Here is a 219,403-nt window from a genome sequence, read left to right on the forward strand (position 1 = left end):
GATGGCTGCCCTTCCGCTGGCCGTGCCGGTCATCGCTGTCCATGGATCGGAGGACACCACCGTTCCCTTGGGTCAGTCCGAGTCCTATGTGAACGCCGGAACCACCGCGCACATGGAAACCCGGCTGATCAGGGTTCCGGGGGACCATTACGCCCTGATCGATCCCAAAACGCCTGGTTACCGGGCGTGCCGCGAGCTTGTTCGGTCCCTTTTGGGTTAGATTCGGCGCTTCTGGGTTAGATTCGGTCCGGCAGGGTTGGAACTGCTCAAAAAATACGTTCCCAATATCTAGACATTGGACGTCCCATCTCCTGTACCCTTGAGAAGTAGGACAAGTCGCGACCCCTAAGCGCGGCAAGGAGGAGACCCCCGTGGCCATCGCATCGCAAGAAGTATCGCCCGCCCGTTTCAGTGCGCAGCTCCGTTCGCATGCCCTGCAGACGGGGATCATGGACCTCATTCTGGACCGCGGCTTGGACGTCGGTGACGCGCTGCCCACCGAAAGTGAGCTCTCCGCCGAGCTCGGCGTGGGCCGCAACACCGTCCGCGAGTCCCTGAAAGTACTCCAGGCACTGGGCGTCATCGAGATCCGGCATGGCTTTGGCATGTTCGTTGCACCCAACAACTTCAGCGCCCTGGTGTCCGGCCTGACGTTCCGCGGCCGGCTGTCCCTCCGGCACAAGGGCGAGGAAGCCATGGAGCTCATCGATGTGCGCCAGGCCCTCGAGTCCGGGCTGATCGGACTGGCCATTGACCTGCTGACCGACGAGCACGTGGCTGACCTGCGGGCCACCATGGAAGCCATGGAGGACGCGGCCAAGAAGGGGGAGCCGCTGCATGAGCACGACGCCGAATTCCACCGCCGCCTGTACGCCCCCCTGAACAACGAGCTGCTCATCAACCTCATGGATGTGTTCTGGCAGGTTTACCGCAAGATCCACCTGGCCATCGGTACCGGCCCGGTCAACCTCGAGCAGCAGACGCAGGACCACTGGGACATCTTTGAGGCCGTGGCCAACAAGGACAAGGCCCTTGCGTCGGAACGCCTGCAGCGCCACTTTGACGGCATCCGCCTGAAACTCAAGGAAGTCGCGGCCGCCTAGCCTGTTTTCCCTCCGCCGCCCGCGCCCCGGGCGGACTTAACCCTGCCCTTTTCGTAGAGAGTGCCCTTGTTGTGGAAATTTTCGTTGTGCCTACCGCCTCAGCCACCGGTTCCGTCGCCGCCGGGATCCTGGCTGCCGTCATCCGCAGCAAGCCCGACGCCGTCCTGGGCGTGGCCACGGGCGGATCGCCGCTGCCCATCTACGCGGCGCTCGCCAACCACCAGCTCGACATGTCCTCCGTCCGGGCCTTCGCCCTCGACGAGTACGTGGGCCTGCCCGCCAGGCACCCCGAAAGCTACGCCGAAGTTGTCCGGCGCGAAGTGACTGAACGGCTGCACCTGGATCCCGTCAACGTAGCGGTGCCGGATGGAAGCGCCGCAGACCCCGAGGCTGCCGCCGCTGATTACGACGCGGCCATTGCCGGCGTTGGCGGCATCGACGTGCAGATCCTCGGCATCGGCCACAACGGTCACCTGGCCTTCAACGAGCCCGGCTCTGCGCTGGACTCCCGGACCCGCGTGGAAGTCCTCACGGAACGCACCCGCGAGGCGAACGCCCGCTACTTCAGCACCCCGGAGGACGTGCCGTTCCGCTGCATCACGCAGGGTCTGGGCACAATCCTCGAAGCCCGCCACCTCCTGCTGGTGGTCAACGGCGCGGACAAGGCCGGCATCTTGGCCGCCGCCCTCAACGGGCCCGTCACTGCCGACTGCCCGGGGTCCATCCTGCAGCTGCACCCGCACGTGACGGTGGTGGCTGACGAAGCCGCAGCGTCGCAGCTGGTGCAGGGGAGCGGGCAGGTCGCCGTGCGCGTGTCCGGGGCGGCCGCCAGCGTCTAAGCGCTGGCTGTCTGCCATTCTTACTGCGGATCTTATGTCTCAGGAGTGTGCCGTATACGGCCCGCTTCACCGGGCATTTTTTGCGGCTGGGTCCTACAGGAATCGACCGACCCCGGAACGCGGCGATCGTGATCTGAAAATTTTGGGTGGCGCTTGCGCCGGTGAAGGACCGCCTTACGGGCAGAGCTGCCTGCTGGTGCTTCAGCGTGGCAGCCACGTCATCGAAAGGGATCACTGTGGTGCTGCTCGCGGCGGCGGAGCTAGTGTGCGGACAGGCAGGTTTCCTCGCGTGGGTCGCACAATCCGGTGTCGTTCAAGGGATCATCATCGGCGCCACGCTATGGTGCGGGATCTGGTGATCTACGAGTCCCGGCTGGAGTTGGCGCGTTTGCTGTTCGCGGACTTCAAGATGTGTCTGTGCGCCATATTGTGGCGCAACGGTTTCTGTAGAAGGTTGAGGTCGCCGGGGCGGTGCGCAAGCGCATTCCGGACTATCTGCTGGCCACCGACGTGGGGCCGCTGGTGGTGGATGTACTTCCCCGACCGCGCCGAGGAATCGCGCTCAGCGCGTCTCGTACCTGGTCAGGACCACCCCGCCGGGAAACGTCCGCGTCTCCACCAGGTTCAGGTTCACCCAGCTATCCAGCGCGGTGAAGAACCGCGTGCCGCCGCCCACCAAGACCGGATGGGTCACGATCGTGTACTCGTCGATCAGCCCGGCCCGCATGGCTGCCCCGGCGAGCGTTGCACCACCAACCCTCATCGGCTCGCCGTCCTCAGCCTTGAGTCGGGTGATCTCCGCGACCGCGTCGCCGGTGACCAGGCGGGTGTTCCAGTCGACCTTGTCGATCGTCGAGGAGAACACCACCTTCGGCGTGTCCCGCCAGTTCCGCGCGAACTCGATCTGCGCCGGGGTGGCATTGGGCTGCTGGTCGCCGGTCGGCCAGTGGGAACTCATGGCCTCCCACAGCTTGCGCCCATACAGCAACAGGCCGATCGCCCGCTCCTGATCGAGCCACCACTGAAACAGCTCGTCGCTCGGCTCGCTCCACCCGAAGTCGTCGCCGGGCGCGGCGACGTAGCCATCCAGTGTCAGGTTCATGCCGTAGATCAGTTTCCGCATCGCGCCATGCCTTCGGTCAGTCGGTCTCCATAGCATAGACCGGCGCGGCGCGGGAAACTCATCGGTGCGGCCGAGGCTACGAGTACGCCGAAGATAACGATGATGACGTTCATTGGCAGTGCTTCATGTAGTAGTTGAGGGCGTCATGGAACTCTTCGTCCCGCACATGATCAGCAGCATCCTGTCCCTCATGGCGCCATCGTGTCTGCCAATGATCTGGATGCCATAGCCTTCGGTCCTCGTTTCAACTGAGCTGTCCGGTGAGGGTTCCTTCAACGGGACGGCAAACCGCCATTCAAACTGTGATTTAACCCGCCATTCCCGGTCAACAGTCACAACCGTGGCCGAAGCCAAATACTTGGCCGAGGAATGGAAAGCTATCTACAATCTTGAACGGCCTGCGGATCGCTGGGCGGCATGACGCCGATCCGCTCCTGGGATAGACGTGGACGTAGGAAAACCAGTCAGCCATCGCATAGCCGCTGGACTGCTAACGGGGGCCGAACCACCGCCTCTACTTCGCATCGGCACGCCTATCAAACTGATCAAGAAGTCTCTCAAGTTGGTCCCGGCGACCAGGAGTACAACAAGACGGGGCAGCCCCTTCCAAGCACAGTACAGTGCCCCTTAATTCGGCCTGTTTCCAAAAATATGACGAGCGCACCCCTCCCGACAGAAGGTCTACCTCGACCCCGCCCGCCCGTGGATGTGCGTCACCCTCCGGACAGCGTGATGCGGGAGCGAGTCGATCTTGGGCGCCAGTCGCGATGCTCCACCCGCCCGGTCCGATGTGGGGCCGCCGGGGCATCGGTCGCGTCGGGCTCTCAGTGGCAGTTGAAGAATTCGTTGACCGTGCCGTTCGGTCGGACGTTGAAGTGTTCGTTGACATGGTTCTTGAATGTCGACCCGTCAGATCCTGTCCCGCGCACGTTGAAGGTGAATGTGCCTTCGACGACCTTGCCGTTGTCGTTGAAGCCGCCCCAGACCGTGAACTTGCCTGTGTAGCTCGGAAGGCCCGCCGTGAGGGGCACGGCGACGAAGGTCCCTGTCTGGGTGAACGTGGCGTGAACCCGGCCGTCAGCGAAGGTCGTTTCGTGGAGCACGAAGTTGCTGGTGGTAGTGATCGTGTAAAGCGGCCCGCCCCCTTCGCAGCTGGGCACCAAGTCAACGAAGGTCTCGACGAGACCCTTCTCGTTGGTGGTCTCCGTTATGGGTCCGGCGGCGAAGGCCGGTGCTCCGACCCACATCAGGGCTGCGGCCAGAAGTACGACAAGCATGCGGCGAGCCATGGTAATCCTCCTAGTTTGTGATCCGATCCTGCCCTGGGGCGCTATTCGACAATGCGCCCCAGCTGGACTACTGCTCAGGCTTTCACTTATACTCCGGCCCAACACGTCGCGACAAGACTCATCTAAAGTGCTCGCGAGATGGGGTGCGTGCCGCATCTGATAAATGCTCGCGAAATGCCGGCCACCGTCCGGGCGCTGCGGTGGGCTCGGCGGATGGGACATTGTCGATGGGCTGGGGAGCACCCCTTCGGACCCAGATGCGGCGGGCCTTTCAGGTTCAAGCCAGTGCAAGTGGCTTTTAGCTGAAGCCTGGAGCTCAGGGGGTGCTTGGCTTTGGGGCAAATCTAGCGGCGCCCTTGTCGCACACGCCAGCCTCCCGTAAAGGGTTCCCCATTACGTTCGCGAACGCTCGGTGATGGCGGTGAGGTATCGGAGCTGAGGTGCGGGTGGCGAAGTTCGTCCATGAAATCCTGCCAGAGAACGGGTCCGCCTTGTTCGAGCAACTCGGCGCGAACGCGGAGCTCGCGGCTGGTGGGCCCGCGGCGAAGTCCCAGCTGCCAAGCTGCGCGAACACGGGTACGAGAGTTGGATCGCGGGTCCGGTCATGCTGTCCCGTGTCCGCTGGCGGGGCCGCGTGTCTTCCCAGGTGAGCAACCCCAAACGACGAGTTTCTTGAGTCGGTCCGCAAGGACATTCGAGGCGATGCACTCGAGTGAGCCTGCGTGCAGTTCCCGGAACGAGTGCTTGCCTCCGAAGACGATGTCGCGGAGCACGATCAGGGTCCAGCGATCGCCGAAGGCCTCTACCGCCGCGTTGATCGGGCACCCCGACCGAGGCCGGGCTGCTTCGCCCAAAGTGCTTGCAATCTACTACCGCCAGCTAATACCGTCTCGACAAGGGGTTGCAAACCACACGCGGAAGGCATTCCATGCTGAGGGAGGTCGTTGAGGGCGTTCTGGTTCATGAGAGCGAGTTCATCCAGAGCAATTCCGTTGTCGTGCAGGGCGGGGACGGTGTGTTGCTCATCGACCCCGGCATAACGGGCGACGAAATGGTGGTCCTCGCGAATGACCTCCGCGAGTTGGGCCAGCCCGTCGTGGCAGGCTTTTCGACGCATCCCGATTGGGACCACGTGCTGTGGCACGCGAACTTCGGCGACGCGCCCCGTTACGGTACAGCCCGCTGTGCGGCTTCTATCCGAGCCCTGTTGTCGAACGCGGATTGGAAGACCCGCATAGCCGAGGTCCTACCACCGGAGTTCGCCGAGGAGGTCCCGATGGATCTGTTCGGTCTCATCACGGGCCTGCCCGCCGGCGCTGCGCAGATTCCTTGGATTGGCCCCACAGTCCGGATCATCGAGCATCAGGCCCATGCAACAGGCCATGCGGCGCTGTTGATCGAGGAGCGCGGCGTCCTCGTCGCCGGCGACATGCTTTCAGACATCCTCATGCCGTTCCTCGACCTGGAGGCTGCGGATCCACTCGGGGACTACCTCGCCGCGCTGCGGCTGTTTGACAGCGTGGCCGACGACGTTCATGCCGTCATCCCCGGTCACGGCTCAGTCGGCGGAGCTGAGCAGCTACGAGCACGTATCAAACAGGATCGCGCGTACGTGCAGGCCCTGCGAGACGGCGGTGTTCCCGACGACCCGCGGGTCGGTCCATCGGCCACGTTGGAATGGCTGCCCGACGTGCATAGATGGCAGCTCCAGCGGCTCGCCCAAAGAGAACAGAACGAGACGCCCGAATAGCCGTCGCATCCCGGGCGCTGCGGGGTGTCCCGACGACGGCCCGCCACCTGACCTGGCCTGACCGAATGTCGAAGAATCCGTTTAGGGCGCAACGAAGAGTCGGCTGGCTCGCTGCGCATCAATGGCGCACCCGTCAGCCATCTCGAAAAAGTAATTACACTGCCACTGCTGGGATTTTTTCGACTGCGGATTCGTCGTAGCTGACCACGGCGGATAGACGCGGAACCCTCGCTTGCCTCCGGCGCCACCCACGGACACGACGCCATGCTCGACGAGCGCCGCCTTCGGAAACGCGAATGCTCCGACTCTGGAATCCTCCCGCACGCAGATCACCAGCACGTCGTTGTACTCCTCCGCAGGCAGAGGTTCGGTCGACCCATCGAGAGAGCGCCGCCACACTGTCACGAACAAGCCCACCTTCGTCGGGGTCAGCTTTCCGACCCTGAAGCGAACCGGAGACCGACGGATCTCTGAGATCGCGGCACCGTACTCAGCGTTGTCGGCCTCGACTTTGGCGGGGGAACAGACGAGGCCGAGGTCGCCGAGAACCCTCATCACCATGGCGACATCCGGATGGACCTGAACACCAGACATAGCACTCCCATCGAAACGAATCCCCGACAGGAGCGACGGGGCTGTGCGCGAAGAACTCAGCCCTCACTACCCCGACGATATCCTCACGTGCACGTCTTCTGGAAAGGGGGTCCTGGACAACAAATCCTCTGGTTCACGGACGACCCCTACTAAGGGGTCGATTTGAAGGCTCAAGGCGGGACACGTTCTACGGAACGCCATGATGGTCTTTGCGGCACGTTGAACGTTGCTGAGCTGAAACGTGCGGCCCCGCCCAAGGACACCGCCAACGGCAGTGACAGAAGCCAGGCGCGCTGCCCCTTCCTTGCTAGGCCTCAATGCAGGTTGAAGTAAGTTCAGGGCACAAAAGGCCTGGTCAGGCCTCGGCCTGCGGCAGCACCAGCAGGTAGCCCGCCGGCAGATCGCTGCTCCAGCGTCGCGGCTCTCGGACTACGAACTGCGTCGCCAGCTGCTCGGGGCTGAGCAGGCTGTTGGGCGCAGGCGATGGACCCCACTGCCCGCTGCCGTGCGGGTAGAGCGGATCCAGGACGCGGACGCCGGTGACCGAGAACTCCGGGAACTGGCCGGGATCGCCGAGAGACTCAAACCCGCTCATCACCCACGCGTGGCGACCGCTCCACATGACCAGCCCGACCGGCCGGCCCGTTTCGGTGATGGCACGCGCCGCCGTTTGCAGTGCGTCCTCGTAGTCGGCGATGCTGACAACGGCGTATGGCCCCATCCCCACGTCGGTCAGCACCTCTGCCCAACCGAGCGGATTTGCACCGTTGAACGAGTTGGACGAACGTGCCCGGGCCCTCTCCCACAGGTCGCCCTGCTGAGCGCGATCGGCCCACGTGCCGCCCCCCGTGTCATCGATGAGGTTGTGCGCGATCTGGATGCTCGCCGCAACACACCAGTCAAAGGTGTACTGCGGCACGAAGTCCCCCTCCTGGTAGAGGGTGAGGGCAAACGCCTGGGGCACCGCCGTTGGCGTGGGAACCGGCGTCGGGGTGGGGGCCGGATTCCGGTGAGGGGCGGGGGCGACGTCGCCAGCGGCTGGCCGGGCCGAGGACGTCGCTATCGGTCGATCAGTGGTGGTCTCGTCAAAGCCGATCGCGGGCGCACACGCCGTGAGGAGCATCGTCAGGGCGACGAGCCTGGCCAGAAGACGGGCAGGGGCACCGGTCATAATCGAAAGTCTAGCGCGATGTGGCAACGGCAATTTTCCTCCTGGCTTGGGGTGGCCAGGTCCTGACCGGGACTATAAGCGCCGTTCGCAGGGCCACTGTTGCCCGCCGTCGTTCATCTGGGACGCCTCCTGAAGGAGGAACGCCCGACGGCGGTGGCCGGGCGGTGTGCCTTGCGCCAGGCCCGGCGGTCCAGCGCCACAGGGGCCAGAACCGCGACAACGACGACGCTCCACTTGTCCGCCCCCTGCAGCGTGCGCGCCAGTGCGGGACGCATCCCGGCAGCCCATCACTCGGTTGGTTTTTCATACATTTTTTGCCGGGATCAATTGGCGCGCATGTCATTGGCCCGCCGCCTGCAACTTGGCAAGATCATACGCAGTCGTGGATGTGTCCCCATTCACACCACGTCCACTCCCCGCCGTTCCGCGTCCTTGTCGACGCCGATACGTCCTGTCCTTGCCGGTGCCGGTCCGAACATAGGAATCCCATTGCTGCAATCAAGTGTTGTTCACACGCCCGACGCCCCGGGGCTGCCCGTGCTGTCCCAGGCCGTCGCTACTGACCAGTTCGTCCTGACATCAGGGCAGGTTGGTCTTGACCCCGTCGAAGGCACGGTGCCGGAGTCATTCACCAAGGAAGTGCGGCAGGCCTGCCGCAACCTCCAGGCAGTCCTCCGGGCAGGAAATTGCTCCCTGGCGGACGTGGTCCGGACATTTTGTGTTCTGACCGGCGCCAGCCAGCTTGCCGAATTCAACGCCGAATACAGCCTCTGGTTTCCGGGAGATAAACCTGCCCGCACCACGATCGTGGCTGGCCTCGTCGGACCCTTCAGGTTCGAAATCGAGGCCACGGCCCTGAAAAGCGACGGATGAACACCCCACTTCCTGCAGTGGTTGTGGTGGGCGCCGGCGTCATTGGCCTCACCACCGCACTAGTGGCAGCCCGGGCGGGCCACAACGTCACGGTCGTGGCTGCGGACCGCCCCGAACAGACGGTTTCCTCGGTAGCGGCCGCGATCTGGGCCCCCTACCATGCAGAACCAGCGTCCTGGATCGAACCCTGGGCGGCCACCACATTCGATGTCCTCGCCGAAATCGCTGCCACGACGCCGGACGCAGGCGTGCAAATGCGTGCAGGCGTCGTTGTTCACCGTGCGGGAACCGCGCCACTCACGTGGCCGACGACTGTTGCCGGCAACCGACCTGCCCTCACGGACCAGTTGCCGGATGGGGCAACGGGCGGGACGGTCTGCACCGTGCCGATCGCCACGATGTCCATGTACCTGCCGCAGAGCATCCGGGGCAAAGGCGAGATCAAGGCGGCGGGCAACATCCCCTACCCGCCCTACACGATGTATGACACGGACAGCAAGCCGACCGGCTTTGACTATGACCTGTCCCAGGCCCTGGGGCAGAAACTCGGCATCCCCGTGTCCTTCAACCAGCAGGCGTTTTCCACCATCATCCCGTCCCTGCTGTCGAAGAAGTTCGACGTCATCCTCAGTGCCATGAATGACACACCGGAACGGCAGAAGACCCTCAACTTCGTTGACTACACGCACGGCGGCTTCATCATCCTGGTCAAGAGCGGCAACCCGGACGGTGTTAAGGCCCGCCTGGACGTGTGCGGCAAGACCGTCTCGGTGCAAAAGGCAACGGTCCAGGGAGAACTCCTGCGGGGACTCGAAACCCAGTGCAAGGAAAAGGGCCAAGACGGAGTCCAGGTCCTGGAATTGCCCACGGATCTGGATGCCCAGACGGCCCTCCGCGCGGGCAAGAGCCAGGCCTACGTGGTGGATGCGCCCGTGGCCGAGTACGTGGTCAAAACCGCCGGCGACGGCAAGGCGTTCGAGCTGGTCCGCGACGCCGAGTTCCCGGCCGGCTACTTGCCGGTGTTCAGCGGCATGGGCAACCTCAACACGGATCCGGAATTCACCGAGGCATTGCGGGCAGCTTTTCAGGCCCTGATTAACGACGGAACGTACAAAAAGATTCTGGACCGGTACTCGTTGACGTCTTACGCGGTGGACTCGGCCGCCGTCAACCAGGGAAAGTAGAGCCGCCATGACCTCCCCGATTTCTACCGGGACCGCACCCAGAGTCGCCGTGGCGGCAGACGTGACGGCGATCCCCTTGCGCCGGCCGTGGCGGTGGATCAGCGCAGTGGTACTGCTCTGCGTCGTCGGCCTGTTTATGCAGTCCCTGCTGACCAACAAGAACATCGAGTACCCGGCCATCGGGCGCTATCTGTTCGACACCCACATCTGGCCGGTGTATGGCTGACACTCGTGCTGACCGTACTTTCCATGGTGGTTTCGACGCTGCTTGCGATCCTCATCGCGGCGATGCGGCTCTCAACCAACCCGGTGCTGTCGACCCTGTCGTGGCTCTACGTCTGGTTGTTCCGCGGCACGCCGCTCCTGGTGCAGATTGTCCTGTGGGGCTATCTGGGCCAGACTCCGACGGCGGGGCGGTCCAGGGTGCGCCCCTCGCGCAGGACTAGGCCGCGGCGGAAGTTGCGGTCCACCACTACGACGTCGGCCCGCAGCCCCGCGCGGAGGCTTCCGATTTCCTGCGCCTGGCCGATGATGGCCGCCGGAACCGCGGTGGCTGACAAAACAGCGGCGGCCGGCTCAACACCGGCGTCAATGGTCCGCCGAACAACGTCCAGCATTGTGGCCGTCCCGCCGGCCAGCGTGCCGTTGCTGAGCCGGGCCACCGCTCCGCTGACGGAGACGGCTGCGGGGCCAAGCTCGTAGTCGCCGTCGGGCAGTCCGGTGGCGGCCATGGAGTCCGTCACCAGGACCACGTTTTCGGCCCCCACCAGCTCGAAGACCATCCGGACCGTTTCGGGGTCCAGGTGCGCGCCGTCGGCGATGAGTTCGACGGTAATCGTGCCGGCCTCGGCCAGCCGGAGGCACGCGGCGACCGGTCCGGGGCTGCGGTGGTGCAGCGGCGGCATGCCGTTGAAGAGGTGTGTGACCGTGGGGCGCGATACGGTCCCCAGGCCGGATGCCGCCAGCAGCTCCGCCGCCCCGGTGAGGGAGGCCGCCGTCGTCCGGGCGTCCGCGTCAGTGTGGCCCAGCGACGGCGTGACGCCATGCTCGGCGAGCATCCGCACCACGGCGTCGGCGCCGGGCAGCTCCGGCGCGTAGGTCATGGTCCGCAGGTGGCCGCCGGCCGCAGCCAGCAGCTCGGCCAGCAGGGGGAGGTCCGGCCCGCGCAGGTACCGTGGATCCTGGGCGCCGCAGCGCGCGTGGGACAGGAACGGTCCCTCGGAGTGGATGCCCGCGATGAGCCCTTCATCGGCGAGCAGCCGCAGGGTTTCCAGGCCGCGCAGCAGGTCCTCACGGGACGCGGTCACCGTGCTTGCCAGCAGCGTGGTGGTGCCGCTGCGGTGCAGGAAGTCGACGGCGGTCCTGGCAGCCTCGCTGTCGCCGCTGGGGAAGTCGCCGCCGACAGCGCCGTGGCAGTGCAGGTCAACGAGGCCGGGCAGAATCATGCTGCCCGGCGGCAGTTCGAGTTCTTCAAGGCCGGGCAGCGACGCCTCATCAAGACCGGCGCGGGGCCCCACATACGCGATACGGCCGTCTGCGACGGCCACCACTGCGTCGTCATGGATCGAGCCGTCGGTGAGGACCGTGCCGGCCAGCAGGTAGTTCCCGGGCTCAGCGCCGGTGGGCTGTGTTTGTTCCGGCTGTGCTCGTTCCGGCGGCGGAGTCACTTCAGGGCCTCGGCGAACCAGCCGGTGATGGTGGCCGGGTGCGTGATCGCGGTACCAACGACGACGGCGAACGCGCCGGCGTCGAGGCACTGCCGGGCCTGGGCGGGGGAGTGGAGGCGGCCTTCGGCGATGAGCGGCACACCGAAGCCGGCGGCGGCGATCTGCTCCAGCAGTTCCAGGTCGGGGCCGTGCGTCTTGGGGCGCTCGCCGGAGTAGCCGGACAGCGTGGTGCCGATCAGGTCGGCTCCCGCATCGGCGGCGGCGGCAGCGTCGTCGAACGAGCCGCAGTCCGCCATGACCAGCGCGTGGGAATCCTGGTGGATGCCCGCCACTGTCTGGGCCAGGGTCAGGCCGTCAGGACGTTCCCGGCGCGTGCCGTCGATCGCCACCACGTGGGCGCCCGCGTTGGCCACCGCTAAAGCGTGGCGGAGTGTGGGAGTGATGAAGACGCCGTCGTGCCCGTCCTTCCAGAGCCCGATCACCGGAACCTCCACGGCTGCCCGCGTGAACTGCACATCGGCCAGGCCCTGGACCCGGACAGCAGCGGCGCCGCCGATCACCGCCGAAGCGGCAATCTGCGCCGTGGTGCGCGGGTCCCGCAGGGGCTCGCCCGGATACGCCTGGCAGGAGACGATGAGTTGGCCGCGCAGGGCTTCGAGGGCTTCGGGGGTCAGGATCACTGTCGGTTTCCTCTGGAAAATTGGCGGAGCGGGCTGAAGATCAGGGTGGGCGTGGTGTTTGGGACGACGGTGTCAGGACGAAGTGGTGAGCACCAGGCGCGCGGCGCCCACCATTGCTGCTGCGTTGCCGAGTTTAGCGGGCAGGACGGGGAGGCCGAGCAGTGCCGGCAGGAGTTCGGCGCGCAGGGCGCGTTCCATGGGACGCCACCAGGGCGCGCCGGCGTCGGAGAGCCCGCCGGAAACCACCACCACTTCGGGGTCCAGGATGTTGGCGAGTCCGCCCACGGCCTGGCCGGCCGCGGCGGCGGCCATGCCCACAGCCTTGATGGCTACGGCATCGCTGGCGCTGGCAAGGGCAAAGACGCCGCGGGCGTCCACCACCGGCTGGTTTCCGCCCAGACGCACGTACGCCTCGCGGATGGCGGGCCCGGAGGCGATGGCCTCAACGTGCCCGGCGCCGCCGCAAACGCAGGGCACAGCCTTGCCCTCGTGGAATGCGTATGGGGAGGCGAAGTGGCCCACGTGTCCGCCCGCGTAGCGGTGTCCCAGGACCGGGTGCCCGGCCAGGACAAAACTGCCGCCGACGCCGGTGCCGAAGGCCACCAGGAGCGAGCTTGAGGTTCCTGCGGCGGAACCCGTCCACGACTCACCCAGGGCGTGTGCGTGGACATCGTTCACTGCCTGGACGGCCTCCGGCGCCAGGCCGAGCCGGGCGGCCAACCCTGCGGTCAGCCCGGTCCCGGCCCACCCGAGGATGGCATCGGTAGCAGACACCACAACACCGTGAGCGGCGTCAATGACCCCGGCCGAGCCAACCCCGACCCCCACCACGTCCAGGCCCGCTGCTTGAGCCCGCGACATGAGGGAAGAAACCAGCGCCGCAGTAGCGTCCAGGATCGCGTCGCCGCCATCGCGGTTCAGCGTAGGAATGGTCTCCGAAAACAAGACCTCCCCGTCCCCGGAAACAACCCCGGCAGCAGTCTTAGTACCCCCAAGGTCAACACCGATCGCGTACTGCATTACTTTCCTTCTCATCGTTGTGGCTGGGTCGCGCCGGCGGCTCCATTTTGCCGGCCCTTAGACACCTCCCGTCGCCGACTTCCCGTCGCTGAGCGACGTCCAGACGACTCTGGTCGGCGATGCGGGCCTACGCAAAACGAATCCCCCGGCGCTCCGGCGAGATGGTCACCCAAGGTGCGGTGGCTGCTTTCCGGGTAGGCGCGCATCGCCGACCAGAGCATCGTGACGGTCGCTCAGCGACCGAGCGGTGCGACGGGAGGTGTCTAAGCGCCGGCGGAACGCAGCTACCGTGCCGCCCCGGCTCAGACGCGCCCCGGCCGCGACTAACTAGATCAGGCCGTTGCGTTCCAGGATGACGCGGATTGCCTTGGTCTCGTCCTCGTCCAGGGAGAGCATGGGGGCGCTCATGACGTTCGTCTTGATGATGCCCATGAGCTGCAGGGCGGTCTTGAAGGCGCCCAGGCCCGCGGCGTTACCGGACATGCGGCCGGCCTTGGGGGTGTAGACGATCTCGAAGACGTCGGCCAGGCGGTCCTGCTCGGCTGCAGCCTTGGCCCAGTCGCCGGCAACAGCGGCGTCGTAGAGGCGGCGGTAGCCGGCCGGGTCAACGTTGCCGAGGCCCGGAACGACACCCTGGGCGCCGCCCAGGAGGGCGCCGTCCACAACCACTTCGTGGCCGGTGAAGATGTCGAAGTTGGGGATGTCCTTGGCTGCGATGAGCAGCTGGCGGAAGGAGACGTCGTCCCCGGAGGAGTCCTTCACACCGGCAATGACGCCGTCGCGGCCCAGTTCGACCAGAAGGTCGGTGGGCAGCTTGAAGTGGGTGCGCACCGGCACGTCGTAGGCGAAGACGGGAACGTCCACGGCGGCGGCGATGGAGCGGAAGTGCGTGTTGTTCTCCTGGGCGTTGGAGATGGCGTAGTACAGGCTGGTGGCCACGATCGAGTCGGCGCCCAGCGCGATGACGCGTTTGGCTTCTTCAATGACGCGGTTGGTGGTCTGCTCTACGGCGCCGACGATCACCGGCACCTGGCCGGCGTTCACGCCTGCCACGGTCTGTACAACGAGGTCGCGCTCGGTGTTGGTCATGTGGGTGACCTCGCCGGAGGAACCCAGCACAAACAGGCCGCTGACGCCGCCGTCGAGCAGGTGCTTGGTGACGTTTTCCAGCGACGGGACGTCGATGGCGCCTTCGGCGGTGCGGGGGGTTACGACGGGCGGAATGACGCCCTGGAAACGGGAAGCGACGGTGGTCACAGTGTTCTCCAAATATTGATGGTTAGACGAAAATTTCTGGTGGGAAAGCTAGATGTGGAGCAGGCTCGGGGCGGCGCCCAGGAGCTTCTTGGTGTAGTCGTTGGTGGGGCTGTCGAAGACCTGGGTGGCGGTGCCCTGCTCGACGATCTTGCCGAAGTACATAACGCAGATGCGGTCCGAGACATAGCGGACGGTCTGGATGTCATGCGAGATGAAAACCATGCCGAGGTTCAGCTGGGTCTTCAGGTCCGAGAGCAGGTTCAGCACCTGGGCGCGGACGGAGACGTCAAGGGCCGACGTCGGCTCGTCTGCCACAATGATGTCCGGATCCAGGGCCAGGGCGCGGGCGATTGCCACACGCTGGCGCTGTCCGCCGGAAACCTGCGACGGCGTGACCTCGGCCGCGGACTGCGGCAGGCCCACCAGGGCCAGCAGCTCCTTGACCTTCGCCGCCCGCGTTGCCGCGGTGCCGATGCCGTGGATCTGGAGGGGGTCCGTGAGGATGTCCTGGACGGTCATGCGCGGGTTCAGCGCCGTGGCCGGGTCCTGGAAGACCACGGACACAGACCGGCCGAATTCCTTGCGCATGCGGGCGTTCCGCTTGATGGCGGGCGTGCCGTGGAACAGCACCTCGCCCGACGTCGGCGTCTGCAGTCCCACGAGCACTGACGCGAGCGTGGACTTGCCGCAGCCGGACTCACCCACGATGCCCACGGTTTCACCGCGGCTGATGGTGAAGTCGACGCCGTCGACCGCTTTGACGATGTTCGGGCGGAAGAGCCCGCCGCCACGTGCGTGGTGGTAGATCTTGACGTCCTTGAGCTCGATGACCGGCTTGCCGGTTGAAACGCTCATTTTGCATCCTCCTTCAGGTGGCTCGCCCAGTAGTGGTCAGTGTCGTCGCCCGCGGCGGATCCGCCGTTGGCGGCTCCCACTGATGTCAGGACCAGCTGCTGGTTGGGGTCGGCGTCGGACCGCAGTGAACGCGGGGCGAAGCGGTCGCCCGGGGCGAAGTCGCGCGGGGACGGGACGGTGCCGGGGATCTGGTGCAGGCGCACGGCGTCGGCTTCGATGGAGAGGACGGCGCCGAGCAAGCCGCGGGTGTACTCGTGCTTGGGGTTCTGCAGCAGCTCCGAAGCCTGTGCGGATTCCACCACTTGGCCGGCGTACATCACCGTGATGCGGTGAGCCAGGGAGGCCACCAGGGCGAGGTCGTGGCTGACGAAGACCATGGCGAAGCCGAGCTGTTCGCGCAGTTCGTTGAGCAGGTCCACTACCTGCTTCTGGACGGTGACGTCCAGGGCGGTGGTGGGCTCATCGGCAACCACGATCTTGGGCGAACGGGACAGGGCCATGGCGATCAGGACGCGCTGGCGCTGGCCGCCGGAGAGCTCGTGCGGGTAGCTGGCGAGCGTCCGGACGGGATCGAGCTTGACCAGTTCCAGCAGCTCGGTGGGGGTCTTGCGGCCGCCGCGCTTGGTCAGCTGCTCCATCTGGTCCTTGATCTTCATGGACGGGTTCAGGGAGCTCAGGGCATCCTGGTAGACCATGGCGATCTGCTCGCCGCGAAGTCCTTCGTAGGCCTTGATGCTGCTGTGGCTGGTGGCCGGATCCAGCAGTTCCTTGCCGTCGAACTTGATGGAACCGGTGACCTGCGCGGTCTTGGGCAGCAGACCCATGACCGCGAGGGACGTGATGGACTTGCCGCAGCCGGATTCGCCCACCAGGCCCATGGTTTCGCCTTCGCGGACCGTGAAGGAGACGTTGTCCACAATCGCGGTGTCGCCGAAGCGGCCCGGGAAGCGGATGGACAGGTTCTTGACCTCCAGGACGTTGCGGGCGCCGGCCGGTACCTGGGGGAGGCGGTCGGTGCGCGTGGCCTCGATGGCGGAGAGCAGTTCCAGTTCCTTGTCCAGCAGCAGGTGCGGGTTCGCCGCGGCCAGCTTCGGGTCGGAGAGGATGGCTGCCTCGTTGTAGTGCTCCTCGGTGAGGACATCACCGTAGGCGGCGCGGACGCCGTCGAGCTCGTGCTCTTCCACTACTGACGGTTGGGCCACTGACGTGGCGATCTGAGTGTCGACGCCGGCACCCACTGCTGCGCCGGCCACCACAGCTGCCGAACCGTCGTCGTCCTTTACTACAGGTGCCTTGCGCAGTTTCGGGTTCACCATGGCGTCGGTGAGGCCCTCGGCGAGGATGTTCAGCGAGAGAACGGTGAGCAGGATGGTCACACCGGCGAAGGTGGTGGCCCACCAGCCGCCGGACAGGACCAGGTTGCGGCCGTAGGAGATCACGTTGCCCCACGACGGGGCGGGATCCTGGACGCCGGCGCCGAGGAAGGACAGCGAGGCTTCGAGGATGATGGCGTCGGCAACCATGACCGTGGCGAACACCAGCACGGGGGCGGCGGTGTTGCGGACGATGTGCTTGAGGAGGATGTAGAAGCGGCCTGCGCCGATCACACGCTCGGCGCGGACGTAGTCTTCGCCGTACTGGGAGAGCACGTTGGCACGGACTACGCGGGCCAGCTGCGGGGTGTAGATGATGGCGATCGCGATGATGATGGTGGGAACCGAGTTGCCGAACGCGGCCAGCAGCACTGCGGCCAGGGCGATGCCCGGGAACGCCATCAGGATGTCCATCAGGCGCATGATCAGTTCGTTGACGGCCTTGCTGGACGTCGCGGCGAAGGAGCCCAGCAGGGCGCCCACCAGGATGGCCAGGATGACGGCGCCGAGGCCGATCATGAGCGAGGACTGGGCGCCGAACAGCAGGCGGGAGAAGATGTCGCGGCCCAGCCGGTCGGTGCCGAAGAAGTGCTCGGCGCCCGGCGGGGTGGTGGGGATGAAGGTCTCCAGCGGATCGTGCGGCGCGATGACCGGCGCGAACACGGCGGAGAGGACGATCATGATGAGGAAGAGGAGGGCGATGCGGGAGCCCCAGGGCAGGGCCTTGAAACGGAGGCCCGGGGCACTCAGCCGTTCAGCAAGCTTGCTACGCATGAGCTATACCGTCCTGATTCGGGGGTTGATAAGCAGGTACAGGAGGTCCACCACGATGTTCACCAGAACGAAAGTAACGGAGATGGTGAGCACCACGCCCTGGACCAGGTTGACGTCCAGGTTGGTGATGCCGTTGAGGATCAGCTGGCCCATGCCGGGCAGGGCGAAGATCATTTCAATCACGACGGCGCCGCCGAGCAGGTAGCCCACGCGCAGTCCCAGCACGGTCACCGGAGTCACCAGGGCGTTGCGGAGGACGTTTTTGGAGACCACCTCGCGATAGGGGACTCCGTTGCCGATGGCGGTGCGGACGTAGTCGCGGTCCAGCTCCTCCACCATCGAGGTGCGGACCACGCGGATCAGCGAGGCGGAGACCGGGATGCCGAGGGCCAGGGCCGGGAGGGCCATCGAGTTCAGCCAGCCGCCGAAGCCGGATTCCGGCGTCGCGATTCCCCCGGAGGGGAATAGGGGGCTGGCGCCGAGGGCGAACCACTGGATCAGGAGGATGCCCAGCCAGAACGACGGCGTGGCGATCGCGGCGATCGAGAAAACGCGGACCAGCTGGTCCTGCCATTTGTCCCGGTAGAGGGCGCCGAGGATGCCGAAGGTCAGGGACAGGACGATTGCGATCAGGACGCCCAGGAAGGTCAGCTGCAGCGTCAGCGGGAACGCGGAGCCGATCATGGAGGCCACCGACTTGGCCGGCGGGGTGGTGACGCCGAGGTCCAGCTGCAGCAGCTTGCCGAGGAAGCTGAAGTACTGGATGACCAGCGGATCGTTCAGGCCGTTTTCCTGGCGGTACTGCTGCTTCGCTTCTTCGCTGGCGCCGTCGCCGAGGGCGGAGCTTGCCTGGTCGCCGGGAGCGGCCTGCAGGACAAGGAAGACGAGCAGGGTGATGCCCAGGATCATCAATGGCAGTGCTGCGAGTCTGCGGCCAAGCAGACGCAATATCGTGACCAATTTGTTCTCCGGTTTGTTTGGGTGCTGCAGTTCAAATGGTGCGAGGCCGGCTCTGCGTGCTCCCGGGGCAATTAGGGGCGCAGAGCAGGCCTCGCAACGCAAGCTCTTGTTAGGAGGTGCGTCCGACGTCGATGAACGACATGCCGGTGGTGGGCAGCGGCTTGAAGCCGTTGAGCTTCTTGTCGTCCCAGGCGCTGGGCAGCTGGCGGTGGAAGATCGGGTACAGCGGAAGTTCCTCGGAGACGAGGTCCACGATTTCGCCGGTGATCTTCTTGGCCTCTGCTGCGGCAGCCTGCGACCCCTTGTTCATGAGTTCCTGCAGTTTGGCGCGTTCCGGGGTGGTCCAGTAGGCGCGCTTTTCCATCCAGGTGGCGCCCGAGTAGAACCAGCTCAGGAGCAGGTCCGCGTCGTTGCCGAAGACGGAGGGGTCGCCCGGGGCAGCGACCACTGAGTAGTTGCCGGCGCCGACACGGTCGGTGTACAGGGCGCCTGACTGGATGCTCTTGACGGAGACCTTCACACCGGGGATCTTGTTCCAGGATTCGAGGATCAGCGGGGCAACGTCCTTGACCCAAGCGGTGTCCGTGGTGAGCAGTTCGAATTCGAGGCTGGTGACGCCGGCCTGCTTCAGGAGGTCAGCGGCCTTCGCGACGTCGTAGCCGTAGACGTTCTTGGCTTTGACGTAGTCCGGGTGGCCTTCCTGGAAGTAGGAGCTGGCGGCCTTGGCGTTGCCGAACAGGGCCTTCTTGATGATGGCGTCTTTGTCCAGGCCGTAGTGGAGGGCCTGGCGGACCAGCTTGTTGTTGAACGGGGCCTTGTTGCAGTTGAACATGAGGAACATCAGGCCGAAGGACTGGACTGATTCAACCTTCACCTTGGACGTGAGGCCGTCGATGTCGAGGTAGGGGACGTCCTCGATGGCCTGGACACGGCCGGACTGGACGGCGGTGACGCGGGCGGCCGCGTCGGAGAGCAGGAGCCAGGTCATGCCCTTGGCCAGCGCAGGCTTGGGGCCGTTGTAGTCCGCGAACGCTTCGAAGACGATCTTGTCGTCCTTGGCGGCTGAGATGAGCTTGTAGGGGCCGGTGCCGACGGGCTTGGCGTCGAAGGCCTTGAGGTCCGTGGCCAAGGCCTTGGGGACAACCTTGACCACGGAGATGCGGGGGCCGAAGCCGGGGAAGGCGTACTTGAGGGTGAACTCGACCGTCTTGGCGTCAACGGGCTTGACGTCCTTGATGAACGGGATGAACTGCGAGAACAGGGACTTGTTCGCCGGATCCATCACGCGGGTGAAGGAGAAGGCCACGTCTTCGGTGGTGACCGGAGTGCCGTCGTGGAACTTGGCGCCGTCGCGGATGGTCACCTGGTAGGTGGTGTCGTTGACCTTCTTGGGGTCCGATGCTGCCAGCGCGTTGTAGGGCACGCGGGTGGCCGGGTGCAGCTCGATGAGGCCTTCGAAGATGTGCAGGTTGGCGGCCATTGGCGTGGCGCCTGAGGAGCTCAGCGGGTCGAAGCCGGTGGAGAGGGCGTAGGAGATGCCCGCTTCGATGATGAGGTCCTTGTTGACTGCCGCAGCGCTTGCCGAGCTGCCGGTGGTGGTCGCTGCCGGGCTGCCGCACGCGGCGACAGAGGCGGTGAATGCTGCAGCGGCGCCCATGGCGCCGGTCAGCTTGAGGAAGTTCCGGCGGCTGGCGTCATTGACCAGCGGCAGATTCTTGGTGATGTTGTTCATGAGGGCCTCGCCATTCCAGAAGGTTTATCGGATGTAGGACGTCCGAGCTCGTCTGTCGACTGTAAGCGTCATCACAGGTTCACGTCAAGCGCCAGTTCCCCGCGACGCTCTCTCACTTCCTGCGGGTTTTTCCCGGACCCTCTCTCAGATCCTGCGGGTTTTCGGCGAACGCTCTCTCACTCGGGCGCGCTGACGTCGCCGGAAACGGTGTCAAACGTGAAAGCGCGACGGCGGCGCTCGGCAGTGCCGCCGCGCTCGCCGACCACTTCAAAGACCACGTCCGCGTGGCCCTGTGCCACGTCCGCCTCTGTGACGGTGTACCCGGGCGTGAAATAGAGCGACTCTTCCCCGGGGCCAAGATCCGCCGCGGGGAAGGCGTCCGAGCCGGGACCGGACAGCCGGACGGCGGTCACCGGCGAGAGTCCGTCGTTGCGTGCCCTGCCTGTGAAGGCCAGGATGTCCCCGGCCTTGTAGCCGGGAATGATGGGGCCGTAGTTCAGGTCCTGTGCCTCCCGCGTGCCGATGACCTGCGCAGCTTCGGCCGAGTAGCCCTGGCCGATTTCCTTCCAGGTGTGCACGCCCCAGCCCTCGCCGCCGGACTGCATGACGTGGAACTCGCCGGCGTTCTGCCAGGCCTTCGGGCGGCCGGGCGTGATGGAGCGCAGTTCCATGTCGAAGACCAGGCCGGCACCACGATCGGGCCCGGATCCAGCGTCAGCGGCGGAGGCGGCAGGCGCCTCGCCCGCAGCGGCCAGCTGACCAAGCAGCTGTTCCGCTGGGACCGAAACAAACACAATCTCCCGGTAGCCCTGGCGTTCGTAGAGGACGCCGATGTTGCCGTCGGGGAGCCGGGCGGCCGTCGAATAGGCGGAGCTGCCCGTGCACAGGACCAGCTTGGCAGGCCAGCTGAGGCCGTTGTCGGTGGACAGGCTGATCACCGTGTTCCGCCGCAGCGCGGTGTCCTGGTTGTTGGTGGCCAGAAGCCATGGGCCGGTGGCGTCCTCGTCGAGGGAAGCCAGGGACGGCAGGCCGTCGAAGCGGACCAGCGAGCCGTTGTCACCCGGGTCCGGGAGGTCCTCGACCGGACGCAGCGCGCTCCAGGTGGCCCCGCCGTCGTCGGATATTGCGGCAAGGCGGCGCGGGGTGCCGCGGCTGTGCAGCAGGAGCCGGCCGTCCTGGAGGGCGGCAACCTTGTTTTCGTTGGGGGCGTAGCCGTGCGTCCGGGCGCCGATGAGCTCCCCGAGTGTCCAGGTGTCGCCGTGGTCGTCGCTGTACGCAGAAGCGGCCATGATCAAGCCGCCGGCCAGGACCACAAACTGCTGGACCAGGCGGCCGCGGTAAGGGCCGGTGTGGATCTGGATGCCCTGCCCCGCCGCGGCGAAGATTCCGGTGATGTCCGGCTCGCCCGTGCTGGGCCCACGCGTGTGAACCGGCGGCCGGAGCTTGAGCTGGGCGGTGATCCTGCGGTGCTGCCAGGTCAGGCCGTCGTCGTCCGAGTAGCTGAGGTCGCAGTGCTGGACGTCGTCATCGGGCTCCAGCCCGGCTGCCGCTTCGAAGAATCCGGCGTGCGTTCCGGTGGCGTGGAACATGAAGATCCGGCCGGTTTCGACGTCCACCAGGAGGCTCGGATCGCCGTAGCCGTTGAGGCCGCCGCCCGTCCTCACTACCTGCTGCTCGCCCCAGGTCCGCCCGTTGTCCGTGCTGCGCCGGAGCAGGAGGTCGATCGGGTTGGGCAGATCATCGAGGTTGGGGCGGCCGTCGTAGGCAGCCAGCAGGGTGCCCTGCCGCGAGACCGCGAGGGCGGGGATCCTGTATTGCCGGTAGCCGCCGGTGCCGCGGACTGCCAGGACGTGTTCGACGTCGGGCGTGGCAGCCGTCATTGGCCGACGGACGTGGGATGTCATATGTCCATGGTAGGCGACGCGTAACACGTCTGTGTAGGCCGGCACATCTCTGGCAGAGTATGACCATGCTCACAGTTATAGGCGAGGGCCTCGTTGACGTTGTCCAGCGCGCCTCCGGAATCGAAGCCCACGTGGGCGGCAGTCCCCTTAATGTCGCGGTGGGCCTGGCCCGCCTTGACCATGCCGTGCAGTTCGTCGGCCGCTACGGCCGCGACGCCTACGGGGATTCGGTGGCGGCGCACCTGCGCTCCAGTTCCGTCATGCTGCCGCTGGGCCCCGACGAGCTGCCCACCAGCGTGGCCACCGCCGTAATTGACGACGACGGCGCCGCCACCTACACGTTCGACCTCGCCTGGGAGCTTCCCGGCCTGGCGGACCGCCTCGCCTTTATGCTGCAGGGAACCACGCTCCTGCACACCGGCTCCATCGCCACGATGCTGGCGCCGGGCGCCGCAGCGGTGCTCGCCGCCGTCGAGCACGCCCACCCCGCCGCGACGATTAGTTTCGATCCCAACTGCCGGCCCAGCATCATCACCGACGTGGATTATGCGCGGACGCAGGCGGAGAAATTTGTCACCCTCGCGGACGTGGTCAAGGCTTCGGACGAGGACCTGGAGTGGCTGTATCCGGGCGTGGACGTGCTGGAATCAGCACGCCGCTGGCTGTCATTGGGCGGTTCCGAGGGGCCGGCCCTGGTGGTGGTCACGCGCGGCGCGGCCGGTCCGTGGGGGATTACGGCCGCCGGTGAAGCCGCGATTGACGCGCCTCGCGTGGAAGTGGCCGACACCGTGGGTGCCGGTGATTCGTTTATGGCTGCGCTGCTTTCGGGGATCGTGGACCGCGGCCTGGACGGTGCGCAGAACCGGAAGGTCCTGCGCGAGCTTCCGGCCGAGGGCCTGGCCGAACTCCTGGCCCACGCTGCCCGCGCGGCGGCCGTCACTGTTTCCCGCCCAGGCGCCAACCCGCCCACGCGCGCCGAACTGAACGCGGTTCCGGCGGAGTGAGGAAGAAATGCGGAAAAAACTGCCGCGCGCAAAGGATCTCGCAACTTAGGCTGACTCCGCCACCATCGACCGCCGGCTTGGCCACGCGGAGGCAACTGCACGCAATCCGACGAGAAGTCTGCCCTCACCGCAACCGGAGCGCTGGGGGATCCTTGTGCGTGGCGCAATTCCGAAGGCGACGTGCCGCAGGTCAGCCGGCATACGCCAGGATCGAGAGGCTCCTGACGCCGTATTTCGTGGTCGCCGCACGGGCGCTGTCGGAGAGGAACTCATACGGATTCGTCCGGAGCGTTTCCAGCGCGAACCCGCTGCCGGCGATCAATTCCTGGTAGGTGCCTTCCTGCGTGGCGCCACCGATGCAGGCGGCCCAGAGATCAATGTTGCAGACAATCTGTTGGGTCAGCGGCCTTTCGGTGACGATATCGGCAACCGCCAGGCGTCCTCCTGGGCGCAGCACGCGTGCCGCTTCGCGGAAGACAGCGGCTTTGTCCGCTGACAGGTTGATGACGCCGTTGGAGATGATGCAGTCGAAGCTGGCGTCGTCGAAGGGGAGTTCTTCGATGTACCCGTGCGCGAAGGCGACCTGGGGAAAGCCGCCCTCTTTCCGCAGGCCGTCTGCCTTCTCCAGCTGCTCCTCGGTCATGTCAAGGCCCACCACCTGGCCGCCGGATCCCACCGTGACGGCGGCGGCGAAGACGTCCATCCCCGAACCTGAGCCCAGGTCCAGGATTTTTTCTCCGGGCTTGAGGTCCGCCAGGTCGAAAAAATATCCCACCCCGGCGAAGGACTCGACGGCGGCGGCAGGGATCGCGTCCAGCAGCCAGGCCGGGTAGCCCAGCTGCTCCGCAAGACCGCGTCCCATCTTGAAGTGGTACTTGCCGGCGGGGTTTTGGGCCACCGCCCGATAGACCTGCTTGACCTTGTCCTCAAGCTCGCTTCGGTCAACTGCAACTGTTCCCATGTCCATGGCTCTACCCGTGCTTCATACGATTTTGAGGGTGGTTTCAACCGGAACCGGGTTGGCCAGGCAGTCGCGGACCGGTGACGTGTCCTGGACATACCGGCACAGGGACTGAAGCTGCTCCGGGGTGGCATTCGGGCTGGAGACCCGCGCCTGCGCACGGATGGCGGTGAATCCGGGCCGAGGTCCTTCGAGGCCGAGGAAGGGCCGAACATCCAGATCGCCTTCGACGTGGAACTCCAGTGAACTGATCTCTATACTCTGGGCGGCCGCATTGGCCGCGTATCCGACGGCGTAGCAGAAGCCCAGGGCCTGCAGCAGCAGTTCGACGGCGTTGGGTCCAGCGTTGTTTCCGAGGAGCACGGGAGGTTCGTCACCCTCGATCGTGAAGTCTCCGGTCCGCGTGGTGTCGGGTTCCCCCGCATGGGTGAATCCCAGGATCTTTCCCGAGTTGTGGGTGCCGTCGCGCCAGGTGCTGGTGGCTCTGAACGTAAAGCTGCCCTGGGTGGGATCTGCCTGGATCGCATCGATGGTCCCCAGTAGCTGGTCGACGTCAATGCCATTGCGGATGGTCGCTGTCGATCCCATCGCACTTCGCCTCCTTTCCGGGTTGTCCCGGGGTCCGTGGGGCGGCCCCGGTGGTATTCAAGTGAATACTTGAATATCACACCCGGTGGGTATATCTTGTCAAGTACCTACTTGAATATGATTTGCGGAGGATCGGGCATGAGTGACAGGCCGGCAAAGGACAAGCTCTTTGATGCATTTGCTTCCGTGGCCAAGGTCCTTGGCAGTGGTCGGCGCGCCGAGATAGTGGATGTCCTGGCCCAGGGTGAGCGCCCGGTGGACGAAATTGCCGAGGAAATCGGGCAGAGTATTGCGAATACTTCGCAGCATCTTCAGCAGCTCCTGCGGGTAGGCCTGGTGCGCACCCGTCGCGAAGGAACGCGGATCCATTACCGCCTCAGCGGCACCGCGGTCACGCGACTCTGGGCGGCCGTGCGGGAGGTTGCATCCGAGCATGTCGCAGAACTCGACGAACTCGCCGAGGCCTACCTGGGGGACAGGGCGGCCTTGGACTCCCTGACCCGGACTGAGCTGACCAACCGAATGGCCGCCGGAGATGTCGTAGTTCTCGATGTGCGGCCTGAGCACGAATTCCGCTCTGGCCACATCCCGGGCGCGGTTTCGGTTCCTGTCCGAGAGCTGGCGGGGCGGATGAGGGACCTGCCGCACGGCCGCATCATCGTGGCGTACTGCCGCGGACAGTACTGCGTGTTCGCCGACGAGGCGGTTCGGACGCTGCGGGAACAGGGTATGCCTGCCGTCAGGCTCGAGGAGGGCTATCCCGAGTGGGCTGAGGCCGGGCTGCCAGTCGAGGCTGGCGCGCCGCGCAAATCCGGCGCACCGGGATAGCCGCGGCGTCCGAAATCGGCGGGGCACTCAGTTATGGGGTGTTGTACGTTGTGACCAGACCACGACGGGAATCAGAAGGAGGGACAGGACGCCTCCGGCCAGGGACAGAACGGCGTAGCTGGTGCCGGCGACGACGACTCCGGACAGGGCGCCGCCTGTTGCGCCGGCAAGGGCGATGAGGACATCAATGGAGCCTTGTATCTTGGCCCTGGTTTCGAGCGGGGTGGCGTCGACGATGAGGGCCGTGCCGCTGATCAGGCCGAAGTTCCAGCCCAGTCCGAGCAGCGCGAGTGCGATCATCAGTTGCCCCATGGATTGCGCAGGGGCCGTGGCCGCAACGATCCCGGCTGCCAGGAGCGTCACGCCCGCGGCGACAGCCATGGGGACCCGGCCGAGCCGGTCGACGAGGACGCCGGTGATCAGCGAGGGCAGGTACATGAAGCCGATATGGATGCCGATCACAACTCCGACTTCGGTCAGGCCGTGACCGTGCGACTGCATGTGGACCGGGGTCATGGTCATGATGGCGACCATCGCAATCTGGGTGAGGACCATGACGGTGGTGCCGACGGCGACACCGCGGTTGTTCCCCGGCGGTTCCGGGGTGGACTGCGAATCGGTGGCCGGGGCAGTCTCCGCCCGGTCCTGGGCACTGATCGCGGTAGCCAGTAGGAGCGGGTCGGGCCGCAGCCAGAAATACAACACCAGGCCCGCGAAGGCGTAGGCGACTGAGGCGAGCAGGAACGGTCCGGTCAGGGCCGGGATGCCCAAGGCTGTGGCGAATGCGCCCATCGGGGTGACCAGGTTCGGTCCGGCAACGGCGCCGAGTGTTGTGGACACCATGGCCAGGCTGACTGCGGTGGCGCGCCGCCGGGGTGGTGCGAGGTCGGTTCCGGCGTACCGTGCCTGCAGGTTGGTGGCCGTTCCGGCACCGTAGACGAGAAGGGCAATGAATAACAGGACAACGCTGTCCGTTACCGCTGCCAGGACGACGCCGGCTGCTCCGATGCCGCCGGCGATGAATCCCGAGGCCAGGCCGGCACGGCGGCCCCGGCGCTGGGAAATCCGTCCGACCAGGAAGGCCGCCCCGGCTGAGCCGAGCGTGAATAGTGCCGCCGGGATGCCTGCCAGCCCTGCGGTGCCGAGCATCTGCTGGGCCAGAAGGGCGCCGACGGTGACGCCGGCGGCGAGACCGGCCCCTCCGAAAATTTGGGAAATGATGACGACGGCGAGGGTGCGCCGATAGAGCGCATGGCGGCGCTCCGGGGAAAAGGAGTAGGACTGGACCAGTTTTTCTGGGATCTGCTGCACAGCCGGGCCTATGCGGTGGCGGTCAGGTCGACGTCGCCGCTGGCGCGCCATTCAAGGACGCCTTCATCCATGGCGTAGGCGTCGATGCCCTGCCCGCGCATCAGACGTGCCGCATCACGGGCGAGCAGGCAGAATTCGCCCCGGCAATAGACGATGACCCTCCGATCCCGCGGAACTTCCCCGATCCGGGAGGCCAGCCCGTCCAGGGGAATCGATGCCGCTCCCGGGTAGTGGCCTGCCTGGTATTCGTGCGCGGGGCGGACATCAAGCATGTACGCCTCGCGGATTTCCTCGATGGTGCGGATCAGCGGCACGGAGTCATCGCGGCCGCTGCCGGAGTCCTTCTCACCGTCGATGGCGGAGAGTCCGGGGAGGACCCGGGCCGCCATGTTCTTCATCGCCACGAACAATCCAGCGACCTCCGGGCCTGCCAGCCTGTAATGGATCCTGGTGCCATCCCTGCGGGTCCGCACCAGGCCGGCACCCTTCAGCACTTGCAGGTGGGCAGAAACGGTCGTCACCCCCATGCCGGACAAGCGGGACAAGCTGTCAACGGACTGCTCAGCCTGCGCCAACAGTTCGAGGAGTTCGAGCCGGTTTCCGCTGCTGATGGCCTTTCCAATGCGCGCCACGTGCGCGTAGGCGTCCCGGTTCACTTTCGACCTCCAGTATTCCAATGAATATTGGAATACTATCAGGGTGCTTGGGCACGAACGGTCCGCTCGGACACTCCGGCCTGATCCGCCAAGAGTGCCCTCCAGTCGGCAGTATGTTGCCGTTCTAGGGTAGGAGAACCTCTCGAAGGCTTGGATGAAGGAACGGGAGGAAGCTGCCAGTTAGGGATCCATCCCTTGTTCGCTGCGACGCGCGGTCAAGGCGCGTGATCTTCAGGGTGTTAGGCCCTGTAGATGCTCCTGGCGGCCCACCGCGTAGGCCTCGCGGAGCCAGCCGGCAAGTTCGCCGTCGATATCGGATGCCTCGGTCACCCGCACCGTGTACAGATGTGTGTACGGAGACAGCGTTTCAATCCGTCGGAATCTGGGCGACTCAACCCGGCGCGTAAGCCAGAACTCCACATCGAGCCACTTGTTCGCGGGTTTGACCCCGGCGAACCGGACCCGAACCATAAAGGCGACACGGTCCCGGTACGGAACAAGCGTTACCGGGCCGATCGCCTCAACCGTCCGGCGAACTACCTCGAACAGCCGGTGGATGCTGGCTGGCCTGCCGCGGAACGGCTCGTCGAGGGTGTGCTGTGAGCAGGAATGGTTCATGTTCCGCGTGACAAACTGCCGTCCGCAAGAGGGGCAGGTCCACAAGGCGCGGCCACTGCGCCGACCCGGTGGCGGGACGTCAGCGCCCAGCACCTGGGCCACGAGCTGTTCAACCCGGCGCGCCCGCGTCGACGGGGTCCGCGCGTCGTCGAGGAAACGCATCAGCTCCCGCCGCTGCGAAACGGGCAGCTGCCCCCAGTTGCCAGCCGCTCCCACGGCCGCATCCAGGGCGGCAGCCAAATCTCCGGGCGGGATGACCTCGTCGGATCCGAGCGCGTGAACGTCCACGGTGACCGTTTCCCCGACGCGCACGCCCGTTGCCGTCCGCAGGCCGCCCGAAAGATACAGGACGTGCCGGCCGGACCTGCCCGGCATCACCGTGGCGTTGAACTCGGTGCCCCTGAGCGTGCCGGATACCCTGAGCCGGCCATGCTCCGCGAGAGGCAGCAGTTCAGCCGCAGCTGCCGCCGGGACGTCCACAAAGGGATTGGCTCCGCGCAGCTGAACAGTGGCGGTGAAGCGAACCATACGGTCATTATCGACCCGGCCGGTCGGCTCGAAAAGGAACCCCGCGTGTACGCGGGTTGACCGCTGCCCCGGCCGAGTAACTAGGTTCTGGCCTCATCCATTGCTCCGTAACCGCCGTTTTGAGGGGTCAAAAGGGCGGTTACGGAGCAACCGATGGAGTCCTGGCTATTCCTTGCCGAGTCCGGCGGCAGACGTCTTCTGCCCCGTGACCTGGTTGAGGGCCGTCAGGTCAAAGATGCCGTTAATGTCCGCCTGCTTGGTGGTGCCGGCTTCCACGCCGTCCTTGAGTAGCTTGGGGTAGGTTCCGGCGAGCGGATCCACAGTGAAGACGATGTTCTTCAGGGACCGCTCGATCACGTTGGCCTTGAGTTCGGCGCCGGCCGCTTCCTTCAGGGCGGCGTTGATGACGGTGGCCTTCTCGCCTGCAGCCGCGCTGTTCAGCCACTCGACGGACTTAACGTGACCGCGCAGCAGCGCCTTCACGGTGTCCGGGTGCTCGGCGGCGAACTTCTTGTTCACAATCAGGATGGTGGTGGGGAACTCGCCGGCCTTGCCGGAGAGTGAGCCGTCCCAGAGGTCCTTTTCGTCCACCAGGACCTTGGCCCCGGCGGTCAGCACCAGGCGGGAGGCCCAGGGTTCAGGCAGCCACGCGCCGTCGAGCTTGCCGTCCTGGAACAGTTTCAGCGTCTGGGCGTTTTCGGTGGGGTTGATGGCCACGTCGCCGCTGCCGTCCACGTTGGTTTTGTAGCCCTTGGTGGCGAGCCAGGCGCGGAGTGCCACGTCCTGCGTGCCGCCGAGCTGCGGCGAGGCGAGGGTCTTGCCCTTGAGGTCCGCGGCGGAGTTGATTTCCGGCTTGACCACCAGCTGCGCACCGCCTGCGGCCGCTCCGGCGATGATGCTGACGGACTCCCCGCCGCTCTTGACATATGAGTTGATGGCCGGGTTCGGGCCGATGTAGGTGGCGTCGATGGCGCCTGCGTTCAGGGCTTCGATCGCGGCGGGCCCGGCGTTGAAGACCTGCGTGCTGAGCTTGGTATCGCCCAGCTCTTTGGCGATGTAGCCCTGGCTGACACCCACCAGAGCGGGTGCGTGCGTCACGTTGCCGAAATATCCGAGCTTGAGCTCTGCCGCCGGGTTGCCGGCCGGTGCGGCGGAGGACGCCGCGGACGTGCCGGAGTTGTTGCCGGAGACGGCCGATGCCACGGCCACGCCGCCGCCGACCAGGGCCAGAATGCCGGCCACGATGCCGATCTTCAGGCCGAGCGGTCGCTTCGGACCGGAAGACTGGCCAGCCACGATGCGGGTGGCGGCCGGTTGGTTCTGCGGAGTGTTATCCGGGGGAGTTGTCACGGTATTTCCTTTGCTTGCGGAGATGTTGAAGATGAGATTACGGACGGCCCCCAGGCCCTACAACGGCACCGGACACGGACGTTCACGGAACGACGCACAGGCTCAACAGGACGTAGCGCGGCGTCAAGAAACGTCGCCGGGCGACTCCAAGGGGCCAGCCCCAGGGAGGAGGCTTCACGGCCCGGGAAGCCTTCTGCCCCACGTAGACTGGCAGGATGCGGCTGGTAGCAAGTGATATTGACGGAACGATTCTTGGGCACGACGGAAAGATCAGCGACCGCACCGTCCGGGCCTTCCACGCCTGCCGGGACGCTGGCATCGAGCTCGTTTTTGTCACAGGCCGCCCGCCGCGCTGGCTCCACCCGCTGGAGGAACAGCTTGGCCACACCGGCACGGTCATCTGCTCCAACGGCGCCGTAGTGTGGGACCTTGAAACGGACCGGTTGGTTTCCGCCCGGACACTGGGCATGGACGCGGTGCTGGAACTGCGGCGGATCATCAAGGAACTGCGCCCGGCCGCTCTCTTCGCCGCGGAAACGCTGACCGGATTCCATCTCGAGCCCGGTTTCATAGAGAACGGTTCCAGCGAGCTGCTGGCCGAATTTACCCCCGCCCCGCTGGCCGAAACGCTCGCACCGGACGACGCCGTCGTGAAGTTCCTGGCGATTGTCAGGGATGGCACCGCGGACGACTTCCTGGCAGCCGTGCGGCCCGCCGTCGCCCATCTGGCGTCGGCCACGCACTCCGCGCCCACCGTGGCGATGCTGGAACTGTCCCTCCCCGGCGTCAATAAGGCCGTTACCCTGGCCGAATACGCCAACTCCCTGTCCATTGACGCGGCCGACGTCGTGGCGTTCGGAGACATGCCCAACGACGTCGAAATGCTGCGTTGGGCAGGCCACGGGTACGCCATGGCCAGCGGCCATCCGGACGCGATCAGCGCCGCCGGGCAGCAGGCACCCCACTTTGACGACGACGGCGTGGCCCAGGTTCTCGAGGCCAGGCTCGCGGCGCTGGGCGTAGAGCTGTCCTGATCCCGGCTCCGTACGGTCCGTAGCCGGAATTCACAGCTTCCGCTCACCTTGCGTTCACGTTTGCCGCCTACCGTGGGCTACGGATACACATCCGCGGCTAAAGGGGAAGTCATGGCAAGGAACGGCAACCAACGCGCGGCCGAAGCGCCGCTGCGCCCGGCAGAGCCGGCTGCGCACTGGAAGGCACTGAAAGAGGGCGACCGCGTGCGCGTCCGCCGCGCCCCGGGATACGAAACGAGCGGGTTCGTGGACGCCATCACGTGGGACCACACCGCTGTGTGGGTGGATCTCGACGACGGCCATGGCCGCACGCTGCTGCACTGCAGTGACGGCGTGGAGATTGTGCCGCAGGACGCATAGCCCAGGGCCTCCGGTACGCTCTCAAGCGTGACTGAGCCGTTTTTTGATGCTTCCGGCGGTGCTGCCCGTCCCTCGCATCCCATCGCCATGGCCCACCGCGGATTCTCGCGGGAGGGGCTTGAGAACTCGATGGCCGCCTTCCGGGCCGCGGCCGAGCTTGGCTATGAGTACCTTGAGACGGATGTGCACACCACCTCCGACGGCGTGCTGCTGCTCTTCCACGACGACACCCTGGACAGGGTCACTAACGGCCGTGGCCGGATTTCCGAGCTGACCGCCGCCGAGGTTTCCACCGCGCGGATCGGCGGGCGCGAGCCCGTGCCGCTCTTCGATGACCTGCTGATGGCCTTCCCGGCCGCCCGGCTGAACCTGGACGTCAAAGACTGGAACTCCGTGCAAAGCCTGGCCGCCGGCATCGAACGGCACGCCGCACATGACCGGGTCCTGGTGGCAAGTTTTTCGGACCGCCGACGCCGGGCGGTGCTGAAGCTGCTGAGTCGTCCGGTGGCGTCGTCGGCCGGGATGGTGACGAACGCGCTGTTTGTCCTGTTGGGCCCGGTACTTCCGGCCGCGTGGCTGCGATTTGTGCTGCGGGGTCCCTTGCGGGATGTCCAGGCGCTGCAGGTGCCGGTCCGCTATGGTGCGATCCGAGTGGTGACGCCTGCCTACGTGCGGCGGGCGCACGCCCTGGGCCTGGTGGTCCATGTGTGGACCATCAACCAGCCCGCCGAGATGCACCGGTTGCTTGACCTGGGCGTGGACGGGATCCTGACTGACCGCGCGGATCTGCTGAAGCAGATCCTGCAGGAGCGAGGCGAGTGGCCCGGCAGCTGACCCGGGTTGGAGCGTGCCGTTGTCGAGTGTGCAATTTCGAACGTGCCGTTTTCGAACGTCCCGGCAGCCGCCGAGCCCCCGCGCGGTCTCCGTCAGTCAGCGCCGCCGGGACCGTGGCTGTGATCGGCTGCGGCGGCGAGGCGGCGGAGCCCGTCGGGGTCTAGCGGCGTATTCCATGCCGCCCAATCCTTCGGCTGCACCGAGGGCCGGCCCAGCAGGTAGCCCTGGCCGGCGCTGAAGCCCAACTCGGTGAGGACCATCAGTTCCTCGGTGGTTTCAACACCTTCGGCCACCAGAATACTGCCGATCTGCTCCGCGAAGTCCACCAGGCAAGCGGCCAGGGCGTGCTGGGACGGATCCGTGTCCACGCCGCTGATTACGTTCCTGCCCAGCTTGATGAAGTCGGGCCGCAGATGGAGCATCCGGCTGAGGGCGCCCGCGCCGGGGTGTGAATCATCGATTGCAATACGCAGCCCGCGTTCGCGGAGCGGCGTAATTGCGGAAACGAAATGCGAGTATTCCTCGTCCGGAATTCCGTCCGTCAATTCGAGCACAATGCGGTCTGTTGGCAGCTCGATGTGGTCGAACAATTCGGGCAGCCGGGGATCCAGGCATGACGTGGGGGAGATGTTCAGGGCGACATAGACGTGCGCGGGGAGTTTTGCGGCTGCGGCGGCTGCGGACGCGAGTGCCGAGAATTCCAGGTTGGCGCCCAATCCAACGGCGGCCGCCTCGGCGAACCAGAGTTCCGCGCTGGCGCCGTCGTCGCTGACAAAGCGCGACAACGCCTCTACGCCCACAACGGCCTTGGACTCGAGGCCGTAGATGGGCTGGAACGCGGTCATCAGCATCTGGTTTTCCAGCAGCGCGCTGATCCGCGACAGGCTGCGCAGGGAATCCAGCTGCTCGGCCACCTGTGGCGGCATGGCGCTGGGAGGCTGCGGGAAGCGCGCGGTGTCGGGCGTATCCGCGTCTGTGGTGTCCTGTTGCCGGCGTTCCAGAAGATATTCCAGCAGGGCCCGTTCCGGCATGCCGGGGTTTTCCCCCAAGCGGTTGCTAAGGCGCTGTCGTATTGCCGCGCCGGCAGGATCGGAATCCGCCAAAACCGCCGCAATAACTCCCCAAGCTTGTACCCGAACCGTCATTAGCAACGCCCCCAGTTGACGAAGTAATGGCTCCTTGGCCCCTTTATTTTCAAATTTCCAGTTGCCTTCGGAATGCGCTACTTCTGATTAATGCCGATCTTCCTGGCCTCGAAGAATCGGATACCGCAACTTGATGGTATATCGGGATGATCCAAAAGCGCAGCCCTTAATCGATCAACCTCTATTACTTTCGGAAGAAGTTTCGGCCAGCAGCGCAGGAATCCGTTCGGGCGGGACGGGTTTGCTGAAGAAATAGCCCTGTGCGCTGAGGCACCCGAGGTTCCGGAGGTGCTCGGCCTGTTCCGCCGTTTCCACGCCTTCCCACACGGCTTCGAGCCCGCAGGCGCGCACCAACTGCAGGACTGCAGCCACCAGTGCCGGCTGGCTGGGGTCTGTGCCCAGGCCCTCGATCAGGGACCGGTCCACTTTGACCCGGTCCACGGGGAGCCGGCGCAGGTAGCTGATGGAGGAGTATCCGGTACCGAAGTCGTCGATCTCGATCCCGACCCCCAGCCCGCGCAGCCCGCCCAGGGAATACCGGTCCAGGTCGTTGCCCCTGACGATGGCCGCTTCGGTCAGCTCCAGGACAACCTGCTCGGGACGGACGCCTGTCTCCTTGAGTACGGCGCGGACGTCCTCGATGAACTGCAGGCTCTGCAGATCCGTCGCGGAGATGTTGATCCGGACGGAAAACCGGCTGTCCACCAGGTCGGCATCAATCCAGGTGCGTAGCTGGCCTACGGCTGTGTTGAGCACCCACAGGCCCAGTTCGGAGATCAGGCCGGCATCTTCTGCCAGCGGGATGAACTCGTCCGGCATGATGCGCCCGCGGGTGGGGTGGTCCCAGCGGATCAGGGCTTCCACCCCTTCAATGCGCCCGGTGCCCAGTTCAACCACGGGCTGGTAGTGCAGCACCAGGCCGTTGCCCTTGATGGCGGCCCGGAGATCCTCCAGGAGTTGGCTGCGGAGCCTCCGGATGAGCAGGAGCCCGGGTTCGAAGACGTGGAGCCGGTTCTGGCCCTCGGCTTTGGAGGCGTACATGGCCACATCGGCCTCCATCAGCAGGTCCTCGGCCCTCCGTCCGGCCGCCCCGACGCTGAGTCCTACGCTCGCCCCGCAGCGGACGGTTCGGTCAGGCAGGTCAATGGGTTCCTTGATGGCGGCCAGGATGCGCTGGCCTACGACGGCGGCCTGGTCGGCGCCCGTGGCCGGCATAACGATGGCGAACTCGTCCCCGCCCAGCCGGGCAACCACGTCGCTGGTACGGACGGCGCTGCGGATGCGTTGCGCCACGGTGATCAGGACCTGATCGCCGGCAGTGTGGCCGAGGGTGTCGTTGATGGATTTGAAGGCGTCAAGGTCAAGGAGGAGGATGACGGGCTGGCTGAGGGGATCGCCGTCGTGGTCCTGGGCGGACTTCAGCGCTGACAGAAGCGCTGAGCGGTTCGCGAGGCCGGTGAGGGGATCCTGCATGGCCATCATCTGCATTTCGCGGTGGGCTTCGTGCAGCAGCTGTGTGCGGACCTCAACACGCTGCTCAAGCTCTTCGTAGATGATCTGCAAGTCTTCGGCCAGGAGGTTGGTGCCCATGATGATGGCGTCGAGCTCGTCCCGGGCCGGCGATACTTCTATCCGCGACTGGAGGTCTCCGGAGGCGAGCCTGACGATCCCATCGAGCAGCTGGGAGAGCCTGGGGTCATCGTCAGCGAACATCTGGTGCCTCCTTTCCGGGTTCAGGTTCCGTAGGACGCGTGGTCTCCAAGGCGGAGGTTCACGGTGACAGTGGTGCCAACGCCCAGCTCCGAGGTTACGTCAATGCGGCCGCCGTGGCGTTGGACGATGTCCTGTGTGATGGCGAGCCCAAGTCCGGTGCCCGGAACCGCCCCGGACATCGCGTTCGAGGCGCGGTAGAAGCGGGTGAAGATGTGGGCTATCTCGTCGTTGGAGATCCCTATCCCGCTGTCCGAGACGCTGACCGTCGCCCAGCGGGTGCCGTCTGTATCTGCCCGCGTCAGGCTGACGACATCGATCTGTCCGCCGCCGGGGGTGAACTTGATGGCATTTGAGACCAGATTCGTGAAAACCTGCTGCAGCTGAACCTCATCGGCAAGGATTTCCAGATCCTCCGAGGCGTGGGCCATGACAATGGCGACGTTCTGCACTTTCGCGAGCGGCCTGAGCGCGGCGGTGACGATCTCCAGAGTCCGAGCCAGCCGGACAGGAGTCAGGTGCAGCGGGCTTTGTTCATGCCCGTTGCGGGAAACGCTCAGCATGTCTTCGATCAGCAACCGCAGCCGTTCCGTGTTCCTGACCACGATGTCCAGCATCTGGTGGACCTCGCTGGACACGGGATCGGACGTATTCTCCTGGATCATGTCCAGGTACGCCATGATCGATGTCAGCGGCGTGCGGAGCTCATGGTTGACGGTGGCCAGGAAGTCGGTTTTGGCTTTGTCCAGCTGCTGGAGCTGCTTGACCACCTGCTGCTGGCTGGTGATCAGGTGGCTTTGGATCAGGCCGTGGGCGGTATTGCCGGCCACGTGCTGGATCAGTGCCAGCTCGGCCCGAGACCATTCCCTGGGCGAGTTAAGCAGGGCGATCCAAATAATTCCCAGGGACGAGCTGCCGTCCCCCATCGGGACGGCCACGGATGCGGCGGCGCGCAGTTTCGCGAGTTCGGCCGGCAGTTGGACGTCGCCGGTGCCCAGCGGTGCGAACGCTCCGTCCGCCGTCAGGGCCTCAGCCCGCGACCACAGTACGTCAGCCGTCCTGCGGACCGGGCCTTCGTCCGTGAACAATCCTTCGGGCAGCGGAGCCAGGCCGGGCCGCTGCCACTGGGCGGTGATGGGTGGCACCCTGTCGTCGTCGAATGTGGTCAGCCAGACGCGGTCCGCGCCGAACGTCTCGCCGAACCCCCTGACCACAAAGTCGGCGATCTGTTGCGGATGGTTGGTTCCGCGGACCGCCGCGGATACCTGCCGCAGCCTTTCGCGCAGCGTCTCCGCTTCCTGCCGCGATTCATTCCGGCGGGAGACCAGGTTGATCAGGGCCGTGGCGCGGTGGACGAGTTCCTTGGCAGCAGGCGGCTTGGCGATGGAGTCCCGTACGCCGGCATGCTCCACTGACTTGACCTCTGCCGGACTGTCGAGATCCACGAGGACCAGAACAGGGGCGGTCGCGTCGACGTCGGAGAGTGAACTGTCCAGGATCAGGACGGAGGGCTCGCGCTGGTCCAGAAGCGCCGACAGGCTGGCGGCGTCGTCGGCAGTTTTGACCGTGAAGCCCGCAGCTTCCAGTGCCGCCGTGGTGAATTCCCGGCGCCCGGCGTCGGGGTCCGCAACGACAGCCAGGTATGGCACGGTTGCGAAATGTGGTGTGACCGCTGGCAAACCTGCCCCCTTCGCTCCTGAGTGAGCACCTGCTTGCTCCTGACTGAGTACATTGTAGGGTGACGAAGCACACCTGTTCCTATAAGAATGCGCGGAGGGTAATCGTGACGAGTCAGCCTGCAGAAGCGGCCAAGGCGGACCTGACCCTGGATGAGCGGGGTGTTATCCAGCTGAAGTGGCCGCGGGGTGTGTCAATTACGGAATCCGACGCTGAGGCGGCCATGCAGAAGGTCAATGACCTGTGCGGCACCCGCCGACACCCCATGCTGGTGGATATGGCCGCCACGGCCAAGGTCAGCCGGGGAGCCCGCACGGTTTTTGGCCGCCCCTGCCAGGCCTCGCGCATTGCGCTGCTGGGGGCGTCGCCCGTTGACAGAGTACTTGCCAACTTCATCCTGGGCATCAACAAAGTGCCCTGCCCCACCCGGTTCTTTACGTCCCGAGACGACGCCATGGCCTGGCTGCTGAAGGAGCCAGCGGCCACCGCCTGAACGGACCCGCCCGGCCAAACCGCTGCGAAGTGTTCGGCGTCCTATATTTGTACGATGCCATCCCCAGCGAAACCGGTGCTCGCCGCCTTGCGGAAGTACCTCATCCTGCCCAAACTGATCAGGCTGTCCTGGTCGGCTCCCAAAAACAGGACCGTGGCCTGGGACAGGTACTGGGCCGGAATCGCCCGGACAGGCGCCCGCAGCGACGTGCTGTGGGACTCCGGCACGGACCAGGAGCTGCTGGGCTACCGGGACATCCTGCAGCGGCACTTCGATCCCAGCCTTCCCGTGGTGGATGTGGGGTGCGGGCACGGCGCCTTCAGTCGCGCGCTGACTGCTTTTTCACCGCAGGTGCTGGGCATTGACGTGTCTGCGCACGCGGTGGCCCGTGCCCGGGACGAATCGGCGGGCGTTGAGGGTGTCAGCTACCTGGCCCGTGACATGACCGAGGTGGGGGCGGCTTCCGGGCTTGTGGGATCCACGGATGCCAACGTCTTTGTCCGTGGCGTGCTGCACGTCCTGACCGAGGCCGATCAGGCCGCGCTGATGGAAAATCTGAGGCAGCTCGTGGGCGCCCGCGGCACAGTCTTTTTGGCGGAGACGAACTTCCAGGGCAACCCAGTGGAGTACGTCGCGCATCTGGGTGCGTCGCTGCGGAGCATCCCGGCCCCGCTGGAGCTCGCGATCCGGACACTGCCCATGCCGGGCCACTTCGGACCGCAGGAGCTCGCCCGCGTGATGCCCAGGGACCGGTGGACGCTGGTGGAGGACGGGGCCGCGACCATCGAGACCAACCCGCTGATGGACGCCGGGGGGAACAGCCGCATACCGGGCTACTTTGCGGTGCTCAAGGCCAAGGATCCCGACGCCGGCCGGTAGGGGGCGTCCCGTGCTGTCCGCATGCCGGATTGGGCAAGCGCTTTCCCGAAGTTGGCTGGCATGATGGACGGCATGCGCATTCTCATCGCTCCGGACAAGTTCAAGGGCTCGCTCACCGCCGCGGAGGCCGCCGCCGCCATCGCCGAAGGTGCGCTGCGCGTCTACCCGGACGCCGTCGCCAACCAGTTTCCAATCGCCGACGGCGGTGAAGGAACCCTGGAGGCTGCCGTTTCGGCCGGCTACGAGGAGCGGCTCAACGCCGTCGTGGGTCCCATCCTCGCCCCCGTGGGCGCCGCCTGGGCCATCCGGAAGAACGCCGACGGCGGTGCTACCGCCGTCATCGAGACGGCGCAGGCCTCCGGCCTGGCCGACATGGAGCCCACCCCCGCCAACGCCCTGCGGGCCCACAGCTACGGCTGCGGACAGCTGATCGCCGCGGCCCTCGACGCCGGAGCCACCGAGATTGTGCTGGGCCTGGGCGGATCTGCCATGACCGACGGCGGCAGCGGCGCCCTGCGTGCGCTGGGACTCAAGCCGCTGGACGCCGCCGGCAACGTTGTTCCGCTGGGCGGCGGATCACTCGCCGACGTTGCAGCCCTCGACACCACCGGACTGGATCCGCGGCTGTCCGCCGCCTCGTTCAGGATCGCCGTGGACGTCCAGAACCCCCTCTATGGCGCCACAGGCGCGGCCCACGTCTTCGGGGCCCAGAAGGGCGCCGACGACGAGGCAATGGAACAGCTCGACGCCGGTCTCCGCAACTGGGCGTCTGTACTCCGGGAGGCCACCGGCCGGGACGTCAACATCCCGGGAGCCGGGGCGGCGGGCGGCTTCCCGGCGTCGTTCCTTGCCTTCACCAACGCCCGGCTGGAAGGCGGGTTCGCGCTCGTCGCCGGGCTCACCGGCCTCGCGGGCCAACTGGACAACGCCGACCTGGTGATCACCGGCGAGGGTTCCATGGACTCGCAGTCGCTGACCGGCAAGGCCCCCATCGCGCTCGCCGACGCAGCCCGGGAACGCGGGATCCCGGTGATCGTGGTGGCGGGGCGGATCATGGTGACGCCCGAGGACCTTGCGGCGCACGGCGTGGTAGCCGCCGCGCAGCTGCTGGATGTCGCGGCCAGCCCGGAAGACGCCGTCGCCAACGCGGCAAAATACTTGGCCTGGGCTACCAGCCAGGTTCTGGAAGGCGCCTGAAGCCAGCCCCCGGCGGTAAGCGCCCCCAGTGGCGCCGGCCTTACTGCTTGGGCTGCGGCTGCCTAGGCACGCGCCGCTCAGGCCCCGGTCTCGTAATGCGGCTCGGCGACCGGCTTGGACTCCGGTGAGCCCTTTTCGCGGAGGTAGACGGAGGCGCCCACCAGGACCGCCACGGCGAGGAATTCGCTTTGCCAGTTCTGGAAGGATTCGAACCAGAACCGGCTGGTGGCCAAGTACTGGAACAGGGTTACGGTGGGCTGGCCGTGGGTTTGCTGCTCCTCGTTGTAGGCCGACGTTCCGCCGGCGGCGTGCAGGCTGAACGAGGCAACAAACAGCAGCAGCAGGAGTATGGAGAGGGAGTGTTCATACAGCCTCAGCACCAGGCCGCCGCGTTTCACCGGCCACGGCGTGGCCTGGCTGATGGTGGCATCGCGCGGATCCTGGTCCTGCGGCGCAGCCTTGCCCACGGGCTTGGATTCGGAGGAACCCTTCTGGAAAAGGAACACGGTCAGGATCACGTACATGGCCATCTGCAGGAACTCGGATTCCCAGTTTTCAAACGTTGCCTCCACAAAATTGCCCGAAGACAGGTACTCCAGAACCGTGACTCCTGGCTGCCCGTGGGCCGCCTGCTCCTCGCTGTAAGCGGCAGCTCCGGAGAGGATCATGCCAACAAAAAACGCCAGGAAAAGTCCGGCGTTGGCGAGCAAAAGCCCGTGTTCCTTGGCCCACGTGCGCATATGCACTCCTTCGAATGGATCCCCCGCAGCTTGCTGGCTTGTTGGCCTGGCTATTGTTCGGCTGCGCGTTTATTGAGCCGCAGCGGGACGTAGACCAGCAGCACCAGGAGGACCGCGAGCAGGATTCCGCCGGCGGTCAGGCCGGCGGCGCGGCCGGCCGTCACGTCAAAGACCAAGGCGGCCGTCCCGACACTGAGCATCCCCACACCTGCCAAGGCGATCTTGGTAATGGTGTCCGCGCTGGAGACCAAGGTTTCCTTGAGCCGTTGGCGGAAGAGCCGGCGGTGGACGCTGACGGGAAGCAGGATAAAGGCGGTGGTCAGCGTCGCGATTACCACATTGGCAAGATAGAGGGCCACCTGGAAATCGTCCAGGTCCTCGAAGCGCTGCTGGAACGGCAGTGTCAGGAGAAAGCCGGCCAAGATCTGGACCCCGGTCTGCAGCACCCGGAGTTCCTGGAGCAACTCGGCCCAGTTCCGGTCAAGCTGCTCCTCGCGGGTTTCATTCCGTCCGGTACTGCCGGTGAAGTCCTCCACATCCGACATGTTTCTCCTTGCTCCAGGGCTGGGCGTGTGCTCCAAAACTAGGCTGAAGTTGCGCCAAGGGCAACGTTTGATAAGTTTACTGATTATTTGCCGAATCAAATGATGAGGGCCCGTCCAATTCACATCCACAACAGGAGGAACCATGAGTCAGGACAACCAGCGCACGGAACCGGACGAGGAAGTGGGCGGCTACGGCACGCCGACGCCGGAACAGGAGCTGGGCGGCGCGGAGACCAATGATCCCGGGTTCGAGCCGGGCGAACCGCCCGTCCCGCGCAACGCCGTCGTGCCCTCCGCCGAGGCGGAGATCAACGACGCCAACGCCGATTCGCAGGGCTCTGAACCCTTCTCGTCGGAATCGGGACAGGACGCCGCTGGCCTGCCGGACGGCAGCGGAACCGACCGGCCCAAGGACAAATCACCGAACGACGACGGCGGGGAAAGTTTCGACGCCGGGTAGGCGCTGTTCTGTGTCTGGACTGCGGTTTTTATGTGGCTGGACCACGCCCTGGGGGCCCTCACCGGACGTATCCTAGAAGCAGGTTTTGCAGTGGGCCACGCGTTTCGAACCTAGGCGTGGAACATGGCCGCGGAGACACCGGGGGAGCCGGGCTGGGAATCGCTTCCCGACCCCCAGGATGTGCTGTTCGACAGCACGGATGTTGAAGACTTCCTTGCTGCGGTTACCCGCGAGTTCATGGGTGAGATCGACGGCGATTCCCGCGGGATTAGCTGGGCTGTCACCTTCTTCCGCCCCGGATCGGCCCGAACCGCCGCCGCCGGCACCCCCGCGGCCCGCGCCGCAGACGAAGAACAGTGCTCGTTTGCAGACGGACCCGTGCTTGAGGCCGTGCGCACAGGGGATTTTGTGCACCTGGCCGACGTCGCCCGCGACCGGCGATGGCCGGGCTATGCCAGTGCTGCCGCGGACCACGGCGTCAGGTCGCTGCTGTCAATGCCGATTGCGGCCGCCGCCGCTTGGAGCGCCGCACTGAGCCTCTACGCGTCCACTCCCCACGCCTTCACCAGCGAGGACATCATCAGGACGCGCCGGTATGCGCGGCAAGTGGCCCGGTCGCTGTGGATGGTGGTGCGGGTGGCGGAGCGGGCCGAAGCCGGCGCGCAATTGGCGGTAGCCCAAAGCTCCATGGTGCTTATGGACCTGGCAGTGAGCACCCTCAAATCCGATTATGGACTCGGCCATGAGGCGGCCCTGCAGTACCTCCGGACCGTCGCGCGGCACACCCGCCAGGGGCTTCGTGAGACCGCCTTGAATATTGTGGCTGCCTCGCGCCCGGACCCGGCCGGACGTGGCCAGGAAAACGCCCCATTCCGGGGACTCGCTGGAATTGAAACCTCCTCCCTCAGCGAGGGACCCTACAAAACAGGGAGCACGGCATGAACGTCTGGAAACAGGACATTGCAGCCAAAAACACCGCTGTGGAACCGGCGCCCCACCCGTGGCACCGCCTCGTGGCACTGGGCGATTCCTTTACCGAGGGGATCGGGGATCCCGAGCCGCGCAGCGAGGGTGGTTTGCGCGGCTGGGCGGACCGTGTGGCCGAGGAGCTCAGTGCGAACCAGCCTGATTTCGCCTACGCCAACCTTGCCGTTCGGGGCCTGCTGGTACAGCAGATCCTCGACCACCAGCTTGCCGCGGCGGTCGCCCTGAAACCTGACCTGGTCACGCTCTCCGCCGGCGGTAACGACATTGTTTTCCGGCGCAGCGATCCTGACCGGCTCGCAGAAAAAATCGACGACGGTGTGGCACAACTGGCAAGGTCCGGCGCCACCGTGGTCCTCTTTGCCGGGCCGGACTGGGGTGCGACGCCGGTCTTCAGCCAGATCCGCGGCAAAGTGGCCATCTTCAATGAGAACCTCCACGCGGTGGCGGCCCGCCATGACGCGGTCATGGTCGACCTGTGGTTCCTGCGCGAACTGTCGAACCCGGGCATGTGGGATCCGGACCGGCTGCACTTCTCACCACTGGGGCACCACACCATCGCAGGGGCCGTGCTGAAGGCCCTGGGCGTCCCGCACACGCTGGAGCCCCTGGCGCCCAAGCCGCCGCTGCCCCGCAGCTGGAAGGAAGCCAGGACCGAGGACCTCATCTGGGCACGGGAATACCTGGTTCCGTGGGTGATCCGGCAACTGAAGCACCCCGCAGCAGGGGAGCTGACCGCCAAGCGTCCCGAGCCGCGGCCGGTCTTCGGCAACGGAACCCCGCCCGGGCCATTCATCGGCGGCGGTCACGCGGCCTGACGCAACAACCTGACGCACCTGCGTGCGGGTCAGCGCTTCTTCGGCGCGCGTTTCGCTGCTGCGTTGACGGCTGCCTTGACGGCGGGAGGCAGGCCCGCCTGCTCCGTTTCCGGTTCAGCCACCGAGCCGCGGGCCTTCGCAATGGCTTTCATACCGTGGTAAATCACCAGGGCGGCGGCTGAGCCGAGGGCGATGCCGGTGAACGTCAGTTCCCCGATGGTCCAGGTGTAGTCCGCGATGCCGATGATCAGCGCGACGGCGGCGGTGGTCAGGTTCACGGGGTTGGAGAAGTTCACCTTGTTCTGCACCCAGATCTTGACGCCAAGGATGCCGATCATGCCGTAAAGCATGGTTGCCGCTCCACCCAGCACGCCCGGCGGGACCGTGGCAATGAGTTCGCCGAATTTCGGCGAGAAGCTCAGCACAATGGCGAAGACGCCGGCAACCCAGTACGCCGCCGTCGAATAGACCTTGGTGGCGGCCATAACGCCGATGTTTTCCGCGTAGGTGGTGGTGCCTGATCCGCCGCCCAGGCCGGCCAGGACCGTGGCGGCGCCGTCTGCCATCAGCGCGCGGCCGGAGACGCCGTCGAGGTTCTGGCCGGTCATGGCCGCCACGGACTTCACGTGCCCGATGTTCTCTGCCACGAGGACCAGCACCACGGGGACAAAAAGGCCAAGCACGCCCACATGGAATTCGGGCGTCTGGAACTGCGGCAGGCCGATCCAGGCGGCGGCTTCCATTTTTTCGTAGCTCACTTCGCCGCGCAGCATGGCCACCAGGTAGCCCACCACCACGCCCACGAGGATGCTGAGCCGGCCGACGATTCCGCGGAAAAGAACGCTGACCAGGATGATGGTGGCCAGCGTAATGACGGCGGTGACGGGGGCGGCGTCGAAGTTCATTTTCGCCGCGGGGGCCAGGTTCAGGCCGATCAGTGCCACGATGGCGCCGGTGACGATGGGCGGCATCAGCCGGTTGATCCAGCCCGCGCCGAACTTTTGCACGATCGCGCCGATCAGGGCGAGTGCGACGCCGGCGAGCACCACTCCGCCCAGCGCGCCGGGCACGCCGAACTGCTGTTGGGACGCCATGATGGGCGCGATGAACGCGAAGCTGGAGCCGAGGTAACTGGGAACGCGGCCCTTGGTGATCACCAGGAACAGCAGCGTGCCGATGCCGGAGAAGAAGAGGGTGGTAGCCGGCGGCATGCCGGTGATGATGGGCACCAGGAAGGTGGCTCCGAACATGGCCACGACGTGCTGCATGCCCACCCCGATGGTCAGGGGCCAGGCCAGCCGCTCATCCGGAGCAACCACGTGGCCGGGCTTAATCGATTTGCCGGTGCCGTGGAGCTTCCATTTCATTCCGAGCATGCTCATGGTCGGGGCCTTTCAAGGGGGTTGCCGCTGGGGCTGGGATCTTCCGGTGCAACAATACCGCGCGGCTCCGCTGTGGTGAACGTCACCTGCCGCATTGGGAAGAGGTCCGGCCTGCTTGAAGTTACAACTATGGAAAGCAGACCGCCGGCCCATCATTTGCGATGAGCGGCCCAGCGAAAGGTACGCCATGACTATTGCCCACGAAGAAGCGGTTATCGATTCGGCCGCCGTCGACGCCATTTTTGCCGAGGCCCGCACGGCCAACTCCTTCACCGGTGAGGTGACCGAGGACCAGGCCCGCGCCATCTATGAGCTCACCAAGTTCGGCCCCACAGCTTTCAACTCCCAGCCCCTCCGCGTGACCTACGTCCGCTCGGACGAGGCCCGCGCCACGCTGGTGGACGCCCTGATGCCCGGCAACAAGGCCAAGACCGCCTCCGCGCCGCTGGTTGCCATCCTCAGCTACGACACCGCCTGGGCCGAGCAGTGGGACAACTTCCTCCCCGAATACAACGCTCCGAAGGCCATGTACGACGCCGCCCCGGACCTGGCTGCGTCCACCGGCAACAACAACGCGCATCTGCAGGCCGGCTACTTCATCCTGGCCGTCCGGTCCCTCGGCCTCGCCGCGGGCCCGATGACCGGGGCCGACTTCGGCGCCATCGACGCCGCGTTCTTCCCGGCCGGCGACCAGAAGAGCTTCCTGGTAGTCAACATCGGCCAGGCCGGCGCAGACGCCTGGGGCGCAGCGAAGCCCAAGTTCAGCTACGAGGATGTTGTCCGCACCGTCTAACGCTCTCTCACATAATGCGGCTTTAACACCGACGCTCTCTCACTTTCTTGAGGAAAGTGAGAGAGCGTCGGTCACTTTCTTGAGGAAAGTGAGAGAGCGTCGGTCACTTAAGCGCATCTAGTGAGAGAGCGTTCGTGTTACCTGGCAGGCTAGGCGATGACGCCGTCCACCAGCGCCTTGGCTTCCGCCTGGACCTGCTTGAGGTGCTCCTCGCCCTTGAAGGACTCGGCGTAGATCTTGTAGACGTCCTCGGTTCCGGACGGGCGCGCGGCGAACCAGGCGTTCTCCGTGACCACCTTGAGCCCGCCGATGGACGCGCCGTTGCCGGGCGCCTCGGTCAGCTTGGCGGTGATGGTTTCGCCGGCGAGTTCCGTTGCAGTGACGTCCGACGGCGAGAGCTTGCCGAGTGCCGCCTTCTGCTCCCGCGTTGCTGCTGCATCAATGCGCGCGTAGACGGGGGCGCCGAACTGGTCGGTCAGGCCCTTGTACAGCTGGGACGGTGACTTGCCCGTAACGGCGGTGATCTCGGAGGCCAGCAGCGCCAGCAGGATGCCGTCCTTGTCAGTGGTCCAGACGCTGCCGTCCAGCTTGTTAAAGGAAGCGCCGGCAGATTCCTCGCCGCCGAACGCGCCTTCGCCGGACAGCAGCCCCGGCACAAACCACTTGAAGCCCACGGGGACCTCAACCAGTTTGCGGCCCAGGCTTTCCGCCACCCGGTCGATGATCGAGGACGAAACCAGGGTCTTGCCCACCACCGAGTTGGGGTTCCAGCCGCTGCGGTTGCGGTAGAGGTAATCGATGGCGACGGCGAGGTAGTGGTTCGGGTTCATCAGGCCACCGTCGGGGGTCACGATCCCGTGGCGGTCGGCGTCGGCGTCGTTGCCGGTGGCGACGTCGAACGCGGCTGAACTGCCGCCGTCGGACATCCTGTTGATCAGGGAAGCCATGGCGAACGGCGAGGAGCAGTCCATCCGGATCTTCTCGTCCCAGTCCAGGGTCATGAACGCCCACTGGGGATCCACGGTGGGGTTCACCACGGTCAGGTCCAGGTGGTGGCGCTCGCCGATCTCGCCCCAGTAATCCACTGCAGCCCCGCCCATGGGGTCGGCGCCGATGCGGACACCGGCCTCGCGGATGGCGTCCAGGTTCAACACGGACGGGAGGTCGTCAACGTAGCTGCTGAGGAAGTCGAACTTGCCGGTGCTATCCGCGGCGAGGGCGTCGGAGACGGGGACGCGCTTCACGCCCCGCAGGTCGTTTTCGAGGAGTTCGTTGGCGCGGTTGGCGATCCAGCCCGTGGCGTCGGAATCGGCCGGGCCGCCGTGCGGAGGGTTGTACTTGAAGCCGCCGTCTCCGGGCGGGTTGTGGCTGGGCGTGACCACAATGCCGTCCGCTTCCGGAGTGCCGGGCTGGCGGTTGTTGTTGTATTTGAGGATGGCGTGGCTCAGTGCCGGTGTGGGGGTGTAGCCGTGCCGCGCGTCGATCAGCACGTGTACGCCGTTGGCTGCGAGAACCTCCAGGGCGGAGTTCTGCGCCGGCTCGCTGAGGGCGTGGGTGTCCTTCGCCAGGAAAAGCGGGCCGGTGATGCCCTGCCCGGCGCGGTATTCCACGATTGCCTGCGTGATCGCGACGATATGTTTTTCGTTGAACGACGCCTTGAGGCTCGAGCCGCGGTGCCCGGAAGTGCCGAACGCCACGCGCTGGCCGGGATCACCCAGATCCGGCGTGATGTCGTAATACGCGTCGAGGAGCGCAGTGATGTCAACAAGGTCCTGGGGTTGGGCAACTGTGCCCGCGCGGCTAGCCATGGCACCAGCATGCCAGACGCGGGCGGGAGTCAAAACGCCGGGTCCAAAATCCGGCCCCTATGACGCGGAAAAGTCCCCGCTGGACGCTTGGCAGCAAGTAGTTAAAGCAAGTACTGGCCCCAAAAGTACCTATATACCGGCTCCCCGCGGCGCTGCTACGTTCGGAAAACTGAGGAAAGAATGCCCGACGGCGGGGAGAGCCGCCGTCGGGCTCTGCAGTAAGTGTCTGGCACTGCAGTAAGTCACACACTGCAGTGAGTTGGCATGCGGGAGCCAGGGGGTAGGTCATGGGGACAGGAGACGGCGCGGCCGAGCAGTCGAGGCTGGCTGCAGAACGAGTGCAGCGGCTGAAACGCCAGCTCGATCAGGCCGAGCGTGCCGCGAAGTCGTGGGATGCCGGTGCGGTTGGCGAGCGGCTCGTGGCGGACAGCCTGAGCGGGCTCATTCCGCACGGCTGGTACCTGCTGAACGATGTGCACTGGCCCGGCCGGCCCAAAGCGAACCTTGACCATGTGCTGGTGGGTCCCGGCGGGGTGGTGGTGGTCGATGCCAAGAACTGGACAGGCGAGGTCCGTGTGTCCGCGGGCGTCCTGTGGCAGGGCCGTTTTGCGAGGACGCAGTCCGTGGACGGGGCGTTGGCGCAGTGCGCCGCCGTCGCGTCCGTGCTGGCGCCGCCCCACCGGCGGTTCGTTCGCCCGTTGATCTGCCTCGCCGGGCAGCCGGGCCTCTTCGGCATCACCAATTCCGACGTCGCCGTTGTAGGTGCCGACCGTGTGGTTGGTGCCGTCCTTGCGCTGCCCCCGGTGCTCGACCAGCAGACGGTGGTGGGCCTGTATGCGCAGCTCGGCGAGCAGCTCACGCAGGAATCTGCGGCGGAAAGTCCTGCGGTGAACTCGCTGACCGTAAAACCGCTGACCGTGAAGTCAACGCCCCTGGAGCCGCCGGCGGCTGGGCAGGCAGGGGGCCGGAGCAGGCCCCGGCAGCCCGCCTATGGCACCCGCCGTGGGGCGGGCAGCGGCGGCTCGGGACGCGCCAGGAAGTCGAAGGCGCAGCACCACGCAGCCAGCGGAATGACCCGGTTGATGTTGCTGGCTGCCTTTGTGGTTTTTGCTGTCTACGTGCTGCCGTATTGGGGGCGGTAGGACTGGATGGGGGCGGCTGTAGGCCGGTAAAGCAGGCGGCGGTAGGCTGGGAAGCGAAGACTTCGAATGGGGAAAACCATGACTGACCAGCCAACTCCGCGCCCTGATTCGCAAGGGTCCGGTGCGGGACCCGGCGATTCGCCGGCAGGCTACGAGCCGCCCCAGTTTGTGCCGCCGCAGGGCCCAAGCATTCCGGCGCCGCCGCCGTATGACCAGAACCCGTACGGCCAGAATCAGTTTGGCCAGGACCAGTACAGCCAGAACCAGTACGGCCAGCCAGTCCAGTACAACCAACCCGGCGCCTACAGCCAGCCTGGCAATCCGTACGGCGCGACGTATGGCCAGCCTGCAAGCCCTTACGGCCAGGGTGCCAGCCCTTATGGCCAGCCGGCGTACGGGCAGCCCGCCTACTACGGCATGACCGCCCAGCAGCCAAAGGGCCTGAGCATCGCCAGCATGGTCCTCGGGATTTCCTCGGTCATCCTTGGCTGGTTCATGATTCCGCAGATCGCCGCAATCATCACCGGCCATCTGGCCCTCCGCCGTGAACCCTCCGGCAAGGGCATGTCCATCACCGGGCTGGTCCTGGGCTACCTTTGCCTGCTGGGTTACGGGGCGTTCTGGCTGCTCCTCATCATCGGACTGACGTACAGCTCCACCTACGGCTACTGAGCCCCCGGTCGCAGCTGACCCTGGCTAAGAGACGCCGGGCAGCGGAAAGGCCCCCGTCAGGGGGCCTTTCTTCAGGTGGGCCTGACTCGCAAAAATCAGACTCTCTCGCGCCTGCGCTCAGCGGCCGGATCCTGGGCTTCGTGGGTCCCCCGGCGACGCGGGAAGGCCCAGAAGGTGAAGTCTTGGGCCGTGTAATGCGGCTCCGGACGGTCCGGCGGTGTTTCCTGGCGCGCTTCGGGTTTCCGGTCGGATTCCTTCTTGGCACGCCACCCGAAATCCTCCATCGATGAATAGCACATCACAGACCTCCTCATAATGACTGCCCTTTAATCGTCCTCCGGATCGGCCCCCGAGTCGACGCCCTGGAGCAGTTCAAGCGGCCATCAGAAGCCGAGTTGCGCAGCCACCTGGAGCAGGAGCAGTTCCGATCCCGCCGGGCCTACAAGCTGGATTCCCATCGGGAGGCCATGCGCCGGTTGCCCGCCAGTCCAGTAGACGGGAATCGTGATGGCCGGCAAGCCGCAGACGTTCACCATGGAGGACCACGGCGCGAATTCGCACTGCCTGCGGTAGTCGCCGTCGGCGTCCCCGGGCCATTCCGCGGCCGGCCACGGTTCGTCGCCGTGCGCGGCGCCGGTAAACCAGCCCACTGGGCGGGGCGTCTGCGCCAGGGCCGGCGTCAACATCAGGTCCCAGCTGCCGTACTGCGTGATGGTGTCGCGTTCGAATTGCCGGAGGAACGCCAGGGATTCGTTGAGCTTTGCTACGCTGCGCTGCTGGGCCCGGCGCCTGAAGGTGCGGGTCAGCGGGGCCAAAAGCGCTTCGCGGTGCGGACTGATCCGGGCGGTTCCGACGGCGGCGGTCCACGCTGTGGTGAACGCGTCCGGGTAGCGGTTGTCGTAGCGGATGGCGGCTTCGCTGACGGCGTGCCCGGCGTGCTCCAACATTTCGGTGCCCGCCTGCAACGCAGCCATGGCTTCGGGTTCCGGCGTGAACGGAAAGGTCCTGGACCAGGGGCTGTCCAGGGTCAGGCCGATGCGCATCGGGCGCGGTTCGTGTGCCACAGCGTCGAGATAACTGCTGTCACGGGACGGTGCCAGTGCATCCATCAGCAGTGCCGCGTCGGCTGCGCTGCGGGCAAGGGGCCCCGCTACGACCAGGCGGGCGGGGTCGCCTGAACTTTCGCCGGACGGCACCACGCCGCGGCCGGGTTTGAGTCCCACGAGGCCGCAGGCGGCGGCCGGGATGCGGACGGAACCGCCGCCGTCGGTCCCTGGCGCGAACGGAAGCAGGCCAGCGGCCACCGCGGCAGCGCTGCCCCCGGAGGAGCCGCCCGAACTCCGGCTCGGGGCATGGGGATTGCGCGACGGCGGTGCGATGCGGTTTTCGCTGTACGCCGTCAGTCCAAACTCCGGAACCTGCGTCTTGCCCAGTGAGACCACGCCAGCGGCCTTGAGGACTGCGGCGAGGGCGCCATCGGCGGGCGCCGGTTTGTGGTCAAGTGCAGCGCTTCCGTGGGTGGTCACCACGCCGGCGACGTCGGTCAGGTCCTTGAATGCCACCGGCATGCCGTGCAGAAGCGGCAGGCCGTTCGCGCTGCCTCCGGAGTCCCGCACGGAGTCGTTTCCGGAGTCTTTTCGGAGCTGGACGTACCGGGCATCGGCCGCGGCTGCATCGGCCATCGCCTGATCTGCCGTCACCGTGACAAAGGCGCCCAGCAACGGGTTCTGCGCCGCGATCCGGGCCAGGAAATGGGCTGTGGCCTCCCGCGCTGAGAGCTCTCCGGTGAGGAGCGCATCCCGCAGCTGGACGGCGGTCAGTTCGTGGATGTCAGCGGTGGAACGGGTTGTCTGCGCAGCGGGCAAAGTTCCTCCTCAGGATCATTTTAGAAGCGTAACCTGCACCAGCTTTCGGCAGGCAGGGTGAGGCAGCTGGCGCTAGGCTGGAAGAAGACCCGTGATTCTCCGAAAGAGGACTCCCATGAGCGATTTTGATACCGTGCCCGTCAACGACGTCCCAGCCGACGCCGTGATTCTGGATGTCCGCGAAGACTACGAATGGGTAGCAGGACACGCTGAGGACGCTGTGCACATTCCCCTCGACCAGCTTCCGGCGCGGCTTGACGAACTGGACCCGGACCAGGACGTCTATGTCATCTGCCGCACTGGCGGACGGTCCTTCCGCGCCGCGCAATGGCTCACCGGACAGGGCTATACAGCCATCAATGTGGCCGGCGGAATGGACCAGTGGCTCGAGTCCGGCAAGCCACTCGTGTCCGACAACGGCCTCAAGCCGCTCATCCTGTAGTTCAGTCCGAACTTGCGTCCCGTCACCACAGAGGAATCCATGCCCGCGACACCTGTTACGTACACCTTCCTCGGGCCTGAGGGCACGTTCACCGAGGCGGCACTCATGCAGGTTCCGGATGCCGCAGGGGCCACCCGCATCCCGGCCTCCAACGTCAACGCTGCGCTGGACATGGTCCGCGATGGCTCTGCGGACGCAGCGATGGTCCCCATTGAGAACTCGGTGGAAGGTGGGGTCACGGCCACGCTGGACGCCATTGCCGGCGGGCAGGAACTCCGAATTATCCGCGAAGTCCTGGTCCCCATAAGCTTTGTCCTGGTGGCCCGACCCGGTGTGCGCATTGACGATATCCGCCGCATTTCCACTCACGGCCATGCCTGGGCACAGTGCCGTCTCTGGGTGGATGCGAATATTCCGGGTGCAGAATATGTTGCCGGCTCCTCCACGGCGGCGGCAGCCATGGGCCTCCTGGACGGCGACGCCCACTACGACGCCGCGATCTGTGCGCCCATTGTGGCCAAGGAGCAGCCAGGGCTGACAGTCCTGGCGGAGAACATCGGCGACAACCCGGGTGCAGTGACGCGGTTCATCCTGGTGAGCAGGCCGGGCGCACTGCCCGAACGGACCGGCGCGGATAAAACCACGGTGGTAGTCCCGCTTCCGGAAGACCGCCCGGGTGCGCTGATGGAAATCCTGGACCAGTTCGCCACGAGGGGCGTGAACCTCAGCCGGATCGAATCCCGGCCTACGGGTCAGTACCTGGGGCACTATTTCTTCAGCATCGACGCTGACGGGCACATCGCGGACGCCCGTGTGGCTGATGCGCTGGCTGGGCTTCACCGCATCAGCCCGGCTACCCGCTTCCTGGGCTCGTATGGACGGGCTGACGCCCAAAGCTCCAGCGTCGCGCAACACACCTCTGACGAGGCATTCCGGGCGGCTCATGAATGGGTGGAGCAGATTCTGCAGGGGGAATGAACGCAGCTTGACGCCGCCCGAGGCTTCGCCCACAGCGTAGGCCAAGGTACTTCCGCGGGATAGTTACTGTGCGTATGCTTGCTTGATCCACTTGGGGATGGCCCTAATGAAGGGAACAGGTCATGAGTACCAGCAGCACAGACAACGACGGCCAGGGCATGATCGTTAATCCGAAGCCCACAGCCGACAACCAGGACTGGGACGGGGATGACGCTGACCGCGCCGACCGCCTGCGCTTCGAAGAGGAGCAGGCCATGATCCGTGAGCAGTCCGAGGCACGTGCCGCGAAAGCTGCTGCAGAGGCTGGAGCTGCCAAGAAGGCAACCGCCTGAGGCGGGACCGGCTCAGGCCGGTTGGCCCTTGACCCTTATCAGGAGCGAGCGCGGTTCCACGCGGACCGTGAGTTTGGTGGCCAGCCCGGACGTGTCGCCGTCGATTTGTGTGGGCATAGGCTCCGGGCACTTGATGACGATTCGGCCGGCACGGTACATCGTCATGATGGGCAGGTTGCCCTTGTGTTTGAAGAGGATTTTCGCGTACATGGCCAGCCAGCCGATGGCGCTGCGGGGGCTCATGACCACCACGTCCAGCATGCCGTCATCGATCATGGCTTCCGGGATGAAATCGATCCCGCCCGGGACCAGCCCGCAGTTGGCAAAGAGGACGCTGCGGATGTTCCGGACCTGCTCGGGCTTGTCATCCAGCGCGACTGATACCTTCCGCCGCCGCCCCGGCAGGTGACGCATTCCGGCCTCGGTATAAGCGAGCCAGCCCACGGCTTTCTTGAGGCCAGCATTGGTATCCGCGAGAATCTCGGCGTCCATGCCGATCCCGGCAATGACCAGGAACGTGTGTTCGGAGGAGTGTCCCGTGCGGGAATTTTCGATCCCCATCCGCGCTGTGTCGATGTAGCGCTGCTGCCCGAACAGTGCGGTGTGGATGCTTGCGTGGAGGTCGTTGACGTCCAGGTGCACGTTGCGTGCCAGCAGGTTTCCGGTGCCCAGCGGGATGATTCCCATAGCCACATCCGTGTGTGCGAGCAACTCGGCCACCGCCCGGACGGTGCCGTCGCCGCCGCCCACCAGAACGACGTCGGCCTTGTAGTCCAGCGCCGCCCGCGCCTGCGAGTATCCAGGGTCCTCGGCGGTCGTTTCGAGGAAAAGCGGCTCGTCCCAGCCAGCCGTCACGCAGGTGCGCTGGATGGCTTCCTTCGCGTACAGGGCATGTGCCTTCACGGGATTAAGGATGACCGCGACACGTTGCTGGGTAAGGCCGGTTTCGTGTGCCTCTTCGTGGACCGCGCTGCGGACGTGCAGGGCTTTGAGCCTGCGGACGCCCCACCAGCTGGAGACGGCGAAAGCCAGCGCCGCCGCGCTCAGGACGTAAAGAAGCCAGTCGTTCATGGTGCTTCAACAGTAGCCCGGCCGCGGCGCCGCGATTCCCCCCGCCCGGCCGGGCAGTATTGGTCCCGCCGGATTCGATACTCTTGTCTGGTGATCGACGTAAAAGACCTCAGCGAAAACCCGGACAAGTTCCGTGCCAGCCAGCGCGCCCGCGGCGCAGACGAATCAGTGGTGGACGCGATCATGGCCGCAGACTCCGCCAGGCGTGCCGCCCTGATCCGGTTTGAAAACCTCCGCGCCGAGCAGAACGTCTTCGGCAAGAAGGTGGCGCAGGCCAAGGGCGATGAGAAGAAAGCCCTGCTCGCCGAGGTCAAGGAACTGGCCAACACTGTGAAGGCCGCATCGGCCGAAGCAGACGCTGCCCAGGCCAAGCAGGACGAACTGCTGCGCAGTATCCCGAACCTTATTGAGGCTGGCGTCCCCGAGGGCGGCGAGGACGACTACGTGGTGGTCAAAACCGTTGGAACGCCCCGCGAGTTCCCCGATTTCGAGCCGAAGGACCACCTGGAAATCGGTGAGCTGATCGGCGCCATCGACATGGAGCGCGGCGCGAAAGTTTCGGGCTCACGCTTCTACTTCCTGCGCGGCGTGGGTGCACGCCTGGAGATGGCCCTGCTGCAGATGGCCATGGACCAGGCCATCGAGGCCGGCTTCGTTCCCATGATCACCCCAACCTTGGTGCGCCCCGAAACCATGCAGGGCACAGGCTTTGATGTAAAGCACGACGCCGAGATCTACCGTCTCGCCGAGGACGACCTTTACCTGGTGGGCACCTCCGAGGTTGCCTTGGCCGGCTACCACGCGGACGAGATCCTGGACCTGACGGCCGGCCCCATCCGGTTCGCAGGGCAGAGCTCGTGCTACCGCCGTGAGGCCGGCTCGCACGGCAAGGACACGCGCGGCATCATCCGTGTCCACCAGTTCAACAAGGTGGAGATGTTCGTTTACACCACGGTGGAGAAGGCCGCAGCCGAACACGAACGGCTCTTGGCCTGGGAAGAGGAGATGCTGGCCAAGTGCGAGCTCCCGTACCGCGTCATTGACACCGCCGCCGGCGACCTCGGCATGTCCGCGGCCCGCAAGTTCGACTGCGAAGCCTGGGTTCCGACGCAGGGCGCCTACCGTGAGCTGACCTCCACCTCGAACTGCACTACGTTCCAGGCGCGCCGCCTGAACATCCGCGAGCGTGTGGTCAACGACGAAGGCGTTGCCAAGGGCACCCGTGCCGTAGCCACCCTCAACGGCACGCTGGCCACCACCCGCTGGATCGTGGCCATCCTGGAGCACCACCAGAACGCCGACGGCTCGGTCAACGTCCCGGCCGCACTGCAGAAGTACCTCGGCGGCATGGAAGTCTTTCCCGTCCTCTAGCTTTCGGCGAGCTCTGGACACAGGAATTCCTGGGCTTGTTCGCGGATCTGAACCTTGAAGGTCCGGTCCGCGCCTGGATATGGGTTTGTTCGCTGGAGCTGGGCCGATGTGGATAACCCTGGCCGGCTGGGGCGCAAACTCCTGGCCGCGGGCCTGCGTCCACGGCACCGGACCTACTTCGCGCATCTGTGCGTTCCAGGCTCGGATTTGCGTACAAGCCTGGGAATCCCGTGTCATGCGGCGGGGATTGACCAGCCGCCGGGGAATCTACGGCTGGCCGGGAGGCGGACAGCGTCCCGAAGGTTAACACTCACACCGGGGATAACCCTGTGAGTATTAACCGGGTGTTCATGCGGGCTGTGGCCTGCGTCCTAGCCGGTTTCAGGGGGTCTCTGGTCTACTGGATGTATGACTACATTGACTGAAACCACAGTCGCTGGCATCGATGACCAGCGGATCGCAAGCGAAAACAGCACCACCAAGTTCATGGTTGCCCTGGACGTGGACGGAACCCTGGTGGACCACGACGGCCACATGTCCGTGCCTGTCCGTGAGGCCGCCCAGGCCGTTGTCGCCGCAGGGCACGATGTCCTCATCGCCACCGGCCGCTCCCTGAACGCCACGCTGCCCATCATCGAGCAGATCGGCATCGACCGCGGCTACGCCGTCTGCTGCAACGGCGGCGTGACCCTCCGGCTGGATCCGGACCTGACTGACGGCTACGAAATCATCCACAAGGCCACCTTCGATCCGGCCCCGGCGCTCCGGGCATTGCGGCAGAAGCTGCCCACTGCGAAGTATGCGCTGGAGGACGAGGACGGCAATTTCCTGTCCACGGAACGATTCCAGGACGCGAGCTTCGGCGTCGAGGCCATCGGCGTCGACTTCCAGACTCTGCTCGAAGCCACCGCCGTCCGCCTTGTGGTGTTCAGCACCGAAAACACCCCGGAAGAATTCACCGCAACCATCCAGGAGATCGGACTGGCCGGCGTCACTTATTCGGTCGGCTGGACGGCGTGGCTGGACATCGCCGCCGCCGGTGTGACGAAGGCCAGCGCGCTGGAACGGCTCCGCGGCCAGTTGGGGGCTGAACCCCACCGGACCGTGGCCATTGGCGACGGCCGGAACGACATCGAAATGCTGGGCTGGGCCGGGCGCGGGGTCGCCATGGGCCAGGCCCCGGAGGAAGTTATCGCCGCCGCGGATGAGGTCACGCATTCAGTGTTCGACGACGGCGCCGCGCACGTGCTGCGCAGCCTCCTGTCGTAGGGCTGCCTCCGCCGCCGGAGCCTCGTTTGGAGTTTTTGTCCAAATAATGCTGCCTAAACGCCCCAAAAGCCCCATTATCTGGACAAAGACTCGTGGGCGCTTGCCAAACGCTAGGCCCCCTCGAACCAGCCCCGGGAAGGGCTGCTCACGGCCGGTACGGATCGGTGCAGCTCAGGCTGGGCCGCCCAGCGCACGCCGTTTGCGAGAACCCGCTGGATCTGCGGGTGGTGGTAAACCGGGTATTCCTGGTCGCCGGGGCTGAAGTAGAAGATCCGGCCCTTGCCGCGGGTGAACGTGACACCGGACCGGAACACCTCGCCGCCGGCGAAGGAGCTGATGAAGATCAGGTCGTCGGGGTCCGGGATGTCGAACAGCTCGCCGTACATCTCCTGCTCGGGGATGACGATGGGGCTGTCCACGCCCTCGGCGATGGGATGCGACGGCTTGACGGTCCACACGAGCTCGCGTTCGCCGTCGTTCCGCCACGCCAGCGAGCAGCTGGTGCCCAGCAGCCGGGTGAACACTTTGGCGAAGTGCCCCGAGTGGAGCACGATGAGCCCCATGCCGCCCAGGACGTGCCGGTGGACGCGTTCGACGACGGCCTCGCTCACCTCGGCGTGGGCCATGTGACCCCACCACAGCAGCACGTCGGTCTCGGCGAGGACCTCCTCGTCGAGGCCGTGCTCGTCGTCGGTGGCCAGGACCGCCGTCGTGATCTCGGCGTCCGGGTAGTAGGAACGCAGGCCGGCCGCAATGGTGCCGTGGATGCCGTCAGGGTAGATCTCCCCGATGTGGGACGGCTCGTTGAGGGCCTCGTGGACGCCCTCGTTCCAGACCCGGATTCTCAGCTTGTCGTTCATTAGAGACGAACCTCCCTTTGCTCCTGCGCCGACTGGTAGCAGGCGTCGATGATTTGGGCCCGGTAGAGCGCCTGTGATCCGTCGTGTCGGCCCCACCCGTCCGCACCGCCGCGCACCGCCGCCACGAAGTCGTCCACCACGGCCTGATGCGCCCGGCCAGGGAGCGCAGCCGGCACGTAGTCGGCGTTTTCGCCGTCCTTTTCCGTGAAGACCCTCAGCTTACCCACAGGTGCCAGCGGGGTGCCCTGCACCTTGAGCTCGGCTCCGCCGTCTGTCCCGTAGACCATAAAGTCCAGGATGTCGTCCGTCTCCCGGTAGCTGGCCCAGCCGGCCTCTATCAGCAGCGTCCCGCCGCCTTCCAGCCGCAGGAACGCGGATGCGAAGTCCTCCACCCCGAACGCGTTGCTGGCGGCCATGGCGGTGTAGCGGTCGTTGCCGCCCCGGCCGCGCGGGCCCAGCTCCGAATGCGTGGTGGCGGACACTGCCACGACCTTCGGTTCGCCGAGCAGGTGCAGCGCATAGTCGAGGGCATGGACGCCGATGTCGGCCAGCGGCCCGCCGCCTGCGAGTTCGGGATTGGTGAACCAGCTTCCCAGCATCGGGATGCCGGAGCGGCGCAGCCAGGATGCCTTGGCGTAGTACGGGCGCCCCACGCCGCCGTCGTCGATCACTTCCTTGAGCGCCTGGATGTCACCACGGCGGCGGTGGTTGAAGGCGACGTCCAGGACGCGCCCGGCCTTGCGGGCGGCGTCCACCATGGCCCGGCCTTCGATGGCGTTGCGTGCGATCGGTTTTTCGCTCAGCACGTGCAGGCCCCGCTCCAGGGCGGCGATGGCGATGGGTGCGTGCAGGAAGGTGGGCACTGCCACGCTGATCGCGTCCAGGCCACCGTGTTCCAGCATCTCTTCCCAGCCGGCGAAGGCGTTCGGAATGGAGTATTCGGCCTGCAGGGACTCGCGGAGCTCCTGTTCCATCCCCGCCAGCGACACGATGCGGACGCCTGCCAGGGAATCGTAGGCCTTGAGGTGCTGCTGTCCCGCCCAGCCAATGCCGACGACGCCCACCCTCAGTTCTTCGACTCGTGGTTGTTCCGGTGCAGAAGCCTGCTGGCCGGGAGACTGCTCGTTGCTCACGGATATTTCCTTTTCTTGTCTTGTTTGGGAACTTGATTGGTGAGGTTTTAGCCCTTGACGGCGCCGGCGGTCATGCCGGAAACGATCCGCTTCTGGCACACCAGCACCAGGATGACGAGCGGGACCGTGATGATCACGGACGCGGCACTGATGGTGCCCAGGGGCTGGTCAAACTCGCTGGTTCCGCTGAAGAACGCGATCGCTACCGGGACCGGACGGGCCTCGGGTGAGGTGGTCAGCGTGACGGCGAGCAGGAATTCGTTCCACACGGAGATGAACACCAGGATCGCCGTGGTGGCAAGGCCCGGGACCGCCAGGGGCAGGATGACCTTGCGGAACGCGGTGAACGGCGTGGCCCCGTCCATGTACGCCGATTCCTCCAGCTCACGCGGGATCTCCTTGAAGAAGGACGTCAGCGTGTAGATCGCCAGCGGCAACGCGAACGTCAGCTTCGGGATGATGAGGCCCAGGAGCGTGTCGTACAGGCCGATTTCGCGCCAGATCGAGAACATCGGGGCCGCGATGGCGATGGCCGGGAAGGTGGTGACCGAGAGGATGAGGGTCAGGATCATGGCTTTGCGGCGCATCTTCAGCCTGGCCAGGGCGTAGGCGGCGAAGGAAGCGAACACCAGCGCCACCGTGGTGGTGACGACGGCGATGATCACTGAGTTGCGCAGGGCCAGGAGGAACTCGGGGTTCTGGAACACCGCCAGGTAGTTCTCGAACGTGGGTTGGCTAGGGAAGAGTTCGCCCTTGGACAGGCTCACCCCCTGCTTGAGGGAGGTGTTGACCAGCCAGTAGAACGGTATGAGCGAGAAACCCATCACGGCGAAGACGAAGACCCACACGACCGGGTGCAGCTTCGCCTCACCCCGGAGCCTGCGCTTCGGTGCCCTGCGCTTGGGTGACCTGCCGGGGGCGGCGGGTGCCGCCGTCGTGCGCTGTGCAGTCAGGGTGCTCATTGTTCCTCCTTGGCAACTTCGCGGATGTTGCCCCCGGCGAAGCGGATGTAGACCACCGAAACGGCCATGACGGTGAGGAAGGTCAGGATGGACAGCGCCGATCCTTCGCCCACCAGGCGGTTCTCGCGCAGTTGGGTGTAGGCGAGCATCGACATGGACTCGGTGCCATTGGCACCGCGGGTAAGCACAAACGGCAGGTCGAAGACGCGCAGGGCATCCATGGTGCGGAAGATCGCCGCGAGCACAATCGCCGGACGCAGCAGCGGCAGGGTGATGTGGGCGAAGGCCTGCCACTTGCTGGCGCCGTCGAGTTCTGCCGCCTCGTAGGTCTCGGCCGAGATGACCTGCAGGCCGGCCAGGATGATGAGGGCCGCGAACGGCGTCGTCTTCCAGACATCGGCAAGCACGATCACGGCCATCGCGTAGCCGTGCTCGCCGAGCCAGACGACGTCGCCGCCGGGCAGGCCCAGCGTGGTGAGGACGTTGGTGACAAGGCCCAGGTTGGGCGCGAACATCGTTTCCCAGGTGATGGCGCTAACCACGGTCACTACCGCGTAGGGCAGCAGAACCACGGTGCGCAGGAGCGCGCGGCCCTTGAAGGCGAGGTTGAGCAGCAGTGCCATGGCAGTGCCGAGCACCAGCTCGAGGGAAACGGAAAGTCCTGCGAAGAGGAAGGTCTGGCCGAAAGCGGCCCACCAGTGCGGCCCGCTGAGCGCCGTGATGTAGTTTTCCAGGCCGACGAAACGGGATAGCCCGGCGGTGCGGACGCTGTACTGGTGCAGGGACAGCCAGAGCGCGTAGCCGATGGGGACCGCCGCCACCAGGGCCATGAGGACCAGGGACGGCGCGGTCATCCTGATGGCGGCCCGCCGTTCCGCCGCGTCGCGGCCGTTCACGCCGCGGCTGTTCACCCCGCGGCCTGGGGAAAGGGATTTGATGGCCATGATCAGAAGCTCGCCTTTGCGGTCCTGATCTCTTCGGCCATGCTCTTCACCGCGTCCTCGGTGGAGGCAGCGCCGGAGAGGACGGCATAGACGTTTTTGTAGATCGCCTGCGAGATCTGCGGGTACACCGGGGAGATCGGCCGCGGTTTGGCGCCCTTGACGGAGGCGAGCAGTTCGGTGGCGAACGGCATCTTCGCCAGGACTGCGGCCTCGGAGTAGGCGGCCTCATTGACCGGGGCCTGCGAGAAGTCCATGGCAACGTGCTTCTGCCAGTCCGGGGCGGTGGCGAAATCGATGAAGGCCACAGCCCCGGCCTGGTTAGTAGAGTGGGCCGAGATGGCCAGGTTCCAGCCGCCCAGGACACCGGAGGCCTTGCCGCCTTCCCAGGCCGGAAGCGGAGCGACGCCGAAGGTGCCGGCCATTGGGGTGGCGTTGAGCAGGCGGTATACGTGCGGCCAGTTGCGCTGGTACCCGTAGTTGCCGGACTCGTAGGCCAGCCGGGCCGGGTCCTCGTTGTAGGTCAGCACCGCACGTTCCGCCGAGCCGTCCTCAAGGCCCTGGCTCATGAAGTCGAGCACCTCACGGGTCTCCGGCGAGTCGATGGCGACCTCGCCCTGGCCGTCCAGCACCTCTCCGCCGGCGCTGTAGAGCATCTCCAGGAAGTTGACGGTGAGGCCCTCGTACTGCTTGCCCTGGTAGACGAAACTGTTGCCCGGGGCCTTCGCTGCCTCGGCGTAGAGCTGCTGCCAGGTCTCCGGCTTGGCCACCTTGTCCTTCTGGTAGTACACAAGTCCTGCGTTGGTGAAGAACGGGGAAGCCCAGTACTTGTCCTCGTATTTTGCGGTCTCCACCGTGGAGGGGATGAGCCGGTCCATGTTGGCCTCGACGAGCTTGGTCTGGTCCAGGAGCCAGCCCTGGGAAGCGAACTCGGAGGTCCAGATGACGTCGGTGAGGAAGATGTCGCATTCGGTGGACTTGCCTTCGAGCCGCTGCACGGCCTGCGTGCGGGCCTCGTCGGTGGTCGCTCCGATCTCGGTGTACTTTGCCGTGACCTTGCCGCTCGCCGTTGTGAACGCCTCCGCCGTGCCCTTGTAGATGCCGGAGGCGTCCTTGCCGCCGCAGATGTTGATGCTGCCGCTGGCACCAGCGGCCAACGCCGGATCGGCAGCCGCCGCGTTTTCCGCACCAGGGGTGGCTGCCCCGCCGCCGCAACCGCTCAGCAGGAGGCCCGCAGCCATGGCCGCAGCGGCGACGGCGATGACGGCGCGCGGACGCCGCCGGGAACTGCCGTGCAGGGCGGTGGTGCGCGCCACAGCCTGAGATGGTGCGGTGTCCTCCTGGAGCGGAGAAGAAGGTCGAATCAAGTCCACGAGTGGCTCCTTTGCCTGGCCGGCTTCTTTTCGAGTTCTACTTTTGGAATCGATTCCAAATTGGAGCAAAAGCGCTCCGCCGGGATGTTTGGAATCGATTCCAAAGTAGCGTGACAGGCGCCACGTGAGGCTGTCAACCCTCGTCTCAGTTCTTGGTCGAGTCCCGAATTACGAGCTCATGCGGGAGGAAGGTCCGGCCGCGGCGGTGTACCCCCGGCACTGTCATCCGCGCCAGGAGCTCTTCGAAGGCCAGCCGGCCCATGTCATACGCCGGCTGCCGGATCGTGGTCAGCTCCGGGACGCACATTTCCGCCTGCACCGAGTCATCAAAACCTGCCACGGCGATGTCGTCCGGCACGCGGAGCCCGGCGTCGGTGATTTCACGGACGCATCCGGCGGCGACCGTATCACTGCCGCAGAACACAGCGTCGGGAAGGGGGTCTGCCTTCAGCAGTTCCCTGGTGAGGCGGCGCCCGGTGTGGAAGTCGAACTCACCTTCCGCGAACAGCGTCTGTTCCCGCGAGATACCCGCTTCGGCGGCCGCCTGGCGAAAGCCTTCCTCACGCAGCCGGCCAGAGCGGGCTGCCCTGTTGCCGATCATCGCCAAGCGGCGGCCACCCGTCTCAATGAGGTGCCGCGTGATGTCGAAGGCGGCCTGCCGGTCGTCGATGGATACGCCGAAAGCCGCCTCGGAGTCGGCGATCTCGCAGACCTGGACAACGCTCAGCTGCTCGGCCATTTCGTCGACATCCTCGTCCGGCATGGTTGGCGAAAACATAATCAGTCCGTCCACGGACCCGTTGCGCAGCATGTCCACCAGCTGCTGTTCCCGCTCCGGGTCCCCGGCCGTCGGGGCGATGAGGCTGACATAGCCAGACGAGGCCGCGGCGTCGCCGACGCCGCGGAAGGCTTCGCTGATGATGGGCGAGTTCAGGTTTTTGGCGAGGGCCAGAATGCGCAGGGTCCGGTCCCGGCGCAGGTCGCGGGCAGAGGCAAGGGGCCGGTAATTGAGCTGGCGGATGGCCGCGGTGACCTTTTCCTTGCTCGACTCGCTGACGGCCGGACTTTTGTTCAAGACGCGGGACACGGTCCCTACGGACACTCCTGCTGTCTTAGCGACGTCCTGGACTGTCGCTCGCGCCATTCGGTTGTCCTTCCGCGACCAGTGCCGCTGGTCCTCGCCGCCATGCTTCTGCCGTGCCGTGATGCGGCCGGTTTTTCCTCAGCATAGCCGCCCGCCGGCCGTACACTGCCCGTGTGCTCTACGAGGAGTGTCCTGCCCCAGCCCGGCTGCAGCCGTACGTCAGCCGCTTCTGGTTTGTGCGCGGAGCTCCGAGGGCGAAATACGAAAAGATCCTGCCGGGCCCATCCGCGCACCTGATTCTCAACCTGTCCTCGCCATACCGCCTGATCGACCCGTTTGCCGGGGTGCCTGAACGGGGTGCCTGAACGGGGCGCCACGATACCGGGCGCCACGGTACCGGGCGCCACCGAGTGGCGCGCCACGGAGGTCGCCGTCGGCTTCTATCCCGGCGTCCAGCGCAGCTATCTCATCAGCGAAAATCCGCCGCAGCTGTTCAATATCGGGGCTGTGCTGGAGCCTTACGGCATCGCCGCGCTGACTGACGCGCGGCCGTCGCAACTGCAGGGCACCGTGCAGGACACGGACAGCTTCCTGCCCGGATTTTCGGCCCTGCGTGCAGGACTGGCAGACGCCGATCCGGCGGCCGCTTTCAAGGCGCTGGATGGCTTCCTCACGTCCCGGCTCCATGGCGGCGTAGTCCAACGTACGCGCGTGGGCGATCGCACGCGGGCGGCGGTGGCGCTGCTGGCCGAGGAAGACATCCCGGTGGCCGAGCTGGCCCACCGGCTGGGCATCAGCCCGTCCACCCTGCAGCGGGTCATGATCCGCGACTGCGGGATCACGCCCAAAAGCTACGCCGACGTGTGCCGTTTCTACCGTTTCGTCAATGCCGCAGTCCAGCTGCCCGCCGGCAGCGCAAGCGGCGGGGAGCTCCTGGCCCTGGCCGACTACTACGACCAGCCCCACCTGATCCGCACCTTCCGGCGCTTAAGCGGATTCACGCCGTCGGAATACCTCCGCCTCATCCGCCAGCACGGCCCCGAGTACGCCGCCTTCGTTCCCTTGGAAACCCCGACGGCGGTCCGCTGAGCGGGTGCCCATCCTGCCCGCCGCGCGGTGCGGCTTTTCTACAAGACGCTAGGGGTGGGCTGGCGTAGGCTCCACCCCAATAGGCGCCGCCGAACGGCGTTTGCCGGAAGGGGACTGCGGTGGAACTGGACATCAACTGGCTGGCCGTGCTGCTGGCCGCGCTGGCGAGCTTCATCGTGGGAGGGCTCTGGTATTCGGGGCCCTTGCCGGGCTGGCCACCGGTGCGGCGTGGGTGGCGGCCGCGTTGGGCGTCAACTACCTCTTCGAACGGCGCAGCCTGACGCTGTTCGCCATCAACGCCAGCTACAACATCGTGACGTTCACGGCCATGGGGGCGATCATCGGCGCCTTGCAGTAGCGGCGGCCTGCATCAGGCGCGCTTCAGCAGCAGGTCCCCTTTAGCAGCAGGCGCCGTAAACTCACTGCGTTCAGCGCACCTCGAGGATGAGCGCCAGCAGCCGTGCGGCGGCGGGACGGGCAGCGTGTTCCTCGTTCCACTGTGCCCTGGCCACAGCCTTGCTGACGGCCTGCGTGGTGATGCCGAGTTCCTGGGCCACCGCTTTCTGCTGTCCGCGGACGCCGGGGGTCATGAGGTCCAGGACGCGCCATTCTGCCCCGGATCTGTCCCGCACAATATGGCCCAAAAGCCGCAGCACGGACTCAGCTTCGTAGGCGATGTCCGCCAGCGGTCCTTCCACGGCAATCGGGATGCGTTCCTTGCTGTTCCGGAGCCGGTCCACCGCGCGCCGGGCATAGATCAGGCCGTGGCCGGAGGCATCCTTGATCTGGTTGGGAAGCGGCTCGTTGACCGGCCCGACGCCGAGACCCACGTACCAGGAGCCGCAGCGCAGGGCGATCAGGGCAGCCTCCACGGCCTGGTGAGGGCAGTCCACAATGCCCTGGACTTCATCCTCCACAGAACGGTCGAAATCCAGGCGCGCGGGTATGTGCCGCAGGTCCTTCAGCAGCTGAGGGACGCGGTCGCCGTCGCGCCGGCTGTCGGTCTGGTTGATGGTCAACGTGAACATGTGAAACACAGACTACCGGTTAGTAGTTGGCCCAAGGCAAGTCGGCGAGGAGTCCCTCAGGGGCAGGGTTGTGCAGCGTACCGATAGGTGTTGCGATGGAGGCTCAGCTGCCGACGGCGGCGCGCAGCTACGTGAGGATGGTCATGGCCGGCAGCATGGGGCAGGACAATTTGGGGCAAGAAGCACTGGGCCTTGTGGACCGTTGGTGGCGGGCCGCGAACTACCTTTCCGTGGGGCAGATCTACCTGCGCTCAAATCCGCTGCTGCGGGAGCCCCTGGCTGCGGACCACACCAAATCCAGGCTCCTGGGCCACTGGGGCACCACTCCCGGGCTGAACTTTGTCTATGCACACCTGAACCGCGTGATCCGCCGGGACTCGCAGGAAATGCTCTTCGTGGCCGGCCCGGGCCACGGCGGTCCTGCTGTTGTGGCGAACGCCTGGCTAGAGGGGACGTACTCGGAAATCTACGGCCAGGTGGGCCCCGACGAGGCAGGAATGGCCGAACTCTTCCGCCAGTTTTCCTACCCCGGCGGCATTCCCAGCCACGCGGCGCCGGAGACCCCGGGTTCCATCAGCGAAGGCGGCGAACTCGGGTACGCGCTGGCCCACGCCTACGGATCCGTGTTCGACAATCCCCAGCTGATCACCGCCGTCGTGATCGGCGACGGCGAGGCCGAAACGGGGCCGCTCGCGGCGAGCTGGCACTCGCACAACTTCCTGGATCCGGCCGCAGATGGTGCCGTCCTGCCCATCCTGCACCTGAACGGCTACAAGATCGCCAACCCCACCATCCTGGCGCGCATGCCGCAGGAACAACTTGAGCAGTTACTGCGCGGTTACGGTCACGAACCGTATTTCGTGACCGTCCAGGACCCGGACAACACGGAGCAGGCGCACCGGGACTTCGCGGCTGCCGTCGATAGCTGCCTGGCCGGGATCCGCGCCATCCAGGACTCCCGCCGGGCCGGGGCGGACAGGACGGGCGGGGAAGCGGACGACGGCGGCACTGCAGCCGGTGCCCCAGGAAACGGCGCTGCGCCGCACTGGCCGATGATTGTGCTGCGCTCGCCCAAGGGCTGGACGGGACCGCGGATAGTGGACGGGCTCCAGGTGGAGGGCACCTGGCGGAGCCACCAGGTCCCGCTGGCGGAAGTCCGCACCAACAGCGCACACCTGAAACAGCTGGAGGAGTGGCTGAAGTCCTACCGTCCGGAGGAGCTGTTCGACGCCGATGGCCGGCTCCTGCCCGACGTGGCCACGAATGCGCCCACCGGGAACCTCCGGATGAGCGCCACCGCGCACGCCAATGGCGGACTCCTTCGCACACCGCTGAAGCTGCCCGCCTACGCCGCCCACGCCGTCGACGTTTCGGAGCCGGGAACCGAACGGATCAGCCCCATGATCACCCTGGGCTCGTGGATGCGGGACGTCATTTCGCTGAACATGGAGAACTTCCGGCTTTTCGGTCCGGATGAGACGGCATCCAACCGGCTTCAGGCCGTCTACGAAGTCACCGACAAGGTCTGGCAGTACCGGATTGACGACGTCGACGAGCACCTGGCGCGTTCGGGCCGGGTTCTGGAAGTGCTCAGCGAACACCTGTGCCAGGGCTGGCTGGAAGGGTACCTCCTGTCCGGCCGGCACGGGGTGTTCAGCTGTTACGAGGCCTTCGTCCACATCGTGGATTCCATGTTCAACCAGCACGCCAAGTGGCTCAAGGTCCACCGCAAGCTCCCGTGGCGCCAGCCCGTGGCGTCGCTGAACTACCTGCTCTCGTCCCATGTGTGGCAGCAGGATCACAACGGGTTTTCACACCAGGATCCCGGCTTCATCGATCACGCGGTGAACAAAAAAGCCGAGGTCATCCGGGTGTACCTGCCGCCGGACGTGAACACGCTGCTCTCGGTCATGGAGCACTGCCTGGTATCCACCGATTACGTGAACATTGTGGTCAGCGGCAAGCAGCCTTCGCCCACCTGGCTGGGCCCGGCCGACGCGGCGAACCACTGCCGGCGGGGGCTGGGCATCTGGGAATTCGCCGGGTCGGAGGTGCCGGGGGAGGACCCCGACGTTGTCCTGGCGTGTGCCGGGGATGTGCCCACGGTGGAAACGGTGGCCGCGGCCGAGCTGCTGCAGCGGGGTGTCCCGGGGCTGAAGGTGCGGGTGGTCAACGTGGTTGACCTGATGCGGCTCCAGGACGTGAGTGAGCACCCGCACGGCCTTCCGGCGTCGGACTTTGACGGCATCTTTACCCAGGACAAACCCATCATCTTCGCGTACCACGGCTATCCGTCGCTGATCCACCGGCTGGCCTACCGCCGCACCAACCAGGAAGGCCTGCACGTGCGCGGCTACAAGGAGGAGGGAACCACCACCACGCCGTTCGACATGGCCATGCTCAACGGGATCGACCGCTTCCAGCTGGCCATCGACGCCATTGACCGCGTACCTGGTCTGGCCGAAAAGCACTCGCTGCTGCGGCAGGACCTTCAGGACCGGCGGATCCAGGCCCGCGAACACACCCGCACGCACGGCGAGGACCCGGAGGAGATCCGGAACTGGGTGCTCAAAGCCTCATAGGGCTTACATCGAGCGGTACTTTATCGCTCCTGGAATCCCGCCCGTCTCACCTAACGCGTCGCCGCGGGCAAAGCCGGCCCACAGCCGGCGCATCTCACGCCCCACGGCGTCGATCTCAGCCCAGGTTGCGCCCTTGAGGAGCCCGGCGGCGGCCCAGGTCTGCTGGTTTCCGAAGAGCAGCGGCAAATCAACAGTGTGCGCGGCGCGGTAATAGTTTCCCGGCGCACCCCAGGACAGGACGTAGCTGTAGGCCTTGCCTCCCGCGCGGGCGTGGCGGCGGGCAAACTTGCGGGCGGATCGGCCGTAGACAGCCTCCGTCACCGCCCAATTAATGGCCCGCACGGCAACGTCACCCAGCACCGGGACCTTGCCCAGCCTGCTGACCACTGGACTCCGGGGCAGGAACAGCCGGGCCTCGTCGGAGGTGTGCCCGATCAGCACTTCGATGCCCGGGGCCGTGGCGTTCCAGGCGGCCTCAACGCGTGATTCCGGCGGCAGCGGGGCGTGCCCGTACTGGGTGCCGAACGGCATGGCTGCCATCAGGCCGTATTTCCGGGCCACCTGCGACACATGGTCTTCGATGTCCACAACGTCCAGCATCGGGGTGTCTTCCGTGACGGCTTCGGCCGCAATGCCCATGGCACGGCTCATCTTGTGCCGGCCGCGGGTGATCCCCAGCGGTGCACTCTGGATGATGGCCCGCTGGAACAGTGACGGCGCTTCGGGAGTCGCCATGAGGTGGGCTACGGAGTCGCCGCCTGCCGACTGCCCGAACGCGGTGACGCGCCCCGCGTCGCCGCCGAAAGCCGCGATGTTGCGCTGCACCCACCGGAACGCTTCCAGCTGGTCCAGCAGGCCGAGGTTCGCGGGCCGGCCGGTGCCGGTAGCCAAATACCCGAACAGGCCGAGCCTGTATGTCACGGACACCACAATGACCCGGTTCTCGGACACCAGGGACTTGGCGTCAAAAATCGCCAGGTCGCCGGAGCCGGACGTGTAGGAGCCGCCGTGCAGCCACACCATGACCGGGACCTGCTCGCCGTCCGTAAGCCCGGCCGGGACGGTGATCGAGAGGCGCTGGCAGTCTTCACTTCCTGGGAGTTCGCCGTAGCGCGTACCCAGGACGTCGTCAAGGAATGGTACAGGGCCCTGCGGGCACGCCGGTGCGAGAGTAGTGGCGGCAAAGCCGGCAGTCCAGTCGGGCGCGGTCACCGGAGGCTGAAAACGGCCCGCGGTGGCGTAGGGGATGCCGGTGGCGCGAACCACCGCACCGTCCCGCCACCCGGTGATCGGACCGCACGGCGGTTCAAAATACGGGGGACTAAACGAAGGCTCGGAACTCACCCTCCACCTTAAACCACAACGCGGGGTCACTTCCTGCCCAATTCCGGTGGTGGAATGGGCGGGAAGTGACCCCGCGTTGTTGAGACCGTGCGGACTAGTGCGCTGCCGGCACGTAGCGCTTGATGGAGGCTTCCAGCTCGGCCTCGGCGGCGGCGCGGTCGCCCCAGCCCTCAGCCTTGACCCACTTGCCCGGCTCCAGGTCCTTGTAGCGGGTGAAGAAGTGCTCGATTTCCTTGATCAGGAATTCGCTGACGTCGCTGATTTCCTGGATGTGGTCAAAACGGGCGTCAACCGGGACGCACAGGACCTTGGCGTCTCCGCCGCCGTCGTCGGTCATGTTGAAAACGCCGATGGGGCGGGACTCAACGATGACGCCGGGGTGCAGATCGAAGTCCTGCAGGAGCACCAGTGCGTCCAGCGGGTCGCCGTCCTCGCCCAGGGTGTTCTCGAAGAAACCGTAGTGCGTGGGGTACTGCATGGAGGTGAAGAGGACGCGGTCCAGGCGGACGCGGCCGGTCTCGTGGTCAACTTCGTACTTGACGCGAGATCCCTTGGGGATCTCGATGGTCACGTCATGCTTCATGGAATGCTCCTCGGCAATTGCAGGGGGTGCGCGGCACAGCAGACGCCCGGCAAAAGGAGCGTCGGTGCCGCCGACTACTATTGAGGATATAGCGAGAGGCCCGGGTTTCAGGAACTGGCGGGGACATTTCAGGACTTGAGGACCAATAGCAGCATGAAGGAAACATCGCGTCCCGCAGGGTTAAGGGCGGTATTCCGGCACACCCTCCGGCGCGGGCTGCGAGCCTGGCCCACCGCGCTGCTTCTGGCCGTGATCGTTATGCTGGCCCTCCCCGCCGCATGGCTGGTTGCCCCTGCTTTCGTCAGCCCGCCTCCTGCGGCGACACCCGAAGTGCCCGCCTGGCAGCAGGCCCCCACCGCGCTTTCCGCAAGAATGGGCCTTTCTCCGCTCACGGAGTCGGCGCCCGTGCCGCTGCCCTCCGCGGTCGCCGCTCAATTGGACGAATTGTTAAAGCCCGACGGCGACGGCAGCTTCACGGGGCTGGTCCAGGATGCGCTCACGGGCCAGGTCCTGTTTGACCGCGGCGGTTCGGAGAGCCGGATACCCGCCTCCAATATGAAGCTGCTCACTGCCGTGGCCGCCCTCCGGGCGATCGGGCCGGATCACCGTTTCAGCACCAAGGTCCTGGCCGGGCCCGCTGCCAATCAGGTGGTGCTCACCGCCGGCGGCGACGTCCTCCTGGGCGCCGGGGAATCCGCTCCCAACCAGGTGATGGGCCACGCCGGACTCGCCACCCTCGCCACCGCTACCGTGAACGCGCTCCAAACCGCAGGAACAACCGGCGAGCTGACGGTCCTGGTGGACGACACCCTGTTCACCGGCCCAGCACTGAACCCCGCCTGGGCAGACGGGGACGTTGCCGCGGGCGAGGTTGCCCCGCTGTATCCGCTTGCGCTGAACTCGGCGCGCCTTGACCCGGCCGTGACCACCGGCCCCCGCCCGCAAGACTCAGCAATCACCGCCGCCGAGGCGTTTGCCGCGCAGCTCAAGACGGCGGGTGCCGCTGCGGGACTCACGGTAGCGGCCGGCGTCGGACGTTACACCGCACCCTCGGGCGATGCGCCCCCAGCAGAAGAGCCGGCGGTCCTTGCCGAGGTCCAGTCCGCCACGATCGGCCAGCAGGTGGACCTCATGCTGCAGACCTCGGACAACTACCTTGCGGAGGTGCTGGGTCGGATGGCCTCGGCGGCTGCGGGTGAGCCCGCCAGCAACGACGGCGCCACCGGAGCAGTCCGCGCACAGCTCGCGGATTTGGGCATCCCTACGGACACCATGCGGCTCTCGGACGTGTCCGGGCTGGCGCTGGCCAACCAGGTCTCTGCCCGCCAGTTCGCGGAAGTGGTGCGTGCCATCACCAGCGGGACCGACACCCGTTTGCGGGCCGCGCTGGATGGATTTCCGGTCGCGGGGCTGACCGGAACACTGGACACCCGCTACGTCGATGGCTCCACGGCTCGCGGCGCCGGCCTGGTGCGGGCCAAGACCGGGACCCTGAATTCAGTCATCGCTCTCAGCGGCTACGTGGTGGACGCCGATGGCCGGCTACTGGTCTTCTCCTTCATCGGCAACGACCTGAAGCCTGGGGCCGCCGGGAACAGGGAAGCCCTGGACCGGGCCGCCACGGCGCTCGCCGCCTGCGGCTGCCGCTAACCTGTTCCTACCGTAACCGGGTACCTACCGAAACCGCTGCCCTGCCGCCCAATAGCGGCACCCGGGCAAAAGCGTTCGTGCGCGTCCTGACCGCTGTTATGCGGGCAAGCTCTTTTAGGAGCACATACTTGCGGCGCGGCGGGCGGAAAAACAGGTACCGGCTACTCGTGACACTTGACGGAGGCCAGCCCTAGGCTCAACCACACGCGGACTCCGTGTGTTCGGCTACGCAAAGAACATCCGCCGTCGAAACGTCATGAAGGGGGAGGCTGGTGTCCATTTCCGATCAAATTCCGTGATGCCGCCCCGACCCACTCCCGCCAGGACGCGGAATGGCATGACCTTGTGCTCGAGACCGCGCGTTCGGCGGCTCGTCGCGCCCCATAGAGGGCGTCTTCGGATCGCCCCGGACCCGGCGCGGTTTCGACAGCGCTGCCCCTCGATGAGCTCCGAAACGGGGCGCCCGTGGCAGTTGCTGAAAGCAATACATTCCGACAGCGAAGGCCACAATCATGTTCCAGCCAAGCAGGCGACTATTAGCCCTCAGTTCCGCTTTCACGCTGCTCCTGACGATGTCGACTGTGGCGTCGTGCGCGGCGCCGGATGCCGGGCAGGCGCAGCCCAACTCCACCGGTACTTCGGAGCCGGCATCGCCGTCAGGGTCAGCGACAGCGACGTCGCAGGCGCCAGAGCTGTGCGGGCCAGGGTCTGCGCTCAACTTCGACAAGACCGCCTTCCAAGGCTCTCCGACGATCGACAACAAGTGGTTTCCGCTAAAGCCAGGCACAACGTACACCACCACCGGCACGGTCGCCGCTGAAGATGACACCACCGAGCGGACGGTTACACACACCGTAACCGGCCTGACCAAGGTCATTGACGGTGTGAAAACCCTGGTGATGTGGGACCGCGATTACCAGGACGGGGCTCTGGTTGAATCGGAGCTGGCCTTCTTTGCCCAGGATAACGCTGGAGCGGTTTGGCTCTTTGGTGAGTATCCCGAGGAGTTCGAAAACGACAAATTTGTTGGGGCGCCCAATACTTTCATCCACGGGATTTCGGGGAGCCAAGCCGGAATTGCAATGCAAGCGCAGCCACGGACCGGCACGCCGGAGTATGTGCAGGCTCACGCGGCTTCAGTGGGTTTCCTCGATTGCGCGCGTGCCTATGAGGACAACGTAGCGCTGTGCGTCCCCACCGACTGCTACGAAGGCGTGCTGGTGATTGATGAGCACAATCCGCTGGAACCGGATGTAGGCCACCAGCGTAAGTTCTATTCAGCCGGCACTGGGCTGGTAAGGGTGACAGCCGAGGGTGGCGTGAAACAGGAAACCCTGGACCTTGAAAAAATCGAACAGCTCTCCGACGCCCAACTGGCCGACGTCAATGAACAAGCACTTGAGCTCGACGAGCACGGATATGAGGTCAGTAAGGACGTGTACGCCAAGACGGCTCCTGCCGAAGTTGCCACCAAGACTCCGTGACGCGAGTGAAGGACGGCGCAACCGGCCGATTTCTGAAACGAACCACAGGCGCAGGACACCGGATGCCCCGAGCCGTTCGCCGGTCAGCGAACTTAAGGACCATCCGCCGTTCGCTGTGATGTGATGGGGACTATGGAGTCCACTGCGCGTGATTCGTCAGCCCCGGCATCATCCAGCCCGGCCCAGGCCCTGATCAACTGGGACCTGGCCGCGTCCACGGCGGCCCGGTTGGCCTCGGCGGGGCCAACCCTCAACTCGGCGGAAATCGGCGAAGCCGTGGACAGCCTGCGCCGCCTCGCGGACGCCTCCGTCCCGCACGTCCACGAAATCACGGGCCTCGAAGCCGCACGGGACCTCCGCGACTCCTCTGTCCTGGTGGTGGACCGGGCCAGCTGGGCCAAGGCAAACACACAGAGCTTCGCCGTGATGCTCAAACCCGCAATGGATAAAATGCTCGAAAGCCGCCGCGGCAACGTCAGCCCGGCGGCGGCCAGCGTCAGCGGCGCCATCACGGGCAGCCAGCTCGGCGCTGTCCTGGCGTTCCTGTCCAGCAAGGTTCTGGGCCAGTACGATCCCTTCGCCGCGTTGGCCGAAGGTTCCAAAGCGCCCGCCGCCGGCCGCCTGCTCCTAGTGGCGCCCAACATCGTGGCTGTGGAGCGCGAGCTCAACGTCGCACCGGACGATTTCAGGCTCTGGGTCTGCCTGCACGAACAGACTCACCGGGTGCAGTTCGCGGCTGCGCCCTGGCTCCGCCACCACATGCTTTCCGAGATCGACAACCTCAGCGGGCACCTGCTGGGCAACGTTGATTCGCTGATGGAGCGTGCCTCCGCCGCCGCGCGTTCCCTCAAGGACCGGACCGCCACCGGCAATACTCCCGGCCGCGGCGCCATCCTGGACCTGCTGCAGAACCCCGAGGAAAAGGCGTCACTGTCCCACCTGACGGCCGTGATGAGCCTGCTGGAGGGCCACGCCAACGTTGTGATGGACGCCGTCGACGCCAGCATCGTCCCTTCCGTCAGGACCATCCGGCAGCGCTTCACCGACCGCGGCAAGGACCGCGGCGTGATGGAGAAATTCATCCGCAGCCTCCTGGGCCTGGACGCCAAGATGCGCCAGTATTCCGACGGTGCCAAGTTTGTCCGCGCTGTAGTGGACGTGGCCGGGATGGAGGGCTTTAACCGGGTGTGGGAATCCGCGGACAACCTCCCGACTGAGCCCGAAATCCACGACGCCAAGCTGTGGGTTGACCGGATGGGCCTGTAGGTGCCGCACGCCCCAAACGTGCCGGACGCCCCAAAAGTGCCGGAAGCCCGCTCGGCTTCAAGCGGACGACGACGGCCTGGCCGGCTCGCGCCCGTCGTCGGCAAGGCGCGCAAAATGGTCCAGAACGCCCTGGCGGACGCCGGCTATCCGCCGAAGGTGCTGGTGGCCTGCAGCGGTGGCCCGGATTCGCTGGCCCTCGCGGCGGTGGCAGCCTATTTTGCCCGCCGCGGCCACGTTGACGGGCACCCCTTGACGGTCGGCGCCGTCGTGGTTGACCACCAGCTGCAGGAGGGCTCGGCCCAGGTGGCCGCGGCCACGGTCCAGACACTGAAGGAACTGGGTCTTTCCCCGGTGGACCTCCGGACCGTCACCGTCGCCAGCACCGGGATGGGCCCGGAGGCCGCCGCCCGGGATGCCCGCCATGCAGCGTTGGAGGCTGCGGCCCAGGAGCACGGAGCAGCGGCCATCCTGCTCGGCCACACCCTGGACGACCAGGCCGAACAGGTCCTGCTGGGTCTTGCCCGCGGCTCCGGCACGCGCTCGCTGGCCGGCATGCGGCCTGCCCGCGGCCTGTTGCTGCGGCCGTTCCTGGGCCTGCGCCGCGCGGATACCCTGGAGATCTGCGACGTCGAGGAGCTTGAGCCCTGGCACGATCCCAGCAATGCGGACCCGTCGTTTGCCCGCTCCCGGACCCGGGTGGAAGTACTGCCGATGCTCGAGGAAAAACTCGGGCCAGGCGTGGCGGAATCTCTGGCCCGGACGGCGTCCATCCTGCAGTTGGACGCCGACTATCTGGAGGACGTGGCAGATCGCACATTTGCGGCCTTGGCCGAGCGTTCCGGACCGGAAGTCAGCCTCTCCGAGGAGGCTTTGGGGGAACTTTCCCCGGCCATCAGGTTCCGGGTCATCGCCAAGGCAGCGGCCGACGTCGGGGGTCAACAGCCCAGCTACCAGCGCCTTCTGGCAGCGGAAGCGCTGCTGCGCCGGCAGGGTTCTGCCGGTCCCGTGGAGCTGCCTGGCGGGGTGAGCGTGTACCGGCTATCCCTCGCCGAGCTGGCCCAGCGGGACGCGGCGGAAACGCGGCCAGGGACCCCGGACTGGCCCGACGGCGGCGCCCCCGTTCCCCGTGAAGCGGCCCGCTGTGGGAAGCTAGTATTCCGGCCTCAAAAACCGCCCCAAGAATAGTCGCACCCCGCATCTACACAGGAGCCATTGGTGGATTCAAACGACGTCCAGGCAGATCTCAAGCACGTTCTCTACACCAAGGAACAGATCCAACAGCGGATCGCTGAGCTCGCTGCGCAGATCGACAAGGACTACGAAGGCCGCGAAATCCTTCTGGTCGGTGTACTCAAGGGCGCTGTGATGGTTATGGCCGACCTCGCCCGCGCGCTCCACAGCCACGTTTCGATGGACTGGATGGCAGTGTCCTCCTACGGCTCCGGCACCCAGTCCTCGGGTGTTGTCCGGATCCTTAAGGACCTGGACACGGACCTGATGGGCAAGGACGTCCTGATCGTCGAAGACATCATTGACTCCGGCCTGACCCTGTCCTGGCTCAAGACCAACCTGGAATCCCGCGGCACCGCTTCCGTGGAGATCTGCACCGCCTTCCGCAAGCCCACGGCCGCCAAGGTTGAGATCGACGTCAAGTACGTCGGCTACGACATCCCCAACGAGTTCGTGGTGGGCTACGGCCTGGACTACGCCGAGAAGTACCGCAACCTGGACTTCGTGGGCACGCTCGCCCCGCACGTTTACGAGTAAAGACTCACACACGGCAATGCCGGCGGCGGCCTCTTCGGAGGCCGCCGCCGGCATTTAAGCTGCCGAACCCACAGGGCCGGACCTTAGGGTGTCGCCCGGAATGAGTGCGGCCTGTCGCTGGTGCCCGTGAACGATGCGCAAGCGGTGCCAAAATTTGCCAAAGCCGCCCAAATATGCCAAAACGATTTATCAGCAGCCGCGCATTACTGTAGGCCCGCCCGGTCACCGCCGTCAACAGGCAAAAACGTCACACAATGTGACCCTTGACACTTGCCTCAAGAGAGGCCTACATTGATGCCAAGTCGTTTTGGCAAAACGATTTTTCACCCCACAGACCGTCTCGCCATTCCGATCGAGAGAAAGTGAGTCGACAGCGATGTCCACTCGAAAGACAATCAACAGGTTCGCCACCATCGGCGGCCTCTGCACCGCCGTCGCACTTGCGGCCACCGGGTGCGGCGCTGGGGGCCCGACCAACTCGGGTAGCGCCGCCAGCACCGTCAACGTCCTGGTGGAGGCCGGCGGCCACGCCGAGCTGACAGGCGTGGCCGAGCAGTGCAAGAAAGACGCGGGAATCGACGTCAACTTCGTCGAACTGCCCTATGACGGCATGTTCAACCGGCTCTCCAGCGAGTTCTCCTCCGGCAACGTCTCCTTCGACGTCGCTGCACTGGACTCCGTGTGGCTGCCCAGCTTCAAGGACGCCGTCCAGCCCATCGACGAACTCTTCACCGACGAGGCCAAGAAGGACATCTTCCCGGCCCTCGTCAAGGAAGCCAACGTGGACGGCCACTTCATCGGCATGCCCGCCTGGACCAACGCCGAAATCATCCTCTTCCGCACGGATCTCTTTGAAGACGCCGCGAACAAGAACGGCTTCAAGGCAAAGTACGGCTACGACCTCGCGGCTCCCACCACCTGGCAGCAGTACAAGGACATCTCCGAGTTCTTCACCAAGGACGGCATGTACGGAACCGACGTCAAGGGCGGCGTCGAGACCGAATGGCTGGCACACGTCCTCCAGGCCGGTTCCCCGATGGTCCTGGATGAAAACAACAACGTGGTCATCGACAACGCGGCCCACAAGGAAGCACTGGACTTCTACACCAGCCTGACCAGCTATGCGCCTCCGGGTGCCGCGCAGGTGGACTGGGCCGCGGCCCAGAACCTGTTCAACCAGGGCAAGACCGCCATGACCCGCTTCTGGGCGCACGCCTACCGCCAGATCCCCAAGGATGCACCGGTTGCCGGCAAGGTGGGCGCGGCTCCGATGATCGGCGGCAGCGCCGGCGTGGCAGGCGTCCCGGGTCCCTGGTACCTCACGGTCCCCAAGGCCACCAAGAACGCGGACAACGCCAAGAAGTTCGTCAAGTGCGCCTACGACTACAACAGCCTGGGCATCGAGTCCAGCCTGGGCCTCGCCTCGCGCATCTCGGCCTTCGAGAAGTACCAGGACAAGTCCGGGTACGAGAGCTTCGGCCCGTTGATCACAACACTCAACGGCAAGGCCACGGACACCCGGCCGGCAACTGAAAAGTGGCAGCAGATCGTGGACACCGTACTGGTGCCGCTCCTGCAGAAAGCCGTGGCCGGCGGGGACTCCACGGCCCTCCTGGCTGACGCCAAGAAGCAGATCCAGGACCTCCTCAAGTAAGACTCCGCGGCCGGCACCTGCCCAACCGGTGCCGGCCGCGGCCCCAACAAACAGAAGAGAAAACCGTGCGCATCTCCGATCGCCGCTTCGCAGTGTTGCTGATGGCCCCGGCGGCTTTGTTCCTCGCCATCTTCGTTGCCTACCCGCTGTTCCGCCTGGTGGCCGACAGCTTCTTCAAAATCTCCCCCATCGCCGGCGGCCCCCGCGACTTCGTGGGCCTGGACAACTACTTCCGGGCCTTCGCTTCCGAGGCGTTTATGGGCGCCGGCTGGCGGACCCTCGCCTACACCCTGGTGGTGGTCACCCTCGAATTTGCCCTCGGGCTGGGCATGGCACTGCTCTTCACGATGCTGGGCCGCAACTCCCAGATCTGGCGGACCGTGTTCCTGTACCCGCTCATGATTGCGCCGATCGTGGCAGGCCTGCTGTGGAAGTTCCTCATGATCGACAACTTCGGCCTGATCGGGACCCTCATGCACCAGGCCGGGCTGCTGGCCAACCCCAACCAGATCGGCTGGTTGTCCGACCCCAACATCGTGCTGTTCTCGGTGGCCATCCCGGACATCTGGCTCACCACGTCGTTTATGTGCCTGGTGCTGTTTGCCGGGCTGCAGAACATCCCCGGTGACCTGATCGAAGCGGCCCGCCTGGACGGAGCACGTGCGCCGGCCATGCTGTTCCGCATCATCCTTCCACTCCTGCGGCCTGTCATCGCCGTCGCGCTGGTGGTCCGCGGCATCGACGCGGCACGGGCCTTCGACACCATCCTTATCCAGACCAACGGCGGCCCCCAGTCCGCCTCCGAAACCATGAGCCTGCTGATTTACCGCACCATGATCCGCTTCGGCGATCCCGGGCTGGCGAGCGCCATGGGCACCATGTACCTGCTGGCCATGCTCGCCGTCGCCTTCTTCGCCGTTTCCACCATCTGGCGGCCAGGAAAGGACAACTGATGAGCCTCGCAGACCCCCGCCTTCAAGGTCCAGCCGCAACGGAGACCACCATGCCAACCTCAACAGTGACTTCCCCACCCAGCACCACGGCGTCGAACGGCAACGGCGCGCGCCGCCGTCGCTACCACGCTGAGGGACTTGAGGCAGGCAAGCGCAGCACCAGGACGCTGCTCTGGATCCTCCTCGCGGCGGCCATGATCTTCTACGGCTTCCCGTTCCTCTACCTGCTCTTCACGTCCTTCAAGACGCCGATCGACACCATCGCAGTCCCGCCCACCATCCTGCCCAGGGAATGGACGCTGGAGAACTACACCAACGCCCTGGGACGCAGCGGGGTGCTGGCCTCGTTCATCAACAGCGCGCAGACGGCCATTATCAGCACCGTCCTGTCTCTCGTGCTGGCCGTTCCCGCCGCGTACGGCATCACCCGCTACAAGACACCCAGCGGCCGCGTGTTCATCATGGCCGCCCTGGTCACCCGTATGGTCCCGCCGGTGGCCATCGGCATCCCGCTCGCATCGATGATGTCCTCCGTGGGACTCGCTGACACCCCCATCGCCCTGTCCATCGCCCACACCACCATCTCGCTGCCGCTGTCCATCTGGCTGATGTCCAGCTTCTTCGAAGCCGTGCCGCAGGACCTGGAGGAAGCGGCCACCGTGGACGGCTGCAGCAGGCTCGGCGCCCTGTGGCGTGTGGTCATCCCGGTGGTGTCCGGCGGCATCGCGGTCACGGCGATCTTCGCCTTCCTCGCCTCCTGGAACGAGTTCCTGTTCGCCCTCCTGATGACCGCCGTCCGGTCCCAGACCACCCCTGTGGTCATCGCAAACTTCCAGACCCAGTTCGGCCTCGACTGGGGATCCATGACGGCGCTCGCTGCCGTCTACTCCATCCCCGTCATCCTTCTTACGCTTCTCTTGCAGCGCAAGATCGTCGCAGGCATGACGCTCGGCGCCGTCAAGGGCTGAGAAACCACAACACAAAGGGAAGAACCTGTGTCAAGCAACAACTGCTACGACGTGACTACGTGGCCCGTCGGCAATCCGTCCGAGGACGTCGGTGAAGTAATCAACAGCATCATCGCTGACATCAAGGACCGGCAGACCGTTACCGATGCGAACAATGGCGGAAAGCCAGGCGCGGTGATCTACATTCCGCCCGGGGACTACCACCTTCGTACGCAGGTGGTGATCGACGTCAGCTTCCTCAGGATCCATGGCTCGGGACACGGCTTTACGTCGTCGAGCATCCGGTTCAACGTTCCCGAAGACGAATGGCCCGACTTGCATGAGCTGTGGCCCGGAGGAAGTCGCATTATCGTCGACATTCCCCTCGGGGGCGACGGGGAGGAATCCAAGGGAGCCGCCTTTTACGTTGAGCGAAGCGGGAGCCCGCGGATCAGCTCGGTCGAGTTCTCCAACTTCTGCATCGACGGGTTGCACTTCAACTCGGACGGCTCGGGGATGCCTCCGGAGAACACCTACGTCAACGGCAAGACCGGTATCTATGTCGCGAACGCCAATGACTCATTCCGCGTAACCGGCATGGGGTTCGTCTACCTTGAGAACGCTCTCACTATCTACAACGCGGACGCGCTTTCCATTCACGACAACTTCATCGCTGAATGCGGAAGCTGCATCGAGCTGCGCGGGTGGGGACAGGCATCAAAGATCACCGACAACCTGGTGGGAGCGGGCTTCAAAGGCCACTCGATCTACGCCCAGAACCATGGTGGGCTCCTGATCACCGCGAACAACATCTTCCCCCGTGGTGCGAGCAGCGTCCATCTCGACGGCGTCACGCGTTCAAGCGTCACCAACAACCGTTTGCATTCGTTCTACCCCGGGATGGTGGTTCTCGCAGCGAACAGTTCGGAGAACCTCGTGGCCACGAATCACTTCCTGCGTGACCATGAGCCCTGGACGCCCTTCCTGGGAGTCGACAACGGCCTGGACGACCTCTACGGACTTCTCTGTGTCAGCGGTAGCAACAACTCTGTCGTCGGCAACCACTTCTCCGAGATCATCGACTCACAGAGCATCCGGCCGACAGGTGCGACGCCTGTCATCATCCGGCTGATGGCGGGGGTTGGCAACTTCGTCTCCAACAACCACGTGGTGGCGCTGGACGTTCACTCCAAGTCAAGTGACTCCTGCTTCTCGGCTCAGGTGGACGCTCTGCTGACGACCGAGGCATCGGACGGCCTCGCCGTTACGGCCGTGATGGTCGATTCCGAATCAGCTCGGAATACGATCCTTGATTCCGGAAGTGATGCCCAAGTCATCGCAGATAGGGCTTTCAACGCCTTGAGGGCCACACCCACGGTCGGTTTCCAGGCGGCACCTGCACTTGTGGCCCAGTAACCCGTTCAGGCTACGGCCACGTCAGGGAAACGATTACTCGTCTGTAGCCTTACTGGAACAGCACCAACACCATGAGGACGTGGGAGACCAATGACCAATAGATCAGTCGGTATCAAGGACGTAGCAGTCGCCGCCGGGGTGTCTGTGACCACGGTCTCCCACGTCCTGAATGACGTGAAGTACGCACGGATCAGTCCGGAAACCAGGGACAAGGTGAAGTCCGCCGCCGAACAGCTCGGCTACGGGCCCAACCGGCTCGCCCAGGCGCTCCGCACCCAGCGGACCGGAATGCTGGGCCTGGTCAGTGAGGACATCGCCACCACACCCCATGCAGGACGCATCATTCTGGGCGCGGACGAGGCAGCCCGTGCCCGCGGCTACAACCTGATGATCATCAACACCTCCGGAACCGCGAGCCCCGAATCCAGGGATGCCGACGTCGAGGCCCTCCTCGAGCGCCGCGTCGACGGCATCCTCTACGCCACCATGTACCACCGCCACGTGCAGGTGCCGGTAAACCTTGGCAGCGTGCCGTCCGTTCTGGTGGACTCCGTCAGCACCGGCGGCAGCATCACCGCCGTTGTGCCGGACGAGGAGGGCGGTGCCCGTGCCGCCGTCGGAATCCTCCTGGCGGCCGGCCATACCCGCATCGGCTTCCTTAACAACACCGACAACGTCCCCGCAACCCGGGACCGCCTTCGCGGCTTCCGGGCCACACTGACGGAGGCAGGGCTCGACGGCGACGCGGCACCTGTCGAGTCGGAGATCTCCGAAGTGCAGGGAGGCTATGAGGCCGCCCGCCGGATGCTGGGGCGTGAAGACAGGCCCACCGGGCTGTTTTGCTACAACGACCGGATGGCCATGGGCGCCTACCGGGCCGCGGCGGAGCTGGGGCTGTCCATCCCCGGCGACCTGTCCGTGGTGGGCTTCGATGACCAGGAACTCATCGCTGCAAACCTGTACCCGGGCCTGACCACGGTGGCCCTGCCGCACTACGAAATGGGTGCCTGGGCCGCCGAGAACCTGATCGACGCCATCGAGGGTAAGACGGACCTGGCCCTCATGGCGCTCCACCCGACCATCCTGGACTGCCCGCCGGTGCTGCGCGATTCGGTGGCGCCGCCCGCGCGGTGACCGCTGCTGCGTTACCGCCAGTTACAAGGGCCAAGGCCAGAACCTACCCACACCAGACCAAGGACCCACCACCCATGTCCAGTTACCTTGATGACGCACGCCCCGAGACGGACCAGGCCGGGACGCCGCACCTGCGTCCGGCCCTGCATTACACGGCGCGGGACACCTGGCTCAATGACCCCAATGGCCTGGTGTTTTACCGGGGCACGTATCACCTCTACTACCAGAACAACCCGCACGGGAACGTGTGGGGCAATATGTCCTGGGGCCACGCCACATCCACCGACCTGGTGCAGTGGACCGAGCAGCCCGTGGCCATAGCCTGCGACGACGCCGAGGACATCTACTCCGGCAGCATCGTGGTTGACCACGCCAACTGTTCGGGCTTCGGCAGCGCCGAAAACCCGCCCCTCGTGGCCATCTACACCAGCGCCTTCAAGTCCGGCGCCGACTACGAAGGCACCCAGGCCCAGTCGCTGGCCTACAGCAACGACGCCGGCATGACCTGGACCAAGTTTGCGGGCAACCCCGTTCTGACGCGCGGCTCGGCTAACTTCCGCGACCCCAAGGTCTTCAGTTACCCCGGCCCTGACGGCCTGTGCTGGGTGATGGCCGCGGTCGAAGCGGGGGAGCAAAAGGTCGTCTTCTACCGCTCCGCCAACCTGCGCGACTGGGAGCTGGCCAGCGAGTTCGGACCAGCCAACGCAGCCGGGGGAGAGTGGGAATGCCCGGACCTCTTCCCGCTTCCCGTGGACGGCGATCCGGACAGGACCAAGTGGGTGCTGGTGGTCAACATCAACCCCGGTGCAGTGGCCGGAGGCTCCGGCGGGCAATACTTCGTAGGCGACTTCGACGGCTTCACGTTCACGCCGGATCCGTCGTCCCTGCTTGACTCCCCGGTCTACGCAACCAGCGGTGCGGGCGCCGAGGCTGGACGGCTCCGCGAATGCCGCTGGCTGGACTGGGGCCGCGACTACTACGCCGCCGTCTCCTTCAGTAATATTCCCGACGGACGGCGCCTCATGATCGGCTGGCTCAGCAACTGGGACTACGCCAACAGCCTGCCCACGTTCCCGTGGCGGTCCGGGATGTCGCTGGTCCGTGAGGTCTCGCTGGAAACGGTGGACGGGCGTCCGGCCCTGGTCCAGGCCCCCGTTCTTCCGCCCCTTGAGAGTGTCCAGCGCCTGGACGGCCGCGAGCTCCACGGTGTGCAGCCGCTGCCGGAAATCCTGCCAGGCGAGGCGCAGGTAATCGACGCGGAGATTCTTCCAGGCGCCGCGGACCGCTGCGGTTTCCGGCTCTGGGAGGATTCCGACGGCGGCGCCGCCGTCCTCGCCTACGAACCCGCCGCCGGGGTGCTGACCCTGGACCGCACCGATGCGGGGGAAACGGCATTCCACCAGGCCTTCGCGTCCGTGGAGTCCGCCCCTGTCGCGCTGGAGGACGGCGTGCTCACGCTGCGCATCGTCGTCGACCATTGCTCAGTTGAGGTCTTCGCCCAGGGCGGGAAAGTGGTCCTGACCGACCTGATCTTCCCGCGCGTTGGAAACAAGGGTTCGTCCGTGTTCGCCGAGGGCGGCGCGGCAATCTTCCGGAAACTGGCTGTCGCCGCAGTCGGCTGACCTGGGGAGTTCCGCTTTGCCTCCCACATCCTGCTACGCCCTGAGGGAACTTTTGCGCGGCACCGTGCGTGAATTACTCCGAACGGTGTATAGCTAGTAGCTGATGCAGCACCACACGCGCGTAGACTCACTCGCCGTGCAGCACTACCAGGAGGGACGGGGCCAGCCCCCGAACAGATGAAAGCTAAGAGTTTCTTCAAGGGCCCGGGCATCTGGATCGTTGTTGTGATCGCCATGCTTCTCGTGGCTTTTGCAACACTGGCTCCCGGTGGTGCGGCACGGATCGATACGGACAAGGGCCTTGAGCTCCTCGCCGACAGCGGCAAGGTTGAGCAGGCAAAGATCTTCGACGGCGAAAACCGCGTTGACCTGACCCTCAAGGACAACCTGGATGTCAACGGGCAGGACAAGGGCAAGAGCGTCCAGTTCTTCTTCGTCGACGCCCGCGCCATCGACGTGGTCAAAGCAGTCACCGCTGCCAAGCCCGCGAACGGCTACACGGACCAGCCGATCGAAAGCAACTGGTTCTCCGGCCTGCTCTCGCTGCTCATCCCTGTCATTCTGCTTGGTGCGCTGTTCTGGTTCCTGATGACCCGGATGCAGGGCGGCGGCTCGAAGATCATGCAGTTCGGCAAGTCCAAGGCCAAGATGGTCAACAAGGACATGCCGCAGGTGACCTTCGTTGACGTTGCCGGCGCGGACGAGGCTGTGGAGGAGCTCCAGGAAATTAAGGAGTTCCTGCAGGAACCGGCCAAGTTCCAGGCTGTGGGCGCCAAGATCCCCAAGGGCGTGCTGCTGTACGGCGCTCCGGGAACGGGCAAGACCCTGCTGGCCCGTGCCGTCGCCGGTGAGGCCGGCGTGCCGTTCTTCTCCATCTCCGGCTCGGACTTCGTCGAAATGTTTGTCGGCGTGGGCGCGTCCCGTGTCCGCGACCTCTTTGAGCAGGCCAAGGCCAACTCTCCGGCCATTATCTTTGTGGACGAGATCGACGCCGTCGGCCGTCACCGCGGTGCCGGCATCGGCGGCGGCAACGACGAACGCGAGCAGACCCTCAACCAGTTGCTGGTTGAAATGGACGGCTTTGACGTCAAGACCAACGTCATCCTGATTGCGGCCACCAACCGCCCCGACGTCCTGGACCCGGCCCTGCTGCGTCCCGGTCGTTTTGACCGCCAGATCTCAGTGGACGCCCCGGACCTGATCGGCCGCGACCAGATCCTGCAGGTGCACGCCAAGGGCAAACCGATGGCCCCGGGCGTTGACCTCAAGGCTGTGGCGAAGAAGACCCCGGGCTACACCGGTGCGGATCTCGCGAATGTCCTGAACGAGGCAGCCCTGCTGACCGCGCGCTCCAATGCCAACCTCATCGATGACCGCGCCCTGGACGAGGCGATCGACCGCGTTATGGCCGGCCCGCAGAAGCGCAGCCGCGTGATGAAGGAACACGAGCGCAAGATCACCGCATACCACGAGGGCGGACACGCACTGGTGGCGGCCGCGCTGCGGAACTCCGCGCCGGTCACCAAGATCACCATCCTGCCCCGCGGCCGGGCCCTGGGCTACACCATGGTGGTCCCTGAGAATGACAAGTACTCCATCACCCGCAACGAACTGCTGGACCAGATGGCCTACGCGATGGGCGGGCGCGTGGCGGAGGAGATCGTGTTCCACGATCCCTCCACGGGAGCCTCCAATGACATCGAAAAGGCCACCTCCACGGCCCGCAAGATGGTCACCGAGTTCGGCATGAGCGAGCGTGTCGGCGCAGTGCGCCTGGGCCAGGGCGGCGGCGAACCCTTCCTGGGCCGCGACGCCGGGCACGAGCGCAACTACTCGGACCAGATCGCCTACGTGGTGGATGAGGAAGTGCGCCGCCTGATCGACCAGGCGCATGACGAGGCTTACGCCATCCTCACCGAAAACCGGGATGTCCTGGACCAGTTGGCCCTGGAGCTCCTGGAACGGGAGACCCTCAACCAGGCCGAGATCGCCCACATCTTCACGGACATCCGCAAGCGTGACTTCCGCGACGTGTGGCTGTCCAAGGAGACCCGTCCGGTCCAGCAGGCCGGCCCCGTGGAATCCCGCCTGGAGAAGTCTGAGCGCGAAGCCCAGGAGGAAGCCAAGGAGGCCCGTCTCGAGGAACCGCTGGACGCGCTGCCGCCGCACCCGCAGGGTGTCCCGGATGACGCCGCGTTCCAGGGCGGCATCCCCGACTCGGGGCCTGACGCCACGCACGGCTAAGCTTTCTCCTGTGACTCACTTCGACGACGACGACGCTCCCGCCTCCGCCGGACACCCGGCGGAGGACGGCTCCCACCACAAAAAGCACGAGAAAGTGGACCGGCCCCGGATCGAGGCGGCAGTCCGTGAAATCCTTCTGGCCATCGGCGAGGACCCGGACCGCAGCGGCCTTGTAGACACCCCCCGACGGGTGGCCAAGGCCTACGCCGAGGTGTTCTCGGGACTGCACCACGATCCCGCGGACGTCCTTTCCACCACCTTCGACCTGGACCACGAAGAACTGGTCCTGGTCAAGGACATCCCGTTCTACTCAACGTGCGAGCACCACCTCGTGCCGTTCCACGGGGTTGCCCACGTCGGCTACATTCCCTCCCATGACGGCAAAGTGACCGGACTCAGCAAGCTGGCACGCCTCGTGGACATCTACGCCCGGCGCCCCCAGGTGCAGGAGAGGCTCACCACCCAGATCGTCGAAGCAATGGTCAGCCACCTCAAGCCGCGTGGCGCGATTGTCGTTGTCGAATGCGAACATATGTGCATGTCCATGCGCGGTGTCCGCAAGCCCGGAGCAAAGACCGTCACCAGCGCGGTCCGCGGGCAGCTTCATGACCCGGCCACCCGTGCCGAAGCCATGAGCCTCATCCTCGGAAGGTAAGTATCAGACCATGGACTCACTCGCTGCAGCCCCGGGAACCGGGCCCGCTACATCTCCGCTGCCCATCCTGCGCAAACCGCTCCCGGCCGCGAAATTCGCGGACCTGCCCACAGGCCGCACCCTGGTCATGGGCATCCTGAATGTCACCCCGGACTCCTTCAGCGACGGCGGAAAGCACGCGACGGCGGACACTGCCATCGCGGCGGGCCTGCGGATGTTCTACGCCGGCGCGGACATCATCGACGTCGGCGGCGAATCGACGCGCCCCGGCGCTGAGGACGTGACCCCGGAGGAAGAACAGCGCCGGGTGATCCCCGTCATCGAGGCCCTGGTCAAGGCGGGCGCCCTGGTCAGCATCGACACCACCCACGCCGCCACGGCCGCCGCTGCCCTGAAGGCCGGCGCCGCCATCATCAACGATGTTTCCGGGTTGACCATCGAACCTGAGATGGCCGAGCTCGTGGCCGCGTCCAAGGTCCCCTATGTGCTCACGCACCGTCGCGGCGACGCCCGCACCATGGACTCCCTGGCCCAATACCAGGACGTGGCCGGCGAAGTGGTGGCTGAACTGGCCGGCGTCCGCGACAAGCTCTACGCAGCCGGGGTGAGCCAAGAGCAGATCATCATTGACCCGGGCTTGGGGTTCGCCAAGAACGACGCCCAGAACTGGGAGCTCCTGCAGCACCTGGACCAGCTGGGCAGCCTGGGGCACAAGGTCCTGGTGGCAGCTTCCCGCAAGCGTTTCCTGGGCACACTCCTCACGGTCGCCGGCAAGTCCGCCGCCCCGGAGGAACGCGGCGCCGCCACGGCCGCAATCACCGCGATCAGCGCATTCCGGGGGGCCTGGGCCGTCCGTGTGCACGACGTCGCTCCAAGCCTTGACGCCGTCAAGGTGGCCGCGCGGATGGCCGCCGCCCCTACCACCACCTAGGCCGGGCACCCATGGACAGGATCACGCTGAGCGGTGTCACCGCCGTCGGCCATCACGGAGTCTTCGATTTCGAGCGCCGTGCGGGCCAGCCGTTTGTGGTGGACGCCGTGTTGCACCTCGACTTCGCCAAAGCCGCAGTATCTGACGACGTGCGGGACACTGCCCACTACGGCGAAGTGGCTGAGCGGATCAAGGACTGGATCACGGGGGAGCCGCTGAACCTGATCGAGGCCCTGGCCGTCCGGATCGCCGATGGCCTGCTTGCCGAATTCACCATCCAGGCCGTGGACATCACCGTCCACAAACCCAAGGCACCCATCGAGGTGCCCTTCGGGGATGTGGCTGTCAGCGTGCACCGGGAGCGGCCATGACCGGCGGGTACACCAAAGCCGTCCTGGCCCTCGGCAGCAACTTGGGTGAGCGGAACGACACCCTGTCCGAGGCCGTTGCCGACCTGGTGGACCCGCCGGAGGTCCGGCTGCAGGCCGTTTCCCCGGTGGTGCAGACCAAAGCCGTGGGCGGCCCGGCCGGCCAGCCCGACTTCCTGAACATGATCATCACCGTGGAAACCACGCTGTCCCCGGCGGAACTGCTGAAGCACTGCCAGGCCGTGGAAAACAAGCACCTCCGCGTGCGTGAAGTGCGCTGGGGGGCGCGGACGCTCGACGTCGACATCATCACCTACGGCGACCTCACCAGTGACGACCCGGTGCTGACCCTGCCGCACCCGCGCGCGGCCGGACGCGCCTTTGTGCTGTATCCGTGGTCGCTGATCGAGCCGGCTGCCACCCTGGGCGGGGAACGCATCAGCGAGCTGGCTGCCCGTGCCCCCGACTTTGACGACCTTGCCCCGTTCGACGGTTTCGGCGATTACGACGGCGTCCCCACAGCCGGGGCGGTCGAGTAACCGGTGAAGCCCATCAACCCTGTCCGCCTGCTGCTGATCGGCCTCGTCCTGACCGTGGCCGGCTGGTCCGCCACCGTGGTGACCACACGCTACAGCATGGCCACGCCGGTTCTTCCGGCTACCGCGCTGGCCACCATGGGCGTGATTGTTGCCATCACCCTGGTGCTTGGCATCCGTGTGCTCCGGTGGCGCAACAGCACCAAACGCAAAAAGGCATTGGACCCGATCCTGGCCGCCAGGACCCTGGTGCTGGCCCAGGCGTGCGCTTACGTGGGCACCGTCCTGCTGGGCTGGCATGTTGGAATCTTCCTGGACCAGCTGCGGATCTGGAACCTGCGCAGCGACCAGGGCATCACCTGGGTGGCAGTCGCGATCGCTGCCGGCGGTCTGGTGATGATCGTCGTCGGCCTGCTGGTGGAGCGGTTCTGCAAGATCCCGCCCGAAGACACGGATGCAACGCCCGGTGAGGGGAAACCCGGCCGCGGAGTACGAGGCGAAGCCGCAGGGGAAGGCGAATATGCGTACAGAGGCGATTGATCCGCCGGGCATTAACTGGCAGCGGGTATCCCCGAAATACGTCACGGTGCGGCTGGTGCAGTGGGCCATCGGGAACCTGGTCACGGTGATTGTCCTGACCCTGCCCCTCATCTCTGTCCTGCTCGGCTGGTGGCGGTGGCCGCCGCTGTGGCTGGCCATCACCGTCCCGGCGGTGACTCTGGTTCTGGCCATCTGGCGCCTGCTGCTGATTCCGCGCCAGGTGCGCGCCATCGGTTACGCCGAACGCGACGATGACCTGCTGATCCGCGGCGGCATTTTCTTCCAACGGACCATGACGGTTCCCTATGGCCGCATGCAATACGTGGACATCGGCGTGGGCCCGGTGGAACGCGGGCTGGGACTCTGCACGCTCAAACTCCACACCGCCTCACCCGGAACCAACGCCACCATCCCCGGCCTGCCCGCGGCGGAAGGGGCACGCCTGCGCGAGCAGCTCGCCGCCCGCGGTGAAGCGAGGCTGGCAGGGCTGTGACGGCAAACGTTCCGGAGGCCGGCGCACCGACCGCGGTTCCGGTGGCGCCCGACGGCGAGTGGCTGCGTGTGCACCCGGCGTCCCCATTTGTGCGCGGCTGGGTGGCCCTGGCGGCCATTGGTTTCTTCTTCGGGCGGGACTTTTTCGAACGGCTGCTACAGGGCCGTCCTCTGTTCGAGGAGGACTTCGCCGGCCGGGCACCCTGGCTGGTGGCCGGCGGCGGCATCGTCCTGGTGGTGACCGTGCTGGGCTTCATCCTGACGTGGTACTTCACCAAGTACCAGGTCGCCGAAGGGTACGTCCGGGTCAACTCCGGCTTCCTCTTCCGCCAGCAGCGCCAGGCCCGGCTGGACCGCGTCCAGGCCATCGACATCGTGCAGCCCCTCCTGGCCAGGATCTTCGGCCTCGCCGAACTCAAGTTTGAGGTGGCCGACGCCGGTGAATCGGCCGTCAAACTGGCGTACCTGCGGATGGACGACGCCCGCCAGCTCCGGGCCACCATCCTGGCACGGGCCGCAGGCGTGGTCCCGGACCCGGCCCGCCCGCAGGAGGCCGCGCCCGAGGCGCCCGAATATCCGGTGCTGTCCGTGCCGCCGTCGCGCCTTATCGGTTCCCTGTTGCTCAGTGAGCAGAGCTTCTTTGTGGTGGTGGGCGGCATCGCCTCCGTGATCCTGTCCGTCGTGACGGACAACCGCGGCTTCTTCTTCTACCTGATCCCGGCGGTGCTGGGCCTTGCCGCCAGCTACTGGGGGTCCTTTAACAAGGGCTACAACTTCACCGCGGCCATATCGCCGGACGGGATCCGGCTCCGCTACGGGCTCTTGGACACGCAGGCGCAGACGCTGCCCCCGGGCAGGGTCCAGGCGCTGAAAGTGGCACAGTCCCCACTATGGCGGATCTTCGGCTGGTACCGGATCCAGGTCAACGTGGCCGGGTACGGCGCAGTGGGGAGCAACGGCGAGACGGCGTCCCGGACCACGCTGCTGCCCGTAGGCAAGCTGCCCGACGTGATGTCCATGCTCGCACTCGTGCTGCCGGATCCCGGAACGCCGGAGCCCGGACGCATTTTCGCGGCCGGGATCTCGGGATTGGATTCCGACGGCGGTTTTGTCACCACGCCGCACCGCGGCAGGTTCCTCGCGCCGCTGGGCTGGCGCCGAAACGGCTTCGCCACCACTGACACCGCACTGCTGCTCCGCTCGGGCCGGTGGTGGCGGGAACTGGTGGTGGTCCCGCACCAGCGCACCCAGTCAATGGCACTGCACCAGGGTCCACTCGCACGGCGGTTCGGCGTGGCGGACCTTGTCCTGCACACCACGGCGGGGCCGGTCTCGCCGCGGCTCACCCAGGCCGGACTTGACGAGGCCCGGGCCCTTTTTGATGCCCAGTCCGCCCGCGCCCGGCTCGCCCGCAAGCGGCAGACCAGTGAACACTGGCTGGCAACGGTGGTGCCCGCTCCGGTCGTTGAGCCAGCTCCGGTGGTTGAGCCTGTCGAAACTCCGGTGGTTGAGTCCGTCGAAACCAGCGCGCCGCAACAAACTCCCCAACAGGAAGGCCCGCAACGTGGCTAAGCCCGGGCGCCTTGGCGTCGGAATCATCGGTGCCGGGAAAGTTGGCGCCGTCCTTGGTGCGGCGTTGCGCTCAGCCGAACACGCCGTCGTCGGGGTTTCCGCGGTGTCCGAGGCCAGCCGTGAACGGGCGGAGACGCTGCTGCCCGGCGTGCCCATCCTGGAGATCCAAGAGATTGTGGAACGGTCCGAACTGGTGCTCCTGGCAGTGCCCGACGACGCCTTGGCCGGGCTGGTGGACGGACTCGCCAAACTCGGCGCGTGGCAGCCTGGACAGATTGTGGCCCATACCTCAGGCCGGTTCGGCGTGGGGGTGCTTCGCCCGGTGCGCGCCGCCGGAGCCATCCCCCTTGCACTGCACCCCGCCATGACGTTCACGGGCATGAGCCTGGACCTGACACGACTGCTGGACTGCACCTTCGGCGTGACCGCTGATGCAGCGATGCTGCCCATTGCCCAGGCGCTGGTAGTGGAGATGGGTGCCGAACCGGTGGCCATCGCCGAGGGGGACCGGACGCTTTATCACACGGCCCTCGCCCATGGCTCGAACCATATGGTCACCCTGGTGGCGCAGGCTTCGCAGCTGCTCCGCGACGTTGGCGTCGACGCACCGGAGCGGATGCTGGGGCCTTTGCTGAGGGCCACGCTGGAGAACGCGCTCGCCTCAGGCGAATCGGCGCTGACCGGTCCGGTGGCCCGCGGCGATGTGGGGACAGTGGCGGCCCACGCCGTGGCGTTAAGGGAGTACGACGCCGGTGCGCACGGCGATGTGCTGGAGGCTTACCTCGCCATGGCCCGCGCCACGGCACGGCGGGCCAGCAGCCGGGGGCTGCTCAAAGAGGATCAAGTGGGGGCCCTCCGCGCGGCCCTGGAAGAGGGAAGCTGACATGGCCACGCAACTGGTGACAACCGCCGCAGAGCTCAGGGAGGCGAGTGCCCGGCTGCTCGCGCAGAAGGCGGGCAGGTCCCAGGGCCTGGTGCCCACCATGGGCGCGCTGCACGAAGGCCACGCCCGGCTGGCGCGCACCGCCGTCGAACAGAATGACGTAGTGGTGGCGTCCATCTTTGTGAACCCGCTCCAGTTCGGCGATGCGGTGGATCTGGACCGGTACCCGCGCACGCTCGACGCCGATCTTGCCCTGCTTGAGGAGCAGGGCGTGGACCTCGTGTTTGCGCCTTCGGTGGAAGAGGTCTATCCCGGCGGCGAGCCGCTGGTCCGCGTGACCGCCGGCTCCCTGGGGGAAAAGTGGGAAGGCGCCTCACGGCCGGGCCATTTCGACGGCGCCCTCACGGTGGTTGCCAAGCTGCTGCACTACGGGATCCCGCGCTCGGGGCTGCCTGCGACCGGGGCCTTCGTCTCCGGGGGCGGCGGGGGACTGCCGGCGTACCGGGCGTATTTCGGGCAAAAGGACGCCCAGCAGCTGGCCCTGGTTCGCCGGATGGTGGCGGACCTGAACTTCCCGGTCGAAATTGTTGCCGTGCCCACCGTCCGGTCCGAGGACGGGCTGGCCCTGTCCAGCCGCAACCGGTTCCTTTCCGCAGAGGAGCGTGAGGCCGCCCTGGTCCTGTCACAGGCGCTGCGGCTCCTGGCGGAGCGGGCAACTGCCCACCAGCCGCTTGATCTGGAATCGGCCCGGGCCATGGTTGAATCGCAGTCGTTGGTGGGACTGGACTACTTCGACGTCGTGGATCCGCTCACCCTTGAGCCGCTGGCCGAGAACTGCCGGAAAGTCCCGTTCCGCGGCGAAGGCCTGGCTCTCATCGCCGCCAAGGTGGGGCCGGTCCGGCTGATCGACAACGTGCCGCTGAGCAGCTGATAGGTAGCGTCCGGCTCCGCACGCAAGCCCTCGGATCCCCCCGGGGGAATTACGATGAGCGCGTAGCGTTCTTCATGGAATCATTTGACTGTGCCCGGATGGTTGGTTGGCGGGCCAGGAACGCACCCAACGGTGTCACCAAAGGTGCCCGTTCGGGGACAGCGCCCGCCTCCCGCACCTAACTCATCAGGGGAACCATTGCGCGGGGACCCGGCCATGGAGGTCCTAGTCAGGCCCCCGCAGATCAGCATGGGCAGGGCGTCGACACTGTCGGCGGCGGGGCATGGGTGCGTCCATGCGGCGTGGCGCGGCGGGAACCCGGAACGGGGAGGTATTGACCGAGGGGCGGCGGCGGAGGATTCTCATTGAAGTCCTCTCCGGCAGCCCTGACGTCCAAGGCCGGGCGCCGGGCGGCCTTCAGTGACCGACACGAGGAGACTCCAATGCCTACCGATACATTCGATGAGCTGCTGGCCCGCCAGGTCGGCAACGAGTTCGCCGCTTCCCAGCAATACATCGCCATTGCCGTGTGGTTTGACAGGGAGGACCTGCCGCAGCTGGCCAAGCACTTCTACCGCCAGTCATTGGAGGAACGAAACCACGCCATGATGATGGTCCGGTACATCCTGGACCGCGGCCTCAGGGTCACGATCCCCGGCGTGGAACCGGTTCGCAATGACTTCACCAAGGTGGAGGACCCGCTGGCCCTGGCCCTGGCCCAGGAACAGCAAGTCACCGAGAACATCAAGGAACTGTTCGCCGCCGCAAGGGCGGAAAATGACGCTTTGGGAGAACAGTTCATGCTCTGGTTCCTCAAAGAACAGGTCGAAGAGGTGGCATCGATGACCACTCTGGTGAACATCGCCCGGCGTGCGGACAACCTCTTTGACGTCGAAAACTTCCTCGCCCGTGAACGGGTCGGCGACCACGGACATCGCGGGGGCCACCACGGCGGTCATCACGGACATGGCGGACACCACAGTGGAGGGGCTCACGATTCCGGCAACCCGGACGCTGCCGGGGGTTCCCTTTGATACCCATCCCCGACGACATCAGGGCGTTCCATCAAGCGGGGGCCAGGATTCCTGGAATGCCGGACTCGTCTCCTAACGGCGCTGGGCGGACTCAGGCCGACGTGCCGTTCGATGATCTCTAGGCCGGCCGAGGCCCGTGCCAGTGACGGGGCTGCGGCCCCCGGTGGCCCTGCGGAGCGCGACGGGGACAGCGTTGAGGACGGGGCACCTGTCTAACTGACCGTTGAAACAGCGCTAAGTGAATGCCAGGAGCGGTTGTGGTACACGAGCGGACGGGCCTGCTCGGCATCCCGGTCCGCAGCGGTTGAGATGTTGACCTGCAGCACATGCACGGCGACCACGGTGGAGTCACCAGCGTTCATCCCGCTGACTATTGTCCCCCGCAGCCAGGCATTGGCCCTGGGCAGAACGGGCTCTCCGGTGACCAGACGGGACCATGTGCAGGGGTCCTCGAAACGGTCAATACCGCCGGTGGCAAAGGTTTTCGCCAAGTCGATCTGGTCTGTGCCCAGCAGGTGGACCACAACGGTCCCGGCCTCGCGGATTGCGTCCGCTGAGGATGAGTGCGCGGAGAGGGAGAAGACCAGCAGCGGCGGGTTGACCGAGACGGAGAAGACCGAGCTTGCCGTCAACCCTACCGGGCCGCTGGCGCCTTGGGCGGTGATGATGGTGACGCCGGCCGGATGGTGCGGAAAGCCGCTTTGAAGTCGTCGACGCTGGGCATTTGGGCAGAGCGGCTCTTGGTCGCGTGTGGCAGGTGGCGGGCTGCGAGGACGTACTGGGTTGCCATACAAGATCCTTGGGGTTTGTGGGGGACGGGAGCAGTGTGCCGATACTGCTGGACCGCAGTGAAGGCCCACCCCCGGCACAACACTGCTCGAAACTTGGGTGTTTTCTCGGCGCCGCTTTCCAACTATGATCACAGGATAACGGTTGATTAGGTAAGGCTTACCTTGTTTCCGTTGCTGACTGTATCAAGATTTTTGAAATGCATGACAACCGCGTGACGTCATAGAGGACCTGTGACGACGCCCTGCGCCGGTCTTCTCGCTTGTGGGCAGGACTTCGTGAACGTCTTCGTCGACGGCCAGGCGGCGTGTGCCACCAGGGCATGGAAGGATCGATGTCTGACACGGAAATCAGCCCGCGAGCTGCGACAGGCCCCCTCCCCACGCCCCTTGTGGATGTCGAGGAGGCCCTCAGGGACGTAGTTGACCCCGAACTGGGCGTCAATGTCGTCGATCTTGGGCTCGTCTACGGTCTTGAGTTTGGGCGGGACAACGCGCTGTTGATCAACATGACGCTGACCTCAGCCGCCTGCCCTTTGACCGAGGTGCTCGAGGAGCAGGTCGGCAAGGCACTGATCGGCGTTGTTGACGAGTGGCGCCTGAGCTGGGTCTGGATGCCGCCGTGGGGTCCGGATCGGATCACTGATGACGGCCGGGACCAGATGCGCGGCTTCAAAACCTAGCCCCCAGAAGAAGATTTGCCCTCCTGAATTGTGCAGGAACCGCCCCGCGGTACCGGCCGGGGCATGACGCTCACGGCGATGGCCAGGCTTGCGGAAGCACCCCGGAAGCAGGGTTTCCAGCCATCCGACGGACACCCCGAAAACCGATCCCGGGCTCCGCGCGGTTGTGACACGCGAAGGTCACCATTTGTTCTGGACTGTTACGTTTTGTCGACCAAGAGATCAAACGATCCGCTTTATCAATGACCTTTCCCATGGCCGGGGCAGGGTATTGAGTCGGTTTTTCAGGTTCCCGTTTCCCGAACATCTCTTAGGGCCGCTTAGGGGGACCTTTGAGGCCTTCCTCTGCGCGCGCCACGTGGCCCATCGGTGAGACGTCCCGCCCGTGCGGGACAGGGCCCTGAATGTGCTCGATCCAATCCCGGGGAAGCCAGCCTTCGGATTGAATTGGGGATGATCCGGTTTCTTCATGAGCTAGGTTGTGAATACGCATGTTGTCGCCTTTCGATGTATGACCGTTGACCGGAGAGGTGACACCAATGGCAGGTCTGGGCAGGCGCAGCAAGACGTTGCGAGGGCAAGCTCAGACGAACCCGGGTCCCCCTGTGTCCCAGGCGGAAGCTGCTACTTCGGCTGCTCCGCCAGGGCGCGCTGGTCGCGGATGGACCGGGCAGCCAGATCCTGGGCGTCGCCGAGGATGAACGACGTGGCCCCGGCTGCGCTCCAGCGTGCGTGGGCCTCGGGGTTGGTGGTCATGGGGGCGAACGGGACGGCGTGCCGCCGGCACGCCTCGTGGATCGTCTCGACGGCCGCGCGCACGAGCGGGTGCCGTGTCTCCCACGGAACCCCGTAGGACTGGGACAGGTCCCCGGGGCCCGGCAGGACGACGTCGACCCCACCGCCGGTGAGGATCTCGTCGATCGCCTCGACGCCTTCGCGATCCTCGATGAGCACGGCCACGACCACCTCGGCGTTGGCCCGGCGGAGGACTTCGCGGGGATCGCCCACCCCGTAGTCTGCTGCCCGCCCGCCGCCGAGCGAGCGCATGCCGTCCGGGAAGTACCGCGCCGCACGGATCGCCGCATCGACGTCGGCCCGGCACCGGACGTGAGGCACGACGACGCCCGCCGCGCCGGCGTCGAGCGCACGGAGGATGGCCCCGTGATCGCCCTCGGGCACGCGCACGAGCGCATCGAGGCCAGCCGCCTCGGCCGCCCGCAGGAGCGCGGCAAGCTCGGAGTCCCCCACCAGCGCATGCTCCGTATCAAGGATGACGAAATCGAAACCAGCGTGGCCGATCATTTCGACGGCGGACGGCGCCGTAAGCGAACAGTAGAGCCCCACGGCGCCGGGACCGGCGAACAATCGGGCGAGCGTGCGGGGGCGGGGCATGGCGCCTCCTGGGCGGCTGGGTCAGGGCATGTGACTTAATTTGTAATACAGCATACTTCTGTGAGCAAATTGATGAGGCGTGAGGATGGACACACTCCCAAAGGTTTGACAAGAGCACCCGGAGGCAACTTAGCTTAGCCTTGCCTAACCAATTCCTCCTCGCCCCAAATGGAGCCCCTGTGTGCCTCTACCTGACAGCCCTCAACCCCACCGACGCGCTCACGCATGGCTTCCTGCCCGCGGCGTCCCGACTCGGCCACGACGTGGTGGTCCTCACCGACGACCCTGACGCGCACCGTGCTGCCTATGCGGATGCACCCTTCCCGGCTCCCGCCGTCGAACATGCGGACGTAAGGGACCCTGGCGCCGTCGCGGCGACGGTCCTTGGACTGCAGGAGCGCTTTGGCCGGCCCGCCGGCCTCCTGAGCAACAGCGACCACCTCCAGGCGACCACGTCCCTCGCCGCCGAACTGCTGGGCCTTCCGGCAAAGGACTGGCGTGCCGCGCTTCGTTGCAAGAACAAATTCCTCACGCGCCAGACCCTCGCGGAGGCAGGCCTGGACACGGTCGCTTCTGCCCAGCTGTTCCCGGGTGAGGACATTGAAAAGGCGGCCGCACACGTGCCGTTCCCCGCCGTCGTCAAGCCGCGTGAGGGTGTTGCAAGCGAAGACGTTGTCCTGGTCGAGGATTTCGCCGCCCTCGCGGCCACCGTTGCGGGTATCCGAGCGCGCCGCCCGGACACCACCCTCGTGGTCGAGGAGTACCTCGCGGGCGAACTCCATACCTTCGAGACGCTCGGGGACGGTCAATCCGTGCACGTCCTCGGTTCGTGGCACACCTCGCTCGGCCCGCCGCCGTTCTTCACCGAGTCGCGGCGCGACTGGGAGCCGGAGCTTCCGGAACCGGTGGTGCAAAATCTCCTCGACCAGCTCTCGGCGCTCGGGGTTGGTTTTGGCGCCTGCCACACCGAATTCGTCCTGCAGGGCAACCGGGCGCGCATCATCGAGGTCAACTACCGCCTCATCGGTGACACCATGGACCTCATCTACTCGGAGGTGCTCGGCGTGGACCTCTTCGAGCAGGTCATCCGGATCCACACGGGCGAAGCGCTCCCGGAGGGCCTGCCCGAGCCGGCAGCCCTGGACCGTCGCGCACACCTCCGGTACGTGACCGCAGACCGGCCCGGCATTCTCCTCGACGCACCTGGCGAAAGGAGCGAGGAACTGCCGCACGGCGTACGGCTCCGGCACCGACGCCTGCGCGGACTCGGCGTTACGGCCCCACTCCACGGCACCAATCGCGACTATCTCGCAGTGGTCCACGCGATCGGCCCCCGATCCGCGCCGGTGCACGAGGCTGTCGAACGTTTCATCGCGGACAACACCTGGGAAGTCCGGGCATGAGCGCAACTGCCCTGTCCCACGTTGATGCAGCGCCCGCACCCACGGAAGAAGCCGCACGCATGGGAGAAGCCGCAGCCCTGATCTGCCGCGTGGTTGATGCTCTCCTGCGCGAAGACCACCTCGGAATCCAGTCCGCGGGCCGGCTCGTTCACGAACCGAAAAACGACCGCCGCGGGTGGCCGTGGTGGACCGCGCCGCTGCCGGGCGAGCGTGTGCTGCACCTTCCCGTCCGGCCCGACGGCTTCCTTGCCGAGCATCGCCTCGCGGAGCCGTTCGTGCTCGTCGAGGACGCCACCGGCTCGGTGGCCGCCGCCGAAACCATCGACGCCATCCTCGCAGTGCTCGCCCCGCTCAATGACGCCGAGGCCGAGGCCGGATGGGCAGACTTCACCGAGGAATGCCTCCAGAGCGCTGACATCGTCTCGCTCCACGAGGCAGAGTTTGCCCGCCTCACCGCCCAGGCGAAGGACAGTGGCATTGACGACGGCGGACGGCGCGGCTTCCCCGGACTCCTCCGCCACGAGGCCGCAGCCGCAATCCGGGACCACCCCGTGCACCCGACCGGCCGCTGCCGCTGGGGTCTCAGCGAGGACGAGGTCCGCGCCTACGCGCCCGAGTTCCAGCCGGAGTTCCGCCTCGCCTGGACACTCGTCCCCCGAAGCGAGCTGAATTTCTCGACCGCTCTTGGAGCAGGCCTCCCCGCATGGTGGCCTTCGCCGGCCGAACTAGGGGTGCCCGAACAGGAAGGGCGGGACCTCGTGGCGCTTCCCGTGCATCCGCTGACCGTCGCACGGGGTGAGGTGACCGTCGTCGACCATCCCGGCCCGCTTGTGGTTCCGACGCTCTCGACCCGCACTGTGGCCCTCGTCAACGAGCCGGCGACGCACCTCAAGCTGCCCCTGCCGACGGCGTCGCTCGGACGCCGCAACCGGCGGACCATCAAGCCCGGGACCCTCGCGGGCGGGGAGATCATGCAGGGCGTCCTCGCGGAGGTCCTCGAGCGCGAGCCCCAGCTCGCGCAGCGCATCCTCCTCGCGGACGAATCGCGCTGGGCCGACAGCGGCAGCGACCTGCATGCGGTGCTCATCCGGAACTACCCGCTCTCCGTGGCCCGCGACGTCCTGGCCCCCGTCGCCGCGCTCCTGGCGCCGGCCCCCGGCGACCCGGGCAGGCGCGTCCTGGACCAGCTTGCCGCCGAGGCCGGCCAGAGTGCCGAGGAATGGCTCGACGCCTACACAACCCTCCTGTTCGACTGGCACGTGGCCCTGTGGCTCCGCTACGGGATCGCCCTCGAGGCCCACCAGCAAAACATCACGGTCGCGCAGGGCCCGGACGGCCTGCGCCTCGTCTACAAAGACAACGACACTGCCCGCATCGACTGCGGGCCGGCCTCCGCCGCGCTCGGCCGCCCTATTCGGGCTGAGGACTTCAGCGACGCCCGCATTGCCGTGCAGGACGGCGCCGAGCTCGCGGACATGTTCACCACGATCACGCTGCACCTGTGCACCGCAGCCATCATCGTCGAGGCCGCCGGCGGCGACGAGGCCGCGCGGGCCGCGATGTTCAAGCGCGCCCGGGCCCGGCTCGAGGAGGCCTGCGAACGCTGGACCGACCCCTCCCAGGCCTCGTCCCTGGCCGCCGCGGACCTCCTCCGCGCGCGGATCCTCAATGCCGAGCGACTGCCCATCAAGGGCATGCTGACGGCGGGGACACTCCTGCCCAAGGAACGCCTCGGGTGTGCAGACATCAACAAGTTCTATCTCCGCACCGGACCGAACTATCTGGCAGCTCCGGACTACACGGCCGCTCCGGGCCGTGAGGCGGCAAGCACGTGAACACCATCCACCGCCGCCACGTGCTCGGGATCGCCGCCGCCCACTGCGCCTCGGCTTTCGCAGCCCTTGGCCTGCCGCCGTACCTCGGTGTGCTGCTCCCGCAGCTCGGCGACGCTTCGGCCAGCTGGGCCGGCGTCCTCTACGTGGTCCCGACACTCTTCGCGGCGCTGTCGGCAAGCATGTGGGGGAAGCTCGCGGACCGCTTCGGACCCAAGCGGCTCCTCGTTCGGGCCCAGCTTGGCCTCGCCGCTGCGTTCGGCCTCGCCGCGGTGGCGCAGGACCTGCCGACGCTCGTCGTCGCCCTTGTGGCCCAAGGTGTTCTCGGTGGGACGTACTCGGCAAGCACCGCCTACCTCGCTTCAGGCCTTACTGGCGAGCCGCTCACCCGTGCGCTGGCCCTCATGCAAGGTTCAGCGCGAACGGCGCTCGTCGCGGCCCCGGTTCTTGCGGGCCTGCTCGCAGGCGTCCTGGACGTGCGGCAGATGTACGGCCTCGCAGCCCTCCTGCCGCTCGGCGCGGCGCTGGGGATGCTGCGCATGCCGGCCCCTGTACGCTCCGACGCCGTCCGGCCCCACAGCGCCGGACGGGCGACGACGGACGGCGACGGCGCTCCCCGGCGCACCATCACGCTTGCCGGTCTGTGCATGGCCGAAGCAGGGTTCGTCCTGGTGACGGTATCGACCTACCCCTACTTCGTGCCCTTAATGCACCTCGTGGCCCCGTGGCTTCCGGCGTGGGCGCCTGGGGTCCTGTTCGCGGCCCCGCACGTCCTGTACCTCGCCTTCGCGGCCCTGGCCCTCCGCGTCATGCAGAGGCGGGCACGAACCGGCCTCACGATCGCCTACTCGGCAGCGGCGGCATCTGCCGTCATACACATAGTTCCGGTCTTCGTCCCCGGCCCGGGAACCCTCGCGTGGCTCGTTGCCGGAAGGCTGCTCCTGGGCGTCGCGCTTACCGTGGGCCTTCCCGCCCTGTCCCTGCTCGCCGCGGAGGCTGCGCCCCACCATCCTCCCGGCCGGCTGTTCGGGCGTGTCGAGACAAGTTCCAAGTCCGGAGCCGTCCTGGCCGGCGGTGCGGCCTCGGCGCTGGCCACACTTGCACCAGCCGCCCTCGGGCCCGCAGCCCCGCTCGCCGTACCCCTGGCCGCCGGCGTCGTCCTCGCTTGCGCCGCGCGCCGCCTGACCACACCCCGCACCATCCTTTCCCACAAAGTCCCCGTCCCCGTTCCCGATCGGAGCTTCACGTGAGCCCTGCAGTCCTCAGCCCATCCCTTCTCCACTCGGACGCCGACCTGGCCTCAGCGCATGGCCTCCTCGGCTGCCTGGTCCGCGAAGTTGCAGGCCCGGACAGTCAGACCGTCCTTAGCGATGGCTACCTCCTGGTTCACCTCGCCCACATCAGCGTCCAACTCCGGGCCCGCGTGGCCCGCGTCTCCGCCGTGGCCATGCACCGCTTCGAAGGCCCGGTGGAGCTCCTCGCCAACGGAAAATGGGCCCCCATCGACCTTGAAGAGCTCGCCTCGCTCACCACCGACGAGCTCACGGCGCGGACCGGGACCCCCAACCCGGAGTTCAAGGACCAGGTATGCGCGAGCCGGGACTCGCTTGCCGACATCCTGGCATGGCGGCCGCTGGAGCCCACCCGCGGCGTAGCCTCGGGCGCCGCCGAATTCCTCGACTCCGAGCAGGCCCTGATCGGGGGCCACCCGCGGCACCCGTCCCCGAAGTGGCGTTCCGGCGACCCCGACCAGTGGCGGAATTTCTCTCCCGAAACCCGCACCGCGTTCCGGCTGCGGTGGCTCGCAGTCCCGGATGCCTTCGTGGTGGAGCACGCGGAAGGAGGCAGCTTTGACGAGCACTCGATGAGCGGACGGTTGCTTGACGGCAGCGCAGTGCCCGCGGGCCACCGCGCGGTCCCCGTCCACCCCTGGCAGTTCCAGATGCTCTCAGAGGATCCGGAACTGGGCCCCGTGATCGCGCGGGCCCTCGCCGAGGGCGCCCTCGTGGACCTCGGAGAGGTCGGCCTGCCGTTCCACCCGACGGCCAGCGTGCGTACGCTCTACCAGCCGGAAACGGATGTCTTCCTCAAGACCAGCCTCAACGTGCGCATCACGAACTGCCTGCGCAAGAATGCGGCCTACGAGCTCGCCGGCGCCGTCGCCCTCACCGGGCTCCTCGCGGACACCCTGGCCGCAGTGCAGACCGCCAGCCCCGGCTTCGGACTCCTCCTCGAGCCCGCCGCGCGCAGCGTGCAGCTCCCCGAACACCTCGGCACCAACGACCAGCGGCTTGCCGTGCTGGAGGGTTTCGGGAGCATCGTCAGAAGCGGTCTTCGGAGCGCGGCGGGAGGAAGCTCCAGGGTGCACCTTATGGGCAGCCTCGCCGTCGCCTCCCCCGACCCCGCAGGGACGCCGACGCGCCTCGCCGACCTCGCCCCTGCGAATGGCGCCGGCGCGAGCCGCGCCGGCTGGGCCCGCGATTGGTGGGAGCGGTATGTCGGCCTGCTCGTGCCGCCCGTGCTGCGCCTGTGGGCCGAACACGGGATCGTACTCGAGCCGCACCTCCAGAACGTGCTCGCGGTGCTCGATCCGGACGGTCTGCCCCGCAAGGTCCTTGCTCGGGACCTGGAGGGCACCAAGCTCATCGCATCCCGGCACGCCGAGACGCTGGCCGCGCTGCCTCCCGAAGTGGAGCGCGGTGCCGCCTACGACGAGGAGCGCGGCTGGAACCGGATCGCCTACTGCCTATTCGTGAACAACCTGGCGGAAGTCGCGGGCGCCCTCGCCGACCTTGTGCCGGAGGACCCCGGATTCGAGGATATGCTCTGGGCTCTGCTGGGGGATGTTGTCGAGCACGTGAGCGAGGAGTTAGGCCGGCCGGCGAGGCTGCGCGCGCTCCTGGCGGGGGTCCCGCTCCCGGCAAAGACGAACATGCTGATCCGCTGGCAGCGCGCCGCCGACCGGCACGCCGGCTACGTCCCGTTCCCCAACCCATTCGGCACCGCCCTTCCGGAGGAAACACTGTGAGCCATACTGCCCTTTATCGAACGGCTGCGGTCCCGGTCACCAACCCGGTGCTCGATGCTGTGCACAGTGCGGCCGCCGAGGGAAGCTTGCCCGCGTACGTGTACGACGTCGGCCACCTCTCCGGGCACCTCAGCCGGATCCGGGCGGGACTCGCGCCGGCCGGACCGAACCTGGGCCTCCTGCACGCGGTCAAGGCCAACCCCGATGCCGGCCTCCTCGCGGTCATCGCGCGGCACGTGGACGGCCTTGAGGTTGCGAGCGGCGGCGAACTCGCCCACGTGCGCAAGCTCCTGCCCGACGTGAAACTAGCGTTCGGCGGGCCGGGCAAGACGGATGCCGAGCTCGCCGCGGCGCTCGGGGCCGGCGTCGACCGCTTCCATGTCGAGAGCCGGCGCGAGCTTCACCGGCTCGAACGGCTCGCCCGGGAGCGCGGAGTGGTCGCCTCGGTGCTCCTGCGCTGCAACCTCCCGCTCGACGGCACCGGCGGAGCCGCCGGGGCGGCCCTCATGATGGGCGGCACCCCCAGCCCGTTCGGCATGGACCCCGAGGCAGCCGACGCCGCCGCGGCAGACCTCTCGCGGCTCGACGCGGTCCGTTTCGTCGGGATCCATGCCCATCTCGCCAGCGGCCTCGGACCCGCGCAGTGCGCGGAGATGGCAGACGGCATCCTGCGCTGGGCGCGCGACTTCGCCGACCGCCACTGCCTGCCGCTTGAAGAGGTCAACGTGGGCGGCGGCATGGCAGTCGACTACGCATGCCCGCGGGAGACCTTCGACTGGGCCGACTACGGCCGGCGGATGGCTGCCGTCGTCGCACGCCACACCCCTGTACAGGTGCGCATCGAGCCGGGCCGGGCCGTGAGCGCCTACTCCGGGTGGTATGCGACGAGGGTCCTTGACCTCAAGCGCAGCCACGGAAGCTGGTTCGCGGTCTGCGCGGGTGGCACCCACCACCTGCGGACGCCGGCTGCCAAAGGCCACAGCCAGCCTCTCGCCGTCATGCCCCTCGGCGCTGCGCGCGAGGAGCCCGAGGCTGTGGGCGTGCCCGTAACGTTCGTGGGGCAGCTGTGCACGCCCAAAGATGTCCTGGCGCGCGAAGTCCCGGTCGAATCGCTCGCGGTCGGGGACCTCGTGGTTTTCGCCATGGCGGGCGCATACGCGTACAACATCAGCCACCGGGACTTCCTGATGCACCCGGAGCCTCGCGTCATCCACGTGGACGCCTGACGCTCAACGCTGCGGCGTGCCCTTCTTCCAGTAGCCCATGAACGCGACCTGCTCGCGGTGGATCCCGCACTCGTGGACCAGGTACCGCCGCAGGCCGGTCACCAGAGTCGACTCTCCGGCAATCCAGGCGTAGAAGGGCGCGCCGCTCCATTCCGGCCCGTCGTCACGTCCGGTGAACAGGCGCCGGTACTGGGGCGTGTCCCAGACGAGCACGCGCTCCGGGCCGACGTCCAGCGGCTCGGCGGCGGCCACCCCGCACTCGACGACGGCGGGTCCCGGGGCACACAAGGGGGCCGGGACGGCCTGGCGCACGGCTTCGGCGAGCAGCGCGCCGTGCGTGTTCCCGCGCCTCTCGAGCCAGGTCACCTTGGCTGCCGCCCCCGTGCGGAGGTCCTCGATCATGGCGGCGTCGGGGACCTCGATGATCGCCTCGGCCAAGAGCCCGGCGGGCAGGTCGCGGAGGATTCCCGCAATCGCGGGCAGGGCAGTCTCGTCTCCGGCCAGGAGCACGTTCCGTGCCCGCCCTGGCGCGAACTCGATCCCGGCGCACTGGCCAGCCGAAACGCTTGGACCGATGACGAGGGCGGGGTCCCCGATCCGGATGCTCCGCGCCCAGCGGGCGGCAGGCCCCTGCGGGCCTCCTGGATGCAGGATGAAGTCGACATCGATCTCCGGGTACGCCTCGTCGAGGCGGGCCTCGCGCACGGTGTAGCTGCGCAGTTCGCCGCGTTCTGCTTTGGGCAGGCGCAGCCACGCCCGCCGCCACGAGCGGCCGGGATCCTCGGAGTCGCGGCATTCAAATGCTGTGGCCCGCGGAAGGGACCGTCCCGGCGAAGGGATCACGATCTTGATCCGCAAGTCCCATGTGGCGCCGTTGTCGGTGGCGAAGCCGGCCAGGCTCGTACCTCCAAACGTGACGCGGCGCAGGCGGGGACCCAGATCGCGGATCGCGGTCACCGAGAGCGGGAACGGCTTGACTGACTGCGGGGCCAGGCGGCTCGCCCCTGCGATGACCGAGCCGGTCATGCCCTGGCCCCGCCCATACCGGACCCCAACACAACGGCGCCCGGCTCCGCAGCGCTCTTGACGCGGCCCGCACCGAGCGGCACTACGTGCGGACGGCCCTCCGAAGGTTCACGGATGACATCGGCCCGAAGGCCGAAGACATCCCAGAGGAGCTCCGGTGTGACGACATCCGACGGCGGCCCCTCAGCAACGATCCGGCCATCCCGCATCGCGATGACCACGTCCGAGTACCGCGCTGCAAGGGAAATGTCGTGGAGCACCATGACGACCGTGCGCCCCGTGTCCTGATTCAGCCCCCGCACGAGCTCAAGGACGTCCACCTGGTGGGCGAGGTCGAGGTAGGTGGTTGGCTCATCGAGGAGCATGAGCTCTGTCTCCTGGGCGAGAATCATCGAGATCCATGCGCGCTGGCGCTGCCCGCCTGAGAGGTCCTCCAGCGGGGTCGCCGCGAGGTCGGCGATGTCAGTCGCCGCCAGCGCGTCCACAATGGCGCCTTCATCACTGCGGGAGAACTGCTGGTACCAGCGCTGCCTTGGATGGCGCCCCCGTGCAACGAGTTCGCCCACGGTGAGTCCGCTCGGCGCGCGGGGTGTCTGGGGGAGGATACTCATCCGCTGCGCTATGGCCCGCGACGACATCGCCGCGACATCGCCACCGTCGAGCGCCACGCTCCCCGCCTGGGGGCGCAGGAGCCGTCCGAGCCCGCGCAGGAGCGTCGATTTTCCGCAGCCGTTGGGCCCGATGATTGATGTCACGGTGCCGCGGGCGAACGCGACGTCGAGGCCTGGTATGACGGTCCGCCCGTCGAATCCCAGGGTGAGGCCGTGTGCGGCGAGGTGTGCGGCGTCGTCGTCCGCTGCCGTGGTTCCGGGCGCGGTGTTCATGGGGTTCTCCTCTGGCTGCGGAACACAAGGGCAATAAGGACAGGGGCGCCGAGCACGGTCGTGAAGACTCCGACGGGAAGGGCGTGCGGCAGAAGGAACCCCGCCACGAGGTCGCTCAGCACCACGAAGGCGGCGCCGAGCAGGGCGGTGAGCCCGGGCGAGGGCACGACCGTCCGCCCCGCGAAGCGGGCCGCGAGCGGGCACAGGAGCGCGACGAAGGCAACGGGCCCGGCGAGTACGGTTCCGACGGCCGCAAGGAGAACGGCGAGCACCAGGAGCAGCGGCCGGCTTCGCCCCAGCGGGAGGCCGAGGCTGCGGGCGGTGTCGTCGTCGAACGCGCTGATGAGGAGCCACCGGCCGCATGCCCCGGCCACGGCGAGGAGCGGCACCGATGCGAGGAGTGCAGGTACTACGGCTCCCCAGTCCTTGCCGTTGAGCGAGCCCATCATCCAGGTGAGCGCCTGGGAGGCATTTGTCACGTCCCCCAGGGTGAGGAGCCATGTGGTGATACTGGACGCGAGGCCGGCGGCGCCAAGGCCGACGAGCACGAGGCGCATGCTGTCGAAGCCCTGCTGGGCGCGCCGGTAGGTGAGCAGGAACACCGCGGTTCCGGTGCCGAGGGCCCCCACCGCAGCCGCGACGGGCATGCCGATTGCGGCGGCCAAGCCGCTGGCACCGCCGTGCCCTGCCCCGGCCAGCACGAGGACCGCGACCGCTCCGGTGGACGCGCCGGCGGTCACCCCAAGGACCTCGGGTGTCGCGAGCGGGTTGCGCGCGACAGTTTGGGTGAGGCCGCCTGCGACGGCGAGGCATGCCCCGGCAACGGCGCCCGCTATGGTTCGCGGGAGCCGGAATTCAAGCACGGTCAGCCTGACCGACCGCGGCAGCGCGGGATCATCCAGGAAGGCTGCAATCACCTGCGAGAGCTCCACCGGCCGTCCCGCCAACATGAGATGACCCGCAACGGCTGCGAGCAGGAGCACCAGCGCCGCGAGGCTGAGCCATGCGATGCGCGGCAGGAGCACGAGGGACGCCGTCCGCACGCGGATCACGCGGGACCCCGGAGCGAGGAGTCCGGGCGCCCCGCTCAAAGGGTCACCAGCCGACGGCGGCGGGCCAGATAGATGAAGAACGGCGCGCCGACGACGGCGAGGACGACGCCGACCGGCAATTCGCCCGGGCGTGCGATGACGCGCCCGGCGGTGTCGGTGAGGAGAAGGAGCGAGGCCCCGAACAGCGCGCTCCCGGGGATCTGCCAGCGGTAGTCTGCTCCGACGAGGCCGCGGACCGCGTGCGGGACGAGGAGGCCCGCGAACGCGAGCGGGCCCGCGAGAGTTACGGAAGCCGCCGCGAGAACGGCGAGCGCCGCGAGACCGAGGATGCGTGCCCGGGCCACCGAGACACCCAGCGAGCGGGCGGTGTCGTCGCCGAGAGCGAGGGCGTTCAGCGGGCCGATGTTGGCCACTGCGAGTACGAGGCCAACGATGATGAGCGGCACGAGCTGCGGCAGCAGGGCACCGCGGGCCGCCACCGATCCCAATTGCCAGAAACGGAGAGTGTCAAGCGCCGCGTCACTGCTGAGGACGATGAGCGAGACAACGCCTCCGGCAAGCGCCGAGACCGCGGCCCCCGCGAGGACGAGGGTGAGCGGAGTTGCACCATGGCGGGTTGCCGAGCCGACGGTGACAACCAGTGCGCACGCAATGACGGCGCCGGCGAAGGCCAGCCCGGCCTGGGCGTAGGTGCCCGTTCCGGAGCCGTCGGGGAGCAGCGATCCGGCGACGATGGCGAGGGCGGCTCCCGGATAGATGCCGAGCAGGCCGGGGTCCGCGATGGGGTTGCGCGTCTGGCCCTGTGCCAGGCAACCAGCCACCCCCACGCAGGCGCCGACGGCGAGTGCATTGAGCGTGCGCGGCCACCGGAGCTCACGGATAGCAATGTCGGCGACCGAACCGTCGGGGACAAAGACGGCATGAACCAGCTCCTCGAAACTTGTGGGGCGGCCCCCGAATGCAAGGCTCAATGCCAGGGAGCCCACGACCACAAGAACGCCCAGGACAAACCCGGCCACAGGCGCCTTGCCGGCCCCTGGGGCCCGCAAGGCAGAGACGTTTACAGACACAAGATCCTCAAACTACGTAATTACGGCAGACAAATTATGCGTATTTCAAACACGCCCGGTACAGTCTACGGCAGTGAGGCAAGGCTTGCCTTACACGGCCAGGACTGGCCCCCCACACGCACCTGTTACCGGCTTGAAGGACATCCATGAAACGTCTCCGATTCACCCGCTCAGCGGTTGCCGCCGCGGCCACCGCCAGCCTCCTTGCGCTCACCGCATGTGGGGGCCAGACTGCCGCTGCACCAGCTGCGCCGTCTGCGACGAGCACAGTTGACGCGCAGTTCCCCAAGAGCATCGAGCACGCGCTCGGAACGGCCGAACTGACGTCCGTGCCGAAGCGCATCGTAACGCTCGACCCGAGCTACACCGATGCCGCCCTCGCGCTCGGCGCCGACGTCGCCGGTTACGTGATCTACCGCAAGGGCGACGCAGCCTTCCCGTCCTACCTCGGAGACGTGAGCGCCCAGACCAAGGGCGCCGCGAATCTTGGCTCCCTCGCCGAACCGAGCCTTGACAAGATCCTCGAGGCGCAGCCGGACCTCATCATCTCGGCGAAAGTACGCCACGAGGCGCTCTACCCTCAGCTTGCGAAGATCGCCCCCACCATCATGTCCGTCTCTACCGGCCCGACGTGGAAGCAGAACATCGTGATGCTGGGCGATGCCCTCGGCAAGAAGGACAAGGCCGAGCAGATCATCCAGGAGTACAAGGACCGCGCCAAGAAGGTCGGTGAGGCGATCCTCGCCAAGAACCCAGGGCTTACGTACTCCTACGTCCGCTTCGCGGGCGAGGACACGGCGCGCCTTTACTCGAGCACGTCCTTCTTCGGCGAGATCATGACCGACGCCGGCATCCCGCGCCCCGCCGGGCAGCCGGACTCCACGGAGAAGATCTTCGTGCCGCTCTCGCAGGAGCAGCTCCCGGCCGCTGAGGCGGGCCTCATCATCACGTCCGCGTTCGGCCAGAACTCCGGCGAGGGAGAGAAGTCCCGCGCCCAGATGGAAAAGTTCATGGCCAACCCGCTGTGGGGCACGCTCAAGGGCGAGGTCCTGAACGCGGATGACATGGTCTTCGCCAGCTCCGTCAGCCTGCAGGGAGCTAACGCGGTCCTCACCAAGCTCGCCGAGAAGTACGGCGTGGACCCGCAACTGCCCAAAGCCTGACGGCGCACTACGCCAGAGTGAGCGGTCGCCGTCGAGGGCGACCGCTCACCCCACGACGAAGTGGCCCCACTCCCAGGATTCGCTCGGGGCCCGGCGCTTGCCCGCCGTTTGCTGGCCAGTCATCGCTCGTTGTGCTGGGTCCTACGGCGAGCCCTCCTGCTGCCGCCGCCGAGCGCCAGGGCCCTCGCGTGGTCACCTTCCCTGTCTGGGCGGCGGCGTCGTGCCGCCGCGGCATTCACGGCGGTGTAGACCCCTGTGTCCGTCGCAGACCAAGAAGAAGGTGTCCTTCACGCCGCGGTTCTTGATGTCGGTTAGCACGCCCATCCAGAACTTTGCGCCCTCCCCGCCGGTGCCTGACCAGAGCCCGAGGATATCTTTCTCCCCGTCCAGGGTGACGCCGATGGTCGCGTAGACGGGCCGGTTGGCGACCTGCCCGTCACGGATCTTGACCACGATAGCGTCGATGAAGATCGCGGCGTAGACCTGGCGGTTTCTACCTCGACCGCACCGTCGCCACCCTGACCAGCAACGGGCGGTGACATCGACCCGGACCTCCTGCAGTTCCCCTCACCGCTGGGCTGGGAACACATCAATCTGACCGGTGACTACACCTGGCCACGCGCCAACCGCCTCAAACCCGGGAAATACAGGCCACTACGACGCTCGGCAAGACCTTAGCGTCGGATATTTCACCTTTTCACAAGCCACCCCTGTCTGAGCACCAGGGCCTGCCGCAGGGCCTTCCGCGCATGGTCACGGTGCCAAAGCGTCAGGGCACACAGCTCGTCCAGGATGGTCTTCCTGGCCACACGGTCCGACCGGGCATATCGGAGGGCAGTGGTCTTCGTGACGGCCTTGCGTTCGCCCACCATCAGCCTTATGCAGGAACGCGCCATCCGGGAAGCGGCACTGGTCAACGAGCAGCTGCAGCTGGCCTTGAACACCCGGGTGCTGATTGAGCAGGCCAAGGGCGTCATTGCCCATACCGCCGGGGTGGACATGGACGCGGCATTCAACCTGCTGTGGAACCATGCCCGCGCCAACAGCCAGAGCCTGCACATGACCGCCGGGCGCATTGTAGGCCGCAGCCTCACGTTATAAGGCCGGCCGTTGTAAGCCTCACGTTGAATGGCGGGCGGGCATTGCGTGCGCAGGAACGTGTTGCTCTACTGCGTTGATTCACCCGGCGGGTCGCGGTTGATCATCAGCTGCTGCAGGAGTGCACGTTCGGGCTTGCCGGGGTTCTGGGCCACGCAGCGGCGCAACCGGGCCCGGGCAAGTTCCTCACCCGGAGCCGTTCCGCGGAGCACTTCATCAATGATTTCCTGTGCCTGCCACCGCAGGGATTCCCGGGCGAAACGCCGGACCTCGGCGGACGCAGCGGTACTTTCTATCCACGGGTCAGTGTCGTCGCACGGGATAAAATCGTACGTTCGCTCTGCTGACATCGGGGCCTCCTTGCACCAAGCTGACGGGGGCCTTTACGGGGTCCCGTCGGCGTCATAGCACTGCGTCTGGGAAAGACTTTACAGCGAGTAAGACCGGTCTGTCTGCACCTTGGAGTAAACTATTCCTACGATGATTTCCGATGCAGACCACACTGCAGAACCCGCGCTGTCTCCTGCGGATTTACCAGCCGAGGCGGCAGTTCTGCCTGCCGATTCCCGGAGTCGGATCCTGGCTGTGGCTTATGAACTCTTTTCCCGCCGCGGCGTGCGGGACGTGGGTGTTAACGAACTGATCGAACGTTCCGGTGTGGCCAAGGCAACTTTTTACCGGCACTTCCCGTCCAAGGATGCACTGGTCTTGGCGTTCCTGGAGCAGCGGGACCAGGTATGGACAGTTGATGCCATCGTTGGCCAGGCCAAACTGCGCGGCACTACCCCTACTGAACAGCTCCTTGCCATCTTCGACGTCTTCGGCGACTGGTTCCTGCGCGACGACTTCGAGGCCTGCTCCTTCATCAACATCCTGCTGGAAATGGGCCCGGCCCATCCGCTGGGCCAGGCCAGCATTGACTACCTGGCCAGGATCAGGGGCCATGTGCAGGCCCTCGCGGAGCAGGCCGGACTGGATCGCCCGGAGGATTTCGCCCGGTCGTGGCACATCCTGATGAAAGGGTCCATCGTCTCAGCCACCGAAGGGGACACCCAAGCGGCCAAGCGGGCCCAACAGATGGCCAGCTGGCTGATTGAGCACCACCGCAGCTGACCACCCGGCGCGAACGGTCACTTAAGCCCGCTGCCCGCGAACGTTCCCTCGATGCCGAGCGCAGGATGGCAAGGAGTCAGCACGAGCTCGGTTAACCCGCGGGAAAGAGCGTCCCGACGACTGCCCGCGTCAGATCGTGGATCATTTCGGTGCGTTCGGCCTCGTCGGTGCTATCGGCGCCTTCGGTGAAGATCACCAGCGCATACGTTGTCCCGCCATGTTCCAAAAGGGCTGCGTCATGGAGCGCTCCTCCAAGCTGGCCGTATTTGTGATAGACGGTAATGCCGGGCCCCGAGGCAGCGGGGATAAGTTCCTCGTTGTTGGTTTCCTGCATGTACCCCAGCAACTGCGCGGTGTCATTGGGGTTAAGCAGCTGTCCGGCGTAAAGCTTCGTCAGGACGTGGGCCACTTCCCCCGGAGTCAGCCGGTTGTCTAAGGGATCGTAGGCGATGCCAATCGAGGCTGCGTACTGGATCAGCCGCCGGTAGCCGATCCTGCCCATCAACAGGAGCCAGGAATCATTGTTGCTGCTGTTGATCATGGACTTGAGCTGGAAAGCGGCAGTGTAGTTCCCCAGCGTCTCATCGTGTCGCGCTTCACCGGCCTCCACAAGCCTGAGATAGGCCGCTGCGGTGATGAGCTTGGCTGTGCTGGCCGCAGTATAGGCCGCCGTGTCGCCAAAAGTGCGGACCGGTCCGCCCGCTGTATCCGCGACGGCCACGCCAACGCGGAAGCCGGAGACCCTGCTGATAATCCTCGCGACGCTGCCAACCTCGGCGCCTGCACCAACCGCGGCCATGGCGCCAACCTCGGCGCCTGCACCAACCGCGGCCATGGCGCCAACCGGCCCGGTCCCGGCGAAGGGGGCATTCACGGTTCCGGTGACGCCCTCAGAGCGGACCACGGCCGAAGTGACGGCAGCCAGCAAAACCATCAAAGCGGCAGCCACCGAAAGAACCAGGGACAACGGGCTTCGGCCAGCGCCGTGGTAGTGGCGGCCTGCCGGATATGCGGGGGAGTACGCGTCCAACCGGGGCTCCTGCCTGACCGCTTGCGCGGTCGAACATCACTAGAGGCCCCAGCCCCGACTCATAACTAAGTGCGCTGATTAAACCACACCGGCCAGCCAAAGCGACTCAGAAAAAGCCCGTGACAAAGAAAAAACCCGTGAGCCGGAATTACTCCAGCCGGTAGAGTGTTGGAATCTGCGGCGACGACGCTCGCGCAGCACTTCATACTTACTCCCTGGGGGAACACCCATGTCTACAGAAGTCTCTTCGAACGCCTCCGGGCGGCCCGGGCCGGTTGCGGCGCCGAAGCCCTCCGTGCCGGAGAAGATGTCCCGCGAATCGGTGACCATCATCGCCACCTTGCTCGTGGCGACCTTTGTGGTGATCCTGAACGAGACCATCATGAACGTTGCCCTGCAGCGGCTGATGGTTGACCTCGGCGTGGACGCGCCCACCGTCCAGTGGCTCTCCACCGGCTTTATGCTCACCATGGCCGTGGTCATCCCCACTACCGGGTTCATCCTCCAAAGCCTGTCCACGCGGGCCGTCTTTATGCTGGCCATGGGACTGTTCGCCGGCGGCACCGCCCTGGCCGCCGTGGCTCCCGGGTTTGAGATCCTGCTCCTGGCCCGCATCGTCCAGGCCGGCGGCACAGCCATCATGCTTCCGCTGCTGATGACCACCATCCTCACCCTCGTCCCGCTGGCCAAGCGCGGCGCTGTGATGGGCAACGTCAGTATCGCCATCTCCGTGGCACCGGCCATGGGGCCGACTGTCTCCGGGCTGATCCTGGAGCACTTCACCTGGCGCTTTATGTTCGTCTTTGTCTTGCCGGTCGCCCTGGCCGCGCTGGCCATCGGCGCCAAGTACCTGACGAACGTGGGCGAAACCGAGAAGACCAAGCTCGACTTCCTCTCCGTACTGCTTACAGTTCCTGCCTTCGGCGGGCTGGTGTACGGCCTCAGCCAGATCGGCGGCGGCCACGGCGGCCAAAGCGGTCCGAGCACCGTGGCCATTGCCGCGTTGGTGATCGGCGTCGCCAGCCTTGCGGTCTTTGTGCTCCGCCAGCTCCGGCTGCAGAAGGCCGAAGCCCCGCTGCTGGACCTTCGTGCCTTCAACTTCAGGATGTTCACGGTCTCGGTGCTGCTGATGGTGGTGGCTATGATGGCGCTCTTCGGCGGCGTGATCCTGCTGCCGCTCTACCTGCAGGAAATCCGTGGCCTGGGTTCGCTGGAGACGGGCCTCGCGCTGCTTCCCGGTGGCCTGGCGATGGGGCTGCTGGGCCCGTTCATCGGCCGGCTGTTCGACAAAGTGGGGCCGCTGCCGCTCACCGTTACCGGTTCCGTGCTGATGGTGCTGGCCCTGTGGCAGTTTTCAATGCTCGACGCCGGCACTCCGGTCTGGTGGATCATCGCCCTCCACGTGGGGCTCAGTTTCGGCCTGGCGCTGCTGTTCACTCCGGCATTTACCACCGGCCTGAACCCGCTGCCGCCGCATCTCTACTCGCACGGCTCGGCGATCATGAGCACCGCCCAGCAGGTAGCCGGTGCCGCCGGCACTGCGTTGCTGGTGTCCATCTTCGCCGTGGTCTCGACCGCGTCAGGGCTCGTTGCCGGCATGAGCGCCGCGTTCCTGACGGCAACCGTCATAGCCCTCGCCGCCGTCGTGCTTTCCGCGATGATGCGCAAAACAGAAGGCGCCGCGCCGGGCCACGGCGCCCACTAGCGGACACCTCCAATCCAACGCGGGGTCACGTTGCGCCCTTCCGGACCGTCGGATGGGGCGATAAATGACCCCGCGTTGCAGTGATGGAGGCTAGCCGGAGAAGAAGTCGCTCAGCTCGGTGATGAGCTTGTCCGGGGCGCGGAGGACGCCGTCGTGGCCGGCCCCCTGCAGGATGGTGTAGCTGGAGCCGGTCAGGATGTCGTGGATCTGGCCGCAGGCAACACCGAAGTACGCGGGACTCTTCTCGCCCACAATAATCAGCGTTTCCAGGGGCAGTTCCAGGAACGGCTCGGCCGGCATGTCCGCTGCGATGATGGCCTTGATTTCCCGGACGCCGGTGCGCATCAGTTCACGCATCTGCTTGCCCACGTGGGTGCCGGCGGTGAGCTTGTTGGCGATGGTGAGCATGGACAGCGGCATCCGTGAGAAGGCGCCGGCCTCCAAGCCCTTGGCGAGCACAGCCAGGGCGCGGTCGTCGTCCCCGGCAGCCGTGGCGCGTTCGTATTCAGTGGTCCAGTCGGCCTTCACGCTGTGGTTCACGGACACAGCGGGGTCATACACGGCCAGCCGCTCCACCGGAAGGGTCCGGGCCGCGTGCAGGGCCACCGCGCCGCCGAAGCTGTGGCCAAAGACGTCCGTGCTGGACGTGTGTTTCATAACGGCGGCCAGGTCCCGGATGTCCGCGTCCAGCGTGTAATCCTCGGCCTGCGGCGAGGACGAACCGCGGCCGCGGCGGTTGAACGTGTGCACGGGGCGGCCCAACGCGGCGCTGAGTTTCTGGGCGAACTTTGTGTAGTCGGCCGCGGTCACCATGGAGGCCGGGACCACAACCACGCCGGAACCGGCGGACGCCAGTTCAGCACCCGTGGAGAAGAGCTCCAGCGTGCCGCCGTCGGGGGTCTTGATGTTCTCGCTCGTCATGATCCGAGCCTAGCCGAGCAACCTGCGGAAAGCCTTAGCCCTTGAAGTATTCGGCGATGTCCGTGACAAGTTCCTTTACTGCGGCCGGAATGGAGCCGTGGAAGCCCTTGGGTGAGAGCTCGAACGTGCTCCCCGGGACAGCCGCATGAAGGCGCTGGGCCGTGACCTTGTAGTAGCTCGGGCTCTTGCCGCCCACCATAAAATGCGTGTTGGCGGGCAGGACCGCGAAGTTCCTGACGTGCTCGGCTTCGTCGTACGCGGCCCGCAGTTCACCTACGCCGGTGGGCATCAGTTCCTTGAACATCCTGTTCACTTTGGTGCGCGACACCACAGCCATCAGCCCTGCAAGCACCGGCTCGGGGACCTTTGAGAGCGCAGTACCCGGCTGCATGCCCTTTTTCATTCGGGCCATGGCATGCCCCACTTGGCCCGCGTTCACCGCTTCTTCGAAATCGTCCAGCCACGACATGTCGATGCTGCCGTCGATGTTGACCGCCGCGTCGTAGACCGCCAGTTTGTCCGGTTCGTAGGACGTGCCCGCGAACTCCTGGACGGCGTTCAGCGCCACGGACCCGCCCAGGCTATGGCCCAGGATGTTGCGGGCGCCTGTGGCATCCATGACCGTGCGGACATCGGCGATTTCCGTGGCCATAGAGTAGTTGGCAGGCTGCTCGGTGGAGTTGCCCCTGCCGCGCCGGTCATAGACATCAACTGCCCAGCCGTCGCCCAGCCCGTCGGCCAATGCCATCGAGAACGGCCGGTAGATCAGTGCGGTAAGGAAGGCCCCGCCGATGACCACAACCCGGCGCTCTCCCGGCGCATCTTCGGTTCCGTAGCTGTACAAAGCCAGCCTGCCGCCGTCGTGCGTGGGGACTTCCTGTTCTTTCACGCTCCCCATCCTAGGCGCGCTCCCTTCAGGCATAGCGCCCTACCGGCGCCTCCCCAGCCTCCGGGCCTGGCCGTCGGTGCCGTTGATAAACCGGGCAATTCGCACGGCCAGCCCCTTGCCGGGACGGATGGGTCCCTCGTGCAGCTGGCCGGGGACCACCTGGAAGTTGATGGATGGCACGGCGGCCGCCAGTTGGCGGCCCGTCTCGGCAAAGTAGGCCGGACTCCAGCCTCCGCTGAGCATCAGGACGGGGGTGGTGAGGGCGGTGAAATTCTCCAGTTCGGCGTCGGCGTCCAGTACGGCCCGCATTTCGGTGACGGCCGTGGGCAGCAGCTGGCGCATCTCCGCGCCCAGGTTGGTCCTGGCGGAGAGAATGCTCAGCATCCGCAGCGCGCCGAGCGGGAGGTAGGACAGCGGACCGGCCGTGGCCAGGCCCTGGACCAGGTGTGCCCAGGCGCGGTTAAGCTGCCCCGCGGTGACGGCGTCCTCAAGCTCCGGCCGCCAGCGGTGGCCCAGGTTTCCGGACAGCGACACCGCGGCGTCATAGGTCACCAGCCGGCCCACGGGCAGGGTCAGGGCCGCCTGCAGCGCCACGAAACCGCCGTAACTGTGGGCCACCAGGTCGGTGGAGCCGGTCTCGCGCATGACCGCCGCAAGGTCGCTGACCTCCGTCTGCACCGAATAGTTTGCCGGCTGCGGGGCCGACCCCGCCCTGCCGCGGCGGTTGTAGCAGTGCACCGGCCGGCCCAGCAGGACGCTGAGCTTCCGGGCAAAAGGCCGGTAGAGGGCGTCGGTGACCAAAGTGCCGTGGATGAGTACGACGCCGGGAGGTCCCGCCGTCGTCGGGTCCAGTCCCGCGGGGGTGGGGAACGAGTGCACGTCGAGGCGCCCGCCGTCCTCCGCTTCAACTTTCCACGTCTCCACAGCCCGAGTCTATGCCTGGGCGTCCGCCGGGAGCCGGTGACGCGAACTCCCGGTAAACTTAGGGATTGTGACTTCCCAAAACACCCCCACCCCAAAAAATGCCCCAGAGCCGCTCGACGCCAGCGAGCAGATGCGCATCCGCATGGACAAGCGCGCGAAGCTGATCGAGCGCGGCACCGAGGCGTATCCGGTGGGTGTGGACCGCACGCATTCCCTCACGGAGATCCGCGAAAAGTACGCGCACCTTGAGGCTGACGACACCACCGGCGATATTGTGGGCGTCACCGGCCGGGTGGTTTTTGTGCGCAACACCGGCAAGCTCTGCTTCGCCACGCTGCAGGAAGGCGGCGTTGACGGCAAGGGCACCCGGCTCCAGGCGATGCTCAGCCTTGCCAACGTGGGCGAGGAAGCGCTCGCGGACTGGAAGGCGCTGGCCGACCTCGGCGACCACGTGTTCATCAAGGGCGAAGTGATTTCCTCCCGCCGCGGCGAGCTGTCCGTGATGGCCGAGTCCTGGTCCATGGCCTCCAAAGCACTGCGCCCGTTGCCGGTGCTGCACGCGGAACTGAATGAGGAAACCCGCGTCCGCCAGCGTTACGTGGACCTCATGGTGCGCGACGAAGCCCGGGAAATGGTCTACACCCGCGCCGCGATCACCCGTTCCATCCGCGAGAGCCTGCACCGCCACAGCTACGTCGAGGTGGAAACTCCCATCCTGCAGCTGGTCCACGGCGGTGCCCTGGCCCGCCCGTTCGAGACGCACATGAACGCGTTCGACCAGAAGATGACCCTTCGTATTGCCACCGAGCTTTACCTCAAGCGCGCCGTGGTGGGCGGGATCGATCGCGTCTACGACATGGGCCGCGTCTTCCGCAACGAAGGCGTGGACTCCACCCACAGCCCCGAATTCACTACCCTTGAGTGCTACGAAGCCTGGGCTGACCAGTTCGTCATGGCCGAGCGCATCAAGGAGATCATCCTGGACGCCGCTGACGCCGTGGGTGTGGGCCGCACCCTCCAGACCGATGCCGGGGAGATCAACCTCGACGGCGACTGGGCCTGGGTTTCGGTTTACCCCGGACTGTCCGACGCCGTTGGCCAGGAAGTCACGCCCGACACCTCGCTTGAGGTGCTGCGCGAAATCGCGGCAAAGCACGAGGTCAAGGTGGACCCGAAGTGGGACGCCGAGAAACTGGCCGTGGAACTGTTCGGTGAAATTGTGGAGCCTACGCTCCTGAACCCCACGTTTGTGTATGACTACCCGCCGTCTGCCCAGCCGCTGGCCCGCCCGCACCGGAATGACGGCCGGCTGATCGAGGCCTGGGACCTCATCATCGGGGGCATGGAACGTGGCACGGCCTTCTCCGAGCTGATCGACCCCGTCATCCAGCGCGAGCGGCTGACCGAACAGTCGCGGCACGCTGCCGCGGGCGATGTTGAGGCCATGCAGCTGGACGAGGACTTCCTGCGGGCGCTCGAATACGGCGCACCGCCCATGGGCGGCATCGGCTTGGGAATTGACCGGCTGGTGATGTTATTCACCGGCGCCGGCATCCGCGAAACCATCCTTTTCCCGCTTCTGAAGCCTGAAGGCCACTGACCATGGAATATGTAGCCGTACTCCTGCCGTCTTTGGTGGTTGGCCTGCTTTTCTGGTTCGCCATGAAATCCATCTTCAATGCCGATAAGTCGGAGCGTAAGGCCGAAGCGCGGGCACAAGCCGAGGCGGAATCGCGCTCCGAGGCGCCATTGAACGAACAGAACCCGGAAACCGATAAATAAATCGAAAGAACTTTCTGCGGGGTTCCTGTGGATATCCACAGGAACGATTCGACGCTTTGACGCGTTGCCATAAAGAGGTTCATACTTTTAACAGGAACATCCTCATTTTCTGACAACCGAACCTTTCCAAAAGGAAGAATATTTAATGGCACAGAAAGTAAACATCATCCTCGTCGATGATCTGGATGGGGGATCTGCGGACGAGAACGTCCGTTTTGGCCTCGATGGGGTCAGCTACGAAATCGACCTGTCCTCGGCCAATGCGGCCGAGCTCCGTTCTGCCTTGGGGCGCTTTGTTGCCGCCGGACGCAAGACGTCGGCCGGCAGGGCGACCCGGACCAAAGCGGTTGCGGGAGCCCGCACCAACGACTCCGCGCAGATCCGCCAATGGGCACGGGATAACGGATACACAGTTAACAGCCGCGGCCGAATTCAGGCTGAAATCCAGGAGGCCTACCAAAAGGCAAACTCCTGACCTGCGCCTCTCTGACGGCGTATTAGGCCCTGTCTTCACCTTCGGGTGGGGGCAGGGTTTTTTGATGCCAATTTTGAATGCGCAAGACGGACTTGGGTATGCGCAAAATCCTTGCTGACTAACGGCCTCCGGGCGTACCGTTGGGCTAATCGTCGCGCAATTTCCTTGGGATGAGCCGGCGATTCGGTTTGAGCCTTCGGTCTGGGACGCCCGCTCGAATTCGTCCACTTGAATCTTTGCGTGGCGGGAGCCTGGAATGTCTGGAATTAGCGGGTCTCTGCGATTTACGGCAGTCCTGGCGGCGCTCCTATTGTTATTCGCGGTACCGCTCAGCGCTCCGGCCTACGCGGAGCCTAATACCGTGGAAGTCAGCGCCTTGCTGGACTCAACGGAATTGTTGCAGGCCATCAACGGCGGCGACGAGCCGGACGACGTCGTCACTTACGACGTGTTTGCCGCCGATGGCGACGGCCTCGCAACGGTTGCTTCAGCGCCTTCCAGCAACGCCTTTGTTCCGGTGTCCCTTCACTCTTGCCGATGGTAACTACAAAATCAGGGCTACCGCCGCCGGGTACCTGGAAGCTGGTACACCTCATCATCGGGCCGCTACTCAGATTCCTTCCGGGAATTGCTCGGCTATCAGGAGTGGAAGACCTTCGAGACGGCAGACGCGATTGTGGTGGACTCCGTAACCGGCACGTCCAGCTGGACTTCCGCAGGCTGGACGGTGCTGCACCCCTCGGAGTCATCGATCTCCGGTGGAGTGGGCAACGACGTTTCGGTTCAGCAAGGATCCTTATTGGCGGACGTGGCGGTGGAACTCTACGACGCGGCAGCGCCGGATCCGGGGGCCGGGAGGGTCGCTTTCACCGAGACCGACGGCAACGGTTACTACACGTTCCAGGACGTCGCCCCCGGGGTCTACAAGGTGCGCTTCAAGGCCGGAAACGTTGAACGTTGGTGGCCCGAAACCCCTAACCGTGCCGAGGCGGAACCCATCACTCTTGATGGCGCCAACCACTTCAACCTTGCCTACGCGTTCTTCCTCGACACTCCTGCGGCTGTGGGTTCGTTGCACGTCCTGACCCTCGCTGGTGAACCTGCCGTTGGCGCCATTCTGACAGCGTCGACCGACTACGTTGAGGTTGGTTGGGGTCTTGAGGGTTGCCTGCACCGGTACAGCTGGTTTGTTGGCAACGAAGCGGTGCCCGGCGCCTTCGGCCCCACGTTTGTGGTGCCCCTCGCCGCCGGAGGGAAGTCCGTGACCGCGCGCCTGGACATCGCCGGCGTCGGCTGCCCCTACAAGGCAGTGGAGAGCAACGCCGTGGGGCCGGTGGATCCGAGCCTCACCATCACGGGGCCGAACGTAGTTGTGGCGCCCGTGGACAACGACGGAAGGACCGATGTCAGCTTGACGTTCGAAAACGTGACGACAGCGGGCAGCACCACAGTCGCCAGGCTTGAGTCGGATGACGTGCTTCTCGATGGCGGGTTCTCCTCGCTGACGCAACCTCCGCTGTACTACGACATCGAAACCACCGCCGGTTTTGATCCGGAAGTAGGAGTGGAAGTCTGCATCAACTTCGACTTTTCGGCCATGATGCCAGGGGAAGCGGTGGGCCAGCATCTGTACCACTACGTGGACGGCGCCTGGGTGGACATCAGCGGGCCGCCAACCGGCATCCCCGGCAAAGTGTGCGGCGTGACGGCTTCCTTCTCGCCCTTTGCCGTCGGCCAGCCAGGGTGGCGGTTCAGCGGTTTCCTGCAGCCTGTGGATAACGGCGGCACCCTGAACGCCATGAAGGCCGGCGCTGCCGTGCCCATCAAGTTCGGGGTCGGCGGGAACCGGGGGCTGGATATCCTGGCGGCGGGAGCGCCGTCGTCGTCCGCTATTGCCTGCCCGGGCGGCACCGCCCTGGACGACATTGAGCAGACTCTCGCCGCGGGAAGCAGTTCGCTGAGCTACGCGGCCGCCGCCGATACCTACACCTACGTGTGGAAAACCCAGAAAGCCTGGGCAGGGACGTGCCGGCAATTCACGCTGGCACTGAACGACGGGACAACACACACGGCACTGTTCGACTTCCGGAAGTAGAGTCCCCCGATAGTAGGACTCACGGCTGACTCAACGCTGCCCAGGCAACGCTGAGCGCGACCAGCGCGGCCAGCGACAGCCAGGTGCGGTGGATGTTCCACCGGGTCCACCGGCGTTCGAACGATTTCCTGGCGGCCGCGACGTCTCCGGACGCGGCCGCCAGGTCCAGAGCGTTATTCAAGGGGATGTTCGCGGCGAAGGTGATGACCAGCGTGGCCGCGTAGCAGGCGAGGGCCACAGCGAGGGGCAGTGCGCTGGCAAGCCCGGTGGCCCATGAAAAAGCTGCCGAGCCGGCCAATGCGAGGAATGCGCCGACGAAGCTCAGCGCGAACACCCGATTCTGGATGGCGCTGTTGATCCGGGACATGGCACCGACAAATGTCGCATCATCGGTGGCGCGCAGCCCCGGCATCACCGAGCAGGCGTAGGAGTAGTAGAGCCCCCCGATCCCGGCGAGTGCGACGGTCGCGGCGGTCATGAGCAGGGTAATGACTTCCATGACGTTCTCCTTGCTTGACGGTTCCTGCATTGATCCAAGCGGTGCAGGGTGACGGGAGGCTGAACACGTCATGTTTCCCCTGTGGCGAACACGCTCCCCAAGTGGGGGTCTGCCACGTAGCATCAAAGTACGTCGTAGCTAGGAGTGTGGCGAAAATGTTTGAGCGATTTACGGACCGTGCCCGTCGCGTAGTTGTGCTTGCCCAAGAAGAGGCACGCATGCTGAACCACAATTACATTGGTACCGAACACATCCTCTTGGGTCTGATCCATGAAGGTGAAGGCGTTGCCGCCAAAGCTCTTGAGTCCTTGAGCATTTCGCTCGACGGCGTGCGCGAGCAGGTCGTCCGGTCACATCCCCTTCACCCCGCGCGCCAAGAAGGTGCTGGAACTCTCGCTGCGTGAAGCCCTGCAGCTGGGCCACAACTACATCGGCACGGAGCACATCCTGCTGGGCCTCATCCGCGAGGGTGAAGGTGTTGCCGCCCAGGTGCTGGTCAAGCTGGGCGCAGACCTCAACCGCGTCCGCCAGCAGGTCATCCAGCTCCTCTCCGGCTACCAGGGCAAGGAAACCACCGGCGCAGGCGTCGGTCCGGGCCAGCCCGAAGGCACTCCCGCCGGTTCCGTGGTCCTGGACCAGTTCGGCCGCAACCTCACCCAGGCTGCGCGCGAGAACAAGCTGGACCCGGTGATCGGACGCGAGTCCGAAATGGAACGCGTTATGCAGGTCCTTTCGCGCCGCACCAAGAACAACCCGGTCCTGATCGGTGAGCCGGGCGTCGGCAAGACCGCCGTTGTCGAAGGCCTCGCCCAGGCGATTGTCCGCGGCGATGTCCCGGAAACCATCAAGGACAAGCAGCTGTACACCCTGGACCTCGGTTCACTGGTGGCCGGCTCCCGGTACCGCGGTGACTTCGAAGAGCGACTGAAGAAGGTCCTCAAGGAAATCCGCACCCGCGGCGACATCATCCTCTTCATCGACGAAATCCACACGCTTGTGGGTGCCGGTGCTGCTGAAGGTGCCATCGATGCTGCGTCCATCCTGAAGCCCATGCTGGCCCGCGGTGAACTGCAGACCATCGGTGCCACCACCCTGGATGAGTACCGCAAGCACATCGAGAAGGATGCCGCACTCGAGCGCCGCTTCCAGCCGATCCAGGTCAAGGAGCCCTCCGTCGCGCACGCGATCGAGATCCTCAAGGGCCTGCGCGACCGCTACGAGGCGCACCACCGCGTCACCATCACCGACGGCGCCCTCGCGTCGGCCGCGAACCTTTCCGAACGCTACATCTCGGACCGCTTCCTGCCGGACAAGGCGATCGACCTGATCGACGAGGCCGGCGCCCGGCTGCGCATCCGCCGGATGACCGCCCCGCCGGAGCTCAAGGCCATGGACGAGCGGATCGCCAAGCTGAAGATGGAGAAGGAATCAGCCATCGACGCGCAGGACTTCGAAGGCGCCGCTTCGCTCCGCGACAAGGAGCAGAAGCTCATCACCGAGCGCTCCGAGAAGGAACGCCACTGGAAGTCCGGCGGCATGGACGATATCTCCGAGGTGGATGAGGATCTCATCGCCGAAGTGTTGGCCAACTCCACCGGCATCCCGGTCTTCAAGCTGACCGAGGAAGAGTCCTCGCGCCTGCTGAAGATGGAAGACGAACTGCACAAGCGTGTGGTGGGCCAGAACGAGGCCATCAGGTCCCTGTCCCAGGCAATCCGCCGTACCCGTGCAGGCCTGAAGGACCCCAAGCGTCCGGGCGGCTCGTTCATCTTCGCCGGCCCCACCGGCGTCGGCAAGACCGAGCTCGCCAAGGCCCTGGCCGAATTCCTGTTCGGTGACGAGGACGCCCTCATCACGCTGGACATGTCCGAGTACTCGGAGAAGCACACAGTTTCACGGCTCTTCGGTGCCCCTCCGGGCTATGTCGGCTACGAAGAGGGTGGCCAGCTCACCGAGAAGGTCCGGCGTCGTCCGTTCTCCGTGGTGCTGTTCGACGAAGTGGAGAAGGCGCACGCTGACCTCTTCAACTCACTCCTGCAGATCCTGGAAGACGGCCGCCTGACCGACTCCCAGGGCCGCGTGGTGGACTTCAAGAACACCGTGATCATCATGACCACGAACCTCGGCACCCGGGACATCTCCAAGAGTGTTGCCACCGGCTTCCAGTCCGGCACAGACACGCAGACCGGCTACAACCGGATGCGCGCCCGGGTCACGGAAGAGCTCAAGCAGCACTTCCGTCCGGAGTTCCTGAACCGTGTGGATGACGTTGTGGTGTTCCCGCAGCTCACCCAGGACGAGATCATCGAGATCGTGGACATGTTCGTCGGCCGCCTGGAAAAGCGCCTCAAGGACAAGGACATGGGCATCGAGCTCACCACCGCGGCCAAGGTGCTGCTGGCAACCCGCGGGTATGACCCGGCCATGGGTGCCCGGCCGCTGCGCCGCACCATCCAGCGCGAGATCGAGGACCAGCTCTCCGAGAAGATCCTGTTCGGCGAGATCCACGCCGGCGACATCGTTGTGGTGGACGTGGACGGCGAAGGCGACGACGCCAAGTTCACGTTCGCCGGCAACGCCAAGCCGCGCATCCCGGAGATCGCCCCCAGCGTCTAAACCAAGACAGCAAAGGCCCCGCCCGCTCCCCAAAGGAGCAGGCGGGGCCTTTGCTCTTAACAGCTGTGGTGGTTGGCTTGGCGTCGCCGGCCGAGCCATTTGCCGGCGCCTGCTCGTTCCTCGCTCTGACGGCGCCTACACAAATGCCTGACCGGCGCCGCCTGCATGCGCCGGTACCAGAGCGCCCCAAGTCGTCCGGGAGCGCCTCGACAAGGCCGCAACGCCCTCCGCCGTAGGATTGTGGGGTGACCGACTCTGACTCCTTCCATATCCGTTCTGCACGCACCAGTGACGTGGCGGCCATCAAGGGCCTTGTGGCGCCGCTGGCTGAGCAGCGGATTCTCATGGCGAAAGAGACCGTTGCCTATTACGAAAGCCTCCAGGAGTTCCGGATCGCAGAAGCCGACGACGGCGAAGTCATCGGCTGCGGCGCCCTGCACGTTATGTGGGAGGATCTCGCCGAAGTCCGCACGCTGGCCGCATCGGACGCGTGGCGTGGCAAGGGGGTAGGGCACGTGCTGGTGGAGAGCCTGCTGGCCGAGGCCCGTGAACTGGGCGTGGCCCGGGTCTTTTGCCTCACGTTCGAGGTGGATTTTTTCAAGCGCCATGGCTTCGAGATCATGGCCGACCAGACGGCAGTGGACCCTGTGGTCTACTCCGAGCTGCTGCGTTCCCATGACGAAGGCGTTGCCGAGTTCCTGGACCTGGCGCGGGTCAAGCCCAACACCCTGGGCAACACCCGCATGATCAAGACCCTCTAGGCACCCCCAATCACCCCGCGCGGACAATAGCGGCAAGAAGTCACCCTGTGACATAAATAGCTTTATGTCGAATTGATGGATAAACTAACGAGGTTGCAGTGTGGGGCCTGCCGTAAGGGACAGTCATTGGGGGCTGTCCCTTACCGCTTCCGCCGCATCGTCGCAGGCTACCGGACTTCAGGCGCCGGTAGTAGGGTCAAAGTGCATCCTCCAGGACGCACCCACACCCCAGGAGTTCTGCCATGAAAAAGCTCATCAATGATCCCCGTTCCGTGGTTGACGAATCCGTCGAGGGATTCGGTCTGGCCCACGCGGGACTTGTCACCGTCACCGCCGATCCGAAGTACGTCACGCGCAAAGACGCGCCGGTGGCAGGGAAAGTCGGACTCGTTTCCGGAGGGGGAAGCGGCCACGAGCCGCTCCACGCCGGGTTTGTCGGGCTGGGAATGCTCGACGCCGCCGTGCCGGGGGCGGTATTCACCTCGCCGACGCCGGACCAGATCCTTCCGGCGACGCTCGCCGTTAACTCGGGTGCCGGCGTCGTCCATATCGTGAAGAACTACACCGGCGACGTCCTGAACTTTGAGACCGCAGCGGAGCTGGCGCAGGCCGAAGGTGTGGACATCCGCACGGTCCTGGTCAATGACGACGTCGCGGTGGAGGACTCCCTGTATACCGCAGGCCGCCGCGGAGTGGGCGGCACCGTTCTGGTCGAGAAAATCGCCGGCGCCGCCGCTGAGCGGGGCGATAGCCTCGATGCCGTGGCCGCGATCGGTGACCGCGTCAACAGCAACGTCCGCACCATGGGGGTTGCGCTGTCCGCGTGCACAGTACCGCATGCGGGAACGCCCAGTTTCGACCTGGCGGATGATGAGATCGAGATCGGCATCGGCATCCATGGCGAGCCCGGCCGGCACAAAATCCCGATGGAGAACGCCGACGGCATCACGGACCGCCTGCTGGACCCGGTCCTCAGCGACCTGGGCATCACCGGCGGCGAGAAAGTACTGCTGTTCGTCAACGGCATGGGCGGCACCCCCCTGAGCGAGCTGTACATCGTCTACCGCCGCGCTGCCCAGGTGATCGCAGAACGTGGAGCCGCCGTCGAACGCTCGCTGGTAGGGAACTACATCACGTCCCTGGAAATGCAGGGTTGCTCCATCTCGGTGCTCCGGCTCGACGATGAACTGACGCAGCTGTGGGACGCTCCGGTGCACACTGCAGCCCTGCGTTGGGGCGTGTAACCGTGGTGCTGGACGTGAAATGGGCCCTCAGATGGCTGACTCTCTGCGCCCAGGCCATGGCGGAAAACCGGGTGTGGCTCATCGAACTCGACCGTGCGATCGGGGACTCGGACCACGGCGAGAACATGGACCGCGGCTTCCAGGCGGTGCTGGAGAAACTGGCTGAAGCGCAGCCTGAGACGCCCGGCGCGGCCCTGAAGCTGACTGCCATGACCCTGATGTCCAAGGTGGGCGGCGCCGCAGGTCCCTTGTACGGAACCGCGTTCCTGCGCGCCTCCACAGCTTTGGGCGATGCCGCCGAGATTGATCCGGGGCGCCTCGCCGACGCGCTTGTGGCTGCCCGGGACGGGATCGTGGCCCGGGGCAAGGCTGAGTCCGGCGACAAGACCATGGTGGATGCCTGGACCCCCGCCGCGGAGGCAGCGCAGGCCGCCGCGGCGGACGGCGCAGGCACCGTCCTTGGCGTGCTGGTGGCAGCCGCTGAGGCGGCTGAGGCCGGCGCCGTGGCCACCGAGCCCCTGGTCGCCCGCAAGGGCCGCGCCAGTTACCTGGGGGAGCGGAGCGCGGGCCACCGCGATCCGGGCGCCGCCTCCAGCGCCCTCATTCTGCGGGCCGCCGTTGGGGCCGCAGCGTGACGGTGCGCCTGGTGGTGGTGTCCCATAGCGAGAAAATTGCCGACGGCGCCGTGGAGCTTGCCGCCCAGATGGCGCCCGACGTCGTCATCCTCGCCGCCGGGGGCACCGCCGACGGCAGGATCGGAACGAGCCTGGAAAAAGTCATGTCTGCCCTGGACAAGGCGGCCGGCGGCGATGGCGTGGTGGTCCTGACGGACCTGGGATCTGCCGTGATGACGGCGGAATCGGCCCTGGAGCTCGTGGAGGAGCCGGCCGGCGTGCTCCTGGCGGACGCGCCCCTGGTGGAAGGCCTCGTGGCTGCCGCCGTGGCCGCACAGGGCGGCGCCGACGTGAAGGCAGTCAAACGTGCCGCCGAAGCCGTGTACGGATTGGGACCGGAGGTGGCGGCTGCTTCGCGGGTGCTCGCCGAAAGCACCGTGGCTGAAGGGTCCGTCACCGGTTCAGGGCCGGACTTCACCGGCGACTTCGAACTGGTGAATGAGGCCGGCATGCACGCCCGTCCGGCCGCCAAGATCGCGGGCGGCCTGGCGTCTCTCAACGCCGAGGTCACGGTCAACGGCGTGGATGGCGCGTCAATGACATCCCTGATGACCCTGGCGGCAGGCAAGGGATCCTTGCTCCATATCGAGGCTTGGGGGCCCGACGCCGAGCGTGCCCTGAACTACGTCGGCGGCCTGGTGCAGGCAGGCTTCGGCGAGCCGTAGGCCGTGGCCTGAGTTGCCTATTTGACCTGGCTGCTGCGGCCCAGACTAAAGGACCGCTTGTCCACGAGCAGGTACGTGCCGGCTCCCATCAGCAGGAAACCACCGACGCCGACGGCGATGATCTGCGTGCTGACCCCGACAATGAGCAACACCAGCCCGAACAGGCATGCGATGGCACCGAGGTAGATACGGCGCCCAAACCTGAGGCCCACAGAGCCGGTCGAGAGTTCCTCGGCGAGCCTCGGATCCTCTGCGGCCAAGCCCGATTCCAGCTCCTCGAGCTGTTTCCGCTCCCTATCTGAAAGTGGCATCCTTACCCCTTCCCGGCGGGGAACCTGTTCTAAATCCAACGTTGCCGATGCTGGTAATACAGACCGTAGAAGTGTCCTGAGTGGAAGTCAAGGGCGGGGTCTGGCGGGGCTTATTTGTCGCCAGTGGGGGCCGTCAAACAGCCTGTCGCAGGCCCTGGGCGTCCAGAATCACCGAAGCAGTCACGAACCTCCCGCACTGCTCCCCGTAGGGATAGGCACCGCGGGGCCGGAAATTCAGGGTGCGCACAGGGAGGGCCAATCCGCCCGGGGAAACACCGGACGCGGTCAGCGCCATCGGGGCCTCCGTGAGGGACTCGAGCATCAGCATCCCGATCATGGTCCCGTCCGGGGAAGCCGTGGCGGAGCAGACCCCGTCCGGTGCGCAGCCCTGGTCAATCGAGGCAGTGCCGGGAGAAAGTTCGACGGCGGCTTCTTTGCAGGTGCCGTCCTGGCAGGCCTTGAGGCGCAGGGATCCCACCTGCGGCACGTACTCCCGGGCCACGGTCACCGAGACCACTGACGCCTGGGCAATCATCGGGCACGGCGCCGGGACGGGGTAGTAGTAGTAGCAGCCGGAGGTGATCACCGCCGTCGTCATCAGTGCCAGAAGTACCCCGGGCTTGCCCATACTTCAGCGTAAATCCGGAGCCGGAAGTCCGCATTGCTACCAGGAAAGTGATGCAAACATTGTTATGGCTGTGGCCCCAAAGATCACCATAATGAGACCTGTGGCCAGCCGGCCTTTGGCAACAGCGAAGACCGGCAGCGTGGACTCGGCGGGATTGGCCGGGTTGTAGACCACGGGTATGTGGGTGCCGATGATCGCCTGCTCCTGGCTGTAGATATCGGCCTGCCCCAGCCAGCGTTTGCCCACGGCGTCCACGAATTCGTACGACGGCGCAAACCGGTTCCGGCCGTTGTATCCGGGTCCGTCCGTGCCATGCAGGTTTCCCGTGACGGTGGCCGAAGCCTCCTGCCACCCCGCCATTGAACGTTTCCGGCGAAAGGACGCGGCCAGGGACAGCCCCATCAGGATCAGGCCTGCGGCAAGGAAAAGCCCGGGCAGGACGATGAACAGCAGTTTCAGGGAGTCCACGGTTCAGCCCAGCGGGAAGGCGCCGGCGACCCAGAACAGCAGCAGGGCGAAGAATACGAAGACCGGCATGAGGCACCCGATCACCATTTTCGATTCGGAAGCCACCTGGAACGACTGGTTGGGATTCGCCGGGTTGTAGGCCACTGCCAGGAGCGATCCGGGTACCTGCTGGTTGGCGTACGAAACCTCGGATTCGCCGGCATACAGGGTCCCGTTGGGGTCGGCGAACTGGTACGTGGGGTAGAAGCGCCGGCTCCGCGTTGAGCCGCCTCCGCCATGTGTCCAGCCCGCGACGTTGCCGGTGACGGTCGCCTGGACCTTTGGCCAGCCGGCGATCAGTTCTTCCTGCCGCTTGGTTTTCCGCAGCGAACGGACCAGCGCAAAAATGACGCCCGCAACAAACAGTGCCCAGATGACGTACAACACGATTCTCATGAATTTCCCCCGGTTTGAGTCACCAGAAAGTATGCCATCCGGGCGCGGGCCACCCTAAAGGCGGCTCAGGCAGGCAGCCGGTAACCGCCCTGGTGCAGCTCGGCCAGCCCGTCGCCAAGGAGGCCGGCCATGGCACGTTCGAGCTGTTCCGGCGCGGAGTTCAGGCGGTGCAGTGCGGACAGGGGCACGCCGATTCCGTCCGCCGCGAAGCCCAGGTCAGCAGGCTCCCGCTGGAACATTTCCGCCGGCACCGGTGCGTCCGCAAGCCGGAGCACAGCCAGCACGGCACCCCGGACCTGCCGGTCAGTTCCGTGCCACGCCTGACCTTTGGGAACGTACGACGGCGGCGGCTCGCCGGCTGCCAGCCACGCACAGGAGTCCCGCACCGGGCAGTCCGTGCACTTGGGCGCCCGCGCCGTGCAGACCAGCGCCCCCAGTTCCATCACCGCAGCATTCCAGTGCACGGAGGTCCCGACGTCGTCCGGCAGCAGTTCCGCCGCGAGCCGCATCTCCGCCGCGTTCAGCGATGGTGAGGGGAGCGCGACGCCGGAAACCAGGCGCGCGTGCACGCGCCGGATGTTCGTGTCCACCACAGTCTCCCGGCGTCCGAAGGCAAAGGCGGCAACGGCCGCGGCCGTGTAGCTGCCCACCCCGGGCAGGGCCAGCAGCTCCGTGTAGTTGCCGGGGACCGTGCCGCCGTGGTCGCGGACGATGGCAGCGGCTGCTGCGTGCAGGCGGAGTGCCCGGCGGGGGTAGCCGAGCCTGCCCCAGGAGCGGACGGCTTCCCCTGCGGGCTCGCCGGCGAGGGCGGCGGGAGTGGGCCAGCGCTCGAGCCATTCCCGCCAGACAGGCAGCACCCGCACCACTGGGGTCTGCTGCAGCATGATCTCGCTGACCAGGACTCCCCACGGTGAGCAGTGGCGTTCGCGCCAGGGCAAGTCCCTCGCCGTCTCAGCGAACCAGCCGGTGATCCTGCGGTGCAGCGCCGCGAGCTGGTCGGGGCGGAGGTCATCCGTGCCGAACTGGGCCGTAACAGGGGCGCCGTCCGCGGGCATGGCTGGGGAAAGGGTTGTAGCGTCGATCCCAACACTGTAGTGGATTCCCGGGAGCCCACGCGAAGATGCCGCGGACAAACTGTGACCTGAGCGTTGGCCGGGGGACCGGCGTGGTGGGACGGCAGAATCCGGTGGGTTCTCTAGCCTAGAAGGATGGGCAGGCAAGGCAATTCATCACCGCGCAATGCGGCATCCGCATCCGGTTCCCGGGGCGGATCCGGCGCTACCCGGCAGCCGAGCGCAGCCGTCTACCGCCGCCGTCGGCTTTTTGTGGGAACGGCCCTGCTGATGGCCATGGCGCTCACGTTCGGTGGCTTTGCAATGGCCGGTGCCTTCAGCGGCACCGAGCCGGCATCCTCCACCGACGGCGCAACTGAAACGGCCCCCACACCCGGCGCCTCGCCGTCGGCAACTGCGGGCAGCGAACCCACACCCACACCCACGCCTTCCTGCAACCAAAACCTGGTGACGGTGTCCGCTTCGACCGACAAAGCCGCCTACGGCCCCGAGGAGAACCCGCTGCTCACCCTGAAGGTGACCAACGGCGGAACCATGCCGTGCGAGGTGAACATCGGGACGTCCCAGATGGAGTTCCTGGTGACCAGCGGCGCGGACAGGATCTTCTCGTCCAAGGACTGCCAGGCCACAAGCGAAGACCTTGTGAAGACGATTGCCGCCGGCGCCAGCGAGACGGCGAACTTCCCGTGGGCCCGGAACCGCACGCTGGAAGGCTGCAGTCCCATCGAGGCGAAGCCCGGGGCCGGCGGGGCGTACTACATTTTCACGGCCAAGCTCGGCTCAAGGGCCAGCCCCAAGGCAGTGTTCCAGCTCAGCTGACCCTCATCCATTGGTCCCCACCGGCCCCCTCGCCTCGCAAGCTCGGCCAGGGAACCCTGCCGGCGTGGGGCCATCGCCCTTTTGCGGGCTCTAAAGGGCCCGTGTGGAGCAATCGATGGGGATTATCGACGTGGAATCTAGAGGAAGCGGTCCAGCAGGCTGGCTTCGGCCATGCGGCTCAGGCCTTCGCGGACCGTCCGGGCGCGCTGGTCGCCGATGCCGTCAACGGTCATGAGGTCGTCGATGGTGGCCGCCATCAGGAACTGCAGGCCGCCGAAGTGGTCCACCAGGCGGTCGGCAACAGCCTTGGGGACTGCCTTGAGGCCGGACAGCAGCCGGTAACCGCGGGGCTGAACCACGGCGTCGAGGTTGGCCTCGCCGCCGGCAAAACCCACGATCCCGGAGATCTTGCCCAGGTCGATCAGCTCCGTGGGGCCGAGGTTCACCAGCGCGCTGACGGCCCGTTCGACGTCCTCCGCGGACGCGTCCGGTCCGGCGTAGTCGCGGATGATGACGTCGCTGCCCGGGCCGCGGCCCACTGTCAGCTCATCGAGCTGAAGGGAAAGCAGGCGCCCGTCCTCGCCAAGTTCCAGGACGTACTGCGAGATTTCCTCGGAGATCCGGCGGACCATTTCCTGGCGCTGCAGGGTGACAGCGACGTCACGGACGGTCACCATGGCCTCGATCTCCAGGGCGGACAGGGAGCTGGTCACCTGGTCCAGCCGGGACCGGTAGCGTTCCAGCGTGGCGAGGGCCTGGTTGGCGCGGGCCAGGACCTTCTCGGATCCCTCCAGCACGTGCCGGAGCCCGTTCACGTACAACGCGATGATCTGCATGGACTGGCTGACGGAAATCACGGGAACGCCGGTCTGGATGGCCACGCGCTCCGCCGTGCGGTGCCGGGTGCCGGATTCCTGGGTTTCGATGCTCGAGTCCGGGACCAGCTGGACCGCGGCGCGGAGGATGTTCCCGGCGTCCTTGTCGCAGATGATGGCACCGTCCATCTTGGCCAGTTCGCGGAGCCTTGTGGGGGAGAAGTCGATGCCGATGTCGAACCCGCCGGAGCAGATGGAATCGATCGTCCGGTCCGAGCCCAGGACAATCAGCGCACCGGTCCGCCCCCGGAGGATGCGTTCCAGACCATCGCGCAACGGCGTGCCTGGAGCCACTCTGCCCAGAGTCGCCTTGAGCGATTCTTCGGGGCTCCGAGCCATAGGTGTTCCCTTCAAAGGTGCAGACTGCCGCCCGCAGGTACGCCGGTTTCACACTCCGCCGGCAGGATCAAAAGTACTCAGTTTCCCGCAAGCTCAATGATAGAGGTAAGAAGCGGCAACAACCGCACGGACAAGCCCCAAAGTGCCCCGTTAGGGGGTGCCGCGAAGTGCCTAAGGAACGCGTGCGACGGCGGCTGTCCGGGTGGGCATTTGTGGCCAGTTTGGGTGCATGGTGGGCTCTGCACCCCCACCACATCAGAATGAGGCAACGAGGTGGGCCAGCGGCGGTGGTGCTTGCCCCTCTGGCAATGCGTCGACGAGCAGACGCGCGTACCGGACCTTGTTACCGCTGCGTCCCCCGAAGAACCGGCGCAACTGCGCCGTTATGGGCCGCTCTCGCTGTGATGGCTGGCGTTGGAGGATCCGGAACGACGCGAGCTCGCCCTGAGCCGCGATGACGTCGAGCACGCCATCGATCCCCAGGCAGCGGATCAGTTCGTCCTCCAGGTCGGCGTCACAGACGTGGAAGCCAAGCTCGGCCAGCGGGCCCGGCCCGAAGCCTGCCCGGCCGAGTGCACGGGCGATGCCACGGGACTCCCGCACATCACACAGGCCGAGCAGCCGGTGGCCTGCGCCGTTCGGGCCGTAGAGGTCGAGGAAGCGGACGATGCTGGTGGCGCCTCCCATCGGCACCACCGTCACCCGCTCGGCCGCCAGGTCATGGCCAAGGCGCACGGCCAGCGTCTCCACCGCCAGCCGGTCACTCTCGCCCTCAACCAACACCGTCGTCGCCTGCATGGAACCAGTATGCCGAACGCCAGCCTGGGCGGCTGGGTTGCCGTCAGATCTGGCACGTCCGGAAAAATCCGGCTACTGGGCTCTTAGGCAAGTGGTCGGAGGGTTGTGCGCGTTAGTCCGCTGGGCGCGTCACCGCGAAGAGTTCGGCAAGCTCCACCGTAGTGTGCGTCCCTGCCCGGGGAGCGGAGACCATGTGGGCTTCCCGCTTTTCTTGGAAAGCTTGGGCCGTTTCCCCGGAAGCGACCTTTGCTTTTACGACCTTCATGCCCTCGCGGATCCGCGCCCGGCAGGCAGCCAGCGCTTCCGTGTGTCCCGGCCGCGTCCGGTTGCCACGCGTAAGGCCCTGGTCGGTGAAGGGTCTTGTCCGGCGTTACCTCGGAGCGGCCAGGGCGTTTTTCCGGGCGGTGAGGTCTTGGTCGTTGGTGGATACGCGGGCGTACCCGAAAAGGAGTCCGGTCGTGGTTCATGAAGGGTACCGTTTATCCCCTTCACCGGGCATTTTCTCGGGCGGGTCTTACGGGAATCGAGCGGCCGCGGAATCTCGGCGAGCGAGATTCGGGAAATTGTGAGCGGGCTGGCGCCGGTGGGGGACCGGCTTACGGGCCGTACCAAGTCCAAGGCATTGACAGTGACTCTAGAGCCTTCTACAGTGTCCTAGGAGGACTTCTGGAGCCTCCTGAGAAACGAGGATTTCGATATGAATGAAATAGCCCGGCTTACCAATGCGCTGGCTGCGGCCGCTCGCACCTTTCTGCACGTGCTGGATGACCGCCACGAGGTCGACCGATCAGCGCAAGCGTCGACGCAGCAGGTCTTCGCATCGGGTGCCGGTTCACAAACGGAGTACGACCCGCTCCTGGACGAACCACCGATCACTCCTCGGCTCAAGCAACACGGAGGCTCGGAAGGTGAGGACAAGATGGTTACGGTTGCCTTCCTAGGCGCGGTTGCCCGGCTGAACGCTGAACTCGGCACAGGAGCCACCGCGAAGGACATCCATCGAGCCGCACTCAGAGCCGGGTACCCGCGGGGCGGCCAAGACGTGGTCGGCTGGGTAATCCGACCAGGGCGTCGTGGCGCCATCGAAGTCCGAGATGACCTCCGGTACCTTGGCGACGAAGGCCACAAGTGGCTCCGGGCCGAAGCGGCCAACATGGGCATTGTGATCAAAGGCGACATCACACCCATCCCGATTCCACTAGCGGATAGCTGACAAAGGTCCCGGCCCAGCTGCTGGTAACGTCGCGTAAAGATCCGCTATCGGAACGTTGCAGCGTCCCGGATAAGGTTCCCCCTACGGGCGGACTTTGGCCCGCTTCCATCGACAAGCTGCGGTCCAGCCGTTACTTTTCTCCACACGGCCTTAGCGTACGATTTTTTCCCTTTTTCTGAAGCGGCCCCTTAGTACGGCGCGATTTTCGGCCTCGTCGTCCTGAAGCTGCTGCTCGGCACCGTCCTGCTTGCCGGGCGCCGTCGCCCCGCACCCTGACGGCCACAGCCGCTCACTGACCCAGGCGAGTCGGGTGGCAGTCCCCCAAGACCGGACTCGCCGCCTTCCGCCCGCCGATTTTCGACAAAGGCTGAGATAATGGGAACCGAACTGCCCCACTGTCTGATCATCACCAACCCCGAAGACCTGGCCGGAGGCGCCCGCTCCTGCCGATAGGAGCACAGCGTGTCCAGACCCGGACTGCGAGCGGCGGCTGCGGTGGTCCTCGCACTCGTCGCGTCGTCTTGCGCAAGCAGCACCTCGAGCGAGGCCCCGGACTTTACCCCGCCTCCGAGGGCGAGCACTACGACACCCGAGAGCCCGCAACCCCAGCCGAGTCAGCCATCCAGCGCGCGAGAGCCGGGCACCACGATCACCACAGCCGCGAGCGACTTCGGCCAGATGCTCTTCGATGCCAAAAAGCAGGCCATCTATATCTGGGAGAGTGAGGAGAGCATCAAGCCGGAGTGTTACGACGACTGCGCTGAAGCGTGGCCACCCGTGCTGACCGACGGAGCGCCGACCGCTAGCGGCGAGGTCGACTCAGCGCTCCTGGGGACGACGAAGCGGCGGGACGGCACGACCCAGGTCACCTACAACGGGCATCCGCTCTACTTCTACGCGCACGAGGGGCCTGGCGAGGTGAAGTGCCACAACGTCTCGACCCACGGGGGGCTCTGGTGGGTCGTAGATCCGGACGGGATCCGAGCCCCGTAGCTGCAGTGCAGGCGGAGCCGAATCGGCGGCGCATCCTGCAGCTACGTGGCGTAGGCTCACCATCCGGGGACTGGCTGCGCCTCGTGAAACTCGACGGTGCAGCCACCAGGGATGTTGAGGTGCGGGTGAGACTTGGCCAGCTCACAGCGGCGAGTACCAGGTCGCCAAAGATCGTCGCCGTTTGGCGAGACGGTGACGGCTTGCGCTGCGTTTTACCTCCCTGCTGACGCTGTCGCGAGCTCATCAGACAAGTCGACCCAGCCCATCTCGACACCGAGATGATTCTTGGATCAGGTCAATCCGCATTGCTGCGAGAAAGGCTGCCAGTAAATGAATGGACGGAGCCGCTGGCGTCTGACTGAGGCGCACCGTAGACCGATCCCCAAACGGGACACCTCTGGGGCGCCGGCAACGTGGAACCTGCGCTCCTTAAACATGTGCCTTTGCCGGAGCTCGTCCCACGGCGGAATCTGTACATAGGAATTCGGCGGTGCAACACTGCGTTGATGAACATCTTCGAGTGGTGGCCTCTGGTCGAGGCGGAAACACGCAGCTGGCTCATTGAGCACAACGGCGAGCCGCTGCCGCCGCATGTCATCGCCGACATCATGGCGGTTACGGGCGGCACGACCGATGCTGGGTGGTGGGCTGGCGAATCAGCAGACGGTCCCCAGCTTTCGGACAAGGCTGTGGATTGGATCGAAGCTGTCGCCAACGATGAGGACCCGATTAGCGACTGACAGCCGTGCGGGGTTCGCAGTCTTGAACTGCTGGTTTCCGGGGCGGCAAGCTGCCACCTTCGGAGCCAGCCCGCCGCTGCGATAAACTTGGAACTTGGCTGTCACAGAGCCATGCTTCCCCTTGAGGCCTGCCGAGCGCCTTGGGGTAACCCCACCGCAGCGAAAGTAGCACCGTGTCCCAAGATGTCCTTAGCCCCGCCCGGGTCAACGAGATTCACAAACAGGCGGCCCGGCGTCGGACCTTTGCTGTCATTTCGCACCCCGACGCCGGCAAGTCCACCCTCACCGAGGCCCTGGCCCTGCATGCGAAGGTGATCGGCACCGCGGGCGCCTCGAGCGGCAAGGCCAACCGCAAGGAAACGGTCTCGGACTGGATGCAGATGGAGAAGGACCGCGGCATCTCGATCAGCTCCGCGGCCCTGCAGTTCTCCTACCGGGACACCGTCATCAACCTGCTGGACACCCCCGGCCACGCGGACTTCTCCGAGGACACGTACCGCGTCCTGGCCGCCGTCGACTGCGCAGTGATGCTCGTGGACGCTGCCAAGGGCCTGGAAACGCAGACCATGAAGCTGTTCGAAGTCTGCAAGGCACGCAACCTGCCCATCATCACCGTCATCAACAAGTGGGACCGGCCCGGCCTGGACGCGCTGGCGCTGATGGACGAGCTCACCGAGCGCACCGGGCTGCAGCCGATGCCGCTCACCTGGGCCGTGGGCATCTCCGGCGACTTCCGCGGCGTCTGGGACCTCCGGCAGGACCGTTTCGCCCGCTTCCAGCGCAACAATTCCGGCGCCAACATCGCCCTGACCGAGTACTTCACGCCCGAAGAGGCCGCGGAGACGCAGGGCAGCAACTGGACCGACGCCGTGGACGAGGCCGGCCTGGTCATCGAGTCCAACCTCGAATTCGACGTCGACGCCTTCCATGCAGGCACCGCCACCCCCATCCTGTTCAGCTCCGCCGCCCTGAACTTCGGTGTGAAGGAACTGCTGGACGCCCTAGTGGACTTCGCGCCGCACGCCGCGCCCCGGCCCGACGTCGAAGGCAGCCCGCGCCCGGTTGAATCGTCGTTCTCCGGCTTTGTCTTCAAGGTCCAGGCCGGCATGAACAAGGCCCACCGCGACCATGTCGCCTTCATCCGCGTCTGTTCCGGTGTTTTTGAGCGCGGCATGGTGGTCACCCAGACCCGCACGGGGAAGTCCTTCGCCACCAAGTACGCCCAGCAGGTGTTCGGCCGCGAACGCGAGGTCATCGATGAGGCCTACCCCGGCGACGTGGTGGGCCTGGTTAACGCCTCCACGCTGCGCGTGGGCGACAGCCTCTTCCTCGAAGGCGCGGTGGAGTACCCGGCCATCCCGCTGTTCGCCCCGGAACACTTCCAGGTGGCCCGGTCCAAGGACCCCAGCAAGTTCAAGCAGTTCCGCCGCGGCATCGAGCAGCTCGAGCACGAGGGCGTCATCCAGGTGCTCCGCTCCGACGTCCGCGGCGACCAGGCGCCGGTGCTTGCCGCCGTCGGCCCCATGCAGTTCGAGGTGGTGGAGGACCGGATGGCGCATGACTTCAGCGCCCCCATGCGGCTGGAACGCCTTCCGTACTCCATCGCCAGGATTTCGACGGCGGACGCCATGCCCGCGCTGGCCAACGTGCCCGGCGCCGAGGTGCTGTTGAGGTCCGACGGCGAATACCTCGCCTTGTTCAACGACGTCTGGGCCCTGCGCCGGATCGAGAAGAACCACCCCGATCTGACCCTCGTGCCCATCGGCACCCACAACCCCGCAAAGTAGCGACCAATGCCTGCAGACCAACCCCGCGCGCTGATCACCGGCGTCGGCACCATCAACCCACTCGGCTCATCCGTGGCGGAGACCTGGACCGGCCTCCTGGCGGGACAGTCCGGCATCGCCGCGCTGGACGAGGACTGGGCGGAGCAGCTGCCCGTGCGCATCGCCGGACAGGTCACCGCGGATCTCTCGGAGCACCTCACCACGCGCGAGCTGAAGCGCATGGACCGGTGCGGGCAGCTGGCGCTGGTGGCCGCCCGGGAAGCCTGGCAGCAGGCGGGGGCGCCCGACGTCGACCCCGAACGGTTCGCCGTGGTGATCGGCTCCGCCTACGGCGGCCTCGGCTCCACTCTGGAACAGGACCGTGCGCTCGCCAGCGGCGGCCCGCGCCGGGTCTCACCGCACACCCTCACCCGGCTCATGGTCAACGGCCCCGCGGCCTGGGTCTCCATTGACCTCGGCGCCCGCGGCGGAGCCCGGACGCCTGTCAGCGCCTGTGCGTCCGGCGCTGAAGCCATTGTCCAAGGTGCCGAAATGATCCGCTCCGGCGCGGCCGACGTCGTGATTGCCGGCGGCGTGGACGCTTCCGTCAACGACCTGGTGATCACCGGTTTCTCCCAGATCCGGGCACTCTCCACGCGCAACGGCGAACCCCAGCTCGCCTCGCGCCCGTTCGACGGCGGCCGCGACGGCTTTGTCCTCGCGGAAGGCGCCGGCATTGTGGTGCTTGAGAGCGAGGCCCACGCCCGGGCACGCGGCGCCGCCATCCTCGGCGCAGTGGCCGGCGGGGCGATAACCTCCGACGCCAACGACATCGTGGCGGCGGACCCGGCCATGCAGCGGCGGGTCATGCAGAAGGCCCTGGCCTCGGCCGGAATGGTGGCTTCGGAGATCGGCTTCGTCCATGCGCACGCCACCTCCACCCCGGTGGGGGACCGGCTTGAAGCCCAGGCCATCAACGCCATTTTCGGTGCCGACGTGCCCGTGACCTCCACCAAAGGCCACACCGGCCACCTCCTGGGCGGCGCCGGTGCGCTCGCGGCGGTTGTGGTGGTCCAGGCCCTGCAGACCGGGCAGCTCCCCGGAACCGCGAACGTCGAGGCGCTGGACCCCGAAGTGAACCTGAACGTCGTAACGGAGACGGCCCATACGCTCGCGCCCGGTTCCGCCCCCGCCGGTTTTGTGAACGCTTTTGGCTTCGGCGGACACAGCGTTGCCCTGGTGATCACGGCCAGCTAGCCGGTCAGCCGGTGGCGCGGTGGTCCGCGAAATTCCTGCGGGGCTGCGCCGCGACACCGCGGGTCATTTTCTTGATCTGTTCAGGCCTGAGTCCTGTCAGCGATGCCAGCTCGAATTCGTCCAGAATCTGCTGCCTGCTGGCCTCGGCCAACAGGTGCAGGCGCTCCACTTCAACTGCTGCCTTCGAATCCTCCAAGGCGGTCAGTTCCCGCAGCAGTCGTGTGATCGCCCCGAGGTGCTCGGCCGCCGCCAGTCCTGTCGGCTGCAGATCGTCGAAGGCACGGCCGATCCGCCGCACCGCCAGGGCGGACAGGCGGGTGATCCGGACCAGGTCCGCGACGGGAGTACCGTCCCGGAGGGCCTGCGCCACCAGTTGGTTAAGGCTTGCCCCGAGAGACCGGATCCGGCTCGACCGGAAGCGGATGGCGCCCTGCTTGTCCGTGAGCAACCGGCTGAACTCCACCCGTTGCTGGTCCGCCGCTTGCCGGCGTTGATCGCCCCGATAGCGGTAGCCTCCCCGGGCTGAGGATCGCCCCGGGCGCCGCAGTGTCCCGCCGTCCCTTGCCGTTGCAGGTTGGTGGCGGGCCATCGGTTCCTCTCCGTTGAACAGTACGCACAACGCTAGGCGCGTCCGCGGCTCCCGGGAAATACCTAAATCCGGTGCGGCAATAAGTGAATCGTGTGGGGTCGGGGCCATAAGGCTTCCTTATCCGTCCACGCAGAATACGTCTTATCCACAGCAGCCTGCAGTCCATAGGCTCGAAAGACACAAGTCCCCTCACTGATGAACCATTGGAAGAGAACATGTCTGAATTCGTGCCTGCATCGCGTGTTTCACGCATCAAATCGTCTCCAAGCGTGGCCGCTGCTGCCCGCGTCCGGGAGCTCAAAGCAGAGGGCCGCAGCATTCTTGACCTCACCGTGGGGGAGCCGGACTTCGATACGCCGGAGCACATCAAGGCCGCGGCCGTGCAGGCAATAGCCGCCGGCGAAACCAAGTACACCTCCGTGACCGGGACGCCGGCCCTGCAGAAGGCCATCCTTCAGACTCTGGAGCTGAACACCGGCCTGCACTACTCTGCCAACGAAATAACCATCGGCGGCGGGGCCAAGCAGGTCATCTTTACCGCGTTCATGGCTTCCCTGGACGAAGGCGACGAGGTCATCATCCCCGCGCCGTACTGGGTTTCCTACCCGGACATGGTCCTGGCCAACGACGGCCGGCCCGTGATCGTCCCCTGCGGCGAGGACTCGGGGTTCAAACTCACCCCCGACGCCCTGCGCGCTGCCATCACCGACCGGACCAAGTGGCTGATCCTGAACACCCCCTCCAACCCCACCGGGGCCGTCTACTCACGCACCGAACTGCGCGCGCTCGCGGACGTCCTGGCCGCCTTCCCCCACGTCCTTGTCCTGACCGACGAAATCTACGACCAGATCTACTTCGGTGCAGGCAAACTGACAGGCCTCGTGGAAGCGGCTCCCGAACTGAAGGGCCGCGTCCTGGTGGTCAACGGCGTCTCCAAGGCGTACGCGATGACGGGCTGGCGGCTCGGCTACGGCGCGGGCCCGGCCGGCCTGATCGGTGCCATCAACAAGCTGCAGTCACAGATTTCGTCGTGCCCGTCGTCGGTCAGCCAGGCGGCGGCCGCGGCCGCGCTCACGGGAGACCAGTCCTTCATCCGCACCAGCGGCGAGGTGTACCGCAGCCGCCGGGACGCCGCCGTCGCAGGCTTGAACGCGGTCTCCGGGCTGTCATGCTCGACGCCGGAGGGGGCCTTCTACGCCTACGTGAACTGCGGCGGGGTACTTGGGAAGACGACGCCGGACGGCAGCGTCATCCGAGATGACCAGGACTTTGTGCTCTACCTCCTCGACCAGGCGTCCGTCGCTGCCATTCCGGGCTCCGCCTATGGGCTCGGGCCGTACTTCCGGATCTCGTATGCGACCAGCCTGGCCGTCATCGAAGAGGCTGTCGCCGCCATCGACAAAGCCGTCCAAGCCCTCAGCTGATCAATCCCCAAACCGAAGGACACAACATGATCCACGTCAAGACAAACGTTGACAGGCCGACGGCGGACGCCGTCCTCAGGCTGTCCAAGTTCTCCTCCGCGACCATCCACGAAGCCCAGGGCAGGAAGGGTGCGCTCAGCTCGAAGATCAAGCCGATTGACCGCAGCATGTCCTTCTGTGGACCCGCCACGACGGTCCGCTGCGCACCCCGCGACAACCTGATGCTGCAGGTTGCCATCCATTATGCGGAGCCGGGCGACGTTGTCCTGGTTGCCGCCGGCGAGTTCGAAGAGGCCGGGACGTTTGGCGACGTCCTGGGCAACGCCATGAAGGCCAAGGGCCTTGCAGCCATGGTGACGGACTCAGGGGTCCGGGACACCCAGGACCTGATCGAACTGGGCCTGCCGGTGTTCTCCGGCAGCGTCAGCATCAAGGGAACGGTCAAGGAAACCATCGGCCCCATCAATCACCCCATGGTTTTTGGCGACGAGATCATCTACCCCGGTGACATCCTGCGCGGCGATGCCGACGGCGTGGTTGTGGTGCGCAAGGACGAGATCGAGGAAGTCATCCGGCTGTCCCAGGAACGGGACGACGCCGAGCGCGAACTTATCGGCCTGTACAGGGCCGGCGGCACCACCATCGAGCTGTGCAACCTCACCGAGGTGCTCAAGGCCAAGGGCCTGCTGGTCGAAGACGCCAGCTGACGATGTGCGCAGGGTGTGCCGCGGCTTAGCGGCTCTTCGCGATTCATGGGGAAATGGATTCCTGATGAGTGTCATGCCGCCGTCCGGACGGCACTTCTCATGAGGATAACCGATTTGTAATTGCCGGGGTTGCGATAGCCGCGCGCGGTGCGTTTGATGTGCTTTATCCCGGTGTTGTTGGCCTCGACCTTCCCGGTGGTGGCGCCAGTGACAATGAGGACTTCTATCTCGTTCCACCACCGGCACACGGTCCGGTAGAGCTTGTTTGTCTCGGGCCGCGCGGCAGCCTCAACCAGGACTTTGAGGCCCTCTTTCGCGGCGGCTGCGTCGGCGAGGGAGTTCGTGCGGAGCAGTGCCCGCAGTTGTTCCTTGACCTTCCAGACCGCTTCGAGCTTGCCGGTCGGGTCGTCGGCGGCGAAGACCTCGGCCAGGCGGTGTGCCGCGTTCCCGGTGAGCGTGTCGCCGGCGCGCAAGAGCAGCATTCGGTGCGCCCAGGCCTTGTCCACGCCGCGACCGCGTCGGCCCTTGACCTGCTGGGACAGGTTCTGCCGGGCCTCGGTCATGGCCTGGTTGCCCAGGGAGACCAGATGGAAGTGATCGACCGCGACAGCGGTGCGAGGCAGCCACATCCTCAACGCTTTTCGGAAAGCAGCCGACGGGTCGATCGCGACGACCTGCACTCCCAGGCGCCAGTCCAGCGGGCGGGCGAAGAGCCAGTCTCCGACGCCCCTGTGGTCCCGGCCATCGACGACGCCCAGGACCCGCCCGGTGTCCAGGTCAACGATGGTTGTCATCCACGGCTCATGCCTGATCCACGAGCTGGACCCGAGGTCGCGGAAGAACCGCACGGACCGGAACCTGTGCTCATCAATGCCCAGCATCCGCGGACTTAGTTCATCGACATCAGGCAGCGTGAGCAGGCAGGCTTCATTCAACGCGGCACGAACCATCCACCACGAGACCCCGAACGCCGCGGCGGTCTCCGAGACGGCCCGGCCGGAGCGGATGACAGCGTCAACGACGTGGTCACGGAGCCGGCCGGTGGAACGCGCACGGCGCGGGACCTGGGTAGTGGATTCAAAGAACGAGAGCCTTGCGCAGGCTCGTTCCTCGCAGTACCAGCGGTACTTGGACCAGAGGACCTCTACGGCCCCGGCAACGGGAATGTCCCTGATCCGCTGGAGACGCCGCTCTTTCCGCCGGGAAGCCACAACACCACAGGTCGGACAGCCCGGTGGCTGGTCAGTTTCGACAATGACCCGGCGCCGGCCGTCGGCCAGCACACTGGCAGAGATAACGTGGTAGTCGGGCAGGTTGAAGATGCTGGTGGCAGCGTCGGAGGCCACCCCGGTAGGCTCAGTCAAGGCTCGTGGTCCTGTTCCTGGTTGAATGCTAGACACACTCATCCCAGCAGGGCCACGGGCCCTTCTGTCATCTACGACACGGAATCAATTCCCCACCAACCACGAAGAGCCGGCTTAGCGGCGGACCCTGCGCACCTGCATACATACTCAACGAGAAGAGTCCATGTCCGGCCGGACATGGACTCTTGTGCTGAAGCGTTCTTTGGCTGTGCTGAAGCGTGCTTTGGCGAACCGGCCGATTTCAGCCAACCAGCGAGTGGGACCTGGAAACGGAAAGCTGTGGTCCGGGCAGGGGATAGGCGGCCGGACCGGTGGCAGTCTCGTCCAGGAGCCAGAGCGTCGCCCCCGACGCGCCCCTGGGCATGATGCTGCCTTCAAACACAAACACGGCCTGACCGGGCTGTCCTTCGGGAAGCCAGAACCCGTTCGCGGGGCAGTGGGATCCGGTTCTCGCCGCCAAGCGGCTCCCGCTCGAAGGGACCCGGTGCGCACTGCTGATCTTTTTCACGATGTGCTCCCAATCAACTAATTCCACTGAAGAAATGATTGCCGGTTCATCCGGCATTTCATATTTCAAGATTAGTTTCACGGAAGCGCGTTTACTAAGACCAAATCCACGTGCCCTGATAAGGAAAAGCTTTGGATCCAAAGCTACCTTGTGTATTTAGCGCTCAGCATCTCCTGGAGCATTTCCTTCAACACCATCAGGACGGCCGATGCCGCCTCTGACAGTGGTTCGTGATCCGGTGTGCAGAGTGCTATTTTGCACTGCAGCCCGGGATCAACAATCCGCAGGACCCGGAAGTCTTCCTCGTGGAAAAGTGCGTCGGCTGCTGACTTCGGCAAGATGGTGGCGCCCATGTCCGCCCGCAGGAGCCGGGTCAGGGAAGGCACGGATTCCACCTCGCCCACCAAGCGAAGGCTGAGTCCCTTGTCCCGCATGCCGGACTCTACAATCTGACGCAGGGTGTGGTTCTGCTCGGGAAGGAACAGGCCGAATTCCGCTGCCTCCTCGAGGGTGATCTCGCCCGACTTGGCTGCCGCTTTGTTCTTGCCGTTCACCACCAGGTGAAGATCCTCCACGATCATGGTGGTGAACTGCACGCCGCGGATGGGCCCAGGCTCGTAGATCAGGGCCATGTCCAGCCTGCCGTTCTTAATGGCTTCGCTCAGTACACCGCCGTAGATCTCCGTCAGGTGGAGCACGATGTCCGGGTAGCGCCGCGCTACTTCACTGATAATGCGCGGCGTGAGGCTCGAAGCCATGCTGTACGGTGCGATCGCTATCGACACGCGGCCGGCAGGGGCGGCCCCCGAACTCGCCACATCCTGGCGGGCCTGCTCGACCAGCCGAAGGATGGTCTGAGCGTGCCGGTAGAGCGTGTGGCCGGCGGCTGTGGGCTGCACGCCCTGCTTACTGCGGATGAGCAACCGCTGCTTCAGTTCGGTTTCCAGCGCGGAGACCTGCTGGCTCAGGGCGGGCTGGGCCACGTGCAGGGCTGCGGCAGCCTTCGTGATGCTCCCTGAGTCAACAATCTTCACGAAGTAGGCGAGTTTTCGAGTGTCCATACCGGCGTTTCTTTCGTCTGCGGCGCCCTGAAGCCCCGACGGGTCATATCCGGATTTTATGGAGGGATACGCAATAGGTCTTTGTGTGATCCACATCTCGGACACTAGGTTGATCTTCAGAACACAATTTCTGTGACAAGCAGATTATACCTCTCCATCCATAAGCGGTGATGATGCCCCTATATGGCTTTTGCATAATCACTCCGTTTACAGAAAGCGTCGCTTTCTTTTACGTCCCCGAAATATACGCTCCATACCTTTTAGAAGCATCCTCCAGAATCCGACGGATTCCCTCCTGACTAAGGAAGAGACTCAAATGAGAGTTATCACTAAAGGCAAAATCGCATTAGCTGCCGCCGCGACAGCCGCAGCCCTGGTGCTGACCGGCTGCGGGGGCAGCGCAGGGTCCAGCACTGGCGGAGACTCCAGCGCCACGTCGGGCGAGCTGAACCTGATTGCCTATTCCGGTGTCTGGCAGGACCAGTACACGGCTGCCGTGATCGAACCGTTCAAGGCCAAATACCCGAACATCAAGATCAACTACTCCTCCAAGCGCTCCTCCGCCGAAATGCTGAGCGCACTCCAGGGCCAGAAGAACAATCCGGCCACTGACGTGGCCATCATGGACAACTCCGTATCCACCACGGGCAACACCCAGGGACTCTTCGACAAGATCGACGCCGCCGCGGTGCCCAACCTGGCGAACGTACCTGAACAGTTCAAGAACAAGGGCGGATTCGGTCCGGTAGTTATGCTGGATGCGGTTGGCCTGCTCTATGACACGGCAACTTTCCCCAAGGCGCCTGAGAGCTGGGATGTGCTCTGGGATCCGGCTTACGCAGGCAAGATCAACGTCAACGCTCCGCCGTCGCTGCTGGGTCTGTCCCTGACCGCGATCACGTCCAAGATGGAGGGCGAGGACTACACCCAGAGCATCGACAAGGCGGTTGCCCGCCTTAAGGAGATGGCCCCGGGCGTCCAGACGTTCGCCCCCAACCCGGACGAATACCAGAACGTGATCACCGGCCAGACGGTACTGGGACTGGGACAGAACGCCCGCGGCCAGTTCTACAGCGATCAGAGCAACAAGAAGATGGGTGTGACCTTCCCCAAGGAGGGCACCGTCTATCAGATCAACACCGTCAACATCGTCAAGGATGCGCCCAACAAGGCTGCCGCCCAGACGTTCGTTGACTATGCGCTCTCTGCCGAAGCGCAGACCGCCTTCGCCAAGGCTCTCTTCTACGCCCCGTCGGTGACCAACGCCGACCTGCCGGCGGACGTCAAGGACCGCGTGGTTCCCACCGACGGCTCCCTGAACATCGTCCCCCTCGATGTTGAGTTCCTGTCCTCCGCCCGGGACAAGTGGACTGACACCTGGAAGCGCCAAATCATCACCAAGTAGCCGTCCCCACGGTGCCCCTCCCCCACCTGCTTCAGGAGAACTGAAATCGTGACTGAATCAAAACTGTCGATCGTGGATCTGACCAAGAGATACGCAGCCGGTCTTGACCCGGCCGTCGACCGCCTGAACATGGAGGTGGAGGAGGGGCACCTGGTGGCGCTCCTCGGCCCGTCAGGCTGCGGCAAAACCACCACCTTGCGGATGGTGGCCGGCCTGATGGACCCCACCGCCGGTTCCATCGTGGTGGATGGCAAGGAAATCACCCACACCCCTGTGAACAAGCGCGGCATGGGCATGGTCTTCCAGTCCTACGCCCTCTTTCCGCACATGAACGTGGAACAGAACGTGGCCTTCGGGCTGCAGATGCGCCAGACCTCAAAGTCCGAGCAGAAACGCCGGGTGGCCGGGGCGCTGGACATGGTCCAGCTCGGCCACCTGTCCAAGCGGCAGGTCAAGGAACTGTCCGGCGGGCAGCAGCAGCGCATCGCCCTGGCGCGCGCCCTCGTCGTGGAGCCCACGCTCCTGCTCCTCGACGAGCCCCTGTCCAACCTTGACGCCAAGCTCCGCGAGACGATGCGGACCGAGATCCGCTCCATCCAGCAGCGGACCCGGGCCACCACGCTGTTCGTGACGCACGACCAGGACGAAGCGCTGGACATGGCCGACCGCATCGCGGTGATGAACGGCGGCCTGATCGAACAGTTCGGGTCGCCCACCGACGTCTACGAACGGCCGCGGACGCGGTTCGTGGCGAACTTCATCGGCCAGGCGAACTTCCTCAACGCCCGGGTCCTTTCCGAGACGGGTTCCGCAGCCAAGGGCGAAACCCACTACCGGGTCTCAATCGACGGGCTCGGCCAGTTCGGTGCGGTGGGCGCGCCCGGCCTGACCGGATCCACGCATGAACTCGTCATCCGCCCCCACCGGCTCAGGGTGTCCCTGCAGCCGGCCGGGACCGAAACCATTGCGGGCGTCATCGAACGGGTCAACTACACCGGCGATGCACTCTCCGTAGCTGTCAAGGCGGGCGACCGCGTCCTGCAGGCCCAGATGCCCACGTCCAGCGGCGACCTGCCCCGTGCCGGCGATGCAGCCTATCTTTCGTGGAACGAGCAGGATGCCTACCTGCTGCCCACCCCAGTGAAAGAGCCGGCAGCGTGACCGTCACCCAGACCGAGGCCCCCGCTGCCCGCCGGGCCGGCGCGGCTGAAGGCGAGCTGGAAAAGTCCACAGGACGCCGCAACCGGCGGACCTATCTCGCCCTCCTGATACCAGGCGTCCTCGGACTCGTGGTCAGCTTTGTTTTCCCGCTGGCCTACATGGTCCGGATGTCCTTCAACAAGGGTGCGCCGGACGGTGTCATAGAGGAAACCTTCACGCTGGACACGTATATCCAGCCGCTGACCGATCCGTACTACTGGCGGGTCACGCTGGACACCTTCCAGATGGGTGTCACCGTGGGACTGCTCTGCGTCCTGGTGTCCTACCCGGTGGCCCTCTTCCTCGCCCGGAGCACCAGCAAATACCGCGGGCTGCTCATCGCCGTCGCCATCGCACCCCTGCTGACCTCGGCGGTTGTGCGGACCTACGGGTGGATGGTCATCCTGGGCACCAACGGCCTGGTCAACTCCACGCTGAACGAAATGGGCCTGATCGATACGCCGCTCAAGCTGACCAACAATATGACCGGCGTAACCATCGGCCTGGTGGAGATCTTTATGCCCTATGCAATCCTCGCGATGATCTCGGGCTTTGGGCGCCTCAGCCCGCAGCTGGAAGAAGCCGCCGGATCGTTGGGCGCCAGCAAGCTGCAGGTTTTCACCCGGGTGACTCTGCCGTTGAGCCTGCCCGGCATCCTCACGGCGTTCCTGCTGGTTTTTGTGTTGTCGATCAGCACGTTCATCACCCCGCGCCTCCTCGGCGGCGGCAGTGTCCAGGTGCTCGCCACGGAAATCTACGATCAGACCACCGGACTGCTCAACTGGCCGTTCGCGGCAGCACTCTCCGTCATCCTGCTGGTCCTGTTCGGCCTGATCATCGCCGTGTACCAGCGCCTTACCAAAAAGATCGGAGGCTAGCCATGTCCGAGGCCCGCCTGTTCAAGCCGCGGTTCAACCCGGCCAAGCCCGCGTTCGGGATCCTGGTATTCCTGCTCTACCTGTTCCTCCTGGCGCCGCTGCTGATCGTCTTTGTTGTCTCGTTCGCCTCCAACCAGTACCTGTCCTTCCCGCCGGAGGGCCTGACGTTCAAGTGGTACGAGATGCTGCCGGAGGAAAGCACCTTCGTGAACGGCATGCGGGTCAGCCTCATAGTCGCCGTGATCGTCACGGCCATCGTCTTGGCGCTCGGAGTTCCGGTGGCACTGGCCCTGGACAGGTTTGAGTTCAAAGCCAAGGCAGCGGTGCAGTCATTCTTCCTCTCGCCGCTGCTGATCCCCAGCATCGTCCTGGCGCTCGGCATGGTCCTGCTGTTTGGTCCGCTGAACCTGAACAACACCTACACCGGCATCATCATCGGCCACGTGGCCATCACTATCCCGTTCGTGATCAGGACAACGCTGATGAGCCTGGCCACCACCGACACGTCCTGCGAGGCGGCGGCAAGGATTCTCGGGGCAGGGTCCTGGACCGTCTTCCGGCGGATCACCCTGCCGATCATCCAGCCCGGGGTCATCGCCGGCGGCGTCATAGCGTTCATCGTCTCCTTCGACGAAGCAGTCATCTCGCTGTTTGTGGCCGAATCAGGGCTGCCGACGCTGCCCGTGCAGGTCCTGCGGTACGTGGAGAACTCTGCCGACGCAGCCGTGGCGGCACTGTCCGTCATCCTCATCCTGATCTCCCTCGCCGTCGTCGTAGTCGTTGAGCGTGTCATGGGCCTGCGCAAAGCCCTGCGCTAGACGCCCGGGATAGGCCCGGGTCATAACCGTGGCCTATCCCGTGACATGGATTACGTCTTTGTGTGGGGCAGTGCACGGTGCCAGACTTTTTGAAGAGATTCCGGCCTCCACGGGGCACAACAGCTCAGAACACCACGAAGGAAGGCACACACTATGGGTCGCACGGTTGATCTTGTGGCAGATCTCGGTGAAGGCTTTGGTGCCTACTCCCTGGGTGATGACAGCGCACTTCTGGAAATCGTCTCCAGCGCGAACATCGCCTGCGGATTCCACGCCGGCGATCCGGACATCATGGACCGCACCGTTGCAGAATGCGTCCGGCGCGGCGTCAGCATCGGTGCACACCCCAGTTTCCCGGACCTGCGGGGCTTCGGACGGCGCGCCATGGACCTCACCGCGGCTGAAGTCCGCAACGACGTGCTCTACCAGCTCGGAGCCCTTTCCGCCTTCGCCGCCTACCACGGCACCAGCGTCGCCCACATCGCCCCCCACGGCCGGCTGGGCAACCTGGTCGCCACCCGCCAGGATTACGCCACCGCGGTCGCCGATGCCGCCAGCCGCTTCCGCACGGACCTGATCGTCCTGGCCCAGGACGGCGAGCTTGCCCAGGCCGCCGCCGGCCGCGGGTTGCCCGTGGCCATCGTGGGCATCGCGGACCGGGCGTACGAGGACGACGGAACACTCGTGCCGCGCAGCCAGCCCGGCGCCGTCATCCATGACCCGGCAACCATCGTGGACCGCACCATCCGCATGGTGTGCGAAGGGATCATCGAATCGGCGTCGGGAGTAAGGCTCCCCGTCGTCGCGGACACGGTCCTGCTGCACGGGGACAACCCGGGCGCCGTGGACCTGGCCCGCCTCATCCGCAAGGAGCTCACCGCGGCCGGCGTGACCATCGCCCCGCTGCCCCAGGTGCTCGCGGCCAAAGCGGAAGCCGCCTGAGATGACCGCTGCAATCCCTATCGAGGTACACGAATCAGGCGACGCCGCCCTCCGCGTCGTCGCCACCTCCCCTGACCGGGAGCGGAACTGGGCCGCGGTCCACGCCCTGGCGGCCTGGCTTGAGACGGCCGACGTCGACGGTGTACACGGCGCGGTTCCCACCTACGATTCGGTGCTGGTGGAGTTCGACCCCTACGTCACATCAGCCCGACAGATCAGGGCCTTTGTCCTCCTGGGCATGCGCCAGCTGGATTACGTCGGCACCCCGGCCCGCACGCCCCGGCAGTTCGATGTCCCCGTGGTCTACGGCGGCACGTACGGACCCGACCTCCAGAAGGTTGCGGACCACGAGGGACTATCCGTTGCCGAGATCATCGCCCTCCACACGGCCAAGTCCTACGTCATCCGTTGCCTGGGGGCCCCGGCCGGATCGCCCATGATGGACGGCCCGGACTTCCCCCTGCCCGTACCCCGGCTCAAGGACCCCCGGCTTTCCGTGCCCGCAGGCGCTGTCTCCGTCGCCGGCCGGCAGGCAGTGATCGCACCGGCCTCCGCTCCCGGCGGGTGGTGCGTGATCGGCCAAACGCCGCTGACCGTTCTGAACCCGGACAAGCAGCCCCTGGCGCCGTACATGCCCGGAGACTTGCTCCGGTTCCACGAGCTGCCGGCCGACGAATTCGATCGCTTTGCAGGCCTTGAACTGGAGGCATCCGCATGAGCGGGACCCTGACCATCCAGCAGGCCGGCCACTCCGTCGTCACAGACCTCGGCCGTTTCAAGGGGCCGCGGTATGGGCTCCCCGTAAACGGAGCGCTGGACCAGTTCTCTGCACGGGCAGCCAATATCCTGGCCGGCAACCTGGACAACGATCCCCTCCTCGAAGTCACAGCACTGGACTTCCGGATGCGGGCAGACTCAGACCTGCTTATCGCCGTCACGGGTGCACCCCTGCCCCTGACCGTCGGCGGACGCGAATGTCCCCAGTGGGAGCCGGTATCGGTCCTTGCCGGCGAAACCGTGGCCCTGCGCGGCATGAACACCGGGCTGCGCGCCTACATCGCCGTCCACGGCGCCCTGGACGCCCCGATGCTGCTGGGCAGCTGCGCGCCGGACACCATCGTCGGGTTCGGCCTGAAACTTGCGGAAGGCACAGTCCTCGGTGCCCGCAAAATCGTGCCGCCGATCAGGCAGCCGTACTTTGATCTTCCACTGTTCCGGCTGGGACTGACCCGCCCCGGAACCAGCGCCAGCCCGGTCATCGACGTCACCGACGGACCGGATATCGCCGAATTCGGCGACACCGCCGATCTCCTGTTCAACACCAGCTACACCGTGAGCGGACGGAGCAACCACATCGGCCTCCGCCTCGGCGGGGCGCTTCCGGAACGGCAGTCAACAGCGGAAGTCCTTTCCAGGGGCGTTCCGGTCGGGGCAATCGAGGTCCCGTCCCGGGAAGAGCTCCTGGTGCTTCACCGGGGCCGAGGCGTGACAGCCGGCTACCCCGTGCTCGGCGTCGTCACCAGCCGATCACTGGATGTCCTGGCCCAGGCCAGGCCCGGGCACACTATCCGGTTCCGCAAGACCACAGTGGCCGAGGCCACTGCGCGGCACCGTGCTGCAATGCGTGAACTCGAGGCGCTGCGCACGTCAGTAAATACAGTCTTTGGCTTACTGGGTGTGGGAGCCCCGGCAAGCTGGCGGGAACTCCTACCGGCGTCCGGAACCTGAGACCCCGTTATGTCCCGCCCCAGTCATCAGAAACAAGTAAGGATCAAGATGTCAACGTCAACGCGAGCGGCCGGTCCGCACAACGACCGCCTGGATGCCAGGCAAACCCGGAAGGTGGTTACCGCCGGTTGTGTGGGCATCTTCGTGGAACTCTACGACAACGGCATCTTCGCCTTTATGGCCGGAACCCTTGCCTTGGTCTTCCTGGCCCCCGGCAACCCGGACAACGCCCTCCTCTTTGTATTCGCCGGGTACGCCGTGTCCTTCTTCGTGCGCCCCCTGGGTGCCGTGGTCTGCGGATTCCTGGGGGACCGCATCGGCCGGCAGAAACTGCTGGTCTTCGTCATCCTGCTCATCAGTGTGGCGACGGCCGGCATTGGCCTGCTGCCCGCCTACTCGGCAATCGGCGTCGCCGCCCCGATACTGCTCGTGCTGCTCCGCATGCTGCAGGGCTTCTCCGTTGGCGGCGAAGCCGCCGGCGCCATGACATTCCTCGCCGAGCATGCCCCGGAAGGCAAACGCGGCATCATCACCTCCTATGCACAGATCGCCTCCTTCGCGGCGCTGCTCACCGGCACTCTCGTGGCGTTCTCCATGTCCCCGTGGCTCACCGCAGCAGCGATCGACGGCGGCGGGTTTGGTTCGTTCGCCTGGCGCATTCCGTTCCTCGTCGCCATCCCGATGGGCGTCATCGGCTGGTACATCCGCAAGGCCATCGCGGACACCCCCAACTTCGTGAAGCTGAAAGAAGAGGGTGGACTGTCCAGGAACCCCCTGAAGGAAGCCTTCAAGTCCGCTGAACACCGCCGTGCCATGCTGCTGGCCCTCTTCATCCCGCTCATGAACGGCTCCGGCTACTACGTCCTCTTCTCCTACATGCCCACGTTCCTCAAGGGGAAGCAGCTCAACTTCACCATCGGCGAAGCACTCCTCGTTACTGCCTGCAGCCTGGTTGTCATCTGCATCGCCATCCCGTTCATGGGTGCCCTCTCCGACCGCGTCGGCCGCAAAAAAGTCATCGCAGGCTCCGCAATCGCGATGGCCGTCGTCGGAATCCCGGCGTACGCCCTCATCGCCACCGGCGAGATGGCACTGGCCATCCTGGGTGCCTGCATCATGGCAGTGGTCTTCGCCGGCCACACCGCCGTCATCCACATCCTGATCGTCGAACTGTTCCCCACCCGGGTGCGGTACTCGGCCTACGGCCTCGGGTACAACGTCTCCTCGGCTCTCTTCGGCGGCACGGCGCCGTTGCTCATGACCTGGCTGATCTCCTCCACCGGCAACATCTACATGCCGGCGTTCTACGCCGTGATCACCGCCCTGGGCACCCTTGCCGCCGTCAGCACGGTCAAAGACCGGGCGCACCTGCCCCTCCGGGACGCCTGAATCACTCACCGAGCCGGGGGGCTTTGGCCCCCGCGCCCAAGCCCGTCCTTCTTTGCCAACCCCACTCATTGGAGACTTCCATGTCATTTTCAGACTATTCAACTGCCCTCGTGACCGGCGCCTCCACCGGCATGGGCGCCGCCATCGCTGAACGCCTGGCCAAACGTGGACTCCAAGTACATGCCTTCGCCCGCAACGAAGAACGCCTGCAGGAACTGGCGGACCGCACCGGAGCCATCCCGCACGCCGTCGACCTCACGGACACTGCCGCACTGACCGCAGCCGTGGAGGGCCTGGAGGTGGACGTGCTCGTCAACTGCGCCGGCGTCTCCCGCCCCGGAAACATCCTGGACTCCAGCGAAGACGACATCGACGAGTTGGTGGACGTCAACCTGCGCTCCCTTCTTCAGCTGACCCGCCTGGTGCTTCCGGGCATGGTGGAGCGGGACAAGGGCCACATCGTCAACATCAGCTCCATCGCCGGCGTCTACAACTTCTATGGCCACACCGTCTATCACGCCACCAAGGCGGCAGTGCACCAGGTCTCCCGGCAGCTGCGCAACGATACCGTGGGCAAGCGGATCAGGGTCACGGAGATCTGCCCCGGTCGGGTGGAAACCGAGATCTTCGGCCGGAACATGGGCGGCACCCCCGAAGCCATGGAGGAAGCATGGAAGACGTACTACGAGGGTTATGAGTCCCTCACGACTGACGACATCGTCAACGCGCTGGATTACGCGGTCGAAACGCCCCAGCACGTGAACGTCGGCATGCTGGAACTGATGCCCACCTTCCAGGTCCCCGGCGGACTCACCTTCGACCGCCGCTGACCAGCAACCGTCCCCGCACCGACAACAGCAGAGAACGATAGGTCCCCTGATGCGCAACATCCGTACGGTCAGTTTCCCCGACCAGCAGCTCCTCGCCGATCTGGAGCCGCTCCCGGGCGGGCTTCGGGGAGTCGTCTGGGACCTCCGGTCCGATCCCCAGGGAGGGACCCTGGATGAGATCGACGCCGTGATCCTGCCTTACATCGACGCCGGGGCGGTGCTGCCCGCGCTGGCCAACGTTCCGGCGCTCAAGTTCGTCCAGACCCAGTCCACGGGCTTTGACGGTGTCCGGGAAGCCGCTGGTCCGGCGGCCGGTGTGTCCAGTGCCGCCGGAGTCCACGCTGCGGCCACAGCGGAACTGGCGGTGGGACTCATCCTTGCCAAGCTCAGGGGGATTGACCAGGCGGTAAGGGATCAACTGCAGGCGGCCTGGCGGCCGGAGCGCCGCCAGTCCCTCGCCGACCGCCGGGTGCTTTTGGCCGGCGTCGGCGGCATCGGGCAGGAGATAGCAAAGCGCCTGGAACCCTTCGAGGTGACAGTGACGCGGGTGGGGAGCGCCGCGCGCGACGACGACCACGGGCACGTGCACGCGTCCTCCGAACTGGCAGAACTCGCCGCCAGCCACGACATCCTTATTTCAGTCCTGCCCCTGAGTGACCAGACGCACCACTTGATCGGGGAGAAGGTCCTCGCAGCATTGCCGGACGGCGCACTCGTGGTCAACGTGGGCAGGGGAGCCGTGGTGGATACGGCCGCGCTGACCAGGGAAGTCACGTCCGGCCGGCTGCAGTGCGCCATCGATGTGGTGGATCCGGAACCGCTCCCGGCTGACCACCCGCTGTGGGGTTCGCCGAACGCACTGATCACGCCCCATATTGGGGGCAACGCGTCCGCCTTCGAACCACGGATCGTTAGGCTCCTGTCGCAGCAGCTGGAAGCGCTGGCGGCTGGCCGCCTTCCGGCCAACCTCGTGCAGAACGGCCCCTTCTAGGGAGCAGCGCGAACGGCCGTCCCAACGTGGACGGCCAGGAACAACCAGCGCGCCCAGAACAGCGCCGAACAGCACAAACCGCGGCGAAGGAGCTGCTCAACTATGAATACACTTTTTGATTTGACGGGGCGGGTTGCCCTGGTGACGGGTTCGAGCCGGGGGATTGGCAACGCGTTGGCGCGGGCGTTGGCCGGGGCCGGGGCGACGGTGGTGCTGAACGGGATTAGTGCGGAGCGGTTGAAGGCTGCCGAGGTGGCGATGGCCGCGGACTTCGCGCCGGGGCGGGTCCATAGTGTCGCGTTTGATGTCACCAGTGATGCCGAGGCGGCCCGGGGTGTTTCGTGGGTGGAGGAGCATGTGGGGCCGTTGCAGATCCTGGTGAACAATGCCGGGATCCAGCACCGGGTGCCGATGCTGGAGCTCGATGTCGCGGACTGGGAGCGGGTGATCAGGACGGATCTGACAAGCGCGTTCCTGGTGGGGCGGGAGGCGGCCCGGCACATGATCCCGCGCGGCAGGGGCAAGATCATCAATATCTGTTCGGTGCAGACGGACCTGGCCCGGCCCACGATCGCCCCGTATGTGGCGGCGAAGGGCGGGNGCGGCACATGATCCCGCGCGGCAGGGGCAAGATCATCAATATCTGTTCGGTGCAGACGGACCTGGCCCGGCCCACGATCGCCCCGTATGTGGCGGCGAAGGGCGGGTTGCGGAACCTGACCCGGGCCATGACGGCGGAGTGGGCGGGCTCCGGTCTGCAGATCAACGGGATCGCCCCGGGCTACATCCACACCGAGATGACGCAGAACCTGGTGGATGATGAGCAGTTCAACGCCTGGATCCTGGGCCGGACCCCGGCGCACCGGTGGGGCACGGTCCAGGACTTGGCCGGCCCGGCGGTGTGGCTGGCCTCGGACGGGTCGGACTTTGTGAACGGGCAGACGATCTTCATCGACGGCGGAATGACGGTGGTGGTCTGATGGGCACTTCAGCAGTGGCTCAGGGGACCCAAGCAACAGCCCTGCCGGTGTCGGGTGCGGCGGTGGTGGCGCATGCGGCCGGGGATCTGCGGATCGAGGAGGTCCCGCTGGGTGCACCTGCCCCGGGCGAGGCCATGGTCGAGGTTGCCTACGGCGGGATCTGCGGGTCGGACCTGCATTACTGGCTGCACGGGGCGGCGGGCGAATCCATCCTGAAGGCCCCGCTGGTGCTGGGGCATGAGATTTCCGGGACCGTGGTGGCGGCCGCGGCGGACGGGACCGGCCCGGCCGCGGGCACCCCGGTCGCGGTCCACCCGGCCACCCCGGGCCCCGGTGCGGGGGATGTGCGGTGGCCGGCGGACCGGCCCAACCTCTCCCCGGGCTGCACCTATCTGGGCAGTGCGGCCCGGTTCCCGCACACCGACGGCGCGTTCGCCCGGTACGTGAACCTGCCCGCCCGGATGCTCCGGCCCCTTCCGGCGGGCCTTGATCTGCGGACCGCGGCGCTGACCGAACCGGCCGCCGTGGCCTGGCACGCCGTCGCCCGGGCCGGGGATGTGGCCGGCAAGAGTGTGCTGGTGATCGGCTGCGGCCCGATCGGCGCCCTGGCCGTCGCGGTCCTCAAACGTGCCGGCGCGGCCCGGATCACCGCCGTCGACGTCCATGCCAAACCGCTGGAGATCGCCACCGCCGTCGGCGCGGATCACACCCTGCAGGCCGGGGACACGGCCGCGATCGCCGCGTGGTCATGGTCGGGCTGCTGCCCACCGGGCCCCAGCCGGTCCTGATCTCCCTGGCCATCACCCGGGAACTGGACCTGCGCGGATCCTTCCGCTTCAACAACGAGATCGACGACGTCATCACCGCCCTCGCCGACGGCACCCTGAACATCGGCCCCGTCATCACCCACGAATACCCCCTCAGCCAAGGACTCAACGCCTTCGAAACCGCCAAAAACTCCGCCGCATCAGGAAAAGTACTCCTCAACTTCCAACCGGCAGGCGCAGTGCTTCAGCCCTGAGAACTGTTGTTCAGGACGCAGGCAGGACGAATGTCGCCGTGGTGCCTGCGCCCGGAGCGCTGGTCAGACTCATGGAACCGCCGTGGCCCTCGACGATGGTCTTGCTGATGGGGAGCCCCAGGCCCGCCCCGGGGATGGCCGTTTCGCGGGACCGCGCGGAGCGGAAAAATTTGGTGAACGCCTGTTCCTGGTCCTCCTGGCTCATGCCGATCCCCGGGTCCGAGATGGAGCAGACGAGGTCCGTGCCGGTGCGGTGCGCCCGGGCGGTGATGCGGCCGCCGTCGGGAGAGTATTTGATCGCGTTGGAGAGCAGGTTGCTGACCACCTGGCGGATCCGCGGGATGTCCATCCGGGCGGTGAGCGATGGCTCCACCTCCAGGACCAGTTCAAGTCCCCTGTTGGCGGCCTGGGGGAGCGTGAAATCGACGACGTCGGCGAGGAGCCGGGCGAGGTCGGCCTCCTGCAGCGAAAGGTCCACATGTTCAGAGGCCACCGCAATCAGATCGTTCACCAGGCCCAACAGATGCGTCGCGTTCCGGTGTACCACCTGCAGTTCGGCTTCGATCCCTTCATGCCCGGGTTCCTCCAGAACGAGTTCGAGGTAGCCGAGAATGGACGTCAGGGGCGTTCGCAGCTCGTGGGAGACGGTGCCAACGAAGTCGTCCTTCGCGGCGAGCGCTGTGATCAGGGCTGTCACGTCCACCAACGTTATGACACCGCCGCTGCGCGCTCCGTCCCTGGAGCAAATTTCGTGCGCGCTGACGGAAAAGGCGCGCTGGTCCTTTTCATCGCCTGCCCAGATCAGCTCGTCCGTGAACATATCGCCCCGGGCAACGCGGGCAGCGGGGAGCCCGCCCGAAGGCACCGGCGTCGCCCGGTCGCTGAGCAGCAGGGTGGTAGTGCTTTCCGCTTCGGTCAGGCGGGCCAACGTCGGATCATCGCGCATGGCCCGGTTGATCAGTACATTGTTTCCGTCCTTGTCCACCACCCAGACGCCCACTCCGACGGCGGCCAGCACGGCGTCCAGGAGCCGTTGGCGGTCCATGCTGCCGGCGAGCGTTTCAGCAAGTGCCTGGTCCTTCAGCACCAGCGCGGTCCGCTGCCGGTGGATGGTTCCGGACACGAGGTGCGCTGTGACGGCGACCGCGGACAGCACGAGGGGTAGGAAAATCACGCGGATCATCGACCCCTGCGCAGGAGGTGCACCGCCCAGCACTGCGGGCGGGACCACTGTGGCGAGTACTGTTGCCAGCACGGCCAGGACCACCCTGCTGCGCTGGCGGCCTACGGACAGCCAGATGACCGGGAACACCAGCATCAGGCTCAGCACGTTGAAGGCAGGGCCTCCGGTTTCCCTCGTGAAGCCGATGGCAAGGCAGTCAAGGACCGGAATAATGACGAAGGCCGCCGGCGGCAGCCTCTCCCACGGCACGGCCAGGCAGGCGGCGAAAATGGCGGCATGGGCCAGCAGCGCCATCCGGAACTGAAGCTCAGCCAGTGTGGACGGGCTGAAAACGGCGGCGGCCAGCACAACAAGCAGTACCGTCACAGTGAGGGGCAGTTGGCTCATGACCACCCGGCCGCGGACGCCGAGGCCACCCGCGAACGCGTCGATCCTCCCCGTGAGAAGACCGTCGTTTCGCGGTTCCTGGCCCGGCGTCGAGCCATTTCCTTGCGTTTGATTCATCAGTCTGTCCCCCAGACACAGCCGTGATGACCTTCCGGCTTCCTGAAGGTCGTTGTGAAAGCCTAACTGTCCTACCCGATCAGCAGGCTCAACGCCTCCGTAAGGTGCTCCACTTCCCGGACGGAGAAGCCTGGTGGCACGGGCCCCGGTCCGTTATGGCTGGCAGGGACCACGGCGTGGGTGAAGCCCAGACGGTGTGCTTCCTGGATGCGCTGGTTGATGCCGGGCACGGGCCGGACCTCGCCGGCCAGGCCCACTTCGCCGAATGCGATCAGCCGGATGGGCAGGGGTTTGCGGGCCTTCGCCGAAGCCACTGCCAGGGCAACGGCCAGGTCCGTGGCGGGCTCGCTGAGCTTCACACCGCCCACGGTGGCCACGTAGGAATCGTCCTTGTGCAGCAGGCAGCCGGCACGCTGCTGCAGCACCGCCAGGAGCATGGACACCCGTGAACTGTCCAGGCCGCTGGTGGCCCGGCGGGGCTGCGAGTTGGCGCTTTCGGCAAGCAGCGACTGCACCTCGGCCAGCAGCGGCCGCCGCCCTTCCATGGTCACCGTGATGCAGGTGCCGGAGACCGGCTCCTTGGTGCGGCTGACGAACAGCCCGCTGGGGTCCGTCAGCCCTTCGATGCCGTTCTCATTCAGGTCAAAACAGCCGACGTCGTCCGTGGGCCCGTACCGGTTCTTCACCGCGCGCAGCATCCGGAGCCGGGAATGCCGCTCGCCTTCGAACTGGCACACCACATCCACCAGGTGTTCGAGCAGCCGTGGCCCCGCGATGGACCCGTCCTTCGTCACGTGCCCCACCAGCAACGTGGTCATGTTCCGGCGCTTGGCAGCCGCGATGATGGACGCCGCAACCTCACGCACCTGCGAGACGCCGCCGGCGCTGCCATCCACGTCTGCGCTGCTGAGGGTCTGGACTGAGTCCACAATCAGCAGCCGCGGCTCGATCTTCTCCACCTGCCCCAGTGCCTGCCCCAGGTCCGTTTCGGCGGACAGGTACAGGGAATCCGCGACGGCGTCGATCCGTTCGGCTCGCAGCTTCACCTGCGCCGCGGATTCCTCGCCCGTGACATACAGGACATCCTGCGCCGTGCGGGCGAACTTGGCCGCGACATCCAGCAGGAGGGTTGACTTGCCCACACCAGGTTCACCGGCCAGCAGGATGACCGCACCCGGGACCAGGCCGCCGCCCAGCACGCGGTCCAGCTCGTCCACGCCGGTGGGCAGGAAAGCCGCCGTGGTGGCATCCACCTCGGCAATCCGGCGGGCCGGCTCCAGAACCGTGGTTGCCGCCGTCGTACGTGCTACGGCGGCGCCGGTTTCCTCAACCGTGCCCCAAGCCTGGCACTCGCCGCAGCGCCCCACCCACTTGACCGTGGTCCAACCGCATTCGGCGCACTTATAAGCCGGCGCTTTGGACGCCCGGGAAGTCTTTGTTGCCATGGGTTCCACCCTACTGGCGGGCACCGACATCCGGGCTCCGGGTTTCGACAATCTCAAGCAGCGCTACAACCCGGGCAGCACGTCCCGGGCCTCGCGCGAATCCATGCCGGTGGCTTCCAGGAGGTCCACCATGAGCGGCCGGAACAGCATCACCACAGTCTCACCCTCAAGCCGCTCGACCTCCAGCAATTTGGGGTGCAGCCGCAGCGCGATCTCGCTGAAGTCCTGCCGGGCCGTCCGAAGATGGGCGCGGCGCACGCCGTCGTGCGTTTCCGCCAGTCCGAGCGACAGTTCATCAATCGCGGCCGCGGTTTCCTGGAGTACGTCGGCGATGTTCGCGGTGGCGTTGTCTGAAAGCGCGGCGTGGTTGATGGCGCTGGTCAGCCGGCGTGCGAAGACGCGGCTGTTCCTGAGCGCAAGGTCGATGAAGTCGAGGGAATTCTCAAGCCGGTCCAGCTCGTCGCGGTGCCGGCGGTGGGCCGGCGCGAGGGTGGCCACTTCACCGGAAGCGCGCAGGGAATGGCGCATCGCGTCCACGAGCGGCTGGCAGTTCCGGCCGCGGATCAGCGCGTGCCAGGCCTGCGTGGAGTCGCTTTCGGTCAGGGCGGTGGCGCATTCCCGCAGCACTTCGGCCAGCTCGTGGAGCAGCTTCCGGACATCCTTGCGGGGCTCCCGGCGCGGATCCTTCGGAATCAGGATGGTCACCAGGAGGGCGAAAAGGCCACCCACCACGGCGTCCAGGCTGCGCGTGAAAGGCCCGCCGTCCGGCGCCGGCAGCAGCACCACCAGCAAGGATTGCAGCCCCAGCTGCGTGGTAAAGATGTTGCCGCTGTCCAGGAAGCGGGCCAGCAGGATGGAGAACAGAAGTACGACGGCGGCCTGCCAGATTCCGCTGCCCAGCCAGTGCAGCAGCAGATCACCGACGGCGATCCCGATGGTGCAGCCGAGGCCCACCTCCATCACCCGGCGCAGCCGCGGGTCACGCGAGAAGCCCAAGGCGATCAGTGACGATGTGGCCGCAAAGAGGGGTCCGGAGTGCCCCAAGACGTACTCGGCGAAGGCGTACGCCCCCACTGCGCACGCGGTCATCTGGACGGCGGGGACCAGGGAATTCCGGCTCCGGACCAGGCCGGTCTTGATGCGTCCGCGCAGGAAACGCCTGCTTGCTGTGAGTCCTGCTGCTGCGGCCATGCCCTCCAGTCTATTTGCCGCCCGGGCACCTAAGTCCGAAAGTGTGACGTGCGCAATGGTGACGCTGCAGTTGTAAGCCAATATGCCGCCGTCGTTAATCTCCTGTTCATCTGTGGCCGCCCATCCCGTTACCTGCGGCCCATAGATTCGTTGAAGGTACAAAACGTACGCATCGCGCTGCAGGGCGTCTCCGGTCCTGCTGCCGCTGAATATCCCTGGAAGGGGTACATCTAGTGAAGGCACTCCGTTTCGGCCGCCACGCGGCTATCGCTGTAATCGCAGCCGGCGCACTCGCGCTCACCGCCTGCGGTTCAGATAACGCCACGGGCAACACGCCTGCAGGCAACCAGACTTCTGCCGGCCCCAAGGTCACCGGCACGCTGACCGGGATCGGAGCATCCTCCACCGGTGCAGCCATGGACGCCTGGAAGGCCGGCTTCGCCGCTGCCAACCCCGGCGCCACCGTGCAGTACTCCCCGGACGGTTCCGGCGCAGGCCGCAAGGCAATCATCGACGGATCGGCCCAGTTCGCCGGCTCCGATGCTTACCTCAAGGATGAAGAGCTGGCCAGCTCCAAGGCCAAGTGCGGCCCGGAAGGCGCCATCAACATCCCCGTCTACATCTCCCCGATCGCTGTGGCCTTCAACGTCCCCGGCATCACCGAGCTGAAGCTTGACGCAACCACCGTGGCCAAGATCTTCCGCGGCGAGATCGCCAACTGGAACGACCCCGCCATCGCCGCCCTGAACTCGGGCGTCAGCCTCCCGGACCTGAAGGTCACCCCGGTGAACCGCTCTGACGATTCCGGTACCACCACCAACTTCACCGAGTACCTTGCTGCTGCTGCTGCCGATGTTTGGACCGACAAGGCTGCCGGCATCTGGCCCGCCACCCTGCAGGGCGAAAATGCCAAGGGCACCTCCGGTGTTGTCAAGACCGTCACCGACACCCCGGGCGCCGTGACCTACGCGGATGACTCCGCTGTGGGCGGCAAGCTGGGCACCGCCTCCATCAAGGTGGGCGAGGAGTTCGTCAAGATCTCCGCCGACGCCGCTGCCAAGGCTGTTGAAGCCGGCAAGGCCGTAGACGGCCGCTCGGCCACCGACGTCGCCATCAAGCTGGACCGCAAGACCACCGCCAAGGGTGCTTACCCGGTCGTCCTGGTTTCCTACCACGTTGTCTGCACCACCTACGACAAGCAGGAAACCGTTGACCTCGTCAAGGCCTTCGAAAGCTACGTAGTTTCGGACGCCGGCCAGAAGACGGCTGCTGACTCCGCGAAGTCCGCACCGCTCTCCTCGGCCCTCGCCGAGAAGGCCGTCAAAGCCATCGAATCCATCAAGGTCAAGTCCTAGTACCTGTCCCTGAACCACGTTCCCCGCCACGCCGAAAGGCGGGGCGGGGAACTTTGGCTTGTAAGCTCGTTTTAGGCACCGCCCACAACCGAAGGGTCTGGAATGACCGCCACCCCCCTGAGTAGTTCCCAGGGCGCAGGCCGCGCCGGGGATAAGATCTTTTCCGCCGCCGCCCTAGCCGCCGGGTGCCTCATCCTCGCCGTCTTGTTCGGCGTGGCACTCTTCCTTGTTGTCCAGGCCATTCCGGCGCTCACCGCCCCGGCCGCCGAGATCCAGGGCGGCGAGGGCTTCTTCGCCTACATCAGGCCGATCGTTATCGGCACGCTCATCGCAGCCGTCATCGCACTGGTGATCGCAACACCCATCGCCATTGGCGTGGCCCTGTTCATCTCCCACTTCGCCCCGCGCGGACTCGCGTCCGGCCTTGGCTACGTGGTGGACCTCCTGGCCGCCATCCCGTCCGTGATTTACGGTGCCTGGGGCGCAGCGTTCCTCGCCAAGGAAATCTCCCCCGCCTACAACTGGCTGGCCGAGAACATGGGCTGGCTGCCCATCTTCCAAGGTCCCGCCTCTGCCACCGGCAAAACCATCCTGACCGCCGGCATTGTGCTCTCGGTGATGGTCTTGCCGATCATCACGTCCCTGAGCCGCGAAATCTTCCTGCAGACGCCCAAGCTCCATGAGGAAGCCGCCCTGGCCCTCGGCGCCACGCGCTGGGAAATGATCAAGATGTCGGTCCTGCCATTCGCCCGTCCGGGCATCATCAGCGCCGTCATGCTGGGCCTGGGCCGTGCGCTGGGGGAGACCATGGCAGTTGCCCTGGTCCTCTCCTCCGGTGCCCTGACAGCCAGCCTGATCACGTCCGGCAACCAGACCATCGCCGCGGAGATCGCCCTGAACTTTCCCGAAGCGAGCGGCCTGAAGGTCAGCACGCTCATCGCCGCAGGCCTGGTCCTGTTTGTGATCACCCTGGGCGTGAACATGATTGCCCGCTGGATCATCACCCGGCACAAAGAATTCTCGGGAGCCAACTAAATGTCCTCCACTCTTACCCCCGTGCGCAGTAAGCGTTCAGCCCTCACCAAAGGCCAGCTACCCAAGTACGCGCCGTACGTTGTCCTGGGACTCGCGCTCATCGTGGGCGCGGCAATCCTGGCACTGATCGGGTTCAATGCCTTTGGCTGGGGCATCGTCTCGGCCATCCTGTTCGCTGCCGGCCTGGTGGGCTGGAGCGCGGCGGTGGAAGGCTCGCGCAAAGCCAAGGACAAGCTGGCCACCTGCCTGGTGGTGGGCTCTTTCCTGATCGCGCTGCTCCCACTGATCTCCGTGATCTGGACGGTGCTGGTCAACGGAGTCCCCGGCCTCATCGCCCCGGGCTTCCTCACCAGCTCCATGAACGGCGTCACGGGCGTCTACGACAATAAGGCCGTCGAAGAGGGTGCCCCCGTTATCGGTGGCATCTACCACGCCTTGTTGGGCACCATCCAGATCACGCTGGTAGCCACCGTGATCTCCGTGCCCGTCGGACTGCTGAGCGCCATTTACCTGGTGGAGTACGGCAATGACGGCCGTTTGGCCCGCGCCATCACGTTCTTTGTGGACGTTATGACCGGCATCCCGTCCATCGTTGCCGGCCTGTTCGCCGCAGCGTTCTTCTTCGCCGTGGTGGGGCCCGGCACCAAAACCGGTGCCGTCGCCGCCGTCGCACTTTCGGTCCTGATGATTCCCGTAGTGGTGCGTTCCAGCGAGGAAATGCTCAAGATCGTCCCCAACGAACTGCGCGAAGCGGCCTACGCGTTGGGTGTGCGTAAGTGGCGCACCATCCTCAAGGTGGTTATCCCGACGGCGATCTCCGGCATCGCGTCCGGCGTCACCTTGGCGATCGCCCGCGTTATCGGTGAGACTGCGCCCATCCTGGTCACCGCCGGGTTTGCCACCAGCATCAACAACAACGTGTTCGGCGGCTGGATGGCCTCGCTGCCCACGTTCATCTACACCCAGATCCTGAACCCCACCTCGCCGGCCAACCCGGACCCGTCCTCGCAGCGGGCCTGGGGCGCCGCCCTGGTGCTGATCATCCTGGTAATGGTGCTGAACCTTGGCGCCCGGCTGATCGCCAGGACCTTTGCGCCCAAGACCGGCCGGTGAAATTTTTTCAGCAGGCCATTCCGGTCCTTGCGGCCAAACCCTAGACTTCAATCCATACCCAGCAAGTGAAGGAACACCATGTCTAAGCGCATCGACGTCAAAGACCTGAACGTGTACTACGGCGATTTTCTGGCCGTGGAGGATGTCAGCATCAACATCGAGGCCAAGTCCGTAACGGCCTTCATCGGTCCCTCAGGCTGTGGCAAGTCCACGTTCCTGCGCACCCTGAACCGCATGCACGAGGTTCTGCCTGGCGCCCGCGTCGAAGGCGAAGTCCTGATGGACGGCGACAACCTCTACGGCCCCGGCGTGGACCCCGTGACGGTGCGTTCGCAGATCGGCATGGTCTTCCAGCGGCCCAACCCGTTCCCCACGATGTCCATCCGCGACAACGTGCTGGCCGGCGTCAAGCTGAACAACAAGAAGATCTCCAAGGGCGAGGCCGACGTCCTCGTGGAGAGGTCCCTCCAGAGCGCCAACCTTTGGAACGAGGTCAAGGACCGCCTGGAGAAGCCCGGATCCGGCCTGTCAGGCGGCCAGCAGCAGCGCCTCTGCATCGCCCGTGCCATTGCGGTGGAACCGCAGGTGATCCTCATGGACGAGCCGTGCTCGGCGCTGGACCCGATCTCCACGCTGGCCATCGAGGACCTTATCAACGATCTCAAGGACCAGTACACCGTGGTGATCGTGACCCACAACATGCAGCAGGCCGCCCGCGTTTCGGAAAAGACGGCGTTCTTCAACATCGCCGGTACCGGCAAGCCGGGCAAGCTGATCGAATACGGGAACACCCAGACCATCTTCAACAACCCCACCGTGAAGGCCACCGAGGACTACGTCTCCGGCCGCTTCGGATAAGCCCCACCACCGGCTCCCAGCCACAAATACGCATCGATTGCTCCGGCAGCGCCCTTTTGACAGCTCAGAAGGGCGGGATGGGCCCACGCCGGCAGGGTGCCCTAGCCGAGCTTGCGAGGCAAGGGAGCCGGTGGGGACAGTCGATGCGGCGTTTAAAGCTTGCGCTCAGCCCGCCAAAGGTGACATCGCCAGGGCCAGCACGAAGGCCCCGGCCGCGGATGCCACGGGGGTCATGACCCACAGCCCCAGAATGCGGATCACCAGCTTCCGGTTGGTCACGGAGAAGTTCTGGTTCTCGCCTGCGCCCAGCACGGCGGACGTCACGATGTGGGTGGTGGACACGGGCCAGTGCAGTCCGATGGCGCCCACGAACAGGATCACCGCGCTGAAGATCTGGGCCACAGAGCCCCGCAGCGGGTCAATCCGGGTGATTTTGTAGCCGATGGTTTGAGAGATCCGCCAGCCGCCGAAAAGCGTTCCCACCGCTATCATCACCGCGGAGAGCAGCGCCACCCACATGGGGATAGTGCCGCCGTCGGAATATCCAGCCGCCAGCAGGGCCAGCAGCAGCACGGCACTGATCCGCTGGCCGTCCTGCAGGCCGTGCCCGAATGCCACGGCGCCGGCGGCGATGGACTGGCTGCGGCGGAAGCGTTGATTGACAACGTTGGGCTGGGCGTAGCGTGCCGCCCACGTGACTGGGAAAACCAGCAGGAACGCGCCGCTGTAAGCAACCAGTGGCGACAGGAGCAGCGGCAGGACCACCTGGAACAGCAGTGACTGGTTCACCGCGCCCACACCTGCGCCGCCCACGGCCAGGCTGGCCAGACCGGCGCCGCCCAGCCCTCCCACCAGGGCATGGGTGGAGGACGCCGGAATGCCGCGCCACCACAGCAGGACGCCCCAGACGCAGGCGCTCGCGAGCCCTGCAACCAGCATGCTAAGGCCGTTGGTGCCGTCTGGAAGGCTGATCCAGGTCTGGCTGATGGTTACCGCCAGGCCGGCGCTGAGCAGGGCGCCCAGGAAGTTGAAGAAGGCCGCAAGCAGCACGGCCACGCTTGGCGTGAGCGCCCGGGTGCGGACAGCCAGCGCAACGGACGTGGAGGCGTCCCTGAAGCCGTTCAGGAAGGCAAATCCCGCGGCCAGCACAACCACCGCAGCAAAGATGACTTCGGTCACTCAGGATTCCTTGACGATGATGCTGCCCACCTGGGTGGCAATGCGCCGCATGTCCTTGGTGACTTCCACCAGCTGGTTGGCGATGTCGCGGTGGCGGGAATACTGCGCCCACTTCATTTCCTGGATCATGTCCGCTACCCAGACCCGGTGCGACCGTTCGGCGCGCTTGGCGAGCCGCAGGATCTCGATCCAGTAGTCCTCCAGGTCATCGAGGTTGTTCAGCCGGCGCATGGCGTCCACCGTGAGTTCGGCCTGCCGGTTGATGACATCCACCTGGTCCGCCGCCCGTTTTGGCAACCGCTCCAGCTTGTACAGGGCCACCAGCTCGGCGGCGGCATCCAGTTTCTCGATGGCCTCGTTGAGGTAGCGGGACAGTGCGTACATGTCCTCGCGGGGTAGCGGGTTTACGAAGCTGGTGCGCATGTGGGTGAGCAGGGCGAAGTGAAGCTCGGCGGACGTGGCCTCGTGGTTGTGCATGTCGTCCACGAGCTTGGCGTGCTCCGTGGCAGGGACGCCAAGGATCTCTGCCATGGTGGCGCTGGCATGCACAATTTGCTGGGCCATCTGGGACAGCAGGGTCAGCCCTGCGGGCTCCTGGGGAAAAAGGCGCAGCTTCACGTTGGGATACCGGTCTCCGGGGGATGTACAGGGGTCGGGGGCCGCCCACTTGTGACTTGACGCAGGCCAGCAGCTGATGTTGATTCTACCGGCCCAGTGCCCGCGGCCTGAAAGCAGGCGCAAAAATGGTGCCGAACCGGATACGCCTCTCGGCGGTAGGCCGCTCTAGGCGGCTAATTGTTGAAGCCCGGGGGTTTCGCGGCTCGACACCAGTTTCAGTGTTCTACGTTGCTTGGCCCAAGTCAACATTGACAGATCGGCGCCGGTGGTTCAGTCGAGCTCGCCCAGGCGCCAGGCATTTGCCGCATGTTCAAGGTCCTCGGCCGTCTTCACGAGCTGGTGCGAGTTGCGTGTGAGCTTGCTCGCGTGGGCTTCGTTGCCGAGCTCGGCGCCGTCGGCGATCGTCGCCTGGCCGAGCGCCACCACGCGGCAGAACGCGGCGGAACGTTCCAGCGCGACGTCGAACTCGCCGTCGAACGCTCCGGAGAGTATGGCGTCAGCCATGGTCCGCATTTCCTCGGCTCCCGGCGGTTCAGCGGCGCCGGCCACCACGTTGGAAACCTGCGCGGTGTCCTTGCCTGCCCGGAAGTACACGGAGATCCGTTCGGGGTCCTGGACGGTGGCGGCGCGCAGGGCGTACAGCCGCCAGAGGGCACCGGGCAGCGAACGCGCCGGACTTTCCGCCCACATCTCCGCGATGGCCTCCAGGCCCTGCTCGTCGGTCAGCTTGACCAGGCGTTCGGTGATGACGGGATCGTCGCTGTCGCGTCCGTGGCGCACCAGTGCCTGGGCGGCGAGGTGGGCGGCCTCGGAGACGCGCGCAGGATCGGGGCCGCCTGCAAACGGCTCAAAGTCGATGGGGGCGAACGGCTTGGGCTTGTGATGTCGGTTGGCTCCGCCGTAGTGACTGGGTCCTGCTTGTTCGCTCATGCCCCCACGCTACTCCTGTGCCGCGCGGGAAATCGAGTACTGTTTGCAGCCAGGATGGACCTTGCCAACGCCGGTGACGCTGTGCGGATACGGAACATACGACGCCGGCGGACAACCTGCGTGCCAAAGCCGCCCCGTGTGTGGGGTAAAGTATTTTACGTCCAGAAATGGACTGGGCTGATCGGTCGTATGACCGTCGGCTGGGGCCTTTAGCTCAGTTGGTAGAGCATCGGACTTTTAATCCGTGGGTCGTGGGTTCGATCCCCACAGGGCCCACCCACGTGGAAGACCAGAGACACTTCGTCTCTGGTCTTCTTTCGTGTACCGCGACGGGATTCCGGAGGTGCCGGCGGTAGCCTGAGCCGCGGCAGCCTAATGCTCGAAATGCGTGTCCGGTGCTCCGCCTGGCAGATTCGCCAAGATGCCCTCAGCCACCTTGCGGAGCTTAATGTTCCGGTGGCTGGATGCCTTGGCGATGATGGCAATTGCGTCGTTGTAGGAGCACCTGTTCTGCGCCATGATGACGCCGCAGGCAATGTCGATGGACGTCCGGCTTTCCAAGGCTGACTGCAGGTCCGACGCCCTGGTGCTGGCTGACTCCAACTCAAGGGCCAGCCTGAGGCCGCGGGACGCGAGGTCAGTGAAACTGCGGGCCTCGGCGATGACGTGCAGCGGGAACGCCTGGGGGCTGGCTGCGAAGAAGGCGAGGGCGGCCTCGGTGCCCTCATCCAAGGAAAGCCGCACGCCCAGGACGCTGTCGAACCCGGCGTCCTGCAAGTGCGGCCTGTAGCGTCCCCAGCGGAAGTCGGAGGCCACGTGGTTCATGGCCGCGGTCCCTGTGCCGGTGAGGGCTTCGGTCAGGGGGCCTTCGCCGACTTCCTTTTCCAGCCGGGCCAGCGTCGCGGTCCGCGTGCCGGTTCCAGCGGTGGCTCTGGAGCGTTTGGCCCGGCTCAGGACCAGGGCGCATTCGATGGGAACGCCGGCGAGCCGGCTCAGCGTGGCCGCGCCCAGGTGGGCCAGGATCTCCAGGGAGTCAGACATGTCCTTCGAGCCGGTGACCAAGTCGGGGATAAACCCGTCGGCACCGACCATCCCGATGGTGACCGCTTTCGCTGCCGGTTCCGCGCCAGGACGATCGCCCGGTGCCGGGTTGGGCATGCGGTCCGGGATTGCCGCCGGCCCCGGATGCGGGGCTGCATGCTGTGTGGTGTGTTGGGCCGGATGAGCGGGCGCTGGCCTCCTGCCCGCCGACGCGTGTGACTGGGAAGCCTCGGATCGGGAATACTTCACGTCCGCCTCCCGCCGGGACACCGGGAACTGATTGGAAGAGTTGGATGAATGTGAAGCGTGGAGGACAAAGGGCCGGCGACGGCTGGGGGAGAGGCCTTGGTCTCTAAGACCTCCTCGTCGCCGGCCCCGCTTACTTCCCGGACCCCTTGGAGCGGGAAAACGCGGCTGCCGAGTCGTGTATTCATCCTTCCCACAACCCCCTAGTGAGACATCCAAACCAGTGCGATTTGCGAGTCTTAACTCATTAGTCGAACGTAGTTCTGTAATGGCCCCGGGCAACCGCGTAATCGGTACTTGTTTTTCAAATTAGGTAGTACTTGGTTTTTCGGAAGAACTACTCAACTCCGCGCTGATGAGTTCTCCTCCGCCGGCACGATCACCATCGAGCCGGCGTTCAGCGTCGGACCCGTCCGGCGACGGACTTCCGCGCCTTCGTCGAACACCTGGAACTGACCCGCGAACTCGGTGTTTCCACGGTCCGGTACCGGGCGGCAACTTCGTGCCCTGGTCCATAATCCGGTTGGCGCTCGATTCCTAGGCAGGACCCGAGTTTTTGTCCAGTAATGCGCGCAAAACGACTGGCGAAGTCCCATTACATGGACAAAAACTCCAGGTCATGACGCAGGCTGCGGGAGGTGGAAGGATGAGGGCCATGGAACTGCATATCACGGGTGACCCGGTCGCCGACCAACTGCTGACCGATGACGCGTTTGCGCTGCTGACAGGCATGCTGCTGGACCAGCAGGTAACCATGGAATCCGCCTTTGCCGGGCCGGAGAAGATCCGGGCCCGGATCGGGTCCATCGCCCCGGCCGCGGTTGCCGCGTACGAACCTCAGGCGTTCGTCGACGTGTTCAAGGAACGGCCCGCGGTGCACCGGTTCCCCGGCTCGATGGCGGGACGTGTCCAGGCGCTCGCCGAGACGGTGCAGCATGACTGGGACGGCGATGCAACGCTGATCTGGACCAGGGGCGACCCGGACGGCCCGGAGGTGCTGCGCCGACTGCAGGCACTGCCAGGATTCGGGGAGCAGAAGGCAAAGATTTTCCTTGCGCTCCTGGGGAAGCAGCGCGGGCTGAGCGCCCCCGGCTGGCGCGAGGCCGCTGGCCACTACGGCCAGGAGGATGCCTTCCTTTCGGTTGCCGACATCGTGAGTCCCGAATCGCTCGCCAAGGTGCGGGCCAGCAAGCAGGCAGCAAAGGCGGCGGCCAAGGCTGCCAAGGGCTGACCGCGCATCGCAGTGACCATGAACGATGTTGCGCGCGCCGCCGGGGTGTCGTTGAAGACCGTGTCGACGTGCTCAACGACTACGAGTTCATCCGGCCGGTCACCAGGCAACGGGTCCAGGACGCCATTGCCGCACTGGGCTACGAGGCGAACCTGACAGCTCGCAGCCTGCGCTCCGGGAAGACCCACATGCTGGGCCTGGTGCTGTCCGACCCCGCGGCGCCGTACTACGCAGAGCTGGCCTCGAGGGTGATGGCGGCCGCGGAGCGGCGCGGCTACCGGGTGCTGGTGGAACAGTCCGGCGCCCTGGAAGCCAACGAACTCGGTGCCCTGCACGGTCCGCAGGACACCAGTTCGTTCAGACCACGACGGCGGCAGTAGCTTTCGTTCCTTGGCTCACTTCCGCCCCCGGCAGGTCCGCAGCCAGCTCCACGGCTGTGGGAGGATTCGCGCCCGGCCGGCGAACGGTAATGGCTGCCGCCTTCGACGCCATGTGCCCGATCGTGGCCAGGACGTCCTGTCCCAGACCCTCGGCGCGGCGCGACAGCAGGCCCCAGATCAGGGCTGCCATGTACGAATCACCGGCACCGATGGTGTCTGCCACCGTGGACCGGACGGCGGGGATGAAAAGCTGTGTGGCAGGCGTCGCCAACAATGAACCTTCTCCGCCGAGGGTGACCACTGCCAGTCCCGCGCCCAGCCGCAGGATCCGTTCTGCCGCGTCCTCAAGGCGGACTCCCGGGTACAACCATGCGGCATCCTCATCGCTGAGCTTGACCACGTCCGTCAGCGGAACCAGGTCCTCGAAAATCCGCACGGCCTCTGCCTGGCTGCCCAGCAATGCGGGCCTGATGTTCGGATCGTAGGTGACGAGGCACCCGCGGTGCGACTGTTCCAGAAGTGCCCGCACCGCCGTCGCTCCCGGCGCCAGGAAGGTGGCGATGGATCCGGTGTGGAGAACTTTGGGCAGGTGAGCGGGGGCCGCTGCCGCCAGTTCCCAGCTGATGTCGAAGTCGTATGTGGCGGCGCCGTCCGCGGCGAGGGTTGCCGTGGCAGATGCTGTTCGCGCAGCTGACTTTGAGCCAGGTAGGAGTTCGACGCCGGCGCTTCGCAGGTGCGCTTCGATCGCCGCGCCGCGGGCGTCTGCGCCCAGCGACGTCAGCAGCGCGGTGGATACGCCGAGACGTCCCAGGCCGTAGGCCACGTTCATCGGCGAGCCACCAGGATGCTCGATGGGGCCGTTGCTTGAAGCGACAACGTCGACGAGCGCTTCGCCGATGACGACGACGTCGACGGCGGCCGCCGCGGGAATTCCGGACGTGCTGCCAGGGGATTTGCTGTGCACGGGAGAGCCTTTCATGGGGCCGTCCGCGGGCCTGATGCAGGCCCGCGGACGGCGGTGGGGTCAATCGGGTGGTGCTGGGTCAGGCTGTGGCGGCACCGGTCATGATGGCCACCGCATCGGTCATCGTGTGGGACTGCGGCGTGATGGTGGCAGCGCACTTGCCCAGGCGCTGGATGTGGATCCGGTCAGCCACGTCGAACACGTGCGGCATGTTGTGGCTGATCAGGATCACGGGCAGTCCCCGGTCCCGGAGGTCCTTGACCAGCTGCAGGACCTGGTTGGACTCCCTGACGCCGAGGGCCGCCGTCGGCTCATCCAGCACCACTACTTTTGAACCGAACGCCGCGGCGCGGGCCACCGCGACAGCCTGGCGCTGGCCGCCGGAGAGGTTCTCCACCGGCACTGTCACGTCCTGGAGCGTGGAGATTCCGAGCCGCGTCAGCTCCTGTTTGGCCTTCAAGCGCATGCCTTTGGTGTCCAGCATCCGGAACACGCTCCCGAGGAGTCCCGCACGCCGTTCCTCCCGGCCCAGGAACAGGTTGGAGGCGACATCCAGGGCCGGGGAGACCGCCAGGTTCTGGTAGACAGTTTCGATGCCGTGGACCCGGGCGTCCTGCGGTCGCTTGAAGTGCACCGGTTGTCCTGACACAAAGAGCTCGCCGGAGTCCGGGACTTCTGCCCCTGTGAGGCATTTGATCAGGGTGGATTTGCCCGCCCCGTTGTCGCCAATGATCGCCAGGACTTCGCCGGGATAGAGGTCCAGGCTGACGCCGTCGAGCCCCACCACCCGGCCGAAAGTCTTGACGAGGTTCCTGGCCTGCAGGATGGGTTGGCGGAGTTCCGTGCCCGTGGACTCCAACTGGGAGGCGGTCATGATTTCACCTTTCGGATCCACTGGTCCACGGACACAGCGATGATGATAAGTACGCCCACGGCGAGGGTCTGGTAGAGCACATCCAGGCCCGCAAGGGACAGCCCGTTGCGGAACACGCCCACGATCAGCGCACCCAGAAGCGAGCCCCACACGGAACCGCGCCCGCCGAAGAGGCTGGTTCCGCCGATCACGACTGCGGTGATGGAGTCCAGGTTCAGGTCCACCCCGGCGTTGGGGCTGGCTGCGTTGGTCCGGCCGATTTGGATCCATGCACCCACTGCCAGGACAGCGCCTGCGGCCAGATAGACACTCATGAGGACACGGTTGACGGGGATGCCGGCCAGCCTGGCCGCTTCCTTGTCATCGCCAACGGCGTAGACGTGGCGTCCCCAGGCAGTCTTGCCCAGGATAAACGCCACCGCTACGTAGAGCAGGAGCATCATGACCACGCCTGTGGAAATGCGCACGGGACCCACCGGGAATGTGCTTCCCATCCAGGTCAGCAGCCCCGGCATGCTTGAGCCGCGCACCGTGGAACCGCCCGAATACAGCAGCGTCAGGGCAATGAAGATATTGAGGGTTCCGAGCGTGACAATAAACGGCGGCAGCCGGAACCTGGTGACCAGGAAGCCGTTCAGCGCGCCCGCGGCCAGTCCCACGGCCAGGCCGGCGACGAGTGCCAGGGGCCCGGGCAGACCGTAGGAGTCGGCCAGTTGGGCCACCACCATGGAGGCAAGGATCATCACGGCGCCTACGGACAGGTCAATGCCTGCCGTGAGGATAATCAGTGTCTGGGCAATAGCCAGGGTGCCCACCACGGACACCTGCTGGGTGATCAGTGACAGGTTTTCGACCCGCAGGAACCTGTCATTGAGCAGCCCGAACGCCACCACCGCGACGATCAGCACAATGGCAGGGCTGAGGGCAGGATATCTGTGCAGGGTGTTGCGGATGCGGCTAAGCGGCGTCCTGCGGTCAAGGAATTCTTCCGCCAGGTCGGCCGGGCCTGCGGCGGGCGGACCGGCGGTCTGTTGCTGGGTCACGGTTGCTCCTGAAGTGATCGTTCTGCGCTCTTACTTGCCCCAGCAGATGTCGCTGGCCTTGGTCGTGGTGATGCTCTTGACGCCGTCGGCGGGCTTATCCGTGACCAGCTCCACGCCGGTGTTGAAGAAGTCCAATCCGGCGGAGTTGGCCGGCTTCTTACCGGTCTTGGCCAGTTCGACGATGGCCTTGACGCCCATTTCGGCCATCTTGACCGGGTACTGCTGGGCGGTGGCGCCGATGACGCCGGACTTGACGTTGTCCACGCCGGCGCAGCCGCCGTCGACGGAAACGATCAGGACATCTTTCTCTTTGCCGGCTGACTTCAGGGCCTCAAAGGCGCCCGCTGCTGCGGGCTCGTTGATGGTGTAGACAACGTTGATGTCCGGGTTCTTGGACAGCAGGTTTTCCATGCCGGAACGGCCGCCGTCCTCAGCGCCCTGGGATGCCTGGCTGCCGACGATCTCGTAGTCGCCGCCCTTGCCGCCGGTGTACTTGCCGGCCTTGGCCTCGTCGCCGTTCTTCTTGGCGTCCGCGGTGTCGATGCCCAGGCCGGTGAGGAAGCCCTGGTCGCGGTTGTAGTCGACCGAGACAACCTTGTCGTCGAACAGGTCAAGCAGGGCGATGGTGGCCTTCTTGCCTCCCAACTGCGCGGCGGTCCACTTGCCGATCAGCTCCCCGGCGGCGAAGTTGTCCGTGGCGAAGGTGATGTCCGCGGCATCGGCCGGGTCCGGCGGGGTATCAAGGGCGATCACAAAGAGCCCGGCGTCCTTGGCCTTCTTGAGGGCGTCCACCACGGACGGGCCGTTCGGGGTGATCAGGATTCCCTTGTCGCCCTTGGAAATGGCGTTCTCGATGGCCTGGATCTGGGTGTCCTCATCGCCGTCGGCCTTGCCTGCGGCAAGCTTGAGGTCAACGCCGTCGGCCGCCGCTGCCTTCTTGGCGCCTTCCTGCATGGCAACGAAGAAGGGGTTGGTGGTGGTCTTGACGATCAGGGAGACGCCCACCTTCTCGTCGGTGGCGGTTCCAGCGCCGGCGGAGGTGCCGCCACCGCAGGCGGTGAGGCTGAGCGTACCGAGAGTCAGGACTGCGCCTATGGCCAGCAGGCGGTGCGAAAGCGTGGGTGTGGCTTTGGAACTCAACATTGAATCTCCTACGTTCGTGGCACTTTCCCGTGCCTGACAACGATGTCAAAACACATGTAATCAACGTCACAATGTAGAGTCAAGTGAAATTCGATGATGAAGGGCGAGTTAATGACAACGATGTCGAATCGTTACCAGGCGGACTCCGCCACGAACCGGCCCACCATGCGACATGTTGCTGCGCTGGCCGGAGTGGGCATTAAGACCGTCTCCAGGGTGATGAACGACGAACCGGGCGTCTCCGGGGCCACCCGGCAAAGGGTGCTTGCGGCGTCGCAACAGCTCAACTATCAGCTGGACATGGCGGCGGGCAGCCTCCGCCGCACAGGCCGCCAGACACTGTCCATCGGGCTGCTCCTGCCCAGCGTGGCCAACCCGTTCAGCAGCGAGATCCACCGGGCAATGGAAGACACCCTGGCGGCCCGCGGGATTGCCGTGTTCGCCGCCAGCCTGGACGATGACCCCGAGCGGGAAAAGGCGCTCGTGTCCGCGTTCCTCGGCCGGCGCGTGGACGGCCTGGTCCTGACCCCCATCGCCCGGAGCCAGGCGTACGCCATCCCGGAACATTCCCGGGACCTGCCCATGGTCTTCATTGACCGCGAGCCGGTGGGGATCGACGCCGACGCCGTGGTGACGGACAACGCCGTCGGCGCTGCGCGCGCAGCTGCCCACCTCATGGCCCACGGCCATACAAAGCTTGCCTACCTGGGCGACCGGCCGGATATCCAGACCGCCCGGGAACGGCGTCGCGGCTTCATTGAGGAACTGGGCCGGGCAGGACAGGCGACGGCCGCTGTGCCGGTCCGGGAGGGGCTTCACGACGAGGAGTCTGCCCGGCTGGCCGCACTGGAGATCCTCACGGCCGAGCATCCGCCGACGGCGATCTTCTCCAGTCAGAACCTCATCACGTTCGGCGTTATGCGCGCACTGAAGGAACTTGGTGCCAGCCGCCGCGTGGCTCTGGTGGGCTTTGACGACTTCACACTGGCGGACATGATGGAGCCGGGCATTACTGTCATCGCCCAGCACCCGGAGCGGATCGGGAAGCTCGCCGCGGAACGGCTGCTCGCCCGGATCGACGGCGATAGCAGCGCACCGCAGACATACGTTGTTCCGTCCGAGCTCATCCAGCGCGGCTCCGGAGAGCTCCCGCCGCCCGCCGGCTGAACACGACAGATCCAATCCGATCCCGCTGCAATCCACGGCCAATTCATAGCTCAGCAAACCCAACCACCAGCAGATCCAGGCAATCCCGAGGGGATAATCATGACCAAAACGCTTTACGCCGAATTCACCGTCAAACCCGGCCGCGAAGACCGGGTGGCGGAGATGATGCGCCAGTTGACCAACGAAGTAAGGCAGGAACCCGGGAACCAGCTGTTCCTGCCCTACACCCGGGAAGCGAATCCCCGTGAGTACTTCGTTTTCGAGGTCTACGAGGACGACGCCGCTTTCCAGGAGCACATCAGCGCGGACTACGGCGCTCGGTTCAACGGCGAGCTCGCGGACCTGATCGAAGAGGACGGTTCGGTGCTGACCTGGCTGCAGCCAGTCCACTGACCAGCCGGGCTACAGGTCACGCGCTCCACTGACCGCCCGCACGGCAGACGCCAAATCCCGGGCTTGTTCGCGATTCCTAACCTTGAAGGCAGGGTTCTGCGGACAAGCCCGGGACGGTTCAGCCTACTTCTGGCGGTCCTTGACCGGATTCGTCAAGGTGCTGAACATCGACTGCGCCACCGGAGTCACGGTGATTGACTTCAGCTGCGCCGTGCCGCCGTCGGCAAAGAGCGCCACCTGGTTGGCTCCCGCTGCGGGGAACACCTGGTCCGTGATGGTCCGCTGCCCGCCTTGGGTGAAGACCTCCACGGAAGACCTGTCGACATACACCCGCAGGGTGACTGTGCCGTCTACATCCAGGGTGACGGGCGCAGAGTCCACGGAGGTGAACAGCGGATGGAAGCCGGTGTCCCCCGAATTCTCCCGGTCCACGTACACCTCGCCGGTGGTCCGGTCGTAGCCGATCTCGGTGGCGGTGTTGCCGATCCCCAGTACGGTGATTCCGGCCCGTGAAGCCGTGCCCGGCGCGAGCGTGACATCGATCCGCTGGACCTGGCCCCAGGCTGCCGCGGGCAGCGCAGTGGTCCCCGGGGCAATGTCCCGGGCGCGCTTCTCGGCATAGCTCGGCTTCGCAGCGAGGTCATCCACCTGCTTGACAGCCCTCTGGGTGAGGCGCGGTCCGGCCGGAGTCTGCGTCAGCGCTACTTCCCGGGGCAGTGACATGGCACTGCGCCACGGCGAAGTAGGAATGGCCTGTGCATAATCCCAGTTGTTCATCCAGCCCAGCATGATGCGTTTGTCCTGGGGCATGTTGGCGAAGGAAACGGACGCGTAGTAGTCCCGGCCGTAGTCCAGCCAGTCGTACGTCTGGAGCCGCGGGGTGGCCGCCTGCTCCGACGCCACAAACTCATCGGCCAGGATGTGGCCCCAGCCGAACCGGTTGTTGTCCACCACCCTGATGCTGGCCTGCCTGCCCCTGAATTCGGCGACGTTCCAGGAGGTCCAGTCCAGGACCTCGCTGTTGGCGCCTGTGGCTGTCCGGACCACCTGGCCGTCCACCACCAGGTTCACGGTGGTCTCGTCGGACCGCGGCACTGCGGCCTGATCCGTGAGCATCACGTGGTCCAGCGTCAGGTGGCCCCAGCCGCCGGTTGCCTGGTCCACGATCCGAAGCTGGGCCTCCTGCCCGGCGAACTCCGCAACGTCCCACCCCTTCCAGTTGAGTTGGCCGGCATCGTCCCCGGCCAGGCTGCGCACCACAGCGCCGTTCACAAGGAGCTGGACCTCCAGCTGCTGCCCTGAGCCGGCGGTGCGGTGTCCGCCGCCCACCAGCATGCTCATAAAGTCCCGGGAGAGCGTGAACGACGGCGACGTCATGGTTCCCTGCCTGTCGTCACCAGGTGCGCCGCCGGTCTCAAACGTGTTGATCCGCTTGGCGCCGATATAGAAGTCACCGCCGGACGTGGCGGGCTGGAACGAAGGTGCGAGGTCGGCGGTACCGGTCCAGCCGGCGTCGGCCATTGACGTTCCGTCCGGAACCTCGAACCCGTTGAACAGGAGGTCGCCGGCCGGCGGGGTGTTATCCAGTTTGTCCGAGACACGGGGGTGCTGGCCGCCGCCCACCAGGAAATTCAGGTAGTCGCTGGTGACGGTGAACTGCGGGGATTCCGCGGTGCCCACGGGCCAGTCGCCGTCGTTGAACGAGTTGATCAGGCCTGCCCCGGCGAATCCGCTCACCGTGTTTTGTCCGGGCAGCGGTCCGGTGGCCGGAGCATCTCCGAACGGGCCGTTCTTCCAGTTTCCCGGCTCGTTGGCGACGGTCCAGCCGCCGTAGGTGCCGTCGTTGAAACCGGCGAGCGGGGTTCCCGCAGGGAGGGTATCGCTTGCTTTGGTTGTCTCGGAGGTGAAGGTTGTGCCGTCGAAGTCGCCAACAAAGTACTGACCGGCGGATCCGCCCGCAACACCGCCGGGGTTGATGTTGACCACCATGACCCACTTGATGTTGGCGGGGTCGCCGTCAACGGCCAGGGGGAAGAGGTCCGGGCATTCCCAGAGCCCTCCGGTGGCGTTGGCCGGCCCGAATTCGCTCAGGAGCGTCCAGTCCTTGAGGTTCCCGGATTTGTACAGCAGGACCTTGTGGTCTGCGGCTTCGACGGCGGACATCACCCAGTAGCCGCCGCCATCCGGGGTGCTGTACCAAAAGACCTTGGGGTCGCGGAAGTTGGCCGAGTTGCGGTTCAGCACCGGGTTGGCGTCGTACTTGGTCCAGGTCTGGCCGTCGTCCAGGCTGTAGGCCAGCGACTGTGCCTGCAGTCCCTCATGGGGCGAGCCGGGTTTGTACGCGCTGGTGTAGACGGCCACCAGCGGCGGGTTCTCCGCCGTCCCGAACCCTGAGGTGTTGTCCTTGTCCACCACCACGCTGCCGGAGAAGATGTCCTGCTGGTCATCGGTTGCGATGGCCAGCGGCTGCTCTGTCCAGTGCGTCAGGTCCTTGGACGTGGCATGCCCCCAGGACATGTTGCCCCACGTATTTCCCGACGGGTTGTGCTGGTAATAAAGGTGGTAAACGCCCTTGTGGAAGACCATTCCGTTGGGATCATTCATCCAGTTCTGTTTCGGCGAGTAGTGGAAGGCCGGCCTGTACTGTTCCCCACCGAGGGGCGTTCCGGAGCCGGCGTCAGCCTCGGAAACATTCCGTGAGGAGGCTGGTGTGGTTGCCTGGGCTGCCGTGCCCCAGGCCGGGGCCGAACCGGCGAGTGTTGCGGCGAGGCTGAGGCCTGCCAGGGTGAGTGCCGAACACGTAAAGACCGTTCGGGATTTGTTGATCTGCATGGATAGGGGTGCCCTTCATCGCGCGTGCCTGAAATAGACAACGTTGTCAGTGACTGGAACGGTAGGGGATGTCCACAAGACAAGTCAACGCTTCGAAGCGGTCACGTGCCGATGGTGAAGCGGACCGGCGGCGGCCCCTGCAATAATCGGAACCAACGTGTGTCCGGGGCGCAGCGAAGCCCCGGCGTGCAAAGCAGCAATGTAAGTTCGGGCCCATCACACCAGACGAGGCGGACATCCATGAAGGCTCCAGACCAGCAGCACGCTCAAACTTTCGGAACGCCGGTACCGGCCGATGGTGATGCGGGCGGTCATGAGCCCGTGGACCAGCACCTTCTCCAGCGTTTGGCGGACGCGCATGGGGTAGGCGCCTCGTTCCACGGCTGGGACGGGCTGCCGCACAGCGTCGCCGCGGAGACGCTGATCAAGGTCCTGGCAGCGCTCGGCGTCCCCGCCCACACGAATCAACTGATCGAAACTGCCCTGGTCGAGGCGGAAGTGGCGCCGTGGCGGCGAATGCTGCCCCCCGCCGTCGTGGTTCAGCAGGGCGAATCCGCGCTGGTTCCCGTCCACGTCCGGGACGGTGCCACGGCCCGCCTGCACGTGGTGCTTGAAACGGGCGCGGGCGTGCCCGTGGAAGCCGTCCAGCAGGATGTCTGGGTGGCGCCCCAGGACGTGGATGGCGTGGCCACCGGCCGGGCCACCTTCGCGCTACCGGAGGGGTTGCCGCTGGGCTGGCACACACTCCAGGCAGAGTCCGACGGCGTCACAGCCGAGAGTGCGCTGGTGGTGGTTCCGGCGCGGCTCACCACCGCCGATTCCTTGGCTGAGCGTCGCGGGTGGGGCCTGGCAACGCAGCTCTACTCCGTGCGGTCCAAGCGGTCCTGGGGGATCGGCGACTTCGCCGACCTCGCGGACCTTGCCGCGCTCAGTGGCGCCCGTGGCGCGGACTATGTCCTGGTCAATCCGCTGCACGCCGCGGAACCCGTGCCGCCGGTCCAGCCCTCGCCGTACTCGCCGTCGACGCGGCGTTTCTTCAACCCGCTGTACATCCGGGTGGAAGCCATCCCGGAAATCGCCTACCTGAAGCCGCGTAAGCGCGCAGCGGTGGACAGCCTGCAGGAGCAGGTCCAGGTCCTGAACAAGGACGGCGAACGGCTGGACCGCAACGCCGTGTACGCCGCCAAGCTCCAGGCCCTCGAACTGCTGTATCACGCCCGGCGCTCGCCGGCGCGGCAGGCAGCGTTCGACGAATTCTGCCGGATCTCCGGCTCCGGGCTGGATGACTTCGCCCTGTGGTCCGCCATCCGGGAAGACCTGGCACCGGACCATCCGCTGTGGACCGATCCGGACTGCGCGCTGGGATCCCCTGAAGCGGAATCGCTGCGCGGGAAGCTTGCGGACAGGATCGGGTTCCACCGCTGGCTGCAGTGGATCTGCGATGAACAGCTTGAGAACGCGCAGCAGGCGGCACGCCGGGCCGGGATGCGGCTGGGCGTGGTGCACGATCTTGCCGTGGGCGTTGACCTCAGCAGCGCCGACGCCTGGACCCTCCGTGACGTTCTGGCACCCGGGATCAGCGTGGGGGCGCCGCCGGACATGTACAACCAGCTGGGCCAGGACTGGAACCAGCCGCCGTGGCATCCCGCCCGCCTCGCGGAGGCAGGCTACGCGCCGTTCCGCAATATGCTCTCCACCGTGCTCCGGCACGCCGGCGGCATCCGGGTGGACCACGTGCTGGGCCTGTTCCGCCTCTGGTGGGTGCCGGCCGGCAACTCCCCGCGCGACGGCGCCTACGTCACGTACGACCACGAAGCACTGATCGGGATCCTGGCCCTGGAGGCGCAGCGCGCCGGTGCCGTGGTGATCGGCGAGGACCTGGGAACCTTCGAGCCGTGGGTGCGCGACTACCTCGCTGCCCGCGGCATCCTGGGCACGTCCATCCTTTGGTTCGAGAACGACGGCGATTCACCCCTGCCGCCGGAAAGGTACCGGACGCAGGCCCTCGCCAGCGTGAACACCCACGACCTGCCTCCCACCGCCGGCTACCTGGCGGGCGACCATGTGGCCCTCCGCAGCAGGCTGGGCCTGCTGGAACGCTCCGAGGCGGAAGAGCGGGCGGAGCACACGGCCACGCTGGAAAAGATGATGGGGCTGCTGCGGGAACGCGGGTTGCTGCCTGAGGAAGAGGGCACCTCCGGCACCTCCGCCGCCGGTGGTGCTGGCGGCAGCGGTCCCGACGGTGGCGGAAGCGAGGAACGCACCATAGAAGCACTGCACCGCCTGCTGGCCCAGACGCCGTCGGTCCTTCTCGGGGTGGCGCTGGTGGATGCCGTGGGGGAGCGGCGGGTGCAGAACCAGCCCGGCACCACCGAGGCACTGTACCCGAACTGGCAGGTCCCGCTCGGCGGTCCGGACGGCAGTCCGGTGTTCATCGATGACCTTCCTGCCAATCCGCGGTTCAACACTTTGCTGGGAGCCGTCGCGGAGGCGCTCCGCGGCTGACCCAAGCCGCAGCTGAGCACGACCGGTAACCCGCTTTGCCGTGGGTCAGCGGGTAACCTCCTCCAGGAGTTCCAGCACGTGGCGGTACTGCGCGCCGGTTGCCCGCGTCATGCCCAGTTCGCAGGTCCGGTTGCAGGAGGCGTGCGCCGCAGCGCCCATGTCCGCCACTTCCGCGGCCTGCTTTGCGGTAGCTGATGCCGTCAGCTCCGGGTGCAGCATGCCACGGTCCCCGGCGAATGCGCAGCAGCCCCAGTTTTCGGGGACCTCCACGCGATCGGCGACGGCACCGGCCACGGCACCGAGGGCATCGTTGAGCCCCATCCGGGTGGAGGAGCAGGTGGGGTGCAGGGCCAGCGACTCCAGCTTCCCGTGATCGGGCAGTCCGGGGAGGATCCGGTCGGCAACGAAGTCCACGGCGTCCACCATGCGCAGCGGACGCTGCCCGGCCGCCGGCGTGTCCGATTCGACGGCCTGTCGCAGGCCCTCGGTGCAGGAGGACGCGTCGCAAACGATGGGCAGCTCGCCGTCCCGGGTGGCCTCCCGGAGCGCTGCGAGGGTCTTCTCCCGCATCGTTTCCTGGCCGGCGGCCATGCCTTTGGAAGACCAGGGGGTGCCGCAGCAGAGGCCGTCGATCCCTTCCGGGACAAGGAGCATCAGCTCTGCCCTGGCACAAAGCTGTTCGAAGCTGTATTGGACGCCTTTCCCTTGGCTGTCCTGGGCCGTGCCCGCAGGCCCGAACATGGTCCCCACGCACGCAGGGAAGTAGACAGCGTCCACTTCGCCCGCCGGCGTCGGACGCTTCCGCACCGGACCGCCGCCCGGCAGTTCGGCCGAATACAGCGGGACTGTGTCTGCCCCAAGCACTGCCCGCGCGGCCTTGTTTGGCGGGGCGATGGCGGTGGCCGGGAGTCTGTTGACCACTGTCAGGGCCAGTGAAGCACCCCGGGTGACGCCCTCCCAGTGCTTGGCGGCGGCATTCCACGCGCCGTTGGCGAGCGGGCCGGCGTCGGCCTTCCGCAGCTTTTTAACGAGCGATCCGGTGTTGATGTCCACCGGGCAGGCGGTCTGGCACATCCCGTCCACGGCGCAGGTGTCCACAGACTCGTACTCGTAGTCCTTTTCCAGTTCCTTGACCAGCGCAGTGTCCCCGGCCAGCCGTGCGGATTCGATGGCGCGCAGCGTGACGATCCGCTGCCGCGGAGTCAGGGTGATGTCCTTGCTGGGGCACACCGGCTCGCAGTAGCCGCAGGAGACGCAGCGGTCCACTTCCTCTGCGACCGGTGGCGCTGTCTTGATGTGCTGCAGGTGCGCCAGGGGGTCTTCGTCCATCAGCACGCCCGGGTTGAGCATCGCGGCAGGGTCGAACAGCCGCTTGATGCTGCGCATGACGTCATAGAGCTCATCGCCGTATTGCCTGCGGACGTAGGGTGCCATGACGCGCCCTGTCCCGTGCTCGGCCTTCAGGGATCCGCCCTCGGCCAGGACCAGGTCCACCATGTCTTCGGTGAAGGCGCTGTAACGGTCCAGTTCTGCGGCGGTGGCGAAACCGTCGGTGAGCATGAAGTGGACGTTGCCGTCCTTGGCGTGGCCGAAGATCACGCTGTTGCCGTAGCTGTACTTGTCGAAAAGCCGGATCAGCTCCCGGCAGGTGCGGCCCAGCGCCGGGACAGGGACCACAATGTCTTCCAGCAGCGCGGTGGTGCCCTGGGGGCGCGCACCGGCGACGGAGGCGTAGAGGCCCTTGCGTAACTGCCAGAGCTGGCCGCGTTCGCGGGAGTCGCCGGTGAACCGGGCCGGAGCGGACAGCCCGAGGCCGTCGAGGATGCCCTCGCCGTTGACCTGGAGCTCCGCCAAATGTCCGGCGCTGCCGGCGGAGTACTCCACAAGCAGTGCGGCATGCTCCCGAACCGTCAGGTCCTGCACGACGGCGGGAGTTCCCTTGAGTGTCTGGCCCACCTTCAGTGACAGCGCGTCCATCAGCTCAATGGTGGCGGCTCCTGTCCCGACGAGGGCGGGCAGGGCCGCGTTGGCGGCTTCAAGGTCCGGGAACACCAGCAGGCCTGCGGCGGCGTGCTGGAGGCGCGGAATGGTGTGGAAAACCGCCTCTGCCACGAAACCCAGGGTGCCTTCGCTGCCGACGATCAGGTGGGCCATGATGTCCACCGGGCTCGTGAAGTCCAGCAGGGAGTTCAGGCCGTAGCCCATGGTGTTCTTCATGGAAAACTGCTGCCGGATCCGGTCGACCGAGTCGGGTTTGTTCCGGACCCGCTCCGCCAACCGGGCCAGGCCTGCATAGAGTTCCGGCTCGAGGGCGCGGAGTTTCCGGTCGGCGTCCGATGCACCGGTGTCGATCACGGTGCCGGAGGGCAGCACCACCGTCAACGACTCCAGGGTGCGGTAGGTGTTATCCACCGTCCCGCAGTTCATGCCGGAGGAGTTGTTCGCCACCACACCGCCGATGGTGCACGCCGCCTCACTGGCCGGATCGGGGCCGAATTTCCGGCCGTAGCGGGCGAGTCTCGCGTTGAGGGCCCTGACCGTGACGCCGGGCTGGACACGGACCCGCGCGCCGTCGTCGAGCACTTCGATGTCCCGGAAGTTTCGGCGCACGTCCACCAGCACGCCGTCGGTGACCGCCTGGCCACTGAGGCTGGTCCCGCCGGACCGGAAGGTCAGCGGCACACCCTGGGCGGCGCTGGCCCGCAGCAGTCCCCCTACTTCCGCAGCATTCCCGGCCGTGACCACAGCTTGGGGGATCAGCAGGAAATGCGAGGCATCATGGGCGTTCGCGTGCAGGTCGATCGCCCGGGTCTTCACCTGGGCGGGATCCTTCACCGCCGCGCGCAGCCCAGCCAAGTCCACGGGTGCCATCAGGGGACCATCCAGCCCAGGACGGGGGTGGACTGCAGGAAGATCAGCACGGTGATGAGCGCCAGCAGGCCAAGGCTCCAGCCGAGGAGCTTCCGGAACAGGGTTCCCTCGGCACCGTCAAGGCCCACCGCCGCCGAGGCTACGGCCAGGTTCTGCAGCGACAGCATCTTGCCCATCACCCCGGCGGAGGAGTTGGAGGCGGCCATCAGCACCGGAGACAGGCCGGTCTGCTCCGCTGCGGTGGCCTGCATCTGGCCGAACAGGGAGTTGGAGGATGTGTCGGAGCCGGTGAGTGCCACACCAATCCAGCCGATCAATGGCGAGAGGACGGCGAAGAATCCGCCCGCGGAGGCCAGTGCAAAGCCAAGGGTAGTGGTCTGGCCGGAGAGGTTCATTACGAAGGAGAGGCCCAGCACGGCTGTGACGGTAACGATGGTCCAGCGCAGCTGTACCAGGGTGTCCCGGTAGACGCGCAGTCCCTGTGATGCAGAGATTTTGTACAGCAGCATGGTGAGCAGGCCGGAGAACAGCAGCAGCGTGCCGGTCGCCTTGAGGTGGTCCAGTTTGAACTTCGTGGCTGCGACAGGCTTGCCGGCCGAGTCGGTGATGTCCAGGCCGGGCCAGGCGAACGTGACGCTGCCAACCTGGCTAAGCCACGCCTTGACGAACGGAATCTGAGCCACCGAGAACACCGCGATGATGATCAGGTAAGGGGCTATCGCCATCCAGATCTGCCCTGGCTCGGGCCGCGAGTTATCGGTGGGTACTGCACTGTCAGGTCGTACAGCACTGCCCGTGGCGGGCCGTCCGGCAGAGTGTTTTGAGCTCGCTCCGCTCCCTGGACCGGCACCTGCGCGGGCGCCGACGGGGGCTGCCTCGGCTGCTTCCGGCGCGGCCTGAACGGCTCCTCCCATTCCGACGGTTTCTTTCGGCTGCCATACCTTCAGCATCAGGAGCACGGCGGCCACTGTTACCACGGCGGCCACAACGTCGGTGAGTTCCACGGCGAAGTAGTTGGAGGTGACAAACTGCGCCGCACCGAAGGCGACGCCTGCCACGAGGGCTACGGGCCAGGTCTGCTTCACTCCGCGCCGGCCGTCGACGATGAACACCAGCAGCAGCGGAACGATCAGGGCGATGAACGGAGTCTGGCGGCCGGCCATCGAGGAAAGCTCATTGAGCGGCAGGCCTGTGACGCCGTTCAGGGCGATGATCGGCGCGGCCATCGCGCCGAAGGCTACCGGGGCGGTGTTGGCCAGCAGCGAGACAATTGCTGACTTCAGCGGCTTCATTCCTGCAGCCATCAGCATGGCGGCGGAGATGGCCACGGGCGCGCCAAAGCCGGCCAGGGATTCCAGCAGGGCGCCGAAGCAGAAAGCGATCAGGATGGACAAAATCCTGAGGTCGTTCGAGATGGAACGGATAGTGCGTCCCAGCACTTCGAACCACGGCGTGGCGACGGTGAGCCGGTAGATCCACAGCGCATTCACCAGGATCCACAGGATGGGAAACAGGCCGTAGAAGATGCCGGCCGCGGTGGCGCTAAGGGCCTGGGCGACCGGCATCTGCCAGCCAACGATGGCAAGCACGAGGGACAGGGCGAGGCTGGCCAGGGCTGCTTTGGGTGCCTTGACCTTAAAAACGCCCAGCAGAACAAATAGCAGGACGAGGGGAAGCGCCGCGAAAAGGGCGGAAAGCACTAGGGACCCGGCAATGGGGTCGAGGATCTGCTGAAACATGTGTCTCCAGATTGTGTTAGGCGTCACAACACCGTGGCGCCCTTCGATTGTCTAACAAGTACACATGTTGGTCAAGTGCATGTGTTGACTTGTCTGGCAAGATTGAAGGAATTGGGTTTTGGTTCAGTTGGGTTTTTGGTTCGGAGAGGATGCGCGCATGGTCGGCCGTATTGCAGCAGTTTCCATCGTGGACGCCATCGCAGCGGATCTGCGGAGCCGCGTCTTCTCCGGTGACCTGGGTTCCGGCGAGGCGCTCACCGAGACAGACGTCGCCACGTCGTACGAAGTGGCACGCCCCACCGCCAAGGCCTCCATCGAGAAGCTCGTGGCGGAGGGGCTGCTGGACCGCGGCACGCACAAGACCGCACGCGTTGTTGACCTGGGGCCGGAATCAGTGCGGGACATCTACCTGGCACGCGCCTACCTGGAAAGCGAAGTACTACGCCGGCTGGCGCGCACCAAAAACGTGCCGCAAGGGGCTGTCCAGGCCAACCGCGATATCGCGGCATTGACGTCGGGCGCACCGCTGGACGTTGTGGAACCGGACATGCGTTTCCATACAAGCCTGATCGACGCAGTGGCCAATGAGCGCATCAGCCGGATGTACCGCTCGCTTGTGGGCGAGGTGCGGCTGTGTATGGTCCGCATCCAGTCGCTGCACCTCCTGGACACGGAACTGATACTGGCCGAACACCAGAAGATCCTCGAGCTGATCGAGGGCGGCCAGGGCGAGGCCGCCGCCGAACTGCTGGACAAACACCTTGGGCGCGCGCGGGAACGGCTCGTCGCCGCTATGGGGGGAAGTGCTGGCCCGGAGGCTGAGTATCCGTCAGGGCTGCTGCAGGAGTAGCCGGCTAGCCCGCCATGAGCAGGTGGGTGGTGTGGTCGTACCGGAAGGTGACCGGGCCGCCGTCGTGCGTGTAGGAGATGTTCCCGCCGTTGGGCACCCCGCCAGCCCCGTAGTTCACGTCCCAGCTGCGGTTCAGCGCCGCCTTGAACTCGTACGTGCCGGCCGGCAGGTCCGGCACGGGCAGCTTCCACACCAGCGTTGCCGGGTCCAGGGTCAACTGGGCCTGGTCGCAGGCGGGCTCCCAGTCGGCGGCGCACCCGAGTTCGTTGTCCAGGCTTCCCGCGATGGCAACGGCACCGGGCTGTTGTGAGGCGTACCCGGCGCTGAGGACGTGCGTGCCGTTGTCGTAGCGGAACGTGACTGCTCCGCCGGGGTGGTCCAGCACGATGTCGCTGCCACCAAGAACTCCGCCGGCGCCATAGTTCACATCCCAGCCGCCGTCGAGCGCTGCCTTGTACGCGTACTGACCGGCCGGCAGGTCTGCCGTGAGCCGCCAGATGTTGTCCGCCGGGTCCAGGGTCATCAACGCCGCCGGGCAGGCCGGGTCCCAATCCGCAGGGCAACCCATCTCGGAGTTCAGCGACCCCGCCACGGTCACCGAACCGGGCTGCGGGGCGTCGCCGACCGTAACCGTCCGCGGCTCGCTGACCACGCTGAAGCCGGGGCCGCTCATATTGGCTCGGTATTGCACCTTCGTGCCGTCCGCGAGCTCGAGTGCCGCCAGGTCATCCACCACGGAGTACACCGGTGAGGAGCCATCGGAGCCCACGGCCGTCCATCCGCCGCCGGCCACGCTGCGCTCGAAGGACGCCACATGGCTGGACTTTTCCGGATCGGCCGTCGCGCTGAGCTCAACGGCCCCCTTCACGCTGCTTCCTTCCAGCGGCGTCTGCAGAGTCAGGGCCGGCGCCGGAACTGCGGCCGCCCGGGGCTGGCTGGTGGCACGGTGGCCCCCGTTGTCCAGCACCGTGGCGCGGTATTCCAGGGCGGTGCCTGCATCCAAGGCAGCGACATCGTGGAACACCTGGTAGGGCGCGGTGTCGTCAGTGCCGATCGGCGCCCAGCCACCGCCCGCCGTCCTGGCCTCGAAGGTGACCTCGTAGAACGAAGCACCGCCGACGTCGGCCGTCACGTTGATCCGGCCGTTATCCGTCGGTGCCGCGGCAGGTTCCTGAAGCGCGACGGCGGGAGCCGCCTTGGAATGCGGAATGCGGCCCGATGACTGGTAGACCACGGCCGACAGCGGCGGGACGGTGACCGTCAACTTTCCGTCCGCTGAGGTCTTAACTTCGTCCGCACCCGCCCCGTAAATCCTTGTGTAGCTGCGCTTGCTGATGTAGGTGGGGACGTCCGCGGTTTGAGGCTGCTCGCTGTTGTTCAGGGCCACGACATACTCACGCTGATCCTCCGCGTCGGTGCGGGAGAAGGCGTAGATCCCGGGCCCCTCGGAGGCGTAGCGGTGCTGGTGGGCGCCGTCGCGCAGGGCCGGGTGGTCCTTGGTCAATGCCGCCAGTTCACTGATCTTGGAGTACAGCGGGTGGCCGGCGTTGAAGTTGTCGGTCGCGTGCGTGGCATCGGTGCCCAGCAGATCGTCGTCGAGGTACTCCGGCACCTGGCTGGCGAAGAGCGTCTGGCGGGCGTCCTGGTCGCCGCCGGGGCCGGTGAAGCCCTGCTCGTCGCCGTAGTAGATCACCGGGTTGCCGCGGGAGAAGTACATCAGCTCGTGGGCCAGCTGGTCGCGGGCCACCTGCTCCGTGTCGGCTGAACCCGGGTTGTCGGCCGCGATGAAGCTGCCGATGCGGCCCATGTCGTGGTTGCCCAGGAAGGTGGGCAGTTGGTAGACGTTGGAATCGGCATCGGTGTACCAGTCGTCGCCAGCAAAGAAGGTCTCCAGCGAGCGGGTTGCCTGGCTCTTGGACGCGAAGTTCCGTGCGGCCTCCTGGAACGGGAAGTCCAGCACTGCCTGCATCTGGTTGCGCGTGGTGAACTGGGAGGTGAAGGACTTGGTCGTGTCGAAGACTTCGCCGAACATAAAGAACTCGTCCTTGCCCTGAGCCTTGGCGTAGCTGAGCATCTCCGGGCCGAATTCCTGCCAGAACTCGTTGTTGACGTGCTTCATGGTGTCGATCCGGAAGCCGTCCACCCCGAAGTCGCCGATCCAGGACTTGTAGATATCCTCCATGCCGTCCACCACTTTGGGGTTCTCGGTGAAGAGGTCATCCAAGCCGAAGAAATCGCCGTAGTAGGAGTCCTCGCCTTGGAAAGTGGTGTCGCCGCGGTTGTGGTACAGCGTGGGATCGTTCAGCCAGGCGGGAACTTTCAGGTCCTCTTCTGCTTTATCCAGGACGGGGACGTAGGGGAAGGACGTCTTGGCATCGAGCTCCGGAAAGTCGTTGGACCCGGCGAAGTCGCGGTCATCGAACTCGTCGCCGGCAGCCGACTTGTACGGCTCGGCGTCCTTCGAAACGTAGGTCTTGCGGGCGCCCTCTTCGTAGCCGATCACGTCCGCGGTGTGGTTGGTGATGATGTCGAAGTACACTTTCATGCCGCGCGAGTGGGCTTCGTCGATCAGAGCCTTCAACTCGTCGTTGGTGCCCAGATGGGGGTCGATCTGGGTGAAGTCGGTGATCCAGTAGCCGTGATAGCCGGCTGACTTGTCCTCGGGCTGCACCGCCTTGTTCTTGAAACTGGGAGTGAGCCAGATGGAGGTGGTGCCCAGGCCCTGGATGTAGTCGATTTTGTCCAGCAACCCGGCCAGGTCGCCGCCGTTGTAGAAACCTTTTTTGGTGGGGTCGTAGCCGGACACCATGGGGTCGTTACCCAGGCCGCCGTCGTCATTGGTGGTGTCCCCGTTGCTGAATCGGTCGGCCATCACAAAGTAGAAATTCTCGTCCGTCACCGGGGCGCGGAGTGAGTGAAGGGCCGACGACGACCCCGGGTCTTTCGGGCCCGGCGCGGCGTGGGCAGGGAGGACGGAGGTCGACACGAGCATGGCTGTGGCGAGCAGTCCCAGCCATGATGTCGTGGGGTAGTTGAGGCGTTGGATGGAGCCTCTGCGGGTGCGTGTGTTCACGTCAGGAGACCTTCCTGGTAGCGGCGATGCTGTGCAGGCTGCGGGGAAATGTGCTGGGGACAGGTGAGTGCGGGCGTCAGTTTGCGGTCAGATGCGCGGTTCGCGGTTGCCGATCATGGAACGATCGCCATGTGAACCACGGCACACTGTAAGCGCTTGCACCGAATAAATCCAGTCTTTTTAGACACGCCGCCGGAGGCTACCTTCGCGTACATTCAGAGGCGGGCGACGGTGCCCGGAGCCCATCAGTTCGCGGAAGGTGTACCCATGTCAGCCACTGAATTTCATGTTGAGTCCCTTGCTGGGATCGCTGAGCGGCTTCGCTCGGCCGGGTGCGTCTTTGCGGAGGAGGAAGCCGAGCTTCTCCTCGCCGCGGTGTCCGGCCCGGCCGAAATCGCTGCGGCGGTGGAGCGGCGCGCTGCCGGGTACCCGCTGGAGCACATCCTGGGCTGGGCAGAGTTCTGCGGACTCCGGATTGAGCTCGATGCTGGGGTTTTTGTTCCGCGCCGCCGCACCGGGCTCTTGGTGAATGAGGCCGCAGCCCTGCTCTCGGCGGACCCGAAGCGGGAGCCTCTGGAGAGTTCGGAGCCCGCCGTTGTTGTGGACCTGTGTTGTGGGTCCGGTGCGGTGGGGGCCGCCATCGCCTGCCGGATTCCGGGGCTGGAACTCCATGCGGCGGACATTGACCAGGCTGCGGTGGACTGCGCCCGCCGGAACATTGGCCGCGTGGGTGGCGAGGTCCACCAGGGCGACCTGTTCGATGCGCTGCCGCGCGCCATCAAGGGACGGATCCGTGTTCTGGCTGTCAACGCCCCCTATGTCCCGACCGGCGCCATCAATTCCATGCCGCACGAGGCACGCGAGCACGAACCGTTGTGGTCGCTCGACGGTGGCACTGACGGACTCGCGTTCCACCGCCGCGTCGCTGCGGAGTCCAGCGAATGGCTGCGGCCCGGCGGGAATCTCATCATCGAAACCAGCGAGCGGCAGGCCGGAGGGACGTCGTCGATCCTGGCGCATGCGGGCTTCGCGGTGAGAACTGTCCGCTCGGAAGAACTGGACGGCACCGTTGTAGTCGGACAGGCTGGGCCTTAGTGGAGTTGCTGCCATCCGCGATGCCCAACCGCCTGGTCATCGGGGGCCCATATCGCTGGATTCGTAATCCGATGGCGGTCGCGGGCATTGTCCAGGGCGCCGCGATCGGCGTCATCCTGCAGTCCTGGCTCGTTGTCGCTTCCGAGGTCGTGGGCTCGCTGCTGTGGAACTACGCCATCAGGCCAAACGCTCTCGCCGCGCTGCCGGCCCGCGCCGGCTCGACGGCATCCGCACTGGGACTCGGAGTTCCGAGTGGAGACGCCCGGCGTTTCCGCTCACCAATAAAAGTGATTTGACTCACATGCTACTCTGCAATATCCTGTTGTTAGCGCTAACAAGTATGAGGCGGAACTTGGCTTCCGGCACGCAACCGACCTCCGCTCCTGCCTGTTGGCAGCTCTTCAGATGTCCAGGGCTCGGGCCCTGCACATCAAGGCAGTACCGCTCTACCGGCAAGCGCAGACGCCTGCCGACCCAGCAGCACTTCGCGGACCAGCTTCCGCGGGAGGAGAAATCGTGAGAATTAGGAAATTCCTGGGCGCAGTCGCCGTCGTCCTCGCAGTCACTGTGGGTGCCACAGGGTGCGGAAGCCGGGGCGGAACAGCCACCTCGGAAACCACTGCGAATCCCAGTGAATCCCTGGTGGGTATCTCGATGCCCACCCAGACGTCCGAGCGTTGGATCGCCGATGGCGGAAACGTGGAAAAGTCCTTGAAGGGACTTGGTTACAAGACTGACCTGCAGTTCGCCAACGACGACATCCCCACGCAGGTATCGCAGATCGAGAACATGCTGACCAAGGGTGCCAAGGCGCTCATTGTCGCCGCCATCGACGGCACCACCTTGACCGATGTGCTCGCCAAGGCAAAGGAACAGAACGTCAAGGTCATCGCCTACGACCGCCTCATCAACGGCACCCCGAACGTTGATTTCTACACCACGTTCGATAACTACACGGTGGGCGTGCAGCAGGCAACATCGCTGCTGACCGGGCTGGGCCTGGTTGATGCCAGCGGCAAGAAGGTGGAGGGCAAGGGCCCGTTCAACGTTGAGCTTTTCGCCGGCAGCCCGGATGACAACAACGCCAACTTCTTCTGGACCGGCGCCATGGACACGCTGAAGCCGTACCTGGACGCCGGAACACTCAAGGTCCCCAGCGGCCAGACCAAGTTCGAGCAGGCAGCCATCCTGCGCTGGCAGGCCCCCGTTGCCCAGAAGCGCATGGAGGACATCCTCACCGCGGCCTACAGCTCCGGGACCAAGCTCGACGGCGTGCTCTCCCCCTATGATGGCCTCTCCATCGGCATCATCTCGGCTCTGACCAGCACCGGCGGCTACGCCAAGGGCGACCTGCCGATCGTCACGGGCCAGGACGCTGAGAAGGGCTCCGTGAAGTCCATCATCGCCGGTGAGCAGTACTCCACCATCTTCAAGGACACCCGCCAGCTGGGTTCCCAGGCAGTGAAGATGGTGGACGCCCTGCTGAAGGGCCAGGAGCCGGAGGTCAACGACACCAAGACCTACAACAACAAGGTCAAGGTGGTTCCGGCCTACCTGCTCAAGTCCGTGATCATCACTGCGGAAAACAACAAGAAGGAACTCATCGACTCCGGCTACTACACCGACGCCGACGTCAAGTAACCATCTTGCGGGGTTGCGGCCGGCCGCACGGCCTGGCCGCAACCCCTTCCCATAGGCCCTGCAGCCGCAGGCCGGTCCAGTTTTCCAACCAGTCAGTGGGAATTGACGATGAACACACCCATTCTTCAAATGCGAGGAATCACCAAGACCTTTCCGGGCGTGAAGGCCCTGCAGGATGTCACCCTTGACGTGAACCGGGGCGAGGTCCACGCCATTTGCGGAGAGAACGGGGCGGGCAAATCCACCCTGATGAAAGTCCTGTCCGGGGTCTACCCGCACAACTCCTTCGACGGGGACATCCTCTTCGAAAACGAGCCCTGCAACTTCTCCAGCATCAACGACAGCGAGAAACGCGGCATCGTCATCATCCACCAGGAGCTCGCGCTGAGCCCCTACCTCTCGATCGCCGAAAACATCTACCTCGGAAACGAGCAGGCCAAAAACGGCTGGGTGGACTGGCGGAAGACCAACCTGGAGGCCGCCAAACTGCTGGCCAGGGTGGGCCTGAGCGAAAACCCCATCACTCCGGTCCAGCACATCAGTGTGGGCAAGCAGCAGTTGGTGGAAATCGCCAAGGCGCTCTCGAAGGAAGTCAAGCTCCTCATCCTGGACGAGCCCACAGCGGCGCTCAACGACGAGGACTCCGGCCACCTCCTGGACCTGATCCTGCATCTGAAGGGCCAGGGCATCACCAGCATCATCATCAGCCACAAACTCAACGAAATCCGCAAAGTCGCAGACGCCGTCACCATCATCCGGGACGGCAAAACCATCGAGACGCTCCGGCTCCATGAAGGCCAGATCACGCAGGAACGCATCATCCGCGGCATGGTGGGCCGGGACCTGGAAAGCCTCTACCCTGACCGGGAACCCAAGATCGGGGAGGAAGTCCTGCGGATCGAGGACTGGTCCGTCAGGCACCCCCAGGACCACACACGCATGGTGGTGCACAACGCCAGCCTCAACGTCCGCAAGGGCGAAGTGGTGGGCCTCGCGGGCCTGATGGGAGCGGGCCGGACCGAGCTGGCCATGAGCGTTTTCGGACGCACTTACGGCACGGCGATGTCCGGGAAGGTGTACAAGTACGGCAAGGAAATCAACACCTCCACGGTGTCCCAGGCGATCGGGCACGGGATCGCCTATGCCACCGAAGATCGGAAGCACTACGGCCTGAACCTCATCGAGGATATCCAGCGGAACATCTCCATGGCCGCGCTCCGCAAGCTGGTCAAGGGCGGCTGGGTGGACAAAAACCGGGAAACGGTGGTGGCTAACGGCTACCGCAAGAGCATGAACATCAAGGCGCCCTCAGTTGCTGCCATCACCGGCAAACTGTCCGGCGGAAACCAGCAGAAGGTGGTGCTGAGCAAGTGGATGTTCTCGGACCCGGACGTGCTGATCCTCGATGAGCCCACCCGCGGGATCGACGTCGGCGCCAAATTCGAGATCTACACAATCATCGCCAGGCTCGCGGCGGAGGGAAAAGCTGTCATTGTCATCTCCTCGGAACTGCCCGAACTCCTCGGCATCTGCGACAGGATCTACACCCTGTCGGCCGGCCATATCACCGGCGAGGTTCCCATCGCCGAAGCATCCCAGGAAACCCTCATGCACTACATGACCCAAGAGAAGGAATAGGACCATGTCCGCCCTACGAGAATCCCTCGGCTTCCTGACAAGCCGCCTCCGGCAGGTTGGCATCTTCGTTGCCCTGATCCTGATCGTCCTGCTGTTCCAGGTACTGACCAACGGCATCCTCCTGGAGCCGCAGAACGTCACCAACCTGGTGGTCCAGAACAGCTACATCCTCATCCTCGCCATCGGCATGGTCATGGTCATTATTGCCGGCCACATCGACCTCTCGGTGGGATCGATCGCTGGCTTCATCGGCGCCGTCGCCGGCGTCATGATGGTCCACTGGGGCTGGGCCTGGTGGCTGGCCATCCCGGCCTGCCTCCTGGTGGGAGCGCTCGTCGGGGCGTGGCAGGGATACTGGATCGCCTACGTCGGCATCCCGGCCTTCATCGTCACCCTGGCCGGCATGCTGATCTTCCGCGGCCTGACCTTGATCACCCTGAAGAACCAGCAGATCACCCCGTTCCCCTCCGAACTCCGCGCCCTGGGTGGCGGCTTCCTCCCGGACATCTCCGGGGGCACGTCGGTGCTGGAATGGCTGACCGTCATCCTGGGCGTCGGCGCCACGGTGGCGCTGCTTATCCAGGCGCTCAAGGAACGCCGGATCCGCAAGAAGTTCGACCTCGAAAACGAACCGATGGCCTGGTTCGTGACCAAGACCACCTTCGTTGCCCTGCTCATGCTGATCATCACGTTCCTCCTCGCGAGCTACCGGGGCACCCCGATCGTCCTGATCGTGCTGGCAGTCCTGGTGATCGTGTACACGGCGCTGATGAACAACAGCGTCTTCGGCCGCCACACCTACGCGATCGGCGGCAACCTGCACGCAGCAGAGCTGTCCGGGGTCAAGACCAAAGCCGTCACTTTCCGGCTCTTCGTCAACATGGGCGTCCTGGCGGCACTCGCAGGCCTGGTGTTCACGGCAAGGCTCAACTCGGCACAGCCCGCCGGCGGCACAGGCTTCGAACTCGACTCTATCGCCGCGGCATTCATCGGCGGCGCCGCAGTCCAAGGCGGCATCGGCACCGTGGCCGGAGCCATGATCGGCGGCCTGATCATGGGCGTGCTGAACAACGGCATGTCCATCCTGGGTCTCGGCACTGACTACCAGCAGCTCATCAAGGGGCTGGTCCTCCTGCTTGCTGTCGGCTTCGATATTTTCAACAAGAACCGCAGCGGTGGCGGCGGCAGCACCATCGGGAAGAGGTTCAAGTTCAGGACTTCCCCGCCGGCCACGTCGGAATCCCATGCACCCGCGGGGACGAAGGACCATGCGAAGGATCGCCCTGTCCCCGTTTCGGCGGTCAAGCCTGAGTAACCAGGAAACCCACCCCAACTATTAACAAGGAACCGATATGTCTACGCCCATAGACCGCATTGAGATAGATGTCGCCAGCCGGCACCTTTTGGACGAAGAGCTTGATGCTGCCGTCCGGCGCCTTCAGGAAGTCGCCCTCCTCACAGGCACGCACGGCATCCTGGTCACCCGTGTCGCCCCGGGCCGCTACACCGCAACGCTGTCAGATCAGGTTCCTTTCGGGATGACCCGCGAACAGGTTTCCTGAGGGCTGCCGGAACCGCCGCAGTTCCGGAATCAGGCGCCTCGCCGTCTCGTGATCCTAGGAGTCGGAATCTTTCCTGCGGATCTCGAAGAACTTATCTGACTTCAGAGCACCCGGCTTGGCCTTGTTGGCTTTGGACCATCGTGGGATCAGGATCGCGACGGCTGGTGCGTTGCGACACTCGCCGGATACGCGGACGATGATTCCATGAGCGGAAGTCCATGAGTCGAAAGCAGAGTCCAAACCGACGCCGGACCTGGATGATCGCTGCGGCGGCCCTTGCAGCGGTGGGGCTGGTGATTGGGCTTGTGCTGTTCAAGCCCTGGCTCCTCTTGTGGACGTGAAGGTGGATGAACAGCTCCCCATCGTGGCCAGCAGTCCAGCGCAAGCACAACCGACTCCGCCCTCACCCCTTGCGCCAACTCCGACGCCGGCACCAATACCTGCAGGCCCGGTGCAGCTTGCTGTGGGTACGCTGATCAGCCATGAACACGCCACCACGGGAACTGCCCGGATCGTCCAGCAGCCTGACGGCGCCAGGCTGCTCACGCTCGAAAACCTGGATACGTCCAATGGTCCGGATGTGCACGTCTGGTTAAGCGCCGCCCACGTGGTGGAAGGGACGGCCGGCTGGTTCACCGCCGGCTCCGCTGATTACTACGACCTCGGCCTGATCAAGGGAAATCAGGGCAATCAGGTTTACCGGATTCCCGCCGACGTTGACGTGTCGAAGTACCCGTCAGTTGACCCGTGGTGCGTTCAGTTCAGCGTGTCATTCGGTGCTGCCGAGCTGGTCACCTGAGACGGCATCTGGCAATGACCTGAGACGTGGCTGGCCGCCGCGTCCCCCAAGGAGCGCGGCGGCCAGCAACGACCATTTTTAGCACAATTTCAACGTAGCTTCCGTGTCACACGGCGAATACCGCGTAACGTCCCGGCAACGATCCCCGATCATTCCCGTCGGGGGTCAACGTTCGTGGCTGCGCCGGCAGCAGTGGCGCCACCTTCACCGGACCAGTCCTGGCCCTGGTTGTCATTGAATGCGGGGTCCGACTCAACGTCCGATGTCCCCAGGTTCACCGTTTCCGGGTGCGTGCTGTGGGCGGGAACGTGATCGCCCACCGCAGTACTGCCGGCCGCAGTACTGCCGGCCGCAGCGCTGCCAACCGCAGCGGTGCTGTAGGCACCCACCGAGGCGCCGACGTCGGACGTTTTGGACTTGCTGCTGCCGGACGCGGCGTCTTGGTGGACGGCGGAGCTGATGACTGTTCCCGCCCGGCGCGCGGCCTCACCCAGCTGGTCTGCCACGTCCGGAGCCTTCTCCTTGATGGCCTCCGCGGCGGCACTGACTTTGTCCTGAACGGGCTTGCTGTCCCAGATACTCGCCGCCCTGGCCCTGAGCTTGTCGTACGCTGTCCGGCCGGACCGGGATCCCAGGACGTAACCAGCCGCGATTCCAATACCTAAAAGAAGCTTTGATTTCATAGTGAACTCCTGCTCGTTGAGAAGGTGTCAGTCCCCGTCCGCTTGGCCGGGGACAGAAAACCGGCCCCGGGATGTCGTCCCGGGGCCGGTGTTCATGCCGGTAACGAAGTTAGCTGCGGACGCTGCGCTTCGTGACCATGCCGTAAACCAGCAGCACGATGATCGAGCCGGCGATCGCGAGCAACCAGGTCTGCAGCGAGAAGAACTCCTGCAGGCCGGTACCGAAAATCATTCCGCCAAGCCAGCCGCCGAGGAACGCACCGACGACGCCCAGGATGAGGGTGATGATCCAGCCGCCACCCTGCTTGCCCGGAAGGATCGCCTTAGCGATGGCGCCGGCAATAAGGCCAAGAATCAAAAATGCAAAGAAACCCATTTTGTCGTTCCTTCTTTCCTACATCAGGGAGGTGCCCGGATCCCGGGCACGCTTCATCCCTCTGCCCAATACTAATCATGCTTACTTTCTTTTCGCCACTCTGAATCCCCGCGGAAGGCCTGTTCGGGGCCTTCTCAGTGCCCTGTTGTGTCCGAATCGTTGCCGGCGCCGGGCCCCTCGTCCAGGATGGCAAGTTCCGCGAGATCCTGCCGATCCAGGGAGAAATCGAAGATGTCCAGGTTTTCCTGCATCCGCTCGGGATTTCCCGATTTTGGAATGACTACAAGTCCCTTCTCAATATGCCAGCGCAGCACCAGTTGAGCCGGGGTTTTGTCGTATTTTTCACCAAGCTGCGAAAGGAGGGGGGCGGTCAGCAGGCTTGCCCCCGACCCGCCCAGGGGGCTGTACGATTCCGTGACAATTCCATGCCCGGCGTTGAACTCCCGTTCCGCCTCGCGGGTGATCGCCGGGCTCAGCTGGATCTGGTTCACCGCAGGCACAACGTCGGTTTCGGCCAGCAGCCGTTCCAGGTGTGCCGGTTTGAAGTTGGAGACGCCGATGGAACGGACTTTGCCCTCCGCCTGCAGGCGCTCGAACGTTTTCCATGTCGAGACGAAATCATCACGGGCGGGGAGTGGCCAGTGGATCAGCAGCAGGTCCACGTAGTCCAGCCCCATGCGCGTCAGCGACCCCTCCAACCCCGCCACCGCGCGGTCCTCGCCTTGGAACTGGCCATCCAGCTTGGTGGTGACGAAGATTTCGCTTCGGTCCACGCCGCTTGCGCGGATGCCGTTCCCAACGCCTTCCTCATTGCCGTACTTCACTGCCGTATCGAGGTGCCGGTACCCGGCTTCCAGGGCCTGTACGACGGCGGCAGCAACCTGTTCGTCGTCCAGCGGCCAGGTGCCGAGCCCCAGCTGCGGAATTCTGTAGCCGTCATTGAGCATGATGAGCGGTGAGAGAGTCATTTCAACAGTCTGCCCCCAATCAGGCCGTCGCGTCTTGCTCTTTCCCGGGCTCCCAGCGCAGCAGGTCCCCGGGCTGGCAGTCGAGGACGTCGCACAGCGCCTCAAGCGTGGTGAAGCGCACGGCTTTGGCGCGGCCATTCTTGAGGACCGCCAGGTTGGCCGGAGTGATCCCGATCCGGTCGGCCAGCTCACCCACGGGCATCTTTCGCCTGGCCAGCATCACATCGATGTCAACGACGATCGGCATCAGATCACCTCGCCCAGCTCGGCGCGAAGGGTGTTCGCCTCAGCGTCGCGGGCCACGGCTTGGGCCAGCAGCGCCCGGAGTACGAGCACGATCAGGGCCACTCCTGCGATCAGCAGCGACGCCCCGCAGATCAGCAGCACAACGCCGGGGGCGGCGTCACCCGGCGCGAGCATCACGGCAAGCGCGAACACCAACACGGACGCAGCCGCAACGGCCCAGAAGATGACATCCACGTAGCGGAACGCGGCGTGCGAGAACACTGTTCCGCGCCGCACCATCGTCAGCAGGCGCCAGACACATACCAGGGTGACCTGGACGGCGGCGATGCCCAGGACCGCGAGCGCGAGGGCCAATATGCGCACGCCTGCGTTGGTGCCGGATTCCTCCAGGTCGGTGGACAGCAGCGGCACCATCCAGACCTGGACAAAGAGTGAGCCGGCGAGCGCAATCGCCAGCACGGCGCGCAGGGCGAGGGTGAGCAGCTTTCCCACGGGCGGCCTCCTAGTGTATCGAATAACAATGAAAGGCTATCGATATTCGATTTATCCGGCAAGCACTTGGCCAAGACGCGGCACCCGGTGTCCCAGTGCGACGGCGCGTTCCGCCGCTGCGGCGCTGATTACCCCGGTGCCGCTAGGAAGAGGATGCTCCGTGGTGCCACGGTGTCGGCCGCGGAATCCTATGGATTCACCATGCGTAGTCTTCCGGTGCCGGCCGGTGGCCCGGGAAGATGTCGTCGAGTCGCTTGAGCGCGTCGGCGGCGAGTGTCACGTCCAACGCCCGGATGCCGGCGTCGAGCTGTTCCTGCGTGCGCGGCCCCACGATCGGTGCGGTGACAGCAGGCTGGTGCAGCAGCCACGCGAGCGCGATGTCGCCGGGTTCGTGCCCCAGTTCGTCCGCGAGATCCTCGAACTGCTGGATCTGGTCCCGGTGCTGCTTGAGCGTTTCTGCGGCGCGCCCTTCGGTGCGCCGGACGCCGGCGCGTTCCTTCTTCAGGACGCCGCCCAGCAGCCCGCCCTGGAGCGGCGACCACGGGATCAGGCCCAGTCCGTACTGCTGTGCGGCGGGGATGACCTCCAGCTCCACCTCGCGGCGGAACAGGTTGTAGATGGACTGCTCGCTGACCAGCCCGGTGTAGTTCCGGCGGCGGGCGGCTTCCTGTGCCTGGGCGATGTGCCAGCCCGCGAAGTTGCTGCTGCCCGAGTAGAGGATCTTGCCCTGCTGGACGGCCACTTCGATGGCCTGCCAGATCTCGTCCCAGGGCGTGTCCCGGTCAACGTGATGGAACTGGTACACATCGATGTAGTCCGTCTGGAGGCGCTTCAGGCTGGCGTCCAGGGCGCGCCGGATGTTGAGCGCGGACAGCTTGGACTCGTTGGGGCGTTCGGTCATGGTGCCGTACAGCTTGGTGGCCAGGACGGTCCGTTCGCGGCGCTCGCCGCCCTTCGCGAACCAGCGGCCGATGATTTCCTCGGTCCAGCCCCGGTGTCCGTGTCCGCCATAGACGTTGGCGGTGTCGAAGAAGTTGATGCCGGCGTCCAGGGCCGAATCCATGATGCGGTGCGCGTCAGCCTCGTCGGTGTGCGGGCCGAAGTTCATGGTGCCCAGGCAAAGCCGGGAAACTTTCAGGCCCGAACGGCCCAGGTGCGTGTACTGCATACGGAGGGATCCTTCGCTGGTGGTTGGACGTGGCGGAACCCGGTGACCGAGCCCGCCGGAATCGGTGCCGGCAGGCTCGGTCAGCGTTGGCTACAGCTGTGTGAAAGCGGCGACGGCGGGATCGGAACCGATGCGCGCGCCCCGCTCGAGGGCGGTGATGGAGGCGAGCTCGTCATCGGTCAGCGTTAGGGACGCAGCCCCGAAGTTTTCGCGGATACGGGACGGGTTAACCGACTTGGGGATGACGATGTTGCCGGCGGCCAGGTGCCAGGCCAGGATCACCTGCGCCGTGGTGGCGTCGTGTGCCTTCGCAATGGCGGTGACGGCGTTTCCGTTGAGGTCCCCACCCTGCCCCAGCGGGCTGTAGGCCTCCACCGCAATCCCGAGGGCACGGCTTTTGGCGGCTAGCTTGGCCTGCTGGTAGCTGGGGTGCAGTTCAATCTGGTTCACGGCGGGTACGACGTCCGTGGACTCGAGCAGGGTGTCCAGGTGGTCGGAGAGGAAGTTCGAGACGCCGATGGCACGGATCGCCTTGGCGGCATACAGGGCCTCCAGTTCCTTCCAAGCCTGGACGTAGAGCCCCTGTGACGGGACCGGCCAGTGGATGAGGTAGAGGTCCACGAAGTCAAGATCCAGCGCCTCGCGGGTGTCCTGGAATGCGTCCCAGGCCCGGCCCTGATCGCCGTTGCGGAGCTTGGTGGTCACGAAGATCTCCTCGCGCGGAATGCCCGAGGCTGCGATGGCAGCGCCCACACCTGCTTCGTTGCGGTATCCCGCGGCGGTGTCGATGTGGCGGTAGCCGGCTGCCAGGGCATCCTCAACGATCCGCTGGGTGTCTTCCGGCGGAACCTGGAAAACGCCGAAGCCGAGCTGGGGGATAGTGACTCCGTTGTTCAGCGAGATTTCTGACATGGGTACTCCTCGTAGTGCTGAAGGATGGTTCCTGGCTCGGGATGCCCGGCAGGAAACCGCTTTCGGGAACTGCTCCGGTACGAGCCTATGCACTTTCGCGCCGATAGTCAGTCCTTGACCGTGTCCCTGTTTTTCCTAGGACCAGCAGTCCTACCTTCGTTGTGGGAAGTGCCTGGCAGGGCCATGCCGAATGGCTGAACAGTGATGGCCGCGCCCAAAGGACGCGGCCATCACTGTTCAGACCTTGGAAGGGTCAGCCTTCGTGGCGGAAACCGAGCTTGATCCGTACCTGCCAGTCGGCAACTTTGCCGTCTTCGAGGTGACCGCGGATTTCCTTGACCTCGAACCAGTCCAGGTTGCGCAAGGTCTTGGCGGCCTCGGCGATCCCGTTGCGGACTGCCGCGTCCACGCCTTCTTCGGAGGTGCCGACAATTTCAGTAATGCTGTACGTGTGGTTGGACAACTTCGCTCCTCGTGATCGCCTTCGATTCCCGGTTGCGGGCCGTTCTTGAACACTAGTGGCACTTCTGAAGCGTGGCCAGAGCCAATACTTCGGAGTGGACTCTGGTCAGGGCGCTTCGAGCACCAGGTTCTTGAGGTCATCCAGGGTCTGTTGCATGTGCAGGTCCATGGCTTCGCGCGACCTGCTCGGGCTACGCGATTCCAGTGCCTCGGCGATGTTCTGGTGGTGTCCGATGGCGTGCTCCTGGATGGTTGGCACGGCCGATGTTTCGGCCCGGCGCTTTTCCAGCACCCGGTGCAGCGGTGCGAAAAGGACCGCCACAAAAACGTTCTCCGAGGCGCGCAGGATCAGGTCGTGGAATGCCAGATCAGCCTCCACGAAGGCGGCGATGTCGTTGACCTTATGGGCGGCCCGCATCGCCGCTACATGGCCGAACAGCGCCTGGATGTCGGCGTCGCTGATCCGGGCCGCCGCGAGTTCGCACGCCCCGGTTTCAAGCATTCGGCGCAGTTCAATGAGCTGCACGGAGGCGGCGGCTTCGTTCTGTCCCTCTGACGCGGCGCGCAGGACAGCTTCCAGCGAAGCCCAACGGTTCAACGGGTTAACGAACGTGCCGCGGCCGCGTTCCACACTGAGGATCCGCTGCGCTTCCAGGGTCTTCATGGCCTCGCGCACCGTCATCCGGCTTACCTCGTGCCTGGCGCTGAGTTCCAGCTCGCCGGGCACGCTGGATCCTGGTGGAAAGTCCCCGGCAATAATCCGGTCCAGGAGTTCGTCGGCAACAACGCCCACCAATGATTTCCGTGCCATTACGTCCCCCTTGCGGCGTCGCCAGATATGTCTGACAAGTCTACTTGCGCGTTTGTATGTCCTGTGCCACACTATTTGAAATGTTAGATGTCAGACATCTTACAGTTACGTCAATACTTAGATTTCCACACAACGGAGTGCACTGTGACGCTTGAAGCAGACATCCTGGCCACCTTCCCGGCCGAAGTCAGGATTCCCGCCCGCCTGGTTGCCGACGCCGTCGCCGCGTCCAGCGCGGAGACCCCCCGGATGCTCGTAGTGCTCGACGACGACCCCACCGGTACGCAATCCGTTGCGGATCTGCCCGTGCTCACCCGCTGGGAAGTGGAGGACTTCATCTGGGCCTTTGGCCAGGCGAAGCCCGCCGTGTACGTGCTGACCAACACCCGCAGCCTGGACCCCGCAGAAGCCGCGGCCCGCAATGAGGAAGTGGTCCGCAACGCACTGGCCGCCGCCGGTTCCGCAGATGCCAGTGCCGGTTCGAGCCTGCGGCTGGGGTTCGTGAGCCGCAGCGACTCCACGCTCCGTGGCCACTACCCGCTGGAGCCCGACGTCATTGCGGCCACTGTTGCCGACGTCAGCGGAGAAGCCACCGACGGCGTTGTGCTGGTGCCGGCATTCCCCGACGCCGGCCGCGTGACCATCGGCGGCGTGCACTACATGCGCGGCACCGGGGACGCCGCCGGCAAGCTCACCCCCGTGGCCGAGACCGAATTCGCCAAGGACGCCAGCTTCGGCTTCGCCAACTCGGACATGACCAAATACGTGGAAGAGAAGTCGCAGGGCCGCTTCGCCGCGGAATCCGTGATTGTCCTGGACCTGAACATCATCCGGGCCTCTGCCGATCCGCAGATCACCGCCAAGGCCATCGCCGAGGCCATCGAGCCTGCCACCAACTCCACGCCGATCGTCGCCGACATCGTCACCGAGAACGATCTCCGCGCCCTGTCCCTGGGCCTGGAAGAAGCCGAACGGCGCGGCAAGAAGCTCCTCTACCGTGTGGGACCGCCGTTTGTCCGCGCCCGGATCGGCCAGGAAATCCGCACCGAGCTCACCGGCGCTGAAGCCTACGCCGGCAACACCCCGTCCGAGGCCGGCGGCCTGATCGTGGTGGGTTCCCACGTGGGCGTCACCACCCGCCAGCTCAAGGCCCTCACCGAACAGCACAGCGCCGCGCGCATTGTGGAGATCGACGTCGAGAAGCTAGTCGCCGCCGAAACCGAAACGGGCGCCGGGGACGCCCACCTCGACCAGACGGTTGACACCGTCGTGGAGGCACTCCGCGGGGGAGATGTCATCGTCCACACCAGCCGCCTGCTCATCAAGACCGAGGACGCCGCAGCGAGCCTGCGGATCGCGCGCACGGTGTCCGCCGCCGTCGTCGCCGTGGTGAACCGGACCCTCAAGACCTTCCCGCCGCGCTTCGTCATCGCCAAGGGCGGCATCACGTCCTCCGACGTCGCCGCCCACGGCCTGGAAATCCGCCACGCCATTGTCCGCGGTCCCATGTTGCCGGGCATCGTCTCCCTTTGGGAGCCGGTGGACGGCCCCGCCAAGGGCATCCCGTACATCGTGTTCGCCGGCAACGTGGGCGACGACCAGTCCCTCGCCGACGTCACCCGCAAGCTCAGCAACACTTTCTGACAGTCCCGCCAGTATTCAAGGAAGAACACCATGACCAGCAACTACACCATCACCGTCCTGGGCCTCGGCGCCATGGGCCTGCCCATGGCCACCCGACTGGCCAGCGAGCTCACCGTTCACGGCTTTGACATCGCCGAGCCGCGCCTGAAGCTCGCCGAAGAAGCCGGCATCCGCACCTTCGCCTCCGCCCGGGAAGCCTCCAAGGGCGCCGACGCCCTGCTCCTGGCGGTCCGCAACGGCGAGCAGCTCAACGATGTCCTCTTCGGTGAGAACGGCGTGGCTTCCGTGCTGGAGCCGGGCGCCGTCGTCATCCTGGGCAGCACCGTGGGCACAGAAGTCATCCCCGCCACCGTGGCACGCCTCGCCGAATACGGCGTTGAGCTCGTGGACGCGCCGCTGTCCGGCGGCCCCAAGCGCGCCGGCGAAGGCGACCTGCTGATCGTGGTCGGCGCTTCCCTCGAGGCCCAGGAGAAGGCCCGCCCGGCCCTCGAACTGCTGGCCTCCACGCTCACCGTGGTGGGCGACAAGCCCGGCGACGGCCAGGCCCTCAAGACCGTCAACCAGCTCCTCTGCGGCATCCACATCGCGGCCGCCGCCGAGGCCATGGCCCTCGCCGACGCGCTCGGCCTGGACCAGGCCAAGACCCTCGCAGCCCTCGAAGCCGGCGCGGCAGGTTCGTTTATGCTCTCCAACCGCGGCCCCCGCATCCTCGAGGCCTACACCGAGGAAGGCGCCGAGGTCCTGTCCCGCCTGGACATCTTCGTCAAGGACATGGGCATCGTGGGCAAGGCCACCCGCGCCGCAGGCCTGGCAGCCCCCGTTGCCGCCGCCGCGGAGCAGCTGTACCTCCTGGGCCAGGCCCAGGGCCTTGCCGCCGCCGACGATTCCGCAGTCATCAAGGTTGTCGCGCCCACCAAGCGCACCGCCTAGGCAGCCCGGCTAAAGCACCCCCAAAAAACGTACGACGACGGCGGTCCCCCCTCCGCCGTCGTCGTATCTTCCAGCGTTCACAAAGCACAAGAAACAGCGCCCGCCAGCCCGTCTTCTGGAAGACTGGCTTGTCGAAGGAGACACCGCAATGAACCCCCTGACTAACTCGCTGATGGTGCGGGCGGCCGACGCCCCCGCCATCAAGCCCGCGGTGGAGCTGGGTACTCCGCTGCTCCTCACCATCGCGGCGATCGGCATCGCCGTCCTGCTGGTGATGATCATCCGCTTCAAGATCCAGGCCTTTGTGGCCCTGCTGACCGTGAGCATCGCCGTGGCCGTGGCCTCGCAGATCCCGCTGAAGGACGTCTTCACCGTCGTCGCCACCGGTGTGGGCGGAACAATGGGCAAGGTAGCCCTGCTGATCGCGCTCGGCGCCGTCCTGGGCCGGATGATCGAGGTTTCCGGCGGCGTCCAGTCGCTGGCCGCGCACTTCACCGAGAAGCTCGGCGCCAAGCGCGTCGCCGTGGCCCTGACCGCCGTCGGCTTCCTGGTGGCCATCCCCGTGTTCTTCGAGGTGGGCATCATTGTGCTCGTCCCGATCGTCTACGCCTTTGCGAAGATCGCCAACGTGCACCCGGTCAAGTTCGGCCTGCCGATGGCCGGCATTATGCTCTCCATCCACGTCGCCGTGCCGCCGCACCCGGGCATCGTGGCAGGCGCCGGCGTGTTCGGCGCCGACATCGGGCTCATCACGCTGATCTCGCTGCTCATCTGCGTCCCGCTCGGATTCCTGTCCTACTGGGTTGCCAGCATCATGAACCGCAAGGAGTACGAGCTCCTCCCCGGCGTCAAAGCCCAGGTGGACGAATTCGGTTCCGAGTCCCTGGTCAAGGTCGGCCATCAAGGCCCCGGCGCCGTAGGCATCGCCCCGCCGCGTCCGGCCCTGATCATCTTCCTCATCGCCGCCCCGATCGTGCAGATCCTCATCGGCACCCTGGGCACGCTCACCATCCCCAAGGACAACTCCTGGTACGGCCTCGCTGCGTTCATCGGCAACCCGTTCTTCGCCCTCCTGGTGGCCGTTGCCCTGTCCTTCTTCCTGCTGGCGGTCCGCCGCAACTGGTCGCTGAAGGAAACCGGCGAGATCTTCGAAGGCGCGTTGCCTCCCATCGCGTCCATCCTGATGGTTGTCGCGGCCGGCGGCGTGTTCGGTGAGGTCCTGCGGACCTCCGGCATCGGTGCCGCGCTGTCCCAGACCCTGGACCATCTGGGCCTGCCGGTGATTGTGCTCGGCTTCGTGATCTCCCTGGCACTGCGTGCAGCCCAGGGTTCGGCAACCGTCGCCATCGTCACCACTACCGGCCTGCTGACCTCCGCCGTGATGGAAGGCGGCTACTCGCCGGCGCAGATCGCCGTCATCGTGATCGCCATCGGTTTCGGCTCGTTGGGCCTGTCCCATGTGACCGACGCCGGCTTCTGGACCGTGGTGCGCTACTACGGCCTCACCGTCTCGGACGGCCTCAAGACATGGACCGTCCTCACTACCGTCCTGGGCGTGGCCGGATTCGTCCTGACCTACGTGGCCTGGATCCTCGTGGGAGGCCTGAGCGTCTGATGCGCACCCGACTCGACCACCTCGTCACCGCCGCCCTCCAGCAGGGCTCCGCCGTTCCGGCGTTCACGTGCTACGACTTCACCACCGCCCTGGCTGTTGTGGGCGCTGCCGAGGACGCGGGCCACGGGGTCATCCTGCTGGTGGCCCCCAAGACGGCCGGCACGTCCAACGGCCTCCGCCTGATCGCCGCGCTCCGCGGGCTGGCAGACGCCGCATCCGTTCCGGTGGCCGTCCAGCTGGACCACGCGACGGACCTCAAGGTGATGGCCGACGCCATCGCCGCGGGGGCGGATTCGGTCCTCGCGGACGGCTCGTCCCTCCCGTATGAGGACAACATCGCGCTGGTCCGTGAGGCGCGCGCTGTGCTGGGTGCCGGCGTCGTGCTTGAAGCGGAACTCGGCGGCCTGGCCGGCGACGAGGACCGGGCCTTCGGTTCCGAAGAAACCGGCGGCGACCCGGCCGGTGTGGCCGTGGCCGGCCTGACGGACTCCGCCCAGGTGGAGGACTTTGTGGCACGGACCGGCGCACAGCTGCTGGCCGTGGCCGTGGGCAACGTCCACGGCAAGTACAAGGGCGAGCCGCAGCTGCGCTGGGACGTCCTGCAGGACATTGCGGTCCGGACCCACATCCCGCTGGTGCTCCACGGCGCGTCCGGCATTCCGGCGGGGGAGCTGGTCAAGGCCGCCGCCATGAACGTGGGCAAAGTGAACTTCAATACCGAGCTTCGGACCGGCGTGCTGTCCACGCTCCAGGAACAGTTGACGGCGCATCGGGCCGACGGCGAGAACCTCCAGGGCCTGCTGGGCCACTGGAACACGTCGGCCAGGGAATTCGCCACGTCGGCGTTGGGCATGCTCACCCGCTGACGCTCTTTTGGGTTTTGGGGAGGCTAGGATCGGCACATGATCCTGGCCTCCCTGCTTTTTGCCTTCCTCGCCGCCGCGCTCCATGTGTACATCTTCACCATGGAGTCCCTCACCTGGACCACGCCGGCCACCTGGAAACGCTTCGGCCTCGCCTCCCAGGCCGACGCCGAGACCACCAAACCCCTCGCCTACAACCAGGGTTTCTACAACCTGTTCCTGGCCATCGGCGCGTTCATCGGGGTGGGCTGCGTGGCGCTTGGCCCGGACGGTTCGGCGCAGCACGTGGTGGGCTGGACGCTGATCTTCAGCTGCTGCGGCTCCATGCTGCTGGCTGCCGCGGTGCTGGCACTCAGCGGGAAAAAATACCTCCGCGCCGCGGTTCTGCAAGGCACGACGCCGTTGCTCGCCGTCGTGCTTGGGTTGCTGGCCGTTGCTGGCTGACTGACGCTTCTGGCCGGGAGCGCATCGCGGGCGGACAATTGAGTCAACAGCAGCATCGGCGCATGTTGGGACTGCACGTGAGTGGTGTGAGGGGTTCAACCCCGCAGGGTGAGCAGGCGGTCCAGCGCGACCTCGTGATCGACCTTGTCCGTTTCGTCTGCCTGGCCCTGGTGGTGGTGGGCCACTGCATGATGGTCAGCCCAGTCCTGCAACGGAACGGCACCGTGACCTCCGAAAATACGCTGGGAGATCAGCCCTGGTTCGTGCCGGTCATCTGGATCTTTATGGTGATGCCGCTGTTCTTCGTAACCGGCGGCACCACCGGCCTCCAGTCCTGGCAGCGGCTGAAGGCCCGCGGCGGTACTGGCGTCGAGTTTGCCCAGGCCCGGCTGCTGCGCCTGGTCCGCCCGGCGGCGGCCCTCCTGGCGGTAATGTTCCTGGGCTTCTGGGCCGCGCTCCTGCTCGGCGTGGACTCCCAAGTGGTCCAGCTGATGTCCACAGGGGCCGGCATGCCCTTGTGGTTCCTTGCCGCCTACCTGGCAGCCCAGCTCAACATCCCGCTCCTGGCCCGGTTCCACGACCGCGCGCCTTGGCTGACCATTGCCGTCCTGGCGACCCTCGTGGTGGCGGTCGACTGCTTCCGCGGAGCCCTCCCGATGCTCGCCTACGCAAATCTTGTTTTCCTATGGTGCGCCGTGCAGCAGCTTGGTTTCCTGGTGGCCGACGGTTACTTCGCCAGGCTCACGCGCTCCGGCCTGGTGGGGCTCATTCTGGCAGCCAACCTGGTGCTCGGGCTGGTCACTGGCCTGGGTCTCTACTCCGGAAATATGCTGGTCAACCTCAACCCGCCCAACCTCTGCCTGCTGCTCCTGGGCGTGTCCCAGGCTGCCGCGCTCCAGCTTTTCCGGCCGGGGCTCGGCTGGGTTTCCGGCGTGCGCTGGATCCGCGCGCTGGTCATGGTTGCCGGCCGCCGCTCCATGACCGTGTACCTGTGGCACCTGCCGTTGCTCGCGGCCATGTCCGGGCTCCTGCTCCTCACCGACTTCCCCAAGCCCGCGGCCGGCACCGCCGAATGGTGGTGGGCCCGTCCGCTCGTCCTCCTGGGGGTTGTGGCCCTCCTGCTCCCGGTGCTGGCCGCGTTCGGCCACCTTGAGGAACGTCCGACGGCGTCTGTCCACACCCGCGGCCGGCCCGCCGCCGCGGTGGTGACGGCCGCCGTCGTCGTCTTCATTCCGGTGGCGGACGCTGCCCTCAACGGCCTGACGCTGGGCCTGCTCGGAGGCGGCGCAGCATGCTTTGTGTTGGCCGTCCTGCTGCTGGGCCGGATGCCCGAACGTGGCCCCGGCGATGTCGGCGCCGAACGCGTCGCCCACGATGACAGCCAGTCTGACGGGCCATTGCCAGCGGGGCCAAGTAGTGCCAATGTCGAACCATGACTGAGAACATGATTTCCACAGAGGACAAGTTCAGCCCCGACGTCTCGCTGTCCAGGGATGACGAGCATCACCGCTACGAGCTACGGGTGGGCGGAAAGGTCGCCGTCCAGTCCTTCTTCCGGGACCTGCCCGGACATGTGGATTTCCTCCACACCGACACCGTCGAGGACTTCAAGGGCCAGGGACTGGGCAAGGTGCTGGCTCACTTCGCGCTGGACGACGTGGTGGCTTCGGGTAAACGGATCATCCCGCATTGCCCGTTCATCTCCGGCTACCTCCGTGCCCACGAGGGCTACGAACAGCACATCGACTGGCCGGATAGCTAGTACGAACGGTCATTTAAGCCTCCGGAAACTCCCTCCGGAGGGCCTCAGGTGTCCGTTCGCGCGGAGTATTTTGCACCCGATTCGCGATCGGGGCCAGTCAATGATGCGCCCGCGACCTGAAGAACGCCCGTATTCCCGCGGCTAAAGATAAATAGGTCACTAAAGTTTGACGAAAAGGTTTACCTAAGTAAGGCTTACCTTGCTAAAGAGCCTCAACGTCAAAACTAAGGATGACCACCGTGCCCCTGCTGCCCCGTGTTGATGAGATGTACGTGGATGAGAACCAGGTGGGCCATGCCCTGCCCGGACAGGATTTTGGCTCCCGCGTGGAGCTTGCCCTCGCTGCCACCAACCATCTGTTCAACACGCAACTCCTCACCCATTCTTCGCTGACCGGCGCTGCGTGGGATCCGGCCGCCGGGTCCCACACCCTGCAGCTCCGGCACGAGGAAAAGGGCACCGACTACGTGCTGGACAGCGACGCCGTGGTCTTGGCCACCGGCTACACCTATCGGGAGCCGGGCTTCCTGGCGGGCATCCAGGGCCGGATCGCCAGGGACTCCGCCGGCCGGTTCGCCGTGGCACGCAACTACAGCACCGGCGTCGAACCCGGCGAACTCTTCGCCCAGAATGCCGAGCTGCACACGCACGGGTTTGTCACCCCGGACCTCGGCATGGCCGCATACCGCAACTCGTGCATCCTGCGCGAGATCACCGGCCGCGAGGTCTATCCCGTGGAGCACAGCATCGCGTTCCAGCAGTTCGGCGCGCCGGATAGTGTTCCAACTGCTGCCGGTCCGGTCTCCGGTTCAGTCTCCGGTCCGGCCGGACTCAGCGCCGAGCCAGCTCCCACCCAGACCGTGGAGGTGTCCGCATGAGCTTCACGTTCCGCTGTGTTGACGCCGTTGCCGACGCACCCCTCCTCCACAGCTGGGTGACCCAGCCGTATGCGTCGTTCTGGGAGATGCTGTCCGCCACAGTTGACGGGGTTGTGGAGGAATACTCGAAAATCCAGGCAACGGGGCATCACCACGCCTTGCTGGGGATCAACGACGACGGCGTCCCCGTCTTCCTGATGGAGGAATACCTGCCAGCAGCCTCGCCGCTGGCCGCGATCTATGCCGTGCAGGACGGCGACATCGGCATGCACCTGCTGGTGGCGCCGCCGTCGGGAGATCCCCAACCGGGGTACACGGCCGCGGTGATGGACGCCGTGCTGGAGCGGCTGTTCGAAAAGCCAGGCGTTGAACGCGTGGTGGTGGAACCGGACGCCAGGAACGCCAAGATCCATGTGCTCAACGAGCGGCTGGGCTTCCGGCCGGCGGGCGTGGTCACCTTGCCGCATGGCGAGAATGTAATCCTGGTGCTGGATAACGGTGTGCCCGTCCGTGCGGTGATGAAGGACATCGCCGAGGAAATCGTGGTGATGGGGCGCCGGCTGGACCTGCCCGAGGAGGTATCGAGGATCCAGGTTGATATCCCTGACGGCGAAAAGGTGCTGGCCATCTTTACGGATGTGTTCGACTGCATCTTCCGCTTCCTCGGTGCCCTGCTGGTGGAGGACGGGAAACTCGGCGAGGAGGAGTTCTGGGGCACGGCCGCGCGGGTCATCAAGGACTACCAGGCTGAACACCCGGAGCTGGCGGACCAGTTCGCCCGCCACAATCTGTTCGCCGCTGACTTTGAACTGTCGTGCCTTAACCGGCTGCAGCTGTGGAACAACCAGCAGATGCTTGACCTCACGGACCCGTCCGGCGGGTTGCAGATGGCCGGCCGGCTCGCCAACCCGCTCGCCAGGTTCGCTGTGGACCGAGCCACAGCCCGGGGTCAGCCGAGCTCGTCCAGCTTGCGCTCCAGCACTGCCCGCTCGGCGGCGTTCCCGCACAGCGCAACGGCCTGCAGGAGCGCGGACCGTGCGTCGCCACGCCGGCCGAGCCGGGTGAGCATCTCGCCTCGGACTGCGGGGAGCAGGTGCGAGCCCGCCAGTTCGCCGCGTTCGGGGATTGCCTCCACCAGCTCCAGTCCCTGGGCCGGTCCGGAGGCCATCGCGACGGCCACCGCACGGTTGAGTTCGATGATGGGGGAGGGGGCCAGTCGGCCGAGGGCTTCGTAGAGGATGACGATCCGCTGCCAGTCCGTCTCAGCAACCGAATGAGCCACCGCGTGGCACTCAGCGATGGAAGCCTGGAGACCGTACGCACCCAACCCGCGTCCGGATCCCGCGGCCCGGGCCAGGGCCGCACGTCCGCGCCGGATCGCGGCCTGGTCCCACCGCCGTCGGTCCTGGTCTTCCAGAAGCACCGGGCGGCCCGACGCGTCGAGCCGGGCCGGGAACCGCGCAGCGGTGAGTTCCATCAGCGCAATCAGTCCGAACACCTCGGGCTCCGGCGAGATCCGCACCAGCACCCGGGCCAGGCGGCGGGCTTCGCCGGCCAGGTCCGTGCGGATCCACTCCGCGCCGCCCGAGGCAAACGATCCCTCCGTGAAGATCAGGTAAATGACGTTGAGCACCGAGCCGAGCCGTTCAGTCCGCTCCTGCGGCTCAGGCACCGCGAAAGGCACCTGCGCGGCGGCCAGCGTCTTCTTGGCTCGGGTGATGCGTGCCTGGATCGTCGCCACCGGGACCAGGAAAGCCCTGGCAATCTCGTCGCTGCCCAGGCCGCCCACTACGCGTAGCGTCAACGCGATCCGGGCTTCCTTGGCCAGCACCGGATGGCAGGAGATGAACATCAGGGCGAGTACGTCGTCGTCGATCGCATCGGGGTCGAACAATGCGTCCGCTCCTGGCTCCTCCGCCGCGAGGTCGCTGGCCAGCAGGGCGTACTTTTCATCCCGTGCCGCCCGCCGGCGGAAGGTATCAATCGCACGACGGCGGCCTGTAGTGAGGAGCCAGCCGGCGGGTTCGGCGGGTACCCCGTTGACGGACCAGGAGACGAGTGCCTCGGCAAGCGCCTCCTGGGCGAGATCCTCGGCCAGCGGGAAATCGCCGGTATAGCGGGCCAGGGCGCCGACGATGCGGGCAGATTCCATCCGCCACACTGCCTCGACGGCGCCCCGCGCCTCAGCACCGCTCATTAACGGTCAGATCTGTTGGTCAGAGCTGCCCGGTCACAGCTGCCCGGTCTGCTCGCGCCAGGCGCGTTCCTTCTGGATCCATTCGTTGTCCTGCGGGAACTCGTCGATGGTAGGCACGCGGCGGATTTCGGTCTTGCGGCCGGCCGTGAGCGGCGCCCGCTTCGCCCACTCGATGGCTTCCTGCTTCGAGGCCACATCGAGGATGTAGAAGCCGCCGAACAGTTCCTTGGTTTCTCCGTAGGGGCCATCGGTGACCACGGGTGTTTCGCCGGTGAAGTCGACCACAACGCCCTCCTTCGGATCCTCCAGGCCCTCGGCCGCCAGCAGGACGCCGGCGCGGATCAGTTCGTCATTGAACTTGCCCATGGCGTTCATCGCCTCGTCGAAGTCGACGTCCGTGAACTTCGCGAGGGACTCGTCGGTTTCCCGCATGATCAGCATGTACTTGGCCATCTCAATCTTCTCCTTGGTTTGTGGAAGGTCGCCCTTCGACCTTCTCACCCATAGGTCGAACGGCGCGAGGCCCGATCGACACAAACCGGAGGATTATTCTGAAGGGACCACGTGAAAAGGAGAAACCATGGCCGGCGAACCAGCGTTCTTTGAAATCGGCGTCGAAGATCCCGAACGGGGCAGGGCGTTCTACGGCGCGCTCTTCGGCTGGGACTTCAGCCCCGGACCGTCCGATGAGGGCGGGTCCATAATCGGTACCCCCGGCATCCCCGGCGGGCTGCACGGCGGCGACAAGGGCGCGGTGCCTTACCTGTTCTTCCGGGTGGACGACATGGACGCCGCCCTGGCCCGGGTGCGTGAACTTGGGGGCTCGACGGACAGCGCGGAATTGGGCGACGAGGACCCGGCGGAGTACGGAAGATTCATGCTTTGCACGGACGATCAGGGCTCAACCTTCGGCCTGCACCAGCCGCCTGCGCCGTAACACGGCTAGTCTGGGCGCATGGAGACACCCACCACCGCGCTCGTAACAGGGGCAACCGCAGGGCTGGGAGCGGAGTTCGCCCGCCAGCTTGCGCAGGAAGGCCACCACATGGTGCTGGTGGCCCGCGACGCCGCCCGGCTCCAGCAGATCGCTGACGAACTCGAGCGTGATTACAGCGTTTCCACTGAGGTGCTGCCCGCCGACCTGACGGACGACGCCGGGGTGGCAGCCGTCGTCGGGCGCCTCACGGACGCTGCGCGGCCGGTTGAGGTCCTGGTAAATAATGCGGGCATCGGGCTGCTGCATTCGTTCGAAAGCAATTCCTTGGAGGACGAGAGAAGGCACCTGCGCCTGCACGTGCAGACGCCCATGGAGCTCTGCCATGCGGCCCTGCAGGGGATGTTGGAACGGCATTCAGGCCGGATCATCAACGTGGCCAGCGTCGCGGCTTTCGCCAACCGCGGCAGCTACTCGGCCGCGAAATCCTGGCAGGTCAGCTTCAGCCGCTGGGCCAACCTTGCCTACGGACCGAGAGGCGTGCACGTCACCGCACTGTGCCCCGGATTCACGCACACCGAATTCCATGACCGCATGGGCATGGACAAGTCGGTCGCCCCGCACTGGCTGTGGCTGCGGGCCGACCAGGTGGTCCGGGAGGGCCTCGCCGATAACGCCCGCGGGAAGGGCGTTTCGATCCCCACCAAACGCTACAAACTGGTCGCCGCTATCTCGCGCGTCCTGCCGGCGCGGTTTACGTCCGGGCCGCCGCGACGCCCGAAACAGTAGCCTTCCACGGTGCGCGGACGGCCACCACCACGGCGACACCGATCATGGCGCCCACAAACGTCTCAACCGCTCGTTCGGTGACCAGCAGGCCCGGGTCCATGGGGGCGGCAAGCTGCGTCATGAGCAGGATCACCGGCGTGAAAAAGACCATGGCCCAGCCGTAGTGCCGCGCCATGAACAGTTCGGTGGGGAACTGGAATGCGATCACCAGCAGCGCCAGCACGGCGGCAGTGTGGCCGGGGAAATACTGCAGCGGGGACAACGGCCCCGGGAAAAGTACGACGGCGACCAACGCCAAACCGACGAACGTCCCCACGATGCGGTGGATCCCGCGGTGGACGCGGCTGGGCAGGTCGGCCCCCGCGAGCGGGACGGCGGCCGCGGCCATGGCCCAGTGCGGGTGGCCGCTGCCGCTCAGGACGCCGCAGGTTCCGGCGGCACCGACGGCCAGGACATAGCGGGCGGCGTGGACCAGCGCGGCCTGCCGGAGTTTACTGCCGAGGCGCGGAACATCACGCACCGCGCCGGCCTCCCAGGCCCGGACCCGCAGCCAGCCTGCGAAGCCCACCAGGATCGAGAACGCGGCCGAGGCCGCACCGATCAGCACGGCCGTCAGGAACGGCACGCTCGTCGGGACCGAGGCGCAGGCGCCTAATGCCAGGATGCCGAAGAACGGTCCGTTGGGCTTGAGCCGCACCTTGTCGGAGAACAGGGAACCGGCACCGGCCAGCACGGCCTCCACGAGCACCAGCCACCAGGAGTGGATGTGGTTGACGGACAGGAACACACCCACCGTGATGCCGCTGACCAGGACCACTGCAGCCTGCGCCTGGTGCTTGAGGCGAAGCTGGTGGGATTCCGAGCGTCCGTACATGCCGGTCAGGGCACCGAATACCGCGTAAATGGTCAGCTCGGGGCGGCCGATGGCCAGGAGCACAAGGGAGGGCACTGCAACGCTGAGGGCAACCCGCACGGCCGAGAGCCGGTCGTTGTTCGCCGGGCCCAGAGCGTGCAGGGTGCGGGCATGGGCCATGACTCTGCGCACAGCCAACACCACCTATCAATCAAGCCCTTGTTCGAAAATTAGCAGAAGCCCGGATTGCTCACCATTAGCTGGGTCACAGGGCGTCGCTGGGGCCGGCGTCGCTTGGGCGCGGCCGGAGGAAACTGCCAGGCACGGCTAAGGCCCGCCCTGCGTGCTTCCCCCAAGGAAAGCGCGCGGGACGGGCCTTTGAGCGCGGGCTACAAGACGGCCCGGACAGGCCGGTTTGTTGTTGCAGTGCGTTGCTTGCTTAGACTCCGGCCGGAACCTTAGTGGCCGCGGCATCGGTGACGTCCTGGGATTCGAACGGCATGTCGTCCAGGTCAATCAGCGGGTTCTCGTCCTGGGTGGCAACCAGTTCCCGTGCCTCTGCCTGCGTGTCCACGCTGGGCATGGAGCCGGGCAGCGGACGCTGGGCTGATTCCTTCAGGAAGTAGATGGCCACGGCTCCGATGGCTGAAGTCGCCATGAGGTAGTAGGCCGGCATCATGTCATCGCCGGTCGCCGTGATCAGCGCGGCAACGATGAACGGGGTGGTGCCTCCGAAGATCGCCACGGCGAAGTTGTAGGCGATGCCCATGGCGCCGTACCTGTTGGCTGTCGGGAACTGCGCGGGCAATGCCGAGGCGAGGTTCGCAACATAGAACGTCACCGGGAAGGCGATCAGCGAGAGGCCTGCCAGCGTTGACCAGACGTCGCCGATGCCGATCAGGAGGAACGCCGGGGTTGCCAGCACCACGGTGCTGATGGCGCCGATCCACAGCACGGGACGGCGGCCGATCCGGTCAGACAGCTTCCCGGTCAGGGGGATGCAGAGGCTCATGATGACCAACACGGGGATGGTCAGCAGCGTTCCGTGGACGGGATCGTAGCCCTTGGACTCGGTGAGGTACGTCGGCATGTACGACGTCAAGGCGTAACCGGCGGTGTTGGCTGCGGCGACAAGGATCATGGCCACGATGAGCGAGCGCCAGTAGGCCTTGACGATTCCGAAGGGACCCTTCGCGGCGTCCACGTCAGCTGCTGCGGCGTCCTGCCCGATGGTTTCCTGGGCGTCGAGAGTGGCCTGGAACTGAGGGGATTCCTCGATCTTGTTCCGGAAGTAGATGGCGATGAGGCCCAGCGGACCTGCAACCAGGAAGGGAATGCGCCAGCCCCATTCCTCCATGGCGGTCTGGCCAAGGGTCAACTGCAGGACAGAAACCAGCGCCGCACCCAGGGCAAAGCCAAGGTAGCTGCCCATGTCCAGGAAGCTTGCAAAGAATCCACGGCGCTTATCGGGGGCGTATTCGCTCACGAATGTGGTGGCGCCTGCGTATTCACCGCCGGTGGAGAAGCCCTGTACAAGCTTCAGGATTACCAGCAGCGCAGCGGCCCAGATGCCGATCTGGGCGTATCCGGGCAACAGCCCGACGGCGAACGTACTGGCAGCCATAATCATCAGTGTTGCGGCGAGTACTTTTTGCCGCCCGATCTTGTCGCCGAGCCAGCCGAACACAACACCGCCGAGTGGACGGGCAATGAAGGTGGCAGCGAACGTTCCAAGCAGGAACAGCGTCTGGACGGACTTGTCGGCCTCGGGAAGGAAGACAGGTCCCATGGTGGTGATCAGGTAGCCGAATACGCCGACGTCGAACCACTCCATGGTGTTACCCACGATGGTTCCGCCGAGCGCTTTTTTCAGCATGGGCTGGTTTACAACGTTCACGTCGGACTCTTTGAGCCTGCGGCGAGCAAGGATCTTCGGTTTACGCGCACTTGGGAGTGCGTTATTTGGTGCTGCTTCGTTGGGTCGGCTGGCGTTGTCCACGCCTGCTGAAGAGTCGGTCGTGCTTCGGTCTGTGGGCATTTGGGCGACTCCTATGGAGGTCATTTGCTTGCGACTTGTAGCTGCCCCGCTCTGGGCAGGCTTTCAATTTTACGCGGATTCCATGGCAAATGAGAGTTTTATACCGTAAAGTGCCTTCCTTAGAGAGGGTTTCCAGCGGTTTTCAGCGATTTCTTTTGGCTGCTCTCGCCCCGTCATCATTGGGATTCGGACGGTTCGCCGCCATCGTTACCGAATCTTTTTGTTCACGACCCATTTTTTGTGCCATTTTTCCCCTGATTCGCGCGGAAAAGTGACGGCCGCCACGGCCGTTCGGGCACCAGTTCCGGCCGCCACCGTGCCCCATGTACAGGCCGGAAACCGGGGGTTCACAACCGAGCCTGAAACTGCCTATTGTTGATTCATGGGAACACTGATTCTTGAGTAGGCGGACGCCTGCGGCCTGGTACCACCGGCCCCGTCCATGCTGATCTCGTCAGACACACTGGTTCTCCTCAGAAAGGTTCCACCAAATGACTGAAAACAACACTCCCAGCCAGCCCGAATCCGCGCAGGACGATGCCGAAGCCAAGGGCATCCGGGCGGGGCTGACCGAAGCGCAGCGGGCCATGCTGGCCAGCAAATCCAGGGGCGGCGACTCCGGGCTGCAGAGCGTCGGCAAGAACCACAAGCCCACCCATGTCAGCGGCAAGCAGGGCCCGGCAGAGAAGAAGGTCCGCTGGTAAATCCAGCGCCAGGACAGCACGCCAGACCTACCATTGGGTAACCACTTCATTTCATTGCGGACCATTGGTAACCACTTCATTTCATTGCGGAAGGAAGAAAAAATGGCTGAAAAACATGCTGGAACAAAGATCGAACCGGAGGTCGCGGACCATCTCGCGGCAGCCATGGCCACCCCGTCCATGCCGGACCCGGCCACCATTGCGGTGACTACGGCGATGGCCGGCGAACGCCACTGGCCGGACGGAAACGGCAAGCGCCGGCACCCCAAGGAGCGGGGCGCAGGCCACGGCCGCGTGGGCCAGGAAGCTGCAGTGACGGCCGTGCACCGTACCGGACGCCCGCAGATGCCGCACTCGTCCTAGCAACACCCCCGCTGACGACGCGCATCTGACCTGACTGAATACTGGCTTCCAAGGGAGCCACCTGCCGTGCGCTCCAGAGCCACCTGCCCAGATCACGGATCGTGTCGTTCAGAGCCACGATTGGCGTGGTTGAG

The 219,403-nt window shown here is 65.8% G+C and carries 207 protein-coding genes, 1 tRNA gene and 10 pseudogenes (1 of these 218 running past the window's edge); 126 read left to right on the forward strand and 92 right to left on the reverse strand.

What is annotated here, in order from left to right:
• The 3 genes from ASG77_RS16700 to ASG77_RS16710 form a co-directional block, all read left to right on the forward strand.
• Window positions 1-220 carry the final stretch of an alpha/beta hydrolase gene (locus ASG77_RS16700; RefSeq protein WP_056347956.1) on the forward strand. 584 nt of this gene lie to the left of the window's left edge, so only the last 220 of its 804 coding nucleotides appear in the window; its start codon lies beyond the left edge, outside the window; the stop codon is at window positions 218-220.
• Between the two features lie 157 nt (window positions 221-377).
• Window positions 378-1,103 (forward strand): FadR/GntR family transcriptional regulator, encoded by a 726-nt coding sequence (locus ASG77_RS16705; protein ID WP_056347958.1) that lies wholly within the window; start codon window positions 378-380, stop codon window positions 1,101-1,103.
• Between the two features lie 71 nt (window positions 1,104-1,174).
• Entirely contained in the window at window positions 1,175-1,942 is a 768-nt protein-coding gene (locus ASG77_RS16710; RefSeq protein WP_056347580.1) for a glucosamine-6-phosphate deaminase, read from the forward strand.
• A 562-nt stretch (window positions 1,943-2,504) separates the two neighbouring features.
• Here the strand turns inward: ASG77_RS16710 and ASG77_RS16720 are convergent.
• The 3 genes from ASG77_RS16720 to ASG77_RS22935 form a co-directional block, all read right to left on the reverse strand.
• Window positions 2,505-3,065 (reverse strand): dihydrofolate reductase family protein, encoded by a 561-nt coding sequence (locus ASG77_RS16720; protein ID WP_056347583.1) that lies wholly within the window; start codon window positions 3,063-3,065, stop codon window positions 2,505-2,507.
• A gap of 824 nt (window positions 3,066-3,889) precedes the next feature.
• A complete protein-coding gene (locus ASG77_RS16725) occupies window positions 3,890-4,354 on the reverse strand; it encodes a hypothetical protein (RefSeq protein ID WP_156380362.1) in 465 nt (154 codons plus the stop codon).
• 602 nt (window positions 4,355-4,956) lie between these two features.
• The gene (locus ASG77_RS22935) at window positions 4,957-5,208 is read right to left on the reverse strand and encodes a winged helix-turn-helix transcriptional regulator (protein WP_327019628.1); all 252 of its coding nucleotides are present in this window, start codon (window positions 5,206-5,208) and stop codon (window positions 4,957-4,959) included.
• Window positions 5,209-5,282: 74 nt separating this feature from the next.
• On the opposite strand from ASG77_RS22935, the gene ASG77_RS16730 reads away from it, so the two are divergent.
• Window positions 5,283-6,104 carry an MBL fold metallo-hydrolase gene (locus ASG77_RS16730; protein WP_056347587.1) on the forward strand — a complete coding sequence of 274 codons (822 nt, stop codon included), beginning with the start codon at window positions 5,283-5,285 and terminating at the stop codon, window positions 6,102-6,104.
• An 81-nt stretch (window positions 6,105-6,185) separates the two neighbouring features.
• Here ASG77_RS16730 and ASG77_RS16735 read toward each other — a convergent pair whose 3' ends face one another.
• Together ASG77_RS16735 and ASG77_RS16740 are read right to left on the reverse strand one after the other, a co-directional pair.
• Window positions 6,186-6,698, reverse strand: coding sequence for a MepB family protein (locus tag ASG77_RS16735; RefSeq protein ID WP_056347588.1), 513 nt, complete (start codon window positions 6,696-6,698; stop codon window positions 6,186-6,188).
• Window positions 6,699-7,053: 355 nt separating this feature from the next.
• A complete protein-coding gene (locus tag ASG77_RS16740; protein ID WP_056347590.1) occupies window positions 7,054-7,869 on the reverse strand; it encodes a hypothetical protein in 816 nt (271 codons plus the stop codon).
• Window positions 7,870-8,358: 489 nt separating this feature from the next.
• Between ASG77_RS16740 and ASG77_RS16745 the strand changes: the two genes are divergently transcribed.
• The 4 genes and pseudogenes from ASG77_RS16745 to ASG77_RS22675 form a co-directional block, all read left to right on the forward strand.
• Window positions 8,359-8,742, forward strand: coding sequence for a RidA family protein (locus tag ASG77_RS16745; protein WP_056347592.1), 384 nt, complete (start codon window positions 8,359-8,361; stop codon window positions 8,740-8,742).
• Complete coding sequence (locus tag ASG77_RS16750; protein ID WP_056347595.1) at window positions 8,739-9,926, forward strand: FAD-dependent oxidoreductase; 1,188 nt, start codon at window positions 8,739-8,741, stop codon at window positions 9,924-9,926. Before ASG77_RS16745 ends, ASG77_RS16750 begins: the two co-directional genes overlap by 4 nt.
• Before the next feature lie 7 nt (window positions 9,927-9,933).
• A complete protein-coding gene (locus tag ASG77_RS22670) occupies window positions 9,934-10,152 on the forward strand; it encodes a hypothetical protein (protein WP_235564615.1) in 219 nt (72 codons plus the stop codon).
• A gap of 23 nt (window positions 10,153-10,175) precedes the next feature.
• Window positions 10,176-10,250, forward strand: a pseudogene (locus tag ASG77_RS22675) (hypothetical protein); the annotation flags it as partial.
• 62 nt (window positions 10,251-10,312) lie between these two features.
• Here the strand turns inward: ASG77_RS22675 and nagA are convergent.
• The 9 genes from nagA to ASG77_RS16795 all read right to left on the reverse strand — a co-directional run bounded on the left by nagA (window position 10,313) and on the right by ASG77_RS16795 (window position 22,148).
• A complete protein-coding gene (nagA, locus tag ASG77_RS16755; RefSeq protein ID WP_082576117.1) occupies window positions 10,313-11,593 on the reverse strand; it encodes an N-acetylglucosamine-6-phosphate deacetylase in 1,281 nt (426 codons plus the stop codon).
• On the reverse strand, window positions 11,590-12,273 hold the full coding sequence (locus ASG77_RS16760) for an N-acetylmannosamine-6-phosphate 2-epimerase (RefSeq protein ID WP_056347597.1): 684 nt from the start codon (window positions 12,271-12,273) through the stop codon (window positions 11,590-11,592). The genes nagA and ASG77_RS16760 overlap by 4 nt, the downstream gene beginning before the upstream one ends.
• A gap of 72 nt (window positions 12,274-12,345) precedes the next feature.
• Window positions 12,346-13,293, reverse strand: a complete 948-nt coding sequence (locus ASG77_RS16765) for an ROK family protein (RefSeq protein ID WP_056347598.1) — start codon at window positions 13,291-13,293, stop codon at window positions 12,346-12,348.
• A gap of 327 nt (window positions 13,294-13,620) precedes the next feature.
• Window positions 13,621-14,550 carry a dihydrodipicolinate synthase family protein gene (locus ASG77_RS16770; RefSeq protein ID WP_056347601.1) on the reverse strand — a complete coding sequence of 310 codons (930 nt, stop codon included), beginning with the start codon at window positions 14,548-14,550 and terminating at the stop codon, window positions 13,621-13,623.
• Window positions 14,551-14,598: 48 nt separating this feature from the next.
• Window positions 14,599-15,405, reverse strand: a complete 807-nt coding sequence (locus tag ASG77_RS16775) for an ATP-binding cassette domain-containing protein (RefSeq protein WP_056347603.1) — start codon at window positions 15,403-15,405, stop codon at window positions 14,599-14,601.
• On the reverse strand, window positions 15,402-17,552 hold the full coding sequence (locus tag ASG77_RS16780; RefSeq protein ID WP_056347605.1) for a dipeptide/oligopeptide/nickel ABC transporter permease/ATP-binding protein: 2,151 nt from the start codon (window positions 17,550-17,552) through the stop codon (window positions 15,402-15,404). The genes ASG77_RS16775 and ASG77_RS16780 overlap by 4 nt, the downstream gene beginning before the upstream one ends.
• 3 nt (window positions 17,553-17,555) lie before the next feature.
• Window positions 17,556-18,512: an ABC transporter permease gene (locus tag ASG77_RS16785; RefSeq protein ID WP_141139074.1), complete on the reverse strand. Its 957-nt coding sequence runs from the start codon at window positions 18,510-18,512 to the stop codon at window positions 17,556-17,558.
• 109 nt (window positions 18,513-18,621) lie between these two features.
• On the reverse strand, window positions 18,622-20,244 hold the full coding sequence (locus ASG77_RS16790; protein ID WP_056347609.1) for an ABC transporter substrate-binding protein: 1,623 nt from the start codon (window positions 20,242-20,244) through the stop codon (window positions 18,622-18,624).
• Between the two features lie 176 nt (window positions 20,245-20,420).
• Window positions 20,421-22,148 (reverse strand): sialidase family protein, encoded by a 1,728-nt coding sequence (locus ASG77_RS16795; protein ID WP_056347611.1) that lies wholly within the window; start codon window positions 22,146-22,148, stop codon window positions 20,421-20,423.
• A gap of 65 nt (window positions 22,149-22,213) precedes the next feature.
• On the opposite strand from ASG77_RS16795, the gene ASG77_RS16800 reads away from it, so the two are divergent.
• Window positions 22,214-23,152: a PfkB family carbohydrate kinase gene (locus ASG77_RS16800; protein ID WP_056347961.1), complete on the forward strand. Its 939-nt coding sequence runs from the start codon at window positions 22,214-22,216 to the stop codon at window positions 23,150-23,152.
• Window positions 23,153-23,342: 190 nt separating this feature from the next.
• Here ASG77_RS16800 and ASG77_RS16805 read toward each other — a convergent pair whose 3' ends face one another.
• Window positions 23,343-24,113 carry a methyltransferase domain-containing protein gene (locus ASG77_RS16805; protein WP_056347963.1) on the reverse strand — a complete coding sequence of 257 codons (771 nt, stop codon included), beginning with the start codon at window positions 24,111-24,113 and terminating at the stop codon, window positions 23,343-23,345.
• A 21-nt stretch (window positions 24,114-24,134) separates the two neighbouring features.
• Complete coding sequence (locus ASG77_RS16810; RefSeq protein ID WP_056347613.1) at window positions 24,135-24,701, reverse strand: OsmC family protein; 567 nt, start codon at window positions 24,699-24,701, stop codon at window positions 24,135-24,137.
• Between the two features lie 138 nt (window positions 24,702-24,839).
• Here ASG77_RS16810 and ASG77_RS16815 point away from each other — a divergent pair, with 138 nt between their 5' ends.
• The gene (locus ASG77_RS16815) at window positions 24,840-25,529 is read left to right on the forward strand and encodes an ArsR/SmtB family transcription factor (RefSeq protein WP_056347615.1); all 690 of its coding nucleotides are present in this window, start codon (window positions 24,840-24,842) and stop codon (window positions 25,527-25,529) included.
• 27 nt (window positions 25,530-25,556) lie between these two features.
• Here ASG77_RS16815 and ASG77_RS16820 read toward each other — a convergent pair whose 3' ends face one another.
• From ASG77_RS16820 to ASG77_RS16835, 4 genes are all read right to left on the reverse strand, one after another.
• Window positions 25,557-26,840 (reverse strand): MFS transporter, encoded by a 1,284-nt coding sequence (locus ASG77_RS16820; RefSeq protein ID WP_056347616.1) that lies wholly within the window; start codon window positions 26,838-26,840, stop codon window positions 25,557-25,559.
• Between the two features lie 8 nt (window positions 26,841-26,848).
• Entirely contained in the window at window positions 26,849-27,496 is a 648-nt protein-coding gene (locus ASG77_RS16825) for a metalloregulator ArsR/SmtB family transcription factor (RefSeq protein ID WP_082576119.1), read from the reverse strand.
• A gap of 231 nt (window positions 27,497-27,727) precedes the next feature.
• Window positions 27,728-28,642 (reverse strand): DUF1905 domain-containing protein, encoded by a 915-nt coding sequence (locus ASG77_RS16830; protein WP_056347620.1) that lies wholly within the window; start codon window positions 28,640-28,642, stop codon window positions 27,728-27,730.
• A 165-nt stretch (window positions 28,643-28,807) separates the two neighbouring features.
• On the reverse strand, window positions 28,808-29,992 hold the full coding sequence (locus tag ASG77_RS16835; RefSeq protein ID WP_056347622.1) for an ABC transporter substrate-binding protein: 1,185 nt from the start codon (window positions 29,990-29,992) through the stop codon (window positions 28,808-28,810).
• Window positions 29,993-30,207: 215 nt separating this feature from the next.
• Between ASG77_RS16835 and ASG77_RS16840 the strand changes: the two genes are divergently transcribed.
• From ASG77_RS16840 to ASG77_RS16850, 3 genes are all read left to right on the forward strand, one after another.
• Window positions 30,208-31,026 (forward strand): Cof-type HAD-IIB family hydrolase, encoded by an 819-nt coding sequence (locus ASG77_RS16840; protein ID WP_056347624.1) that lies wholly within the window; start codon window positions 30,208-30,210, stop codon window positions 31,024-31,026.
• A gap of 111 nt (window positions 31,027-31,137) precedes the next feature.
• Window positions 31,138-31,386, forward strand: coding sequence for a hypothetical protein (locus ASG77_RS16845; protein ID WP_056347627.1), 249 nt, complete (start codon window positions 31,138-31,140; stop codon window positions 31,384-31,386).
• A gap of 27 nt (window positions 31,387-31,413) precedes the next feature.
• Window positions 31,414-32,220 (forward strand): glycerophosphodiester phosphodiesterase, encoded by an 807-nt coding sequence (locus ASG77_RS16850; RefSeq protein ID WP_056347629.1) that lies wholly within the window; start codon window positions 31,414-31,416, stop codon window positions 32,218-32,220.
• A 92-nt stretch (window positions 32,221-32,312) separates the two neighbouring features.
• Here the strand turns inward: ASG77_RS16850 and ASG77_RS16855 are convergent, their stop codons facing one another.
• The 3 genes from ASG77_RS16855 to ASG77_RS16865 form a co-directional block, all read right to left on the reverse strand.
• Complete coding sequence (locus tag ASG77_RS16855) at window positions 32,313-33,251, reverse strand: EAL domain-containing protein (protein WP_056347631.1); 939 nt, start codon at window positions 33,249-33,251, stop codon at window positions 32,313-32,315.
• A gap of 288 nt (window positions 33,252-33,539) precedes the next feature.
• Window positions 33,540-35,078: a putative bifunctional diguanylate cyclase/phosphodiesterase gene (locus ASG77_RS16860; RefSeq protein WP_056347634.1), complete on the reverse strand. Its 1,539-nt coding sequence runs from the start codon at window positions 35,076-35,078 to the stop codon at window positions 33,540-33,542.
• A gap of 20 nt (window positions 35,079-35,098) precedes the next feature.
• Window positions 35,099-36,724, reverse strand: a complete 1,626-nt coding sequence (locus tag ASG77_RS16865; RefSeq protein WP_235564619.1) for an ATP-binding protein — start codon at window positions 36,722-36,724, stop codon at window positions 35,099-35,101.
• A 134-nt stretch (window positions 36,725-36,858) separates the two neighbouring features.
• On the opposite strand from ASG77_RS16865, the gene ASG77_RS16870 reads away from it, so the two are divergent.
• From ASG77_RS16870 to ASG77_RS16880, 3 genes are all read left to right on the forward strand, one after another.
• Window positions 36,859-37,245 carry a DUF7793 family protein gene (locus ASG77_RS16870; RefSeq protein ID WP_056347638.1) on the forward strand — a complete coding sequence of 129 codons (387 nt, stop codon included), beginning with the start codon at window positions 36,859-36,861 and terminating at the stop codon, window positions 37,243-37,245.
• 54 nt (window positions 37,246-37,299) lie between these two features.
• Entirely contained in the window at window positions 37,300-38,124 is an 825-nt protein-coding gene (locus ASG77_RS16875) for a class I SAM-dependent methyltransferase (protein WP_200950793.1), read from the forward strand.
• Window positions 38,125-38,196: 72 nt separating this feature from the next.
• Complete coding sequence (locus ASG77_RS16880) at window positions 38,197-39,321, forward strand: glycerate kinase (RefSeq protein WP_056347966.1); 1,125 nt, start codon at window positions 38,197-38,199, stop codon at window positions 39,319-39,321.
• Between the two features lie 77 nt (window positions 39,322-39,398).
• Here ASG77_RS16880 and ASG77_RS16885 read toward each other — a convergent pair whose 3' ends face one another.
• Together ASG77_RS16885 and ASG77_RS16890 are read right to left on the reverse strand one after the other, a co-directional pair.
• Window positions 39,399-40,061, reverse strand: a complete 663-nt coding sequence (locus ASG77_RS16885) for a DUF6766 family protein (protein ID WP_056347642.1) — start codon at window positions 40,059-40,061, stop codon at window positions 39,399-39,401.
• Window positions 40,062-40,111: 50 nt separating this feature from the next.
• Window positions 40,112-40,606 carry a DUF6328 family protein gene (locus tag ASG77_RS16890; protein ID WP_056347644.1) on the reverse strand — a complete coding sequence of 165 codons (495 nt, stop codon included), beginning with the start codon at window positions 40,604-40,606 and terminating at the stop codon, window positions 40,112-40,114.
• Between the two features lie 142 nt (window positions 40,607-40,748).
• Here ASG77_RS16890 and ASG77_RS16895 point away from each other — a divergent pair, with 142 nt between their 5' ends.
• From ASG77_RS16895 to ASG77_RS16905, 3 genes are all read left to right on the forward strand, one after another.
• On the forward strand, window positions 40,749-41,066 hold the full coding sequence (locus tag ASG77_RS16895; RefSeq protein ID WP_056347646.1) for a hypothetical protein: 318 nt from the start codon (window positions 40,749-40,751) through the stop codon (window positions 41,064-41,066).
• Window positions 41,067-41,189: 123 nt separating this feature from the next.
• Window positions 41,190-42,008, forward strand: a complete 819-nt coding sequence (locus tag ASG77_RS16900; RefSeq protein WP_056347648.1) for a GAF domain-containing protein — start codon at window positions 41,190-41,192, stop codon at window positions 42,006-42,008.
• Complete coding sequence (locus ASG77_RS16905; RefSeq protein WP_056347650.1) at window positions 42,005-42,868, forward strand: SGNH/GDSL hydrolase family protein; 864 nt, start codon at window positions 42,005-42,007, stop codon at window positions 42,866-42,868. The genes ASG77_RS16900 and ASG77_RS16905 overlap by 4 nt, the downstream gene beginning before the upstream one ends.
• A 29-nt stretch (window positions 42,869-42,897) precedes the next feature.
• Here ASG77_RS16905 and ASG77_RS16910 read toward each other — a convergent pair whose 3' ends face one another.
• Window positions 42,898-44,250 (reverse strand): uracil-xanthine permease family protein, encoded by a 1,353-nt coding sequence (locus ASG77_RS16910; protein WP_056347652.1) that lies wholly within the window; start codon window positions 44,248-44,250, stop codon window positions 42,898-42,900.
• 187 nt (window positions 44,251-44,437) lie between these two features.
• On the opposite strand from ASG77_RS16910, the gene ASG77_RS16915 reads away from it, so the two are divergent.
• Entirely contained in the window at window positions 44,438-45,043 is a 606-nt protein-coding gene (locus tag ASG77_RS16915) for a malonic semialdehyde reductase (protein WP_056347654.1), read from the forward strand.
• Window positions 45,044-45,192: 149 nt separating this feature from the next.
• Here ASG77_RS16915 and pgm read toward each other — a convergent pair whose 3' ends face one another.
• Window positions 45,193-46,851: a phosphoglucomutase (alpha-D-glucose-1,6-bisphosphate-dependent) gene (gene pgm / locus ASG77_RS16920; protein ID WP_056347655.1), complete on the reverse strand. Its 1,659-nt coding sequence runs from the start codon at window positions 46,849-46,851 to the stop codon at window positions 45,193-45,195.
• 287 nt (window positions 46,852-47,138) lie between these two features.
• Here pgm and ASG77_RS16925 point away from each other — a divergent pair, with 287 nt between their 5' ends.
• Together ASG77_RS16925 and ASG77_RS16930 are read left to right on the forward strand one after the other, a co-directional pair.
• On the forward strand, window positions 47,139-47,993 hold the full coding sequence (locus tag ASG77_RS16925; RefSeq protein ID WP_056347657.1) for a nuclease-related domain-containing protein: 855 nt from the start codon (window positions 47,139-47,141) through the stop codon (window positions 47,991-47,993).
• A 78-nt stretch (window positions 47,994-48,071) separates the two neighbouring features.
• Window positions 48,072-48,665, forward strand: coding sequence for a DUF4190 domain-containing protein (locus tag ASG77_RS16930; RefSeq protein ID WP_056347968.1), 594 nt, complete (start codon window positions 48,072-48,074; stop codon window positions 48,663-48,665).
• Between the two features lie 95 nt (window positions 48,666-48,760).
• Here the strand turns inward: ASG77_RS16930 and ASG77_RS16935 are convergent, their stop codons facing one another.
• Together ASG77_RS16935 and ASG77_RS16940 are read right to left on the reverse strand one after the other, a co-directional pair.
• Window positions 48,761-48,964, reverse strand: a complete 204-nt coding sequence (locus tag ASG77_RS16935) for a hypothetical protein (protein WP_056347659.1) — start codon at window positions 48,962-48,964, stop codon at window positions 48,761-48,763.
• An 84-nt stretch (window positions 48,965-49,048) separates the two neighbouring features.
• On the reverse strand, window positions 49,049-50,530 hold the full coding sequence (locus tag ASG77_RS16940) for an amidase (protein WP_056347661.1): 1,482 nt from the start codon (window positions 50,528-50,530) through the stop codon (window positions 49,049-49,051).
• Between the two features lie 115 nt (window positions 50,531-50,645).
• On the opposite strand from ASG77_RS16940, the gene ASG77_RS16945 reads away from it, so the two are divergent.
• From ASG77_RS16945 to ASG77_RS16955, 3 genes are all read left to right on the forward strand, one after another.
• Window positions 50,646-50,972: a rhodanese-like domain-containing protein gene (locus tag ASG77_RS16945; RefSeq protein ID WP_056347663.1), complete on the forward strand. Its 327-nt coding sequence runs from the start codon at window positions 50,646-50,648 to the stop codon at window positions 50,970-50,972.
• A 39-nt stretch (window positions 50,973-51,011) separates the two neighbouring features.
• Window positions 51,012-51,950, forward strand: a complete 939-nt coding sequence (gene pheA / locus ASG77_RS16950) for a prephenate dehydratase (protein ID WP_056347664.1) — start codon at window positions 51,012-51,014, stop codon at window positions 51,948-51,950.
• 122 nt (window positions 51,951-52,072) lie between these two features.
• On the forward strand, window positions 52,073-52,282 hold the full coding sequence (locus ASG77_RS16955) for a hypothetical protein (RefSeq protein ID WP_056347667.1): 210 nt from the start codon (window positions 52,073-52,075) through the stop codon (window positions 52,280-52,282).
• 12 nt (window positions 52,283-52,294) lie between these two features.
• Here ASG77_RS16955 and ASG77_RS16960 read toward each other — a convergent pair whose 3' ends face one another.
• Window positions 52,295-53,353, reverse strand: coding sequence for a diacylglycerol/lipid kinase family protein (locus ASG77_RS16960; RefSeq protein WP_056347669.1), 1,059 nt, complete (start codon window positions 53,351-53,353; stop codon window positions 52,295-52,297).
• A 90-nt stretch (window positions 53,354-53,443) separates the two neighbouring features.
• Here ASG77_RS16960 and serS point away from each other — a divergent pair, with 90 nt between their 5' ends.
• Window positions 53,444-54,724 (forward strand): serine--tRNA ligase, encoded by a 1,281-nt coding sequence (gene serS, locus ASG77_RS16965; RefSeq protein WP_056347671.1) that lies wholly within the window; start codon window positions 53,444-53,446, stop codon window positions 54,722-54,724.
• 408 nt (window positions 54,725-55,132) lie between these two features.
• A complete protein-coding gene (locus ASG77_RS16970) occupies window positions 55,133-55,993 on the forward strand; it encodes an HAD family hydrolase (RefSeq protein WP_056347673.1) in 861 nt (286 codons plus the stop codon).
• A 110-nt stretch (window positions 55,994-56,103) separates the two neighbouring features.
• Here ASG77_RS16970 and ASG77_RS16975 read toward each other — a convergent pair whose 3' ends face one another.
• The 6 genes from ASG77_RS16975 to ASG77_RS17000 form a co-directional block, all read right to left on the reverse strand.
• Complete coding sequence (locus ASG77_RS16975; RefSeq protein WP_056347675.1) at window positions 56,104-56,853, reverse strand: ThuA domain-containing protein; 750 nt, start codon at window positions 56,851-56,853, stop codon at window positions 56,104-56,106.
• Window positions 56,853-57,986 carry a Gfo/Idh/MocA family protein gene (locus ASG77_RS16980; RefSeq protein ID WP_082576121.1) on the reverse strand — a complete coding sequence of 378 codons (1,134 nt, stop codon included), beginning with the start codon at window positions 57,984-57,986 and terminating at the stop codon, window positions 56,853-56,855. The genes ASG77_RS16975 and ASG77_RS16980 overlap by 1 nt, the downstream gene beginning before the upstream one ends.
• 47 nt (window positions 57,987-58,033) lie before the next feature.
• A complete protein-coding gene (locus tag ASG77_RS16985; RefSeq protein WP_056347677.1) occupies window positions 58,034-58,948 on the reverse strand; it encodes a carbohydrate ABC transporter permease in 915 nt (304 codons plus the stop codon).
• Window positions 58,945-59,892, reverse strand: coding sequence for a carbohydrate ABC transporter permease (locus ASG77_RS16990; RefSeq protein WP_056347679.1), 948 nt, complete (start codon window positions 59,890-59,892; stop codon window positions 58,945-58,947). The genes ASG77_RS16985 and ASG77_RS16990 overlap by 4 nt, the downstream gene beginning before the upstream one ends.
• A 2-nt stretch (window positions 59,893-59,894) precedes the next feature.
• Complete coding sequence (locus ASG77_RS16995) at window positions 59,895-61,262, reverse strand: ABC transporter substrate-binding protein (protein ID WP_235564620.1); 1,368 nt, start codon at window positions 61,260-61,262, stop codon at window positions 59,895-59,897.
• Window positions 61,263-61,407: 145 nt separating this feature from the next.
• The gene (locus ASG77_RS17000) at window positions 61,408-62,406 is read right to left on the reverse strand and encodes a LacI family DNA-binding transcriptional regulator (RefSeq protein WP_056347681.1); all 999 of its coding nucleotides are present in this window, start codon (window positions 62,404-62,406) and stop codon (window positions 61,408-61,410) included.
• A 113-nt stretch (window positions 62,407-62,519) separates the two neighbouring features.
• Between ASG77_RS17000 and ASG77_RS22680 the strand changes: the two genes are divergently transcribed.
• From ASG77_RS22680 to ASG77_RS22685, 3 genes are all read left to right on the forward strand, one after another.
• Window positions 62,520-62,711, forward strand: coding sequence for a DUF6597 domain-containing transcriptional factor (locus tag ASG77_RS22680; protein ID WP_235564621.1), 192 nt, complete (start codon window positions 62,520-62,522; stop codon window positions 62,709-62,711).
• On the forward strand, window positions 62,704-63,435 hold the full coding sequence (locus ASG77_RS17005; RefSeq protein ID WP_235564623.1) for a helix-turn-helix domain-containing protein: 732 nt from the start codon (window positions 62,704-62,706) through the stop codon (window positions 63,433-63,435). The genes ASG77_RS22680 and ASG77_RS17005 overlap by 8 nt, the downstream gene beginning before the upstream one ends.
• 232 nt (window positions 63,436-63,667) lie before the next feature.
• Window positions 63,668-63,793, forward strand: coding sequence for a DUF1761 family protein (locus tag ASG77_RS22685; RefSeq protein ID WP_235564625.1), 126 nt, complete (start codon window positions 63,668-63,670; stop codon window positions 63,791-63,793).
• 70 nt (window positions 63,794-63,863) lie between these two features.
• Here ASG77_RS22685 and ASG77_RS17010 read toward each other — a convergent pair whose 3' ends face one another.
• Window positions 63,864-64,463 (reverse strand): hypothetical protein, encoded by a 600-nt coding sequence (locus tag ASG77_RS17010; RefSeq protein WP_056347683.1) that lies wholly within the window; start codon window positions 64,461-64,463, stop codon window positions 63,864-63,866.
• A gap of 143 nt (window positions 64,464-64,606) precedes the next feature.
• On the opposite strand from ASG77_RS17010, the gene ASG77_RS17015 reads away from it, so the two are divergent.
• A complete protein-coding gene (locus ASG77_RS17015; RefSeq protein WP_056347974.1) occupies window positions 64,607-67,045 on the forward strand; it encodes a phosphoketolase family protein in 2,439 nt (812 codons plus the stop codon).
• A 3-nt stretch (window positions 67,046-67,048) separates the two neighbouring features.
• Here the strand turns inward: ASG77_RS17015 and ASG77_RS17020 are convergent, their stop codons facing one another.
• Entirely contained in the window at window positions 67,049-68,389 is a 1,341-nt protein-coding gene (locus tag ASG77_RS17020) for a carboxylesterase family protein (RefSeq protein WP_056347685.1), read from the reverse strand.
• 94 nt (window positions 68,390-68,483) lie between these two features.
• Entirely contained in the window at window positions 68,484-68,972 is a 489-nt protein-coding gene (locus ASG77_RS17025; protein WP_056347687.1) for an inorganic diphosphatase, read from the reverse strand.
• A gap of 153 nt (window positions 68,973-69,125) precedes the next feature.
• Here ASG77_RS17025 and dacB point away from each other — a divergent pair, with 153 nt between their 5' ends.
• The 22 genes from dacB to ASG77_RS17135 all read left to right on the forward strand — a co-directional run bounded on the left by dacB (window position 69,126) and on the right by ASG77_RS17135 (window position 93,051).
• The gene (gene dacB, locus ASG77_RS17030) at window positions 69,126-70,622 is read left to right on the forward strand and encodes a D-alanyl-D-alanine carboxypeptidase/D-alanyl-D-alanine endopeptidase (RefSeq protein WP_082576122.1); all 1,497 of its coding nucleotides are present in this window, start codon (window positions 69,126-69,128) and stop codon (window positions 70,620-70,622) included.
• 512 nt (window positions 70,623-71,134) lie between these two features.
• A complete protein-coding gene (locus ASG77_RS17035) occupies window positions 71,135-72,106 on the forward strand; it encodes a hypothetical protein (protein ID WP_082576123.1) in 972 nt (323 codons plus the stop codon).
• A gap of 132 nt (window positions 72,107-72,238) precedes the next feature.
• Window positions 72,239-73,372: a zinc-dependent metalloprotease gene (locus ASG77_RS17040; protein WP_056347689.1), complete on the forward strand. Its 1,134-nt coding sequence runs from the start codon at window positions 72,239-72,241 to the stop codon at window positions 73,370-73,372.
• Between the two features lie 114 nt (window positions 73,373-73,486).
• A complete protein-coding gene (gene tilS / locus ASG77_RS17045) occupies window positions 73,487-74,557 on the forward strand; it encodes a tRNA lysidine(34) synthetase TilS (RefSeq protein WP_056347691.1) in 1,071 nt (356 codons plus the stop codon).
• Between the two features lie 30 nt (window positions 74,558-74,587).
• Window positions 74,588-75,139, forward strand: coding sequence for a hypoxanthine phosphoribosyltransferase (gene hpt, locus ASG77_RS17050; RefSeq protein WP_056347981.1), 552 nt, complete (start codon window positions 74,588-74,590; stop codon window positions 75,137-75,139).
• A 376-nt stretch (window positions 75,140-75,515) separates the two neighbouring features.
• A complete protein-coding gene (locus tag ASG77_RS17055) occupies window positions 75,516-76,793 on the forward strand; it encodes an ABC transporter substrate-binding protein (RefSeq protein ID WP_056347693.1) in 1,278 nt (425 codons plus the stop codon).
• Window positions 76,794-76,858: 65 nt separating this feature from the next.
• Window positions 76,859-77,746, forward strand: coding sequence for a carbohydrate ABC transporter permease (locus ASG77_RS17060; protein ID WP_056347695.1), 888 nt, complete (start codon window positions 76,859-76,861; stop codon window positions 77,744-77,746).
• 50 nt (window positions 77,747-77,796) lie between these two features.
• Window positions 77,797-78,714, forward strand: a complete 918-nt coding sequence (locus ASG77_RS17065) for a carbohydrate ABC transporter permease (protein ID WP_200950794.1) — start codon at window positions 77,797-77,799, stop codon at window positions 78,712-78,714.
• A 27-nt stretch (window positions 78,715-78,741) separates the two neighbouring features.
• Window positions 78,742-80,109: a right-handed parallel beta-helix repeat-containing protein gene (locus tag ASG77_RS17070; RefSeq protein ID WP_056347699.1), complete on the forward strand. Its 1,368-nt coding sequence runs from the start codon at window positions 78,742-78,744 to the stop codon at window positions 80,107-80,109.
• Between the two features lie 90 nt (window positions 80,110-80,199).
• Entirely contained in the window at window positions 80,200-81,243 is a 1,044-nt protein-coding gene (locus tag ASG77_RS17075; RefSeq protein WP_056347701.1) for a LacI family DNA-binding transcriptional regulator, read from the forward strand.
• A gap of 74 nt (window positions 81,244-81,317) precedes the next feature.
• Window positions 81,318-82,865: a glycoside hydrolase family 32 protein gene (locus tag ASG77_RS17080; protein ID WP_056347703.1), complete on the forward strand. Its 1,548-nt coding sequence runs from the start codon at window positions 81,318-81,320 to the stop codon at window positions 82,863-82,865.
• A 177-nt stretch (window positions 82,866-83,042) separates the two neighbouring features.
• Entirely contained in the window at window positions 83,043-85,109 is a 2,067-nt protein-coding gene (gene ftsH / locus ASG77_RS17085) for an ATP-dependent zinc metalloprotease FtsH (protein WP_056347706.1), read from the forward strand.
• 10 nt (window positions 85,110-85,119) lie between these two features.
• Window positions 85,120-85,764, forward strand: coding sequence for a GTP cyclohydrolase I FolE (gene folE, locus ASG77_RS17090; protein ID WP_056347709.1), 645 nt, complete (start codon window positions 85,120-85,122; stop codon window positions 85,762-85,764).
• 10 nt (window positions 85,765-85,774) lie between these two features.
• Window positions 85,775-86,695: a dihydropteroate synthase gene (gene folP, locus ASG77_RS17095; protein WP_056347711.1), complete on the forward strand. Its 921-nt coding sequence runs from the start codon at window positions 85,775-85,777 to the stop codon at window positions 86,693-86,695.
• A gap of 11 nt (window positions 86,696-86,706) precedes the next feature.
• The gene (gene folB, locus ASG77_RS17100; protein ID WP_056347713.1) at window positions 86,707-87,066 is read left to right on the forward strand and encodes a dihydroneopterin aldolase; all 360 of its coding nucleotides are present in this window, start codon (window positions 86,707-86,709) and stop codon (window positions 87,064-87,066) included.
• Window positions 87,063-87,602, forward strand: a complete 540-nt coding sequence (folK, locus tag ASG77_RS17105) for a 2-amino-4-hydroxy-6-hydroxymethyldihydropteridine diphosphokinase (RefSeq protein WP_056347715.1) — start codon at window positions 87,063-87,065, stop codon at window positions 87,600-87,602. The genes folB and folK overlap by 4 nt, the downstream gene beginning before the upstream one ends.
• A 3-nt stretch (window positions 87,603-87,605) precedes the next feature.
• Window positions 87,606-88,139 (forward strand): DUF3180 domain-containing protein, encoded by a 534-nt coding sequence (locus ASG77_RS17110; protein ID WP_056347717.1) that lies wholly within the window; start codon window positions 87,606-87,608, stop codon window positions 88,137-88,139.
• Window positions 88,120-88,632 (forward strand): PH domain-containing protein, encoded by a 513-nt coding sequence (locus ASG77_RS17115; protein ID WP_056347719.1) that lies wholly within the window; start codon window positions 88,120-88,122, stop codon window positions 88,630-88,632. The genes ASG77_RS17110 and ASG77_RS17115 overlap by 20 nt, the downstream gene beginning before the upstream one ends.
• A complete protein-coding gene (locus ASG77_RS17120) occupies window positions 88,629-90,203 on the forward strand; it encodes a PH domain-containing protein (RefSeq protein ID WP_056347721.1) in 1,575 nt (524 codons plus the stop codon). Before ASG77_RS17115 ends, ASG77_RS17120 begins: the two co-directional genes overlap by 4 nt.
• Window positions 90,196-91,086 carry a Rossmann-like and DUF2520 domain-containing protein gene (locus ASG77_RS17125; protein WP_056347722.1) on the forward strand — a complete coding sequence of 297 codons (891 nt, stop codon included), beginning with the start codon at window positions 90,196-90,198 and terminating at the stop codon, window positions 91,084-91,086. Before ASG77_RS17120 ends, ASG77_RS17125 begins: the two co-directional genes overlap by 8 nt.
• 1 nt (window position 91,087) lies before the next feature.
• Window positions 91,088-92,017 carry a 4-phosphopantoate--beta-alanine ligase gene (locus ASG77_RS17130; RefSeq protein ID WP_056347723.1) on the forward strand — a complete coding sequence of 310 codons (930 nt, stop codon included), beginning with the start codon at window positions 91,088-91,090 and terminating at the stop codon, window positions 92,015-92,017.
• A gap of 443 nt (window positions 92,018-92,460) precedes the next feature.
• A complete protein-coding gene (locus tag ASG77_RS17135; protein ID WP_056347725.1) occupies window positions 92,461-93,051 on the forward strand; it encodes a ferritin in 591 nt (196 codons plus the stop codon).
• 212 nt (window positions 93,052-93,263) lie between these two features.
• Here the strand turns inward: ASG77_RS17135 and ASG77_RS17140 are convergent, their stop codons facing one another.
• Window positions 93,264-93,683, reverse strand: coding sequence for a flavin reductase family protein (locus ASG77_RS17140; RefSeq protein WP_235564626.1), 420 nt, complete (start codon window positions 93,681-93,683; stop codon window positions 93,264-93,266).
• Between the two features lie 2 nt (window positions 93,684-93,685).
• Complete coding sequence (locus ASG77_RS22690) at window positions 93,686-93,841, reverse strand: hypothetical protein (RefSeq protein WP_235564628.1); 156 nt, start codon at window positions 93,839-93,841, stop codon at window positions 93,686-93,688.
• A 333-nt stretch (window positions 93,842-94,174) separates the two neighbouring features.
• Between ASG77_RS22690 and ASG77_RS17145 the strand changes: the two genes are divergently transcribed.
• A complete protein-coding gene (locus ASG77_RS17145; protein WP_056347727.1) occupies window positions 94,175-94,522 on the forward strand; it encodes a metal-sulfur cluster assembly factor in 348 nt (115 codons plus the stop codon).
• 624 nt (window positions 94,523-95,146) lie between these two features.
• On the opposite strand, the gene ASG77_RS17150 is transcribed toward ASG77_RS17145, so the two are convergent.
• Window positions 95,147-95,914, reverse strand: coding sequence for an HpcH/HpaI aldolase family protein (locus ASG77_RS17150; protein WP_056347729.1), 768 nt, complete (start codon window positions 95,912-95,914; stop codon window positions 95,147-95,149).
• A 179-nt stretch (window positions 95,915-96,093) separates the two neighbouring features.
• Here ASG77_RS17150 and ASG77_RS17155 point away from each other — a divergent pair, with 179 nt between their 5' ends.
• The 5 genes from ASG77_RS17155 to ASG77_RS17175 are packed head-to-tail and all read left to right on the forward strand — an operon-like array spanning window position 96,094 to window position 103,403.
• Window positions 96,094-97,317 carry an ATP-grasp domain-containing protein gene (locus ASG77_RS17155; RefSeq protein WP_056347731.1) on the forward strand — a complete coding sequence of 408 codons (1,224 nt, stop codon included), beginning with the start codon at window positions 96,094-96,096 and terminating at the stop codon, window positions 97,315-97,317.
• On the forward strand, window positions 97,314-99,152 hold the full coding sequence (locus ASG77_RS17160; protein ID WP_056347733.1) for an IucA/IucC family protein: 1,839 nt from the start codon (window positions 97,314-97,316) through the stop codon (window positions 99,150-99,152). Before ASG77_RS17155 ends, ASG77_RS17160 begins: the two co-directional genes overlap by 4 nt.
• Window positions 99,149-100,399 (forward strand): MFS transporter, encoded by a 1,251-nt coding sequence (locus tag ASG77_RS17165; protein ID WP_056347735.1) that lies wholly within the window; start codon window positions 99,149-99,151, stop codon window positions 100,397-100,399. The genes ASG77_RS17160 and ASG77_RS17165 overlap by 4 nt, the downstream gene beginning before the upstream one ends.
• On the forward strand, window positions 100,396-102,177 hold the full coding sequence (locus ASG77_RS17170; protein ID WP_056347737.1) for an IucA/IucC family protein: 1,782 nt from the start codon (window positions 100,396-100,398) through the stop codon (window positions 102,175-102,177). The genes ASG77_RS17165 and ASG77_RS17170 overlap by 4 nt, the downstream gene beginning before the upstream one ends.
• Entirely contained in the window at window positions 102,174-103,403 is a 1,230-nt protein-coding gene (locus ASG77_RS17175) for an alanine racemase (protein WP_056347740.1), read from the forward strand. The genes ASG77_RS17170 and ASG77_RS17175 overlap by 4 nt, the downstream gene beginning before the upstream one ends.
• Before the next feature lie 3 nt (window positions 103,404-103,406).
• Here ASG77_RS17175 and ASG77_RS17180 read toward each other — a convergent pair whose 3' ends face one another.
• From ASG77_RS17180 to ASG77_RS17195, 4 genes are read right to left on the reverse strand one after another with little or no spacing between them, the layout of a single operon-like run.
• On the reverse strand, window positions 103,407-104,429 hold the full coding sequence (locus ASG77_RS17180) for a siderophore-interacting protein (protein ID WP_056347742.1): 1,023 nt from the start codon (window positions 104,427-104,429) through the stop codon (window positions 103,407-103,409).
• The gene (locus ASG77_RS17185) at window positions 104,426-105,313 is read right to left on the reverse strand and encodes an ABC transporter ATP-binding protein (RefSeq protein WP_056347744.1); all 888 of its coding nucleotides are present in this window, start codon (window positions 105,311-105,313) and stop codon (window positions 104,426-104,428) included. The genes ASG77_RS17180 and ASG77_RS17185 overlap by 4 nt, the downstream gene beginning before the upstream one ends.
• A complete protein-coding gene (locus ASG77_RS17190) occupies window positions 105,310-106,404 on the reverse strand; it encodes a FecCD family ABC transporter permease (protein ID WP_235564629.1) in 1,095 nt (364 codons plus the stop codon). Before ASG77_RS17190 ends, ASG77_RS17185 begins: the two co-directional genes overlap by 4 nt.
• Complete coding sequence (locus ASG77_RS17195; protein WP_082576124.1) at window positions 106,401-107,435, reverse strand: FecCD family ABC transporter permease; 1,035 nt, start codon at window positions 107,433-107,435, stop codon at window positions 106,401-106,403. Before ASG77_RS17195 ends, ASG77_RS17190 begins: the two co-directional genes overlap by 4 nt.
• Window positions 107,436-107,581: 146 nt before the next feature.
• On the opposite strand from ASG77_RS17195, the gene ASG77_RS17200 reads away from it, so the two are divergent.
• Window positions 107,582-108,598 carry an ABC transporter substrate-binding protein gene (locus tag ASG77_RS17200; protein WP_056347750.1) on the forward strand — a complete coding sequence of 339 codons (1,017 nt, stop codon included), beginning with the start codon at window positions 107,582-107,584 and terminating at the stop codon, window positions 108,596-108,598.
• A gap of 246 nt (window positions 108,599-108,844) precedes the next feature.
• On the opposite strand, the pseudogene ASG77_RS17205 reads toward ASG77_RS17200, so the two are convergent.
• Window positions 108,845-109,084 (reverse strand): annotated as a pseudogene (locus tag ASG77_RS17205) (transposase); the annotation flags it as partial.
• Between the two features lie 351 nt (window positions 109,085-109,435).
• On the opposite strand from ASG77_RS17205, the gene ASG77_RS17215 reads away from it, so the two are divergent.
• Window positions 109,436-109,699 carry an ANTAR domain-containing protein gene (locus ASG77_RS17215; protein ID WP_235564630.1) on the forward strand — a complete coding sequence of 88 codons (264 nt, stop codon included), beginning with the start codon at window positions 109,436-109,438 and terminating at the stop codon, window positions 109,697-109,699.
• A gap of 65 nt (window positions 109,700-109,764) precedes the next feature.
• On the opposite strand, the gene ASG77_RS17220 is transcribed toward ASG77_RS17215, so the two are convergent.
• Window positions 109,765-110,046 (reverse strand): hypothetical protein, encoded by a 282-nt coding sequence (locus ASG77_RS17220; protein WP_056347757.1) that lies wholly within the window; start codon window positions 110,044-110,046, stop codon window positions 109,765-109,767.
• Window positions 110,047-110,176: 130 nt separating this feature from the next.
• Between ASG77_RS17220 and ASG77_RS17225 the strand changes: the two genes are divergently transcribed.
• Window positions 110,177-110,809 carry a TetR/AcrR family transcriptional regulator gene (locus ASG77_RS17225; protein ID WP_082576126.1) on the forward strand — a complete coding sequence of 211 codons (633 nt, stop codon included), beginning with the start codon at window positions 110,177-110,179 and terminating at the stop codon, window positions 110,807-110,809.
• Between the two features lie 91 nt (window positions 110,810-110,900).
• Here the strand turns inward: ASG77_RS17225 and ASG77_RS17230 are convergent, their stop codons facing one another.
• The gene (locus tag ASG77_RS17230) at window positions 110,901-111,839 is read right to left on the reverse strand and encodes a serine hydrolase (RefSeq protein WP_056347759.1); all 939 of its coding nucleotides are present in this window, start codon (window positions 111,837-111,839) and stop codon (window positions 110,901-110,903) included.
• A gap of 229 nt (window positions 111,840-112,068) precedes the next feature.
• Between ASG77_RS17230 and ASG77_RS17235 the strand changes: the two genes are divergently transcribed.
• Window positions 112,069-113,544 carry a DHA2 family efflux MFS transporter permease subunit gene (locus ASG77_RS17235; RefSeq protein ID WP_056347761.1) on the forward strand — a complete coding sequence of 492 codons (1,476 nt, stop codon included), beginning with the start codon at window positions 112,069-112,071 and terminating at the stop codon, window positions 113,542-113,544.
• A gap of 90 nt (window positions 113,545-113,634) precedes the next feature.
• Here ASG77_RS17235 and ASG77_RS17240 read toward each other — a convergent pair whose 3' ends face one another.
• Genes ASG77_RS17240 through ASG77_RS17250 form a run of 3 tightly spaced genes read right to left on the reverse strand, consistent with a single transcriptional unit; the run spans window position 113,635 to window position 116,278 of the window.
• On the reverse strand, window positions 113,635-114,465 hold the full coding sequence (locus ASG77_RS17240) for an alpha/beta fold hydrolase (protein WP_056347763.1): 831 nt from the start codon (window positions 114,463-114,465) through the stop codon (window positions 113,635-113,637).
• Window positions 114,466-114,499: 34 nt separating this feature from the next.
• Window positions 114,500-115,363 carry an alpha/beta fold hydrolase gene (locus ASG77_RS17245; RefSeq protein WP_442854252.1) on the reverse strand — a complete coding sequence of 288 codons (864 nt, stop codon included), beginning with the start codon at window positions 115,361-115,363 and terminating at the stop codon, window positions 114,500-114,502.
• Window positions 115,364-115,393: 30 nt separating this feature from the next.
• Window positions 115,394-116,278, reverse strand: coding sequence for an alpha/beta fold hydrolase (locus ASG77_RS17250; protein WP_056347767.1), 885 nt, complete (start codon window positions 116,276-116,278; stop codon window positions 115,394-115,396).
• A 67-nt stretch (window positions 116,279-116,345) separates the two neighbouring features.
• On the opposite strand from ASG77_RS17250, the gene lysS reads away from it, so the two are divergent.
• The 5 genes from lysS to ASG77_RS17275 all read left to right on the forward strand — a co-directional run bounded on the left by lysS (window position 116,346) and on the right by ASG77_RS17275 (window position 120,630).
• Complete coding sequence (gene lysS, locus ASG77_RS17255; RefSeq protein WP_056347769.1) at window positions 116,346-117,878, forward strand: lysine--tRNA ligase; 1,533 nt, start codon at window positions 116,346-116,348, stop codon at window positions 117,876-117,878.
• A gap of 2 nt (window positions 117,879-117,880) precedes the next feature.
• Window positions 117,881-118,060 carry a hypothetical protein gene (locus ASG77_RS17260; protein ID WP_056347771.1) on the forward strand — a complete coding sequence of 60 codons (180 nt, stop codon included), beginning with the start codon at window positions 117,881-117,883 and terminating at the stop codon, window positions 118,058-118,060.
• Window positions 118,061-118,205: 145 nt separating this feature from the next.
• Window positions 118,206-118,535 (forward strand): histone-like nucleoid-structuring protein Lsr2, encoded by a 330-nt coding sequence (locus ASG77_RS17265; protein ID WP_056347772.1) that lies wholly within the window; start codon window positions 118,206-118,208, stop codon window positions 118,533-118,535.
• Window positions 118,536-118,896: 361 nt separating this feature from the next.
• Window positions 118,897-119,079, forward strand: coding sequence for a hypothetical protein (locus tag ASG77_RS17270; protein ID WP_056347774.1), 183 nt, complete (start codon window positions 118,897-118,899; stop codon window positions 119,077-119,079).
• 84 nt (window positions 119,080-119,163) lie between these two features.
• Window positions 119,164-120,630: a PxKF domain-containing protein gene (locus tag ASG77_RS17275; protein WP_056347776.1), complete on the forward strand. Its 1,467-nt coding sequence runs from the start codon at window positions 119,164-119,166 to the stop codon at window positions 120,628-120,630.
• Between the two features lie 19 nt (window positions 120,631-120,649).
• On the opposite strand, the gene ASG77_RS17280 is transcribed toward ASG77_RS17275, so the two are convergent.
• Window positions 120,650-121,129, reverse strand: coding sequence for an anthrone oxygenase family protein (locus ASG77_RS17280; protein WP_056347987.1), 480 nt, complete (start codon window positions 121,127-121,129; stop codon window positions 120,650-120,652).
• A gap of 155 nt (window positions 121,130-121,284) precedes the next feature.
• Here ASG77_RS17280 and ASG77_RS17285 point away from each other — a divergent pair.
• The 5 genes and pseudogenes from ASG77_RS17285 to dhaM all read left to right on the forward strand — a co-directional run bounded on the left by ASG77_RS17285 (window position 121,285) and on the right by dhaM (window position 127,089).
• A pseudogene (locus tag ASG77_RS17285) lies at window positions 121,285-123,745 on the forward strand (ATP-dependent Clp protease ATP-binding subunit).
• Window positions 123,746-123,990: 245 nt separating this feature from the next.
• A complete protein-coding gene (locus ASG77_RS17290) occupies window positions 123,991-124,506 on the forward strand; it encodes an amino-acid N-acetyltransferase (protein ID WP_056347778.1) in 516 nt (171 codons plus the stop codon).
• Between the two features lie 242 nt (window positions 124,507-124,748).
• On the forward strand, window positions 124,749-125,750 hold the full coding sequence (gene dhaK / locus ASG77_RS17295) for a dihydroxyacetone kinase subunit DhaK (RefSeq protein WP_056347780.1): 1,002 nt from the start codon (window positions 124,749-124,751) through the stop codon (window positions 125,748-125,750).
• Window positions 125,751-125,752: 2 nt separating this feature from the next.
• Window positions 125,753-126,385 carry a dihydroxyacetone kinase subunit DhaL gene (gene dhaL / locus ASG77_RS17300; RefSeq protein WP_056347782.1) on the forward strand — a complete coding sequence of 211 codons (633 nt, stop codon included), beginning with the start codon at window positions 125,753-125,755 and terminating at the stop codon, window positions 126,383-126,385.
• Window positions 126,382-127,089 carry a dihydroxyacetone kinase phosphoryl donor subunit DhaM gene (dhaM, locus tag ASG77_RS17305; protein ID WP_056347785.1) on the forward strand — a complete coding sequence of 236 codons (708 nt, stop codon included), beginning with the start codon at window positions 126,382-126,384 and terminating at the stop codon, window positions 127,087-127,089. The genes dhaL and dhaM overlap by 4 nt, the downstream gene beginning before the upstream one ends.
• A 17-nt stretch (window positions 127,090-127,106) precedes the next feature.
• On the opposite strand, the gene ASG77_RS17310 is transcribed toward dhaM, so the two are convergent.
• From ASG77_RS17310 to ASG77_RS17330, 5 genes are all read right to left on the reverse strand, one after another.
• A complete protein-coding gene (locus tag ASG77_RS17310; RefSeq protein ID WP_056347786.1) occupies window positions 127,107-127,400 on the reverse strand; it encodes a DUF3040 domain-containing protein in 294 nt (97 codons plus the stop codon).
• A gap of 133 nt (window positions 127,401-127,533) precedes the next feature.
• Window positions 127,534-128,028 (reverse strand): hypothetical protein, encoded by a 495-nt coding sequence (locus ASG77_RS17315; RefSeq protein ID WP_056347788.1) that lies wholly within the window; start codon window positions 128,026-128,028, stop codon window positions 127,534-127,536.
• 36 nt (window positions 128,029-128,064) lie between these two features.
• Window positions 128,065-128,496: a DUF3592 domain-containing protein gene (locus ASG77_RS17320; RefSeq protein ID WP_056347791.1), complete on the reverse strand. Its 432-nt coding sequence runs from the start codon at window positions 128,494-128,496 to the stop codon at window positions 128,065-128,067.
• A 3-nt stretch (window positions 128,497-128,499) separates the two neighbouring features.
• Window positions 128,500-128,931, reverse strand: a complete 432-nt coding sequence (locus ASG77_RS17325; protein WP_056347793.1) for a DUF3592 domain-containing protein — start codon at window positions 128,929-128,931, stop codon at window positions 128,500-128,502.
• 65 nt (window positions 128,932-128,996) lie between these two features.
• Window positions 128,997-129,986 carry a Fe-S cluster assembly protein HesB gene (locus ASG77_RS17330; RefSeq protein WP_056347795.1) on the reverse strand — a complete coding sequence of 330 codons (990 nt, stop codon included), beginning with the start codon at window positions 129,984-129,986 and terminating at the stop codon, window positions 128,997-128,999.
• 153 nt (window positions 129,987-130,139) lie between these two features.
• Between ASG77_RS17330 and ASG77_RS17335 the strand changes: the two genes are divergently transcribed.
• Window positions 130,140-130,823: a hypothetical protein gene (locus ASG77_RS17335; protein WP_056347797.1), complete on the forward strand. Its 684-nt coding sequence runs from the start codon at window positions 130,140-130,142 to the stop codon at window positions 130,821-130,823.
• A gap of 137 nt (window positions 130,824-130,960) precedes the next feature.
• Here the strand turns inward: ASG77_RS17335 and disA are convergent, their stop codons facing one another.
• Both disA and ASG77_RS17345 read right to left on the reverse strand, forming a co-directional pair.
• Window positions 130,961-132,037 (reverse strand): DNA integrity scanning diadenylate cyclase DisA, encoded by a 1,077-nt coding sequence (disA, locus tag ASG77_RS17340; RefSeq protein ID WP_056347799.1) that lies wholly within the window; start codon window positions 132,035-132,037, stop codon window positions 130,961-130,963.
• A gap of 255 nt (window positions 132,038-132,292) precedes the next feature.
• A complete protein-coding gene (locus tag ASG77_RS17345) occupies window positions 132,293-132,835 on the reverse strand; it encodes a TOPRIM nucleotidyl transferase/hydrolase domain-containing protein (protein ID WP_056347801.1) in 543 nt (180 codons plus the stop codon).
• A gap of 697 nt (window positions 132,836-133,532) precedes the next feature.
• On the opposite strand from ASG77_RS17345, the gene ASG77_RS17350 reads away from it, so the two are divergent.
• The 5 genes from ASG77_RS17350 to ASG77_RS17370 all read left to right on the forward strand — a co-directional run bounded on the left by ASG77_RS17350 (window position 133,533) and on the right by ASG77_RS17370 (window position 138,804).
• Window positions 133,533-134,048: a hypothetical protein gene (locus ASG77_RS17350; protein ID WP_056347803.1), complete on the forward strand. Its 516-nt coding sequence runs from the start codon at window positions 133,533-133,535 to the stop codon at window positions 134,046-134,048.
• A 678-nt stretch (window positions 134,049-134,726) separates the two neighbouring features.
• Window positions 134,727-135,041, forward strand: a complete 315-nt coding sequence (locus ASG77_RS22050) for a COG4315 family predicted lipoprotein (protein WP_156380365.1) — start codon at window positions 134,727-134,729, stop codon at window positions 135,039-135,041.
• A gap of 506 nt (window positions 135,042-135,547) precedes the next feature.
• Entirely contained in the window at window positions 135,548-135,781 is a 234-nt protein-coding gene (locus tag ASG77_RS17360) for a hypothetical protein (protein WP_056347807.1), read from the forward strand.
• Window positions 135,782-135,954: 173 nt separating this feature from the next.
• Window positions 135,955-137,568, forward strand: a complete 1,614-nt coding sequence (locus ASG77_RS17365; protein ID WP_056347809.1) for a peptide chain release factor 3 — start codon at window positions 135,955-135,957, stop codon at window positions 137,566-137,568.
• A gap of 6 nt (window positions 137,569-137,574) precedes the next feature.
• Window positions 137,575-138,804: a beta-ketoacyl-[acyl-carrier-protein] synthase family protein gene (locus ASG77_RS17370; RefSeq protein ID WP_056347811.1), complete on the forward strand. Its 1,230-nt coding sequence runs from the start codon at window positions 137,575-137,577 to the stop codon at window positions 138,802-138,804.
• A 4-nt stretch (window positions 138,805-138,808) separates the two neighbouring features.
• Here ASG77_RS17370 and ASG77_RS17375 read toward each other — a convergent pair whose 3' ends face one another.
• Window positions 138,809-139,393, reverse strand: coding sequence for a hypothetical protein (locus ASG77_RS17375; RefSeq protein ID WP_156380366.1), 585 nt, complete (start codon window positions 139,391-139,393; stop codon window positions 138,809-138,811).
• A gap of 215 nt (window positions 139,394-139,608) precedes the next feature.
• Between ASG77_RS17375 and ASG77_RS17380 the strand changes: the two genes are divergently transcribed.
• Window positions 139,609-140,817: an aspartate transaminase gene (locus tag ASG77_RS17380; protein ID WP_056347814.1), complete on the forward strand. Its 1,209-nt coding sequence runs from the start codon at window positions 139,609-139,611 to the stop codon at window positions 140,815-140,817.
• A 26-nt stretch (window positions 140,818-140,843) separates the two neighbouring features.
• A complete protein-coding gene (locus ASG77_RS17385) occupies window positions 140,844-141,524 on the forward strand; it encodes a 4-carboxy-4-hydroxy-2-oxoadipate aldolase/oxaloacetate decarboxylase (protein WP_056347816.1) in 681 nt (226 codons plus the stop codon).
• A 71-nt stretch (window positions 141,525-141,595) separates the two neighbouring features.
• On the opposite strand, the gene ASG77_RS17390 is transcribed toward ASG77_RS17385, so the two are convergent.
• The 3 genes from ASG77_RS17390 to nac all read right to left on the reverse strand — a co-directional run bounded on the left by ASG77_RS17390 (window position 141,596) and on the right by nac (window position 144,457).
• Entirely contained in the window at window positions 141,596-142,888 is a 1,293-nt protein-coding gene (locus ASG77_RS17390; RefSeq protein WP_056347817.1) for an ISL3 family transposase, read from the reverse strand.
• A 241-nt stretch (window positions 142,889-143,129) separates the two neighbouring features.
• Complete coding sequence (locus tag ASG77_RS17395; RefSeq protein WP_235564634.1) at window positions 143,130-143,423, reverse strand: hypothetical protein; 294 nt, start codon at window positions 143,421-143,423, stop codon at window positions 143,130-143,132.
• 116 nt (window positions 143,424-143,539) lie between these two features.
• Entirely contained in the window at window positions 143,540-144,457 is a 918-nt protein-coding gene (gene nac, locus ASG77_RS17400; protein WP_056347819.1) for a nitrogen assimilation transcriptional regulator NAC, read from the reverse strand.
• 316 nt (window positions 144,458-144,773) lie between these two features.
• On the opposite strand from nac, the gene ASG77_RS17405 reads away from it, so the two are divergent.
• The 13 genes and pseudogenes from ASG77_RS17405 to ASG77_RS17465 all read left to right on the forward strand — a co-directional run bounded on the left by ASG77_RS17405 (window position 144,774) and on the right by ASG77_RS17465 (window position 156,639).
• Window positions 144,774-145,862 carry an ABC transporter substrate-binding protein gene (locus ASG77_RS17405; RefSeq protein WP_056347821.1) on the forward strand — a complete coding sequence of 363 codons (1,089 nt, stop codon included), beginning with the start codon at window positions 144,774-144,776 and terminating at the stop codon, window positions 145,860-145,862.
• A gap of 48 nt (window positions 145,863-145,910) precedes the next feature.
• A complete protein-coding gene (locus tag ASG77_RS17410) occupies window positions 145,911-147,023 on the forward strand; it encodes an ABC transporter ATP-binding protein (RefSeq protein ID WP_056347823.1) in 1,113 nt (370 codons plus the stop codon).
• Complete coding sequence (locus ASG77_RS17415) at window positions 147,020-147,940, forward strand: ABC transporter permease (RefSeq protein ID WP_082576128.1); 921 nt, start codon at window positions 147,020-147,022, stop codon at window positions 147,938-147,940. Before ASG77_RS17410 ends, ASG77_RS17415 begins: the two co-directional genes overlap by 4 nt.
• Window positions 147,941-147,942: 2 nt before the next feature.
• Complete coding sequence (locus ASG77_RS17420) at window positions 147,943-148,758, forward strand: ABC transporter permease (protein WP_056347825.1); 816 nt, start codon at window positions 147,943-147,945, stop codon at window positions 148,756-148,758.
• A gap of 153 nt (window positions 148,759-148,911) precedes the next feature.
• Window positions 148,912-149,700, forward strand: a complete 789-nt coding sequence (locus ASG77_RS17425; protein ID WP_056347827.1) for a LamB/YcsF family protein — start codon at window positions 148,912-148,914, stop codon at window positions 149,698-149,700.
• Between the two features lies 1 nt (window position 149,701).
• A complete protein-coding gene (locus tag ASG77_RS17430) occupies window positions 149,702-150,418 on the forward strand; it encodes a 5-oxoprolinase subunit B family protein (RefSeq protein WP_056347829.1) in 717 nt (238 codons plus the stop codon).
• A complete protein-coding gene (locus ASG77_RS17435) occupies window positions 150,415-151,428 on the forward strand; it encodes a biotin-dependent carboxyltransferase family protein (RefSeq protein WP_056347832.1) in 1,014 nt (337 codons plus the stop codon). Before ASG77_RS17430 ends, ASG77_RS17435 begins: the two co-directional genes overlap by 4 nt.
• A 48-nt stretch (window positions 151,429-151,476) precedes the next feature.
• Window positions 151,477-152,817, forward strand: a complete 1,341-nt coding sequence (locus ASG77_RS17440; RefSeq protein WP_056347833.1) for an MFS transporter — start codon at window positions 151,477-151,479, stop codon at window positions 152,815-152,817.
• An 80-nt stretch (window positions 152,818-152,897) separates the two neighbouring features.
• On the forward strand, window positions 152,898-153,647 hold the full coding sequence (locus ASG77_RS17445; RefSeq protein ID WP_056347836.1) for an SDR family oxidoreductase: 750 nt from the start codon (window positions 152,898-152,900) through the stop codon (window positions 153,645-153,647).
• A 49-nt stretch (window positions 153,648-153,696) separates the two neighbouring features.
• Window positions 153,697-154,638, forward strand: a complete 942-nt coding sequence (locus ASG77_RS17450; protein WP_056347838.1) for a 2-hydroxyacid dehydrogenase — start codon at window positions 153,697-153,699, stop codon at window positions 154,636-154,638.
• A gap of 102 nt (window positions 154,639-154,740) precedes the next feature.
• Window positions 154,741-155,238, forward strand: a 498-nt coding sequence (locus ASG77_RS22055) for an SDR family NAD(P)-dependent oxidoreductase (RefSeq protein ID WP_156380374.1), incomplete at its 3' end; no start/stop codon positions are given.
• 1 nt (window position 155,239) lies between these two features.
• Window positions 155,240-155,618, forward strand: a pseudogene (locus ASG77_RS22285) (SDR family oxidoreductase); the annotation flags it as partial.
• Window positions 155,618-156,639, forward strand: a pseudogene (locus tag ASG77_RS17465) (L-idonate 5-dehydrogenase). The pseudogenes ASG77_RS22285 and ASG77_RS17465, both read left to right, overlap by 1 nt.
• Window positions 156,640-156,649: 10 nt before the next feature.
• Here ASG77_RS17465 and ASG77_RS17470 read toward each other — a convergent pair.
• The 3 genes from ASG77_RS17470 to ASG77_RS17480 form a co-directional block, all read right to left on the reverse strand.
• Complete coding sequence (locus ASG77_RS17470) at window positions 156,650-158,326, reverse strand: sensor histidine kinase (protein ID WP_056347842.1); 1,677 nt, start codon at window positions 158,324-158,326, stop codon at window positions 156,650-156,652.
• 71 nt (window positions 158,327-158,397) lie between these two features.
• Complete coding sequence (radA, locus tag ASG77_RS17475; RefSeq protein WP_056347843.1) at window positions 158,398-159,771, reverse strand: DNA repair protein RadA; 1,374 nt, start codon at window positions 159,769-159,771, stop codon at window positions 158,398-158,400.
• Window positions 159,772-159,834: 63 nt separating this feature from the next.
• On the reverse strand, window positions 159,835-160,962 hold the full coding sequence (locus tag ASG77_RS17480; protein ID WP_056347845.1) for an FUSC family protein: 1,128 nt from the start codon (window positions 160,960-160,962) through the stop codon (window positions 159,835-159,837).
• A 233-nt stretch (window positions 160,963-161,195) separates the two neighbouring features.
• Between ASG77_RS17480 and pstS the strand changes: the two genes are divergently transcribed.
• The 4 genes from pstS to pstB all read left to right on the forward strand — a co-directional run bounded on the left by pstS (window position 161,196) and on the right by pstB (window position 165,323).
• Complete coding sequence (gene pstS, locus ASG77_RS17485) at window positions 161,196-162,317, forward strand: phosphate ABC transporter substrate-binding protein PstS (protein ID WP_056347847.1); 1,122 nt, start codon at window positions 161,196-161,198, stop codon at window positions 162,315-162,317.
• A 102-nt stretch (window positions 162,318-162,419) separates the two neighbouring features.
• A complete protein-coding gene (gene pstC / locus ASG77_RS17490; protein WP_056347849.1) occupies window positions 162,420-163,352 on the forward strand; it encodes a phosphate ABC transporter permease subunit PstC in 933 nt (310 codons plus the stop codon).
• A complete protein-coding gene (gene pstA / locus ASG77_RS17495) occupies window positions 163,353-164,465 on the forward strand; it encodes a phosphate ABC transporter permease PstA (protein ID WP_056347852.1) in 1,113 nt (370 codons plus the stop codon).
• Between the two features lie 78 nt (window positions 164,466-164,543).
• Complete coding sequence (pstB, locus tag ASG77_RS17500) at window positions 164,544-165,323, forward strand: phosphate ABC transporter ATP-binding protein PstB (RefSeq protein ID WP_056347854.1); 780 nt, start codon at window positions 164,544-164,546, stop codon at window positions 165,321-165,323.
• Window positions 165,324-165,488: 165 nt separating this feature from the next.
• Here pstB and ASG77_RS17505 read toward each other — a convergent pair whose 3' ends face one another.
• From ASG77_RS17505 to ASG77_RS17515, 3 genes are all read right to left on the reverse strand, one after another.
• A complete protein-coding gene (locus tag ASG77_RS17505) occupies window positions 165,489-166,502 on the reverse strand; it encodes an inorganic phosphate transporter (RefSeq protein WP_056347855.1) in 1,014 nt (337 codons plus the stop codon).
• On the reverse strand, window positions 166,503-167,120 hold the full coding sequence (locus tag ASG77_RS17510) for a DUF47 domain-containing protein (protein WP_056347857.1): 618 nt from the start codon (window positions 167,118-167,120) through the stop codon (window positions 166,503-166,505).
• Window positions 167,121-167,390: 270 nt separating this feature from the next.
• The gene (locus ASG77_RS17515; RefSeq protein ID WP_056347859.1) at window positions 167,391-168,050 is read right to left on the reverse strand and encodes a hypothetical protein; all 660 of its coding nucleotides are present in this window, start codon (window positions 168,048-168,050) and stop codon (window positions 167,391-167,393) included.
• A 203-nt stretch (window positions 168,051-168,253) separates the two neighbouring features.
• On the opposite strand from ASG77_RS17515, the gene ASG77_RS17520 reads away from it, so the two are divergent.
• A tRNA-Lys gene (locus ASG77_RS17520) sits at window positions 168,254-168,326 on the forward strand.
• Between the two features lie 96 nt (window positions 168,327-168,422).
• Here ASG77_RS17520 and ASG77_RS17525 read toward each other — a convergent pair.
• A complete protein-coding gene (locus ASG77_RS17525) occupies window positions 168,423-169,208 on the reverse strand; it encodes an ANTAR domain-containing protein (protein WP_235564637.1) in 786 nt (261 codons plus the stop codon).
• A 784-nt stretch (window positions 169,209-169,992) separates the two neighbouring features.
• Between ASG77_RS17525 and ASG77_RS17530 the strand changes: the two genes are divergently transcribed.
• Together ASG77_RS17530 and ASG77_RS17535 are read left to right on the forward strand one after the other, a co-directional pair.
• Window positions 169,993-170,568, forward strand: a complete 576-nt coding sequence (locus tag ASG77_RS17530) for an HhH-GPD-type base excision DNA repair protein (RefSeq protein WP_200950795.1) — start codon at window positions 169,993-169,995, stop codon at window positions 170,566-170,568.
• 6 nt (window positions 170,569-170,574) lie between these two features.
• Window positions 170,575-170,906: pseudogene (locus ASG77_RS17535) on the forward strand (LacI family DNA-binding transcriptional regulator); the annotation flags it as partial.
• A 19-nt stretch (window positions 170,907-170,925) separates the two neighbouring features.
• Here ASG77_RS17535 and ASG77_RS17540 read toward each other — a convergent pair.
• From ASG77_RS17540 to ASG77_RS17555, 4 genes are all read right to left on the reverse strand, one after another.
• Window positions 170,926-171,912, reverse strand: coding sequence for a carbohydrate kinase family protein (locus ASG77_RS17540; RefSeq protein ID WP_235564640.1), 987 nt, complete (start codon window positions 171,910-171,912; stop codon window positions 170,926-170,928).
• Between the two features lie 79 nt (window positions 171,913-171,991).
• Window positions 171,992-172,786 (reverse strand): ATP-binding cassette domain-containing protein, encoded by a 795-nt coding sequence (locus tag ASG77_RS17545; RefSeq protein WP_056347867.1) that lies wholly within the window; start codon window positions 172,784-172,786, stop codon window positions 171,992-171,994.
• On the reverse strand, window positions 172,783-173,829 hold the full coding sequence (locus ASG77_RS17550; protein WP_056347869.1) for an ABC transporter permease: 1,047 nt from the start codon (window positions 173,827-173,829) through the stop codon (window positions 172,783-172,785). The genes ASG77_RS17545 and ASG77_RS17550 overlap by 4 nt, the downstream gene beginning before the upstream one ends.
• A 30-nt stretch (window positions 173,830-173,859) precedes the next feature.
• Window positions 173,860-174,972, reverse strand: coding sequence for a substrate-binding domain-containing protein (locus ASG77_RS17555; RefSeq protein WP_056347871.1), 1,113 nt, complete (start codon window positions 174,970-174,972; stop codon window positions 173,860-173,862).
• 165 nt (window positions 174,973-175,137) lie between these two features.
• On the opposite strand from ASG77_RS17555, the gene ASG77_RS17560 reads away from it, so the two are divergent.
• A complete protein-coding gene (locus ASG77_RS17560; protein WP_056347997.1) occupies window positions 175,138-176,139 on the forward strand; it encodes a LacI family DNA-binding transcriptional regulator in 1,002 nt (333 codons plus the stop codon).
• A gap of 99 nt (window positions 176,140-176,238) precedes the next feature.
• Entirely contained in the window at window positions 176,239-176,532 is a 294-nt protein-coding gene (locus ASG77_RS17565; protein ID WP_056347872.1) for a putative quinol monooxygenase, read from the forward strand.
• A 123-nt stretch (window positions 176,533-176,655) separates the two neighbouring features.
• Here the strand turns inward: ASG77_RS17565 and ASG77_RS17570 are convergent, their stop codons facing one another.
• Window positions 176,656-179,364, reverse strand: a complete 2,709-nt coding sequence (locus ASG77_RS17570) for a GH32 C-terminal domain-containing protein (protein ID WP_056347874.1) — start codon at window positions 179,362-179,364, stop codon at window positions 176,656-176,658.
• Window positions 179,365-179,604: 240 nt separating this feature from the next.
• Here ASG77_RS17570 and malQ point away from each other — a divergent pair, with 240 nt between their 5' ends.
• On the forward strand, window positions 179,605-181,869 hold the full coding sequence (malQ, locus tag ASG77_RS17575) for a 4-alpha-glucanotransferase (protein ID WP_082576129.1): 2,265 nt from the start codon (window positions 179,605-179,607) through the stop codon (window positions 181,867-181,869).
• A gap of 45 nt (window positions 181,870-181,914) precedes the next feature.
• On the opposite strand, the gene ASG77_RS17580 is transcribed toward malQ, so the two are convergent.
• Together ASG77_RS17580 and ASG77_RS17585 are read right to left on the reverse strand one after the other, a co-directional pair.
• Complete coding sequence (locus ASG77_RS17580) at window positions 181,915-184,740, reverse strand: FAD-binding and (Fe-S)-binding domain-containing protein (protein ID WP_056347878.1); 2,826 nt, start codon at window positions 184,738-184,740, stop codon at window positions 181,915-181,917.
• A complete protein-coding gene (locus tag ASG77_RS17585; protein WP_056347880.1) occupies window positions 184,740-186,479 on the reverse strand; it encodes an L-lactate permease in 1,740 nt (579 codons plus the stop codon). Before ASG77_RS17585 ends, ASG77_RS17580 begins: the two co-directional genes overlap by 1 nt.
• A gap of 157 nt (window positions 186,480-186,636) precedes the next feature.
• Between ASG77_RS17585 and ASG77_RS17590 the strand changes: the two genes are divergently transcribed.
• Entirely contained in the window at window positions 186,637-187,329 is a 693-nt protein-coding gene (locus ASG77_RS17590; RefSeq protein WP_056347883.1) for a GntR family transcriptional regulator, read from the forward strand.
• Between the two features lie 4 nt (window positions 187,330-187,333).
• On the opposite strand, the gene ASG77_RS17595 is transcribed toward ASG77_RS17590, so the two are convergent.
• Window positions 187,334-190,321, reverse strand: a complete 2,988-nt coding sequence (locus tag ASG77_RS17595; protein WP_056347998.1) for an alpha-amylase family glycosyl hydrolase — start codon at window positions 190,319-190,321, stop codon at window positions 187,334-187,336.
• A gap of 348 nt (window positions 190,322-190,669) precedes the next feature.
• Between ASG77_RS17595 and ASG77_RS17600 the strand changes: the two genes are divergently transcribed.
• The 7 genes and pseudogenes from ASG77_RS17600 to ASG77_RS22705 all read left to right on the forward strand — a co-directional run bounded on the left by ASG77_RS17600 (window position 190,670) and on the right by ASG77_RS22705 (window position 197,137).
• Complete coding sequence (locus ASG77_RS17600) at window positions 190,670-191,497, forward strand: putative protein N(5)-glutamine methyltransferase (RefSeq protein WP_056347885.1); 828 nt, start codon at window positions 190,670-190,672, stop codon at window positions 191,495-191,497.
• Window positions 191,498-191,505: 8 nt separating this feature from the next.
• Window positions 191,506-191,793, forward strand: a pseudogene (locus tag ASG77_RS17605) (methyltransferase); the annotation flags it as partial.
• A 220-nt stretch (window positions 191,794-192,013) separates the two neighbouring features.
• Window positions 192,014-193,138: a multiple monosaccharide ABC transporter substrate-binding protein gene (chvE, locus tag ASG77_RS17610; RefSeq protein WP_056347889.1), complete on the forward strand. Its 1,125-nt coding sequence runs from the start codon at window positions 192,014-192,016 to the stop codon at window positions 193,136-193,138.
• A gap of 108 nt (window positions 193,139-193,246) precedes the next feature.
• Window positions 193,247-194,776, forward strand: coding sequence for a multiple monosaccharide ABC transporter ATP-binding protein (gene mmsA / locus ASG77_RS17615; RefSeq protein ID WP_056347892.1), 1,530 nt, complete (start codon window positions 193,247-193,249; stop codon window positions 194,774-194,776).
• 4 nt (window positions 194,777-194,780) lie between these two features.
• Window positions 194,781-196,091 carry a multiple monosaccharide ABC transporter permease gene (gene mmsB / locus ASG77_RS17620; protein WP_056347894.1) on the forward strand — a complete coding sequence of 437 codons (1,311 nt, stop codon included), beginning with the start codon at window positions 194,781-194,783 and terminating at the stop codon, window positions 196,089-196,091.
• Between the two features lie 37 nt (window positions 196,092-196,128).
• Window positions 196,129-196,338, forward strand: coding sequence for a hypothetical protein (locus ASG77_RS17625; protein ID WP_056347896.1), 210 nt, complete (start codon window positions 196,129-196,131; stop codon window positions 196,336-196,338).
• Window positions 196,339-196,801: 463 nt separating this feature from the next.
• A complete protein-coding gene (locus ASG77_RS22705) occupies window positions 196,802-197,137 on the forward strand; it encodes a DM13 domain-containing protein (protein WP_235564642.1) in 336 nt (111 codons plus the stop codon).
• A 149-nt stretch (window positions 197,138-197,286) separates the two neighbouring features.
• Here the strand turns inward: ASG77_RS22705 and ASG77_RS17635 are convergent, their stop codons facing one another.
• From ASG77_RS17635 to ASG77_RS17675, 9 genes are all read right to left on the reverse strand, one after another.
• Window positions 197,287-197,820, reverse strand: coding sequence for a hypothetical protein (locus ASG77_RS17635; protein ID WP_056347897.1), 534 nt, complete (start codon window positions 197,818-197,820; stop codon window positions 197,287-197,289).
• 109 nt (window positions 197,821-197,929) lie between these two features.
• Complete coding sequence (locus ASG77_RS17640) at window positions 197,930-198,196, reverse strand: GlsB/YeaQ/YmgE family stress response membrane protein (RefSeq protein ID WP_056347899.1); 267 nt, start codon at window positions 198,194-198,196, stop codon at window positions 197,930-197,932.
• Between the two features lie 134 nt (window positions 198,197-198,330).
• Complete coding sequence (locus ASG77_RS17645; RefSeq protein WP_056347901.1) at window positions 198,331-199,164, reverse strand: aldo/keto reductase; 834 nt, start codon at window positions 199,162-199,164, stop codon at window positions 198,331-198,333.
• A gap of 19 nt (window positions 199,165-199,183) precedes the next feature.
• Entirely contained in the window at window positions 199,184-199,411 is a 228-nt protein-coding gene (locus ASG77_RS17650) for a helix-turn-helix domain-containing protein (RefSeq protein WP_056347902.1), read from the reverse strand.
• Entirely contained in the window at window positions 199,411-199,902 is a 492-nt protein-coding gene (locus ASG77_RS17655) for a DUF2975 domain-containing protein (protein ID WP_056347904.1), read from the reverse strand. Before ASG77_RS17655 ends, ASG77_RS17650 begins: the two co-directional genes overlap by 1 nt.
• A 196-nt stretch (window positions 199,903-200,098) precedes the next feature.
• Window positions 200,099-201,070 (reverse strand): aldo/keto reductase, encoded by a 972-nt coding sequence (locus ASG77_RS17660; protein WP_056347906.1) that lies wholly within the window; start codon window positions 201,068-201,070, stop codon window positions 200,099-200,101.
• 90 nt (window positions 201,071-201,160) lie between these two features.
• Window positions 201,161-201,982: an aldo/keto reductase gene (locus ASG77_RS17665; RefSeq protein WP_056347908.1), complete on the reverse strand. Its 822-nt coding sequence runs from the start codon at window positions 201,980-201,982 to the stop codon at window positions 201,161-201,163.
• A gap of 253 nt (window positions 201,983-202,235) precedes the next feature.
• Entirely contained in the window at window positions 202,236-202,445 is a 210-nt protein-coding gene (locus ASG77_RS17670) for a dodecin (RefSeq protein WP_056347910.1), read from the reverse strand.
• A gap of 105 nt (window positions 202,446-202,550) precedes the next feature.
• Window positions 202,551-203,255: a FadR/GntR family transcriptional regulator gene (locus tag ASG77_RS17675; RefSeq protein ID WP_056347912.1), complete on the reverse strand. Its 705-nt coding sequence runs from the start codon at window positions 203,253-203,255 to the stop codon at window positions 202,551-202,553.
• 144 nt (window positions 203,256-203,399) lie between these two features.
• Here ASG77_RS17675 and ASG77_RS17680 point away from each other — a divergent pair, with 144 nt between their 5' ends.
• The 10 genes and pseudogenes from ASG77_RS17680 to ASG77_RS22290 all read left to right on the forward strand — a co-directional run.
• Complete coding sequence (locus tag ASG77_RS17680) at window positions 203,400-204,899, forward strand: four-carbon acid sugar kinase family protein (RefSeq protein WP_056347914.1); 1,500 nt, start codon at window positions 203,400-203,402, stop codon at window positions 204,897-204,899.
• A gap of 30 nt (window positions 204,900-204,929) precedes the next feature.
• Window positions 204,930-205,829, forward strand: a complete 900-nt coding sequence (locus ASG77_RS17685) for an NAD(P)-dependent oxidoreductase (RefSeq protein ID WP_056347918.1) — start codon at window positions 204,930-204,932, stop codon at window positions 205,827-205,829.
• A gap of 148 nt (window positions 205,830-205,977) precedes the next feature.
• Window positions 205,978-207,444, forward strand: coding sequence for a GntP family transporter (locus ASG77_RS17690; RefSeq protein WP_056347920.1), 1,467 nt, complete (start codon window positions 205,978-205,980; stop codon window positions 207,442-207,444).
• Complete coding sequence (locus ASG77_RS17695) at window positions 207,444-208,310, forward strand: class II fructose-bisphosphate aldolase (protein ID WP_056347923.1); 867 nt, start codon at window positions 207,444-207,446, stop codon at window positions 208,308-208,310. The genes ASG77_RS17690 and ASG77_RS17695 overlap by 1 nt, the downstream gene beginning before the upstream one ends.
• 36 nt (window positions 208,311-208,346) lie before the next feature.
• Window positions 208,347-208,751, forward strand: a complete 405-nt coding sequence (locus ASG77_RS17700) for a DUF1304 domain-containing protein (RefSeq protein WP_056347926.1) — start codon at window positions 208,347-208,349, stop codon at window positions 208,749-208,751.
• Between the two features lie 62 nt (window positions 208,752-208,813).
• Window positions 208,814-210,187, forward strand: a complete 1,374-nt coding sequence (locus ASG77_RS17705; RefSeq protein WP_082576131.1) for an acyltransferase family protein — start codon at window positions 208,814-208,816, stop codon at window positions 210,185-210,187.
• Window positions 210,184-210,513, forward strand: coding sequence for a GNAT family N-acetyltransferase (locus ASG77_RS17710; protein ID WP_056347928.1), 330 nt, complete (start codon window positions 210,184-210,186; stop codon window positions 210,511-210,513). Before ASG77_RS17705 ends, ASG77_RS17710 begins: the two co-directional genes overlap by 4 nt.
• A 356-nt stretch (window positions 210,514-210,869) precedes the next feature.
• Window positions 210,870-211,391: pseudogene (locus tag ASG77_RS17715) on the forward strand (alcaligin biosynthesis protein); the annotation flags it as partial.
• Window positions 211,388-211,837: pseudogene (locus ASG77_RS21520) on the forward strand (GNAT family N-acetyltransferase); the annotation flags it as partial. The pseudogenes ASG77_RS17715 and ASG77_RS21520, both read left to right, overlap by 4 nt.
• A gap of 12 nt (window positions 211,838-211,849) precedes the next feature.
• Window positions 211,850-212,317 (forward strand): annotated as a pseudogene (locus ASG77_RS22290) (IucA/IucC family C-terminal-domain containing protein); the annotation flags it as partial.
• A 23-nt stretch (window positions 212,318-212,340) separates the two neighbouring features.
• On the opposite strand, the gene ASG77_RS17720 reads toward ASG77_RS22290, so the two are convergent.
• Both ASG77_RS17720 and ASG77_RS17725 read right to left on the reverse strand, forming a co-directional pair.
• Window positions 212,341-213,588: an RNA polymerase sigma factor gene (locus tag ASG77_RS17720; protein ID WP_056347929.1), complete on the reverse strand. Its 1,248-nt coding sequence runs from the start codon at window positions 213,586-213,588 to the stop codon at window positions 212,341-212,343.
• 33 nt (window positions 213,589-213,621) lie between these two features.
• Window positions 213,622-214,041: a YciI family protein gene (locus tag ASG77_RS17725; protein ID WP_056347932.1), complete on the reverse strand. Its 420-nt coding sequence runs from the start codon at window positions 214,039-214,041 to the stop codon at window positions 213,622-213,624.
• Window positions 214,042-214,168: 127 nt separating this feature from the next.
• Here ASG77_RS17725 and ASG77_RS17730 point away from each other — a divergent pair, with 127 nt between their 5' ends.
• Together ASG77_RS17730 and ASG77_RS17735 are read left to right on the forward strand one after the other, a co-directional pair.
• On the forward strand, window positions 214,169-214,525 hold the full coding sequence (locus ASG77_RS17730) for a VOC family protein (RefSeq protein WP_056347934.1): 357 nt from the start codon (window positions 214,169-214,171) through the stop codon (window positions 214,523-214,525).
• 18 nt (window positions 214,526-214,543) lie between these two features.
• Window positions 214,544-215,311 carry an SDR family NAD(P)-dependent oxidoreductase gene (locus tag ASG77_RS17735; RefSeq protein ID WP_056347936.1) on the forward strand — a complete coding sequence of 256 codons (768 nt, stop codon included), beginning with the start codon at window positions 214,544-214,546 and terminating at the stop codon, window positions 215,309-215,311.
• Here ASG77_RS17735 and ASG77_RS17740 read toward each other — a convergent pair.
• Both ASG77_RS17740 and ASG77_RS17745 read right to left on the reverse strand, forming a co-directional pair.
• On the reverse strand, window positions 215,277-216,356 hold the full coding sequence (locus ASG77_RS17740) for an FUSC family protein (RefSeq protein WP_056348002.1): 1,080 nt from the start codon (window positions 216,354-216,356) through the stop codon (window positions 215,277-215,279). The two genes, ASG77_RS17735 and ASG77_RS17740, sit on opposite strands and share 35 nt — an antisense overlap.
• A gap of 247 nt (window positions 216,357-216,603) precedes the next feature.
• On the reverse strand, window positions 216,604-218,202 hold the full coding sequence (locus ASG77_RS17745) for an MFS transporter (protein WP_056347937.1): 1,599 nt from the start codon (window positions 218,200-218,202) through the stop codon (window positions 216,604-216,606).
• 491 nt (window positions 218,203-218,693) lie between these two features.
• Here ASG77_RS17745 and ASG77_RS17750 point away from each other — a divergent pair, with 491 nt between their 5' ends.
• A complete protein-coding gene (locus ASG77_RS17750) occupies window positions 218,694-218,906 on the forward strand; it encodes a hypothetical protein (RefSeq protein WP_056347939.1) in 213 nt (70 codons plus the stop codon).
• A 102-nt stretch (window positions 218,907-219,008) separates the two neighbouring features.
• On the forward strand, window positions 219,009-219,269 hold the full coding sequence (locus ASG77_RS17755; RefSeq protein WP_056347941.1) for a hypothetical protein: 261 nt from the start codon (window positions 219,009-219,011) through the stop codon (window positions 219,267-219,269).
• Window positions 219,270-219,403: the final 134 nt, after the last annotated feature.

The organism is Arthrobacter sp. Soil762 (genome assembly GCF_001428335.1).
Lineage (GTDB): Bacteria > Actinomycetota > Actinomycetes > Actinomycetales > Micrococcaceae > Arthrobacter.

Excerpts from the sequence above, each read along its gene's own strand:
- ASG77_RS16720 (WP_056347583.1), bottom strand. The coding sequence starts at position 3,065 with ATGCGGAAACTGATCTACGGCATGAACCTGACACTGGATGGCTACGTC.
- ASG77_RS16725 (WP_156380362.1), bottom strand. The coding sequence starts at position 4,354 with ATGGCTCGCCGCATGCTTGTCGTACTTCTGGCCGCAGCCCTGATGTGG.
- ASG77_RS16730 (WP_056347587.1), top strand. The coding sequence starts at position 5,283 with ATGCTGAGGGAGGTCGTTGAGGGCGTTCTGGTTCATGAGAGCGAGTTC.
- ASG77_RS16735 (WP_056347588.1), bottom strand. The coding sequence starts at position 6,698 with ATGTCTGGTGTTCAGGTCCATCCGGATGTCGCCATGGTGATGAGGGTT.
- ASG77_RS16740 (WP_056347590.1), bottom strand. The coding sequence starts at position 7,869 with ATGACCGGTGCCCCTGCCCGTCTTCTGGCCAGGCTCGTCGCCCTGACG.
- ASG77_RS16750 (WP_056347595.1), top strand. The coding sequence starts at position 8,739 with ATGAACACCCCACTTCCTGCAGTGGTTGTGGTGGGCGCCGGCGTCATT.
- ASG77_RS22670 (WP_235564615.1), top strand. The coding sequence starts at position 9,934 with ATGACCTCCCCGATTTCTACCGGGACCGCACCCAGAGTCGCCGTGGCG.
- ASG77_RS16765 (WP_056347598.1), bottom strand. The coding sequence starts at position 13,293 with ATGCAGTACGCGATCGGTGTTGACCTTGGGGGTACTAAGACTGCTGCC.
- ASG77_RS16775 (WP_056347603.1), bottom strand. The coding sequence starts at position 15,405 with ATGAGCGTTTCAACCGGCAAGCCGGTCATCGAGCTCAAGGACGTCAAG.
- ASG77_RS16780 (WP_056347605.1), bottom strand. The coding sequence starts at position 17,552 with ATGCGTAGCAAGCTTGCTGAACGGCTGAGTGCCCCGGGCCTCCGTTTC.
- ASG77_RS16790 (WP_056347609.1), bottom strand. The coding sequence starts at position 20,244 with ATGAACAACATCACCAAGAATCTGCCGCTGGTCAATGACGCCAGCCGC.
- ASG77_RS16795 (WP_056347611.1), bottom strand. The coding sequence starts at position 22,148 with ATGACATCCCACGTCCGTCGGCCAATGACGGCTGCCACGCCCGACGTC.
- ASG77_RS16800 (WP_056347961.1), top strand. The coding sequence starts at position 22,214 with ATGCTCACAGTTATAGGCGAGGGCCTCGTTGACGTTGTCCAGCGCGCC.
- ASG77_RS16805 (WP_056347963.1), bottom strand. The coding sequence starts at position 24,113 with ATGGGAACAGTTGCAGTTGACCGAAGCGAGCTTGAGGACAAGGTCAAG.
- ASG77_RS16810 (WP_056347613.1), bottom strand. The coding sequence starts at position 24,701 with ATGGGATCGACAGCGACCATCCGCAATGGCATTGACGTCGACCAGCTA.
- ASG77_RS16815 (WP_056347615.1), top strand. The coding sequence starts at position 24,840 with ATGAGTGACAGGCCGGCAAAGGACAAGCTCTTTGATGCATTTGCTTCC.
- ASG77_RS16830 (WP_056347620.1), bottom strand. The coding sequence starts at position 28,642 with ATGGTTCGCTTCACCGCCACTGTTCAGCTGCGCGGAGCCAATCCCTTT.
- ASG77_RS16840 (WP_056347624.1), top strand. The coding sequence starts at position 30,208 with ATGCGGCTGGTAGCAAGTGATATTGACGGAACGATTCTTGGGCACGAC.
- ASG77_RS16845 (WP_056347627.1), top strand. The coding sequence starts at position 31,138 with ATGGCAAGGAACGGCAACCAACGCGCGGCCGAAGCGCCGCTGCGCCCG.
- ASG77_RS16855 (WP_056347631.1), bottom strand. The coding sequence starts at position 33,251 with ATGCCGGAACGGGCCCTGCTGGAATATCTTCTGGAACGCCGGCAACAG.
- ASG77_RS16860 (WP_056347634.1), bottom strand. The coding sequence starts at position 35,078 with ATGTTCGCTGACGATGACCCCAGGCTCTCCCAGCTGCTCGATGGGATC.
- ASG77_RS16875 (WP_200950793.1), top strand. The coding sequence starts at position 37,300 with ATGCCATCCCCAGCGAAACCGGTGCTCGCCGCCTTGCGGAAGTACCTC.
- ASG77_RS16880 (WP_056347966.1), top strand. The coding sequence starts at position 38,197 with ATGCGCATTCTCATCGCTCCGGACAAGTTCAAGGGCTCGCTCACCGCC.
- ASG77_RS16885 (WP_056347642.1), bottom strand. The coding sequence starts at position 40,061 with ATGCGCACGTGGGCCAAGGAACACGGGCTTTTGCTCGCCAACGCCGGA.
- ASG77_RS16890 (WP_056347644.1), bottom strand. The coding sequence starts at position 40,606 with ATGTCGGATGTGGAGGACTTCACCGGCAGTACCGGACGGAATGAAACC.
- ASG77_RS16895 (WP_056347646.1), top strand. The coding sequence starts at position 40,749 with ATGAGTCAGGACAACCAGCGCACGGAACCGGACGAGGAAGTGGGCGGC.
- ASG77_RS16900 (WP_056347648.1), top strand. The coding sequence starts at position 41,190 with ATGGCCGCGGAGACACCGGGGGAGCCGGGCTGGGAATCGCTTCCCGAC.
- ASG77_RS16905 (WP_056347650.1), top strand. The coding sequence starts at position 42,005 with ATGAACGTCTGGAAACAGGACATTGCAGCCAAAAACACCGCTGTGGAA.
- ASG77_RS16910 (WP_056347652.1), bottom strand. The coding sequence starts at position 44,250 with ATGAGCATGCTCGGAATGAAATGGAAGCTCCACGGCACCGGCAAATCG.
- ASG77_RS16915 (WP_056347654.1), top strand. The coding sequence starts at position 44,438 with ATGACTATTGCCCACGAAGAAGCGGTTATCGATTCGGCCGCCGTCGAC.
- pgm (WP_056347655.1), bottom strand. The coding sequence starts at position 46,851 with ATGGCTAGCCGCGCGGGCACAGTTGCCCAACCCCAGGACCTTGTTGAC.
- ASG77_RS16925 (WP_056347657.1), top strand. The coding sequence starts at position 47,139 with ATGGGGACAGGAGACGGCGCGGCCGAGCAGTCGAGGCTGGCTGCAGAA.
- ASG77_RS16930 (WP_056347968.1), top strand. The coding sequence starts at position 48,072 with ATGACTGACCAGCCAACTCCGCGCCCTGATTCGCAAGGGTCCGGTGCG.
- ASG77_RS16935 (WP_056347659.1), bottom strand. The coding sequence starts at position 48,964 with ATGTGCTATTCATCGATGGAGGATTTCGGGTGGCGTGCCAAGAAGGAA.
- ASG77_RS16945 (WP_056347663.1), top strand. The coding sequence starts at position 50,646 with ATGAGCGATTTTGATACCGTGCCCGTCAACGACGTCCCAGCCGACGCC.
- pheA (WP_056347664.1), top strand. The coding sequence starts at position 51,012 with ATGCCCGCGACACCTGTTACGTACACCTTCCTCGGGCCTGAGGGCACG.
- ASG77_RS16955 (WP_056347667.1), top strand. The coding sequence starts at position 52,073 with ATGAGTACCAGCAGCACAGACAACGACGGCCAGGGCATGATCGTTAAT.
- ASG77_RS16960 (WP_056347669.1), bottom strand. The coding sequence starts at position 53,353 with ATGAACGACTGGCTTCTTTACGTCCTGAGCGCGGCGGCGCTGGCTTTC.
- ASG77_RS16970 (WP_056347673.1), top strand. The coding sequence starts at position 55,133 with ATGACTACATTGACTGAAACCACAGTCGCTGGCATCGATGACCAGCGG.
- ASG77_RS16975 (WP_056347675.1), bottom strand. The coding sequence starts at position 56,853 with ATGAACGACAAGCTGAGAATCCGGGTCTGGAACGAGGGCGTCCACGAG.
- ASG77_RS16985 (WP_056347677.1), bottom strand. The coding sequence starts at position 58,948 with ATGAGCACCCTGACTGCACAGCGCACGACGGCGGCACCCGCCGCCCCC.
- ASG77_RS16990 (WP_056347679.1), bottom strand. The coding sequence starts at position 59,892 with ATGGCCATCAAATCCCTTTCCCCAGGCCGCGGGGTGAACAGCCGCGGC.
- ASG77_RS17000 (WP_056347681.1), bottom strand. The coding sequence starts at position 62,406 with ATGGCGCGAGCGACAGTCCAGGACGTCGCTAAGACAGCAGGAGTGTCC.
- ASG77_RS17010 (WP_056347683.1), bottom strand. The coding sequence starts at position 64,463 with ATGTTCACGTTGACCATCAACCAGACCGACAGCCGGCGCGACGGCGAC.
- ASG77_RS17015 (WP_056347974.1), top strand. The coding sequence starts at position 64,607 with ATGGCCGGCAGCATGGGGCAGGACAATTTGGGGCAAGAAGCACTGGGC.
- ASG77_RS17025 (WP_056347687.1), bottom strand. The coding sequence starts at position 68,972 with ATGAAGCATGACGTGACCATCGAGATCCCCAAGGGATCTCGCGTCAAG.
- dacB (WP_082576122.1), top strand. The coding sequence starts at position 69,126 with ATGAAGGAAACATCGCGTCCCGCAGGGTTAAGGGCGGTATTCCGGCAC.
- ASG77_RS17035 (WP_082576123.1), top strand. The coding sequence starts at position 71,135 with ATGTTCCAGCCAAGCAGGCGACTATTAGCCCTCAGTTCCGCTTTCACG.
- ASG77_RS17040 (WP_056347689.1), top strand. The coding sequence starts at position 72,239 with ATGGAGTCCACTGCGCGTGATTCGTCAGCCCCGGCATCATCCAGCCCG.
- tilS (WP_056347691.1), top strand. The coding sequence starts at position 73,487 with ATGGTCCAGAACGCCCTGGCGGACGCCGGCTATCCGCCGAAGGTGCTG.
- ASG77_RS17055 (WP_056347693.1), top strand. The coding sequence starts at position 75,516 with ATGTCCACTCGAAAGACAATCAACAGGTTCGCCACCATCGGCGGCCTC.
- ASG77_RS17065 (WP_200950794.1), top strand. The coding sequence starts at position 77,797 with ATGCCAACCTCAACAGTGACTTCCCCACCCAGCACCACGGCGTCGAAC.
- ASG77_RS17075 (WP_056347701.1), top strand. The coding sequence starts at position 80,200 with ATGACCAATAGATCAGTCGGTATCAAGGACGTAGCAGTCGCCGCCGGG.
- ASG77_RS17080 (WP_056347703.1), top strand. The coding sequence starts at position 81,318 with ATGTCCAGTTACCTTGATGACGCACGCCCCGAGACGGACCAGGCCGGG.
- ftsH (WP_056347706.1), top strand. The coding sequence starts at position 83,043 with ATGAAAGCTAAGAGTTTCTTCAAGGGCCCGGGCATCTGGATCGTTGTT.
- folP (WP_056347711.1), top strand. The coding sequence starts at position 85,775 with ATGGACTCACTCGCTGCAGCCCCGGGAACCGGGCCCGCTACATCTCCG.
- folB (WP_056347713.1), top strand. The coding sequence starts at position 86,707 with ATGGACAGGATCACGCTGAGCGGTGTCACCGCCGTCGGCCATCACGGA.
- folK (WP_056347715.1), top strand. The coding sequence starts at position 87,063 with ATGACCGGCGGGTACACCAAAGCCGTCCTGGCCCTCGGCAGCAACTTG.
- ASG77_RS17115 (WP_056347719.1), top strand. The coding sequence starts at position 88,120 with ATGCGTACAGAGGCGATTGATCCGCCGGGCATTAACTGGCAGCGGGTA.
- ASG77_RS17130 (WP_056347723.1), top strand. The coding sequence starts at position 91,088 with ATGGCCACGCAACTGGTGACAACCGCCGCAGAGCTCAGGGAGGCGAGT.
- ASG77_RS17135 (WP_056347725.1), top strand. The coding sequence starts at position 92,461 with ATGCCTACCGATACATTCGATGAGCTGCTGGCCCGCCAGGTCGGCAAC.
- ASG77_RS22690 (WP_235564628.1), bottom strand. The coding sequence starts at position 93,841 with ATGGCAACCCAGTACGTCCTCGCAGCCCGCCACCTGCCACACGCGACC.
- ASG77_RS17145 (WP_056347727.1), top strand. The coding sequence starts at position 94,175 with ATGTCTGACACGGAAATCAGCCCGCGAGCTGCGACAGGCCCCCTCCCC.
- ASG77_RS17150 (WP_056347729.1), bottom strand. The coding sequence starts at position 95,914 with ATGCCCCGCCCCCGCACGCTCGCCCGATTGTTCGCCGGTCCCGGCGCC.
- ASG77_RS17160 (WP_056347733.1), top strand. The coding sequence starts at position 97,314 with ATGAGCGCAACTGCCCTGTCCCACGTTGATGCAGCGCCCGCACCCACG.
- ASG77_RS17180 (WP_056347742.1), bottom strand. The coding sequence starts at position 104,429 with ATGACCGGCTCGGTCATCGCAGGGGCGAGCCGCCTGGCCCCGCAGTCA.
- ASG77_RS17185 (WP_056347744.1), bottom strand. The coding sequence starts at position 105,313 with ATGAACACCGCGCCCGGAACCACGGCAGCGGACGACGACGCCGCACAC.
- ASG77_RS17200 (WP_056347750.1), top strand. The coding sequence starts at position 107,582 with ATGAAACGTCTCCGATTCACCCGCTCAGCGGTTGCCGCCGCGGCCACC.
- ASG77_RS17220 (WP_056347757.1), bottom strand. The coding sequence starts at position 110,046 with ATGTCAGCAGAGCGAACGTACGATTTTATCCCGTGCGACGACACTGAC.
- ASG77_RS17225 (WP_082576126.1), top strand. The coding sequence starts at position 110,177 with ATGATTTCCGATGCAGACCACACTGCAGAACCCGCGCTGTCTCCTGCG.
- ASG77_RS17235 (WP_056347761.1), top strand. The coding sequence starts at position 112,069 with ATGTCTACAGAAGTCTCTTCGAACGCCTCCGGGCGGCCCGGGCCGGTT.
- ASG77_RS17240 (WP_056347763.1), bottom strand. The coding sequence starts at position 114,465 with ATGACGAGCGAGAACATCAAGACCCCCGACGGCGGCACGCTGGAGCTC.
- ASG77_RS17245 (WP_442854252.1), bottom strand. The coding sequence starts at position 115,363 with ATGGGGAGCGTGAAAGAACAGGAAGTCCCCACGCACGACGGCGGCAGG.
- ASG77_RS17260 (WP_056347771.1), top strand. The coding sequence starts at position 117,881 with ATGGAATATGTAGCCGTACTCCTGCCGTCTTTGGTGGTTGGCCTGCTT.
- ASG77_RS17265 (WP_056347772.1), top strand. The coding sequence starts at position 118,206 with ATGGCACAGAAAGTAAACATCATCCTCGTCGATGATCTGGATGGGGGA.
- ASG77_RS17280 (WP_056347987.1), bottom strand. The coding sequence starts at position 121,129 with ATGGAAGTCATTACCCTGCTCATGACCGCCGCGACCGTCGCACTCGCC.
- dhaK (WP_056347780.1), top strand. The coding sequence starts at position 124,749 with ATGAAAAAGCTCATCAATGATCCCCGTTCCGTGGTTGACGAATCCGTC.
- ASG77_RS17310 (WP_056347786.1), bottom strand. The coding sequence starts at position 127,400 with ATGCCACTTTCAGATAGGGAGCGGAAACAGCTCGAGGAGCTGGAATCG.
- ASG77_RS17315 (WP_056347788.1), bottom strand. The coding sequence starts at position 128,028 with ATGGGCAAGCCCGGGGTACTTCTGGCACTGATGACGACGGCGGTGATC.
- ASG77_RS17325 (WP_056347793.1), bottom strand. The coding sequence starts at position 128,931 with ATGAGAATCGTGTTGTACGTCATCTGGGCACTGTTTGTTGCGGGCGTC.
- ASG77_RS17330 (WP_056347795.1), bottom strand. The coding sequence starts at position 129,986 with ATGCCCGCGGACGGCGCCCCTGTTACGGCCCAGTTCGGCACGGATGAC.
- ASG77_RS17335 (WP_056347797.1), top strand. The coding sequence starts at position 130,140 with ATGGGCAGGCAAGGCAATTCATCACCGCGCAATGCGGCATCCGCATCC.
- disA (WP_056347799.1), bottom strand. The coding sequence starts at position 132,037 with ATGGCTCGGAGCCCCGAAGAATCGCTCAAGGCGACTCTGGGCAGAGTG.
- ASG77_RS17345 (WP_056347801.1), bottom strand. The coding sequence starts at position 132,835 with ATGCAGGCGACGACGGTGTTGGTTGAGGGCGAGAGTGACCGGCTGGCG.
- ASG77_RS17350 (WP_056347803.1), top strand. The coding sequence starts at position 133,533 with ATGAATGAAATAGCCCGGCTTACCAATGCGCTGGCTGCGGCCGCTCGC.
- ASG77_RS22050 (WP_156380365.1), top strand. The coding sequence starts at position 134,727 with ATGCTCTTCGATGCCAAAAAGCAGGCCATCTATATCTGGGAGAGTGAG.
- ASG77_RS17360 (WP_056347807.1), top strand. The coding sequence starts at position 135,548 with ATGAACATCTTCGAGTGGTGGCCTCTGGTCGAGGCGGAAACACGCAGC.
- ASG77_RS17370 (WP_056347811.1), top strand. The coding sequence starts at position 137,575 with ATGCCTGCAGACCAACCCCGCGCGCTGATCACCGGCGTCGGCACCATC.
- ASG77_RS17375 (WP_156380366.1), bottom strand. The coding sequence starts at position 139,393 with ATGGCCCGCCACCAACCTGCAACGGCAAGGGACGGCGGGACACTGCGG.
- ASG77_RS17380 (WP_056347814.1), top strand. The coding sequence starts at position 139,609 with ATGTCTGAATTCGTGCCTGCATCGCGTGTTTCACGCATCAAATCGTCT.
- ASG77_RS17385 (WP_056347816.1), top strand. The coding sequence starts at position 140,844 with ATGATCCACGTCAAGACAAACGTTGACAGGCCGACGGCGGACGCCGTC.
- nac (WP_056347819.1), bottom strand. The coding sequence starts at position 144,457 with ATGGACACTCGAAAACTCGCCTACTTCGTGAAGATTGTTGACTCAGGG.
- ASG77_RS17405 (WP_056347821.1), top strand. The coding sequence starts at position 144,774 with ATGAGAGTTATCACTAAAGGCAAAATCGCATTAGCTGCCGCCGCGACA.
- ASG77_RS17420 (WP_056347825.1), top strand. The coding sequence starts at position 147,943 with ATGTCCGAGGCCCGCCTGTTCAAGCCGCGGTTCAACCCGGCCAAGCCC.
- ASG77_RS17425 (WP_056347827.1), top strand. The coding sequence starts at position 148,912 with ATGGGTCGCACGGTTGATCTTGTGGCAGATCTCGGTGAAGGCTTTGGT.
- ASG77_RS17430 (WP_056347829.1), top strand. The coding sequence starts at position 149,702 with ATGACCGCTGCAATCCCTATCGAGGTACACGAATCAGGCGACGCCGCC.
- ASG77_RS17435 (WP_056347832.1), top strand. The coding sequence starts at position 150,415 with ATGAGCGGGACCCTGACCATCCAGCAGGCCGGCCACTCCGTCGTCACA.
- ASG77_RS17440 (WP_056347833.1), top strand. The coding sequence starts at position 151,477 with ATGTCAACGTCAACGCGAGCGGCCGGTCCGCACAACGACCGCCTGGAT.
- ASG77_RS17445 (WP_056347836.1), top strand. The coding sequence starts at position 152,898 with ATGTCATTTTCAGACTATTCAACTGCCCTCGTGACCGGCGCCTCCACC.
- ASG77_RS17450 (WP_056347838.1), top strand. The coding sequence starts at position 153,697 with ATGCGCAACATCCGTACGGTCAGTTTCCCCGACCAGCAGCTCCTCGCC.
- ASG77_RS17470 (WP_056347842.1), bottom strand. The coding sequence starts at position 158,326 with ATGAATCAAACGCAAGGAAATGGCTCGACGCCGGGCCAGGAACCGCGA.
- radA (WP_056347843.1), bottom strand. The coding sequence starts at position 159,771 with ATGGCAACAAAGACTTCCCGGGCGTCCAAAGCGCCGGCTTATAAGTGC.
- ASG77_RS17480 (WP_056347845.1), bottom strand. The coding sequence starts at position 160,962 with ATGGCCGCAGCAGCAGGACTCACAGCAAGCAGGCGTTTCCTGCGCGGA.
- pstC (WP_056347849.1), top strand. The coding sequence starts at position 162,420 with ATGACCGCCACCCCCCTGAGTAGTTCCCAGGGCGCAGGCCGCGCCGGG.
- pstA (WP_056347852.1), top strand. The coding sequence starts at position 163,353 with ATGTCCTCCACTCTTACCCCCGTGCGCAGTAAGCGTTCAGCCCTCACC.
- pstB (WP_056347854.1), top strand. The coding sequence starts at position 164,544 with ATGTCTAAGCGCATCGACGTCAAAGACCTGAACGTGTACTACGGCGAT.
- ASG77_RS17515 (WP_056347859.1), bottom strand. The coding sequence starts at position 168,050 with ATGAGCGAACAAGCAGGACCCAGTCACTACGGCGGAGCCAACCGACAT.
- ASG77_RS17525 (WP_235564637.1), bottom strand. The coding sequence starts at position 169,208 with ATGCCCAACCCGGCACCGGGCGATCGTCCTGGCGCGGAACCGGCAGCG.
- ASG77_RS17530 (WP_200950795.1), top strand. The coding sequence starts at position 169,993 with ATGGAACTGCATATCACGGGTGACCCGGTCGCCGACCAACTGCTGACC.
- ASG77_RS17545 (WP_056347867.1), bottom strand. The coding sequence starts at position 172,786 with ATGACCGCCTCCCAGTTGGAGTCCACGGGCACGGAACTCCGCCAACCC.
- ASG77_RS17555 (WP_056347871.1), bottom strand. The coding sequence starts at position 174,972 with ATGTTGAGTTCCAAAGCCACACCCACGCTTTCGCACCGCCTGCTGGCC.
- ASG77_RS17560 (WP_056347997.1), top strand. The coding sequence starts at position 175,138 with ATGCGACATGTTGCTGCGCTGGCCGGAGTGGGCATTAAGACCGTCTCC.
- ASG77_RS17565 (WP_056347872.1), top strand. The coding sequence starts at position 176,239 with ATGACCAAAACGCTTTACGCCGAATTCACCGTCAAACCCGGCCGCGAA.
- ASG77_RS17570 (WP_056347874.1), bottom strand. The coding sequence starts at position 179,364 with ATGCAGATCAACAAATCCCGAACGGTCTTTACGTGTTCGGCACTCACC.
- malQ (WP_082576129.1), top strand. The coding sequence starts at position 179,605 with ATGAAGGCTCCAGACCAGCAGCACGCTCAAACTTTCGGAACGCCGGTA.
- ASG77_RS17580 (WP_056347878.1), bottom strand. The coding sequence starts at position 184,740 with ATGGCACCCGTGGACTTGGCTGGGCTGCGCGCGGCGGTGAAGGATCCC.
- ASG77_RS17585 (WP_056347880.1), bottom strand. The coding sequence starts at position 186,479 with ATGTTTCAGCAGATCCTCGACCCCATTGCCGGGTCCCTAGTGCTTTCC.
- ASG77_RS17590 (WP_056347883.1), top strand. The coding sequence starts at position 186,637 with ATGGTCGGCCGTATTGCAGCAGTTTCCATCGTGGACGCCATCGCAGCG.
- ASG77_RS17595 (WP_056347998.1), bottom strand. The coding sequence starts at position 190,321 with ATGCTCGTGTCGACCTCCGTCCTCCCTGCCCACGCCGCGCCGGGCCCG.
- ASG77_RS17600 (WP_056347885.1), top strand. The coding sequence starts at position 190,670 with ATGTCAGCCACTGAATTTCATGTTGAGTCCCTTGCTGGGATCGCTGAG.
- mmsA (WP_056347892.1), top strand. The coding sequence starts at position 193,247 with ATGAACACACCCATTCTTCAAATGCGAGGAATCACCAAGACCTTTCCG.
- mmsB (WP_056347894.1), top strand. The coding sequence starts at position 194,781 with ATGTCCGCCCTACGAGAATCCCTCGGCTTCCTGACAAGCCGCCTCCGG.
- ASG77_RS17625 (WP_056347896.1), top strand. The coding sequence starts at position 196,129 with ATGTCTACGCCCATAGACCGCATTGAGATAGATGTCGCCAGCCGGCAC.
- ASG77_RS17635 (WP_056347897.1), bottom strand. The coding sequence starts at position 197,820 with ATGAAATCAAAGCTTCTTTTAGGTATTGGAATCGCGGCTGGTTACGTC.
- ASG77_RS17640 (WP_056347899.1), bottom strand. The coding sequence starts at position 198,196 with ATGGGTTTCTTTGCATTTTTGATTCTTGGCCTTATTGCCGGCGCCATC.
- ASG77_RS17645 (WP_056347901.1), bottom strand. The coding sequence starts at position 199,164 with ATGACTCTCTCACCGCTCATCATGCTCAATGACGGCTACAGAATTCCG.
- ASG77_RS17650 (WP_056347902.1), bottom strand. The coding sequence starts at position 199,411 with ATGCCGATCGTCGTTGACATCGATGTGATGCTGGCCAGGCGAAAGATG.
- ASG77_RS17660 (WP_056347906.1), bottom strand. The coding sequence starts at position 201,070 with ATGCAGTACACGCACCTGGGCCGTTCGGGCCTGAAAGTTTCCCGGCTT.
- ASG77_RS17665 (WP_056347908.1), bottom strand. The coding sequence starts at position 201,982 with ATGTCAGAAATCTCGCTGAACAACGGAGTCACTATCCCCCAGCTCGGC.
- ASG77_RS17675 (WP_056347912.1), bottom strand. The coding sequence starts at position 203,255 with ATGGCACGGAAATCATTGGTGGGCGTTGTTGCCGACGAACTCCTGGAC.
- ASG77_RS17685 (WP_056347918.1), top strand. The coding sequence starts at position 204,930 with ATGACCAGCAACTACACCATCACCGTCCTGGGCCTCGGCGCCATGGGC.
- ASG77_RS17690 (WP_056347920.1), top strand. The coding sequence starts at position 205,978 with ATGAACCCCCTGACTAACTCGCTGATGGTGCGGGCGGCCGACGCCCCC.
- ASG77_RS17695 (WP_056347923.1), top strand. The coding sequence starts at position 207,444 with ATGCGCACCCGACTCGACCACCTCGTCACCGCCGCCCTCCAGCAGGGC.
- ASG77_RS17700 (WP_056347926.1), top strand. The coding sequence starts at position 208,347 with ATGATCCTGGCCTCCCTGCTTTTTGCCTTCCTCGCCGCCGCGCTCCAT.
- ASG77_RS17705 (WP_082576131.1), top strand. The coding sequence starts at position 208,814 with ATGTTGGGACTGCACGTGAGTGGTGTGAGGGGTTCAACCCCGCAGGGT.
- ASG77_RS17710 (WP_056347928.1), top strand. The coding sequence starts at position 210,184 with ATGACTGAGAACATGATTTCCACAGAGGACAAGTTCAGCCCCGACGTC.
- ASG77_RS17720 (WP_056347929.1), bottom strand. The coding sequence starts at position 213,588 with ATGAGCGGTGCTGAGGCGCGGGGCGCCGTCGAGGCAGTGTGGCGGATG.
- ASG77_RS17725 (WP_056347932.1), bottom strand. The coding sequence starts at position 214,041 with ATGGCCAAGTACATGCTGATCATGCGGGAAACCGACGAGTCCCTCGCG.
- ASG77_RS17730 (WP_056347934.1), top strand. The coding sequence starts at position 214,169 with ATGGCCGGCGAACCAGCGTTCTTTGAAATCGGCGTCGAAGATCCCGAA.
- ASG77_RS17735 (WP_056347936.1), top strand. The coding sequence starts at position 214,544 with ATGGAGACACCCACCACCGCGCTCGTAACAGGGGCAACCGCAGGGCTG.
- ASG77_RS17745 (WP_056347937.1), bottom strand. The coding sequence starts at position 218,202 with ATGCCCACAGACCGAAGCACGACCGACTCTTCAGCAGGCGTGGACAAC.
- ASG77_RS17750 (WP_056347939.1), top strand. The coding sequence starts at position 218,694 with ATGACTGAAAACAACACTCCCAGCCAGCCCGAATCCGCGCAGGACGAT.
- ASG77_RS17755 (WP_056347941.1), top strand. The coding sequence starts at position 219,009 with ATGGCTGAAAAACATGCTGGAACAAAGATCGAACCGGAGGTCGCGGAC.